At 70.1% G+C, this 182090-nt stretch carries 158 protein-coding genes, 3 tRNA genes and 1 pseudogene; 88 read left to right on the forward strand and 74 right to left on the reverse strand.

Annotation, left to right across the window (positions count from 1 at the left end; translation table 11 throughout):
• Window positions 1–5: 5 nt before the first annotated feature.
• Both Ate02nite_RS08350 and Ate02nite_RS08355 read right to left on the reverse strand, forming a co-directional pair.
• Complete coding sequence (locus Ate02nite_RS08350; protein WP_203801707.1) at window positions 6–530, reverse strand: hypothetical protein; 525 nt, start codon at window positions 528–530, stop codon at window positions 6–8.
• 330 nt (window positions 531–860) lie between these two features.
• On the reverse strand, window positions 861–2738 hold the full coding sequence (locus tag Ate02nite_RS08355; protein WP_203801709.1) for a M48 family metallopeptidase: 1878 nt from the start codon (window positions 2736–2738) through the stop codon (window positions 861–863).
• Between the two features lie 144 nt (window positions 2739–2882).
• Here Ate02nite_RS08355 and Ate02nite_RS08360 point away from each other — a divergent pair, with 144 nt between their 5' ends.
• Window positions 2883–4088: a cytochrome P450 gene (locus tag Ate02nite_RS08360; protein ID WP_203801711.1), complete on the forward strand. Its 1206-nt coding sequence runs from the start codon at window positions 2883–2885 to the stop codon at window positions 4086–4088.
• Here Ate02nite_RS08360 and Ate02nite_RS08365 read toward each other — a convergent pair.
• Window positions 4085–5554, reverse strand: coding sequence for a beta-N-acetylhexosaminidase (locus Ate02nite_RS08365; protein WP_239147228.1), 1470 nt, complete (start codon window positions 5552–5554; stop codon window positions 4085–4087). The genes Ate02nite_RS08360 and Ate02nite_RS08365 overlap by 4 nt on opposite strands.
• 25 nt (window positions 5555–5579) lie before the next feature.
• On the opposite strand from Ate02nite_RS08365, the gene Ate02nite_RS08370 reads away from it, so the two are divergent.
• A complete protein-coding gene (locus Ate02nite_RS08370; RefSeq protein WP_203801715.1) occupies window positions 5580–6128 on the forward strand; it encodes a GNAT family N-acetyltransferase in 549 nt (182 codons plus the stop codon).
• On the opposite strand, the gene Ate02nite_RS08375 is transcribed toward Ate02nite_RS08370, so the two are convergent.
• The 4 genes from Ate02nite_RS08375 to Ate02nite_RS08390 form a co-directional block, all read right to left on the reverse strand.
• Window positions 6109–6864 carry an SGNH/GDSL hydrolase family protein gene (locus Ate02nite_RS08375; protein WP_203801718.1) on the reverse strand — a complete coding sequence of 252 codons (756 nt, stop codon included), beginning with the start codon at window positions 6862–6864 and terminating at the stop codon, window positions 6109–6111. The two genes, Ate02nite_RS08370 and Ate02nite_RS08375, sit on opposite strands and share 20 nt — an antisense overlap.
• A gap of 83 nt (window positions 6865–6947) precedes the next feature.
• On the reverse strand, window positions 6948–7790 hold the full coding sequence (locus tag Ate02nite_RS08380) for an LLM class flavin-dependent oxidoreductase (RefSeq protein ID WP_203801721.1): 843 nt from the start codon (window positions 7788–7790) through the stop codon (window positions 6948–6950).
• A 5-nt stretch (window positions 7791–7795) separates the two neighbouring features.
• Window positions 7796–8338, reverse strand: coding sequence for a riboflavin biosynthesis intermediates N-glycosidase (gene ybiA, locus Ate02nite_RS08385; protein WP_203802155.1), 543 nt, complete (start codon window positions 8336–8338; stop codon window positions 7796–7798).
• Between the two features lie 211 nt (window positions 8339–8549).
• Window positions 8550–9506: a helix-turn-helix transcriptional regulator gene (locus tag Ate02nite_RS08390; protein WP_239147229.1), complete on the reverse strand. Its 957-nt coding sequence runs from the start codon at window positions 9504–9506 to the stop codon at window positions 8550–8552.
• A 62-nt stretch (window positions 9507–9568) separates the two neighbouring features.
• Between Ate02nite_RS08390 and Ate02nite_RS08395 the strand changes: the two genes are divergently transcribed.
• The 4 genes from Ate02nite_RS08395 (at window position 9569) to Ate02nite_RS08410 (ending at window position 13812) form a co-directional block, all read left to right on the forward strand.
• Window positions 9569–10540, forward strand: coding sequence for an ABC transporter ATP-binding protein (locus Ate02nite_RS08395; protein ID WP_203801731.1), 972 nt, complete (start codon window positions 9569–9571; stop codon window positions 10538–10540).
• A 3-nt stretch (window positions 10541–10543) separates the two neighbouring features.
• Window positions 10544–11287, forward strand: coding sequence for an ABC transporter permease (locus tag Ate02nite_RS08400; RefSeq protein ID WP_203801734.1), 744 nt, complete (start codon window positions 10544–10546; stop codon window positions 11285–11287).
• Between the two features lie 45 nt (window positions 11288–11332).
• On the forward strand, window positions 11333–12439 hold the full coding sequence (locus tag Ate02nite_RS08405) for a magnesium and cobalt transport protein CorA (protein ID WP_203801737.1): 1107 nt from the start codon (window positions 11333–11335) through the stop codon (window positions 12437–12439).
• A gap of 149 nt (window positions 12440–12588) precedes the next feature.
• Window positions 12589–13812, forward strand: a complete 1224-nt coding sequence (locus Ate02nite_RS08410; protein ID WP_203801739.1) for a hypothetical protein — start codon at window positions 12589–12591, stop codon at window positions 13810–13812.
• A gap of 151 nt (window positions 13813–13963) precedes the next feature.
• Here the strand turns inward: Ate02nite_RS08410 and Ate02nite_RS48645 are convergent, their stop codons facing one another.
• The gene (locus tag Ate02nite_RS48645; RefSeq protein WP_239147230.1) at window positions 13964–15034 is read right to left on the reverse strand and encodes a hypothetical protein; all 1071 of its coding nucleotides are present in this window, start codon (window positions 15032–15034) and stop codon (window positions 13964–13966) included.
• 291 nt (window positions 15035–15325) lie between these two features.
• Here Ate02nite_RS48645 and Ate02nite_RS08425 point away from each other — a divergent pair, with 291 nt between their 5' ends.
• The 3 genes from Ate02nite_RS08425 to Ate02nite_RS08435 are packed head-to-tail and all read left to right on the forward strand — an operon-like array spanning window position 15326 to window position 16608.
• A complete protein-coding gene (locus Ate02nite_RS08425) occupies window positions 15326–15733 on the forward strand; it encodes a DUF2750 domain-containing protein (protein ID WP_203801745.1) in 408 nt (135 codons plus the stop codon).
• Window positions 15734–15787: 54 nt separating this feature from the next.
• On the forward strand, window positions 15788–16225 hold the full coding sequence (locus Ate02nite_RS08430) for a response regulator (RefSeq protein WP_239147231.1): 438 nt from the start codon (window positions 15788–15790) through the stop codon (window positions 16223–16225).
• 29 nt (window positions 16226–16254) lie between these two features.
• Window positions 16255–16608, forward strand: coding sequence for a PRC-barrel domain-containing protein (locus Ate02nite_RS08435; RefSeq protein ID WP_203801748.1), 354 nt, complete (start codon window positions 16255–16257; stop codon window positions 16606–16608).
• Here Ate02nite_RS08435 and Ate02nite_RS08440 read toward each other — a convergent pair.
• The 4 genes from Ate02nite_RS08440 to Ate02nite_RS08455 form a co-directional block, all read right to left on the reverse strand.
• Window positions 16571–17590 (reverse strand): 3-oxoacyl-ACP synthase III family protein, encoded by a 1020-nt coding sequence (locus Ate02nite_RS08440; RefSeq protein WP_203801751.1) that lies wholly within the window; start codon window positions 17588–17590, stop codon window positions 16571–16573. The two genes, Ate02nite_RS08435 and Ate02nite_RS08440, sit on opposite strands and share 38 nt — an antisense overlap.
• A gap of 39 nt (window positions 17591–17629) precedes the next feature.
• Window positions 17630–18520, reverse strand: coding sequence for an MHYT domain-containing protein (locus Ate02nite_RS08445; protein WP_203801754.1), 891 nt, complete (start codon window positions 18518–18520; stop codon window positions 17630–17632).
• Between the two features lie 216 nt (window positions 18521–18736).
• On the reverse strand, window positions 18737–19963 hold the full coding sequence (locus tag Ate02nite_RS08450) for a L,D-transpeptidase (RefSeq protein ID WP_203801766.1): 1227 nt from the start codon (window positions 19961–19963) through the stop codon (window positions 18737–18739).
• 144 nt (window positions 19964–20107) lie between these two features.
• On the reverse strand, window positions 20108–21376 hold the full coding sequence (locus Ate02nite_RS08455; RefSeq protein ID WP_203801776.1) for a L,D-transpeptidase: 1269 nt from the start codon (window positions 21374–21376) through the stop codon (window positions 20108–20110).
• A gap of 159 nt (window positions 21377–21535) precedes the next feature.
• Here Ate02nite_RS08455 and Ate02nite_RS08460 point away from each other — a divergent pair.
• Window positions 21536–21611 (forward strand) — tRNA-Lys (locus tag Ate02nite_RS08460).
• 89 nt (window positions 21612–21700) lie between these two features.
• Here Ate02nite_RS08460 and Ate02nite_RS08465 read toward each other — a convergent pair.
• The 3 genes from Ate02nite_RS08465 to Ate02nite_RS08475 all read right to left on the reverse strand — a co-directional run bounded on the left by Ate02nite_RS08465 (window position 21701) and on the right by Ate02nite_RS08475 (window position 25242).
• Window positions 21701–24151: a cellulase family glycosylhydrolase gene (locus tag Ate02nite_RS08465; RefSeq protein ID WP_203801788.1), complete on the reverse strand. Its 2451-nt coding sequence runs from the start codon at window positions 24149–24151 to the stop codon at window positions 21701–21703.
• Window positions 24152–24253: 102 nt separating this feature from the next.
• Complete coding sequence (locus tag Ate02nite_RS08470; protein ID WP_203801790.1) at window positions 24254–24718, reverse strand: hypothetical protein; 465 nt, start codon at window positions 24716–24718, stop codon at window positions 24254–24256.
• Window positions 24715–25242, reverse strand: coding sequence for a hypothetical protein (locus Ate02nite_RS08475; RefSeq protein ID WP_203801792.1), 528 nt, complete (start codon window positions 25240–25242; stop codon window positions 24715–24717). The genes Ate02nite_RS08470 and Ate02nite_RS08475 overlap by 4 nt, the downstream gene beginning before the upstream one ends.
• A gap of 159 nt (window positions 25243–25401) precedes the next feature.
• Between Ate02nite_RS08475 and Ate02nite_RS08480 the strand changes: the two genes are divergently transcribed.
• Window positions 25402–25821: a YciI family protein gene (locus Ate02nite_RS08480; protein ID WP_203801794.1), complete on the forward strand. Its 420-nt coding sequence runs from the start codon at window positions 25402–25404 to the stop codon at window positions 25819–25821.
• A gap of 146 nt (window positions 25822–25967) precedes the next feature.
• Here the strand turns inward: Ate02nite_RS08480 and Ate02nite_RS08485 are convergent, their stop codons facing one another.
• Genes Ate02nite_RS08485 through Ate02nite_RS08495 form a run of 3 tightly spaced genes read right to left on the reverse strand, consistent with a single transcriptional unit; the run spans window position 25968 to window position 29262 of the window.
• Window positions 25968–27662, reverse strand: coding sequence for a hypothetical protein (locus tag Ate02nite_RS08485; RefSeq protein ID WP_203801797.1), 1695 nt, complete (start codon window positions 27660–27662; stop codon window positions 25968–25970).
• A complete protein-coding gene (locus Ate02nite_RS08490; RefSeq protein WP_203801800.1) occupies window positions 27659–28537 on the reverse strand; it encodes an ABC transporter ATP-binding protein in 879 nt (292 codons plus the stop codon). Before Ate02nite_RS08490 ends, Ate02nite_RS08485 begins: the two co-directional genes overlap by 4 nt.
• Window positions 28537–29262: a hypothetical protein gene (locus Ate02nite_RS08495; protein ID WP_203801803.1), complete on the reverse strand. Its 726-nt coding sequence runs from the start codon at window positions 29260–29262 to the stop codon at window positions 28537–28539. The genes Ate02nite_RS08490 and Ate02nite_RS08495 overlap by 1 nt, the downstream gene beginning before the upstream one ends.
• 115 nt (window positions 29263–29377) lie before the next feature.
• Between Ate02nite_RS08495 and Ate02nite_RS08500 the strand changes: the two genes are divergently transcribed.
• The 7 genes from Ate02nite_RS08500 to Ate02nite_RS08535 all read left to right on the forward strand — a co-directional run bounded on the left by Ate02nite_RS08500 (window position 29378) and on the right by Ate02nite_RS08535 (window position 44099).
• Window positions 29378–30946 (forward strand): sensor histidine kinase, encoded by a 1569-nt coding sequence (locus Ate02nite_RS08500; protein WP_438871173.1) that lies wholly within the window; start codon window positions 29378–29380, stop codon window positions 30944–30946.
• Complete coding sequence (locus Ate02nite_RS08510) at window positions 30937–31620, forward strand: response regulator transcription factor (RefSeq protein WP_203802165.1); 684 nt, start codon at window positions 30937–30939, stop codon at window positions 31618–31620. Before Ate02nite_RS08500 ends, Ate02nite_RS08510 begins: the two co-directional genes overlap by 10 nt.
• A gap of 371 nt (window positions 31621–31991) precedes the next feature.
• Window positions 31992–34172, forward strand: a complete 2181-nt coding sequence (locus Ate02nite_RS08515) for a sensor histidine kinase (RefSeq protein ID WP_239147233.1) — start codon at window positions 31992–31994, stop codon at window positions 34170–34172.
• A 22-nt stretch (window positions 34173–34194) separates the two neighbouring features.
• A complete protein-coding gene (locus Ate02nite_RS08520; RefSeq protein WP_203801809.1) occupies window positions 34195–34623 on the forward strand; it encodes a roadblock/LC7 domain-containing protein in 429 nt (142 codons plus the stop codon).
• Window positions 34620–34952, forward strand: coding sequence for a DUF742 domain-containing protein (locus tag Ate02nite_RS08525; protein WP_203801812.1), 333 nt, complete (start codon window positions 34620–34622; stop codon window positions 34950–34952). The genes Ate02nite_RS08520 and Ate02nite_RS08525 overlap by 4 nt, the downstream gene beginning before the upstream one ends.
• The gene (locus Ate02nite_RS08530) at window positions 34936–35520 is read left to right on the forward strand and encodes a GTP-binding protein (RefSeq protein WP_203801815.1); all 585 of its coding nucleotides are present in this window, start codon (window positions 34936–34938) and stop codon (window positions 35518–35520) included. Before Ate02nite_RS08525 ends, Ate02nite_RS08530 begins: the two co-directional genes overlap by 17 nt.
• Before the next feature lie 137 nt (window positions 35521–35657).
• Window positions 35658–44099 carry a pectinesterase family protein gene (locus Ate02nite_RS08535; RefSeq protein WP_203801818.1) on the forward strand — a complete coding sequence of 2814 codons (8442 nt, stop codon included), beginning with the start codon at window positions 35658–35660 and terminating at the stop codon, window positions 44097–44099.
• Between the two features lie 7 nt (window positions 44100–44106).
• Here Ate02nite_RS08535 and Ate02nite_RS08540 read toward each other — a convergent pair whose 3' ends face one another.
• From Ate02nite_RS08540 to Ate02nite_RS08550, 3 genes are all read right to left on the reverse strand, one after another.
• A complete protein-coding gene (locus Ate02nite_RS08540) occupies window positions 44107–45585 on the reverse strand; it encodes a flavin monoamine oxidase family protein (protein ID WP_203801821.1) in 1479 nt (492 codons plus the stop codon).
• Between the two features lie 103 nt (window positions 45586–45688).
• Window positions 45689–47200: a GGDEF domain-containing protein gene (locus Ate02nite_RS08545; RefSeq protein ID WP_203801824.1), complete on the reverse strand. Its 1512-nt coding sequence runs from the start codon at window positions 47198–47200 to the stop codon at window positions 45689–45691.
• A 138-nt stretch (window positions 47201–47338) separates the two neighbouring features.
• The gene (locus tag Ate02nite_RS08550) at window positions 47339–48058 is read right to left on the reverse strand and encodes a spermidine synthase (protein WP_203801827.1); all 720 of its coding nucleotides are present in this window, start codon (window positions 48056–48058) and stop codon (window positions 47339–47341) included.
• Window positions 48059–48271: 213 nt separating this feature from the next.
• Here Ate02nite_RS08550 and Ate02nite_RS08555 point away from each other — a divergent pair, with 213 nt between their 5' ends.
• Window positions 48272–48571, forward strand: coding sequence for a hypothetical protein (locus tag Ate02nite_RS08555; protein WP_203801830.1), 300 nt, complete (start codon window positions 48272–48274; stop codon window positions 48569–48571).
• Here the strand turns inward: Ate02nite_RS08555 and Ate02nite_RS08560 are convergent.
• Entirely contained in the window at window positions 48568–49404 is an 837-nt protein-coding gene (locus Ate02nite_RS08560) for a hypothetical protein (RefSeq protein ID WP_203801833.1), read from the reverse strand. The two genes, Ate02nite_RS08555 and Ate02nite_RS08560, sit on opposite strands and share 4 nt — an antisense overlap.
• 84 nt (window positions 49405–49488) lie before the next feature.
• Between Ate02nite_RS08560 and Ate02nite_RS08565 the strand changes: the two genes are divergently transcribed.
• On the forward strand, window positions 49489–50847 hold the full coding sequence (locus Ate02nite_RS08565) for a serine hydrolase domain-containing protein (RefSeq protein ID WP_203801836.1): 1359 nt from the start codon (window positions 49489–49491) through the stop codon (window positions 50845–50847).
• Between the two features lie 60 nt (window positions 50848–50907).
• Here the strand turns inward: Ate02nite_RS08565 and Ate02nite_RS08570 are convergent, their stop codons facing one another.
• Window positions 50908–51222, reverse strand: coding sequence for a hypothetical protein (locus Ate02nite_RS08570; RefSeq protein WP_203801839.1), 315 nt, complete (start codon window positions 51220–51222; stop codon window positions 50908–50910).
• Window positions 51223–51577: 355 nt separating this feature from the next.
• Between Ate02nite_RS08570 and Ate02nite_RS08575 the strand changes: the two genes are divergently transcribed.
• The 9 genes from Ate02nite_RS08575 to Ate02nite_RS08615 all read left to right on the forward strand — a co-directional run bounded on the left by Ate02nite_RS08575 (window position 51578) and on the right by Ate02nite_RS08615 (window position 61348).
• A complete protein-coding gene (locus Ate02nite_RS08575; RefSeq protein ID WP_239147234.1) occupies window positions 51578–52654 on the forward strand; it encodes a glycoside hydrolase family 11 protein in 1077 nt (358 codons plus the stop codon).
• 161 nt (window positions 52655–52815) lie between these two features.
• Window positions 52816–53628 carry a CPBP family intramembrane glutamic endopeptidase gene (locus Ate02nite_RS08580; RefSeq protein ID WP_203801842.1) on the forward strand — a complete coding sequence of 271 codons (813 nt, stop codon included), beginning with the start codon at window positions 52816–52818 and terminating at the stop codon, window positions 53626–53628.
• Window positions 53625–54707: a sensor histidine kinase gene (locus Ate02nite_RS08585; RefSeq protein WP_438871169.1), complete on the forward strand. Its 1083-nt coding sequence runs from the start codon at window positions 53625–53627 to the stop codon at window positions 54705–54707. Before Ate02nite_RS08580 ends, Ate02nite_RS08585 begins: the two co-directional genes overlap by 4 nt.
• The gene (locus Ate02nite_RS08590; RefSeq protein WP_203801844.1) at window positions 54704–55357 is read left to right on the forward strand and encodes a response regulator; all 654 of its coding nucleotides are present in this window, start codon (window positions 54704–54706) and stop codon (window positions 55355–55357) included. The genes Ate02nite_RS08585 and Ate02nite_RS08590 overlap by 4 nt, the downstream gene beginning before the upstream one ends.
• Window positions 55358–55399: 42 nt before the next feature.
• Window positions 55400–56233 carry an SGNH/GDSL hydrolase family protein gene (locus tag Ate02nite_RS08595; RefSeq protein WP_203802173.1) on the forward strand — a complete coding sequence of 278 codons (834 nt, stop codon included), beginning with the start codon at window positions 55400–55402 and terminating at the stop codon, window positions 56231–56233.
• 42 nt (window positions 56234–56275) lie between these two features.
• Window positions 56276–57520: a pilus assembly protein TadG-related protein gene (locus Ate02nite_RS08600; RefSeq protein ID WP_203801847.1), complete on the forward strand. Its 1245-nt coding sequence runs from the start codon at window positions 56276–56278 to the stop codon at window positions 57518–57520.
• A 76-nt stretch (window positions 57521–57596) separates the two neighbouring features.
• The gene (locus tag Ate02nite_RS08605) at window positions 57597–59114 is read left to right on the forward strand and encodes an alpha-L-arabinofuranosidase B (protein WP_239147235.1); all 1518 of its coding nucleotides are present in this window, start codon (window positions 57597–57599) and stop codon (window positions 59112–59114) included.
• Window positions 59115–59390: 276 nt separating this feature from the next.
• Window positions 59391–60356: an endo-1,4-beta-xylanase XynA gene (gene xynA / locus Ate02nite_RS08610; protein WP_239147236.1), complete on the forward strand. Its 966-nt coding sequence runs from the start codon at window positions 59391–59393 to the stop codon at window positions 60354–60356.
• Between the two features lie 5 nt (window positions 60357–60361).
• Window positions 60362–61348 (forward strand): polysaccharide deacetylase family protein, encoded by a 987-nt coding sequence (locus Ate02nite_RS08615; protein ID WP_203801865.1) that lies wholly within the window; start codon window positions 60362–60364, stop codon window positions 61346–61348.
• Window positions 61349–61413: 65 nt separating this feature from the next.
• Here the strand turns inward: Ate02nite_RS08615 and Ate02nite_RS08620 are convergent, their stop codons facing one another.
• Window positions 61414–62319, reverse strand: a complete 906-nt coding sequence (locus Ate02nite_RS08620) for an NADP-dependent oxidoreductase (protein WP_203801868.1) — start codon at window positions 62317–62319, stop codon at window positions 61414–61416.
• Window positions 62320–62449: 130 nt separating this feature from the next.
• Here Ate02nite_RS08620 and Ate02nite_RS08625 point away from each other — a divergent pair, with 130 nt between their 5' ends.
• Window positions 62450–63301, forward strand: coding sequence for a helix-turn-helix transcriptional regulator (locus tag Ate02nite_RS08625; RefSeq protein ID WP_203801871.1), 852 nt, complete (start codon window positions 62450–62452; stop codon window positions 63299–63301).
• 161 nt (window positions 63302–63462) lie between these two features.
• Here Ate02nite_RS08625 and Ate02nite_RS08630 read toward each other — a convergent pair whose 3' ends face one another.
• From Ate02nite_RS08630 to Ate02nite_RS08650, 5 genes are all read right to left on the reverse strand, one after another.
• A complete protein-coding gene (locus Ate02nite_RS08630) occupies window positions 63463–64656 on the reverse strand; it encodes a DMT family protein (RefSeq protein ID WP_203801874.1) in 1194 nt (397 codons plus the stop codon).
• A gap of 83 nt (window positions 64657–64739) precedes the next feature.
• Complete coding sequence (locus Ate02nite_RS08635) at window positions 64740–65297, reverse strand: anti-sigma factor (RefSeq protein WP_203801877.1); 558 nt, start codon at window positions 65295–65297, stop codon at window positions 64740–64742.
• Complete coding sequence (locus tag Ate02nite_RS08640; protein WP_438871170.1) at window positions 65294–65524, reverse strand: sigma factor; 231 nt, start codon at window positions 65522–65524, stop codon at window positions 65294–65296. The genes Ate02nite_RS08635 and Ate02nite_RS08640 overlap by 4 nt, the downstream gene beginning before the upstream one ends.
• A complete protein-coding gene (locus Ate02nite_RS08645) occupies window positions 65521–67233 on the reverse strand; it encodes a YncE family protein (protein ID WP_203801879.1) in 1713 nt (570 codons plus the stop codon). The genes Ate02nite_RS08640 and Ate02nite_RS08645 overlap by 4 nt, the downstream gene beginning before the upstream one ends.
• 68 nt (window positions 67234–67301) lie before the next feature.
• The gene (locus Ate02nite_RS08650) at window positions 67302–68360 is read right to left on the reverse strand and encodes an ROK family transcriptional regulator (RefSeq protein ID WP_239147237.1); all 1059 of its coding nucleotides are present in this window, start codon (window positions 68358–68360) and stop codon (window positions 67302–67304) included.
• 83 nt (window positions 68361–68443) lie between these two features.
• Here Ate02nite_RS08650 and Ate02nite_RS08655 point away from each other — a divergent pair, with 83 nt between their 5' ends.
• On the forward strand, window positions 68444–69709 hold the full coding sequence (locus Ate02nite_RS08655) for a DUF1479 domain-containing protein (RefSeq protein ID WP_203801883.1): 1266 nt from the start codon (window positions 68444–68446) through the stop codon (window positions 69707–69709).
• Here Ate02nite_RS08655 and Ate02nite_RS08660 read toward each other — a convergent pair.
• Complete coding sequence (locus tag Ate02nite_RS08660) at window positions 69672–70454, reverse strand: TetR/AcrR family transcriptional regulator (protein WP_203801886.1); 783 nt, start codon at window positions 70452–70454, stop codon at window positions 69672–69674. The two genes, Ate02nite_RS08655 and Ate02nite_RS08660, sit on opposite strands and share 38 nt — an antisense overlap.
• An 81-nt stretch (window positions 70455–70535) precedes the next feature.
• Here Ate02nite_RS08660 and Ate02nite_RS08665 point away from each other — a divergent pair, with 81 nt between their 5' ends.
• The 7 genes from Ate02nite_RS08665 (at window position 70536) to Ate02nite_RS08695 (ending at window position 77116) form a co-directional block, all read left to right on the forward strand.
• A complete protein-coding gene (locus tag Ate02nite_RS08665) occupies window positions 70536–71459 on the forward strand; it encodes an ATP-binding cassette domain-containing protein (RefSeq protein ID WP_203801889.1) in 924 nt (307 codons plus the stop codon).
• Window positions 71456–72214 (forward strand): ABC transporter permease, encoded by a 759-nt coding sequence (locus Ate02nite_RS08670; protein WP_203801892.1) that lies wholly within the window; start codon window positions 71456–71458, stop codon window positions 72212–72214. Before Ate02nite_RS08665 ends, Ate02nite_RS08670 begins: the two co-directional genes overlap by 4 nt.
• 68 nt (window positions 72215–72282) lie before the next feature.
• Complete coding sequence (locus tag Ate02nite_RS08675) at window positions 72283–73158, forward strand: S1C family serine protease (protein WP_203801902.1); 876 nt, start codon at window positions 72283–72285, stop codon at window positions 73156–73158.
• A gap of 17 nt (window positions 73159–73175) precedes the next feature.
• Window positions 73176–74174, forward strand: coding sequence for an AAA family ATPase (locus Ate02nite_RS08680; RefSeq protein WP_203801904.1), 999 nt, complete (start codon window positions 73176–73178; stop codon window positions 74172–74174).
• Window position 74175: 1 nt separating this feature from the next.
• Window positions 74176–75069, forward strand: a complete 894-nt coding sequence (locus Ate02nite_RS08685; RefSeq protein ID WP_203801908.1) for a DUF58 domain-containing protein — start codon at window positions 74176–74178, stop codon at window positions 75067–75069.
• Complete coding sequence (locus Ate02nite_RS08690; RefSeq protein WP_203801910.1) at window positions 75066–76031, forward strand: VWA domain-containing protein; 966 nt, start codon at window positions 75066–75068, stop codon at window positions 76029–76031. Before Ate02nite_RS08685 ends, Ate02nite_RS08690 begins: the two co-directional genes overlap by 4 nt.
• Window positions 76031–77116: a VWA domain-containing protein gene (locus Ate02nite_RS08695; RefSeq protein ID WP_203801913.1), complete on the forward strand. Its 1086-nt coding sequence runs from the start codon at window positions 76031–76033 to the stop codon at window positions 77114–77116. The genes Ate02nite_RS08690 and Ate02nite_RS08695 overlap by 1 nt, the downstream gene beginning before the upstream one ends.
• On the opposite strand, the gene Ate02nite_RS08700 is transcribed toward Ate02nite_RS08695, so the two are convergent.
• Window positions 77071–78510 (reverse strand): UbiD family decarboxylase, encoded by a 1440-nt coding sequence (locus Ate02nite_RS08700; protein WP_203801918.1) that lies wholly within the window; start codon window positions 78508–78510, stop codon window positions 77071–77073. The two genes, Ate02nite_RS08695 and Ate02nite_RS08700, sit on opposite strands and share 46 nt — an antisense overlap.
• A 68-nt stretch (window positions 78511–78578) precedes the next feature.
• Between Ate02nite_RS08700 and Ate02nite_RS08705 the strand changes: the two genes are divergently transcribed.
• Complete coding sequence (locus Ate02nite_RS08705; RefSeq protein ID WP_203801921.1) at window positions 78579–79544, forward strand: ABC transporter substrate-binding protein; 966 nt, start codon at window positions 78579–78581, stop codon at window positions 79542–79544.
• Here the strand turns inward: Ate02nite_RS08705 and Ate02nite_RS08710 are convergent.
• Complete coding sequence (locus Ate02nite_RS08710) at window positions 79504–80694, reverse strand: putative acyl-CoA thioester hydrolase (RefSeq protein WP_239147238.1); 1191 nt, start codon at window positions 80692–80694, stop codon at window positions 79504–79506. The genes Ate02nite_RS08705 and Ate02nite_RS08710 overlap by 41 nt on opposite strands.
• A gap of 255 nt (window positions 80695–80949) precedes the next feature.
• On the opposite strand from Ate02nite_RS08710, the gene Ate02nite_RS08715 reads away from it, so the two are divergent.
• On the forward strand, window positions 80950–81192 hold the full coding sequence (locus Ate02nite_RS08715; protein ID WP_203801926.1) for a hypothetical protein: 243 nt from the start codon (window positions 80950–80952) through the stop codon (window positions 81190–81192).
• On the opposite strand, the gene Ate02nite_RS08720 is transcribed toward Ate02nite_RS08715, so the two are convergent.
• Complete coding sequence (locus Ate02nite_RS08720) at window positions 81189–82184, reverse strand: glycoside hydrolase family 18 protein (protein WP_203801928.1); 996 nt, start codon at window positions 82182–82184, stop codon at window positions 81189–81191. The two genes, Ate02nite_RS08715 and Ate02nite_RS08720, sit on opposite strands and share 4 nt — an antisense overlap.
• 115 nt (window positions 82185–82299) lie before the next feature.
• Between Ate02nite_RS08720 and Ate02nite_RS08725 the strand changes: the two genes are divergently transcribed.
• Entirely contained in the window at window positions 82300–84456 is a 2157-nt protein-coding gene (locus tag Ate02nite_RS08725) for a bifunctional polysaccharide deacetylase/glycosyltransferase family 2 protein (RefSeq protein ID WP_203801938.1), read from the forward strand.
• A 46-nt stretch (window positions 84457–84502) separates the two neighbouring features.
• Window positions 84503–86317 (forward strand): glutamine--fructose-6-phosphate transaminase (isomerizing), encoded by a 1815-nt coding sequence (gene glmS, locus Ate02nite_RS08730; protein ID WP_203801941.1) that lies wholly within the window; start codon window positions 84503–84505, stop codon window positions 86315–86317.
• On the opposite strand, the gene Ate02nite_RS08735 is transcribed toward glmS, so the two are convergent.
• Window positions 86304–86900 (reverse strand): hypothetical protein, encoded by a 597-nt coding sequence (locus tag Ate02nite_RS08735; protein ID WP_203801944.1) that lies wholly within the window; start codon window positions 86898–86900, stop codon window positions 86304–86306. The genes glmS and Ate02nite_RS08735 overlap by 14 nt on opposite strands.
• Before the next feature lie 33 nt (window positions 86901–86933).
• On the reverse strand, window positions 86934–87305 hold the full coding sequence (locus Ate02nite_RS08740) for a hypothetical protein (protein WP_203801946.1): 372 nt from the start codon (window positions 87303–87305) through the stop codon (window positions 86934–86936).
• Window positions 87306–87429: 124 nt separating this feature from the next.
• Between Ate02nite_RS08740 and Ate02nite_RS08745 the strand changes: the two genes are divergently transcribed.
• From Ate02nite_RS08745 to Ate02nite_RS08755, 3 genes are all read left to right on the forward strand, one after another.
• The gene (locus Ate02nite_RS08745; RefSeq protein ID WP_203801948.1) at window positions 87430–87762 is read left to right on the forward strand and encodes an ArsR/SmtB family transcription factor; all 333 of its coding nucleotides are present in this window, start codon (window positions 87430–87432) and stop codon (window positions 87760–87762) included.
• Between the two features lie 166 nt (window positions 87763–87928).
• The gene (locus Ate02nite_RS08750) at window positions 87929–88615 is read left to right on the forward strand and encodes a DsbA family oxidoreductase (RefSeq protein ID WP_203801950.1); all 687 of its coding nucleotides are present in this window, start codon (window positions 87929–87931) and stop codon (window positions 88613–88615) included.
• A complete protein-coding gene (locus Ate02nite_RS08755; protein WP_203801952.1) occupies window positions 88612–89169 on the forward strand; it encodes a TetR/AcrR family transcriptional regulator in 558 nt (185 codons plus the stop codon). Before Ate02nite_RS08750 ends, Ate02nite_RS08755 begins: the two co-directional genes overlap by 4 nt.
• Window positions 89170–89658: 489 nt before the next feature.
• On the opposite strand, the gene Ate02nite_RS08760 is transcribed toward Ate02nite_RS08755, so the two are convergent.
• A complete protein-coding gene (locus tag Ate02nite_RS08760) occupies window positions 89659–90732 on the reverse strand; it encodes a DNA glycosylase AlkZ-like family protein (RefSeq protein ID WP_203801954.1) in 1074 nt (357 codons plus the stop codon).
• A 9-nt stretch (window positions 90733–90741) separates the two neighbouring features.
• Window positions 90742–91218: a hypothetical protein gene (locus Ate02nite_RS08765; protein ID WP_203801956.1), complete on the reverse strand. Its 477-nt coding sequence runs from the start codon at window positions 91216–91218 to the stop codon at window positions 90742–90744.
• A 65-nt stretch (window positions 91219–91283) separates the two neighbouring features.
• Between Ate02nite_RS08765 and Ate02nite_RS08770 the strand changes: the two genes are divergently transcribed.
• On the forward strand, window positions 91284–91772 hold the full coding sequence (locus Ate02nite_RS08770) for a MarR family winged helix-turn-helix transcriptional regulator (protein WP_203801964.1): 489 nt from the start codon (window positions 91284–91286) through the stop codon (window positions 91770–91772).
• A 322-nt stretch (window positions 91773–92094) separates the two neighbouring features.
• Here Ate02nite_RS08770 and Ate02nite_RS08775 read toward each other — a convergent pair whose 3' ends face one another.
• Together Ate02nite_RS08775 and Ate02nite_RS08780 are read right to left on the reverse strand one after the other, a co-directional pair.
• The gene (locus Ate02nite_RS08775) at window positions 92095–93027 is read right to left on the reverse strand and encodes a helix-turn-helix domain-containing protein (RefSeq protein ID WP_239147239.1); all 933 of its coding nucleotides are present in this window, start codon (window positions 93025–93027) and stop codon (window positions 92095–92097) included.
• Between the two features lie 19 nt (window positions 93028–93046).
• Window positions 93047–94162: a type III PLP-dependent enzyme gene (locus Ate02nite_RS08780; protein ID WP_203801966.1), complete on the reverse strand. Its 1116-nt coding sequence runs from the start codon at window positions 94160–94162 to the stop codon at window positions 93047–93049.
• A 62-nt stretch (window positions 94163–94224) separates the two neighbouring features.
• On the opposite strand from Ate02nite_RS08780, the gene Ate02nite_RS08785 reads away from it, so the two are divergent.
• The gene (locus Ate02nite_RS08785; RefSeq protein ID WP_203801968.1) at window positions 94225–94779 is read left to right on the forward strand and encodes an isochorismatase family protein; all 555 of its coding nucleotides are present in this window, start codon (window positions 94225–94227) and stop codon (window positions 94777–94779) included.
• Between the two features lie 60 nt (window positions 94780–94839).
• Here Ate02nite_RS08785 and Ate02nite_RS08790 read toward each other — a convergent pair whose 3' ends face one another.
• The 4 genes from Ate02nite_RS08790 to Ate02nite_RS08805 are packed head-to-tail and all read right to left on the reverse strand — an operon-like array spanning window position 94840 to window position 98238.
• The gene (locus tag Ate02nite_RS08790; protein ID WP_239147240.1) at window positions 94840–95628 is read right to left on the reverse strand and encodes an ABC transporter permease; all 789 of its coding nucleotides are present in this window, start codon (window positions 95626–95628) and stop codon (window positions 94840–94842) included.
• Between the two features lie 8 nt (window positions 95629–95636).
• Entirely contained in the window at window positions 95637–96383 is a 747-nt protein-coding gene (locus tag Ate02nite_RS08795) for an ABC transporter permease (protein WP_203801974.1), read from the reverse strand.
• Complete coding sequence (locus Ate02nite_RS08800) at window positions 96380–97129, reverse strand: ABC transporter ATP-binding protein (protein WP_203801977.1); 750 nt, start codon at window positions 97127–97129, stop codon at window positions 96380–96382. Before Ate02nite_RS08800 ends, Ate02nite_RS08795 begins: the two co-directional genes overlap by 4 nt.
• A 20-nt stretch (window positions 97130–97149) precedes the next feature.
• Window positions 97150–98238 carry an ABC transporter substrate-binding protein gene (locus Ate02nite_RS08805; RefSeq protein WP_239147241.1) on the reverse strand — a complete coding sequence of 363 codons (1089 nt, stop codon included), beginning with the start codon at window positions 98236–98238 and terminating at the stop codon, window positions 97150–97152.
• Window positions 98239–98445: 207 nt separating this feature from the next.
• Here Ate02nite_RS08805 and Ate02nite_RS08810 point away from each other — a divergent pair, with 207 nt between their 5' ends.
• Window positions 98446–99240 (forward strand): SAM-dependent methyltransferase, encoded by a 795-nt coding sequence (locus tag Ate02nite_RS08810; RefSeq protein ID WP_203801980.1) that lies wholly within the window; start codon window positions 98446–98448, stop codon window positions 99238–99240.
• A 3-nt stretch (window positions 99241–99243) separates the two neighbouring features.
• Here Ate02nite_RS08810 and Ate02nite_RS08815 read toward each other — a convergent pair whose 3' ends face one another.
• Window positions 99244–99963, reverse strand: a complete 720-nt coding sequence (locus Ate02nite_RS08815) for a TetR/AcrR family transcriptional regulator (RefSeq protein ID WP_203801983.1) — start codon at window positions 99961–99963, stop codon at window positions 99244–99246.
• Window positions 99964–100055: 92 nt separating this feature from the next.
• Here Ate02nite_RS08815 and Ate02nite_RS08820 point away from each other — a divergent pair, with 92 nt between their 5' ends.
• From Ate02nite_RS08820 to Ate02nite_RS08850, 6 genes are all read left to right on the forward strand, one after another.
• A complete protein-coding gene (locus tag Ate02nite_RS08820; protein ID WP_203801987.1) occupies window positions 100056–101483 on the forward strand; it encodes an MFS transporter in 1428 nt (475 codons plus the stop codon).
• A gap of 83 nt (window positions 101484–101566) precedes the next feature.
• On the forward strand, window positions 101567–103684 hold the full coding sequence (locus Ate02nite_RS48650) for an L-lactate permease (RefSeq protein ID WP_438871171.1): 2118 nt from the start codon (window positions 101567–101569) through the stop codon (window positions 103682–103684).
• 199 nt (window positions 103685–103883) lie between these two features.
• A complete protein-coding gene (locus Ate02nite_RS08835; RefSeq protein ID WP_203801989.1) occupies window positions 103884–104735 on the forward strand; it encodes a S1 family peptidase in 852 nt (283 codons plus the stop codon).
• Between the two features lie 182 nt (window positions 104736–104917).
• Window positions 104918–105352, forward strand: coding sequence for a hypothetical protein (locus Ate02nite_RS08840; RefSeq protein WP_203801992.1), 435 nt, complete (start codon window positions 104918–104920; stop codon window positions 105350–105352).
• 193 nt (window positions 105353–105545) lie between these two features.
• Window positions 105546–107573: a cellulose binding domain-containing protein gene (locus Ate02nite_RS08845; RefSeq protein ID WP_203801995.1), complete on the forward strand. Its 2028-nt coding sequence runs from the start codon at window positions 105546–105548 to the stop codon at window positions 107571–107573.
• 59 nt (window positions 107574–107632) lie between these two features.
• On the forward strand, window positions 107633–108244 hold the full coding sequence (locus Ate02nite_RS08850; RefSeq protein ID WP_203801998.1) for a CPBP family glutamic-type intramembrane protease: 612 nt from the start codon (window positions 107633–107635) through the stop codon (window positions 108242–108244).
• An 843-nt stretch (window positions 108245–109087) separates the two neighbouring features.
• Here Ate02nite_RS08850 and Ate02nite_RS08855 read toward each other — a convergent pair.
• On the reverse strand, window positions 109088–110524 hold the full coding sequence (locus Ate02nite_RS08855; protein ID WP_239147243.1) for an RICIN domain-containing protein: 1437 nt from the start codon (window positions 110522–110524) through the stop codon (window positions 109088–109090).
• A complete protein-coding gene (locus tag Ate02nite_RS08860) occupies window positions 110521–111903 on the reverse strand; it encodes a pectinesterase family protein (protein ID WP_239147244.1) in 1383 nt (460 codons plus the stop codon). The genes Ate02nite_RS08855 and Ate02nite_RS08860 overlap by 4 nt, the downstream gene beginning before the upstream one ends.
• A gap of 313 nt (window positions 111904–112216) precedes the next feature.
• Between Ate02nite_RS08860 and Ate02nite_RS08865 the strand changes: the two genes are divergently transcribed.
• The 5 genes from Ate02nite_RS08865 to Ate02nite_RS08885 all read left to right on the forward strand — a co-directional run bounded on the left by Ate02nite_RS08865 (window position 112217) and on the right by Ate02nite_RS08885 (window position 118278).
• Window positions 112217–114229 carry a sigma-70 family RNA polymerase sigma factor gene (locus Ate02nite_RS08865; protein ID WP_239147245.1) on the forward strand — a complete coding sequence of 671 codons (2013 nt, stop codon included), beginning with the start codon at window positions 112217–112219 and terminating at the stop codon, window positions 114227–114229.
• A gap of 89 nt (window positions 114230–114318) precedes the next feature.
• On the forward strand, window positions 114319–114900 hold the full coding sequence (locus tag Ate02nite_RS08870; protein WP_203802007.1) for a DUF4956 domain-containing protein: 582 nt from the start codon (window positions 114319–114321) through the stop codon (window positions 114898–114900).
• A complete protein-coding gene (locus Ate02nite_RS08875) occupies window positions 114897–115607 on the forward strand; it encodes a polyphosphate polymerase domain-containing protein (RefSeq protein ID WP_203802010.1) in 711 nt (236 codons plus the stop codon). Before Ate02nite_RS08870 ends, Ate02nite_RS08875 begins: the two co-directional genes overlap by 4 nt.
• A 64-nt stretch (window positions 115608–115671) precedes the next feature.
• Entirely contained in the window at window positions 115672–117402 is a 1731-nt protein-coding gene (locus Ate02nite_RS08880) for a carbohydrate-binding domain-containing protein (RefSeq protein WP_203802012.1), read from the forward strand.
• Window positions 117403–117411: 9 nt separating this feature from the next.
• Entirely contained in the window at window positions 117412–118278 is an 867-nt protein-coding gene (locus Ate02nite_RS08885) for a fructosamine kinase family protein (RefSeq protein WP_239147246.1), read from the forward strand.
• A gap of 13 nt (window positions 118279–118291) precedes the next feature.
• On the opposite strand, the gene Ate02nite_RS08890 is transcribed toward Ate02nite_RS08885, so the two are convergent.
• The 5 genes from Ate02nite_RS08890 to Ate02nite_RS08910 all read right to left on the reverse strand — a co-directional run bounded on the left by Ate02nite_RS08890 (window position 118292) and on the right by Ate02nite_RS08910 (window position 126370).
• Window positions 118292–118660 (reverse strand): hypothetical protein, encoded by a 369-nt coding sequence (locus tag Ate02nite_RS08890; RefSeq protein WP_203802014.1) that lies wholly within the window; start codon window positions 118658–118660, stop codon window positions 118292–118294.
• Between the two features lie 75 nt (window positions 118661–118735).
• Window positions 118736–118811: transfer RNA gene (locus Ate02nite_RS08895), tRNA-His, on the reverse strand.
• Between the two features lie 81 nt (window positions 118812–118892).
• Window positions 118893–119483 (reverse strand): oligoribonuclease, encoded by a 591-nt coding sequence (gene orn, locus Ate02nite_RS08900; protein ID WP_203802016.1) that lies wholly within the window; start codon window positions 119481–119483, stop codon window positions 118893–118895.
• Between the two features lie 273 nt (window positions 119484–119756).
• Complete coding sequence (locus tag Ate02nite_RS08905) at window positions 119757–124568, reverse strand: hypothetical protein (protein ID WP_203802018.1); 4812 nt, start codon at window positions 124566–124568, stop codon at window positions 119757–119759.
• Window positions 124569–124711: 143 nt separating this feature from the next.
• Window positions 124712–126370, reverse strand: a complete 1659-nt coding sequence (locus Ate02nite_RS08910; protein WP_438871172.1) for a copper resistance CopC/CopD family protein — start codon at window positions 126368–126370, stop codon at window positions 124712–124714.
• A 104-nt stretch (window positions 126371–126474) separates the two neighbouring features.
• Here Ate02nite_RS08910 and Ate02nite_RS08915 point away from each other — a divergent pair, with 104 nt between their 5' ends.
• From Ate02nite_RS08915 to Ate02nite_RS08940, 6 genes are all read left to right on the forward strand, one after another.
• On the forward strand, window positions 126475–127011 hold the full coding sequence (locus Ate02nite_RS08915; protein ID WP_203802030.1) for a sigma-70 family RNA polymerase sigma factor: 537 nt from the start codon (window positions 126475–126477) through the stop codon (window positions 127009–127011).
• 89 nt (window positions 127012–127100) lie between these two features.
• On the forward strand, window positions 127101–127574 hold the full coding sequence (locus Ate02nite_RS08920) for a MauE/DoxX family redox-associated membrane protein (RefSeq protein ID WP_203802037.1): 474 nt from the start codon (window positions 127101–127103) through the stop codon (window positions 127572–127574).
• Window positions 127571–128314, forward strand: coding sequence for a DsbA family protein (locus Ate02nite_RS08925; RefSeq protein ID WP_203802040.1), 744 nt, complete (start codon window positions 127571–127573; stop codon window positions 128312–128314). The genes Ate02nite_RS08920 and Ate02nite_RS08925 overlap by 4 nt, the downstream gene beginning before the upstream one ends.
• A complete protein-coding gene (locus Ate02nite_RS08930) occupies window positions 128311–129309 on the forward strand; it encodes a hypothetical protein (RefSeq protein ID WP_239147247.1) in 999 nt (332 codons plus the stop codon). The genes Ate02nite_RS08925 and Ate02nite_RS08930 overlap by 4 nt, the downstream gene beginning before the upstream one ends.
• Before the next feature lie 90 nt (window positions 129310–129399).
• Complete coding sequence (bcp, locus tag Ate02nite_RS08935) at window positions 129400–129876, forward strand: thioredoxin-dependent thiol peroxidase (protein WP_203802043.1); 477 nt, start codon at window positions 129400–129402, stop codon at window positions 129874–129876.
• A 370-nt stretch (window positions 129877–130246) separates the two neighbouring features.
• A tRNA-Leu gene (locus Ate02nite_RS08940) sits at window positions 130247–130333 on the forward strand.
• Window positions 130334–130375: 42 nt separating this feature from the next.
• On the opposite strand, the gene Ate02nite_RS08945 is transcribed toward Ate02nite_RS08940, so the two are convergent.
• Window positions 130376–131464: a zinc-binding dehydrogenase gene (locus Ate02nite_RS08945; RefSeq protein WP_203802046.1), complete on the reverse strand. Its 1089-nt coding sequence runs from the start codon at window positions 131462–131464 to the stop codon at window positions 130376–130378.
• A 115-nt stretch (window positions 131465–131579) separates the two neighbouring features.
• On the opposite strand from Ate02nite_RS08945, the gene Ate02nite_RS08950 reads away from it, so the two are divergent.
• Both Ate02nite_RS08950 and Ate02nite_RS08955 read left to right on the forward strand, forming a co-directional pair.
• Entirely contained in the window at window positions 131580–132164 is a 585-nt protein-coding gene (locus Ate02nite_RS08950; RefSeq protein ID WP_203802049.1) for a TetR/AcrR family transcriptional regulator, read from the forward strand.
• Window positions 132165–132168: 4 nt separating this feature from the next.
• Entirely contained in the window at window positions 132169–132687 is a 519-nt protein-coding gene (locus Ate02nite_RS08955) for a GNAT family N-acetyltransferase (RefSeq protein WP_203802051.1), read from the forward strand.
• Between the two features lie 109 nt (window positions 132688–132796).
• Here Ate02nite_RS08955 and Ate02nite_RS08960 read toward each other — a convergent pair whose 3' ends face one another.
• Window positions 132797–133714 (reverse strand): expansin EXLX1 family cellulose-binding protein, encoded by a 918-nt coding sequence (locus Ate02nite_RS08960; RefSeq protein WP_203802053.1) that lies wholly within the window; start codon window positions 133712–133714, stop codon window positions 132797–132799.
• A gap of 74 nt (window positions 133715–133788) precedes the next feature.
• Window positions 133789–134604, reverse strand: coding sequence for an MOSC domain-containing protein (locus Ate02nite_RS08965; RefSeq protein ID WP_203802055.1), 816 nt, complete (start codon window positions 134602–134604; stop codon window positions 133789–133791).
• A 67-nt stretch (window positions 134605–134671) separates the two neighbouring features.
• Here Ate02nite_RS08965 and Ate02nite_RS08970 point away from each other — a divergent pair, with 67 nt between their 5' ends.
• The 8 genes from Ate02nite_RS08970 (at window position 134672) to Ate02nite_RS09005 (ending at window position 145461) form a co-directional block, all read left to right on the forward strand.
• Entirely contained in the window at window positions 134672–135499 is an 828-nt protein-coding gene (locus Ate02nite_RS08970; RefSeq protein WP_203802056.1) for a MurR/RpiR family transcriptional regulator, read from the forward strand.
• Window positions 135500–135508: 9 nt separating this feature from the next.
• Window positions 135509–137140, forward strand: coding sequence for a urocanate hydratase (gene hutU / locus Ate02nite_RS08975; RefSeq protein WP_203802057.1), 1632 nt, complete (start codon window positions 135509–135511; stop codon window positions 137138–137140).
• Window positions 137137–138315: an allantoate amidohydrolase gene (locus Ate02nite_RS08980; RefSeq protein ID WP_203802059.1), complete on the forward strand. Its 1179-nt coding sequence runs from the start codon at window positions 137137–137139 to the stop codon at window positions 138313–138315. The genes hutU and Ate02nite_RS08980 overlap by 4 nt, the downstream gene beginning before the upstream one ends.
• Window positions 138312–139586 (forward strand): formimidoylglutamate deiminase, encoded by a 1275-nt coding sequence (locus Ate02nite_RS08985; protein ID WP_203802061.1) that lies wholly within the window; start codon window positions 138312–138314, stop codon window positions 139584–139586. Before Ate02nite_RS08980 ends, Ate02nite_RS08985 begins: the two co-directional genes overlap by 4 nt.
• A gap of 67 nt (window positions 139587–139653) precedes the next feature.
• Window positions 139654–140817: an imidazolonepropionase gene (gene hutI / locus Ate02nite_RS08990; protein ID WP_203802062.1), complete on the forward strand. Its 1164-nt coding sequence runs from the start codon at window positions 139654–139656 to the stop codon at window positions 140815–140817.
• Entirely contained in the window at window positions 140814–142346 is a 1533-nt protein-coding gene (hutH, locus tag Ate02nite_RS08995) for a histidine ammonia-lyase (protein ID WP_203802064.1), read from the forward strand. Before hutI ends, hutH begins: the two co-directional genes overlap by 4 nt.
• A gap of 13 nt (window positions 142347–142359) precedes the next feature.
• On the forward strand, window positions 142360–143628 hold the full coding sequence (locus tag Ate02nite_RS09000; RefSeq protein ID WP_203802066.1) for an FAD-dependent oxidoreductase: 1269 nt from the start codon (window positions 142360–142362) through the stop codon (window positions 143626–143628).
• Between the two features lie 9 nt (window positions 143629–143637).
• Window positions 143638–145461: a leucine--tRNA ligase gene (locus tag Ate02nite_RS09005; RefSeq protein WP_203802068.1), complete on the forward strand. Its 1824-nt coding sequence runs from the start codon at window positions 143638–143640 to the stop codon at window positions 145459–145461.
• Here Ate02nite_RS09005 and rdgB read toward each other — a convergent pair.
• The 4 genes from rdgB to Ate02nite_RS09025 all read right to left on the reverse strand — a co-directional run bounded on the left by rdgB (window position 145458) and on the right by Ate02nite_RS09025 (window position 148846).
• A complete protein-coding gene (gene rdgB / locus Ate02nite_RS09010) occupies window positions 145458–146072 on the reverse strand; it encodes an RdgB/HAM1 family non-canonical purine NTP pyrophosphatase (RefSeq protein ID WP_203802076.1) in 615 nt (204 codons plus the stop codon). The two genes, Ate02nite_RS09005 and rdgB, sit on opposite strands and share 4 nt — an antisense overlap.
• Entirely contained in the window at window positions 146069–146794 is a 726-nt protein-coding gene (rph, locus tag Ate02nite_RS09015; protein ID WP_203802078.1) for a ribonuclease PH, read from the reverse strand. Before rph ends, rdgB begins: the two co-directional genes overlap by 4 nt.
• A 64-nt stretch (window positions 146795–146858) precedes the next feature.
• On the reverse strand, window positions 146859–148031 hold the full coding sequence (locus Ate02nite_RS09020) for a glycosyltransferase (protein ID WP_203802081.1): 1173 nt from the start codon (window positions 148029–148031) through the stop codon (window positions 146859–146861).
• A 68-nt stretch (window positions 148032–148099) separates the two neighbouring features.
• Complete coding sequence (locus tag Ate02nite_RS09025; RefSeq protein WP_203802083.1) at window positions 148100–148846, reverse strand: MBL fold metallo-hydrolase; 747 nt, start codon at window positions 148844–148846, stop codon at window positions 148100–148102.
• 261 nt (window positions 148847–149107) lie between these two features.
• Between Ate02nite_RS09025 and Ate02nite_RS09030 the strand changes: the two genes are divergently transcribed.
• Window positions 149108–149518 (forward strand): hypothetical protein, encoded by a 411-nt coding sequence (locus tag Ate02nite_RS09030; RefSeq protein ID WP_203802085.1) that lies wholly within the window; start codon window positions 149108–149110, stop codon window positions 149516–149518.
• On the opposite strand, the gene Ate02nite_RS09035 is transcribed toward Ate02nite_RS09030, so the two are convergent.
• From Ate02nite_RS09035 to clpS, 5 genes and pseudogenes are all read right to left on the reverse strand, one after another.
• On the reverse strand, window positions 149515–150480 hold the full coding sequence (locus Ate02nite_RS09035; protein ID WP_203802086.1) for a PLP-dependent cysteine synthase family protein: 966 nt from the start codon (window positions 150478–150480) through the stop codon (window positions 149515–149517). The two genes, Ate02nite_RS09030 and Ate02nite_RS09035, sit on opposite strands and share 4 nt — an antisense overlap.
• A 5-nt stretch (window positions 150481–150485) precedes the next feature.
• Window positions 150486–150800, reverse strand: coding sequence for a MoaD family protein (locus Ate02nite_RS09040; RefSeq protein WP_203802087.1), 315 nt, complete (start codon window positions 150798–150800; stop codon window positions 150486–150488).
• Window positions 150801–150858: 58 nt separating this feature from the next.
• Window positions 150859–151346 (reverse strand): annotated as a pseudogene (locus Ate02nite_RS09045) (M67 family metallopeptidase).
• 53 nt (window positions 151347–151399) lie between these two features.
• Complete coding sequence (locus Ate02nite_RS09050) at window positions 151400–151900, reverse strand: DUF2017 domain-containing protein (protein WP_203802089.1); 501 nt, start codon at window positions 151898–151900, stop codon at window positions 151400–151402.
• 20 nt (window positions 151901–151920) lie between these two features.
• Entirely contained in the window at window positions 151921–152211 is a 291-nt protein-coding gene (gene clpS, locus Ate02nite_RS09055; RefSeq protein ID WP_203802090.1) for an ATP-dependent Clp protease adapter ClpS, read from the reverse strand.
• Window positions 152212–152316: 105 nt separating this feature from the next.
• On the opposite strand from clpS, the gene Ate02nite_RS09060 reads away from it, so the two are divergent.
• From Ate02nite_RS09060 to Ate02nite_RS09070, 3 genes are all read left to right on the forward strand, one after another.
• Complete coding sequence (locus Ate02nite_RS09060; protein ID WP_203802094.1) at window positions 152317–153603, forward strand: nicotinate phosphoribosyltransferase; 1287 nt, start codon at window positions 152317–152319, stop codon at window positions 153601–153603.
• An 8-nt stretch (window positions 153604–153611) separates the two neighbouring features.
• Window positions 153612–154187: a nicotinamidase gene (locus tag Ate02nite_RS09065; protein WP_203802097.1), complete on the forward strand. Its 576-nt coding sequence runs from the start codon at window positions 153612–153614 to the stop codon at window positions 154185–154187.
• Window positions 154188–154262: 75 nt separating this feature from the next.
• A complete protein-coding gene (locus Ate02nite_RS09070) occupies window positions 154263–155564 on the forward strand; it encodes an MFS transporter (protein ID WP_203802100.1) in 1302 nt (433 codons plus the stop codon).
• A gap of 7 nt (window positions 155565–155571) precedes the next feature.
• On the opposite strand, the gene fxsT is transcribed toward Ate02nite_RS09070, so the two are convergent.
• Window positions 155572–158331 carry an FxSxx-COOH system tetratricopeptide repeat protein gene (gene fxsT / locus Ate02nite_RS09075; protein ID WP_203802102.1) on the reverse strand — a complete coding sequence of 920 codons (2760 nt, stop codon included), beginning with the start codon at window positions 158329–158331 and terminating at the stop codon, window positions 155572–155574.
• Window positions 158332–158468: 137 nt separating this feature from the next.
• Between fxsT and Ate02nite_RS09080 the strand changes: the two genes are divergently transcribed.
• From Ate02nite_RS09080 to Ate02nite_RS09095, 4 genes are all read left to right on the forward strand, one after another.
• Entirely contained in the window at window positions 158469–158729 is a 261-nt protein-coding gene (locus tag Ate02nite_RS09080; RefSeq protein WP_203802104.1) for a hypothetical protein, read from the forward strand.
• 55 nt (window positions 158730–158784) lie between these two features.
• On the forward strand, window positions 158785–159291 hold the full coding sequence (locus Ate02nite_RS09085) for a GNAT family N-acetyltransferase (RefSeq protein WP_239147248.1): 507 nt from the start codon (window positions 158785–158787) through the stop codon (window positions 159289–159291).
• A gap of 94 nt (window positions 159292–159385) precedes the next feature.
• A complete protein-coding gene (locus Ate02nite_RS09090) occupies window positions 159386–159706 on the forward strand; it encodes a DMT family transporter (protein WP_239147249.1) in 321 nt (106 codons plus the stop codon).
• Between the two features lie 215 nt (window positions 159707–159921).
• Window positions 159922–160407, forward strand: coding sequence for a TetR/AcrR family transcriptional regulator (locus Ate02nite_RS09095; RefSeq protein ID WP_203802191.1), 486 nt, complete (start codon window positions 159922–159924; stop codon window positions 160405–160407).
• A gap of 519 nt (window positions 160408–160926) precedes the next feature.
• On the opposite strand, the gene ctaD is transcribed toward Ate02nite_RS09095, so the two are convergent.
• Both ctaD and Ate02nite_RS09105 read right to left on the reverse strand, forming a co-directional pair.
• The gene (gene ctaD, locus Ate02nite_RS09100) at window positions 160927–162681 is read right to left on the reverse strand and encodes an aa3-type cytochrome oxidase subunit I (RefSeq protein ID WP_203802110.1); all 1755 of its coding nucleotides are present in this window, start codon (window positions 162679–162681) and stop codon (window positions 160927–160929) included.
• Window positions 162682–162803: 122 nt separating this feature from the next.
• The gene (locus Ate02nite_RS09105) at window positions 162804–163910 is read right to left on the reverse strand and encodes an FAD-dependent monooxygenase (protein ID WP_203802112.1); all 1107 of its coding nucleotides are present in this window, start codon (window positions 163908–163910) and stop codon (window positions 162804–162806) included.
• A 138-nt stretch (window positions 163911–164048) separates the two neighbouring features.
• Between Ate02nite_RS09105 and Ate02nite_RS09110 the strand changes: the two genes are divergently transcribed.
• Complete coding sequence (locus Ate02nite_RS09110; protein WP_203802114.1) at window positions 164049–164444, forward strand: VOC family protein; 396 nt, start codon at window positions 164049–164051, stop codon at window positions 164442–164444.
• Here Ate02nite_RS09110 and Ate02nite_RS09115 read toward each other — a convergent pair.
• The gene (locus tag Ate02nite_RS09115) at window positions 164434–165081 is read right to left on the reverse strand and encodes a helix-turn-helix domain-containing protein (RefSeq protein ID WP_203802116.1); all 648 of its coding nucleotides are present in this window, start codon (window positions 165079–165081) and stop codon (window positions 164434–164436) included. The two genes, Ate02nite_RS09110 and Ate02nite_RS09115, sit on opposite strands and share 11 nt — an antisense overlap.
• A gap of 34 nt (window positions 165082–165115) precedes the next feature.
• Here Ate02nite_RS09115 and Ate02nite_RS09120 point away from each other — a divergent pair, with 34 nt between their 5' ends.
• The gene (locus tag Ate02nite_RS09120; RefSeq protein WP_203802118.1) at window positions 165116–166234 is read left to right on the forward strand and encodes a DNA polymerase ligase N-terminal domain-containing protein; all 1119 of its coding nucleotides are present in this window, start codon (window positions 165116–165118) and stop codon (window positions 166232–166234) included.
• Between the two features lie 202 nt (window positions 166235–166436).
• Complete coding sequence (locus tag Ate02nite_RS09125; RefSeq protein WP_203802121.1) at window positions 166437–167771, forward strand: MGH1-like glycoside hydrolase domain-containing protein; 1335 nt, start codon at window positions 166437–166439, stop codon at window positions 167769–167771.
• A gap of 3 nt (window positions 167772–167774) precedes the next feature.
• Here Ate02nite_RS09125 and Ate02nite_RS09130 read toward each other — a convergent pair whose 3' ends face one another.
• The 4 genes from Ate02nite_RS09130 to Ate02nite_RS09145 form a co-directional block, all read right to left on the reverse strand.
• A complete protein-coding gene (locus Ate02nite_RS09130; RefSeq protein ID WP_203802130.1) occupies window positions 167775–168860 on the reverse strand; it encodes an S-(hydroxymethyl)mycothiol dehydrogenase in 1086 nt (361 codons plus the stop codon).
• Between the two features lie 12 nt (window positions 168861–168872).
• Window positions 168873–169343 carry a MarR family winged helix-turn-helix transcriptional regulator gene (locus Ate02nite_RS09135; RefSeq protein ID WP_203802136.1) on the reverse strand — a complete coding sequence of 157 codons (471 nt, stop codon included), beginning with the start codon at window positions 169341–169343 and terminating at the stop codon, window positions 168873–168875.
• Window positions 169344–169506: 163 nt separating this feature from the next.
• Window positions 169507–169896 (reverse strand): cupin domain-containing protein, encoded by a 390-nt coding sequence (locus tag Ate02nite_RS09140; protein WP_203802139.1) that lies wholly within the window; start codon window positions 169894–169896, stop codon window positions 169507–169509.
• 18 nt (window positions 169897–169914) lie between these two features.
• The gene (locus Ate02nite_RS09145; RefSeq protein WP_203802142.1) at window positions 169915–171621 is read right to left on the reverse strand and encodes an EAL domain-containing protein; all 1707 of its coding nucleotides are present in this window, start codon (window positions 171619–171621) and stop codon (window positions 169915–169917) included.
• Window positions 171622–171994: 373 nt separating this feature from the next.
• Between Ate02nite_RS09145 and Ate02nite_RS09150 the strand changes: the two genes are divergently transcribed.
• Window positions 171995–173605, forward strand: a complete 1611-nt coding sequence (locus Ate02nite_RS09150) for a restriction endonuclease (protein WP_203802149.1) — start codon at window positions 171995–171997, stop codon at window positions 173603–173605.
• Between the two features lie 17 nt (window positions 173606–173622).
• On the opposite strand, the gene Ate02nite_RS09155 is transcribed toward Ate02nite_RS09150, so the two are convergent.
• Window positions 173623–178713 (reverse strand): arginase family protein, encoded by a 5091-nt coding sequence (locus Ate02nite_RS09155; protein WP_203802150.1) that lies wholly within the window; start codon window positions 178711–178713, stop codon window positions 173623–173625.
• Between the two features lie 91 nt (window positions 178714–178804).
• On the opposite strand from Ate02nite_RS09155, the gene Ate02nite_RS09160 reads away from it, so the two are divergent.
• Window positions 178805–180616 (forward strand): hypothetical protein, encoded by a 1812-nt coding sequence (locus Ate02nite_RS09160; protein ID WP_203802151.1) that lies wholly within the window; start codon window positions 178805–178807, stop codon window positions 180614–180616.
• Window positions 180617–180624: 8 nt separating this feature from the next.
• On the opposite strand, the gene Ate02nite_RS49705 is transcribed toward Ate02nite_RS09160, so the two are convergent.
• Both Ate02nite_RS49705 and Ate02nite_RS09170 read right to left on the reverse strand, forming a co-directional pair.
• On the reverse strand, window positions 180625–180882 hold the full coding sequence (locus Ate02nite_RS49705; RefSeq protein ID WP_203802153.1) for a helix-turn-helix transcriptional regulator: 258 nt from the start codon (window positions 180880–180882) through the stop codon (window positions 180625–180627).
• A gap of 76 nt (window positions 180883–180958) precedes the next feature.
• Window positions 180959–182090 (reverse strand): SDR family NAD(P)-dependent oxidoreductase (locus tag Ate02nite_RS09170; protein ID WP_239147251.1); only part of this gene is annotated, 1132 nt, incomplete at its 5' end.

The following is a 182090-nucleotide window of genomic DNA, read 5'->3' on the forward strand; positions in this document are numbered from 1 at the left end:
GGGGGTCAGCCCTGTGCGGAGCCGGCGCCGATGCCGCCGCTGTTGCCGCTGCTGGGCTGGCCGGAGCCGCCGCCCGGGCCGGTCGGGTCGCCGGCGCCGGTGGGCGGCGGGTCGGGAGCGACCGTCGGCGCGGTGGTGCTGTCGGTCGGCGCGGTGGTGGGGGTGGTCGTGGATTCGGTGGGCGGGGTGGACTGCGGCGTGGTGCTGGGCTCGGAGCTCGGGGTCGCCGACGTGGTGCGGGCCGGCGACGGCGAGGTGCTCGTGGAGGCGGACGGCGACGGTGACGCTGACGTCGTCAGCGGCAGAACTCGGCCGCGCGGGGTGGCGTTGACGGCCGGGTCATCGAGCGGGCTCTCGCCCGCGCCCTCGCCGCCCACCAGGCGGTCCGGGCCGGAAGTGCGCTCACCGACGACGGCCGGCCGGTCCGATGGCGCGACCTCGACCGCGCCAAGCCGGACTCCCAACCACATCGCCGGGCCGATCCCCACCGCGACGATCGCCCAGAAGAGCGCCGTCGGTCCCCGTTCCATCAGTGACCTCCCCGTGTCAACACGATCATCCGGCCGCATCCCGGCACATCACTACCCATTTCCGGAAACGCGAAGCGAACAACCGCTGAGGCTATTGTGACGCAAGGTGATCGCTCAGTTGCTCATTCGTCGTGGATGAGACGTCTGCTCAGGGTCACGGAGCCGCTGCTCGGGAAGTTCAGAACGACAAGCGCCGCTTTGCGCGCAGTCTGGAACGCCGGTCGCCCAGCGCGGGCCGACCCAACGCGGGGCCGGCTCAGCGCGGGCCAGCCCAGCGCGGGCCGGTCAGCACGGGCCGGCTCGGCGCGGGGCGGCTCAGCGCGGGGCGGCTCAGCGTGGGCTGGTGAGGTACGCCACAGCGTCGTCGAGGGCCGTCCAGCCGCCGGGCAGTTCGTCCGAGTCCAGGGCCGTGCGGACGTTTATCGAACCGCCGTCGCGCAGGTTCATCGCCCAGGACCGGCGGCCGTTGCGGTTCGCTGACGCGCCGGCCAGTTCGGTGAACGGCACGAACCGGCTGCCGCCCTCGACCGCCGGATCGCCGGCCGGGGTGCCGTCGGCCAGCACCCCGTCGCCGGCCAGCCGGCTCAGCCGCCGTTTCGCCTCGCCGTTGCGCGACCGGGGCAGGCCGGCCACCAGCACCAGGCCGGTCTCGACGATCAGCAGGTCGCTGCGCACGCCGTCCACCAGCACGTTTACCACCCCGCCGAGCACCGGGACCCGGGGCCGCGGACGGCCCTCGCCGGCCGGAGCGGTGGCGGCCGGGTCGATGCCCATCGCGGCGATGCGCTCCCGGGCCTCGCCGACCGTGGCCGGGTCGCCGGCCAGCTCGGCCGCGACGGTCAGATCGAGGTGTGCTCCGTCGGCCGCGACCACCTCGGCCGTACCCATCCAGCTGTGCCGCCAGCGCGCCACCCCGCCGTGCAGCGCGGCCAGCGCCAGCAACAGCGCGATCAGCTCGGCGATCCGGATCGAGGTCTCCTCGGCCGGCAGATCGCCGAAGACGGTCTCGGCGATCTTGCGAAGCCGGCCGTCGGCGGCCAGCTCGAGCACGTCGGCCGCGCCGGTCACCGGCGAGCCGGCCACCCGGGAGATCGCCCGCAGCGACGCGTCGGCCTCCCGTTCCATCTCGGCGAGCCGGGCCGCGCCGAAGAACTCGTCCCACCCGGTGACCGTGCGCCCGGCCGGCGGGAACGCCACCGCCTGCAGCGCCCGGCCCAGGCTGGGCAGCTCGGGCAGCAGATCGCCGGCCGCGGCCGGCTCGGCCCGGTCGGGCCCCTCGACGGTCAGCTCGGCCAGTGCGGCCAGCCGCTCGTGCAGCGGCGGATGCCGGTCCCACTCACCCGGCGGCTCCGGCTCGGCCGCGCGCAGCAGCGCCAGGTCGTCGGCCCGGGCGGCCAGCACCCGCAGGAAACCGCCGAACACGTCGTCCGGTACGACCCCGGCCTGCCAGCCGGGACTGAGATATTCGGCGTGGAACAGCTGCTGCAGGCCCTCGAGTGCGGGTGCGTCGCGCAGGACGCCGGTGGCGGCCCGGCCGCCCGCGAACTCGGCCGCGATCCGGTCGGCGACCAGCTCCTGCTCGCGGGCGAAGGGGGCGTCGGCCTTCGCATACCACCGGGCGTAGGCGCGCAGCACCGGGCCGGCCGGGCTGCGGGACGGGATGCGCGGCACGATCCGGGCCAGGGCGGCCCGGCCCCGATAGGCCATCGGGGCGAACCGGCCCAGTTTCGGGGTGCCGTGCGCCAGCTCGTGCGCGACCGCGGCCCGCAGCCACGCTTCGTCCCAGGCCAGCAGGACCGGCATGCCGAGGAACAGCTCGCGCCGGCCGCCGAGCAGGCCGGCCAGCCGGGAATGCTCGGCCAGGGTCACCGCCGCGCCGGCCACCACGGTCACCACGTCGGGCGGCCGGACCCCGGCGGCGGTGGCCGCGTCGTCGATCATCGACCACAGCGCGGGCGCGTCTTTCCTGGTCACCGGCACGCCGGCCGGGCTGGGCCGGCGCAGCCGCAGGGCCCGGACCGTCGCCCACCAGAGCAGGCCGGCGGTGGCTATGACCAGCGGGACGGCGAGCCGCACCGCGGCCGCGCCGGGCAACAACGACAGCACCAGCAGCACGGCGAGCAGCGTCGCCACCACCTGCAGCCATGCCACCAGCAGGAACCCGGCGAACCTGGACGCCGAGATTCGTGAATGGCTGCCGTCTTGCACACCGACCTCCGTCGTTCCATCGAACAGATCGGGGCACAGCCTAGAACGGCCCACCGACAGAAACGCCAGACGCCGAGTCCGGCGACGGGAAGAATTAAGGAAGTTTTGCGCCCGACTCGCAGGCGGTCACGGAAGGGGATACGGATGGCCACGGTGGGCCTCGACCAGACCCTCGCCCTCCCGATCAAGGGATATGCCTGGCTGCCGGACCTGAGACGGCGCACCCACGGCCAACCCGCGCCGATCCGGCTGCTGGGCCGGCCGGCCGTCGCGATCGGCGGGCCGACCGCGGCCGAGTTCTTCTACACGGCCGGCAACATCGAGCGGCACGGTGCGATCCCCGGGCCGGTGCTCGACACGCTGTTCGGCCGGGGTGCGGTGCACACCCTCGACGGGCGGGCGCACGAGTTACGCAAGGCGCTGTTCGTCGCGCTGCTGCTCGGCGACGGGGTGGACACCCTGGCCAAGCACGTCGGGACGGCGTTCGACGAGGCGGCCGACCGCTGGCGGGGTGGACCCTCGGTCTCTCTGTTCGACGAAACGGCCCGGGTGATCTCGGAAGCAGTAGGCCGCTGGGTCGGCGTACCGCTGGAAGAGGGTGACCGGGACGCCCTGGCCTCGGACATGGTGGCGATGGTCGATGGTTTTGCGACCGCCGGTCCGCGCCATGCGCGGGCCCGGCTGGCGCGCCGGCGGCGGGAACGACGGTTGGCTCGGCTTATTGAGGAGGTACGCCGGGAAGAGCCGTCCCCGAGTCCGTTGTCCGCGATCGCACACCACACCGCCGACGGTTACCTGATGGACGCGCGGACCGCGGCCGTCGAGATCATCAACCTGATCCGGCCGGCAACCGCCGTGACCTACCTGGTCGCGTTCGCGGCGCACGCGATGGAACGACACCCGCACGTCCGGGCCCGGCTCGACGACGATCGGTACGCTCTCGCGTTCGTGCAGGAGGTGCGGCGGTTCTACCCGTTCGTCCCGTTCCTCGGCGGTCGGGCCGCCCGCGATCTGTACTTCCAGCGGACCGACATCGCGCGCGGCAGCCTGGTCCTGCTCGACGTGTACGGCCAGCACCACGACGAGCGGGTCTGGCCGGAGCCGTACGCGTTCCGGCCGGAGCGTTTCCTCGACCGTCCGGTCGGCGAGTTCGAGCTGATCCCGCAGGGCGGCGGCGACCCGCGCACCGGGCATCGCTGCCCGGGTGAGCAGATCACCGTCGCCGTGCTCCAGACGATCGCGCAGCGGCTGGCCCGGCTGGAGTACTACCTGCCGCCGCAGGACCTGTCGATCGACCTGTCCCGGATCCCGGCCCGGGTCGCCGACGGTCCCCGGATCGTGGTGGCCTAGCCTTCCGGGCTCTCCCAGTCGATCTCCCGGGAGCGGTGGAAGTTGACGCCCTGGGTGGTCCAGCGCGGGCCGAAGGCGGCCACCCGGGCCTGGAACGACGCCCAGTCGCGGGCCGCCCGCGGGGTCCAGCCGATCTCGGCGATCGCCGGGAGCCGCGGGAACGCCATGAACTCGACGTCGGCCGGCGAGCGCAGGGTCTCCGACCAGAGCGGGGCCTCGACGCCGAGCAGCGACTCCTCCCCCACGCCCGGCAGCCGGTCGGCCGGGTCCCAGTCGTAGGACCGCTCCACCCCGACCACGCCGGCCCAGTCCAGGCCGAGCGGGGAGTCCTTGTCGTACTTCATGTCCAGGTAGCTGCGATCGGCCGGCGACATGATCACCTGGTGACCGTCCCGGGCGGCCCGGGCCACGCCGTCGTCGGCCGGTTCGATCCGCCAGTACTGCGGCACCGCGCTCGGCGGGAGCTCGACCGCGGCCATCTCGTGCCAGCCGACCGCCCGCTTGCCGTACTTCCCGGGCATCGGCAGCACCCGGTTCAGAAACGTGCGGTAGTCCTCGGGCGGGGTGGAGAACGCCTCGTCGCCGCCGATGTGCAGGAACGGCCCCGGGGTCAGGGCGGCCACCTCGCGGATCACGTCCTCGACGAACGCGTAGGTCTCCTCCCGGTTCGCGCAGAGCGAGCTGTAGCCGACCTCGGCGTCGGTGCGCGCGGTGAGCTGCTCGCCGTCGCAGGTCAGCTCGGGGTAGGCGACCTGGGCCGCGTTGACGTGCCCGGGGAGATCGATCTCGGGGACGATCGTGACGAACCGGCGTTCGGCGTAGGCGACCAGATCGGTGTATTCGGCCGTGGTCAGGAAGCCGCCGCCGACGCCGTCGACGCCGGTGCCCTCGCCGCCGCTGACCTCGGTGAGCCGGGGCCAGCCGGGGATCTCCAGCCGCCAGCCCTGGTCGTCGCTGAGGTGCAGGTGCAGGTGATTGATCTTGAATTGGACGATCTGATCGAGGTACGACTTGATCTCGTCCGGGGTGAAGAAGTGCCGGGCCAGGTCGAGCATCGTGCCCCGGTAGGCGAAACGCGGCTCGTCCTCGATGGTGCCGCCGGGCAGGACCACCTCGTCGGCCCGGCCTTCCGGCAGCAGTTGACGCAGCGTCTGCAGGGCGTTGAAGAGGCCCTGCTCGGTCGCGGCGCGAAGGGTCACCCCGGTGGCCGCCACGTCGATCCGGTAGGCCTCGTTCTTGTCGTACCCCTCGAGCAGAATTTTGATCGACCCGCCGGCCTCGGTCACCGGCACGGGGTGGCCGGTGACTCGCCGCAGCAGCTCGGCCACCTGCTCGGCGATGCCCGCGGCCGCCGGGTCCGCGCTCACCGCCACCGTGGGAGACACCTGGAAGTTTGCGGCCGCTTCGGGCCGCACCGACACCGGAAGGGGGATCACGTCGCCGAGCCGTCTCAAGGTTGCGCGCACGCGAGAAACCTTAAACTGTCTTTCCATGTCGATCACGACCCGTCGCGCCGAGCTTTCCGACGCCGCCCTCCTGCACGATCTCGCCGCGCTCACGTTCGGGCTGGCCTGCCCGCCCGGCACGCTGCAGAGCGACATCGACGCGTTCATCGCGAAGAACCTGTCCGCGGACAACTTCCGCGCCTATCTGGCCGACCCCGAGCGGATCGTCCTGCTCGCCGCGGCGGACGGGGTGCCGGTGGGTTACTCGATGCTGGTCGGCGGGCCGATCGCCGACCCCGAGGTGGCGGCAACCGTGGCGGCGGCCAGTTACGGCAAGTCCAGCATCGAGCTGAGCAAGTTCTACCTGGCACCGGACCGGCACGGTTCCGGCGTGGCCGCGGCCCTGATGGCGGCCACCCTGACCGAGGCCGCCGGCACCGGCGCGGAGTTCTGCTGGCTCGGCGTCAACCAGCGCAACGAGCGGGCCGCGAAGTTCTACACCAAGCAGGGCTTCGAGGTCGTCGGGGTGAAACGGTTCCTGGTGGGCGACGTGTGGCATGACGACCACGTGCGCCTCAGGCCGCTTCTACCTTGATCCAGTCGAGGTATTTGCCGGTGCGGTCGTCGCCCGACGACTGCCCGCGCAGGCGGCGGTTGAGCCACGGCAGGACGTGCTCGCGGTAGTAGCGGGCCTCGGCCAGCACCCCGCCGCGCTCGGCCGGACCGGAATCGATCACGTGTGCCTCGGTGGGGTGCCCCAGCGCGCTCAGCACCAGGCCCGCGACCCGGCGGTGGCCGGCCGAGTTGAGGTGCAGGCGGTCGGCCGACCAGTAACCGGCCCGGCGGATCTCCTGGTCGTGGAAGACGTCGACGAAGGTGACCCCGTAGTCGCCGGCGAACTTCGCCACCGCCGAGGTCAACTCCTCGCCGCGCCGGGCCATCATGCTGCCGAACGGCAGCCGGGCCGACGGGTCGGCCCCGCTGAGCAGTACCACCTGCACGCCGGCGTCGGCACACCGCTGCAGCGCCCGCTCGGTCATCCCGACCAGCTGGGACATGTCGCTGCCCGGCCGCATCATGTCGTTGCCACCGCCGGCCAGCGACAGCATCGTCGGGGCCGGCGACAGGGCCAGCGCGGCGTCCAGCTGCTCGCCGACGATCGACCCCAGCAGCCGCCCGCGGATGGCCAGGTTGGCGTATTCGACCGGTTCGTTCTGCCCGGCCGCCAGGCCGGAAGCCACCAGATCGGCCCAGCCACGCTCGGTGCCGTCCGGCAACGTATCGCCGAGGCCCTCGGTGTAGCTGTCCCCGATCGCGACATAACGCGTCACCACAAGACCTCCTCGATCACCACGATCCCGAGGCTATCGAAAAGGTCCGACATGTTTGGGGGCACGTGACGTGCGTCGCCCGGTCAGCTGATCAGGGGGCGGATCTCGGTGGCGACCCGGGCCACGAAATCGACCGGATCCGGTTCGTCGACGGTGGGCTGCAGGATCAGCTTGGTGGCACCGCCGTCGATGAACTCGCGCAGGCCGGCCGCCATCTCCTCCGGGGTGCCGGAGACGCCGGGGACGTCGATGCCGTACGCCTTCTGCTGCGCCAGCAGGCGCTCGGTGCCGTCCGGCCCGAACGCGGCCGGGACGAACGCGACAAGCTCGTGCGAGGCCGGCCCGGCGATGTGCGTCAAGGCCGCCGCGATGCCGGCCGGGGACGTGCCGCCGGTCAGCACCGTGCCGTCGCCCACCTGGCCGGCCAGCGCGAGGGTCTTGGGGCCGGTCGCGCCCACGTAGATCGGCGGAACCTGGGCGGGCGGCCAGTCCAGCTTCACGCCGTCCAGCTTCACGTACCGCCCCTGGGTCGTCACCGTCTCCCCGCTCAGCAGGGAACGCAGGGCAGTCGCGTACTCCCGGAGCAGCGTGAGGGGCGACGCCGCGCGGGCACCCACCTGGCCCATCCAATCCTGCACGCCGTGTCCGATGCCGGGCAGCGCCCGGCCGCCGGACATCCGGCTCAGCGCCGCCACCTCCATGGCGCACAGCGCCACGTTGCGGAACGGCACCGGCATGATGCCGATGCCGACCTTGAGGTTCTCGGTCCAGGCAAGGGCGGCCGCGGCCGCCGCGACCCCACCGCTGAGAAAGCAGTCCTCCCAGAGCCACAGCTCCTCGAGGCCGGCCGCGTCGGCGGCCTGCGCAATCGCCCGAAGCTTCTCCGGCGGGTTCTGCGGCAGCGAAATAGCACCGAGGGCAGTCATGACCCTCACTCTGCCAGGTCGGCGCGCGCCCGCATGAGAGCGAAGCCCAGAAGATTGAGGCCCTGCCACCGCGCCGGGTCGGTGGCCCGCGGATCGGCCGCGGCCAGGCCGATCCCCCAGATCCGGTCGGTCGGGCTCGCCTCCACCAGCACCCGGTTCCCGGTGCCGAGAAGCCATGCCCGCAGGTCGGCATGCTGCCCGAACTTGGCCCGGCTCGCCTCGACCACGATCGGAAAACGCTGCTCCAGCCAGGTCTGCTCGTCGAAGCCGGCCACCCCGCGGCCCAGCATCTTCGCGTCCCGCGGATGTCCGGCCCGCACGATGCGGTCGGCCGTCTCGTGGTCGCCGAAGAGCATGGCCTTGCGCCACATCATGTAGTGCTCGGCGCTGGCGAACACGACGCCGTCCACGGTGAACTCGACCGGCCACCACTGGCTCAGGCACCCGGCGCCGACGCTGCCGTCCCGCTGCGGCCGATGGCCCCAGAACAGCAGATATTTGACCGGCCGGCCCAGGGCGACCAGGTCATCGGCGGAGGTCGGCAGCATCGTCACCGACTCATCCTCCCGCCCGCTCCTGAGTTGTCCCAACTGATTTCGGCGCGGCCGCCCGCGCGGAGAAAATCCGTCGATTCTTATATAAGCAGACGGTTAGGCGATCCCGGAAAATGTCGTAGGCGGTCGATAGCTTTCTGGTGCGGATCGGCGCCACGGGGGCGCCGATCCGTCCAAAGCCTGACGCAGGTTCGGGAGACGCCGGTCAGGCGGCGCCGCGCAACAGGGCCTCGCCCGCTGCGCGAGCGCGATCCCGCAGTTCCGGCGGCGACTCGATGGTGAAGGGCACCCCCATCACCCCGAGCACCATGACCGGCCATCCGAGGTCGTCCACATTCATCCGAAGTCGGCACGTGTCTGCTTGCACGGGCTCGACCTTGGCCCAATGACCTACTACCGCGCGGACCTGTTCCGGCGGGGATTGGAGGAGCACCGAGACGTCGTAACGGTTGGGGATGGTGGCTATCCGGGAGCGCAACCAGGCGACCGGGTCGCCGCCGGGGATCTCGCGGGGGCGGAAACGGGCTCCGGTGGGGGCCGGGTCGGTCAGCCGGTCCACCCGGAAGCTCCGCCAGTCGGCCCGGTCGAGGTCCCAGGCGACCAGGTACCAGTTACGGCCCAGTGAAACCAGGCGGTGGGGTTCGGCGTGGCGGGCGGCGGTCTCGCGCCCGCGCGGGGTGTAGGCGAAGCGCAGGCGTTCCTCGCCCCGGCAGGCCAGGGCCAGCGTGGTCAGCACCTCGGCGTCCAGCGTCGGGCCACCGCCGAAGATGCCGCCGGGGGCGGTGGCGGTCCGCAGGGCGTCGATGCGGCGGCGCAGGCGGGGTGGCAGTAACTGAATGACCTTGGCCAGGGCGCGGACCGAGGTCTCCTCGAAGCCGGCCACCGACCCGGCGGCGGCGGTGCGCAGTCCCACCGCGATGGCCACCGCCTCGTCGTCGTCCAGCAGCAGCGGGGGTACAGCGGCGCCCGCCTGCAACTGGTAGCCGCCCGCGGCACCGCGGTTGGCGTCCACCGGATAACCCAGGTCGCGCAGCCGGTCCACGTCGCGGCGGAGCGTGCGGGGGCTCACCTCGAGGCGGTCCGCCAGCTCGGCGCCGGGCCAGTAGCGGTGGGTCTGCAGCAGGGAGAGCAGACGCAGCATGCGGGCACTCGTGTTCGCCATAAATCCAGAGTCCATCACTATCCGGTCAAAAACTGTCCGCAATGAAACCTAGCGTGGGGCACATGATTGAGACACGAGGGCTGACCAAGCACTTCAAGGACGTCCGCGCGGTCGACGGGATCGATCTGACGGTGGCGCGCGGTGAGCTGGTCGCACTGCTCGGGCCGAACGGGGCCGGCAAGTCGACGACGCTGCGGATGCTGACGACGCTGATCCCGCCGACCGCGGGCACCGCCACCGTCGCCGGCTTCGACGTGGTGCGCCGGCAGCGTGAGGTGCGGCAGCGAATCGGGTACATCGGGCAGGGCAACGGGGCCGGGCACAGCCAGCGCGGGCGGGACGAGCTGATCAGCCAGGGGCGCGCCTACGGGATGGGCGTGCGACCGGCCCGGGCTCGCGCGGCCGAGCTGATCGAGTCGCTCGGGCTCGGCGAGGTGGCCGATCGGAAGGTGGCCACCCTGTCCGGCGGGCAGCGGCGGCGACTCGACATCGCGATGGGCCTGATCCACGCGCCCGAACTGCTCTTCCTCGACGAGCCGTCCACCGGGCTCGATCCGCAGAACCGGGCCAACCTGCAGGAACACATCCTGCGGCTGCGGGCCGAGCACGGCACCACGATCGTGCTGACCACGCATTACCTGGACGAGGCCGACTCGATGGCCGAGCGGGTCATCGTGGTCGACCACGGGCGGGTCATCGCCGACGACTCACCGGCCCGGCTCAAGGCCGAGCACGTGGGCGACACCATCCTGCTCGGGTTCGACTCCGAGCAGGAGACCACCGCGGCGGCCGCCACGCTGTCCGGGCGGGACTCCCACCCGTACGGGAAAGAGCTGCGGATCCGCACCCAGGGTGGGCCGCGGCAGGTGCCGGGGTTGCTCGAGGATCTGCGCTCCGCCGGCCTGCCGGCGGCGTCGGTCGAGGTCATCCGGCCGACGCTGGACGACGTTTTTCTCACCCTGACCGGGCGCAGTCTGCGCGAGGGCGGCGCGAACGCCGACCGTCAGCCGGCCGTGGAACTCGTGGAGGTCTGAATCATGACGTCACTCGTTGCCGACACCCGCACCGTGTTCAGCCGCGAACTGCGGCCGCTGCGGTACGACCCGTTCACGATCATCATCTCGATGGTGCAGCCGCTGGTGTTCCTGGCGCTGTTCGCGCCGCTGCTGCCCGGCGACAAGAGCGAGGCGCTGCGCTGGTTCGTGCCCGGCATCATCGTGATGTCGTGCCTGTTCGCGTCGTCGATGACCGGGTCCAACCTGCTGTTCGAGATTCAGACCGGGTCGCACGAACGGATGCTTGTCACCCCGCTGCGGCGGCCGGCCCTGCTGATCGGGCGCGCCCTCAAGGAGATCGTTCCGATGGTGGCGCAGGCGGCCCTGATCGTGGTGGTCTGCTTGCCGTTCGGCTATCGCTTGAGCGTCGGCGGCGCGCTGCTCGGGCTGGTCATCCTGGCCGGTTTCAGCATCGGGCTGGGCGCGCTCTCCTACGCGCTCGCGCTCGCGGCCAAGCACCAGGAGTGGATGTTCTGGGTCGTGCAGCAGACGCTGCTGTTCCCGATCCTGCTGCTCGCGGGCGTGCTGCTCCCGCTGGACGGCGGTCCGGGCTGGCTGCGCACGCTTGCGTCATTCAACCCGCTGCGCTACGTGGTGGACGCCGAGCGGGCGCTGTTCACCGGGGACATCTGGCAGTCGACCACCGTCACCGGGCTGGTCGCGGCGGCCGCGGTCGGAGCATTCGGGCTGTTCGTCGGCGTGCGTGCGATGAACCGTTCGACGTGACCGCTACCGTCGACCCGCGCGGCGACGACAACGCGGAGGGCCGACATGTTCGGATGGCGACAGCGGAGACCGACGGAGATCATTCCGCGGGCGATCGGACGGCTCATCGAGGGGATCAACCCTCGACCGGAGCGGGCCGTCACCCGGCCGCGCCGGCACAATCCGGACGCCGTGGTCGACTGCGCGATCTACACGGCGGGGGCTCGCCGGCCGGGCACGGTGCACTACACCGTGGCCGCCCGGCAGGCCCGGCGCCGCGGCACCTACGTGTGGCTCGGGTTGCACGAACCCGACCTGGCCACCATGCGATCCATCGCCGAGTCGTTCGACCTGCACGAGCTGATCGTCGAGCAGTCCGTGGAGGGTGGCCACCGGCCGGCCCTGGAAACCATCGGTGACGTGACCCGGCTGGTGCTGCGGACCGCCCGCTACGTGGAACACGAGGAACTGACCGCGACCTCGGAGGTCGTCGACACCGGCGACGTGACCCTGCTGATCGGCAGCTGGTTCGTCATCACCATCCGGCACGGTGCGCCCGGAGCGCTCTGGCCGGTGCGCCAGGACCTGGAGAAACGGCCGGCCGTGCTGAAGCTCGGGCCGTGGGCGGTGGCGTACGCGATCGGCAGCCGGATGGTCGACGACTACCTGGACGTGGGCGCCGCCGTGGAACGCGACCTGGAACGCCTCGAGGAAGAGGCGTTCACCGCCCAGCGCTCCCCCGAGATCACCCACTTCTACCAGCTCAAACGCGAGATGGTCGAGTTCAAGCGGGCGGTGCTGCCGCTGCAGGAACCGCTCGACCGGCTGCTCGATCTGGCCGGCCCGCCGGCCGGGTTGCGGCCCTACTTCGTCGACGTGCGCGGCCGGCTCGCCCGGGCCGTCGACCGGGTCGCCGGCTTCGACGACCTGCTCAACTCGATCCTGCAGGCCCGCCTCGCGCAGGTGTCGATGGACCAGAACAACGACATGCGGATGATCGCCGCGTGGGCCGCCATCGCCGCCGTCCCCACCGTGATCGCCGGGATCTACGGCATGAACTTCACCCACATGCCGGGGATCGACTCCCCGTACGGCTATCCGGCCGTCATCGCCGTCATCGCCGTCGTGTGCGGTGGCCTCTACTGGCGGCTCAAACGAGCCGGTTGGCTGTGAGATCCACCGAACGGCCACCGCCGGCCACCGCTCTTCTGTGTGTCCACACCGGACAGATCGCGGTATCCCGTCCGCTCTCCCGTACCTGACGGCTACGGCGGGTAATTAACGTTGCTCCCGGTGACTGCGTTGACCGGGGGAGGAAATGCATGTCCGTGACGAGCTTGAAGCCGAGCGAGCAAGCTTGGCTACCGCTCGAGAACATCCGGACGGTCGGTCCGTTCTACGGCGTAACCGCCGAACGGATGCGCAACGCACTGGTCGGCCTGCACGCCGCTGATCCGACGCACCGGGCCGTGTCCCGGCTCGACCGGTCCGGCGCCCGCTGGGAACACCTGGACGCCGGAGCGTTCGCGCTCTACGTGAGCGAGGCGGTCAGCGACCTGGGTGACTGGACGGTCGACATCGACGAGATGGCCAGCCGGCTGCTGGCCGAACCCCGCGGCCATCATCCGCTGCGCGTCGTCGTCGGCGCCGGCTACGTGGCGGTCAAGGTCTCCCACGCGTACGGGGATGCCGTCCCGGTCAACGAGTTGCTCCGCGAGCTGGTGCAGGCTGCCGCCGAGGGCCGGGCCGCCACGCTGCCGTCCGGGCACCGCTCGATCCGGCGGCCGCTCACCCGGGCCTGGCTGCAACGGTTCGGCCTGTGGCCAGCTCGCGAGTGCGCCGGGCCGGAAGCCTCCGGCGAGCCGCTGCGGGACTGGTCGCCGCAGCTCACGGTGCTCAGCGACCGCTCCGGCGAGGTGCTCAGTCACCTACGGCGATGGCGGGACGAGCGGGCACCGGAGGTCACCACCACGGCCATCACCTTCGCGGCCTTCGCGGGGGCACTGCGCGATGTCGGCCTCGACCCGGACCTGAGCGGCGCCGACTTCCACATCGACGCCCGGCGGTACCTCGAACCGGACGTCCACGTCGACGGCAACTTCGCCGGGGCGGTACGGCTGAGCCCGCGCGATCTGACCGACCCACGGGCCGTCCACGCGACCCTCCAGGCCGAGCTCGCGTCCGGTCGCATCCTGGGGACGATGCTGCGCCGGGAGGCGGAGATCGCGGTGCGGGGTGCGCCCGCGATGCCCGATCCGTACCCCAGCAAGATCACCGAGACGCCCCGCCCGCGGATCACCTTCAGCAACCAGGGCCGTCATGACGTTCTGTCCGACCTGCCGTGGACGGTCGACGCGGGGTCACGGGCCAACCTGAGCGTGCCGACCCTGGCCGAGCCTGAGGGCATCACGCTCACCACAAGCGAATTGAACGGTGCACTTCATCTGGCGGCGACGTTCCACGGCTCCGCCTACGACCCCGAGGTGATCGCTCGGGCGCTCGACATGGTGTGCACCAATCCGGCGGGGATCATGGCCCTCCGGTAGATCAGGAGCTGCGCCCGGCCGGTACTGCCCCCCAGCCGGCCGGGCGCATCCCTTTATATGTACGGCGTAATCGCCGGGTAGATCTTCGGCGCCTTCCAGCTGCGCCGCCCGCCGGCCTTTCCCGCGCGGGAGCGAATCCGTTACCGGTGAATCAGTGCTGCGGGCCGGGGTTGCCGGTGTCCGGGTTGCTGGGGCCGGCGTTGTTGCTGGGGCCGGTGTTGTTGCCGGTGCCGGGGTTGCTGCCCGCGCCGGGGTTCGGGCGGTCCGGCTTCGGCCGGTCCGGCTTCGGGCCAGGCTTCGGCTGCGTCGGCTCCTGGGCCGGAGTTTGAGCCGGGTCCTGGGCCGTGGTCTGAGCCGGAGCCTGGGCCGGGTCCTGGGCCGGAGTCTGGGCCGGAACCTGAGCGGGGTCCTGGGCCGGAGTCTGGGCAGGTGCCTGAGCCGGGTCCATGGCCGGAGTTTGGGCCGGAGTCTGGGCCGGGTTCTGCTGAGCCGGAGTCTGGGCCGGGTCCTGCGTGGCCGGCTTCGGCCTACCCGGCCTCGGGTGACCCGGGTTCGGAGTGCCCGGCTGAGCAACGGGGTTCTGGCTGTTCGGGTTCTGGGCATTCGGGTTCTGCGAGCCCGGGTTCTGAGCACCGGGGATGCCCGGAGCAACCGGCCCACCGGGATGACCCGGACCGCCAGGACCACCGGGGCCGCCCGGGCCGGTGGGCCAACCCGGACCGCCAGGACCGCCAGGACCGCCGGGACCGCTAGGACCGCCGGGGCCGCCAGGGCCGGTGGGCCAACCCGGACCGCCAGGACCGCCGGGACCGCCAGGGCCGCCCGGGCCGCCGGGGAACTGGCCCGGCCAGTTGTTGCGCAGGACTGGGAGCGTCAGCGTGAACGTGCGGAGCTCGGTGCGAGCCCGCCGGCTGCAGTTGTCGAAGGAGATGACCGTGCGCAGCTTCGCGATACCGGGCCGGTTGAAGTCCGGGTTGACCGCGATCAGCGTCGCGTCGGTGCGTCCCGGCCGGAGCGTGTTGCCGCGGACCAGGGTCGCGAAGTTACGGCGTCCCCGGTAGTCGACCTCGACATCCCGGCCGAAGACGCGCACTGCCACGTCGCAGACCCGCCCGTCGGTACGCCAGTTGATACTCACCCAACTGTCGGTGTTGGCCCGCACCGCGCGCAGCCAGTTGGAGACCGGCTGTGGCCCGCGCGCGGCCGCGGATGCGGGAGCCACGGCGGTCACCGTTGCCATCCCGACGGACGCGGTCGCCAGAGCGACCATCGCCCCGATTCGCCGACTCTTGTTCATCCCATTCCTCCAGTGCCAGTTCGGACATCCCCGCCGGGGTCATAGCGGGCAGAACGGACACTAGGTGCAATTCACAGAGTGGCACCTGCTTTTACGGCGCGTTTCGGACTTATCTACTCTTTCCTGTACAAAATGTTTACCCGGGCTCGGCCGAAAAGCTGACGGGCCAGCGGTAGGCGGCGACCATGAAATGGCGTACGCCGGAAAGGAGAGCCCATGTCGCTCAGCGGAGCCCACCGGGCGGCGTTTCGCCGCGAGGTGACGCAGGAGGGCCGGGTCTACGCGATCCGGGACGCCAACGGTTACCCGGCACCCGCCGACCCCGACGGCGTACACCGCGCCGTGCCCTTCTGGTCGAAACCCACCCGCGCCCAGCTGATCGTCAAGCACGTGACGGCGTACCACGGGTTCGAGGTCGTCCCGATCACCATCGACGACTGGTTGTCCAACTGGATGGTGAGCCTCGAGCACGACCGCCTGCTGGTCGGGGTGAACTGGGCCGGAGCCCGGGCCACCGGGTACGACCTGACCCCCGGTCAGGTCCTGCGCTGGTTCGCCGAACTGGAGGCCGAGCAGGCCCTAACCGATACCGAGAAGACGCTGATTCCTACCGCCCAGCCGTAGTTGGAATCGTGACCTGCCCCTATGCTTGCGGCACAGCAAATAAGGGGGACGGCCGTGCGGAGCCTGCAGATTCTCGTCGTCGATGACGACGACGCCGACGCCCTCATGATCTCCGAGGCGTTGGAGCAGACCGAACGGGAGACCAACGTCGAACGGGTGGTCGACGGGCGCGAGGCGCTCGACTACCTCCGCCGGGAGGGCCGGTTCGCCGAGGCTCCCCGCCCCGATCTGATCCTGCTCGACCTCAACATGCCACGCATGGACGGGCGCGAGACGCTCGCCGCGATCAAGACGGACGACAAGCTCAAGGCCATCCCGGTGGTCATTCTGACCACCTCGGGCGCGGCGCCGGACATCGTGGCGAGCTATCAGCAGCGCGCCAACGCGTACGTGACGAAGCCGTTCGGCCTGGACGACTTCGAGTCGACCGTGCGCCAGATCGACCGGTTCTACCGCGAGGTCGCGACCCTGCCGGGCGAGCGCCCCGTGTAGCACCCGCGATCTGCGGGTACCGGAAACGCATGACCGACAACCAAGCTCCCGAGGACCTCGGCGCTCCGGTTTCCTACCTGGTGCTCGCCGACGGCACGCCCGTGTTCGACTCCTCCGGCAGCCGAGCCGGCGAGGTGGAGCACGTGCTCGCCGATGACAAGTCCGACCTGTTCCACGGACTGATCGTGAAGACCGCCGACGGACACCGGTTCGCGCGCGCGAACCTGGTCGAGGGTCTCTTCGAGCACGGCGTGATCATCACGGTGCCGGCGGCCGAGCTGCCCGAGCCCAGCGCCGACCCGGCGGCCCGGCTCGCCGACCAGGACGCGACGCTCGGGCAGAGCCTCAAGCGGGCATGGGACTGGCTGGTACAGCCTCGATAGGGTGCCACCGCAGCAGGCAGGCGCCGATCGACATGCCGCCGCCGAAGCCGGCCAGCAGCACCAGGTCGCCGTCGCGCAGCGCACCCGTGCGGGCCGCCTCGTCCAGGGTGACCGGCAGTGACGCGCTGCCCAGGTTGCCGTACCGGTCGAGGGTCACGTGGGTGCGGGCGTTGCCCAGGCCGGACACCCGTACCAGCTCGGTCACGGTGACCCCGTCGGACTGATGTGGCACGAAGTGATCGATCGCCGCCGCGTACACCCCGGTGCGCCGCAGCAGCGCCTCCAAAGCCCAAGGCACCTCGGACGCGACGAAGTCGCGGACGCCCGGCCCGTCCATCCGCAGGAAGTGGTCGGCGTTGGCCAGGGTCTTCTCCGAGGCCGGCAGGCGGCTGCCACCGGCCGGGACGTGGATGAGTCCATGTCCGGAGCCCCGGGAGACCAGTTCGAGGTCGAGAATCCCGTACCCGTGGCCGACTGTGCCGATCACCGCGGCGCCCGCGCCATCGCCGAACAGCACCGCCGTGTCCCGGTCGGCGAAGTCGATGATCCGCGAGTAGACGTCGGCCGCGATGACCAGCACCCGCGCGGACGGATTCACCACGACCAGGCTGTGCGCGATGCCCAGGGCGAAGACGAAGCCGGAGCTCACCACGTTGAGGTCGAAGCAGACCGCCCGGTCCGCCCCGATCGCCGCCTGCACCAGGTGCGAGGTCGGTGGCTGGGGTGAGTCCGGCGTCGCGGTCGCCACGATCAGGAAGTCGATGTCACCGGCGGTGAGCGCGGCGTGCGCGATCGCCTGCCGGGCGGCGTGCGCGGCGAGGTCCGAGGTCGCCTCGTCGGGCGCCGCGTACCGCCGCGACCGGACCATCGTCTCCTGGAGGATCCAGTCCGGGTCGGCGTCGGGGATCCAGGTGTTCAGGTCGGAGTTCGTCACTACCTCGTGCGGGAGGTAGGAGCCGGTGCCCAGGATGCCTACAGCCATACCGCACCAGATCGGCACCTGAGCGAGAAACATGAGCCGTCAGCGGCTGGAACGGTCCCGGTAGGTCCAGGAGCCGCCGCCGAGGGCGGAGGAGCCACGCTGCGGCTCGGCCGGGGTGACCGCGGAACCCGTCTGCCGGGGAATGACGCCGGTGGTGCCGGCCTCGCGGCGGGAGGCGAGGTAGGCCGCGGCGGCGCGGTCCTCCTCGGTGGGGGCGGCCGCCAGCGCGTACGCGAGGCCGATGATCCCGAAGATGACGGCCAGGCCGATCGGGACGATGAGCCCGGTGGCGGTGGATCCCTCGAGCGCGGCCTGCGGGTCGTGCTCCATGACCGACATAGCGGACATGCCGGTGAAGTGCATGCCGTTCACGGCGACGCCCATGACCAGGGCCGACACGAAGATGATCAGCGGCTTGCGGACCGTCACGGCGAGGAAGAGGGCGACCGAGGCGGCGACCACGGCGATGCCGATCGAAAGGCCGACCTCGGTGCTCGCATAGCTGATGTCGCCGTTGAGGCGCATCGCGGCCATGCCGGTGTAGTGCATCGCGGCCACCCCGAGGCCGGCGATCACGCCGCCGGTGAGGATGCGCGCGTTCTGGGCCCGCTTGCCGAACAGGGCGATGGCCAGGCCGACCCCGACTGCGACGATCGCGATGATCGCGCTGGCGGCGGTGAGCGTGACGTCGTAGCGGATCGGGGTGCCGACCACGCTGAAGCCCATCATCGCGACGAAGTGCATGCTCCAGATCGCGGTGCCGCCGATCGCGAGGGCGGCGAGAACCAGCCACCACACGCGTTCGTTGTTGCTGCGGGCCGAACGGAACCGCACCGCGAGGGTGAGGCCGAGCAGAGATCCCAGTACGGACAGCGTGTAGCTGATCGCCGGGATGATCCACCCGTGGTCGAAGTGATGGATCTGCGCCATTACTGAATTCCTTCCCTCACCGACCAGGCCCGGGAATGCATCCTGCCTGCTTGATCACCTTGCTGTGAAGGAGTGTGACGTAAGTTGCGTCACGTTCCGGCTACAGATACCGAAACAACGCACTAAGACCTCGGAAGCCACGAAATCCCAGGTCAACAACTAAATAGAAGACCATCAACCTGTGGGGTTGATGGTCTTCTATGTGGAGCTTGGGGCTCAGAGGTAGCTCTTCTTCTTGAACTGGTCGTAGCTGATGTTCCAGTCGGTCCAGCCGTTGCCGTCCTTCAGCTTCTCCTCGGTGCCGGAGACCGTGATCGGGTCACCCATCAGGGTGCGCGAGAACAGCCAGGCACCCATCGCCTCGGAGACGTTGACGCAGCCGTGCGACACGTTGGTGTGCCCCTGCTTGCCCTCGGACCACGGCGCCGCGTGGATGAACTGGCCACTCCACGTGATGCGCTGGGCGAAGTCGATCGGGGTCTTGTAGCCGTTCACCGGGTCGGTATCGGTGGTGTCGAAGATCGTGTGCTTCTGCTTGTCCATCACGATCATCGTGCCGCTCGACGACGGCGTGGCCGACTTGCCGAGGCTGACCGGGATGGTCTTGACGACCTTGCCGTTCTCCTTGACCGTCATCTGCTTGCTCTTGTTGGAGACCGTCATGACGAACGAGCGCCCGATGTTCAGGTCGACGGTGAGGTCGCTCTTGCCGTAGTAGTCGCTGCCCAGCGGCACGCCGGCCAGCGAAACCTTGTAGAAGACCTTCGAGTTGGCCTTCCAGTACACCTTCGGGCGGTAGTGAACCTCGGTCGGGCTGATCCAGCCCCAGGTGCCGGTCTGGGCGGGCGTCGCGGTGACGACCATCCGGCGCTCGACCTCGGCACGGTACTTCTCCGGGATCGACTTGCTGAACTTGATGATCAGCGGCATGCCCACGCCGACCTTCTGCCCGTCACCGAGGAAGCTGGTCACCCGGATCACCTTCGACGGCTTGGCCATCGTGGTGAACGCGCTGGTGGTCGAGCCGTTCTTACCCTCGCTCGCGGTGCCGTTCACGGTGATCGTGTACTTCGTGCCGTACGCCAGGGCCTTTTCCGGGGTCCAGGTTTTCTCGTCCTTGTCGAGAACGCCCTTGACCTCGTCGCCCTTCGCGTCGGTGACGGTGACCGTGGTGTTTTCCGGGTCCTCGCTCGAGTACTTGATCGGCGAGATCGCCACCACGTCCTTGGCGTCCGCGGCCGGCGTAACCACGGCCACGGTGCTCAGTGTGGGCGTCGGCGACGGGGTCGCCGAAGCGGTGCCACCGTCGGCCTGCGAATCGCCACCGCCCTGCCAGCTTGGCGTCTTGTCACCGTGACCGCAGCCGGAGCTGAGCAGGACCGTGCCTGCGATCAACGCGGCCGCGGCAACCCGCCACGGCCGGCGAACTCGACTGTTGTTCATGGTCCCCTCACGGCGTCGTTCGTCCCCGGCGCCCAATACTGCTCTATGAAAGCCAGGTGACCAATCCCGGATTCGTGCCGCAGGGGTTAACCATCACACAGGCTAATTCCGCAAATCGCCCGATTAGGTGCTTCTGGTACGCGCTTACTTAAGGCTGTCGGGGACCGGCAGGGCGCTGCCCTTGACGAACTCCGACCAGCTGACATTCCAGGCGGTCCAGCCATCGCCGTACGCCAGCTTGGAGCCGGTGCCGGTCACCGTGACCGGGTCGCCGATCAGGGTGTTGTCGAACAGCCACCTCGCGTTCGAGGGACTGACGTTGACACAGCCGTGCGACACGTTCGTGCGCCCCTGCGAGCCCACCGACCACGGGGCCGAGTGAACGTACTGACCCGACCAGGTGATCCGCTGGGCGTACTGGATCTTGGTTTTGTAGCCGGCCGCGCCGTCCGTGTCGGTGGTGTCGAAGACCGTCTCGGCCAGCTTGTCCATCACCACCATGGCGCCGCTCACCGAGGGCTTGCTCTTCCGGCCCAGGCTCACCAGCGCGGTCCGCACGACCTTGCCGTCCTGCGTCACCGTCATCTTCTTGGTGGCGTTGTCGACCTTCATCTCGAGGTCCCGGCCGATCTTGGCGGTGGCCGCCCGGTCCCGGTCGCCATACCGCCCGCCGCCGGTCGGCACGCCGCCCACCGCGATCCGCACCTTCAGCGTGGTGCCGGTCTGCCAGTACTCCTTGGCGCGGTAGTAGGCCTGGGTGCCGCTCGACGTCCAGGACCAGACACCCGGCTGGGCCGGCGTGGTCGTGACGAACATCCGCTTCTCGACGGCGGCCCGGTCGGCCTTCTTGATGCCCGGGCTGAACTCCACCACGACCGGCATGGCCACGCCGTAGGTGTTGCCGTCGAACAGGTAGAGACCGGTGCCGGTCTTCTTGCCCGGGGCGCCCATCGTGGTGAAGGTGGTGGTGGCGGTCTTGCTGAGGCCGCTGTCGGTGGTGGCGGTGACGCTGGCCGCGTACGTCGTCTTGGCCTTCAGGGTCTTGGCCGGCACCCAGGTCGAACCGTCCTCGCGGAGCGCGCCCGAGACGTCCTTACCGGCGGCGTCCTTCAGGGCGACCGTGGTCACCTTGCCGCCGGAGACCTGGAAGCCGATCTCGGCGCTGGTCGGCACGTCCTTCTTACCGGCGGCCGGGGTCACGGTCAGCTCGATCGGCACATTTGCCGACTCGGTGATCGGCCCCTGGCTGGCGCCCTGGCTCGCATCCGGCGCGGCCGAGGCACTCGCGCCGTTGCCCACCCAGGCAGCGGACGCGGCCCCCGACTTCTTGTTGTCGCCGCAGCCAGACAGCGCCAGTGGCGCAAGCACCGCCGCCACCACAACCATCACCAGTGAGCGCCGCACGCCGACCATCCCTGAGCACCCCGTTCTGAAGTTTGCGGGCACATCCTGCCCCATGGATGCAAGGCAGCGGGTCATCCCTTGGGCTGATTCAAGCTGTGAAGCTCATGGCAAGGGGGCGATTTTAAGGATCATGGGGGTGCGTGCTAACGTTTTCGTCGTTGCCAACGAGCGCCGCTAGCTCAACTGGCAGAGCAGCGGACTCTTAATCCGCGGGTTGTAGGTTCAAGTCCTACGCGGCGCACCAAGCTTCACCAGGCCGTATAGCTTCCGAGCTATACGGCCTTGATTTTTGTGGGACCGCGTAGGCCGGCCGGGTCGCTCGAGGCGGTGGCGTCAGCAGACCACGCAATCGCCCTTCGTGTTGAATCCGCCGTTGACAGCCAGGCTTTGCCGGACATCGACCGCGTCGATGACCACGGCGCCGGTGTTCGGGTCCGGATAGAACTGCAGACGGAGTTTGCTGTACGCGGTCGTCGCGGTAACGCAGGTGGAGACGGGAGTCCAGTCGTTACCACCAGGCAGGTTCGCGTAAGCAGCTACCGAGTTTTGCTGAGATCCACCAATCAGCCATATCGCGAAACTGCCACCGGCACCCGCTGTCGTGCCTTGCGAAGCGACCTGAGCGCTGCCGCAGAAGGTGTCCCCTGCCTTTACGGCCACGTTGACATCCTGGTAAATGCCGCCACCAACCACGGTGGTGTTGGTAGCGGCGAACCCGGTGCCTTCATAGGGATTGTTGCCGGTGACGCCGGGACCATAGATGGCGTGTTGTGAGCCGGGGGCGTCCGTCCAGCTGTCGAAGCCGCTGTTGAAGCCACCGTTCTTGGCGACGCTGAGGTGCACGTCGACAGCATCGACACCAACCGTCGGACCACCGACAGCGGGGTAGAACTGAACGCGCACGGCCGAATGTCCACTTGTTGCGGTGACACAAGTGCTCAAGGGTGTCCAGCTATTGCCGTTCGGGAGCTTTACGACGCTCTTGTTCGAGGTTTCCGCAGCGCCCCCGGTGAGAAAAAGCGCGAAGGTGCCACCGCCATCTGTGGCTTCACCTTCGGTCACCACGTGGGCGTCCGCGCAGACGGTATCGCCGGGATTGACGGTCTTGTTGATGTCTTGGTAGATGCTTCCGCCGGCCTGGGTGGCACCAACTGAGGTGTACATCGACCCTTCGTACGGGTCGGTTCCGGCCTGCGCTCCGGCCACGTGCTGGTATGCCGTCGCGCCTGGCGCGGCCGACCAATATTCGCCGGCACCGGAGCCGAAGACCAGGGAGCCGTCGTCCTGCAGGCGCATTGTCGAGACGCCCCGACCCGACGTGCCGGAAACCCACAGCGGCCGGTTGGCGTAGTCGTAGAGGACCAGGTTGCCGTCGTGCCGGTTGGCAAGGCGGTACCCGCGCCGGTCGCCCCGCACCCAGATCGGCGCCGGCGCCCCACTGCGGAGGTCGTACAGGACCAGGTTCCCGTCGGCCTGCATGTTCAGCGTGAACTGGCCGTTCGCGGACCTCACCTCCGCGCCCCGGAACAGCGACCGGCCCGGTGCGAGCGTCGGCAGCCAGTCGTCACCGATCAGCGCGGCGCGGACGTCGCTGTACATCGGCTCCTTGGGATTTCCGTAGCTGTCGCGGAGCCCGAAGTGGCACTGCATGTCGTGCGGATCGGCTTTACAGCGCTTGACCGTCTTCGGGACGTCCTGGAAGGAATAGACGAACAGTGGCCCCGCGTAGGGGCGAGACCGCCACATCCGGACCCCCTCCTCAAGGGCATCGCGGACGTGCTCCGGCGTTTGCGGGTCGCGCCAGCCATCGCTGGGGAACCCCATCTCGGTGCCCCAGATTTGCTTGCCCGCATCGCCGTGGCGGACCATCACCTCGCGCAGGGCCGACAGACCGCCACACTTGGGGTCATCCGGTCCGAACCAGGACCAGAACCGGTGCCATTGATGGCGGCCGTTGGCTTGGCACGGGTCCCTCGCAAACGAGGGAAGGTTGCCGCCTTCGAAGTCCGCGTAGGGGTGGTAGGCGACCGCGTCCAGGTATCCGCCCATCCCGTGCTTGTAGGCCCATTCCAGCCAGACGCTCGCCTCGTCATGGCCATGCCAGACACCCTTCGCGCCCTCGTAGGTGTCGCCGCCCGTCGAGCCGCCGGCCAGCACGACACATTGGGGACAGCCGGCGTGCACCTCCTGATAAGCGATCTTCGCCAGCTGCCAGTAGCGCCCGGCTCGGACGTCGACGCTGTTGTCACCGTAATTGCCGAACTGTTTGAGGTTCGGCTCGTTCCACACCTCGTAGGCCTGCACCTTGGGCCCGAAGTGGGCCACCGCCTGCCGGACGATGACGGCCCAGGCAGCGTCGTCCGTCGGAAAATAGTTGGTACCGCGGCCGCCGTTGGCCCACTTCGTCGAGTAGTCCAGGACCAGCAGCACCCGAACGCCCTGCTCGTAGGCGGCGTCGATCACGCGGTCCAGTTTGGTCCAGTCCGGCGCGCGGTCGCGGGACGGCTGCACGAGGTGCCAGTACAGGTCGATGCGGACGATCGGCTTCTTGTCCCCGACGTACGCGTCCATCGCCGCGATCCGGTCCACTTGGTGCTCTTGGTCGCTGCCGTCGATGAAGCCGACATCGGCGGACGTGAACGCATACGGATCGGGGACCGGCGCAGCATCCGGGATCGGCACTGAATCGGGGGTCGGCACCGGATCGGGGGAGGCCGACAAGCCACAGGCGGCGACGCCCAACGCCATGATCAAGACAGCGATCAGCGCGAGCAATCGGCGCATGCGGCTCCTCTCCGTGTGCCCGACCGGCCTCCCGGTGCAGGCGCCGGGCAGGTTATCACAGGCGCCGATATTTCCGATTCGCCGGTTATGGTCACTTCACCTTCACCAAGTAGCCCCCTCGAGGCGCCGACCCTGGTCGGCGCCTCGTGCCGTCAGGGCATGGGCGGCATTGATCCACGCCGGCAGATCGATCGGTTCGCCCGGTCGGAGGCATTCGGTGTCACCTCCCTTGATCCGGCCGGGGCTGGGCCGGTATGCCCTATCCGCCACGTGTCGCAGGATCAGCTGTTCGGCCTGGCAGCAGGTGAGCAAGGTGTCATCCTGACGGGCCAGCAGAATCCCGCCGCCCAGCACGGTGTGCCGGTGGAGCCGATTCTCGGTCGTGGAGATACCGATCTTGTGGAATGTCGTGCCGTTGTAGTTGATGAATTCCACCAGGTACAGGTACGCGGGGCGCCGCGCGAGGTCGGTTCGCCGCTTCAACCTCGTCAGGCTGAAGTATCCCGACGCGGCGCAGTTGAAGCAGCCGCTGTGACCGGCGCGGATGTGCGCCGGCCGGACGGTCACGATGCGCTCGCAGGTGAGGCATCGACCGCGAACTGAGGTCTGGGTGTGACGTAACCGTCGAGGTATTCGACGCCGGCGGCCAGCAGATCGTCGCGGATCTCGGCCTCGCTGGTTCGAGAATCGATGCCGACCTGCAGGTGGGCGCAGGGCTCGCAACCGAACACCTGCTTTCCCGCCCGAAGCTTCGCCGTGATGTCGCCCAGCCGAGGCCCGACATCGCGACCACACCGGCCGCACCGGCACGGGCACGGGGTGAGCGCGTTGACGTAGGCACCGGTCGGGGTGAGCCCGATGCTGACCACGATCGCCTCCGCGTCAGCCTGACTGAACCGGCTCTGATCGCCGATCGCCGCCCGCGTCGGCGCGTAGCAGGACTCGCAGCCGTGGCCCCGCCGCAGGTTGCTCAGCCACTTCGTGCTCCGCACCCCGCAGCCGAGACACCGCACCGGTACGGCGAGGTAGCTGGTGCGGTAGTCCAGCTGATCGATCAGCTCGTGGCCGAACTCGACGAACTCCGCTGCCACACAGGGAGTGCAGAGTCCCTGGTTCGGGCGAGGCCGGCGCGGTCCGCCTGCGGCGATCTTGCCGTTAGGTTTTTCGGGGGCTTGTCGATCCGGGTCGAGGCCGTTCGACCTTGGGGTGGGAGGGTCGAAGGCGACCCGCGAAACCAAGGAGTTGTCACGATGGCCAAGTACATGCTGATCATGCGCGGCACCGACGAGACCAACGCCAAGATGATGGAGACGTCGTTCGACGAGATGTTGGACACCGTGGGGCGCTTCAACGAGGAGCTGATCCAGGCCGGCGTGCTGGTCGCGGCCGAAGGGCTCGACGACCCGACGCAGGGCGTAGTGGTCGACTACAGCGGGGAGACCCCGGTGGTCACCGACGGGCCGTACGGGGAGACCAAGGAGCTGTTCGGCGGCTTCTACCTCCTTGAGGTCGCCACCCTGGAGGAGGCGGTCGAGTGGGCCAAGCGCATGCCGGCCTTCCCGGGCGCGAAGACCGAGATCCGCCGGGTGCCGGTCATCGACGAGTTCCCGCAGGACAACGAGTGGGTCATCAAGGAGCGGGCCTGGCGCGAGCGGACCGGTCAGCTCTGATGCACCCGGCGACGGTCCCCGCCGCGCTGACGCGGCGCGGCGGGCCGTCGAGGCGCTGGTGGTGCCCGGCTCGGCGGCGTAGACGGTGATCCGCAGATCGTCGGTGGCCGTTCGGGGGTGAAGCCTGTGCGCCGTCACGGCCTGATTCACCGGTGGCGGTGGCGGACAGCCACGGTGGTCAGCGCCGATAGCAGCAAGAACGTCGCCACGGCGGCGACCGTGTGCGGCGCGGGGCCGCCGGGCAGCACGCCCATGTAGTCGAGTCCGGCGATGTCGTTGATCACCAGGTACCAGAGCAGTGGGTAGACGGCCTGGAAGAACCGTTGTGTTCGGCTGATGACCCCCAGCGCCAGCGCTATTGCCGGGATGAACGCGACGCCGGCCAACCAGTCGGCGAAGTGGCCGTCGACGGCCATGGCGACACCCGGGCCCAGCCCTACCGCCGCCGTCAGGGCCGCGCCGGCCAGCCACTGGGCCAGCGTGCGGAAAACCGGGGACGGACAGGCGTCGAGCAGCTTGTCGACGCCGTGCTCACGGGCCTGGGCACCCAGCCGCGACCAGACCAGCACCGGCCAGATCCACGCGGCCATGAGCAGTGGCCGCGCGGCGACGGGGGCCGCCAACCCGGCCACCACCAGTGCCGCCGTGCCTGCCCACCACCAGCGGGACACCCCGCGAGTGAGAATGCGCAGCTCGCCACGCACCAGGCGCAGACCACCCAAACCGCGCCGCGGCGTCAGCGGTTGAGTCACGGCACTTGGCAATGCGGCGAAAGCGGGCCGACCGGCCGCACCGGCAATGCCCGGCGGGGCGGGCGTTCCGGCAAAGGCGGGCTGGCCAGGCGCTCCGGCAAAGGCGGGCCGAGTGGGCGCCCCAGCGAAGATGGGCCGGCCGGGCGCCGTCGGCGGCGATGAGGCGGTTGGGGATCCGAGGCCCGTCATGCTCGGTGCCGTGTCTGACGGCTCGGTGGGCTTGGCCCCGCGGGCCGCGCGGGTCAGGTCGAAGCGGTCGAACCACAGGGCCGGCACGATGGCGGCCGCGGCCGCCGTCAGCAGGAGCACGGTGCGCTCGCCCGCGAAGGCGGTGGTGTAGTGAACGCCGGTCCACAGGAGGCTGCGGGGCGCGTCGTCCAGGTACATCAGGCCTAGTCCGATCTCGGTCAGCTTGGCACCCTGGGCCGCGAACTGGTCGCGCAGGGACGCGGCGAACTCGCCCACGCCCAGGCCGCCCAGCGGGGCGTTGGCTGACTGGCCCACGATCGCGCCGGTCAGCGACGCGAACAGCCAGATGACGTTGCCGAGGCCGCCCCGCAGCGCCGGAGTCGTCTCGAAGAAGATCGCGGCGGCCGCGGTCACCGCCAGCACCGGGAGGGTGCAGAGGAGGAACGGCGACAGCAGGGCGACCGGGTCGACGGCTCGCGACTCCCCGCGGGCGAGCTGCATGGCAACGGCCGTGATGGCCAGCGCGCCGGCCATCGAGGTGAGCAGCAGCAGATTGCTGAGGAACTTGCCCAGCAGGTATTCCGCGGCGCGGGTCGGGGTGGCGGCGAGCAACTGCCCCACGCCGGTCTGGCGGTCGCGGTGGATGGCCGTCCGGATTATGTAGAAGCCGCCGGTGGACAGCCACAACGCTCCGGCCAACGCGGTCACCGTGCCGATGTATGCGCTGTTGTAGACGCCGCGATAGGCGCCCGCGTTGAGGATCGTCCAGTGCGCGCCGGCGGCGGGGGCGGCGAGATAGCCAAGACCCACGGCGGCAAGCAGAACCACCACGTAGGACGGTCGCCGCACCCGTTCCCGGAAATCCGCCATGGCCAGCGCGGCCAGTGCGCGCGGCCTCATCGGACCGGCTCCCGCAGCCCGGAGACCACCGCGAGGTAGGCATCCTCCAGGTCGGGTGGCACAGACACGGCGTCGGAACCGGGTTGATCGGCCGACAGCAACCGGAGGCGCACGCCCTCGGTGGTGCGAACCATGCGGCTGACGATGTGCCGAGCCTGCACCTCGGCGAGTGCGCCCGGTGCGACGACCATCTCCCACACCTGGCCGGTCACGCCGGCCAGCAGCCGGTCGGGAGTGCCACGGCGCAACACACGACCGCCGGCCACGATTGCGATGTCGGCGGCCACCGACTCGACGTCGGAGACGATGTGGGTCGACAGCAGCACCAACCGGTCGGCGGACAGCTCGCTGAGCAGATTGCGGAAGCGAACCCGCTCCTCGGGATCGAGCCCGGCGGTGGGTTCGTCAATGATCAGGACCCGGGGAGCGGCCAGCAATGTCTGCGCGATGCCGACCCGCCGCAGCATTCCGCCGGAATAGCCGCCGAGCGGCCGCTTGATCGCCTCGGTGAGATTGACCAGCTCCAGCAGCTCGTTGATGCGGGCCCGCGCGGAGCGGGCCGGCAGGCCTTTGGCCGCCGCGAGATAGGACAGGAACTCCCGCGCGGTGAGGTGCGGGTAGACACCGAAATCCTGGGGAAGGTAGCCCAGCCGGCGGCGAAGAACGTCGGGGTGGGCGACCACGTCGGTGCCGTCGAATCGGACCTGGCCGGTGGTGGGCCTGGTGACCGTGGCCGCCACCCGCATCAGGGAGGACTTGCCGGCGCCGTTAGGGCCGAGCAGGCCCACCACACCGGTGTCGAGTCGCATGGTGATGCCGTCGACGGCTCGTTTGCCGCCCCGGTAGACCTTGGTGACGTCGATCAGCTCGAACATCAGGCCGCCTTTCGGACGGAGGCGGTGTGGCCGTCGCCGGCCGTGGCCTTGACCAGTCGCGTGCTGGCGGGATCGGTTTTCAGGGCGGATCGGCCGGGTGCGGCCGAGACGCGGTAGGTCTCCGGGCCCGCGGGCAGCAGCACCTGCACCGAACCGGCGGCTCGGGCCTCGACCCGGGTGGGCGGGACGGCGAAGGTCAGGTGCACGGCGTGCTCGCGGGACGAGGCCGTGACATCGGTGGATCGGGCGCCGCTGACGTCGATGTCCAGGTCGGCCTCGAGACGCAACGGGCCGGCCGGGTCTTCGACCTTCAGCCACGCGTCGGACACCGTCGCGGTCAGCGCATCGGCGAGCTGGACGGCCCGCACCGGGCCGTCGCTGGTCACCTCGACGGCGATGCCGGGCGGCACACTCACGATGTGCAGGCCCCCGCAGTCGGGCACGAAGCCGCTGCAGGTGACGCCGAGCCGCAGCGTGTCGTCGGTCAGTGACCAGGACGCGTTGCCCTCGACGGTCGCCTTGCCGGTCAGCTCTCGCCGCACCTCGACGGCCGGGCCGGACCCGGCGATCAGCCGGAGGCTGCCGCCGTTGTTGTCGATGACCAATCGCCGGCCGGACAGGGCGAACTCTTGCTGATCGGCACGGGTGTCGTTGACTGCGGCCACGTCGGTGCAGCCGGTGAGCGACACGATCAGAACTAGGGAAAGCAGAGGTCTGAGGTGCATGGGGTGAGCCCATCAGGGGGCGGGGGTGCGGAGCACTACGGCTGGGCACCGGAAAAAGGTATGGCTAGGCATACCGCGCCGGAGCGGCCCGCTAACTAACGTGAGGCAGGTGCTGATGCCGAACACCGCGATCGAGGCGGTCGCCCGCCGCCGATTTCTGGTGTCGGGGTGGCCGTGGCGAGCTGCGGGCTACCTGCTTACCACCGGGCCGGTGGCGATCGCGGCCTCGGTGCCGATCCTGCTGCTCGGTTTGCCGTGGGCGGTCCTGATCCGTCGGGTCGCGACCTGGGACGATCCCTCGTTGGTGCAGCTCGCCCTGTTGCTGCTGGGCGGTGCCGTGCTCTTCGCGGTGTTCGGCCCGCTGGTGGCGCTGCCGGTCGCGGCCGTGGAGCGGCGGCGGCTTCCGATCGTCGACACCCGCCCGATCCGATCAGGACACCGCCCGGTGCCGGCCGGCGGGGTGTGGCGCTGGCTGCGCACCCGCTACACCGAGGCCGCCACCTGGCGCGAGCTCTGCTACACCGTGCTACTCACCGGTGCGGTGCCGGTTTGGTATGGCGCGGCGCTGATCCTGATGGTGCTGATCGGAGTCTCGGTGGCCAGCCCGTTCCTGGTCGACGGCCACGGCCCGATCTCGCTGGGGTTCGGCGAGGTCAGCACGGCCGGTGAGGCATTGCCCTATGCGCTGTTCGGGGTGGCGCTGTTGTTCGCCGTTCCCTATCTGCTGGCGCTCCTCGCCGGCTCGCACGCCGCCGCCGCGCGGCTGTTGCTGTCCGGTCCCGACGACACTCGGCTACGGGCCGAGTTGATCGAGGTGGCGCGCTCCCGGGCCCGGCTCGTCGACGCCTTCGAGGCCGAGCGGCACCGCATTGAGCGAGACCTGCACGACGGCGCCCAGCAGCGGCTGGTCAGCCTGACCCTGCAGTTGGGCCTCGCCCGGGTCGACCTGCCGGACGACTCGCCCGCGCGGCAGGCCGTGACCGGAGCGCACGAGCAGGCCAAGATGCTGATGGCGGAGCTGCGTGAGCTCATCCACGGCATCCGGCCGCAGACCCTGACCGAGGTGGGCCTGCCAGGAGCTCTGCGTGAGCTGGCCGACCAGGCACCGATCCCGGTCACCGTCCGCGTCGATCTGTCCGGGCGGCCGCCGCCGGGCGTCGAGTCGGTCGCCTACTTCGTGGCGGCGGAGGCGCTCACCAACGTCTTCAAGCACAGCGAGGCCGGCACGGCCACAGTGACCGTCGCAGTCCGCACGGCAAAGCCGGGCCGCACCCGCACCGCAAAGCCGAGCGGCGCCCGCACCGCAAAGCCAAGCGGCGGCCGGGCGGCCGCGGAACCGGGCGACGCCCGCACCGCGAAACCGGGCGAAGGCCAGGCGGCCGTGGAACCGGACGACGGCCGGGCGGCCGCGAAGCCGGGCGACGGCCGGGCCGCCGCGGAATCGGGCGACGCCCGCGCCGCGAACGCCGAGCTGGGGGACGTGCTTACCGTCGAGGTTCTTGACGACGGGCGGGGTGGGGCCGACCCGGCGCGGGGCAGTGGGCTCACCGGGCTTGCCGACCGGGTGGCGGTGGCCGAAGGCCGCATGTTTCTGTCCAGTCCGGTCGGTGGGCCGACCCTGATTCGTGTGGAGATCCCGTGCCGACCGAACGACCGATCCGGACCGAACGACCTATCCGGGTAGTCCTCGCCGAGGACGGCGTGCTGTTGCGGGAGGGGCTCACCGGCCTGCTGGACCGGTTCGGGTTCACGGTGGTCGCGGCGGTCGGGGACGCGCAGGCCCTCCGGGACGCCGTGGCCGAGCACCGGCCCGACCTGGTGGTGACCGACATCCGGATGCCGCCTACCTTCACCGACGAGGGGCTGCGGGCGGCCGTCGAGATGCGCCGCACCTATCCGGGGCTGGCCGTGGTGGCGCTGAGCCAGTTCGTGCAGCAGGGTTACGCGACCGACCTGCTCGACTCCCGGGGCGGGCGGAAGGTCGGCTACCTGTTGAAGGACCGGGTGGTCGACGTGGAGGATTTTGTCGCTTCGCTGCGGCACGTGGTCGACGGGGGCACCGTGGTCGACCCGCAGGTGGTGCGGCAGCTGTTGCGCCGGCATCGTGATCCGGTCGTGCAGCTGTCGGCGCGGGAGCGGGCGGTGCTCGCGCTGATCGCCGAGGGGCAGTCCAACGCGGCGATCGCGCGCAGCCTCAGCGTTTCCGAGCCGGCCGTCGGCAAGCACGTCGGCAACATCCTGGCCAAGCTCGGGCTGCCGCCGACCGAGGACACCAACCGCCGGGTCCTGGCGGTGCTCGCCTACCTGCGCAGCGATTCCACTCCGGCCACCGGGGAAAGCGGCGCGCCTCCGCCGTAAGAAACGGAATTGATCAGGTGCCGGTAGCTGTTCGTCGTACCTCGGTAGGGGCATTACGCGCGGTGACCAGGTGCGGAAACCGCAGATCCGAGCGATCCTCCGATGATTCGCGACGGGCCAGTCGCTCAATCAGGTAATTGACCGGACTTTGGCTGACGTCAATTCTGGGGCGGTTGCAAGCCCCACGTTTGCCACCCGGTAGAACGCGGCCCGGCCTGTCCGTCATGGGCACTCCGCGAGGCCGTACCGGGGATCCGTGGTCGAGCCGTGTGGCTCGGGGACCCCGGTGGAGGGATCGAAGAATGAAGCACAACACCGGCTCGTTGTCGGCCGGAGGCGGGCACACGATCCGCGGTCGTATTGTCCGTATCGTGGCGCCACCGCTGGTAGCGATGGTGGTGCTGCTGACCGTCTTCTCGGCTGGCGAGGTCTCCAGTTACCGGGCGAGTGCGGCCACCGAGGACCGGGTCGCCGTCATCCGCGCCCTGCAGAGCCTCGTGCAGGAATTGCAGGACGAGCGCGGCGCGACGGTCGCGCTGCTGGCCGGGAACACCGAGTTCCGGGCCGAGATCGGCCCGGCCCGGCAGCGGGTGGACGGCAAGCGCGAGTCAGTTCGGGCTCTGCTGACCGGCGGCGGCGAGATCGAAGCGCAGGCCGCCGCGTCGGTCGACAAACTGGCGGGGCTCGTCAAGGTGCGCGCCGACGCCGACACCGGGCAGAGCGACAAGGACGACACGTTCGACTTCTACACCGGCCTGATCGAGGAACTCTCCGACAACACCCGGCACCTCGAGATCGTCAGCGATGACCGGCTGCGACGCGGCGCCGAGTCGGTCGAGCAGCTGGTCGAGATCCGCGAAGCCACCGCGGCGGAACGCGTGTTCCTGCACGCGGTGTTCTCGGCCGGCGGCTTCCGCGACGGTGAGTACGCGGAGTTCCTCGGCATCATCGCCGCCCGCGATCTGTACCTGACCGAACTCGACGAGTTCGCCACCCCGGACACCAAAGCCGCCATGAGGACGCTGCTCAGCACCGAGAGCGCGGCCCGGGTCCGCGCCCTGGAGCAGCTGGCGGTCGGCTCGGGCGACGGCAAGAAACTGCTGACCAGCCCGCAAACCTGGTGGTCGGCGGTGGGCACGGTGCTCGACGACCTGAGCCGGCTCGCCGAAAAGGTCGGCACGAACACCCAGGCCGAGGCACGGGACCTGCGTAAACAGGCGACGCTGCGGATCACCCTGCTGGGCGTGGTGGTCCTGCTCTGTCTGGCCGGCTCAATCTTCCTGGCGACCATCGGCATCCGGTCGCTCGCGCTGCCCCTGATGCGCCTCGCGGACGAGGCGAACCGCCTGGCCCTCGACCGGCTGCCGGAGGCCGTACGCAAGGCGGTGGCCGGGGACACCACTCCACCGCCGGGGGCAGTTCCGGTGGCACCGGGCGCCACCAGCGAGGTTCGCCGGGTGGCGGACGCGTTCGAACGGGTGCAGGAGACCGCCTACGATCTCGCCACCGAGCAGGCCCGGCTGCGGCACACCAGCTCCGAGTCGCTGGCCAACCTCAGCCGCCGCAATCAGAACTTGCTGCGCCGGCAACTCGGCTTCATCACCCGCCTGGAGCGGGAGGAATCGGACCCGGCCGGTCTGGCCAACCTGTTCGAGCTGGACCACCTCGCCACCCGGATGCGCCGCAACGCGGAGAGCCTGCTGGTCCTGGTGGGGGCGGCCAGCCCGCGCCAGTGGTCCGGGCAGCTGCCGGTCACGGACGTGATCCGGGCCGCGGTGTCCGAGGTGGAGGAGTACCGCCGGGTCGTCCTGCGCCGCATCGAGGACGTCAACGTGCAGGGCTGGATCGCCAGCGGCCTGGCGCACATGCTCGCCGAGCTGATCGAGAACGGCCTGACCTTCTCCCCGCCGGACGTCGAGGTGGAGATCCATGGGCGGGAGATCCCGGGTGGCTACCTGATCGCCGTCTGCGACCAGGGCATCGGGATGGACGAGGAGGAAATCCAGCGGGCCAACGAGCGGCTACGCGGCGACGGCGACTTCCTGATCGCCCCGGCCCGGTTCCTCGGTCACTACGTGGTCGGCCGGCTCGCCGCGGAACTCAGCGTGAAGGTGCAGCTGATCCCGTCGGCGGTGACCGGGGTGACCGCCCGGATCTATCTGCCGGCCGCCATCACGACCGGCAGCCCGGCGGTCGGCTCCACCCCGGACGCACCGGCCAAGGAGCCGGACGAGGTCGGGGTCACCACGGTGCGGATTCCGGCGGCGCGGGTACGACCGCGGGCACTGGAGGTCGATTACGTCGTGGTCGGGACACAGCCGACGATCCCGGCGCCCCGGGCGGCTGCGATAACTACGCCGCTTGACGAGCGTACGCCCAATGGCCTGCGCAAACGCGTGCCGCGTGACCAACGACCGGCCGTGCCGGCAAAGCCGGCGGCGGTAAAGACCGAAGCTCCGGCATCGGAATCGTCAAGCAATCCAGGCTCGCGGTTGTCGGCGCTACGCGACGGCATCCGGCGCGGCCATACCCACCGGGTAGGCCGGCCATGACCACCACCTCAGAGGAGAACTTGTGAGTGCGGAAGCGCTGCCCGCCGATCGGCATCAGCTCAACTGGCTCCTCGGCAATTTCGTCCATCAGACCGACGGTGTCCGGGACGCGGTGGCGGTGTCGTCGGACGGCCTGCTGATCGCCGGTTCCGACGGGCTGAGCCGGGCGGAGGCGGATCAGCTCGCCGCGATCGTGTCGAGCATGGCCAGCCTGGCCCGCAGCGCTTCGCGCCGGTACGACTTCGACGGGCTCAAGCTGGTCATGATCGAGATGCAGCGCGGCTTCCTGGTGATCTCGGTGATCGCGGGCGGCAGCTGCCTGGGCGTGGTGGCCGGCGACGACTGCGATCCCGGCCTGATCGGCTACGAGATCTCCACGCTCGCCGATCGGTTCGGCGGCCTGCTGACCCCGGCCCTGATCGCCGAGTCAAGGCAGTACCTGCCGCAATGACGGACGAAGAGTCAATGGTGCGCCCGTTCATGCTCACCGGCGGACGGACCCAGCCGGTGCAGGACGGGCTGCGAATAGAGACGCAGCTGTACGCCGTCCCGGCCGCACTGTCCGCGCCGCTGCGGTTCGAGGCGCGACGCATCGTCGAACTGTGCCAGTTACCCAGGTCGATCGCGGACCTGTCGGCGGCGCTCGGCATACCCCTCGGGGTGGTCCGGGTCATCGTCGCCGACCTGGTGGCCGACGGGCACGTCCTCGTCGGGAACGCCTCCGGCGAGATCTCCACCGCGTTGATCGAGAGGATCAGAGATCGTGTTCGGGCGCTCTAGCACCCTTCCGGCGCCGGTCGCCGTCAAGATCGTTATCAGTGGCGGGTTCGGGGTCGGCAAGACCACCTTCGTCGGCGCCGTCTCGGAGATCGAGCCGCTGGTCACCGAGGCCGAGATGACCGAGAAGTCGGTCGGGGTCGACGACACCTCGGCGGTCACCGCGAAGACGACGACCACCGTGGCGCTCGACTTCGGCCGCATCACGCTCGACGGCGCACTGCTGCTCTACCTGTTCGGCACGCCCGGCCAGGACCGGTTCGCGTTCCTGTGGGACGACCTGGTGGACGGCGCGCTCGGTGCCATCGTGCTTGTCGACACCCGCCGGGTCGAGGACTGCTTCCCGGCGATCGACTACTTCGAGGTGCACGACATCCCGTTCATCATCGGGGTGAACGCGTTCGACGGTGCTCAGCGGTTCGATCTCGCCGAGGTGCGCGAGGCCCTCGGTCTGTCGTCCGGCATCCCGATGGTCGACTGTGACGCGCGGCACCGCGAGTCGGTCAAGGCCGTTCTGGTCGCACTGACCGAGCGGGTGCTGTCCCAACGGCTGGCCCGCCAGGCGAGCTGAACCAGGCGGGCAGGTGTTGAGCGACGGTCGGTCGCAATCGCCTGGCCAGCCGGTCATCTTTGACCTGCGGTAACACGCGGAGTCACTCGGCGGAGTGAAGATCGACTGTCCCCCGCCGGCCGGCTGAAGTGAGCAACATGTCGTCGCACCGCCTGTACCAACCCGTCGCCCTCGTCGTCCTCCTCGCCCTGGTCGGCGCCGGTGGACTCGGGATGACGGCCGCGTCGGCCGCCACCGACACGACCGCGCCGGGTGTTCCGGGGAGCCTCAAGACGGAGTACTACGGGCAGGTCGGCGTCTCGATCAGCTGGGGCAAGGTGTCGGCCTCCGACACCGCGGGTTACCGGGTCTACCGGTCGGCCAGCAAGACGATCGTGCCGGCCACCGACCTGCTGGGCAGCACGACCACCGCGCTGACGTTCACCGACACCACCGTCGCCGCGGGCAAGACCTACTACTACGCGCTCGCCGCCATCGACCAGACCGGCAACCTGTCGAAGCCGTCCAGCACGGTCACGGTGAAGGCCGTCGACACCGACGAGCCGGACAAGCCGGGCAGCCTCAAGCTGTCGGCGTCCGCCGCCGGTATCGCGGTGAGCTGGACCGCGGTCGACGCCGTACCGGACTTCGGCGGTTACGTGGTGTCCCGCTCGTCCTCGTCGGGCGGCACCTTCAGCCAGCTCACCAACAGCCCGTACACCGCGACGTCGTTCCTGGACTCGACCGCGCCGGCCGGCAGCACCTCGTACTACCGGGTCACCGCGGTCGACCTGACCGGTAACGCCTCGTCGGCGGCGACCGCCTCGGCCACCCGGCCGGCCAGCACCACGACGCCACCGCCGACCCCGGCCGGTTTCAAGGCCAAGGCCGAGGACGACGGCGGCGCCACGCTGACCTGGTCCGCCAGCTCCGGGGCCTCGGGTTACGTCGTCAAGCGGGCCACCGCGGCAGCCGGCCCGTTCGTGACGCTGACCGCGACCCCGGTCACCGGCACCAGCTGGACCGATGCCGCCGCCCCGGCCGGAACGACGGCGTACTACGAGCTCACCGCGGTCAGCGCGGCCGGCTCCTCGGCCGCCGCCACCACCTCGGTGAAGATTCCCAAGGACACCACGCCCCCGGCGAAGCCGTCCGGTCTGAAGCTCACCGCGGCCACCACCGGCATCACCCTGAGCTGGACCGCGAACAAGGAAGCCGACCTCGCCGGTTACGTCCTCAGCCGCGCGGCGAGCAGCAGCGGCACCTACACCCAGCTGACCCCGGCCGCGCTGACCGCCACCACCTACGCCGACACGACCGCGCCGGCCGGTGCCACCTCGTACTACCGGCTCACCGCGGTCGACCTCACCGGTAACGCCTCCTCGGTGGCGACCGGGTCGGCCGCCCGGCCGGCCGATCCGACCGCGCTGCCGCCGACTCCGGCGGGCTTCAAGGCGGTCGCCGGCAGCACCGGCGGCGTGGTCCTGACCTGGACCGCGAACGCAACGGCGACCACCACCGGCTACGCCGTCGCCCGGGGCACCACCGCGACCGGCCCGTTCACCGCACTGACCGGCACCCCGATCACCGGCACCACGCTGACCGACACCACCGCGCCGACCGGCGCGACGTCGTACTACCAGCTCACCGCGGTCAACAGCGCCGGTGTCTCGCCGGCCGCCACCGCCTCGGTCACGATCGCCGCCGACACCAAGCCGCCGGCCGCGCCATCCTCCGCGAAGGCCACCGTGGCGACCGTGGGCATGACGGTCACCTGGGCGGCGAACAAGGAGACCGACCTCGCCGGCTACACCGTGCAGAAGCGCAACAGCGACGAGGTCTACGTCGACTACCTGCCGGCGGCCGGCGCCAAGTTCACCGCCACGACGTTCACCGACCCCTCGATCACCGAGGGGACCCGGGCCTACTTCCGGATCCGCGCGGTCGACACCACCGGCAACATCTCCTCCTACAGCGCCGTCACCGCGGCCAACCCGATGGTCAAGCCGGCCACGCCGGCCGGCCTGAAGGCGGTTGCCAGCACCACCCACGGCATCAATCTGACCTGGACGGCGAACAAGGAGACCGACCTCGCCGGCTACAACATCACCCGCTCGTCGACCAGCGGCGGCAGCTACGTCCTGATCGGCACACTGACCGCGGCCAAGGCCGGCACCGCGCCTGTCTTCAACGACACCAGCGCGCCCAAGGGCGTCGCGCAGTACTACAAGCTGACCGCGCTGGACCTGGTCGGCAACGTCTCGTCGGTGTCCAGCGCCGCGTCGGCCACCTCGACCACCGACCCGGTCGCGCTGCCGATCGACTACGTGCACCTCTACGTCGCCGCGGACGGCGCCAACGGCGCCTTCAAGACGGTCACGGCCGCGCTGGCCTCGATCCCGGTCACCAACCTGCAGCCGACGATGATCACCATCGCGGCCGGCACGTACCACGAGACGTTCGAGATCACCTCGCCGAACGTGGTGCTGGTCGGCGCGACCGGCGACCCGAACGACGTCGTCCTCGCCGACGACAAGGCGTCCGGCACGCCGGACCCGGCCGGTGGCACCTACGGCACCGCCGACAGCGCGACCATCTTCGTGTCCGCGAAGAACGTGACGTTGCGGAACCTGACGGTGGCCAACACGTTCGACGAGAAGGCCCACCCGGAGATCACCAGCCAGCAGGCCGTCGCGCTGCGGGTCGAGGGCGACCGGTTCACCGCCGACCACGTACGGCTGCTCGGCAACCAGGACACCCTGCTGGCCGACACCCCCAAGCCGACCACCCGGTCCCGGCAGTACTACGTGAACAGCTACATCGAGGGCGACGTCGACTACATCTTCGGCGCGGCCGACGCGGTCTTCGACCGGGTGACGCTGCGGTCGCTGGACCGCGGCAAGTCCGACAACGGCGCGATCACCGCGGCCAGCACCGACAAGGGCAGCAAGTACGGCTTCCTGTTCGTGAACAGCAAGGTGGTCAGCGACGCGGCCGCCGGCACCGTGCACCTGGGCCGGCCGTGGCACCCCAGTGCCGACCCGGACGCGATCGGCTCGGTGTTCTTCGTCAACACCTGGCTGCCGGCCGCGATCGCGACCGACCAGCCCTGGGAGGACATGGCCACCGCCGACTCCACCGGCACGAAGGTCAACTTCAAGTGGCAGGACGCCCGCTTCGACGAGTACCAGAGCATCGGCCCGGGCGCCACGCTGAACGCCAACCGGCCGCAGCTGACCACGTCGCAGGCCGCGAACGCCACGCCCGCGAAGTACCTGGCCGGCAGTGACGGCTGGAGCCCGATGCTCCCGGCCGGCACCGCCGCCCCGGCGTCGCCGACCGCTCTGGCCGCCGCCACCGACACCCGGGTCGTGCACCTGACCTGGAACGACGACACCTCGGCCGACGTCATCGGCTGGAACGTCTACCGGGCCGACGCCGGCACCGGCGCGCTGGCCAAGGTCGCCGGGGTGGTCTCCCCCACGTTCAGCGACACCACCGTGGCCAACGGCGCGAGTTACTCGTACGCGGTCACCGCGGTCTCCCGCAGCGGGGTCGAGTCGCCGGCCACGATCGGGGTCACCGTCACGGTGGCGGCCGCCCCGCTGGTCACCGATCTGACCGTCGCGGCCGACGGCAGCGGTGACTACACCACCCTGCAGGCCGCGGTGAATGCCGCGCCGGCCGGCACCGCGACCGACCCGACCGTCATCTCGGTGGCCAAGGGCACGTACAACGAGTACCTGACGGTCGCCAAGCCGTACGTCATCGTGGTCGGCGCCACCGGCACCGCCTCCGACGTTGTGATCAACGGCAACCGGGCCGCCGGGACCCCGATCCCGGGAGCCGACCCGAACGAGGACGGCACCCCGGCCACCTACGGCACGTCCGGCAGCGCCACCGTGGTGGTCACCGGCAACTCGGTGCAGATGCGCGACCTCACCATCCAGAACACCTACAAGGAGGGCACGTACGCGAACGGCCAGGCGGTCGCTCTGCGTACGGTCGGCGACAAGCTCGTCTTCGACAACGTCCGGCTGCTCGGCAACCAGGACACCCTTTACGCCAACTCGCCGGCGACCACCACCCAGTCGCGCGTCTACTTCCACGACGCGTACATCGAAGGGGATGTTGATTTTCTCTTCGGCCGGGCCACCGCGGTGTTCGACCACAGCACGCTCAAGGCCCTCGACCACGCGACCTCCCCGAACGGCTCGGTGACGGCGGCCAGCACCGACGCCGGCCAGAAGTACGGCTTCCTGATCACCGGTAGCCGGATCATCGGCAGTGCCCCGGACGGTTCGCAGAACCTCGGCCGGCCCTGGCAGCCGGGCAAGACCCAGGCCGACGGCACCAGCGTCAAGGACGACAACGCCCTCGGCCAGGTCGTGGTCCGGGACAGCTGGCTGAGTTCGGTGGTCAGCGGCACCGCGACCTGGACCAACATGACGAACAGCGGGGTCGTCACCGACTGGCACACCGCCCGGTTCGCCGAGTACGCCAACACCGGCCCCGGCAGCACCGCCACCGCGAGTGCCGACCGGCCGCAGCTGACCGCGGCACAGGCCACCGACTACACCCCGGCGGCCTATCTGGCCGGCACCGACGGCTGGAACCCGGTGGCCGACCCGGCCGCCGACGTCGCGCCGGCCGCGGTCACCGGCCTGGTGGCCGGCGGCGCCGACAAGGCGGTCAACCTGACCTGGGACGACAGCGTCGAGAGCGATGTCACCGGCTACCGCGTCTACCGGGGTGACCAATTGGTCGCCACCGTCGCGAAGGCCGCCTACACCGACAAGGCCGTGACGAACGGGACCGCGTACACGTACACCGTCGTCGCGGTGGACGCCGCCGGTAACGCCGCCCCGGCGTCGACCCCGGCGACCGCGACCCCGGGCGTCGCCCCGCTGGTCGCCGACCTGACCGTCGCGGCCGACGGCAGCGGTGACTACCCCACCCTGCAGGCCGCGGTGAACGCCGCGCCGGCCGGCACCGCCGGTAAGCCCACGGTGATCCTGATCAAGCCCGGCACCTACCGGCAGGTGGTGTCGATCGCCAAGCCGTACCTGGTGATCGCCGGCACCTCCGGGGACGCCCGGGACGTGGTGCTGACCTACGACAACGCGAACGGGACCACGGCCGGAGCCGGCACCTGCCCGACCGTCACGACGGCCACCTGCGGGACATCCGGCAGCTTCAGCGTCGCCATCACCGCGAGCAACGTCACGGTCCAGGACCTGACCATCGCCAACACCTTCGACTCGGCCAAGCACCCGGAGATCGGCAACAACAACACCCAGGCGGTGGCCCTGAAGGCGACCGGTGACCGGCAGGTCTACCGCAACGTTCGCCTGCTCGGCGTGCAGGACACCCTGCTCGCCGACTCGGCCGGCAACATCTCGGCCACCGGCACCGGTTACGCCCGGCAGTACTACTTCGACAGCTTCATCGAGGGCAACGTCGACTTCATCTTCGGCCGGGCCACCGCGGTCTTCGACCGGGCCACCATCCACGCCACCGTCCACAACGGCGGGACGATCTTCGCGCCGAGCACGGCCTCCAAGAACGCGTACGGCTACCTGGTCACCGACAGCCGGATCGTCAGCGCCAACGACGCCGGCACGTTCGCGCTGGGCCGCCCCTGGCAGGGCTGGGGTGACGGCACCCAGCCGGACAACTCCCGCGGCCAGCTCACCATCCGCGACACCGCGATCAACGACGGCATCAACACGGCCAAGCCGTGGGTCGACTTCGCCCCGCTGCTCTGGAGCGACGGGCGGCTCACCGAGTACCACAACACCGGTGCCGGAGCGACGGTCAACGCCAACCGGCCGCAGCTGTCCGACGCCGACGCCGCCACCCGCACCGCCACGACCTACCTGGCCGGCACGGACGGCTGGAACCCGGTCGCCGACGCCGAGACCGACGTGGCACCGGCCGCGCCCAGCGGCGTGGTCGCCCAGGGCGGTGCCGGGCAGGTCACGCTGAGCTGGGCCGAGAACGCCGAGTCCGATGTGACCGGCTACCAGGTCTACCGGGGCGACAAACTGGTCGCCACCGTTACCAAGGCGGCCTACACCGACAACACCGTGACGAATGGGACCGCGTACACGTACACCGTGGTCGCCATGGATGCCGCCGGGCACACCTCGGTCGCTTCGGCGCCGGTGACCGCCACCCCCGCGATGAAGGTCGACGCGACCGTCAAGGCGGACGGGACCGGCAGCTACCCGACCCTGCAGGCCGCTCTCGACGCGGCCACCGGCACGGCCAACTGGGTGGTCTCGGTCGCCCCCGGCACCTACGCCGGCCCGGTGACCCTCACCAAGGCCAACGTCACACTGATCGGCTCGACCGGCAACCCGGCCGACGTCGTGCTCACCAATGGCACGGCCACCGCGGCGCTGTCGATCACCGGCTCGGGCGTCACGGTCCGGGACCTGACCGTGCAGAACACCACCGCCTCCGGCGCCGCCCCCGCGGTGTCCCTGACCGGCGACAAGGTGCTGCTGGAACACGTCACGCTCAAGGGCACCAACCGGACGGTCTTCGCCGACACGTCCACCTACACGGCCAGTGCCCGCCAAATGATCGACAACTCGGTCATCGAGGGGACCAGCGACATCGTCCTCGGCCGCGCCACCCTGGTCATCAACAAAACCACGATCAACGTCAAGGCCGGCGGCGGTACGGTGCTGACGCCCAGTACGGCCAGCACCTTCAAGGGCATGTTGCTGATCAACAGCACCGTGACCACGCCGGCCGGCGTGACAAACGTGCAGCTCGGCCGGCCGTACCGGGCCTGGGGCGACCAGTACACGCCGAACTCGGTGGGTCAGGCCCTGGTCCGGGAGACCGTGCTGGCCGGCGGCCTGAACACCGCCCAGCCGTGGGGCACCGGCCCGGCCGGTGAACTGTGGACCCTCGGCCGGCTGGCCGAGTACGCCAACACCGGCGACGGGGCCACCGTCAACGACAAGCGCCCGCAGCTCAGCCCGGCCGACTCGGTGACCGCCACGGTCACCGACTGGCTCGGCGCCGCCACCTGGTACCCGGCCGTCGCCGCCCCGGCGGCACCGGCCGACATCACCGCGCCGGCCACCCCGGCGTCGTTCGCCGCGACCGGCGGCGACGGCTCGATCACCCTCACCTGGGCGGCCAACGGCGAGGCGGACCTGGCCGGCTACCGGCTCTACCGCGGTGCCGTCAGCCCGGCCAACCTGGTCGCCTCCGGCCTGACCACCACGTCCTACCTCAACACCGGCCTGACCAACGGCACCACCTACACGTACGCCCTGGTCGCGGTGGACGCCGCCGGCAACACCTCGGTGCCGGCGACGGCCGGTGCCACCCCGGCCGCCCCCGCGCCGACCACGGCGCCGACCACCGGCGGCCCGACGCCTGGGGACGGCACCGCCCCGGCGGTGCCCACCGGCCTGAAAACCGTCCTCGGCAAGGGCTCGGTGACCGTCACCTGGTCCGCGGTGGGCGACAGTGACCTGGCCGGCTACGACGTCTACCGGGCCACCGGTGGCGGCACGCCGAGCCTGCTCACCGCCGGAGTGACCGGCACGTCCTATGCGGACTCGACGGTGACGGCGGGCGTCGCGTACTCCTACACCGTGCTCGCCAAGAACACCGCCGGGAACGCCTCCGCGTCGTCGGCGGCGGTAACCGTGACCCCGGTCAAGGTCGACATCGTGGTGGCCGCCGACGGTTCCGGCGACGCGACCACGGTGGCGGCCGGCCTCGCGCTGCTCGCCGACAACGCCGACTACACCACCCAGGGCTACCGGGTGGTGCTGATCAAGCCGGGCACCTACTCCGGCGTGGTCGCCAGCGGCAACCGGTACGGCGTGACCCTGCTCGGTGCGACCGCCGACCCGGCCGACACCGTCCTGACCGCCGGCGCCACCGCGGCGGTGGCCACGGTGACCCTGTCCGGCAACCAGTGGACGCTGCGCAACCTGACCGTGGCCAACACCAACGGCGCCGCCACGGCCGGCGCGGTAGCGACGGCGCTGCAGGTCAAGAGCGGGGACAAGGACGTGTTCGACAACGTCCGGTTCCTCGGTGACAAGCAGACGCTGCTGCTCAGCACGGCCAACGTGACCACGTACAGCCGCCTGTACTTCCGCAACAGCCTCATCGAGGGCGGCGCGGACATGGTACTGGGCCGCGCGGTGGCGGTGTTCGACCACAGCACCTTCCACGTGCTGGCCCGGTCCGGCGCCAGCCTGACCGACTCGTCGATCAGCAGCGCGTCGCCGTACGGCTTCCTGATCACCGACAGCACGATCAGCACCGACGGCGCCGCGAACTCGATCTACCTCGGCCGGCCCTACAGCACCACCGGGCAGGCCCAGGTCGTGGTGCGCAACACCAGCCTCGGCTCGGCGGTCAACACCGCCCAGCCGTGGAACAACTGGGACGCCACCACGACCTGGACGGCCGGGCGGTTCTTCGAGTACCAGAACACCGGGCCGGGCGCGGCCGTGATCAGCGCCGCGACCCGCCCGATGCTCGCCGACGCCGACGCGGCGAACTTCACCGCACCGAAGTACCTCGCCGGCACCGACAACTGGAACCCCACCAGCTGACGGCGGGTCAGCCCAGGTCGTCGATGATCTCCTGGGCGGCCCGCTGGCCGGTCTCGACCGCGCCGTTCAGGTAGCCCTGGTACTCCAGGGACGTGTGCTCGCCGGCGAAGTGGCAGCCGTTCACGGCCTGCTCCTCGACCCCGGTGATGGTGGTGTACTGGCCCGGGGCGTAGTAGGAGTACGAGCCCTTGGTCCACGGGTACGCGGTCCAGTACTGCAGGGTCGACCGCCCGTTCCAGGCCGCGGTCAGGCCCGGGATGGTCGGCTCGGCCTGGGCCAGGAAGGACTTGGCGGTCAACCCGGCGGCGTTGGCACCGACCGCGCCGCCGGTGAAGTTGACCAGAACCCCGGCGGTGCCGGACTGGCCCCGGGTGACCTCCCAGGTGTTCTGGAAACCGAGGTCGGTGAAGACCTCGCCGGTGAGGCCCTGCTGGTTCCAGACCCGCTTGGTGAACTGCAGGTGGAGCTTGCTGTTGGTGCCCATCCGGGAGGTGTTGATGGCGGCGAGCTTGCGGGCCGGGAAGCCGGCCTTGGTGAGGTCGACCTCGCGTAGCAGGCTGAACGGCAGCGCGAGCACGACCCGATCCGCGGTGATCTTGGTGGAGCTTCCGACGGTGAGGGACCAACGGCCGCTGCTGGTACGGGCCAGGGCGCGCAGCGCCGTACCCGTGGTGATCTGCCCGGACAGCTTCGCCGCCAGCTTGCTGACGATGAGGTCGTTGCCACCGGTCACGTGGAACGTCTCGTCGGACGGCCCGAACAGGCTGACGTCCTCGGACTCCTGGTACCCGAACAGGTAGACCAGGTTGAGCGCGGACTGTTCGCTGCTGTCCGCCCCGTACTCGATGGTGTAAGCGGTGGACAGCAGCTGGCCGGCCTTGGACTTGAGGCCGCCCGGCACCCGGGAGTTGATCCAGTCGTCGATCGACATCGCGTCGAGCACCCGGCCCGCGCGAGTGGAGCTGTAGTACGTGGTGGGGAAGCCGGCGGCCTCCGCGTCGACGGCCGCGCGGGCCGCGACGATCTGGAGGTCGCACTGCGCGTCGGCGTACGACCAGGGTGCGCCGTCGAAGTGGTACAGCGGCTCGGTCCCGGCCGGCTCCGACTCGATCAGGTTCGTAGTCCGCAGGCCGAGCTCGTCGATGAGCCCGAGGATCGCCTCGTGCCCGGTGTCGATGAGTTCCCCGCCGTGCTCGACGATCTGGCCGCCGAAGCTGGTCCGGTCGGTGTAGCAGCGGCCACCCACCCGGTCCGCCGCCTCCACGATGGTGGCCCGGTACCCGGCCTTGCGAAGTTGGTAAGCGGCGGTCAGGCCGGCCAGCCCGGCACCGATCACGACGATGTCGGTGCCGGTGGCGTCGGTGGCGGCCCGGGCCGGCGCGGCGACCGACAGGCCGGCCGCGCTCAGGCCCACGGCGGCGGACGTCCGCAGGAGGTTTCGCCGGGACATGCGGTGCAGGGAACGAAGCATGGGGGTGCGAGACATCGCTAATCCTCGTGTTAAATGCCGAAAAAAGGGCAGGGGGGATCTCCGCCGCACCGGGAGGTCGGTGCGGCGGTGTGTGCACGTGCTCACATACAGGCGGGCACTACGGCCGCAGTTCGACCGGTCCCGCCGTGCTGTAGACCCGGTTACGGCCGGCCGACTTGGCCCGGCGCAGAGCCAGTTCGGCGTGTTCGAGCAGTTCGGTGGAGGTGGCGCCGTCGTGGTGCAGGCCGGCGACGCCGATCGACACCGTGACCCGGACGTCCTCCTGGTCGCCGATGGCGAACTTCTCCATCTCGACCACCTCCCGGACGCGGGCCGCGGCCTGCATCAGGTGGGCGTTGTTGTAGCCGGGCAGGACGGCGGCGAACATGTTGTCGCCCACCCGCCCCAGGACCGCGGCGTTCCCGCACAGCCGCACCAGCCGGTGGGCCAGGTCGACAAGCACCTCGTGCCCGCCGGGCTGCCCGTGGATCTGCTCGATCAGCTTGAACTGGTCGACATCGAGCAGGATGAAACCCACGTTGTGCCGCTGTTGCTGCCCGCGTTCGACCTCCAGGTCGAGATGCGACAGCAGTACGCCGCGGGCCTTGAGACCGGTCAGGTCGTCGACGATCGCGAGCCGTTGCTGGATCCCGAGCACCATCCACATCCTGGTGATCACCAGGGCGAACAGGCTGACCCCGCAGAGCAGCACGATCGGCGCGCCCGCGTGCTGTGCGCTGACGTACCGCGCGTAGAGCACCACGAGCGGGAGCAGGGCGGCGAGCGACAGCATGAGCACCCGGCCGGCCGTCACGTTGGGCAGCGCGACCTTGGCCCGCTGGTCCATCGTCCGCATGCTCGGGTGCAGCGCGGCCGCGCCGAGCAGGACGTACTCGGTGAGCCACAGGATGTCCGGCAGTCCGCCGTCACGATAGGTGTCGTTGGCGGTCTGCAGGCCGTACAGCAGGTCGGCGGCCAGCATGGCCAGCAGGCTGGCCATCAGCAGGCGGAACGCCGTCGAGCGGGAACCGGCCCCGACGGCCAGCCGGATGGCGGTGGCCAGCACGATCAGGTCCATCACCGGATAGGCGATGGAGACCAGCGTGCTGGCCAGGGATTCGGACCCGTCGACGTCGGTGGCGAGCGGGCCGATCAGGTAGACCCACCAGAGCATGCCGAGACCGAGCGCCAGGATCGCCGCGTCGAGCAGGGTGGCGGTGTCCCAGGACGGGGTCCGCCGGCGCACCAGCAGGACCAGCGCCGCCCCGACGAGTGGGTATTGCAGCAGGTAGAACAGGTCGGCCGGCGCCGGGAAGGCGTCGCTGTTGTAGATCGCGTGAGAGACCCAGTAGGCGATGTCGCCCATGGTGTAGAAGAACTGTCCGGCGGCGAGCAGCAGCCACGGCAGCCGGCGCGGCCGGCGCACCCGCTGCGCACCGGCGATGACCGCCCAGGTGGTGGCGGCACTGATTCCCGTGTAGTAGAAGTTCTGCCCGTCTCCGCCGAGCCCGATGTAGGGCAGCAGCAGGAAGCCGGCGATCGCCAGGAACCCGAGCACCCCGAACCAGGCGGCCGCGGAGGCCGAGGGGGCCGAACGGTTGAAAGAACCTACCGGATAGGTGGAATGCACGGGATCACTTTGGACCAAAACGGACAGTACGGGGTCAACCGTACGTTCAAGTTGATCTGTCCCGACGGACTCAAGAAATAGATAAAAGACTATTTAAGGTTTGGCCACTTTCCGCTATGATCCCAACACTTAGCGTTCTTAAAAGTTTGTAGCTACGTAGACGGTGTTGGCCGAGGTGCCCCCGGTCAGCGGGTTGGCGAACGTCACCACATGCGCGGTCGCCGCAGCGAAACACTCCCGCAGGACGGCCAGGAAGCCCTCGTCGGGTGCGTCGTCCGACCACAGCCCGAACACTCCGCCCGGCTTCAGCCGGCGGGCGAGCCGACCCAGGCCGGTGGCGGTGTAGAGGTCGGCGTGCGTGGAGTCCAGGACGTTCACCGGCGAGTGGTCGATGTCGACCAGGATCGCGTCGAAGCGGCGTTCCGGGTCGGCCGGATCGAAACCCGTACCGTCCCGCAGCAGCGCGAAGAAGTCGCCCTCCAGCAGCGTGGTGCGCGGGTCGGTGGTGAGATCGCGGGCGTGCGGGAGCAGTTCCCGGCGATGCCAGTCGATCACCGGCGCCAGCGCCTCGACCACGACCAGGGCTCGAACCCGGTCGTCGGCCAGGGCGGCGCGGGCGGTGTAGCCGAGGCCGAGACCGCCCACCACGACGTCCAGCGGAGCGTCGTCCGGCAGGGCGGCCAGGCCGAGCCGGGACAGTTCCTCCTCGGCGACCGTGAACAGGCTGGACATGAGGTACTCGTCACCGAGCTTTACCTCGTACACCTCAATCTTGGTGGTGGGCTCGAGGCGCCGGCGCAGGCTGATCTCGCCGATCCGGGTCGGCGCCCAGGCCAGTTCGGCCAGTCGCGGGTGCATGAGGTGCCCTTCCGGCGCGTTGCAGCAAACAAGTCCGGCGCGTTGCGGTAACGCGACAAAGGCGACCATAGACCTTCGGCCCGGGTTGCAACCCTCACCTACCCGGTAGGATCGGAAGCGTTCACCTCTCTTAGCCGGCTCCTCGTGGAAGCTCGGCCACCGGCGCGACGACATTTTGTTACTTGGCGTCCGTCCGACACCCCAGGAGTACGAATGACCTACCTGTCAGCCACGACGACCTTGCGTGAGCCCGTCAAGACCCTTCGTGAAAAAGGGGCGGACAGCTTCCACGCCGCGCTCGCCGCGGTTCTGGCCAACGGTCTCGACGCCGCGCTCGAAGCCGGCGACCACGCGAAAGCGATCACCTTCATCAACCGCGGCTTCGCCGAGGGCAGCCCGCAGATCGGCTGCGACCTGCTGTGCCGGGCCATCGCGGTCGTCGGCGCGGCCCGCACCTGGACCGTTCAGCTGGCGCCGGTGACCCAGGTGCCGCGCCAGTCCACGGGCTCCTAGCCGGCGGACTTGCCCGGGAAACGCTTCCCGAGCGCACGACGGTGAGCGGCACGTGGGGCCGCGGGCTGCGACTCCACGTGCTTGCGGGCATCCTCCGCCACCATCTCGTCGGCGTCGTTCTCCAGCGCCTGCCGGATGTGTGGCGGAGTGACCGCCGAGGTAGCCATCGCGCGCCGGACGTCCACCGACCGGTCGTCCAGCATGGCTCGCAGGTCGGCCTCGTCCAGCAGCAGCGCCCGCACCAGCGTGGCCCGAACCTCGGGCGAGGAATCCCGGGCCAGGGTGCTGCGCTGCTCGGCGGTGGTCCGGCCGTTGATGGCGAGACCCTTACGCACCCGAACCGTGCGGTCGCGCAGCAGAACCGCGATGACCTGCGGGTCGCGGGTGTGACTGGCGAGCCGTTCCCGCACCTCGGGTGAGGGGTCGCCGACCAGGACCGCGGCCAGTTCGGGCTCGAGTTCCGGCATCTCCGCGAGCAGGCCGCGGAGTTCCTTGTCCTGCGCCTTGTGCATCACGAATCGGATGCGGGCGTCGACCGACGGATTGCTCGCGACCGCCCAGCGCACCCACCGGTCCGAGTCGCCGAGCAGGCGCAGCAGGTTTCCCTGCGAGGTCGCGGGGTTCTTGGCCACCGTTTCCCGGACCGTACGGTCGCGGTCTCGCGCGAGGGGTCGCAGTGCCTCCGCCGGAGCATCGGGGTTTGCCGCCACCGCCGCGCGAACCCGGGCCGACGGGTCGGAGGCCAGCGCGTGCAGCTCCGCCCGGGCGGTGGTGCGGTCCTGCGCAACGGAGACCCGCGCATCGATATCACCGGTGACGCGCTGATCTGCCATGGGGCAAATTCTCGCACGGCCCGGCCGAGGCCTGCACAATGGGCAAAAGGCCCTAATTTGTCCAGATTTCCAGAAGGAAACCACATGCGCAGTCTCGTCCGGGCGACAGCCGTCGTGACCACGTTGATCCTCGGTGTCGGCGGCCTCGCCGCACCGGCAACGGCCGCCCCGAACGCCGGCGGCAAGCTCTCTCCCGAGTTGCAACGCCTGCTCGACCAGGTTGGCCGGCAGGTTCCGCTGCGCACCCTGGCCGCCGACGGAACACTGGCCGGGCTGGAACGGGCCACTCCGCCGGCCGAACCCGCGCCCTTCGACATCACCGCCGAGGACAACCCGCCGCCCACCGGCGGACCCGGCGGCGGACCCGGCGGCCTGGGCACGTCCGGCAAGACGTTCGACATGAATCTGTTCGAGCGCAACCTACGGGCCACGCTGGACGGCAAGACCGCCGGATACGCGTACGCGATCGGCAAGAGCGGCAAGCTCGACCGGCAGGCCGGCGTCGGTTTCGCCCGGGTCGCGCCGGACAATCCGGTCACCCCGCAGTCGGCCACCAAGGTGATGACCGTGGCGAGCATCAGCAAGCCGGTGACCGCCGCGGCCACGCTGCGCCTGCTGGAGCAGAAGAACATCTCGGTGGACAGCCCGATCGGGCCGTGGTTGCCGGAGGCCTGGAAGCGCGGCACCGGGGTGGACAGCATCACCTTCCGTGACCTGATGACCCACCGCAGCGGGCTGCTGCAGAACTACCAGACCGCCACCGGCACCACGGCGGGCACGTCCACCGGCTCGTGGGACAACATCCGGATCGCGGTCGGCCAGAATCTGGGTTCGAAGAGCTACAAGTACGCGAACATGAACTTCAGCATTTTCCGGATCATGGTGCCGAAGATCGCCTACGGCATCGACCTGAGCAAGCTGTACGACGCCCCGCCGGCCAACGTCACCCCGGCGCAGATCGACTACCTGACCGGGATCGCCTTCCTCGGTTACCTCAAGCCGGTCCTGGCGCTGTCCAACACCCCGGTGAGCTGCAGCAATGCCGACCCCAACCCGACCAAGCTGTACGCCTACCCGACCAACGGCCAGGCCGGCTGGGGTCCGGCCGACTACGTCGGAAGCTGCGGCGGTTACGGGTACAACCTGTCGGCCAGCGGCATCGCGTCGTTCATCTCGCACGTCCGCTACACCACCACGCTGGTATCGGCGTCCGCGCGATCGCTGATGGTCGACGGACAGCTCGGCCTCAAGGCCTACAACGGCAAGTACGGCACGTACCACGGGCACGGCGCGGTGTGGGCGCAGTCCGGTGGCCGCGGCATGCGCGGATGCGTCATGTCGTTCAGCATCGAGGTCGACGTGGCACTACTGGTCAACAGCCGCGGCGATTACCCGAGCGGGTGCGCGGTCGTCGTCAACGCGTTCGACAACGCGTGGCACTGAGGTGATCTCGCGGGTTCTCGCATTGCCCGGGAAGGCGATGCGAGAACCTGCCGGTCCGGCCTAACGGCGGCGTTCGTGACCGCGCCGGGGGGAGGCACCGTGCCCGGGGGCGGAGGAGGCACCCTGCCCGGGGGCGGCGAGGAAGATGGTGGCCGCGGGGCGGCCCGACGTCTCCGGCTCGACGACCGGCGCGCCGGCCTCTGCCTCGGCCTCACCGTTCTCCGGTTCGTGTTCGCGCTGGTGCAACCCGTCCGCCTTGTCCCGCATCTGCTGCAGGGTGACCTGGCCACGCTCACCGCTCAGGTCGACCTCGATGCGACAGAACCGGTCACACGGGTATTCGACGACGAACATCACCTGGGCGCCGCCGGTCATTCCACATCCCCGCCGACGCGAAGAAGACACACGTCACCACATCCGAAAAGGTTCTGCATGTCCCGATCGTAGCCTCGGGCGGCAGCACCCACGCCGAACCCCCGGCCAAACCCTCATCGCCTCCCGAAACTTTCGGATTCAGATCGAGAGTTGATCGACATTTCTTACGCTGCCATTTACGAAAACCTCTCTGATCTGTCGGTTCTTGCGCTGATCTTCCGGAAGTTGTTGACACCCCAATAGGCCCGTCCAATACTTCCTCCATCGATGAACTTCATCGCCTTCGGCAGCTCGACCGCTGGTTCCACCGCCGGCCGTCCACCCGCAGCTGCCACCCGAGGAAGGAAGCACGCGCGTGAACGACTCCCCCGTCCCCCGTACACGTCTGAAGCTCCTCATCAGCGGTGCCGCCGCGATCCTGCTGGCGGTGACCTCGGTTGCCCTGGGCGGCGTCGCCCACGCCGAGGCCGACCGGACGATCACCTCGAACACCACCGGTACGCACAACGGCTACTTCTTCACGTATTGGAAGGACAGCGGCAACGTCAACATGACGCTTGGCGCCGGCGGCTCGTACAGCGTCCAGTGGAGCGGGATCAACAACACCGTCGTCGGCAAGGGCTGGAAGCCCGGCTCCAGCCACACGGTGAACTACTCCGGCACGTTCAGCCCGAACGGCAACGGTTACCTGGCGCTCTACGGCTGGACCACCAACCCGCTCATCGAGTACTACATCGTCGAGAACTTCGGGAGTTACAACCCCAGTTCCGGCACCACCCGGCTGGGCTCGGTCACCACCGACGGCAGTGTCTACGACATCTACCGCACCCAGCGGGTCAACCAGCCGTCGATCATCGGCACCGCGACGTTCTACCAGTACTGGAGCGTCCGGCAGTCGCACCGCACCGGCGGCACCATCACCACGGCCAACCACTTCAACGCGTGGGCCGGCCTCGGGCTGACCCTGGGCGCGCACGACTACCAGGTGCTGGCCACCGAGGGTTACCAGAGCAGCGGCAGCTCCAACATCACGGTCAGCGAGGGAACCACCCCGACCACCCAGCCGACCACCCAGCCGACGACTCAACCGACCACCTCGCCGACGACCCCGGGTGGGTCCGCCGCCTGCAAGGTGACCAACTCGGTCAGCGCCTGGAACACCGGGCTGACCGACAACATCACGATCGCCAATACCGGTACGACCGCGATCAACGGCTGGTCGCTGAAGTTCGCGCTGGCGTCCGGCCAGAACATCACCTCCGGCTGGAACGCCACCTACTCGCCGACCAGCGGGCAGGTGACCGCCACCAACGCGAGCTACAACGGCGCCATCCCACCCGGCGGCTCGACGACGATCGGCTTCCAGGCCACCCACTCCGGCAACAACGCGGCTCCGACCGGTTTCACCCTCAACGGCGCAGCCTGCAGCTGAGCTGCAAGAAGGATGCCCGGGTCGCGCGGACCCGGGCATCCTGTCCCCCGTGCGAGCTACCCCAAGGTGTCCACCGCACGGTGACGATTCCCGGCCGTCGAATCCATAACGTTCGACGTGTTCGCGGCACCCCGGCCGCGGAGATCTCCCAAGGAGTCGTCATGCGACTGTTGAAGCAGCTCGTGGTCGTCGCGGTGGTCGCCCTGGCCGGCAGCCAACTGGTGCAGCTGGCCGACTGGAACACCCCGCTCACCCTGATCCTCGGTCTCGCCACGGCGGCGCTGGCCCTGCTCGCGTACGCCTGGGTGGTCCGCCGGACCGAGCACCGCGCCCCGGCCGAGGTCGCGGTGAACAACGGCGCCCTGGGCCGCGGCGTGCTCATCGGTCTCGGCATGTTCGTCGCGGTCATCGCGAACATCGCCCTTCTCGGCTACTACCGGGTCGACGACTGGGGGTCCTTCCCCGGCGCGGTGGCGCTGTTCGGGTTCATGGCCGCGGCGGCCGTCACCGAGGAACTGATCTTCCGGGGCGTCCTGTTCCGGATCGTCGAAGAGCGGCTCGGCACCTGGTGGTCGCTGGGCCTGACGTCCACCCTGTTCGGCCTGATGCACCTGTTCAATCCGCACGCGACGCTGTGGGGTGCGGTCGCCATCGCGGTCGAGGCCGGCGCGATGCTCGGGGCCGCGTACGCCGCCACCCGCAACCTGTGGCTGCCGATCGGCCTGCACTTCGGCTGGAACTTCGCCGAGGGCGGCCTGTTCGGCACCGACGTCTCCGGCACCGACGCGCCGAACGGCCTGCTGCACGGCGTACTTTCCGGGCCGACCGCGCTCAGCGGCGGCGAGTTCGGACCGGAGGCCAGCCTCTACACGCTGCTGGCCGGCGTGATCCTGACCGTGCTGTTCATGCGACTGGCCCGCCGCCGCGGCCACCTGATCCCCCGCCGCACCAAGACCGCTACCCTCGCCCAGTGATCGCGCAACTCAAGCGCCTCGACGTCACGGTTCGAGATCTCCCGCTCGCGCTGGCCCTGGCCGTCGCGAGCGCGGTGCCCAGCCTGCGCAACCAGGGCACCCAGCTCGGCGACCTGCCGACCCGGCCGTTCGACCTGCTGGCCGTCGCGGTCATCGTGCTGGAATGCCTCCCGCTGGCGGGACGTCGTCGCTGGCCGGCCACTTCGCTGATCGTGGTGGCAGCGGCCTTCGCGGTGGATCAACTGCGCGGCTACCACACGGTGGCGGGCACCGCCCTGCCGCTCGCGCTGATGAGCACCGGCGTATACCTGGAACACCACCGGCGCCTGATCCCGGTGCTGCTTTCCGCGGCGTACGTGCCACTGGCCCTTGCTCTTGATCGTCGGGGGTCGACCGAAGGGCCGGCCGGTTTCATCACCTTCTATCTCCTGCTCGCCGTGGCCTGGGGCGTCGGGGTGTGGGTGCGGCAGTACCGGGTCGCCGAGGCCGAGCGCACCCGCAACGCCGAACGCACCCGGATCGCCCGCGAACTGCACGACGTGGTGACCCACCACGTGACGGCGATGGTGGTGCAGGCCGAGGCGGCCCGCTACCTGACCGCCGCGCCGGACCGCCTCGACCAGACCCTCACCGCGGTCGCCGACACCGGCCGGCGGGCGATCTCCGACCTGCGGCATCTGCTCGACCTGCTCAACCCCGACCACACCACCGAACCGCGCGGCGAGTTGCGCGACCTGATCGAGCAGACTCGGCAGGCCGGCCAGCCGGTGGAGTTCGTCGAGGAGGGCAACCCGGCCGAGTCGGCCGGCAGCGCCGAGGCGACCGCCTACCGGGTGGTGCAGGAAGCTCTGACGAACGCCCTCAAATATGCGCACGGCCGCCCCACCGCGGTCCACGTGCGGCACGAGGAACGGGAGATCGTGGTGGAGATCAGCACTGACGGAACATCAGGCCGTTCTGTCGGCGGCAGCGGCCGTGGACTGGCCGGGTTGCGCGAGCGGGTGGACATGCTGGGTGGCGAGTTCAGTGCCCGGCATATAAAAACAGGCTTCGTGGTCACCGCCCGGATTCCGGCATGACGATCCGGGTGCTGGTCTGCGACGACCAGGCGCTCATCCGGATGGGGTTCGCGACGATCATCGACGCCCAGCCCGACCTCGAGGTGGTGGGCGAATGCGGCGACGGGCGGGCCGCGATCGACCTGGCCGGCCGGCTTCGCCCGGACGTGGTGGTGATGGACGTCCGGATGCCGGTGCTCGACGGCATCGAGGCCACCCGGCAGCTGGCCGGCGCGGGCGTGGCCGACCCGGTGAAGGTGCTGGTCGTGACCACCTTCAACCTCGACGAGTACGTGTACGAGGCGCTGCGCGCCGGGGCCAGCGGATTCCTGCTCAAGGACGCCCCGCCGGCCCAGTTGCTGCACGGCATCCGCACCGTCGCCTCGGGGGCCGCACTGCTCGCCCCGGAGGTGACCCGCCAGCTCGTCGGCCGGTACGCGGCCCGGATCCGGCCGGCCGACAGCGCTCCGCCCGGCGGCGCGCTGACCCCGCGCGAGCTGGAGGTGCTGCGCCTGATCGCGAACGGCCTGTCCAACAGCGAGATCGCCGCGACCCTGGTGATCAGCCAGGAGACGGTGAAGACGTACGTCTCCCGGATCCTCACCAAGCTCGACCTGCGCGACCGGGTGCAAGCGGTGGTGTATGCCTACCGGCGCGGACTGGTGACCTGAGAGAGTGACGGAAAGGTAACTTTCCGTCACTCTGGGGGCTTGATGATCCGCCGATGGCATCTGGTGGTGTTTGTCCTACTCGGCCTCATGGCCCTTGCCTGCGAAGAAGGTGGCGGCAGCGGCGGCGGCACGCCGGACACCAGCTATCCCTCCTCGATGGCCGCCCTGGGTGACTCGATCACCGCCGGCGTGGGCAGCTGCGGCGCCTACGCGGTGTGCCGCCGCAACTCCTGGTCGACCGGCACCGCCGACGCCGTGGACAGCCACTACCGCCGCATCCTGGCCAAGAACTCGGCGATCAAGGGCGACGCCGACAACTTCGCCGAGCCGGGAGCCGAGGCCGACGCGCTGGACGACCAGGCCGCCAAGGCGGTCAAGGCCAAGGCGGCGTACGTGACGGTGCTGATCGGGGCGAACGACGCGTGCGCGAAGACGATCGACGGCATGACCCCGGTCGCGACCTTCCGCACCGAGGTCGACCGCGCACTGAACCGCCTCAAGAAGGGGCTGCCGAAGTCCCGCGTGCTGGTGACCAGCGTCCCCGACCTCTATCGGCTGTGGGATCTCGGCAAACAGAACCAGCAGGCGGTCCGGGTGTGGAACCGCACCGCGATCTGCCCGTCGATGTTCGCCAACCCGACCTCCACCGCCGACGCCGACGAAGACCGCCGCACGCGGGTCCGCGACCGGATCGACGACTACGACGACCAGCTGCGGGACGCCTGCCGCGACTACGGCGACCGCTGCCGCTGGGACAACGGCCGGGTGCACAGCGTCCGGTTCGGACTCGACCTGGTCAGCTCGGTCGACTACTTCCACCCGAACGCTAAGGGTCAGAACGAGCTGGCCGACGTGACCTATCGGGCGAGGTGGTGAAACCGCCGAAAAGCCCCTAAATGGCAACGTAGGGTGGGCTTGATGTTCTCGATCAGGGGAATCGGCCTGTGGGGCCGAAGGCGCCGGGACTCCGATCAAGGCGCGATCGCCACCATGCTCGCGGCCCTGCTCGCGAGCGGCGTGATCATGGGCATGGGGGCCGTCGTCATCGACATCGGCCAGCTGTACGTCGAGCGCGAGCAACTCCAGTCCGGCGCCGACGCCGCCTCGATGAAGGTCGCGCTGAGCTGCATCAAGGGCAACACCTGCACGAACGCCGCGCAGACCGGGAACGCGATCACCTACGCCAAGCTGAACGCCGGCGGCGACCAGATGGCCGACGCCCAGATATGCCTGAACAACACCGGCTGCCCGACCTGGAACACCGCGATCACCTGCCCGCCGATGTTCACCCCGCCGGCCGGGCAGTCGGTCGGCAAATACGTCGAGGTGCGCACGACCACGGTGACCGCCAGCGGCTCGACCCTGCTCCCACCCACCTTCGCCGGCACCCTGGTCGGCCTGAACTACCAGGGCAAGCAGGTCGGCACGTGCGCCCGGGTCAACTGGGGACCGCCGGTCACCACCAAGGTGTTCGCCCTCGGCATCTCGCTCTGCGACTGGAAGCGGATGACCGGCAACGGCACGGTCTTCTACGGCCCGATCGGCTCGCTGCTCAGCAGCCTCGGCCTCTACACCACGATCGGCCTGCCGAATCCGACGCCGGGCATCGACAGCGCCATCGTCAAGTCGGGCTCGACCGTCCTCCTCGGCTCGGTCCTGCCGTTCTGCATGACCCCGGCGAACAACACCGTGCCCCGCGGCTACGGCTGGCTGATGAACGCCAACCTCACCCCGCCGGATGCCAACTGCGAGCTGACCCTCAAGGTCGACGACCTGCCCCGGGCCTCGCTGCTCGCTATCACCAGCGCCGTCTGCATCCCGAAGTTGCAGAGCTACGTCGCCATCGGCCGGCCGATCATGGTGCCGATCTACGACACCCTCGTCCCGTCGTTGTCGCCGATCATCTCCATCGCCCCGCAGTACCACATCGTAGGGTTCGCCCCGTTCGTTCCGACCGGCTACTACACCCTGCTGGGCGGGCTGTTCAGCGGCATCAACAGCATCCTCAGCGGCAACCTGGCGGCCGGCCTGAACGACGTCCTCTGCATCACCGCGGCCTGCATCACCGGCTATTTCACCAAGACCCTGGCCCCGGCGACCCGCCCGACCGGCTTCGGCACCGGCCAGGACTTCGGCGCCACGGTCATCGCCCGTACCGGCTAGAAGGCATTGTGTTTCACGCATGTGACGCCTATGTTAACGTTCACATAGACAGGCCTCCATGGAAGAGGTTCCCCGCATGCGTCGGATCCTGTTGTCCCTCGCGGTCGCTGCCGCGCTGGTCACCGCCCCCTCCCCCGCCCAGGCCGCGACCACCGGCCCGTGCGACATCTACGCCACCGGCGGCACCCCCTGCGTCGCCGCGCACAGCACCACCCGCGCCCTCTACGGCGCCTTCAGCGGCTCGCTCTACCAGGTGCGCCGCGCCTCCGACAACGCCACCACCAACGTCGGCGTCCTGGCCGCCGGCGGTGCCGCCAACTCCGCCACCCAGGACACCTTCTGCGCCGGCACGTCCTGCGTCATCACGGTCATCTATGACCAGTCCGGCCGGGGCAACCACCTCACCCAGGCCCCGCCCGGCGGGTTCAGCGGGCCGTCCACCAACGGTTACGACAACCTCGCCGACGCCAACGCGGCCCCGGTCACGGTCGGCGGCCACCGGGCGTACGGCGTGCTTGTCGCCCCGGGCACCGGTTACCGCAACAACAGCACGAACGGGATCGCCACCGGCGACGCGGCCGAGGGGATGTACGCGATCTTCGACGGCACCCGGTACAACGGCGGCTGCTGCTTCGACTACGGCAACGCCGAGACGAACAGCCTGGACAACGGCAACGGCACCATGGAGGCCCTCTACTTCGGCAACTCCAAGGGCTGGGGTTACGGCGCCGGCAGCGGCCCGTGGATCATGGCCGACCTGGAAAACGGGCTGTTCTCCGGTTACGACCCCGGCTACAACGCGGGCGACCCGACGATCACCCACCGCTTCCTGACCGCGGTGCTGAAGGGCGAGCCCAACCACTGGTCGATCCGCGGCGGCAACGCCCAGTCCGGCAGCCTCTCGACCTTCTACAACGGCACCCGGCCGAACAAGTCCGGCTACAACCCGATGAAGAAGGAAGGCGCGATCATCCTCGGCATCGGCGGGGACAACAGCGTCAGCGCGCAGGGCACGTTCTACGAGGGCGTGATGACCTCCGGTTATCCGACCGACGCCACCGAGAACTCGGTGCAGGCCAACATCACCGCGGCCGCTTACGCCACCACGACGACCGCGTCGCCGTTCGTGGCGGGCCGGGCGATCTCACTGCGGGCCACCACCGGCTGCTGCGTGACCCGGTACATCACGCACTCCGGCACGTCCGTGAACACCACCGCGATCACCGCGTCGAGCTCCGCGACCGACAAGGCCAACGCGTCCTTCTACGTGCGGGCCGGGCTGGCCAACAGCTCGTGCTACTCGTTCGAGTCGCGCAACACGGCCGGCAGCTACCTGCGGCACTACAACTACCAGCTGGTTCTCAACGCCAACGACAGCACGTCGATCTTCGCCGCGGACGCGACGTTCTGCCCGTCGGCCGGCAAGAACGGGCAGGGCTTCTCGCTCGCCTCCAGCAACTATTCGACCCGGTTCGTCCGGCACTACAACAACGCGGTCTACATCGCCAGCAACGGCGGCACCAACGCCTACGACTCGGCCACCCTGTGGTCGGACGACGTGAGCTGGGCCGTCCAGGGCGCCTGGACCCCGTAACTTTCGGAAAGTCCAACCCAAAGACCAACCCTTTGGCCGTACGACCTGAGCACCGGAAGCTGGTTTCCGGTGCTCAGTGTCGTTTTTGGACCACGTATCTACCGACATCTTTCCGAAACTTGTTGACACTGTGACGCAGCCCATCCAATACTGTCGCCATCGACTCAGCTCGATAAGGGTCAGCCCCGAGGCCCGCTCCCCCGTCCACCCGCGCACGACGAGCCCGGTCCACCGCCGGGCCGTCCCACGCTGCCCGTCCCCGGGAGGAAAGCGCGCATGCATCCCCGAAAAATGCTCCTTGGCGTCCTCAGTGTTCTCGCTCTGGCCGTGTCCACGGTGTTGCTTCCCGGCATCGCGAGCGCTGCCGTCACCACCAACCAGACCGGCACCAACAACGGCTACTTCTACTCGTTCTGGACCGACAGCCAGGGCACCGTCTCGATGAACCTGGGCTCGGCCGGCAACTACTCCACGACCTGGAGCAACACCGGCAACTTCGTGGCCGGCAAGGGCTGGAAGCCGGGCACCCGCCGGGCGGTCACCTACTCCGGCAGCTTCAACCCGTCCGGCAACGCCTACCTGACCCTGTACGGCTGGACCCGGAGCCCGCTGATCGAGTACTACATCGTCGACAACTGGGGCACCTACCGGCCGACCGGCACCTTCATGGGCACGGTCAGCAGCGACGGCGGCACCTACGACATCTACCGCACCCAGCGGGTCAACCAGCCGTCGATCGACGGCACCGCGACCTTCTATCAGTACTGGAGCGTGCGGCAGTCGAAGAAGACCGGCGGCACCATCACGGCCGGCAACCACTTCGACGCGTGGGCCAGCAAAGGCATGAACCTGGGCACCCACGACTACCAGATCCTGGCCACCGAGGGCTACCAGAGCAGCGGAAACTCCAACATCACGGTGGACAGTTCCACCTCCGGTGGCGGCGGCTCCACCACCCCGCCCACCGGCGGCGGCACCGCCTGCACCGCGACGCTCTCCGCCGGTCAGCAGTGGAGCGACCGCTACAACCTCAACGTCGCGGTCACCGGCTCCACCAACTGGACGGTCACCATGAACATCCCGTCGCCGGAGAAGGTGCTCTCCACCTGGAACACCACCGCCACCTATCCCAGCGCGCAGACGCTTGTCGCCAAGCCGAACGGCAGCGGCAACAACTTCGGCGTGACCATCCAGACCAACGGCACGTGGACCTGGCCCACCGTGTCCTGTGCGGGAGCGTGATCGCGATGCGGAAGAAACTGCTCACCGGCCTGGCCGTAGCCGCCCTGACCGCCGGCGCCATCGTCGGCGTCACCCTCCCGGCCCAGGCCGCCACCTGCAACGGGTACGTCGGGCTCACCTTCGACGACGGCCCGTCCGGGCAGACCTCGGCTCTGCTCAACTCCCTGCGGCAGAACGGCCTGCGGGCGACCATGTTCAACGAGGGCCAGTACGCCGCGCAGTACCCGTCGCAGGTATCGGCCCAGGTCAGCGCAGGCATGTGGGTGGGCAACCACAGCTACACCCACCCCCACCTGATCCAGCAGAGCCAGGCCCAGATCGACTCGGAGATCTCCCGTACCCAGACGGCCATCGCCAATGCCGGCGGCGGCACGCCGAAGCTGTTCCGCCCGCCCTACGGCGAGACGAACGCGACCCTGAAAACCGTCGAGGCCAAGTACGGCCTGCGCGAAATCATCTGGGACGTCGACTCCCAGGACTGGAACAACGCGAGCGTGGACGCGATCGTCGCCGCCAACGGCCGCCTGACCAACGGCCAGATCATCCTGATGCACGACTGGCCGGCCAACACCCTGGCCGCGATCCCCCGCATAGCGCAGACCCTGGCCAGCAAGAACCTGTGCGCCGGCCAGATCTCCACATCGACCGGCCGAGCAGTGGCCCCCGACGGCGGCGGCACCACCCCGACAACCGCCCCCACCACGACGCCGCCCACCGGCGGCACCGGCACCTGCACCGCGACGCTGTCGGCCGGTTCTTCCTGGAGCGACCGCTACAACCTCAACGTCGCGGTCTCCGGCTCCAACACCTGGACCGTGACGATGACCCTCCCCTCTCCGGAGAAGGTCCTGTCCACCTGGAACATCACCGCCAGCTACCCCAGCGCCCAGGTCTTGGTGGCCAAGCCGAACGGCAGCGGCAACAACTGGGGCGTAACCATCCAGCACAACAACAACTGGACCTGGCCCACCGTAACCTGCTCGACCGCCTGACCAGCGTCGAGCCCGAGGGGGGAAACCGCCGGCACGCCTGTCCCGTGCCGGCGGCCCGCCGCCGTCTACAGCGTCAGCACCAACTTGCCGCGGGTGTGGCCGGTCGCGCTCCGCTCCTGTGCCCGGCCCGCCTCGGCCAGCGGAAACGTCTCCGCCACCGTGACCCGCAACTCCCCCGCCACCGCCCGGCGGGCCAGCTCGGCCAGCGCCTCGGCGCTGGGCGACCCGGTGGCCGAGAAGGACACCCCGAACTCGGCGGCGGCGGGGTCGGCGATCGTGACGATCCGATCCGTCGTGCCGCCGCGCAGCGCGATGGAATCCGCCAGCGCACCCTGGCCGGCCGCGTCGAAGACCGCGTCCACGCCCTGCGGCGCGAGTGCCTCGACCCGGGCGACCAGGCCATCGCCGTAGCTGACCGGCACGACCCCGAGCTCCCGCAGGTAGGCATGGTTGGCGGGGGACGCGGTGCCGATGACCGTGGCGCCACGGGCCTGCGCAAGCTGAACCGCGAGGCCGCCGACGGCACCGGCCGCGCCGTGCACGAGCAGGGTCTCGCCCTTGCCGACGGCGAGCAGGCCGAGCACCCGCTCGGCGGTCTCGCCGGCGCACGGCAGCGCCGCCGCGTCGGCCCAGCTCAGCCCGGCTGGCTTCCGGGCCACGACAGTGGCCAATGCGTACTCCGCGTAGGCACCGGTGTCGGTGGGGCCGAACACCTCGTCGCCCACGGCAACGCCGGTGACGCCCGGACCGATCTCGTCGACCACACCGGCGGCCTCAAGGCCGGGAATCGCGGGGAACACGGTCGGGAACACCTGCTGCATCCAGCCCGCCCGAATCTTGAAGTCGAGTTGGTTGACCCCCGCCGCCCGGACCCGCAGCCGCACCTGCCCGGGGCCGGGATGCGGCGGGTCGGACTGCGCGCGCCGCAGCACGTCCGGTCCGCCGAAGCTGTCGAAGACGATCGCCTCCATGGTCGCCACCTCTCTCGGGTTCCGTTACTCGATCCAGGCTGTGGCAAGCGACCGGCGTTGTGGAGCGCCCCAGCTTGCCTAGGATCGCCAATCCTTGGCAGTGGCCACGGCGGCCGAGCACCATCGAGGCATGGATCGACGCGACCTCGCCGACTTCATCCGCCGGAGCCGGCACCGGCTTCGGCCGCAGGAGGTCGGCCTCCCGGCCGGGCCCCGCCGGCGCACGGCCGGCCTGCGCCGGGAGGAGGTCGCGATGCTGGCCGGCATGTCCGCCGATTACCTGATGCGGCTCGAGCAGGCGCGCAGCCCGCAACCGTCGACCCAGATCCTCCAGGCCTTGGCCCACGCACTGCGGCTGGATCAGGACGAACGCGACCACCTCTATCTGCTGGCCGGGCACCGGCCGCCGGCCGGCGCGCTCGCCGGCCGGCACGTCAGTCCCGGCCTGCTTCATCTGCTCGACAAGCTCACCAGCGTCCCCGCGCAGGTGCTCAGCGACCTGGGCGACATGCTCGCCCAGAATTCCCTGGCCGAGACCCTCTTCGGTGACATCTGCCCGGTCGGCCCGCACGACCACGAGCTGGACCACAACATCGTGTGGCGCTGGTTCCACGACCCGCGGTTGCGGGCGGCGTTCCCGGCCGACGAGCACGACGAGTGGAGCCGCCGCCATGTCGCCGACCTACGCGCCGCGGTGACCCGCCGAGGCAGCGACCCGGCCGCCACGGCCCTGGTCGCCCGCCTGCGGGCGAGCTGCCCGGAGTTCGCCGAGGTGTGGGACCGCCACGAGGTGGCGGTGCGACGAACCAGCCGGCTGCGGCTTCAGCACCCGGCGGTCGGCCCCCTCGAATTCGACTCCGAGATCCTGGCGACCCCCGCCGACGACCAGCGGCTGGTGCTGCTCACCGCCGTCCCCGGCACGTCCACCAGCGAAAACCTGGAACTACTCCGGGTGGTCGGCCGAGAGTCGTTCGCCGACTAGGGCCTGTCCTGCCGATCGCGTGGGAGCGAGGCGAGGTCCAGGTGTCGTCTGGGTGCGCGGCGCGGGCGCCCGGATACCGGTGTTGTATCTGGGTGTTCGCGCCGTGCGGCCAGGCGGCGGCTGGGCCACGCCGCAGCCCCGCGTGATCGGCAGGACAGGCCCTAGGCCTGCGGGAGGTCGTGCCAGGGGCGCAGGCGGTCGGGCTCGGGAACGCGAGGGAAGTTGGGGGCGGTCGGCCGGGGGACGTCGGTGGAGTCGGCGTCGGAGGGCTGGGGCTGGGACCAGAGCGGCTGGCGTTCGGGTGGGGCCCAGGACAGGGCGCGGGCTGGGGTGCCGCCCAAGGCCGGGCGAAGGCGCTCGGGCGGCACCCAGATCGGCGGGGCGCCCCACCAGATGATGCGTTCGGATTGGCGGCGGGCGGCGGCGGGCGCGGGGGCCGGGGCGACCGCCGGGGTCGGGGCGGCCGGCAGGGCGTGCCGGGTCGGGGCGGGCTCGAGGGCGGGCCTGCCCTCGGCGGCCATAACCGTGGCCGCGGTCGCCGGGGCGGTGGCCAGGACCACGGCCATCACCACCACGACCAGGCCGGCGCCCAGCGAGATCATTTCCCAGCCGGGGCGGACGGTGTCGCCCAGGAACGTCACGGCCACGGCCGAAGGAGCGATCACCTCGGCGATCCACAGCACCGCGGTGACCGGGCCGACCTGGCCGCGCTGGAGTGCGTCGGCGTAAAGCACCATGCCGGCCACGCCGAAGACCAGCAGGGCGCCGACCAGCGGCGAGGTGAGGACGGCGAGCACGCCCGAGCCGAAGCTGTCGAAGGCGCCCTCGGGGAAGGTCAGCGCCCGGCCGACCAGGGCGGCGCCGCCGAGGCAGAGGCCGGCGAAACCGGCCACCACGCCGGGCGGGGCGAACTTGGTGGCCACCCAGCCGAGCAGGGCGACCAGCAGGGCGGCGCCGCAGAAGGCCAGGCGCAACGCGCTCGAGGTGTCCACTGTCTCCTGCGGGCCGGCCGACATGGCCAGCACGGTCAGGGCGGCCACCGAGATGGCGACCGCCACCACGTCGATGCCGCGCAGGCGTGACTTGAGGATGACCCGGGCGGCGACCACGGTGACCGCGAGCGAACCGGCCAGCACCGACTCGACCAGGTAGACGGCCAACTCGCTGAGCGCGACCATCGAGCAGCCCCAGGCCACCAGGTCGAGAAACGTGCCCAGCAGGTAGAGCGGGTGGCGGAGCGTGTTGGCCATGCCACTGCTGCGGCGGGCCCCCATGGCCTGGAAGATCGAGGCGGCGGCGAAGGCGAACGCACCGAAGATGGTGAGCGCCAACGCGATCCACCCCATGCTGGTCATTGCCCCCACCTGCCATGATGACGCTGCGTGTATTGAGCCGTCACAGTCAGATACTATGCGCTGGCCATCGATATAGCGAGGGGTCAAACGGGGACTGTCACAAGGATTTGGCCCGCATAGGTCTCGGCCTGCACGGCGACCACCTCGGCCGGCGCGATCAGGGCGGAACCGTCCACCGTGGTGCGTCCGGAATCGGGGGCCATCCAGCTGCCGGCCGGCGCGCGCGAACCGTCGCGGGAGACCACCACCAGGCGGCACTGCTCGCCGGCCGGCACTCCGGCCACCGTGGCGTGGATCCGGACCCAACCGGCGGCCGGGCGGACCACGGCGGTCATGGTCACTCCGGTTCCGGCGTCGGCCGAGGTCGCGGTGCGGGCCGGCGCGGTGGCGACGGCCTCCGGTGGGGGAACGGTGCTCCGGCCGATCAGGGCGCCCGCGCCGAGCGCCACCACCACCGCCAGGGCGGCGGCCGCTCCGAGCAGGGCACGGTTGCGCCACACTCGGCGTGAACGCTCACGGCGTACCTCGTCAAGGGTGCGGCGCAGCAGCAGTTCGCCGCCCGGCGGCGGACCGTCCAGATAGGCCTCCGGGGGAATCTCACCCAGCGCGAGTTCCATCTCGCGGAGGTCTTCCTCGCTCATCCGGCCACCGCCACGATGTCGCGGACGGTGGCGAACAGGCTGGCCCGGGCCGGTCCGCCGAAGACCTCGGGGTGCCGCCAGGCGCGCAGCAGCACGTCCTGCACCACGGCCTCGCCCCGGGCGCGATCACCGGTCAGCCGGCAGGCGTACGCGAGCAGCGCGGCCCCGTGCTCGTCGAAGATCCGCCGGACCAATAATTCGTCGGCGGCGCCGTCCCGCCGGCTCACTCCCCCACCCGAAGCACCGAGATCGTGTTGTCCTCGCCGTTGGCGACGTAGGCGAAGCGGCCGTCGGCCGCGACGCCGATCGTGCGCGGGCTGCGGCCGACCTTGACCGTCGAGGTCACCTTGCCGGTCTGCCCGTCGAGGACGGTGATCGTGCCGGCCGCCTCGTCGACCGTGTAGGCGTGCTTGCCGTCCGGCGCGAACGCCACGCACTGCGCCCCCTTGCCCACCGGGAGCGGCCCGGTCCGCTTCAGCGTCACCGTGTCGATCACGTCGACCGTGTTGGTCTGATAGCTGACCACCATGGCGCGGCGGCCGTCCGGCGACACCGCGATGCTGTGCGGCGACTTGCTGACCGGCACGGTGTCGAGCAGCTTGTCGGTGCGCATGTCGATGACCGCGACCAGGTTGGACTCGTGGTTGGCCGTGAAGGCCCGCATCAGGTCGCCGGAGAAGCCGACCGCGTGCGGGTTGTTCGGCACGGTGATGTCCGCCTCGGGTTTCTGGTCACCGGCCGAGAAGACCTGCACCCGGCCCTCGCCGTGGATCGGCACCCAGACGTTGCCGTCCGGGCCGACCGACAGTGCGTACGGCATGTTGCCGGTGTCCAGGTAGCGCTCGACCGTGCGGCCGACGGCGTCGATCACGGCGACCCCGCTGCCGCGCAGCACGGTGTCGTACATCGAGACGTAGACCTGCTTGCTGTCGCGGGAGACGGCCACGAAGCGGGGCGTGTTGCGCAGCGTCAACGGGGTGACCTTGTTGGTGGCCGTGTCGACGATGGACAGCACCTTGGAGTTCTGGTTGGCGACGTAGACCGTGCGGCCGTCCGGCGCGACCGCGACCCCCTCGGGCTCGGCGCCCACCTTGACCGTGCCGACCACGGTCGGTTTGGCCAGGCTGGCGATTCGGCGAGCGGCCAGCGGCTCCTTGGAAAGAGTCACGGCCGGTGCCGGAGCCGTCGTTTCCACCACCGGCGCAGACGTCGGCAGCGGCCCGGCGACCGCGGCCGGCTGCTCGTTGCCGGACCGGCCGATCAGCGCCCACGCGACACCGGCGCCACCCAGCACCACCAGCGCGGTCACGGCGGCGATCAGCACGATGCCGCCGAGCCGGCGCCGCGGCGGCGCCGCCGGCAGCACGGTCACCCGGGACGGGCCGAAGGCGGCGTGATTGACCGTGGTGTTGACCGTGCGCAGCTGCGCCTCGACGGCCGACCGGGACACCGGAGCGGCCACACCGAGCTGGCCGGTCACCCGCACCTCGGCCCAGCCGGCCGGGCCCCGGACGGTGACCGACCCGTCCAGCCACTCGGACCGAGGCTGCCAGAGAATGCGCAGCTGGCGGCCGGTGAGCATGGCCCGCAGGCCGGGGCCGGAGACCGCGACGGTGGAGCTGGCCAGGGCCAGCGGCGGCCCGTCCACCAGCACGTCGGCGACCACTCGCGGGGTGCCCGGCGCGATCTGGCCGAAGTCGACCCGCTCGGGCCGCACCCGGATGGCGGTGCGTTCGAGCGCGGTGGTCGCGGCGACCGACACGCTGCGGCTGTCGTCCTGGGTGAGGCGTTCGAGCGCGTTCCGGGCGGCCGCGGCCATGGCGAGATCGTTGCCACCGGCGATCCGGCCCAACTCGTCCACACCGGTCAGCCGAGTCTCCCGGACCGGACTGTCGATCTCGGTCAGCACATGCGTCGGCAGCGTTAGGTCACTCATAGTGTCCCCGCGATCGCATCATGTAGTGATGGTGAGGATCAGAGTAACCCGGGAACGAAGATTCGTATCTATCCCGTTTGCGCGATCAAGGCACGCAACCGCTCGACCGCCTCGGCTCGGGCGCCGGCCAGCGACGGCTGGTCGACGACGGTGGCCGACGAGACCGGTGCGCCCCGGGGCAGCTCGCCGACCGCGGCCCGGATGTCCGGCAGCAACCCCGGCCCCCACGAACCGCCGACGATCACCCGGCCCGGGTCGGCCAGCGTGACCACCGCCGCGACGACCCCGGCCACCGCGCGCCCGACCACCTCCCGAGTGGACTCCCCCGCCGCCAGCAGTCGTTCGGCGTCGATCGCGGTGCTTCCCGGCCGGCGCAGCCCGAGCTGGGCGAAGACCTCGATGAACGGGATGGCCCGGCCGTCCGGGCCGACGGTGAGCAGGTGGGCGATCTCGCCGGCCAGGCCGGAGCTGCCGCGCCGGATCTCGCCGTCGCCGACGATCGCGCAGCCGAGACCGGCACCGAGGTAGAGGTAGGCGAACTCGTCGCCGGCCGCGGCCCGCTCGGCCCGGGCCGCCCAGTTGACGTCGTTGTCGACGAGCACCTGGCCGCCAAGAATGGCCACCGGGTCGAGCTCACCCACCATGAACGGCGAGTCGGGCAGGTGGACGAGCCGGCCGGTGGCCCGGTCGACCGGGTCGGCCGCACTGACCACGGCCAGCCGCGCCGGCCCGCCGACCTCGGCCGCGACCTCGCGCAGCGCCTCGGCCACGTGCTCGGGCCGGGCCGGCCGCTCGGCCCGGCGCACCGTGTCGCCGTACGCGTCGACGCACTCGGCCACCACCCCCTCCGGCGCGATGCTGACCGCCAGCGCGGTGCCGACCCCGGCCGCGAGCGAGTAGTAGGAGCCGACCCGGCCGCGACCCCGGCCGCCCGGGGTGCGCTCGCCGGTGTCGGTGACCAGGCCGCGCTCGGTCAGCCGGCGCACGCTCTCGCCCGCGGTCGGCTTCGAGATGCCGGTCTCGCCGGCCAGCTCGGCGCGGGTGAGCCGGCGGTGTCGCATCAGGGCGCGCAGCACGTGCTCGTCGGTAAGCGACCGGACGAGGTCGAGCGAGGGCCGGGTAACCACGTGCCAATTCTAGTCAGGGCTCTTGCCTAGAAGAACGAGCGCCCGTAGTTTCAAGTAAGGAGACCTGACTAGAAGGAGACGCCGTGACCGTCCTGCCGCACTGGGAGTCGGCTCCCGCCGACCTGCCCGCCGCGACCCGCGAGATCAAGGCGGCCCTGCGGGAGCGCATCGCGGCGTCCGGCCGCACCGTTGACGAGGTGTTCGCCGTCGTCGAGCGCCGGGTCCAGGCCGCCGTCGACGAGATCGCCGCCGACCGGCGGGCCGGCGAGAGCATCTGGCCGGTCATCGACTACGCCGACATCCAGGCCGGCACGGTCTCGGCCGCGCAGTTGGCCAAGTTGAAGAAGCGCGGCTGCCTGGTCGTGCGCGGCCACTTCGAGCGCGACCAGGCCCAGCAGTGGGATTCGGACATCGTCGACTACGTCGAGGGCAACAACTTCTTCGAGAACTACCGCGGCCCCGGCGACGACTTCTTCGGCAGCGTCGGTTCCAAGCCCGAGATCTACCCGATCTACTGGTCGCCGGCCCAGATGCAGGCCCGGCAGAGCGACCGGATGGCCAAGGTCCAAAAATTCCTCAACACCCTCTGGGCGTACGCGTCGGAAGGCGTGCAGTGGTTCGACCCGAATCGTGACTCGCTCTATCCCGACCGGATCCGCCGCCGGCCCGAGGGCGCCGACTCGGCCGGCCTCGGCACCCACCTCGACCCGGGCACCCTCGACCTGTGGATGACCCGCGCCTACCAGCAGGCGTTCCGGCACCTGTTCGACGGCAACGTCGAGCAGTACGACCCGTGGGACGCCGCCCACCGCACGGCCGGCCCGCAATACCCGGGCACCACCATGTGCTCGGCCTTCCGCACGTTCCAGGGTTGGACCGCACTGTCCGACATGGACCACGACCAGGGCGTGCTGCACACCGTGCCGATCCCCGAGGCGATGGCCTACCTGATGCTGCGCCCACTGCTGAGCGACGTCCCCGACGACGACATGTGCGGGGTCACCGTCAACCAGGTCTTCCCGGCCGGGCACAAGTGGCACGCCCCGCTGATGGAAGCGCTGTCCGGCATCCCCGACGTGCGGGCCGGCGACTCGGTCTGGTGGCACGCCGACATGATCCACAGCGTGGCGCCGGTGGAGGCCCAGAAGGGCTGGGGCAACGTCATGTACATCCCGGCCGCACCGTGGTGCCCGCGCAACGAGGCGTACGCGGCGAACGTGCGCGACGCCTTCGTCAAGGGCGAGAGCCCCAGCGACTTCCCGGCCGAGCACTACGAGCGGGACTGGGCCAACCGGTTCCAGCCGGCCGACCTCAACGAGACCGGTCGCCGGGGTCTCGGTCTGAGCTGATCCGCGCCGCCACCCCGTCGAGCAGGCAGCTCAGGCCGAAGTCGAAGGCGCGAGCCGGATCGCCCGCCGCCTGGTACTCCTCACCGGCGGCGGCACCCACCCGGGTCGCGGTGGGGGTCGCGGCCGGGTCGAGGACCTGTTCCAGCGCGGGTGCGGCCTGTTCCCACCACTGCTCGTCGGTGAGACCGGTGCGCTGGGCGACAAGCGTCGCCGAGACGGCGGAGCGGGCGGCGCCGTGCACGTAGTCGCCGATCAGCTGCACCACCAGGTCCATCTCGATGTCGGTCAGGCCGATGCCGTCGATCGCGCGCAGCTCGTGGTCGTACTTGGCGATCAGGTGCGGGCCCAGCGGTGGCCGACTGGTCGCGACCTGCAGCAGCCAGGGGTGGCGCAGGTAGAGCTGCCAGTTCTCGCGGGCCACCCGGGCCAGCCGGGCCCGCCACTCGACGGCCTCGTCGAAACTCAGTGACACCTCGGCCAGGACGCGGTCCAGCATCAGGTCGATCAGTTCGCCCTTGCCCGGCACGTAGGTGTACAGCGACATCGCGCTGACCCCGAGGCCTTCGGCGACCTTCCGCATGGACAGCGCGCCGAGGCCGTCGGTGTCGGCGATCGCGATGGCCGACGCGGCGATCTCCTCGACCGTGAAACGCGGCTTCGGCCCGGGGCGCGGGCCGCCGCGCACCCCCCAGAGCAGCTCGATGGTGCGCCGCGGGTCGCCGCCACCGCTGAAATCGGTCGTCACGCCGATCACTTTACGGCGTACGGAGTGTGGTTATACTGGCGACGCCACGAACTCCGTACGCTGTAAAGTGATAGGAGCACGATGCGCGACCCAGCAATCGAAGCCACCGGTCTGACCAGGCGGTTCGGCTCGACCACCGCCCTCGAGGAGTTCGACCTGACGGTGCCGGCCGGCACCGTGCACGGCCTGCTCGGGCCCAACGGAGCCGGCAAGACCACCGCGGTGCGGATCCTCACCACGCTGCTGCGCCCCGACGCCGGGCAGGCCCGGGTGGCCGGGCACGACGTCGTCCGCGAGGCCGTCCGGGTGCGCACCCGGATCGGGCTGGTCGGCCAGCAGGCCGCCGTCGACGAACAGCTCAGCGGCCGGCAGAACCTGGAGATGTTCGGCCGGCTGCACCACCTGGGTGCTTCCGGAGCCCGCCGCCGGGCCGGCGAACTGCTGGACCGGTTCGGGCTCGCCGAGGCGGCCGACCGGCCCGCGGCGAAATATTCGGGTGGCATGCGCCGCCGGCTCGACCTGGCGGCCGGCCTGCTGATCAGCCCGGCCGTGCTGTTCCTCGACGAGCCGACCACCGGGCTCGACCCGCGGGCCCGCAACGAGGTGTGGCGGGAGATCCGGTCACTCGTCGCCGACGGCACCACGGTCCTGCTGACCACGCAATATCTGGAGGAGGCCGACCAGCTCGCCGACGCGCTCACCGTGGTCGACCGGGGCCGCGTGATCGCCACCGGCACGCCCGACGAGCTGAAGGGCGACGACCACCTCGAGGTGGTGGTGCGCGACGCCGCCTCGCTCGATGCGACCGCCGAGGTGCTGGCCCGGATCGGCACCGGCGAGCCGCACCTCGACCGGGACCGGCGACTGGTCAGCGTGCCGGTCGGCGATCGGGTCACCGCCCTGACCCGGGCCGCCCAGGAGCTGACCGACGTCGACGACCTCGCACTGCGCCGGCCGACCCTCGACGAGGCATTCCTGAACCTGACCGAAAGGAGCGCGCCGTGACGGCGTACGCCCTGGACAGCTGGACCCTCACCCGGCGGACGCTGCTGCAGTGGCGCAACCAACCCGCCGGGCTGGCGCTGGGTCTGTTCTTTCCGGTGATGATCCTGTTGATGTTCGCCTACCTGTTCGGCGGAGCGATGCAGGTGCCGGGCGGTGGCGACTACAAAGAGTTCCTGCTGCCTGGGATATTCGTGCTGACCATGGCGTTCGGGCTGGAGAGCACGTTCCAGGCGGTGAGCACCGACGCCGGGCGAGGGGTCACCGACCGGTTCCGCACCATGCCGATCTCGTCGGCCGCCGTGCTGACCGGGCGCAGCGTGGCCGACATGCTGTACGCGGCGGTCGGCCTGATCGTGCTGATCGCCTGCGGTTTGGCGGTCGGCTGGCGCTGGCATGACGGGCCGGTCAACGCGCTGCTCGCGGTGGGCCTGCTGCTTCTGCTGCGCTACGCGCTGCTCTGGTTCGGCATCTGGCTGGCCCTGGCGGCCGGCAAACCGGAGATGCTGATGGCGGTGCAGATCCTGGTCTGGCCGCTGGCGTTCCTGTCCAGCGTCTTCACCGCGCCCGAGACGATGCCGGGCTGGCTCGGCGCGATCGCCGAGTGGAACCCGCTGTCCGCGACCGCCTCGGCGACCCGGGAGCTGTTCGGCAATCCCGGGCAGGACGGTCATTTCTGGCTGGCGGTCGGGTGGCCGGTCCTGTTACTCGCGGTATTCATGCCGCTCGCGGTGCGCCGCTATCGCCGTTTGACCTGATCTGGCGGGCTCCGGAATTAGGAGGTGACTCTCAACCAACTTTGAGAAATCGCTCCTACAGTCGAGAAATGCAGCCCGTGATTACGGTGCAGGGCGACGGCTCACCGCCGTCGCCCGAGCCGGACCCGCCGCAGCGCCGCTGGACCGCGCCCGGCCCCGCGACCCGGCGAAAGCTGCTGATCGGGGCGCTCGCCGTGTGGGCCGTGGTGATCACCGGCCTGGTGGTCTTCCGCGGCTCCGGCGACTCCTCGCCGGCACCGGTCGCCACCGCCCAACCCAAACCCTCCGCATCGGACGCGCCACTCACCGTCGCCGAGGTCTATCAGACCGTGCTCCCCTCGGTCGTCCGGATCACCTCCACCGGCAAGGCCGGCACCTCGGCAAACGCCAAGAGCATGGCCGAGTCGTCGACCGGCACCGGCGTGATCGCCAACGCCGACGGCACGATCCTCACCGCGGCGCACGTCATCGACGGCGCGGTCGCCATCAAAATCACCTACGCCGATGGCACCACCTCGGCCGCCGAGGTGGCCAGCGCCGACGTGAAACAGGACATCGCCACCCTCACCCCGGCTCAGCTGCCGGAGACCCTGGTCCCGGCCACCCTCGGCGGCGGCGTGCAGGTCGGCGACGACGTGGTGGCCATCGGCAACCCGCTCGGGCTGACCGCGAGCACCACCAGCGGGGTCGTCTCCGGCCTCGACCGGGTGATGTCCCGCGAAGAAAACGGCGACATCTCCGGGCTCATCCAATTCGACGCGGCGGTCAACCCGGGCAGCTCGGGCGGGCCGCTGATCAACGACCGCGGCCAGGTCACCGGCATCGTGGTGGCGCTGGCCAATCCCACCGATGCCGGCACCTTCATCGGCATCGGTTTCGCCGTCCCGATCGGCGCCGCGCTCGGCGCGACCGGCGAGGGCGACGGCCAGACGCCGCCACTGTGAACACTGAGGAGAAGCGCGTGAACTGGAACGACGCCGCGGTTCCGGCCGCGTCCGCCGGCCCGATCGAGAAGGTGCTCTACGAGGTCAAGAAGACCATCGTGGGCCAGGACGTGCTGCTGGAACGGCTGGTCGTGGCGCTGCTCGCCCGCGGCCACGTGCTGGTCGAGGGGGTTCCCGGCCTGGCCAAGACCCTCGCGGTGAAGTCGCTGGCCACCGCGATCGGCGGCGACTTCCACCGGGTGCAGTTCACCCCCGACCTGGTGCCGGCCGACATCGTCGGCACCCGCGTCTTCCACCAGCCGACCGGCGAGTTCCAGGTGCAGCTCGGCCCGGTCTTCACCAACCTGCTGCTGGCCGACGAGATCAACCGGGCGCCGGCCAAGGTGCAGAGCGCGCTGCTCGAGACGATGCAGGAGCGGCAGGTCACCATCGGCCGGGAGACCCACAAGCTGCCCAACCCGTTCCTGGTGATGGCGACGCAAAACCCGATCGAGAACGAGGGCGTCTACCCGCTGCCCGAGGCCCAGGTCGACCGCTTCATGATGAAGGTGCTTGTCGGTTACCCCAGCGTCACCGAGGAATTCGTGGTGGTGGAGCGGGCGCTCGCCCCGGCCGCGGTGATCCAGCGGATCATCGACCCGGCGACCCTGATCGCGCTGCAGCAGCAGGCCGACCAGGTGTACGTCGATCCCTCCCTGATCGAATACGCCGTTCAGCTCGCCCACGCCACCCGCGAACCGGGCCGGATCGGCCTGACCGACCTGGCCCGCTACGTCACCTTCGGCGCCAGCCCGCGCTCGTCGATCAGCCTGGTCCTCGCGGCCCGCGCGCTCGCCTTCATCCGCGGCCGGGAATACGTGGTCCCCGACGACCTCACCGACCTGGCCCACGACGTGCTGCGACACCGCCTGGTGCTGTCCTACGAGGCACTCTCCGACGAGATCACCCCCGACGTGATCCTGTCGAAGATCATGGCGAACCTGGCGATCCCCGAGCCGGCCGGCCGGGGCCGCTGAGGTGACCACCGCCCCGGATCGCCTCCTGCGACGCCTGGAGTGGCGGCTCGGCCGCCGCCTCGACGGGCGATTGCAGGGCGCCTACCGCACGGTGTGGCACGGCACCGGCCTCGACTTCACCGACCTGCGGGTCTACACCCCCGAGGACGACGTCCGGCACATCGACTGGAACGTGACGGCCCGGGCCGACGAGCCGTACGTCCGGCTCTACACCGAAGACCGGGAGATGACCGCCTGGCTGGTGATCGACCGGTCCGCCTCGATGAAATTCGGCCAGGCCGCGGGCAAGGAGTCGACGGCCACCGAGCTGGCGATCAGCCTGGGCCGGGTGGTGTCGCAGGGCGGCAACCGGGTCGGCGCCATCCTCTTCGACAACGACCGCCACCTGGTCATCCCGCCGCGCACCGGCCGCGACCAGATCCTGCGCATCACGCACGAACTGCTGCGACCGGCCGTCGGCAAAACCAAGGACAATGGCAAGACGACCGATTTATCCAAAATGCTCAGACTGGCCGCCACTACGACCGCCCAGCGGCGCAGCCTGGTCTTCGTCATGTCCGACTTCATCGGTGACCCCGGCTGGGCGAAGCCCCTGGCGATGCTCACCCACCGGCACGAGGTGGTGGTGGTCCGGGTCGTCGACCCGGCCGAGCTCGACCTGCCCGACCTCGGCGTGATCCTGGTCGAGGACGCCGAGACCGGCGAGCAACTCCTTGTCGACACCAGCGACCCGCTGCTGCGCGGCCGGCTGTCGGCCCAGGTGGACGCCCGGGAGGCGGAGATGGCCGAGGGGATGCGGCAGGCCGGGGTGGACGCCCACCGGATCACCACCGACCAGGACCTGCTGGCCTCGCTGGTCACCATGGTCCGGCGCTCGGGGCGGGTGCGCCGGTGAGCTTCCTCTATCCGATGATCATCGCGGTGGCCGTCCTGGTCACGGCGGCCGCGGTCACGGCGTACGTGATGTTGCAGCGCCGCCGCACCGCCGCCCTGGCCGCCGCCGGTTTCGGCAGCAGCGGCCGGAAGGCGGCGGTCCGCCGCCACCTGCCCTATGCGTTGCTGCTCGCCGCGCTGCCGATCCTGCTCATCGGGCTGGCCCGGCCGCAGGCCGAGGTGGCCGTGCCCCGGGTGTCCGGCACCGTGCTGCTCGCCTTCGACATCTCGAACAGCATGAAAGCCACCGACGTGCAGCCCACCCGGCTCGCCGCGGCCCAGCAGGCGGCGGCCGGCTTCGTCGGCGAGCAGCCCGACTCGGTGGACGTCGGCGTCGTGGTCTTCGGTGAGCAGGCCCTGCTCACCCAGGCGCCGACCGACGACCACACGCTCGCGCTGGCCGCGATCAACCGGGCCGCCGCCAGCGGTGGCACCTCGCTCGGCCAGGCCATCCTGGTGGCCCTCGGCACGATCACCGGCAAGCCGGTGACACTGCCCGAGGACGGCGCGGCGGCGCCCAGCCTCGGCTACTGGCCGTCGGCGACCATCGTGGTCTTCTCCGACGGGGCCGACACCGGCGGACCGGACGCCGAGGCCGCGGCCGAGCTCGCCGCGGCGGCCGGGGTCCGCATCCAGACCGTCGGCGTGGGCACCGCCAAGGGCGGCACCGTCGAGGTGGACGGCTTCCAGCTCGCGGCCACCATGGACGAGGCCGCGCTGACCTCGATCGCCCAGGTCACCGGCGGGGCGTACCACCAGGCCGGCGACGCCGACACACTCGCCGACACCACCAAGTCGATCGACCTGCGCCTGACCACCAAGAAGGAGCCGCTCGAGCTGACCGCGCCGTTCGGGGCGGCCGCTCTGCTGCTGCTCGCGCTCGGCGCGCTGCTCGGCACTCGCTGGCACGGGAGGATCGTCTGATGTCGCTCAGCTGGCCGTGGGCGCTACTTGCGCTCCTGACCGTGCCGATCATTCTGGCGGTGCGGTGGTGGATGAACCGGCGGCGGAAACGCTCGGCGGTGGTCGTCTCCAGCGTGGCCCTGATCCGGGCCGCGATCCCCGGCCGCAGCTCGTGGCGGCGGCGGGTGCCGGTCTGGCTGTTCCTGGCCGGCCTGATCGTGCTGGCCGGCGGCCTGACCCGGCCGCAGGCAACGGTGTCGGTGCCGTCCAACAGCACCTCGATCCTGCTGGCCATCGACGTCTCCGGCTCGATGTGCAGCACCGACATCAGCCCCAACCGGCTGACCGTGGCCACCGAGGCGGCGCGCAACTTCATCAAGAAGCAGAGTGACGGCACCCAGATCGGGCTTGTCGCGTTCTCCGGGATCGCCGGTCTGCTGGTCGCGCCGACCACCGACAAGGACGCCCTGCTCGACGCGATCGACACCCTGAAGACCGCCCGGGGTACGGCGATCGGCCAGGCCATCCTGACCTCGATCGACGCGATCGCCGAGCACAACCCCAACGTGGCGGCGACCGGGGTCGACCTGGGCGACGCCGACCCCAACACGCTCGGTGACTATCAGCCGGACACCATCGTCGTGCTCACCGACGGTTCCAACACCACCGGTGTCGACCCGGAGACCGCGGCCACCCAGGCGGCGGCCCGCCGGGTGCGGGTCTTCACGATCGGCTTCGGCACCACCACGCCGGCTCCGATGGTGTGCTCGGCCAACCAGGTCAGCGGCGACTCGTTCACCGGGGGCGGCGGCTTCCAGGGCGGTGGCCGCGGGGGCGGTGGCCGTAACCAGCAGATCGACGAGGACGCGCTGCAGAACGTCGCGGACACCACCGGCGGGCGTTACTTCCGGGCCGAGGACGCCGACCAGCTCGTCGACGTCCTGGACGACCTGCCCCGCGAGATCGGCCTGCACAAGCAGAAGGTGGAGATCACCGTCTGGTTCGTGCTGGCGGCCGCGTTGCTGGTGTTCACCGGGGTGTTCCTGGCGATGTGGTGGTCTCAGCCCAGAACGCCGGCCCAGCGCGCCCGCACCTCGGCCAAGTAGGCGGGGTCGCTCTCGGCTACTCGCGGGAACGACGCCAGCCGCTCCCACGGGCGGCAGGCGTCGATCACCGCGCGGCTGTTGAACGGCGTCGCGCCCCCGGGCAGCATCGGGTCGAGCCGGCTGCCCCGGGTGCGGCGCTGCACCTCGATGTCCTCGGCCGGGTCGGTGCGGGTGGAGATCGCCCAGACCAACTGGTCCAGGTCGGCCGGGTCGATGTCGGCGTCGACCACCACGACGTACCGGTTCATGTAGGCGGCCGCCGGTAGCTGGGCGGTGAGGTGACCGACCTGGCGGGCGTGCCCGGCGTACTTCTGCTCGATCGCGACGCCGACGAACAGCCGGCCGCCGCCGGCCTCGTGCGCCCAGGCCTTCACGATGCCGGGCACTCCGGTCGACACCAACTCGTCGTGGATCATCGCGGACTTCAGCACGGTCCGCATGTACGAGTAGTCGTGCGGCGGGCGGCCGGGTGGGGCGCCGAGCAGGATCGGGTCGTCCCGGTGGTACAGCCGGGTGATCTCCAGGCACAGGTCGGCGCGGCGGGCGCCCGAGTAATAGCCGGTCCACTCGCCGAACGGGCCCTCCTCGCGGGTCAGCCCGGGCCGCAGCCAGCCCTCGACGGTCAGCTCGCTGCCGGCCGGGATGGGCAACCCGGTGTCCGGTCCGAGCACCACCGGGACGCGTTCGCCGGCCACCGCTCCGGCGTACTCCAATTCGGAGACGCCCAGCGGAACCTCCGTCCCGCCCAGCGCGAGCAGCAGCGGGTCGTGTCCGAAGGACACCGTGACCGGGGCCCGGCCGTGCCGGGCGAACCAGGCGGCGATGTGCTGGGCGCCGTGCTTGCCGGGGACCGCGGCAACCGTGGCCGACCGGCCGTCGTCCTGCACCTCCATCCGGTAGCAGCCGCCGTTGTGCACGCCGGTCTCCGGGTCGCTGGTGACGACCAGGCAGCCGGTGCCGATGAACCGGCCGCCGTCGTGCTCGTGCCAGCGCGGCACCGGGAAGTCGAGCAGGTTGATCGCCTCGCCGGTGATCTCGTTCGCCAGTAAGGGCGCGTCGGTCACCGGCCGGATCGGAAAGTCTTTCGCCGCGGCCGCCCACTGCGCCGGCTTGCCGCGCAGTGCGGCGACCAGCGACTCGTCGGTGTGGTCGGCGCCCAGGCGCAGGGTGAGCCCGAGCCGGCGGGGTGAGCCGGTGCTGCCGGTCAGCACCCGGCCGCTCGGGTAGCCGGTGATGTCGTCGAACAGCAGTGCCGGCGGTTGCGGCATCCGGTAGCTCAGCTCGGCGATCGCGCCGATTTCCAGGTCCCAGTGGGCGCCACGCACATCGCGGACGTCCCCGGCCTCGGCCAGGAAGGTGCGCAGGCTGAGAAGAGGCTCGCTTTTGTCCTTCATGGACAGTCATATTCGCATCAAATGACACGGGGTCGCGCCCTTCCGGTGTCGGGCGGAGCATCCGGCGCATGAGGATCTGGGCTGCGGTCGTGGTGGTCGCCATGCTGGCGGCGGGCTGCGCGGATAAACCGAGCAAACCGGACACAGTGCACTATGCGACCGGCTTCGGAGCGGTCGGGCGGGACTCGTTCATCTGGGTGGCCCGGGAGAAGGGTTACTTCCGCGACGCCGGCATCGAGATCGACATCCAGAAGGGCGCCGGCAACGTCCCCAACCTCACCCTGCTCAAGTCGAACCAGATCCAGTTCGCGGCCATGGACCTCTCCGGAGCCGAACTTCTGGCCGGGCAGGGTCGATTCACCGATTGGCGGGCGGTGGCGGCCATCCACCAGCAGACCCTCGTCTCGATCATGACGACCGCCGACACCGGGATCACCAAGCCGGCCGACCTTTCCGGTAAGACGATCGCGACCGCCACGGGCTCGGTGAGCGAGGTGCTCTTCCCGGCGTACGCGAAGCTGGCCGGCCTCGACCCGGCCACCGTCAAGATCCAGGGAACCCAGCCGACCGCGTTGAACGGGCTGATGGCCCAGCGCAAGGTCGATGCGATAAGCACCTTCCTGCTCAGCCGCAAGGCGCTGGAGACAGCGTCGAAGAAGCAGGTCACCGTCATGCCGTACAGCGACTATCTGAAGAACCTCTACGGCAACGTCATCGTCGCCCAGGCCGGCCTGATCGGCAGCGACCGCGACCTGGTCCAGCGATTCACCACCGCCGCGCTCAAGGGCCTGCGGTACACCCTGGACCACCCGCAGGAGGCGGCCGAGATCTTGAACAAGGCCGAGCCGACGGCCGCGATTCCCGCGGCCGTCGGAGAGATCGAGGCGATGAAGCCGTACGCCGAGCCGCTCGGGCGCCTCGACGAGAAGCGGGTCACCGACGGCCTGGCCGAGCTGGGCATCTCCACGTTGACCCCGGCCGCCGTCGCCGACTTCAGCTTCTGTTCCGGTACTCCCACAGTCGGTTGTAGTTGACGTCGTTCAGGTCGCGGCCCTCGTCGATGCGGGCCGCGAACGGACGGGCCGTGGTGGCGGCCGGCGCCCACGGGGTGACCGTGTTGTACCCCGGGCCGATCAGGCTGTCCCGGATCACCAGCTGACCGTTCGGGGTGATGCCGGGCAGGTAACCGGTGGCGCTCGCGCCCTGGTCCCAGCCCCGGCCGAGGAACCCGGTCGGCGTCTCCTGGTAGGCGGCGTCGGCGGTGATCCGCGAGTGGGTGACCAGGAAACCGTACGGGTAGTTGGGGGCGGTGTTCGGCGCGAAGACGACGCCGCCCGACGCCTTGCGCGACGAGACCAGGTGGAAGTGCGTGTCGCTGAACACCGTGGCGGCCCGGCCGAAGACGAAGTCGGTGTCGCCCTCGATGTAGCTGTCCCGCACCGACACCCGGGCGATGCTGGTGACGTTGTCGGCGTTGGCCAGGAAGGTGTCCTGCCGGGAGATCAGCCGCATGTTCTCCAGCTGGGTGCGGTCGGCGTCGGTGCGCAGGGCGAGTGCCTGGTGCGTCCCCCGGTCGACGGTGTCGAGCAGCGTGTTGGTGATGGTCAGGCCCTTGAGCTGCAGGTCGGTGCTCTGCGCCCAGACCACGGTGGCGCACAGGCCGGCGGTGGCGCTGGTCTTGGTGGCGCAGGACTGGAACATCGGCCAGGCCGGGTCGCCCTCGGCGTACCGGCCGTCGGCGTTGACCAGGGCACCCCAGGCGGCGGGCGTGATGGTGGCGTCCACGGTGAACTCGAGGCGCACGTCGGCGGGGCGGCCGAGGCCGAAGATGGTCAGCGGCGGCGAGCCGGCCGGGATGAGGACCGTGCCGGTGTAGGTGCCGGGCAGCACGCCGATCCAGCGGCGGGCGGCGCCGCCGGCCCGGTAGGCGGCGTTGACCGCCTCCTGCACGGTGGCGAAGCCGTGGCCGCCGACCAGATAGTCGGGCCGGCCGGTGGCGATCGGTCTGGGACGCCAGGGATCGGCGACCGGTGCGGCGTACAGGCCGGAGTAGCGGAAGTAGTTCTCCGCCGTGAACGGCCGGGCTTCGGTGCTGGAGAGGATCGGGCGAGTCGTCGTGCCCGGGGCGCCCCCGCCCGGCACCGCGAGCGCCACCGCCGCTGCCACCGCCATCATCTGCATCATCGCCATCTCCTCAGGAATGCGCTTACCTCAGGGGTTTTGTCGAATCATACGATCGAGCACAGTCAATAGCAGCCCCCGTTTACGACAACTACTCCGCGTCACCGTCGGATCACTTGATCATATTGGCGCAAGCGTCTGACTACGTGGCGTAACCGCTTTTGCGATCACAGAGAGTACGGAGGAACGGCAAAGGAGACTCAAAGAATCCATTCCTAATGTTGCCAAAGACGCAGATCACTTGAAAAAGGAAATATCATGATTCGTACGGCCGTCATGCCCGCCGCGGAAGTCACCCCGCAGGTTTTCGTCGACTCCACGGGTCGCCGCGGGCGCCTGTTAGCGATCGCCGGCTTCTTCGTGGCGCTCTTCGCGGCCTTCTACATCGCGGTGGTCGGCACCAGCGTGGTCCAGGCCTCCGACGCGGGCCTCAGCACCAAGGCCACCGTCTCCACGTCCGCCACGACCTCGGCTTCAGCCTCGGCCTCTTCATCTTCCTAGGGCGTGTAGTCGGCGAACAGGTCGGTGAAGGCGTACTCATCCTGGGTGATGCCGCTGCACTTGCTGCTCACCGAGCCGTCGGTGCAGTCGCCGTTGTCGCGGTTCACCGACCAGAACCGGACGTAGCCCAGCCCCTTGCCCTTGGCGTAGGTGAGCAGCGTCTTCGCGTTGGCCAGGGTGGTCGGGCCGCCGAGGCCGTTGGCGCCGATCATCGGGGTGACGCCGATCATGGCGTACACCTCGGTGTCGGACAGGTCGGACCAGACGCTCGCCACGTCCACCTTCACCGACTCGGTCACCGTGGTCAGCGCGGTGCCCCAGTCGCCGGTCCCGGTGAAGTTCATGATCATCGCGTTCACGGTGACGTCCAGGCCGGCGTCCTCGGCGCTCTGCAGCAGCGCGATCTCGGTGTCGGTGAGCCCGACCGACTCGCCGCCGACCGGCAGGGTCAGGCTGATCGCTGTCCCCCGGGCCTTCTGCACGGTGGACAGCGCCGTCATGATCGTCGCGGCGGTGACGTCCTGCTCGATGTCGATGTCGAGATAGTTGCTCCCGGCCACGTCCAGCGCCTTCTCGTAGGCGGCGGCCAACTCGGCGGCCGTGCAGACGTTCTCCAGGTAGGTGCCGGTCTCGCCGCCGGTGGACACCACGACGTCACCGCTGACCGCGGTGACCTTGGCGATCTCCGCGGCGATCGTGCTGTCGTCGATCGCCGAGGTGCCGCCCCAGGTCGGCGTGCACGTCTTGGCGCTGTCGGCCAGCACGAAGGCCGCCGTGAAATCGGCCTGCCCGGTCGCGGTGTGGATCGCGGTGATGTCGGCGGTGCCGCTCACGATGTCGATGTAGGGCGCGACCACCGGCGCGGTCACGACGGTGGCGCTCGCCGTGGCGGTCGCGGTCGCCGACGTGCCGGAGTCGGAATCGGAGTCGCCGGAGCAGCCCGCGATCGTGACGAGCAGGGCTGCCGCGGCTAGGCCGCATGTCAGGCGCACCCCCGAACTATCCCACCCCTCGCCGGGCAATTGCCGCGAACAGCTCAGAAAGGTCCCTCTCCCGCCGATAAGGGCGATGAGCCAGCGTCTGCCATCCGGGGGAAGAGGAAACTCTGTGTCCGTCGAGACGTCCGCGCCGGTACGGCGGCGCATTCCGGTGCCACGTCCGCGCTGGATCGTCCTGACCGTGGTACTCGTCCTGTTCGCGGCGATCCTCGCGGTCAACGGCCTGGTGGAGGGTGAGTTCACCCAGGACGGTGCGGCCGAGGCCACCGCCGAGGTGGCCGACGTGCCGAGCAAGGTGCTCAACGGCGGCGGCCCGGTCATCCAGACCGACGGCACCACCACGACCACGGTCAGCGTGCCGGACAACGAGATCGTGCTGACCTTCGACGACGGGCCGAGCCCGAAGTACACCCCGGAGATCCTCGACGTCCTCGCGAAGTACAACGTCCCCGGCACCTTCTTCATGATCGGCTCGGAGATCAGCCGGTACCCGGACCTGGTCGAGAAGGTGCAGGACGCCGGGCACGAGATCGGCATCCACACCTTCACCCACCCCGACCTGTCCACCAAGAACGAGTGGCGGCGCGAGGTGGAGATGCAGGAGACGCAGTTCGCGCTGGCCGGCGCGGCCGACGTCACCAGCGTCATCTTCCGGCCGCCGTACTCGTCGACGGTCAAGGCGATCGACAACAACGTCTGGTCGGTGATGACCGACATGGGCAAGCGCGGTTACCTGACCGTGGTCAACGACCTGGACAGCCGGGACTGGGAGTCCGCAGTCACCATCGACGACATCGTCACGGCGGTCACCCCGGACGACAACGCCGGCGCGATCCTGCTGTTCCACGACGGCGGCGGCAACCGGGCAAAGACCGCCACCGCGCTCGAGACGGTCATCCCGACGCTGCGGAACCTGGGCTACACGTTCACCACGGTCTCGGCGCTCACCGGCATGACCACGGTCAACCCGACCGCCTCCGGCAAGGACAAGGCACTCGGCCTCGGGCTGGTCGGCGCGGTGCAGCTGGCCACCCACGTCACGGTGCTCTTCTCGTACCTGTTGCTGCTTCTCGGGGTGTTGACCGTGGCCCGGCTGATCCTGGTGATCATCATGGGCCGCAAGCACGCCCGGCGGCGCAAGCTCGGACCGGGGTTGTGGGGCGAGCCGTACACGAAACCGGTGACCGTGCTGGTGCCCGCGTACAACGAGAAGGAGATCATCGCCGACACCCTGCGGTCGCTGGTGGCCAGCACCCACCCCATCCGGATCGTGGTGATCGACGACGGCTCGACCGACGGCACCGCGGACATCGCCGACGCCCTGGCCTATCCCAACGTCACCGTGGTGCGGCAGCCGAACAGCGGCAAATCGGCCGCGCTGAACACCGGCATCGCGCACGCCGACACCGAGGTCGTCATCATGATGGACGGCGACACGGTCTTCGAGCCGGACACCGTGCGCCTGCTGGTCCAGCCGTTCGCCACCGCCGAGGTCGGCGCGGTGGCCGGCAACGCGAAGGTGGCCAACCGCAAGGGCATGGTCGCCCTCTGGCAGCACATCGAGTACGTCGTCGGCTTCTCCATAGACCGCCGCGCGTACGACGTGATGCGCTGCATGTCGACCGTCCCCGGGGCCATCGGCGCCTTCCGCACCGAGGCCCTCAAGCAGGTCAACGGGCTCAGCGACGACACCCTGGCCGAGGACACCGACCTCACCATCGCGATCATCCGGGCCGGTTGGCGGGTCGTCTACGAGGAGCAGGCCCGGGCCTGGACCGAGGCGCCGGCAACGATGTCCCAGCTGTGGCGGCAGCGCTACCGCTGGAGTTACGGCACCATGCAGGCGATGTGGAAGCACCGCCGCACGCTGATCGAGCGCGGCACCGGCGGCAAGTTCGGCCGGCGCGGCCTGATCAACATGACCCTGTTCCAGACCCTGCTGCCGCTGCTGTCGCCGCTGATCGACGTGTTCCTGATCTACGGCCTGTTCTTCCTCGACCCGGTGCACACCGTGCTGGCCTGGCTGGCCATGCTGCTCGTGCAGCTGGTCAGCACGATCTACGCGTTCCGGCTCGACAAGGAGTCCTTGAAACCGCTGTGGCGGCTGCCGCTTCAGCAATTCGTCTATCGCCAGCTGATGTACCTCGTACTCATCCAATCGGTGTTGGCGGCGTTGGGTGGCATTCGCCTCGGCTGGCAGAAGCTGCGCCGCACCGGCGGCCTGAACGCCCTGCTCGGAAGCCGTTTGCCAACAGGAGACGCGTAGGCCGCGCACAGGAAAACCGCTGGTCAGCCTGGCTAACTTTCCCGGCATGTGCGGAATCGTGGGATATGCGGGCCGGCGGACGGCCGTGGACATCGTGGTGGACGGACTGCGGCGGCTGGAGTACCGCGGCTACGACTCGGCCGGGATAGCCGTGATCGGCGACGGCGAGCTGCTGATGGAGAAGCGGGCGGGCAAGCTCGCAAATTTGGAAAAGGCGCTGACCATCCACGCCGGCACCACGGGTATCGGGCACACCCGGTGGGCGACGCATGGCGGCCCGACCGACCGGAACGCCCACCCCCATCTGTCGGCGGACAACCGGATCGCGGTCATCCACAACGGCATCATCGAGAACTTCGCCCGGCTGCGCGCGGCGCTGGAAGCCGACGGCGTCGAGTTCGCCAGTGACACCGACACCGAGGTCGTGGCGCACCTGCTGGCCATGGAGAACGTGCCCCTGCCGGAGGCCATGCGGCGAGTCTGTCTCAAGCTCGAGGGTGCGTTCACGCTGCTCGCGGTCGCCGCCGACCAGCCCGACATGGTGGTCGGCGCCCGCCGCAACTCGCCGCTGGTGGTGGGTCGCGGTGACGGCGAGAACTTCCTCGCCAGCGACGTGACGGCCTTCATCGACCACACCCGCGAGGCGATCGAGCTCGGCCAGGACCAGGTCGTGGTGATCACTCCCTCCTCGATCGAGATCATGGATTTCGCCGGCGTGCCGACCACCGGGACCGACTTCCACATCGACTGGGACGCGGCCGCCGCCGAAAAGGGCGGCTTCGACCACTTCATGCTCAAGGAGATCGCCGACCAGCCGCAGGCCATCGCCGACACCCTGCTGGGCCGGCTGACCGAGAACGGCATCGCGCTCGACGAGGTGCGCCTGTCCGACCAGGACCTGCGCGACGTCGAGAAGGTCTTCATCGTCGCCTGCGGCACCGCGTACCACTCCGGCATGGTGGCCAAGTACGCGATCGAGCACTGGACGAGGATCCCCTGCGAGGTGGAGCTGGCCAGCGAGTTCCGGTACCGCGACCCGATCCTGGACCGGTCGACCCTGGTCATCGCGATCAGCCAGTCCGGCGAGACGATGGACACCCTGATGGCGCTCCGGCACGCGAAGCAGCAGAACGCCCGGGTGCTCGCGATCTGCAACACCAACGGCTCGACAATCCCGCGCGAGTCCGACGCGGTGCTCTACACGCACGGCGGCCCGGAGATCGCGGTCGCCTCCACCAAGGCCTTCCTGACCCAGCTGGTCGCCTGCTACCTGATGGGCCTCTACCTCGCGCAGGTGCGCGGCATCATGTACCCCGACGAGGTGGGCGCCGTCGTGCAGCAGCTCCAGCAGACCCCCGACCTGCTGCGCGGCCTGCTCGACCAGATGGACGGAGTGCGCAAGCTGTCCCGCGACCTGGCCTCGGCCCGGCAGGTGCTGTTCATCGGCCGGCACGTCGGTTACCCGGTGGCCCTCGAAGGCGCGCTCAAGCTCAAGGAACTCGCCTACATGCATGCCGAGGGTTTCGCGGCCGGCGAGCTCAAGCACGGCCCGATCGCGCTGATCGACGACGGCACCCCGGTGATCTGCGTGGTCCCGTCGTCGGCCATGCACGACAAGGTGGTCTCCAACATCCAGGAGGTGCGCGCCCGCGGCGCGCGGACCATCATCATCGCCGAGGAGGGCGACGAGTCGGTGGAGGCGTACGCCGATGACGTGATCCGGGTTCCCCGGGTGCCCACCCTGCTGGCCCCGCTGATGACCACGGTCCCGTTGCAGATCCTCGCCTGCGAGATCGCCACCGCCCGCGGTTACGACGTCGACCAGCCCCGCAACCTGGCCAAGTCGGTCACCGTCGAGTGAGGTCTGCGGCCGCGCTCTCCCACCCGCCCGGGTCGTCGCCGCTGACCCGCCGGAAGAGAGCGGCATCCGAACTGACGTCACCGCGGCGGCCGGCGTAGCGGAGCAACGTGTTGGCCGAGTGGTAGCGCACCAGGTAGGCGGGATCCCGCACCCCGTGCGCCACCGCCGCCACCAGCGCGGCCGAGGCCGGGAAGTGCGCCAGGGCCATCGCGGCGTCGAGGCGCACGAACTCCGACCCGTCATGCCGCAGCACCGTGACGACCGACTCGGCCCACGACGCGTCCCCGGTGAGGGCGTACAGCGCCTGCGCCACCCGGATCAGCAGTTCCCCGTTCGCCTCGGCCGCCACGGATCGCAGCAGCTCCTCGGCCTCGGGCGGGGCCAGGCCGGCCTGAGCCAGCTCGGCGAAGCTCGACGCGGCGAGCGGGTCACCGTCGGCCAGCCCCGCGCGCAGCATGCGGAACACGGTCTCGGGGTCGGCCCGAGCCGAGTCCACCATCACGGTGAAGTCGGGCCCGTCGTGCCAAACCATGTACGGATCCCCGAAATTGTCCTGCCGCCAGCGGCCCCACTCAGCATCCACGCCGCCGATCATCGCCCACAATGCGGGCCGGCCCTAGATCTCCAGGGCCTGCTCGATGTTGCGCAGCTGGTGCCGGGCCATCGCGAGGTTGGCCCGGTCCTTATGCAGCGCGAGGTAGAGGAACAACCCGTGGCCGGAGCGCGCGGTCAGCGGGCGAATCAGGTGGTACTGCGAGTCCAGGGTCACCAGCACGTCCTCGATCGGCTCGTTGAGGCCGAGCATCTCCATCGTGCGCAGCTTGGCCCGGATCACGTCGGTGTTGGCCGCCGCGGCGGTGATCAGGTCGAAATCCTTGCCACCGCCGACGGTCCCCAGCGCCATCCCGCTGGTGTGATCGACAAGGGCGACACCGATGGCGCCACCGATCTGCATCGCGTCCTTCAGTGCCACATCCATCTCTGCCATGCCGTCGACGATGCCGGTCCGGGGCGGCGGCGGGCCGGACACGATGTCCGTCGACTTGAAGACTTCTGCAACTACTCATCACTGCATGTGCGTAACCAATCGACCGGCCGGGCGTTGAAGGCGCATGTCGGTGCCGCTGTACCAGGCCAAGGCGGAGATGTTCCGCATGCTCGGCCATCCCGTGCGGATCCGGGTGCTGGAATTGCTGCAGGCCGGCCCGCGTCCGGTCCGTGACCTGCTGGCCGAGATCGACGTGGAACCGTCGAATCTTTCCCAGCAGCTGGCGCTGCTGCGGCGGGCCGCCATCGTGGTCAGCTTCCGGGACGGCGGCCTGGTGATGTACGCGCTGAGCACCCCGGCCGTGGCCGACCTGCTGGCCGCCGGCCGCCGCATTCTCAGTGAGGTGCTGACCGACCGGGACGGCCTGCTGGCCGAGCTGAAAAGTACTGCCGAATAGTTTCTTGGCGGTAGCGTCAAGTTCCGGGTAGCTTCTTGACCATGGAGTCAAGTACTGCTGAGCCAGAGCTCACGGCCGAGGAGCCGGAGCCGGTTCCCGTGCCTTTGATCATGCTGGAGTCGACCGACGACGCCGGCGTCTGCGCTGTTGACGGGACGTGTGACTGATGAGCGCCAGTGTGTTCGGCCGGGCCGCTGAGCCGGTGACGATCGACATCTGGAGCGACGTCGTCTGCCCGTTCTGCTACCTCGGTCACGCCCTGCTGTCCGAGGCCGTCGACCAGTTCCCGCACGGCTCAGCGGTGCAGGTCCGCTACCACAGCTTCCAGCTCAACCCGGCCTTCCCGGTCGGCGAGGCGGTCCTGGCCGACGACTATCTGGCCCGCAACTACGGCATGCCCAAGGCTCAGATCGAGGGCTCGCACGCGCAGCTGGCCGCCCGTGGCGCCCAGTCCGGCCTCGACTACCGGTTCGAGTCCACCCAGATGATCAACACGCTGGACGCGCACCGGATGATCCACCTGGCCAAGGCCCACGGCCAGGAGACCGCGATGGTCGAGCGGCTGTTCAAGGCCGAGTTCACCGACGGCCTCAACCTCGCCGACCACACCGTGCTGGCCGACCTGGCCGCGTCCGAGGGTCTCGACCGCGCCGAAGCGGCGAAGGTGCTGGAGACCGGGGCGTACGAGAAGGAGATCCGCGCCGACCTCGCGCAGGCCAAGCAGCTGGGCATCAGCGGGGTGCCGTTCTTCGTCTTCGACAACAAGCGGGCGATCTCCGGCGCGCAGCCGCTGGAGACCTTCCGCAAGGCCCTGGACGTGACCTGGCAGGACCGGGCGACGCAGCCGGCATGACACTGCGAGCCGACGCGCGGCGCAACGTCGAGGGCATCCGGCGGGCTGCCCTCGACGTCTTTCGCACCGGCGGCCTGACCACCCCGATGGACGAGGTGGCCCGGGCCGCCGGCGTCAGCAAGGGCACCATCTACCACCGGTTCGGCGGCCGACGCGGCCTGATCGACGCGGTCGTCGACGAGCTGGTGGCCGAGCGGATCCGGGCCATCGTCGACGAGGTCGAGGCGCTCGACGGGCCGCTGCCCCGGTTCGAGGCCTACCTGCGCGGCATCTGGCTGCTGCAGTTCGACGAACCGGCCGCCAACGACGTGCTGATGCGGGCCCTGCCCGATTCCAAGCCGCTGAGCATCCTGTGCGACCAGGCCTGCGAGTTCGCCCTCGGGCTGCTGCGCGACGCCCAGGCGGCCGGCGCGATCCGCCCCGATCTGACCCCGGAAGACCTGACCCACCTGATCCTCGAACGCGGCACGATCGCCCGCGCCTGCCCCCACCAGTCCCGGTCCGACTACGACCGCCGCCTCGGCTTCACCCTGCGCGGCCTGCGCCCGCTTTAGACACAGAGCCTTTACCCGTACGGGCTGCGACGCCACAACCGCAACAGCACCCGACCGCCCACACCCCGCGACCGCCGCACAACACCGGCACGTGCCGCGACTCTCGCGCAACCAGTCACCCGCCCCAACCCCAATCCAGCACTTTGCAAAGCGCCGAACAGCCTGCCGTTCGCCCTGATCAGCGGGCATGATCCGCGGCCTGCCGGGCGGCCCTGGGGGCCCGCCCGGCGTGGGGCCGGGCCCGCCCGTAGCGGGCGCGCGGAGGGTGAGTCGCACCGGCCGGGACCGAGTGCCACGGGACTGAGGCGGCGCGTACGGAAAAGGGATGTTGCGGCCGGCCTGCTCCGCCGGATCACCCAGCGGCCCCGGCGCCCAGCCTTTCGGATCTGGCCCCTCGCCCGCGTGCGAAAGGCCGGCTTATTGGAGAACGGGCAGACGCGGTCCGATGCGGCAGGCGCGGGGATGCCGGACCTTGGTCCGAAAAGGTCTCTAGGTGGTGATCGAGCCGGTTGGGTCCAGGCCCAGCCACTCGGCCAGGGACTCGATCTCTCGGGTCAGTTCGGTTTCGTCGAACGGCTCGTCCTCGTGGATGGCGTCGACGCGCAGCACGCCCGCCTTGCGGTCGGTGGTGGCGTCGAGCTTGCCGACCAGGCGGTCGCCGTCGAGGATCGGGAGCGCCCAGTAACCCCAGCGGCGCTGGGCGACCGGCTTGTACATCTCCAGCTGGTAGTCGAACTCGAAGAGGTCGACCATCCGCTTCCGGTCGTAGACCAGGCGGTCCAAGGGGGACAGCAGCGCCACCCGGCCCTCGAACGGCTGGTCCAGCTGGGCCGGGTCGACCCGCCACTTGCCGCGCACGCCCTCGATGACCGCCTCCTCGCCGGCCTCGCCGACGCCGTTCGGCTCGATCATCGTCTCGGCGGCCCGCGCCCGCGCGATGCCCAGCGCGACCAGCCGGCGCTCGTCGCGCAACCGGCGGGCCTCCTCGATCGGCACCGCCGGCACGTCCGGGTAGACCCGGTCGGCCAGGTCGAACAGCCGCTCGCCGCGCCGCCGGGAGGACACCGCGACCTCGCCGCTGGACAGCATCAACTCGAGCATCTGGATGACGTTGCGGTCGTTCGTCCAGCCCGTCGACTTCCACGGGACGACGCAGGTGTCCGGTAGCTCCCGCGCCACCGACGGCCCCTCGGCCGCCAGGCGCTGCAGGATGTCGCGGCGGCAGGCGTCGTTCGCGCGTACCCACTCCCGGGGTTGATTTCGCCGTTCTTCCATCTCGGCCCGATAGAGCGGGAGATCCGCCGCCGGGCGGATCAGGCCGCGCATTTCCAGCAGTTCCCGGGCGGTCAGCGCGTCGGTGAGGTCGGCCGGCGAATAGGCCGGGCCGAGCCGGCTCCAGGCGACCAGGTGGGCGTTGGGCGCGACCGCCGCGGTCTGGTCGTACTGCAACAGGGTCAGCCCGTGCACCAGGTCGAGCAGCCCGTCGGGCCGGGCGGCGTCGAGCAGTTGCGCCCGCACCGCGATCCGCCGTGCCTCGGCCCGGGACAGCTGATGAGCACCCACGCAATGACCCTAGTCGTGTTCGGGTTCCGCCAGGGGGTCGGCGCCGGCCAGGAAGGCGGCCACCCGGGCGTGCAGGCGGGTCGCGCCGATCGCCGCCGCCCAGCGAGCGACCTCGATGGCCAGGGCCCGGGCGCCGGCCTCGTCGCCGGTGATCGCGGCCGGGGCCTTGCCCCACGGGCCCAGCCGCAGTTCGTCCCCGGTATGCAGCAGCTGGGAATAGTCGTACTGCAAGCGGAGGAAGTCCAGCTGCCACCCGGGCTCACTGCCGCAGACCTCCAGCCGCTTGCCGGCCTGACCCGAGTCGGAGAACCACACTCCGGCCAGTGCCACCTCGGCCGCGGCCAGATCGAGCGCCGCCCGTCCCACCCGATCGGCGACGGCTGCGTCGAGCAACGCCAGCGCTCGCTCCGATCGGCCCGCGTTGGCCAGCTCCCGAGCCGCCGCCACCAGTTCGTCCACTGCGATTCCTACCCCGTTGACACTCATGGGCCGGACGGTAGTTTTTCGAAAAACTATCCACAAGAAAACCATCTCGGGAACGGGGGGCGGCCATGCGCGACTCGGTGGACCGGCACGTCGAGCTCTGGCAGCGCGAACACGACTGGCTCGACCCGCTCACCGAGGCGATCTTCGCGCGGCTGCACACCCTGACCCGGTACGCCGCACAGTACCGCCGGGAGACCCTGGCCGAGGGCGGCCTCAAGCTGTGGCAGTTCAAGATCCTGCTGACCCTGCGCCGGCTCGGCCCGCCCTACACGGCCGGCCCGTCCCGGCTCGCCGACCTGCTCGGGCTGACCCGCGGCGCGCTCTCCAACCGCCTCGTCAGCCTGGACGAGGCCGGCCTGATCACCCGCACGCACCCGGGCGGCGACCGGCGCCGGGTCGAGGTGCGGCTCACCGACGCCGGTTACGCGACGTTCGAACGGCACGCCAGCACCGAGGGCCGCAGCGAGAACCGGCTCCTCGAACCGCTGACCGTCGAGGAGCGGCAGACGCTCGCCGATCTTCTGCGCAAGCTTCTGATACACGCGGAGTCATGACGACGGTGTCCACATTGCGCCATGGCGTTGGTGCGGCAGTTTTGGGCCTTTGGAAAGCCATCCAACGTCTTCAAAATTTGAACCGCTGCCCCACCGCCGGTTGCTCGAAGGAGACCCACCATGCGGCAACTGTCTGTGCTGCGCGACGCCCCGATCGGCGTCCCAGCCGCGGCGGGGTCATCAAGGCACCCGGCCGCACCGGCCCGCGCCGCCACGCGCAGCCGCTCTGCCCAATGCCCCCAGCGGGCGGAAGCGGCCCAGCATCCAGTGCCGGTGCGGCCGGGCTCGGCGGATCCGTCATGATCCCGCTCGGTTACAACGGTCAGAGCCAGCCACGTTTCGCCGCCTGGAAGGCCAGGCCGGCTCGACTGTCCACCCCGGCCACCGCCATCAGGCGGTCCAGGCGGCGCTGGACGGTCCGCTTGCTGATCCCCAGGTGGGTGGCGATCGACTTGTCCGGCAGGCCGGCCACCAGCAGCGACAGCAGCAAGCGATCGGGTTCCTCGGCCACCTCGGCGACCAGCGGCGTCGCCCGCTCCCAGTAACTCTCGAACAACGCGATAAGCGCGTCGAGCAGCTCGGAGGAGCGGATCAGCGCGGCGGTGGGCTCACCGGCGCCGCGCGCGGCATCCGGCACGAGCGGGCAGATCGCCAGGTTGCGGTCGGCGATGGCCAGCCGGACCGGAAGGATCGGCAGGGTACGGGCCTGTTCGCCCATCCCCACCGCCTCGAGGATGCTGGTCAGCTCGCCCGGCTTGTCGAGCAGCGCGCGTTCGTAGATCGCCCGATAGCGCACGCCGCGGGTCAGCGCCGGAGTCTCCTCGGTGTTGTCCGGGCCCTGCATGGCGATCGGGTTGGCCCGGCAGAACCAGCGGATCTCCTCCTTGGCCGAGTCCTGCATCTCGCGCAGCCGCTCGCGCAGCGCGGGCGCGCCGATCACGATCTCCATCAGGTGCTCGGTGCTGCGCCAGCGGTTGTTGCTGCGGTAGTCCTCGCTGAGCGCGGCCACCATCTGCCGGGCCGACTGCAGGTGCTCCTGCTCGCGCAGCAGCACCTCACCGAGCGCGACGTCGGGTGGTAACGCACGGTAGATCGGGCCGGCGGTCACCAGACCCCGGCGGCGCAGTTCCTCGAGCAGCGCAACGGCCTGCCCGGCACTGACCCCGGCCCGCTCCGCGAACTCGTCGGCACCGGCCCCGGCCATCCGCACCAGCAGCCGGTACGCCTGCTCCTCGGACGGCAGCAAGAGTTCCACGGGCACACTGTAAGAGGCTTTACCTATCGGCGTCTCCCCCCACCATGGGCAGGCAGACGGTGCGCAGCGGCGGGAATCCGTTGAAGCCGACCGAAGCGTAAGTGGCCGTGTACGCACCGGTGCCGTGGATCTGCACGATGTCGCCCGGCCGCAGCGCCAGCGGCAGTTCGTAGTTGACGTTCTGGTAGAGGATGTCGACGCTGTCGCAGGTGGGACCGGCCAGCACGACCGGGGCGGTGACCGCGCCGTCGTGCGGGGTGGTCAGGCGATATTGGATCGCCTCGTCCTCGGTCTCGGCCAGGCCGCCGAAGCGGCCGACATCCAGATAGACCCAGCGGGGCTCGTCCGCGTACGACTTGCGGGACACCAGCACCACCTCGGTGTGCAGCACGCCGGCCGGGGCCGCGATGTACCGCCCCGGCTCGATCATCAGGGCCGGCCGGGTGGCGAAGTGGGCCGACACCGCGGCGTCGATGGCCGCCGCGTACTTCTCGATCGGGGCCACCTCGGTCTGATAGTCGACCGGGAAGCCACCACCGCAGTTGACCAGCCGCAACGCGATGCCGTCGGCGGCCAGCCGGGCGAAGATCGCGGCCGCCTCGGCGATGCTCGGCTCCCAGCGACCCGGGTCGAGCTGCTGCGAGCCGACGTGGAAGCAGACCCCGGCCGGGTCGAGACCGTGCGCCGCGGCCCACCGGATCAGATCGACCGCCATCTCCGGCGCGCACCCGAACTTGCGGCTCAGCGGCCATCGCGCGCCCTTGCTGGAGGCCAGCACCCGGCAGATCACCGTGGCGCCGGGCGCGTGCTCGGCCAGCTTCTCCAATTCACCGAGACTGTCAAAGGCAAAAGTCCGAACACCCTTTCCGTACGCGTACGCGATGTCCTCGGCCTTTTTGATGGTGTTTCCGAAGGACAACGTGGCCGGTGGCGCGCCGGCTTCCAGGCCCATGTCGACCTCGGCCCGGCTGGCCACGTCGAAGTGGCAGCCGGCCTTGACCAACTCGATGAGCAGGGTGGGCTCGGGATTGGCCTTGACCGCGTAGTAGACCGGCGCATCGGGGAAGGCCGCGGCGATGCGGCGGTATTGAGCGACAGCAGCGGCGATGTCGACGAGCAGGTAGGGCGTGTCCATCCGTCTCCCCCGGGACTCCCTGTTCCGAAAAAATGTCGTACCCGGGGTCTAGCGTCCCATTCATGACCACGCTGGAAAACCGCCCCAACAGCGCCCTTCTGGTAATAGACGTGCAGAACGACGTGGTGGTCGGCGCCCACGACCGCGACCGCATCGTCGCCAACATCGCCGACCTGGTCGACCTGGCCCGCAACGCGGGCGTCGAGGTCATCTGGGTCCAGCACAGCAGTGACGACATGCCGATCGACTCCGACGGCTGGCAATACGTCCCGGAGCTGAAGCGCACCGACACCGAGGCCGTGGTCCACAAACGCTGGCCCGATTCCTTCGAGGACACCAACCTCGAGGAGGTGCTGGCCGCCCGCGGCGCCGGCCACCTCTACGTCTCCGGCGCCCAGACCGACGAGTGCATCCGCTCGACGCTGCACGGCGCGATCACCCGAGGCTACGACGCCACCCTGATCTCCGACGCCCACACCACGGAAGACCTCTCTTCCTACGGCGCCCCCACGCCCGACAAGGTGATCGCTCACACCAACCTCTACTGGCAGTACCACCGAGCCCCCGGCCGCACCGGCAACGCGCTAACCACCGCCGAGGTCAAATTCACGAAGTAACGCAGGTCGCCACGGGACGGAGACGGGCGGGCCGGAACGGCCCCGCCCGTACCTCTGCGGTTAAAGGGTTCGGGTTTGCTGTTCGGGGGCGTAACGGACGAGGGTGAGCTGTTCGATGACGCTGATCAGGGTGTAAAGCAGGATCGACGCGACCGTCACGATGGTTACGCCGGTCCACATCCGGTCCAGCTCGAAGGTCGTCACCGAGGCCAGCATCATGTAACCGAGGCCCTTGCCGGTGGCCAGCCATTCGGCCAGCAGGGCGCCGACCAGGGCCAGCGGGGCCGCCACCCGCATCGCGGCGAACAAAGCCGGCAGCGCGCCGGGCAGCTGGACGCGCAGCAGGGTGGCGTAGGGGGAAGCGCCGTAGGCGCGCATCAGGTCCATCGATGAGCTAGGCACGGCTCGCAGCGCCAGCGAGACGTTCACCAGGACCGGGAAGAACGTGACGATGCCGGCGATCACGGTGACCGCCATCAGGCCGCGGCCGAAGATCAGGGCGATCAGCGGGGTCATCGCGACAAGCGGGACCGCGCGCAGGGCCATGGCGATCGGGAGCAGGGTCTGTTCCACCGGGCGCCAGAGGGCGAAGGCCAGCGCGGTGACCAGCGCGGCGACGGTGCCGCCGAGCAGGCCGATCGCGGCGTCCAGGGCGGTGACCTTGCTGGCCTCCCAGAGCAGCGTGCGTTCGGGGCCGTGAGTGGGGTCGGTGAGGTAACGCCAGACGTCGAACGGACCCCGGGTCAGGAACGGGTCCAGGTCGAAGCCCTTGACCAGCAGCTGCCAGACGCCGCAGATGATCGCTACGGATAGGGCGGCGCCGCCGACTCCGTTCAGAAGCCGGATCAAGGCGCGCCTCATTCGGCAGCCCTCGGCGCCCACGGCGTGAGCAGGCGGCCGACCAGGGCGGTCAAGCCGTAAGCCGCGCCGGACAGGGCGGTGGCGGCCAGGGCGATGCCCCAGGTTCGTTCGACCGCGAGGCTCTGCTGTGAGTTGATCATTGCTACTCCCAGTCCGGACTCGGCGCCCAGGTACTCGCCGATGATCGCGCCGAGCATGGCGGCGGGGGCGGCGATGCGCAGACCGGCGAAGAGGTTCGGCAGCGACGCGCGCATCCGGACCTTCCACAGCTGGGTCCATTTGCCGCCACCATAGGCGCGGACCAGGTCGAGGCTGGTGCGGTCGGCGCTGCGCAGGCCGACGAGCGCGCCGACCAGCGTGGTGAAGATGACCGAGATGGCGGCCAGGATGACCTTGGATTTGTCTCCGGTGAACAGGACGGCCAGCACCGGGCCGATCGCGATCACCGGCAGGCAGTAACTGACCAGGGCCAGCTGCATGCCGGCCTTCTCGATCAGCGGGAACTGGATCAGCAGGAACGCGAAGCCGATCCCGATGGCGTTGCCCCACAGCCAGCCCCAGCCGGCCGTGCGCAGGGTGGCCTTGATGTTGGGCCAGTAGAACGACCAGCCGTCGTGCCCGAACTGGCTCAGGATCTTGGTGGGCGGCGGGACGGCGCGGCTGTCCGCGAACACCGTGCGGCCGACGATCTCCCAGACCACCAGCAGGACAAGGATGCCGGCGGCACCGTAGAGCCGTTTCACTTCTCGTCCCCGAACAGCAGGGCGCTGAGCTGGTCCTCCAACTCGTGGAAACGGGCGGTGCGCATCATCTCGGGGGTGCGCGGGCGGGGCAGGTCGATCTCCACCTGGGCGACGATCCGGCCCGGCCGGGCACTCATCACCGCGACCGTGTCGGCCAGGAAAACCGCCTCCGCGATCGAGTGGGTGACCAGCAGCGTGGTGGTGGCCCGCTCGGTCCAGATGCGCTGCAACTCCAGGTTGAGCCGCTGCCGGGTCATCTCGTCGAGGGCGCCGAACGGCTCGTCCAGCAGCAGGATGCGCGGCTCGACCACCAGCGCGCGGGCGATCGCCACCCGCTGCCGCATGCCGCCGGACAGCTGCGCCGGCCGGGCCTGCTCGAAGCCTTCGAGACCGACCAGCTTGATCAGCTCGGTGATCGTCTCGTTGCGCACCTTCACACCGCTGACCTCGAGCGGCAGCCGGATGTTGGCGGTCACCGACCGCCACGGCAGCAGCGCCGCGTCCTGGAACGCGATGCCCAGGTGGTGGTTGCGGCGGGTGGCCTCGGGTTCCTCGCCGTGCACGAACGCCTCGCCCGAGGTGGGCTTCTCCAGGTCGGCGAGGATGCGCAGGATCGTCGACTTGCCGCAGCCGGACGGGCCGAGCAGCGCGACGAACGCGCCCTCCGGGGTGTCCAGGTCGACGTGGTCGAGGGCGGTGACGGTGGACCGGCGGATCGTGAACTGCTTGGTGAGCTGCCGCAGCACGATCCCCCGGCCCTCCTCGGTCAGGACGTTCCCTTCAGGGTCGGGTTCTCGGTGTAGATCTCGGTGAGAACCGACATGTCGAACAGCTGCTCCTTGGTGATGGTCGTGCCGCCCAGGGCCAGCGTCTTGATCGTCTCCTCGATCAGTTCGTCGGTGATGGTGAACAGGCCGTTCTTCTTGGTGTCGTCGGTCGAGACCACGGTGTTCTGCGCGGTCGACTCGAGCACCTGCTCGGCCTCGTCCAGGCCCAGGTCCTTGCCGTACTTGGTGGCGGCCAGGTTGGCGCCCACCTTCGGGTCGGCGACCGAGTCGGTCCAGCCCTTGATGTCGCCGATGATCGCGGCCTTCAGCTTGTCGCGGTCGGAAGTCAGCGTGGACTTCTTCACCACGTAGACCTCGGAGACCATCGGGTAGCCGTGGTCGTTGAGCAGCATCACCGCGGTGTCGACGCCCTTGGTCTTGAGCAGGTTGGGCTCGTTGGTGAAGAACGAGAACCAGCCGTCGACCTCCTTGGACACCAGCGGCGACGGGTCGAACTGGGCCGGCACCTTGGTGACCTTGCTCGGGTCGATGTTGTTGGCCTTGAGGAACGCGTTCCACACCGGCTCGTTGGTGGCCTGCACACCGATCTTCTTGCCGATCAGCTCGGCCGGCGAGTTGATCGGCGCCGAGGCCAGCGACATGATGCAGAACGGGTTCTTCTGGTACTGCGCGCCGACGATGACCAGCTCGGCGCCCTTCAGGACGGCCGCCGCGGTGATGTCCGGCGAGGAAATGCCCAGCAGCGCCTTGCCCGACGCGACCACCGCGTCCTGGCTGACGTTGGGACCGCCCGCCATCAGATTGACCGAGCTGAAACCGGCGGCCGTGTAGTAGCCCTTGGTGTCCGCGATGTAGGCGCCCGCGAACTCCACGTTCTTGACCCAGGAGAGCTGGTAGTTGAGGGCACCGAAGTCCTTCGTGCCACCGGACGCCGACGACGACGGCGAGGAGGAGTCGTCGTCACCGCAGGCAGCCAGAACAGCAGCGCTGGCGCCGAAAAGCGCCAGGCCGGCGCCACCACGAAGCAGGGAACGCCGATTTATATATGAGGTCACGCTGAAGCTCACTTTCCCTGGAGAGGGCACGACGCTAACCAGGGCGTGTTTCACCGGAGTTTCCACAAAAAGCCCAGCGTGTGGCGGCTTTATCGGCCAGGTTTCGGGAGAAGTTCGAAGATCGAAGACGCCACCGCAGCGGTACGGGCGGGGCCGGATTCGGGGTTGCCGAGACCGCTTCTGGCCGGGGAGAATGCGCGCGCAGAAGGACTGTCGATCATGGACGGACGGGTCACGATGGGCGACGTGAACGAGCTGGACACCAATGTGCCGCAGACTGCGCGCATCTGGAACTACTGGCTCGGCGGCAAGGACAACTTCGAGGTCGACCGCCAGGTCGGTGAGCAGATCAAGGCCGCCTTCCCGGACATCGAGAAAAACGCCCGCGCGTCCCGGGCGTTTCTGGTGCGCTCGGTCAGCTTCGCGGCCGGTGAGGTCGGCATCCGCCAGTTCCTCGACGTCGGCACCGGCCTGCCCACCGCCGACAACACCCACGAGGTGGCCCAGCGGCTCGCGCCCGACGCCAAGATCGTCTACGTCGACAACGACCCGCTCGTGCTCGTGCACGCCCGCGCCCTGCTGACCAGCAGCCCCGAGGGCGTCACGCAGTACGTCGACGCCGACGGCCGCGACTCGGCCAAGGTGCTGGCCGAGGCCGGCAAGACCCTCGACTTCGACCAGCCGATCGCGCTGATCATGTCGGGCATCCTGGGCCACATCACCGACGACGAGCAGGCCCTGACGATGGTCCGGGAATACGTCGCCGCGCTCGCGCCGGGCAGTTACTTCATCGCCCTCGACGGCTCGCACAGCATCGAGCACGGCGAAGCCGAGAAGATCTGGAACGAACAGGCCAACCCGCCCTACGTGCTGCGCGGCCACGCCGCGTTCGGCCAGTTCTTCGAGGGTCTCGAGCTGGTCGAGCCCGGCGTCACCTCGGCGCCGCTGTGGCGCCCCACCGACACCGACCCGCAGCGACTCGACGTCGTGGCCGGGGTGGCCCGCAAGCCGTAACGGTCAGCCGAGGCCGGCGATCATCAGCCCGACGGTGAAGTCGAACCGATCGTGGCCGTCGCCGGCCGTCAGTTCGGCGGCGTACCGCCTGGTCTGCGGGAAGGTGTCGGGCAGCGCGGCGAACCGGCTGCGCATCTCGGCCCGGTCGACCACCCAGCCGTCCTCGCCGTCGGCCCGGACGGCGTCGCGCATCGAGATCTCCAAGCAGTACGCGTTGACGTAGAGCCCCAGCGCGTCGGTGGCCCAGGCGGCGGCCTGGACCGGCACGCCGCCGGCCAGCAGGATCGCGAACAACCCCTCGTTGACCCGCAGGGTGTCGAGGTTGGTCGGCACCATCGCCAGAGTGGCCCGAGTGATGCCCGGGAACCGCAGGTATTCGTCGCGCAGCTGAGCGCAGACGCCGGTGATCTGCTCCCGCCAGGCCCCGGGGTCGGGGGCGGGGAACTCGATCCGGGCGCAGAGCCGCCCGATGAGCAGCTCACCCAGGTCGTCCTTGTTGACCACGTGGGCGTAGAGCGACGCGGGGCCGGTCTCCAGGGCCGCGGCCAGCCGGCGCATCGTCAGGGCGTCGTAACCGTCCGCCGCCACCAGCTCGAACGCGGCGTCGACGATCGCGTCGACCGTGATCGGCTTCTTCGTCCCGCCGGACGGGCCGCGCCGCACGGTCGGCGCCGCGGGTTGCTGGTGACGTTCGTTACGTCGCTGCTGAGGGTTCCGAACCATGCGACCACTTTACAACCAAGGGGAACAGCGTTCTATCGTGTAGGAACAGCGTTCGTATAGATGCGAACGCCGTTCCTACGGAAGGACCGCAGATGACGGTCTCCACCCCACCCCGCTCGTTGCGGGACGCCTGGGTCGCCCTGGCCGGGCTGTGCGCGGTGTTCCTGTTCGAGATGCTGGACAACTCGATCCTGAACGTCGCACTGCCCACCATCGGCCGCGAACTGCACGCCTCGACGGTCACCCTGCAGTGGGCTACCGGCGCGTACGCCGTGGTGTTCGGTGGGTTGATGTTGGGCTTCGGCGCGATCGCCGACCGGTTCGGCCGCCGCCGGATCATGCTCATCGGCCTGGTCCTGCTGGGCGTGGCCAGCCTGGCCACCGCGTTCGTCACGACCGCGGAGCAACTGATCGCGGTCCGGGCGCTGATGGGCGTCGCGGCCGCGATGACCACGCCCGGTTCGGCGGCACTGGCGTTCCGGCTCTTCGAGGACGACACCCTGCGGGTACGGGCGATGACCCTGATCTCGACCGTGGGCCTGATCGGGCTCGCGATCGGCCCGACCACCGGCGGCTTCGTGCTCGCGATCGCGCCGTGGCAGGTCCTGCTGCTGGTCAACGTGCCGATCGCTGCCTTCGCACTGATCGCCGTGGGCACCGGCATCGCCGCCGACGAGCCCGCCGACCTGCACCGCGACCCGGTCGACGTGCTCGGCGCGGCGCTCGGCACCGCGACGATCGTGCTCGCCCTTGTCGCACCGACCCTGTTCGTGAACGAGGGCACCGGTTCGTGGGCGCCCTGGGCGGCCACCGCGGCCGCCGTCGCGGGCGCGATTCTCTTCGTGCTCCGCGAGCGGACAGCGCGCTACCCGCTGCTCGACCTCAACCTGGTCGCGCAGCCCCTGGTCTCGGCCGGTCTGGCCTACAAGGCCGCGGCCGGCCTGGCCACCGCCGGCCTCGGTTACCTGGTGACGCTGCAACTGCAGCTGGACTGGGGCTGGTCCCCCGCCCTCGCCGCGATCGGCATGCTGCCGCAGGTCATCGTCCTGGTCGCCGGGGGCGCGTTCGTCAATCCGTTCGTGCAGCGGGTCGGCCTCGACCGGGCCGCCTGGCTCAGCGCCGCCGCGGTCGTGACCGGGCTCGCCATCTACGGCCTGCTGGGCAGCTACGGCTACGGGTGGGTGGCCCTCGCCCTGGTGATCGAGGCGGCCGGGATGCGGGTGGTCGGCGTGGTCGCCGTGGTCAACGTGCTCCGCGGCCTGCCCGCGAACCGCACCACGATCGGCGCGGCGCTCACCGACACCGCCACCGAGGTCGCCTCCGGCATCGGCCTGGCCGTCACCGGCACCATCCTGGCGGCGATGTTCGCCGGCACCATCGCGACGTCGGACTGGACCACCCAGCAGACCGCCCAGTTCGAAGACGCGACCCGGATCTCCGGCCTGGTGCTCACCGTGGTGGCGGCCGCGCTCGTCGGCTGGGCGACCCTCCGCACCCGGAACGCCGCCGAAGACCAGTGATCAACCTCCGCACACCCCTTACCAGTGACGGCGGTCACGAGTAGATTCGCCACCAGGTAGATCGATAACTCTGGATGGTCGACATGGTGGATCAGTTCAGAATCGTGACCGACCCGGTGGCCGACTCGATCGCGATCTCCGCGATCTTCGCGGCGCTGCCCCTACTCACCCTGTTCGTGCTGCTGGGGGCCCTGCGGATGCGGGCCTGGCTGGCCGGGGTCATCTCGCTCGCGGTGGCCCTCGCGGTGGCGATCGTGGTCTACGCGATGCCGGTCGGGCAGGCACTGCTGTCGGCCACCGAGGGCGCGGCGTTCGGGTTCTTCCCGATCCTGTGGATCGTGCTCAACGCCATCTGGGTCTACAACCTGACCGTGGTGAGCGGCCACTTCGACGTGCTGCGCCGGTCGATGGCCCGGGTGAGCCCCGACATGCGGATCCAGGCGATCATCGTGGCGTTCTGCTTCGGCGCGCTGCTCGAGGCGCTGGCCGGTTTCGGCACCCCGGTCGCGGTCACCGTGGTGATGCTGATGGCCCTCGGCTTCCCGCCGATCCGGGCGGCCGCCGTGGCGCTGATCGCCAACACCGCGCCGGTCGCCTTCGGCGCGCTGGCCACCCCGATCACCACGCTCGGCACGGTCACCTCCGGCGCCGTCGACGACCCGCGGCTGAACGCCGACACGCTCGGCGCCATGGTCGGCCGCCAGACCCCCTTCCTGGCCCTGATCGTCCCGCTGATCCTGGTCGCGGTGATCGACGGCCGGCGCGGCATCCGGCAGACCTGGCCGGCCGCCACGGTGGCCGGCGTGGTCTTCGCGATCGCCCAGTTCCTGGCCTCCAACTACGTCTCGGTCCCGCTGACCGACATCATCGCGTCGCTGGCCGCCGCAGCCGCCGTAGTGCTCCTCCTGCGCATCTGGCAGCCCGCCGAGACCCCACCCCTGCACGCCGGCGAGGGCGAACTGGTAACCGCCGGAACCCGCCGCCGCCTCACCGGCCGAGGAGGCGCGGACCTGGGCGAGCCGGATACCGGCCGGGGCGGCGCCGACAGTGACGGCAACACCCTCACCGGACGCGGCGGGGCCGACCTGGGCGATGACGACCCCGATACCGGCCGAGGTGGCGCCGACGGCGACGGTGACGACCTCACCGGCAACACCCTTACCGGGCGCGGCGGCGCTGACCTCGGCGAGCCGGACACCGGGCGTGGCGGCGCGGACCTGGGCGAACCCAGCACCGAGCCCGGTGGCGACGACCCGGACACCGGCCGGGGCGGCGCCGACGGCGAGGGCGACACCCTCACCGGACGCGGCGGCTCGGACCTGGGTGACCCCGACACCGGGCGCGGCGGCGCCGACGCGCAGGCGGGGCGGCATCGGGTCGATGACGACGCAACGGCCGGGGCGCCGCGGAGCGGCGGGAACGCGTACGCCGCAAGGCAGGACGATCAGCGTGACTCGCCCGCCGAGATCGCCCGCGCCTACGCCCCGTATTTGATCATCATTGCGATCTTCTCGATTGCCAGCCTCGGGCCGATCAAGGCCGCCCTCGCCAAGGAGCCCTGGACGGTCGTCTTCGCCTGGCCGGGCCTGCACGTGACGGGAGCGAGCGGGAAGCCGCTGTCGTCGGTCAACTTCACCTTCGGCTGGCTTCCGGCGGCCGGAACGCTGATGATCCTCGCCGGCATCCTGACCGCCATCGTGCTGCGAGTCAGCGTCGGCTCGGCGGTGCGGGCCTACCGGGACACCTATTGGACCCTCCGGCACGCGATCGTCACGGTGATGGCGGTGCTGGCCCTCGCCTACGTGATGAACCAGTCCGGGCAGACCAACACGCTCGGCGAGTTCCTCGCGGCGGCCGGCGGCTTCTTCGTCTTCCTGTCGTCGATTCTCGGCTGGATCGGGGTCGCCGTGACCGGGTCGGACACCTCGGCGAACGCGCTGTTCGGCGCCCTGCAGGTGCAGACCGCGACGAAGGCCGGCCTGGACCCGGTGCTGCTGGCCGCGGCCAACTCCTCGGGCGGCGTACTCGGCAAGATGATCAGCCCGCAGAACCTGGCGATCGCCGCGGCGGCCGTCGGCATGTCCGGCAAGGAGGGTGACATCTTCCGCCGGGTGGTCGGCTGGAGCCTGGTGCTGCTGCTGGTCATGTGCGTGCTGGTGACGCTGCAGGGCACCCCGGTTCTGGACTGGATGGTGCCGTGACCCCGACCAGGGAGATCATCACCTGGCGGAAGCGAGCCGACGACACTCGGGTGGCAGCGCTGCGCGCGGCTCAGGAGACCCGGTAACGGCATTGATTGACATCGGTCAATCTCAATGCAAGGGTACGGGCACCCCAGGTGTCAGCGTGTCGCCGACCCGTCACGCGCCCACACCCCCGAAAGAGCAGAAGGGACCCTTCATGCGCCTACGACGGGCAATCGCACTCGGTGCCGCCACGATCGCGGCCGCCACCGGCATCCTCGCCGGCCCGGCCGCCGCCGCTCAGGCCGCCGCCCCGACCACGGCTCTCGCCGCCGTCACCCTGGCCAACACCATCAAGCTGAGCAACTGCTCGGCCGCGCTGGTGCGTTTCCCCAGTTCGGTCTCGAGCGACCGGGCGATGATGCTGACCAACGGGCACTGCTACGAGGGCGGCATGCCGGGCGCCGGCGTGGTGATCCAGAACCGGACCAGCACCCGCAGCGGCTCACTGCTGAACTCGAGCGGCACCGCGCTCGGCACGGTCCGGGCCGACCGCGTCCTCTACGCGACGATGACCGGCACCGACGTCACGCTCTACCGCCTCACCTCCACCTTCGCGACGCTGAGCAGCAACTACGGTGCGACCGCGCTGACCATCTCGAGCAGCCACCCGGTCGCCGGTTCGAGCATCACGATCCCGTCCAGCTACTGGAAGCAGATCTGGAACTGCAAGATCGACAGCTTCGTGAGCACGCTGCGGGAGGGCGTTTGGACCTGGAAGGACTCGATCCGGTACGACGTCAACTGCGACACGATCCACGGCACCTCGGGTTCGCCGCTGGTGGACGCGACAAGCGGCCAGATCGTCGGCATCAACAACACCGGTAACGACGACGGCGCGATGTGCACCCTGAACAATCCGTGCGAGGTGGACGCGAACGGCACCACGCACGCATACCAGGGACAGAGCTATGGCGAGCAGACGTACTGGTTCACGACCTGCCTCAATGCCAGCCGCACTATCGATTTGACCGTGTCGGGCTGCCTGCTGACCAAACCGACAAGCTGACTCGTCCGAACGGACTAATCGATGCAGGTCCGGCGGGCTATTCCCGCCGGACCGCATTTTTAATCATCAAATAGCCCCTCGATCAATTCACCTATTCGGGTGTGCGTTTTAAAGCGGACAAATGCCGTGATTTTCCTATGATCTTCACATCGGCATTACCCCGGATACGAAGAGGTGAAGCGATGAATAAAGTTGCCCGCATGATCGTGATGTCCGGAATGGCCGCTGCGGCCGCAGTGGCATTCAGCGCCGGCCCGGCCGCCGCCGCATCGGACACGGCGGCGCCCGCCGCGCCCAAGTCCACGACCAAGGTCGCGGACAAGCCCGCACCGTTCGGCACCCGGATCGCCGGCTACTACCGCAGCCCGATCGCCTGCAACCGGGCCGGCCGCGTCGGCGAGTGGCGTAACCAGTGGGACAACTACCGCTGCTACCCCGTGCGGTTCGGCTTCAAGCGCGGTTACTGGGCGCTGCAGGTGAGCTGGAACCACGGCGGCTTCCCTGGTCACCACGGCCCGATCGGGTTCCCCGGCCACCCGGGCCCCGGCTTCCCGGGCCACCACGGCCCGCAGCCGCACTTCCCGCCGCACCACCCGAACTTCACGGTCAAGAAGTAATCCCGACCCAGAAGAGCAGTTAACGGCCGAGGGCCGCACCCGGAAACGGGTGCGGCCCTCGCCGCATTTCCGGCCTAATTCGCAGAGTCACAGGAAATTCCCAGGAAATATTCCGCATATTGACAGTGCTCATTCTCAACCGCAAAATGGGAGCGCTCCCATCCCCCCTGAATATCCACCCACTTGGAGAGCCATGCAGTCCGCGATTCCCCGTCGCGCGGCCCTGGGCGCTGCCCTTCTCGCCGCCACCGCCCTGGTCGCGCCACCGGCCCAGGGCGCCTTCGCCGCCACCACCCCAGTGCAGGTCAGCGTCAACGCCCGAGCAGGTCAGGCCACCGTCCCGGCCACCGCGCTCGGCGTCAACGACGCCATCTGGGACACCACGCTCGGCACCGACGCCGTCGCCGACCTGCTCGGTGCGGCCGGCGTCAAGATGATCCGCTACCCCGGCGGTTCCTACGCCGACATCTACCACTGGGAGACGCACACCGCGCCCGGCGGTTACGTCGCACCGAACACCGACTTCGACACGTTCATGGCGTCGGCCCGCCGCACCGGCGCCCAGCCGATGATCATCGCGAACTACGGCACCGGCTCGGCCGAGGAGGCCGCCGGCTGGGTCCGGTACGCCAACGTGACCAAGGGCTACCAGGCCAAGTACTGGACGATCGGCAACGAGAACTACGGCAACGGCCGGTACGGCTCGGCCTGGGAGGCCGACGACCACACCGACCTCAGCCCCACCCAGTACGCGAACGAGGTGGTCGCCTACGCCGACGCGATGAAGGCGGTCGACCCGACGATCAAGGTGGGCGCCGTGCTCACCACGCCCGCGAACTGGCCGGACGGGATCGTCGCGTCCGGCGACAGCGCCACCTGGAACCAGACCGTGCTGTCCATCGCCGGCCCGCACATCGACTTCGCCGACGTGCACTGGTACCCGGGCGGCGGCAGCGCGGCCGAGGCGATCGGCAAGACCCAGTACATCGACGACACCGTCTACGCGCTGCGGCAGCAGATCAACAAGTTCGGCGGCGCCAACGCCGGCAAGATCGGGATCAGCCTGACCGAGCTCAACGTCGGGGTCGGGCAGAACACCCAGCCCGGCGCGATCTTCCTGGCCGACGCGTACGCGAGCCTGATCGCGAACGGCGTCTTCACCGTGCAGTGGTGGAACGTCCACAACGGCATCGGCACCCCCTCGACGGTGGCCGGGCAGACCGACTACAACGACTTCGGCCTGCTCTCCAGCGGCACCTGCACCGCCGACAACTCGGTCTGCGAGCCGGCCCTGAACACGCCGTTCGCGCCGTACCACGCGCTGAAGCTGCTGTCGTCGTTCCTGCACCCCGGCGACCAGACGATCCGGGCCGGCACCGACAACCCGCTGGTCACCGCGCACGCGGCCCGGCGACCGAACGGCGACCTGTCGGTCCTGCTGATCAACAAGGACCCGGACGCCGCGCACGACGTAGCGGTCAGCTACGCCGGCTACACCCCGTCCGCGGCCGCGCCGACGGTGCTCACCTACGGCAACGGCGACACCGCGATCCACGCGGGCAGCGCGACCACGCTTCCGGCGTACTCGCTGACGCTGTTGACCCTCAAGCCCGCCGCCGCAAGCACGGCGCCGCAGGCGCCGACCCAGGTCACCGCGTCGGCGGTGACCGACCGCACCGCCACAATCAGCTGGACCGGGGTGGCCAAGGCCACCAAGTACGAGATCTACCGGGCCAACGGCGCGATCAGCGAACAGCTCGGCGAGACCAGCGGTACGTCGTTCACGGTCCGCAACCTCCAGCCCGGCAAGCGGTACACGGTGAACGTGCTGGCCCGCGACAACGCCGGCAACCAGTCCTGGTCCTCGGCCCCGCTGACCTTCACCACCGGCGCCCCCGCCACCAGCACCTGCACGGTGAAGTTCGCCGACGTCAACGACTGGGGCAACGGCTACGTGGGCCAGGTAGACATCACCAACACCGGCCCGGCCGCCCTGACCGGCTGGACGCTCAACTACACCTGGCCGACCACGTGGCAGACCGTGAGCAGCGGCTGGTCCGCCACCTGGACCCAGACCGGCACCGACGTCCGGGTAACGAGCGACGCCACCTTGGCCGCTAACGGCGGCACGACCTCGGCCGGCTTCGTAGGTTCCTACAGCGGCCCGAACATCCTGCCCACCGCCTTCACCCTAAACGGCACGGTCTGCTCGATCGCCTGACCAGCGGCGGTAACCCGGACCTCGCGCCCGGGTTACCGCCACCAGTTACCGTCCGCCCGATGAGACTGCTCGAGTACCTGCTGATCTTCTTCGGACTCGTCGGTCTCTACATCGCCGTCCACGTGCCCGGCGGCCCGATCCCGGTGCTGCTGCTGGCGGCCGTCGCGGTGGTCGTCTACCTGCGGCGTACCCGCACGGCTCTGCTTCGAGCCGGCGCCCTGCGGACGGCCCTGCCCGGCGTACTCGCCCTGTGGTTGGCCGTTTCGGTTCTCGCGGTGGTCGCGGTCGCGCTGTTCGACCGCGACCACCTGTTCGACCTGCCGCGGCGCGAGCCGCTGCTGTGGCTCGCGATCGTGATCTTCTATCCGCTCGTCTCGGTCTATCCGCAGGAGTTGCTGTTCCGGGCGTTCCTGCTGCACCGGTACGCGCCGGTGTTCGGGACCGGCCTGGCCGCCGCCGCGGCAAGCGCGGTGGCCTTCGGCTTCGCCCACCTGCTCTTCGGAAACGTGCTCGCGGTGGTCGCCACGATCGCCGGCGGCTGGCTGTTCGCCCGCCGTTACCAGCGCACCGGCTCGCTGCTCGTGGTGTCGGTCGAGCACGCCCTCTACGGCCTAACCATCTTCACCGTCGGGCTGGGGCAGTACTTCTATCACGGCGCGGCGACGCTCTGAGGCGCGGCGAATCGGCCGGAATCGGGCCACGGATCTGCCGGGCCACCGCACCACGAAGACCCTCGACCATGTCGACTTCCCTAGGCCTGAACACGAACTCTCCAAGATCACCGCAAGGGAGGCGCGGGCGGGCGCGGCAGGCGCGGGCGCCGCAGACGCAGGCGCGGCAAGCGCAGGAAACGGGCGCGCGGCAAGCGAAACACCAGGCCCGAAGGCTCGGGTGGTCTCCTCGCGCCGAACCCCCACCCCACCCCGCCGGTCTCCGAGCGCGGCCGGGGGTTTGGGGGCAGAGCCTCCAATGTCTTGAAGCCGCACCGAATCCACCGAGATAGGCCCGCGGATCTGCCGCCCACCACCCAAGATCAAAGCGGCCCCCCGAAGCCTCAAACGCACCCCGCAGGTCAGACCAGGCCTGACCCGGTGCCGGTGGTGCACCCCATGCAGGTTGAAGGCCAGCACAATGGACTCCAACACCCGGGGCAGACGCACGTTCATCGCCTCCACTGGCTGGTCCAGCGCGGTCGAGAAGTGGTACGCGTTGTCCGCCAACGAAACCAAACAGGCCCGCCCGGCCAGCACCGCCGAACAGGCGCAGGTAATAGGCCGGAGCAGCGGAAGCCCACGACCCCGACGAGTACACCTCGGTGCGCTCCCGCGGCGTCCGGGAAACCGGTGATGCAGCAGATAGCCGGACTTGAGCAGGATGAACGGCGCGCCGTAGCCGATGGCGAGGGCTCGCCCGAGGCGGTCGTTCCAGGGGCGGTCGCGCAGTACGTGTACGGGAAACGACGCCGGCCGGAGCAGAGCAACTCCGGCCGGCGTCTCCCCTCATCCCGAATGTGGTCAGTAGGTGATGCTCGCCTGCGGGCCGGAGTACGCCTTGACGATCGACGGCACGTCGGCCGCCGCGTCCAGGGTGTACGAGTAGAAGCTGCTCGGCGTGAACGCGGAACCGCCGGTCACCTGGGCGCCGGTGCAGTTCACGGCGATGCTGCCGCTCTGCTTCAGCTGGCCCTTGGTGGTGTCGTCGATGTTCCACGGGTTCTTGACGTTGTCGAAGTAGCTGTTCTCCAGAACCATCTTGGTGCTGCCTCGCGACAGGTTGCCGTACGAGGTGATGTTCTGCAGGTAGTTGTTGTAGAGGTGCGCGTACTGCAGGTTGTCGGCGCTCGGGTTGCGCTGGTTCGTGTTGTAGAACCAGTTGTGGTGGATGGTTTCCCGGGCGGTGACGTTGTCGGTCCAGCCGATGCCGAGCGTCTTGTTGTGGTTGCCCAGCTGGTTCCACGAGATGGTCACGTTGGTCGTGTCCTTGCGGCTGTCGATGTAGCCGTCGTTGATGCTCGTGAACGTGTTGTGGTCGATCCACACGTGGTCGGCGGTGTCCATCTGGATGCCGTCGTAGTCGAAGTCCTTGTCATCGGGGTCGTCCGACGCGACGGCGGTGTCGCCGATGGTCAGGTTCCGGATGATCACGTTCTTCACCCCGGCGGCCAGGAAGAAGCCACCGTTCTTGATCCGCCCGGTGGTGCCCACCCCGACGATCGTCTTGTTGCTGGTTACCCGGACCTCGTACCCGAAGGTCGGCACGGTGATGGTTCCGCTGACCTTGATGACGTACGCCTCGGTGGCCGTCGCGTACTTCAGGAAGTCGGCGTAGGTGGTGACCGTGACCGTCGTGCCGCCCGCACCACCGGTGGTTCCGCCGGCGAAGCCGTCGGCGGTGTTGGAGAACGTGCGCCCGCCGGTGGAGACCGAGTTGAAGGCCCACTGCTTGTTGGAGTTGGCCGAGCAGGTCTCCTGGATGATCGGCGCGCCGGAGGCGGTGGAGGCGCCCTGGTCGGATAGGCACAGGCCGCTGTTGACGTTGATGATCTGGAACGTGTTGGTGCCGCTCGCGACCAGCGTGAACAGCTGATTGGTCTGCGAGGACACGCACGTGTACTGCTGTACCTGGACGCCCGAGGTCTTGGAGGCGGCCGGGATGTCGATGCACTTGCCGCTGTTGACGTTGACCAGCTGATACTGCGAGCTGGTCACGGCGGTGAGCTTGAACTGCTGCCAGGCCGCCCCGGTGGTGCAGCCCCACTGCTGGAGCAACGCGCTGTTGTCCTTCGAGGCGGCCGGCACGTCGATGCACTTGCCGCTCTTGGTCACCGCGAGCTGGTAGGTGCCGCCGGCTGCGGGCAGGGTGGCCGCCTCGGACGGCATCATCGAGATCCCGACCAGCAGGGCCGGCACGGCGACGGTGGCGACCGCGCCAAAAATCAGCTTCTTCTTCACAGCGGGTTCCATCCATCCGTGCCGGCGAGGTACTTCTGCGGGGTGTAGCTGGCGGCCGTCGAGTCGGACATCTGCGGCCGGTTGCTGTTGGTGGTCGCGCCCGAGCCGGTGTTCTCGTACTCGAAGAAGCGGGCGTTCTTCCACGAGTTGCTGGACATGTCGATCCACGGCTGGGCGGTGGCCAGCGCGACGCTCAGCGACGACTCGCGGTAGAGGACCTGCGCGTCGGCGCCCCACGGGCGGCCGAGCTGGGTCTTTCCGCTGGCGGCGCCGGTGATGGTGCATTTGTAGAAGAGGAAGCCGTACGCGTTGGCGGCATCGGTTTTCGCGGCCGTGATCGGCCCGCCGCTCGACCGCTTCTCGTAGATCGACGAGGTGTTGAAGACCGCGGTCCCGCCGCCGAAGATGAAGTCGACGGTGCCCTCGACGTACGAGTTCGTGTAGTACGAGCGGCCGGCGTTGACCAGCAGGGTGTCCTGGGCGCCGAGGAAGCGGACGTTGTTGAACACCGACTTGTCGGCGTTGACGTTGACCGCGACCGCCTGGCTGCCTTCGCCGTAATCGTTGGACAGGGTGATGTTGCTGGCGGCGAAGTCGTGGCCGTTGACGAAGACCGTCGCGCTGCCCGAGGTGCCGTAACCGCCGGCCGAGCTGTGGTTGTTCACGATCACCGTTTGCGATGCCGATGAACCAAGACCCTGGAGTGTCACGTACGGCTTGGTGGCCGGGACGGTGACGATCTCGCGATAGGTACCGGCCTTGACGGTGATGGTCCGGCGAGTGGTGTTGTTCGCCGGCACGGCGTCGATCGCGGCCTGGATCGTCGTGTACTGCCCGGTGCCGTCAGAAGCGACGACCGGGGCGGCGGCGTTATTTACAAACGACCACTGCTTGTTCGAGTTGGAGGTGCAGGTCTCTTGGATGATCGCGGCCCCGGACGCGGTGGAAGCGCCCTGGTCGGACAGGCAGAGCCCGCTGTTCACGTTGATGATCTGGAACGTGTTGGTGCCGTTCGCGGCCAGCGTGAACAGCTGGTTGGCCTGCGAGGACACGCACGTGTACTGCTGCACCTGGACGCCGGAGGTCTTGGACGCCGCCGGGATGTCGATGCACTTGCCGCTGTTGACGTTGACCAGCTGATACTGCGAGCTGGTCACGGCGGTGAGCTTGAACTGCTGCCAGGCCGCCCCGGTGGTGCAGCCCCACTGCTGCAGCAGCGCGCTGTTGTCCTTGGACGCGGCCGGCACATCGATGCACTTACCGCTCTTGGTCACCGCGAGCTGGTAAACGCCGCCCGCGGCCGGGAGGGTCGCCGCCGAGGACGGCAGGGCGGCGTAGACGATGGCGGCCGTGGGGATGCTGATCGCCAGCGCGGCCACCAGGAACCTTCGTTTTGCTCCGGACAACTTTCCCGATCCTCTCGCCCGTTCGGTGACGCTGGGTATGGGAGCGCTCCCATTGAGTCACCCTGAGTGATTCCGCCCGGGGGAAGGCGGCACCCTGGTAGATGCTCGGGTGCGGAAGGGACAACAAAAACCGCGAAGATTTCTTTGTTGTCGCTTCCCGGATCGGCGTGTAACGATGGCGCCGGCTTCCGTTGTCGCAGTTCATGCCACTCCCCAGCGTTGCCTCTAGCGACATCCGTCGATGTTGTGGCTCGTCTCGACCACGAACCACTGAGGAAGGGCGCCCGTGACTCAGAGTCAGATCGCTCCCGAGGTCTCCCGGCTCGTGCGGGATGCCCAGGACGGCAGTTCCGGCGCCCTCGACGAGCTCATCGCGCTCCACATGCCGCTCGTCTACAACATCATCGGGCGGGCGCTGGCCGGCCATCCGGACGTCGACGACCTGGTGCAGGAGACCATGCTGCGGGCCATCCGCGGCCTGCCCGGACTGCGCGAACCGGACCGCTTCCGGTCCTGGCTGGTGGCCATCGCGTACCGGCAGATCCAGCTCTACCTGCGCTCCCGCAAGGCGACCCGGATGCGGCGGGTGGCCGAGCCGGTCGAGGTGGCCGACCCGCGCGGCGACTTCGCCGACCGCACCGCGGCCGAGCTGGTCGTCGCCGACCAGCGCCGGGAGTTGGCCGAGGCTGCCCGCTGGCTCGACGACGGTGACCGGCGGTTGCTCGGCCTGTGGTGGCAGGAGGCCAGCGGCGAGCTGACCCGCACCGAGCTGGCCGAGGCGATCGAGGTGCAACCCAAGCACGCGGCCGTTCGGGTGCAGCGGATGAAGGCGCAGCTCGACGCGGCCCGCGGGGTGGTGCGGGCACTGCGGGCCCGGCCGCGCTGCCCGGAGCTGACCGACCAGCTGCGCCGGTGGAACGGGGCGGCCGACCCGCTGTGGCGCAAGCGGTTCGTGCGGCACATCCGCGAGTGTCCGATGTGTGCGCCGCGCCGCGAAGGCCTGGTCGCGCCGGAGGAACTGCTGCTCGGCATGGGCGCGCTGCCGGTGCCGGTGGGTCTGGCGGTCGGCCTGAAATCGGCGGCGCTGTCCTCCAAGGTGTCGCTGCTCAAGTCACTGACGGTAGCGGCGACGACGACCGTCGCAGTGGGCGGCGGACTCGCGTACGCGGTCTATCACGAGTCCCTGCCGCCCGGCGGCGACACGGTGACGGTGACCCCGACGCTGACCCGGTCGGCCGCGCCGGGCACCGCCCGCCGGGTGCAGACGAACCCGCCGTCGGTCACCGCGACCACCCCCTTCGCCGCCGTGCCGGTGTCCGCCATCGTCGTCGCGCCCGGTGGCTCCGACACCGGGAACGGCAGCGTCAAGCGGCCGTACGCAACCGTGGCCAAGGCCGTGTCGGTAGTGCAGCCGGGGCAGACCATCGCGCTGCGCGGCGGCACCTATCGGCTGTCCACCGAGCTCTCGATCGAGACCAGCGGCACCGCGGCCAAGCGGATCGTGCTCACCAACTACGCGAACGAGCGGCCGGTCATCGACGCGTCCGGCGTGCCGGCCGACCAGTGGGCGATCACCCAGTCGGCGGCGTTCTGGACGGTGCAGGGGCTCGAGGTGACCGGGGCGCGCAGTCACGCGTACGTCTGCCGGGCCTGCCACGACGTGATCTTCCGGCGGTTGTCGATGCACGACAACGCCGCCTCCGGCCTGATGCTGCGCGATCCGGGCACCACGAACAACCAGGTGCTGGACAGCGACTTCTTCGACAACCGCGGTGGGCTGGGGATTCAGTTCGGATCCGGGACCGGCAATCTGGTCCGGGGCAACCGGGCGTACGGGAACGGGTCCTCGGGTTTTGATCTTGGGGGTTTCACCGACCCGGTGTCGCTCGAGTACAACTGGGCCTATCGCAACGAGGCCAACGGGTTCGCGCTGGCCGGCAGTGACGTGGCCGCCGCGCACGAGCTGCGGCACAACGCGGCGTGGGACAACGGCGGGCCCGGGTTCACCGACGACGGCGGGACCGGGGCATTGCAGCTGAGCAATAACACCGCCTGGCGCAACGGGGGCAGCGGCTTCGCGTTCCCGAACGCGCCGGCCCTGCTGCGGTCCAACGCGGCCGCCGGCAACCCGGTCTCGCTCGCCGCGAACGCCCAGCTCAGCCGGAACAACTGGGCGGAGACCTTCCGCTCGACCGACCCGGCACAGGCCGAGGGCGCCCGCCAGCCGGACGGCAAGTTGCCGCGCACCGACTTCCTGGCGACCGGCGACGGCGTCGGCGCATCGATGGGTGGCTATTGATTCACAGGTGATTCTTAGGTTGTTTCGAGGGACTTCGACCTAACCTGACTATCGACGTTCATCGATAGTTCACCAGGAGGTCACCCCACATGCCCCGGCTCGCGCTCTTCGCGATCGATCTCGTCGCGGTGACCATTCTCGTCTTCGGTCTCTATTTTCCGCGGCATCGGCGCCGGGATCTGGTCGTGGCTTACCTCGGCGTCAACGTCGGGGTGCTCTCGGTAACCGGCGCGCTGAGCGAGAGCTCGGTCGGCGCCGGCCTCGGACTCGGCCTCTTCGGTGTCCTCTCGATCATCCGGCTTCGCTCCACCGAGGTGGACCAGCGCGAGGTCGCCTATTACTTCTCCGCTCTCGCCCTGGGCATCCTCGGCCCGCTCAACGCCGGACCGTTCTGGCTCACGCCGGCGCTGATGGCCCTGATCCTGACCGTGATGTACCTCGGCGACCACCCCCGGCTGTTCCGCTCCTACCGCCGGCAGACGCTGGTGCTCGACTCGGCGATCACCGACCACCTCGCGCTGATCGCCCAGCTGGAGGGGATCCTCGGGGCCCGGGTGCACTCGGCCGTGGTGGAACGGGTCGACCTGGTGAACGAGACGACCATCGTGGACGTCCGGTACTCGCACGCCTCCGCCGACCGCGCGATCGTCGCCGCCGGGGTGCGCGGATGACCCTCGACACGATCTCGCTCGACGAACTCCTGGAAAAGGCCGAACTGCAAACCCGGGTCGACCGCAAGTACGTGCTGCCAGTGGCCGAGGCACTCGCGTTGCCGGATCGGCTCGCGGGCCGGGCCCGGATCCTGGAGATCGACGGGCAGCAGACCTTCCGCTACCGGTCCGTCTACTTCGACACCCCCGAGCTGACCAGCTTCCGGCTCGCCGCCACCCGGCGGCGGCACCGGTACAAGGTGCGCACCCGGACGTACGTCGACTCGGCGCTGTGCTGGCTCGAGGTGAAGACCGAGGGGTACCGGGGCGGGACCGTGAAGGACCGGCTGCCGTACGAGATGGTCGACCACGAGACGGTGGAACCCGGCCACTGGTTCGTCGACCGGGTCCTCGGGTACCTGCCCGCCCTGGCGCCCACCCTGGTCACCGACTATCGGCGCGCGACCCTGCACGTGTTCGCCGACGACTCCCGGCTGACCATCGACACCGATCTGGGCTGGCAGGACGCCTCGGGAAGCCGGTTGCACCGGCCGGACCTGGCCATCGTCGAGACCAAGACCCGGTCGGCGCCGTCCGGGGTGGACCGGCTGCTCTGGGCCGGCGGGCGGCGGCCGGTGCGCATCTCGAAGTACGCGACCGGGCTGGCCGCACTTCGCCCCGAACTCCCTGCGGTGCCCTGGCGCCGTACGCTCCGCCGCTTCTTTTAAAGCCTTTTTTTCGTGTTTTTTTAAGAAAGGCACCAATCCCGTTCCCCCATAGACAGGAATTTCCATGTCACGCACCCCACTGCGCCGACGCGCGGTCGCCCCCGCCGTCCTCACCGCAACCGCCCTGGCCATCTGGGCCGGCGGTTCGGCGATCGCCGGCGCGGCCCCGGTCACGACGCTCGCGGCCGGTCCCGCCGCGGCCGCCGCGCTCGCCGCCAACCAGGCCAGTCACGACAGCACGGCCGACCACACCTGGAACGAGTCGGACGTCGCCACCGTGACCCTGACCGGCACCGGAGCCACCTCCACCAGCTCGAACGTCACCGTCTCGGGCAGCACCGTCACGGTCAGCGCGGCCGGCACCTACCGGTTCTCCGGTTCGCTCACCAACGGCCAGATCGTGGTGAACAGCACCGGCACCGGCATCGTGCGGCTGATCCTGAACGGTGTGACCGTCACCAACAGCACGGTGGCGGCGCTTCACGTAGTCGCCGCCGACGAGGTGCTGATCAACCTGCAGGCCGGTTCCACCAACCGGCTCACCGACGGTTCGGCCAACGTGGACGCGGCGCTCGACTCGGCCGCCGACCTCACCATCGACGGCACCGGCTCGCTGATCGTCACCGGCAATGGCAACGACGGCATTGCCAGTGCGGACGGCCTGGTCATCACCGGTGGCACGATCACCGTGACGGCCAAGGACGACGCGATCCGGGGCAAGGACTACGCGATCATCACCGGCGGCACGATCACCGCTACCGGTGGCGGCGACGCCCTCAAGTCGGACAACGACACGGACACGACGCGCGGTTACGTGTCGCTGGCCGGCGGCACGGTCACCCTGACCGCGACCGCCGACGCGGTGCAGGCCTCGACCGATGTGATCATCTCGGGTGGCAAGCTGACCGCGAAGTCGGGTGGCGGCAGCTCGGTCACCCCCGGCACCGCCTCGGCCAAGGGCCTCAAGGCCGGCGTCCTGGTCGTGATCAGCGAGGGCACCAACAGCATCGACGCCTCCGACGACGGCGTGCACTCGGACGCCAACGTCACCGTCGACGGCGGGACCACCACGGTGGCCACCGGCGACGACGGTGTGCACGCCGAGACGGACGTCCGGGTCAGTGCCGGCACGGTCAACGTCACCAAGTCGTACGAGGGTGTCGAGGGCCTGAAGGTGTACGTGACCGGCGGCAGCGTCAGCGCCACCGCCTCCGACGACGCGTTCAACGCCTCCGACCCCACGTACGGCGAGATGCAGAACTCGCCGAACGCGCTGATCTCCATCACCGGCGGCACGGTGATCGTCAGCGGTGGCACCGACGGTCTCGACTCCAACGGCGCGCTCAGCATCGGTGGCGGCAACGTCATCGTGGCCGGCTCGCCGACCCGGGGCGGCGGCGAAGGCGGCCTCGACTCCAACGGCGCGCTGACCATCACGGCCGGCACGCTGGTCTCCTCCGGCCTGAGCGCCTCGACCAGCACGCTGCCCACCGCGGGTCAGGGCTGGGTGTCGGTGAACTTCAGCGCCAACCAGGCGGCCGGCACGATCGTGCACCTGGCCACCACGTCGGGCACGCAGATCGCGACCTACCAGTCCTCGAAGATCTTCAAGGGCATCATCTTCTCGTCCAGCCAGATCACCCGCGGCACCACGTACGCGATCTACACCGGCGGCAGCGTCTCCGGCACCGCGGTCGGCGGCGGCCTCTACACCGGAGGCACCCTCTCCGGCACCCAGTCCACCACCGTCACGGCCGGCACCTCAACCGGCACCGGTGGCGGCGGCCCCCGCTAACCTCCGCTGGTGCTCGAGTTTCTCGATCGGATCGAGCCCGTCATGGCCGCGCACCTCGGCGTGCCATGGCGGGTCACCGGCTTTACCGACCTCGGCGACCGTGCCTCACATCGCTGCGGCATTTTCCGCGGCTCGCCGATCGACGTCTTCGCCAAACTGAACACCGGCGGGGAGACCGGTCCCGAACTGCGCGGACTCGCCCTGCTACGACGGCACGGAGCGCCCGTTCCCGAATCGATCGGCGAGGTTCCGGTCCCTGGCGGCAGCCTGTTGCTGCAAAAAGCCATAGCGGAGATCCCGGCTGAGTGGGCCGACATCGGCCGCGTGCTGGGCACGCTTCATCGGGCGTACGGCGAAAGCTTCGGTCTTGATTTTGACGGGTTCTTCGGCCCGCTCCCGCAGGACAATCGACAGTGCCCGGATTGGCCGACGTTCTACGCTTCCCGCCGCCTCGAACCGTTGTTGCGCGGCGCCGTCGACTCCGGGCATCTCGACTCGACGCTCGCCGCCGGTGTGTCCCGGGTGATCAGCCGGTTACCGCTGTTGTGCGGGCCCGCGCCACGACCGACTCTGCTGCACGGGGACGCCCAGCAGAACAATTTCCTGACCGCCGCCGACGGCGTCTATCTGCTCGACGTGTCGCCCTATTACGGGCATCCCGAAATAGACCTGGCGCTGCTTGATTACTTCGCGCCGGTGCCGCCGGTGGTGTTCGACGCCTACCGTTCGGTGACGCCGATCGATCCCGGCTTTCCGTCGCGGCGGGAGCTGTGGCGACTCGCCGGCTACCTGGCGGTGGTCACCGTCGACGGCGCGTCCGATTTCGGACGGCCCTTCCTCGGACGCGTCGCCGACGCGATCAAGCTGTACCGCTGATTACTTCATCGTTTTATTTCATCGTGGCCAGGACCAGGTCGAGCGCTCGCTGGATGGCGGCCCGGGACTCGTCGGTGTCGTCCTTGGTGTCGAAGCTGTGCTGGCCGTGCGGCACCTCGACGATGTCGAGACGGGTCTTCGCCGCCGCGACGAACTCCCGCACCGTCTCCAGGATCCCCGGGCTGTCCTGCCCGGCCCGGGTCAGCACGATCGGCAGGTCACCCGCGTTCGGCACGGCCTCGGCGGGCAGGAAGCGCGGGTCGGTCGGCCAGCCCGGGAACGGCGCCATCAGCGGGTAGTTGTAGGCCACGCAGCGCAGCCGGGCCGACGGTTCGCGCAGGTAGTCGGCGCTGAGCACGGCCCCGCCGGAGAGGATATCCATGCACCACACGATATCGACGGTTCTGAACGGCGTAAGGCCCGGTCTTTCGACCGGGCCTTACGCATCGTCTTCACATGGGGTGATCGACGGGACTTGAACCCGCGACCCCCGGGACCACAACCCGGTGCTCTACCAGCTGAGCTACGACCACCATGCACGAGAACCTTCCCCGTGGTGCCCGACAATCATAGCCGCCTCAAGGCGGGGGTCGTCGAGGGGGTTACCCCTTCCGCTACAGCTCGGCGGCGATGGCCTTGGCCGTTTCGACGTCCGGACCCGGCAGCGGGACGAACACCGTGCGGCGGTAATACTCCAGCTCGCGGATGCTCTCCCGGATGTCGGCGAGAGCGCGGTGGGCCAGGCCCTTGGGCGGCTGGCCGAAGTAAACCCTCGGGTACCACCGGCGGCAGAGCTCTTTGATCGAGGAAACGTCGATCATGCGGTAGTGCAGGAACGCGTCGAGCGCCGGCATGTCACGAGCCAGGAAGCCGCGGTCGGTGGCGATGGAGTTGCCACACAGCGGCGCGGTGCGCGGATTGGGCACGAACTCCCGCACGTAGGCCAGGACCTGCTCCTCCGCCTCGGCCATCGTGATCGCCGAGCGGCGCACCTCGTCGGTCAGACCCGACTTGGCATGCATGTCCCGCACGACCGGCGGCATCGCGTCGAGCGCCGCGTCGTCGGCATGGATGACCAGGTCGATGCCCTCGCCAAGCACGTTGAGGTCGGGACCGGTGACCAGAGCCGCGACCTCGATGAGCTTGTCCTTGCCCAGATCGAGACCGGTCATCTCACAGTCGATCCACACCAGAAGATCAGCCACCCGGACAGCCTACGCCCGCGTGCGGCCCATCGCTGTCACGTCCCGCCTGGCCACCCGTCCGGGCCTTTGCGGCACGACCCGCGCTTTGTCCGCTTTCGGGGGGAGACTTCCCAGTTGGGCGCTTCCCGGGCTAAACTGGTCTTAACGGACGAAGCCCCCCTTCGGTTACTCCGTTCCCCCGGTAAAGGGCCCTCCGCGTCGGCAGCGTGGAGGGCCCTTGGGTTATCAAGACAAAAGAAGGCCGCCCTGGTGGGCGGCCTTCTCGGTGGTCCCTCAGTCGTCGTTCGGCATCCCCGGAGGCGTACGCCGTCGGCGCACCGGCTCGGGCGGCGCGGGTTCGATCGTTGCGGGGTTTGTAACGGTTCTGCGCCGACGCGGCTGAGCGGAGGCCGCGAGCAGCTCGGCGGCCTCGGCCCGGTAGCTGGAGAGCCCCGTCGCCGAGGCGGCTGCCTTCATCGGGGTGGCCGGCTTGAGGGCCGCGGGCGGCGGCTTGGCGGCGTTGCTCGTCGCCGGTTTGCCCGAGGTGCTGGCGGGCGGTTTCGCCGCGTTGCTGACCGCGGGCCTGCCCCCGGTGCTCACCGGCGGCTTGGCCGCGTTACTCACTCCCGGCTTGCCACCGTTGCTCACCACCGGCCGGGCCGCGTTACCCACCGCCGGCTTGGCCGGGCTGCCGCTAGTTGCGCTGCCCGCGGCTGGCCTTGATGCGCTGGCCGGCGGCTTTACGGTGGTGGGCCGTGTCGTTGTTGGTGTGGTCGGCGTGGCGGGCTTTGCGGTCGCTGCGGACCTGGTGGCCGCCTTCGCCGCCTTGATGGCCGGGCTGGCCGGGGCCGCCGACTTGGCCGGGGTCGCCGACTTGGCCGGGGTCGCCGACTTGGCCGGCGCGCTCGACCGGGCGGTCGGGGTAGCACGAGCCGTCGTCTTGGCGGCCTCGGCGGGGGCGGCGGCGGTCTTCGGCTTGGTCGTCTTCGCGGTGCGAACGCGGGTCGCCTTGATGGGCTTCAGTTCGGTGTCCCCGTCGGCAGCGCCGTTCGCGGCCTCGTCGCGGGCCCGGGCGGCCGCGCGGGCGGTCACCGTCTCGGCGGCCTTCCGCCAGGCGGCGGGGGCTGGGTGCCCGGCACCAAGACCGGCCGCCGGGCCGTCGTCGTCGCCAATCGGTGGGGTCGGTTTGCCCGCACCGCCCGGCGTCGGCATCGGCCGCTGGACCAGCGGGAACTCGACCGTCGGGGCCGAACTCGACTCCCGCGCGAACTCGCTCTGCGGCATGTCCTCATCCCGGGCACCGCCGGGCGAGGGCATCGGCCGGCGTCGCGCGCGCCCGGTCGGCGGCTCGGCCCCGTTGCGGCCGTCCCCGCCGTCCCGCTCGGCCCCGCGGCCGCTTCCGCCGTCCCGCTCTGCTCCGCGGCCGCTTCCGCCGTCCCGCTCCGCTCCGCGGCCGCCTCCGCCGTCCCAGCCGGGCGGCATAGGCGTCCGTTCGGCACCGTCGGCGTCCGGGACCGGCATCGACCGCTGCGCCAGGCGACCATCGGTGCTCGGGGCAGTCGATGGGGTCGCGATCATCGCGCTGAGGTCGGCCGTCGCAGCCCCGGCGACGTTCTGTTCGTCCCGCACGGCGGCCGATCCGACCGAGACCAGGCCGTCCGCCGCCGGGTTGGTGGCGCCGATGCGTTCGCCGCGGGCCATCGCGTGCATCAGGGCCGAAACGTCCGCCCCACCGGCGGCAACCCGCACCGGCCGTGGACCGCCCGCCGGGGTGACCCCGGCCCGGTCGTCGGAGGCGTCGGCGGCAACCGGCGTACCGGTCGAGGTCCGCTCCGGGCTGGACGGCTGCGCCGGGGCCGCCGCCCGCCCGGGGGTTTCGGCCGGAACGTTCAGCTTGGGAGCGGACACCGGAGGGCGGTCGTTGCGACCGGCCTCGATGTCCGCCCCCGCTGCCTGCCGCGCCCTACTGGCGGATAGGGGCGGCTGGGCGCCGGCATTCGCGGTCGTCACAAAATCCGACGACCCGGCGATTCCGGCCGAGGTAGCTTCCGGGGTTGCCCGACCCGGTTCGGTGGCGGCGGCCGACACGTGGTCCGCTCGCCCTCCACGCACGGTAGCGGCCGTTGAGCCCGCCATCCCAGCCTGAGCACCGAGTTCTACGTCACCGGCCGCACCCTCGACAACCGAGACGGAAGCTCGTCCCAGCCCTAGCACCTGCGGAAATGCCGACGGCGTCCGCTCCGCAGCGGCCCCCGGCTCGGCGCCGGCGCCGGGAGTGGCGGCCCGGCCGCCGGCTTGCGAGCCGACGCCGGGAGTGGCGGCCCGGCCGCCGGCTTGCGAGCCGACGCCGCCTACCGACGCAGGCTCGCGCTCCGCGACGGCTGCCGCACCAGCCGCGTCCCTACCCGGCGTCCGGGCCGCAGCTCCGCCCGCCGACTCCGGCGTGCGAGCTCCGGCCCTCGGACCGGCCGCAGCCGCAGCGGGCGCGACCGCGCCGGCCCTCGCGGGAACCGCCGAAGCAGGCGATTCGCCCACGCCAGCGGCCGCACCCGAAGCAGACACTCGGCCCGCGCCGGTCGGCGCAGCCGAAGTGGCCGAACCAGCTGGGCCCGCCTGGACAGCAGCGGCAGACGCGGCCGGAGCCGACTGCTTGGCCACTCCGGAAGGCGCGGCCGAGGCGCTCGGGCCAGCCAATCCCGCAGGGACAGCAGCGGCAGACGCGGCCGGAACCGACGGCATGGCCACTCCGGAAGGCGCCGAGCCAGCCAGTCCCACTGGAAGAGCAGCGGCGGACTCGGCCGGAACCGGCATAGTCGCACCTGCAGGCGCAATGATCGAGACTGGGCCTGCAGGCGCAGCCGAAGCGGCCAGACCAGCCGGTACAGCAGCGGCGGACGTCGCCAAAGGCGACGACTTGGCAGCGCCGGCGGGTGCGGTCGGCGCAGATGCGGCCGACGCCGTCGGACTCGGGATCCGGGATCCCTGGGCGGCCGCGGCGGGTGTGCCTTGAGCCTGGTTCGGACGGCTGCCGGACGGCTGCTGACGACCTACGCGGGGGGAATCCGCGCGAGTCAGGCCGGTCGCGGCCCAGTCGGTGGCGTTCGGGCCGGTGACTACCGCGACCCGCTGGGTGGCTCGGCGCGGGTCGCGCGCCGCCCGGTTTTCCCGGCCGGCCGGCGACGGGGGCCCGGCCGACACCGCCTCCGCACGGTCATGAACACCGCGCGCGGCGCGCGCGTCCGCGGCACCAGCCGCGTAGGCCGCGGCAACGGCCGCATCCCCGGACGGCGCCGGAGCCGGACGACCGCCCGAACCCCGCTTCCCGCTCACCGGGCCACCGACCTCGGACGCCGTCCCGCCCGCCGGGCCACCGACCTGGGACGTCGTCCCGATCGGCTCATCGCCGTCGACCGTCGCTTCGTCCGGCTCACCATCGACCGAAGCGGCGCGTGGCTGCTCGCCCAGGTCGGAGACAACATCCGACTGCTCGTCATCCGCAGGGTCCGGCTGGGCCTCGGAGGTCGCGGCTGCCTTCCCGTCCTGTTCGGCGGCGGCCTTCTTCATGGCTACCTCGGCCATCCGGGCGGCCGCCGTCGCCTCGGTCTCCCGGGCGCGCTCGGGAGCGGTTTCCGCCACCCACGCACCGACGGCCGAAGCCCGGAACAGCGGCAGGTCGCCGGGTCCCGGCTCGCGCTTCCGCCCGAACCGCTCCCCCCGCCGACCGAACAGCGGGTCCGTCGAGGACGGGAAGTCCCCGAGCGGCAGAGCACCGCCGGCCGCCGGCGTGATGAAGTTGAGTGGCTCTCCCGGCGCGGGCCGCCGGTCGGCCTGCGGCCGACCGGGAATGGCGGTGGCCGCCGCATATTCGGCGGGATCCGGCGCAGCTGGGTGAGGCGCAACGCCAGGACCCACGCCGCCGGAGACCGGAATGGCAGAGACCGGAATTGCAGAGACCGGGACGCCAGAAGCCGGAATGGCAGAAGTCGGAATTGCAGAAACCGGAGCCGCCGAGATCGGCGCCCCAGAGATCAGCGTCCCAGAAACCGAACCCCCGACCCCGGATGCCGGAACCGAGTAAGCCGGAACGGCAGAAATCGGAACCACCGACGCCGGAATCGCGGAAGTCGGAATAGCCGAGACCGAAACCGCGGAGGCAGAAACCGCAGACGCTGGGACCGCCGAGGCTGGGACCGCCGAGGCTGGGACCGCCGAGGCTGGGACCGCCGAGGCTGGGACCGCGGAGGTTGGGCCGGCCAGGGCCGGTGTGCCGGCCGGGGGCCAGGTGAACTGGGGTGCGGAGGCCGACAGCCCGGCCTTCTGGGCGTCGGCGAGGGTTCGGGGGCGGTGGGCGCCGCCGGTGCGGGGCGCGCTGATGGCGGGCGCGGGGAGCGAGGCGCCGATCGCGGCCAGCAGGTCGGGGACCTGGCTCGGCTCGACCACGTACACGATCTCGCGCCGCCGCCCCGGCCAGGCCAGGACGATCAGGCCGATCATCGCCAGCAGCGAGCCCAGGGTGAGCAGGCCCCAGGTGCTGGAGTTGATCCAGCCGGGACGCAGCTCGGCCGAGGAGGTCAGCTGAATGCCGGACTTCGCGCCGGGATTCATGATGACCAGGCTGTACGGGCCGCCGGTGACCTCGCCGGGTGACCACGCCAGGTGGCCGTCGACGCCGCTGCGCAGCCAGAACGACGCGCCGGTGGGCAGCACCCCGGGAGCCTGCCGGCCGCCGACCGGGAAGGTCGCGACCGGGAGCGCGCCGGTGCCGATGTCGACCGTGCGGACCCGGGAGTGCGGAACGCCCTGCAGGTACTGGTCGACGGCGGCGGACGGGGCGATGCCGAGGAAGGCGGGGCCGTCCTGGGTGGTCGCGTTGACCCGCAGCTGGGTGTCGCCGATCCGGGTGAAGGGCGCGTCGGTGCGAAGCAACCGGTCCACATCGGGGACGACGAACGCGTACCCGGGTGTGGCAAGCCGTTGCAGTTCGCCGCTGAACGCGCCGCCCTGATCACGATGCTGCATGGCTGCCCACAGTGCCGCGCCCGCGAGCAGCGACGGCAAACCGATGGTCAGCATCAGCATTCCGAGGATGGTGCGGAGCCACCGCATCAGCTTCTCCCCCTATCGCAGGCCATACTGCGGTGACCATACAGACGCATATACTCCGAAAGTGGTCAAATAGCCGCTAACACCCTGATAGATATGACAACAGCCCGACCCCCATCCGGGAGCCGGGCTGTGGCAGCAAAAAATCAGGAGATGTTCGCGGTCATCGTGAGTGTCTGCTGATCGATGTCGCTGGTGCGCGCGGTGAACTTGAAGGTCCACTGGCCGGCCGACGGCAGGGCGATGTCGCCGACCGCGTGGAAGTCGGTGATCCGCAGCAGCGGGATCTGGATCGGCTCGATGCCCTTCGACTCCAGCGCCGCCGTCCCGGTCCACTCGACGACCGTCAGCGGCTTGTTGTCGGGCGTGTACGCGTACAGATGGATCGAGTTGTTTCCGACCGCGGCCGGGAAGATGTCGACCTGCATCGCCATCGTGCTGCTGGTCAGCGTCTGCGTCACGGTCGAACTGGTCGAGGCGGTCGAGGCGGCCTCGGCCGTCCGCGGCGGAGCGATCTGGACCAGGGCCGCGGTCACCCCCAGCACCACCGCCGTGATCGCGAGCTCGATGCCGACGATGCGGCGCAGGCCGCGCGGCTCGGCTTCGGCCTGTTTCGAGCGGACCAGGCGCCGGGAGAACCAGGCGACGCCCAGCACCAGGCCGGCCAGGGCCGCCTTGACCAGGATCAGCCGGCCGTAGGTGCTGTTGAACAGCCCGTCCAGCGACGAGACCTCGATCAGCGCCTGCACCACGCCGGCCAGGATCAGCGCGGTCACCGCGGTGGCCGCCCAGCGCGACCAGATCGGCAGGATCGCGGACAGCTCGCGCTCGTTGGCCTGGCGCAGCAGGAAGCCGCCCAGCATGACCAGGCCACCCAGCCACACCGACATGGCGGCCAGGTGGATCGCGTCGATCACCACCGAGACGCCGGCCACCGGGGAGGCGGTCGGGTGCCCGGTCAGCGGCCAGGTGGCCAGCGCCGCCACCCCGAGCACGCCGAGCAGCGCCAGGTCGGTCTTGGACTCGCCCTTCCCGGACAGGAACGGGCGCAGCAGCAGTGCGGCCGCGCACAGCACGCCGATGCGCACCAGCATCACCGCGCCGAACGTGCTGCCCAGTACGTCGCGCAGGTCACCGACCCGGACGTCGAACAGGCCGGTGCCGATCGAATAGGGCACCTGCAGCCAGATCGCCATCAGCGTGCTGAACCCGACCAGGCCCATGCCGGTCCAGATGACCCGGGACGGGCCGCGCCGGGACAGGCGGTGCGGCCACAGCAGGGCCAGCACGAGCGCCGGGCCGACCAGGAGAACCAAGCCGACGTATCCCAGATATTTGCCGACCGGGATCAGTGCCCGGACCACCGGGTCGACCTTGCTGTCGTCGATCGCCGACGTCGGCGGGGCGGAAGCCGCGCCCACCGAATAGGTGATGCTGCCGCCGACCGGATGACTGTCGGCGGAGATCACCCGGAAGCTGATCAGATAGGTGCCCCGGCCGCCGCCCGAGCGCAGCGGGATGGTCAGGGTGCCGCCGTCGACAGTTGGCTCGCCCTGGTCGGCGCGCGACCCGTCCGGCGCCAGGACCTGCACCTTTCCGGTCACCAGCTGCACCGACTCGCTGAAGGTCAGCGTCACCTTGTTGGGCGCGTCGGGCACGATCGTGCCGTTGCCGGGGTCGCTGGCGACCAGCGCGGCGTGGGCGCTGGCCGGCGCGGCCGGGCCCAGGAGCACCAGGAACAGCCCGATCAGTAGGCCGAAGCCACCCGCCAGGGCTCGGCGACGATCAAAGGTCATGCGCGCCATCGTCCCCGATCCGGTCAGAAGCTCCCACCGACGGGTAGTCGCCGATGCGTCCGACATGGTTCCAGAAGCCACCGACAATTCTGCTTCCCGTACCATCTCCGGTCATGGAAGGGCAGGATCCGACGACCCGATTGGCCCTCACGGCCGGTGCCGGGGACCCCGCTGCCCAGGCGGCGCTGGTGCGTGCCACCCAGGCCGAGGTGTGGCGGTTCACCGCCGCGCTTGTCGACCCGGGTGTCGCCGACGACCTCACCCAGGAGACCTTTCTCCGGGCGTTCAAGGCGCTGCCGTCCTTCGAGGGCCGCTCGAGCGTGCGCACCTGGCTGCTCGGCATCGCCCGGCGCACCTGCGCCGACCACCTGCGCGCGGTGGTCCGCCGCCGGCGGCTCGACGCGAAACTCGCCGAGCAGGCCCGCACCGATCTGCCGGTGCCCGAACCGGCCCACCGGCTGAGCACCGCCGACCTGCTGAGCGGGCTCAGTGACGAACGCCGCACTGCGTTCGTGCTCACCCAGGTGCTCGGGCTGTCCTACGCCGAGGCCGCCGAGGTAGAGGACGTACCGGTCGGAACCATCCGATCCCGGGTCGCCCGGGCTCGCGACGAACTGGTCACCGCGGTGTCCCAGGCGCGGGCGGTGTGAAGGGTCTTTCGACCCTGCCGATTCCCAGCCAAACCTCAGCAGAATGGTGGAACCTGCTGAGCGAGGACTTCGACTAACTGGGCGTGACAATGCATTGGGGTAAGGCGTGGCCGTGGATATCCACGGTGGCTCGGCTTGGGCTTTCGGCGGTGTTCCTGGTCGCAGGCGGCCTCAAGATCACCGACTTGGACGAGTCGGCACGCGCGGTCAACGCCTATCGGCTTATGGATTACGACACCGCCAAGGTAATCGGTGCGATTCAGCCGTTTCTCGAGATCGCCGTCGGTCTCCTGTTACTGATCGGCCTCGCCGTGCGCCTCAGCGCCGCGATTGGCGCGCTGCTCCTGGTGGTCTTCATCGCCGGGATCATCTCGGCGTGGGCCCGGGGTTTGCAGATCGACTGCGGCTGCTTCAGCAAGGGTGGCGATCTGGCGGCCGGGCGCACCGCGCAGTACGGCTGGGACATCGCGCGCGACGTGGGCTTCCTGCTGCTCGCCGGGATTCTGCTCTGGAAGCCGCGCACCCGGTTCTCGATGGACGGCCTTCTGATGGGAGAACGATGAGCAAGGGCAAGCGCGACCGGTCGGCGGCGAAACGCATCGTCGAACAGCAGAAGGCGGCCGAGCGCCGCCGGCGGGTGACGATCTGGACGTCCGTCGCGGTGGTAGGCGTACTCGTGATCGCTGGTTTGATCGGTTTTGGCGTGCTGTCGAAGAAGGACAGCACCGACGCGAGCAAGCTGACCACGCCGACCGTGGCCGTCGACGACGGCACCGCGTTCGCGGTCGGCACCGGCCCGGTCACGGTCGACCTGTATGAAGACTTCATGTGCCCGATCTGCCACGAGTTCGAGACCCAGGCCGGCGACACGATCACCACGCTCATCGCGGACAAGAAGATCACCGCCCGCTACCACCCGGTGGCCATCCTCGACCGCGCCTCGAACGGCACCAACTACTCGACCCGCTCGGCCGGCGCGGCCGCCGCCGCGGCCGAGGGCGGCAAGTTCATCGAGTACCACAAGGTCCTCTACGACAACCAGCCCGAGGAGAACAGCGACGGCCTCGACAACGCCAAGCTGATCGAGCTGGGCAAGAGCGTCGGCCTCGGCGACGCGTTCGCCACCGCGGTCAACGACAAGACCTACGACACGTGGGCCGGCAAGGTCACCGACACGTTCTCGTCACGCGGTTACACCGGCACGCCGACCATCGTCGTCGCCGGCAAGCAACTGCAGGGCAGCAACGGCAGCATTCCGACGGCCGAGCAGTTCAGCGCGGCCGTCACGGCGGCCGTGGGGTGAGACGCCTCGCCCTCTTCGTGATCGTGGCCGGCGCGTTCCTCGCGCCGGCCACGCCCGCGTTCGCGCACGGAGGGGACGCGCCCGACGCCACCGCTTACCGCACCACGATCACCAGGATCAGCACGCCGGAAAAGGGCCTGACGGTCCGCACGGTCGAGGCCGGGGCGCGCTTGGAACTCACCAACAAGACCGGGCACTCGGTGGAGATCCTCGGTTACTCGGGCGAGCCCTACCTCGACGTCAGACCTGATGGCACCTGGGAAAACGTCAACTCTCCGGCGGCGTACATCAATGAGACCCTGACCGGCGACACGCCCGTACCCTCCTCGGCCGACCCCACCGCCGCGCCCAGCTGGCGCCGGATCTCCGGCGCGACCAGCGTGCGCTGGCATGACCAGCGCACCCATTGGCTGAGCGCGGGCCTGCCGCCGCAGGCGCAGGCCGACGCGACCCGCGCCCATCGCCTCCGCGACTGGGAGGTGCCGCTGCGGGTGCAGGTGCGCACCTTCGTGATCACCGGCACCCTCGATTGGGAGCCGCCGCCGAAGGCCTGGCTCTGGTGGTCGATCACCGTTCTGACCGGCCTGACGGCCTTCGCCCTGCTGCGAAAATGGCCGAGGTCCGTGCGGCCGCTCACCCTGATCGCCGCGATCTGCCCGTTTGGGTACGCCGTGAGCACCGCCCTCGACGGCACCACCCCGTCCCTGTTGCTGATCACGGTCGGCCTGCTCGCCATCGCGGCGGCTTACCGCCATCCGCCGTTCTTCCTGACGCTGGCCGGCGCTGCGGTGGCCCTGTTCGCCGGTTTCACCGAGATCGGCGCCTTCGACGCGGCGGTGCTCCCCGCCGCCGGCCCGGCCTGGTTGCTCCGCGCCGCGGTAGCGATCGCCCTGGGCGTCGGCACCGCCCTGGCCCTGACCGGCGTGCTCCGCCTGCGGGCCGCCCTCCCCGCCCCGGGCGACCGCCGGCCCGCGCTCGACTCCGTCGCAGCCTGAACGCCGGGCCACGGCGGCCTGGCTCTGTCTGAACGCCACGCCGCAGGCGGTCCGCTCGGCTTGTCGGTGGGCCGGTCTATCGTTCGTCGCATGACTGAGACCGCCCGACTTTCTGCCGGGGACCCCGCGCCCGAATGGTCGCTGCCGACCGACAACGGCGACCGGCTCACCCTCAAGGACCTGCGCGGCCGCAAGGTAGTGCTCTACGCCTACCCCGCCGCGATGACCCCCGGCTGCACCACCCAGGCGTGCGACTTCCGCGACTCGCTGGCGTCGCTGCAGGCGGCCGGCTACGAGGTGGTCGGCATCTCCCCCGACGCCCCGGCCAAGCTGGCCAAGTTCCGCGAACGCGACGCCATCACGTTCCCCCTGGTCAGCGACGAGGACAAGAGTGTCCTGACGGCCTACGGTGCCTTCGGCGAGAAGAAGAACTACGGCAAGACGGTGCAGGGCGTGATCCGCTCCACCTTCGTGATCGACGAGAACGGCGCGATCGAGCACGCCTTCTACAACGTCAAGGCCACCGGCCACGTGGCCAAGCTCCGCCGCGACCTGGGACTCGACTGACCGTTTTCCACAGGTTCGCCCCACTCCTGCCGATCAGACCAGCACGACTAACGGACCGGCAGGTCCCCCGCTCCCACGGCGGCCGTCATGCGGCATCGACCCGCAAGGCGGCCGCCGTGCCCGGGCCGGGGCCTTTCGCCGCACCCCGCCATCAGACCCCATCGCCGCGCAGCCGCCGAAAGCTTTGGTGCTACCGCTGCCCATGCGGGACGACCGGGATCCGCTCCCGCCCGCCCGCCAGCACAATCTTCTGCATACCTCAGGAGGGCGGGCCCGGGGACCCCACCGGAAGGGTCACGGCCGGCGAGGACGTGGATTCCGGGTTGACCGTCTAGACTCTTGAACGCGTTGCCCGGTGGGGCGACAGCGAGCGGGAGTGGCGTAATTGGCAGCCGCGCGGGTTTTAGGTGCCCGTGCCCGAAAGGGCGTAGGGGTTCAAGTCCCCTCTTCCGCACCATGCTTGTGGTGGCTGCCTGTGCGGCGGCCAGCCACAACGGCCTCACGACAGGTCGGTGATCACTACCCGGGCTGTGGTGGGGTCCTTCAGGGAGTCGTAGCCGGCGTTGATGTCGGCCAGGCCTATTTGCTTGGTGATCAGGTCGTCCAGGTTCATTCGGCCCTGTATGTACATCGCGGCGTACAGCGGGATGTCTCGCTTCAGTTCGGATGAGCCCATGTAGACGCCCTGGACCTTCTGCGAGTTGCTCAGCGCTACCAGCGCGCTCAGCTCCAGGCCGGCGTCCATCGCGCCCACCCCGATCAGGTAGAGGCCGCCGCCCTTGCCCAGCATCTGCATGGCCTGGGCGGTGACCGGGCGGACGCCGACGAAGTCGAAAACGTGGTCGGCACCCGCGCCGGTCAGGTCGCGGACGGCCTCGACCGGGTCGGTGGTGCGGCTGTTGACCACGTCGGTGGCGCCGAAGGCCTTGGCCCGGTCCAGTTTCACGTCCTCGATGTCGGTCACGATGATCCGGCCGGCACCGGCCAGCCGGGCGCCGCTGATCGCGTTCAGGCCCACGCCGCCCGCGCCGATGACCACGACGGTGTCGCCCTGCCGCACGTTTGCGCTGTTCAGCACGGCGCCGGCGCCGGTGAGCACGCCGCAGCCGATCAGCGCGGCCGGCGCCCACGGCATCTCGTCGGGGACGACGGCCAGCTGGTTCTCGTGGATCAGCGCTTCCTGGGCGAAGCCGGCCAGGCCCATGCCCTGCGCCACCGGCGCGCCGTTCCAGGACAGCCGGGACGGTTCGCCGGCGGCGCGCTCGGTGGCGGACGGGTGCAGGCAGATGTAGGAGCGGCCGGCCAGACAGTTCACGCAGGCCCCGCAGTACTGAATCAGGCTGCCGACGACGTGGTCGCCGACTTTGACCTGGGTTACCTGCGGTCCGACGGCGGTTACCAGGCCGGCCACCTCGTGGCCGAGGACGACCGGGAACTCGCCGCCGATGAAGGTGGCGACGCTCAGGTCGGAGTGGCAGAGGCCGGAGGCCTTCACCTCGATGCGGACCTCGTGGCCGGTCGGATCGGCCAGGTCGATCTCCTCGAGGACGAAGCCTTGACCCAGGCCTTTGGTCACGGATGCCTTCATGTCTTCCTCCAAAGAGACGCGTCGGTAACGGGGAGATTTCGAGTGTGCGCGCGGTCGAAAAGGAAAGCAACAGGTGTCGCTTATGCCTGCTCAGAGCGGCTGATAAGCTTCGATGGTGTCCGGGGACGTCGACGTGCGCATCCGGCGCACCCGCGAGCGATTGAGCCAGGCCGTGCTGCGGCTGGCCGCCGACCATCCGGTCGAGGACATCGCGGTGGCCGATGTCGTGCGGCTCGCCCGGATCAACCGCACCACCTTCTACAAACACGCGGCGTCGCCGGCCGACGTGCTCGCCGAGGTGCTTTACGCCGACCTCGACCGGATCCGGATGGCCTGGATCGCCGGAGCGCCGGCCCGGGAGATCTGGGAGCGCTCGGCCGCCGAACTCGCCGACCATCTCCAGCGTTTCGACGCCCTCTACACCACGGGGCTGGTCGGTCAGCGCAGCGCTGTCCTCAATCGCCTGCTGGTGGAGCACTTCGTGGGTTCGGCCCGGGCCCTGCTCGACCGCGACCCGCACCTGCTGCCTGACGGCGCCGGCTCAGCGGAGTGGCGCACGAAGGTCTTCAGCCGGTTCATCGCGCACGGCGAGGTGGGTGTCGTGGAGGCCTGGCTGACCGAGCCCGCCCCGCGCGACCGCACACTGTTCATCTCCGCCTCGGCCTCGTTCATGTCGACCTGGCTGGGCGGGGCAGGATGACGATATGGGTGTCGAGTTCGTAGTAGATCCGGAACTGGACGAAGACCTCAGAGCGCGGATCCTCGCGCTCTGGGTCGAGGTCACCAACGCCGGCGGAGCCGTCGGGTTCGTGGCCCCGGTCACGGCCGAGGAGGTGCGACCGGTCGCCGAGGCCGCGTTCGCGGGCGTGACGGCGGGGCTCGACCGGCTACTGATCGGGGTGGACGGCGGGGAACTCGTCGCACTGCTGTTCGTGACCGACAACCGGTTCGTGCTCAAGGATCATTGGCGGGTGCTCAAGCGGGTGATGGTGACTCCGCGCAGCCAAGGTAGGGGCTACGGGGCCGCGCTCATGCGGGAGGCCGAGTCGGTCGGCCGCAAGATGGGGCTGGCCGGGCTGGCCGTCACCGTCCGGGGCGGGAACGGCACCGAGAACTTCTACGCGCGGCTCGGCTATCGCGAGGTGGGCCGCATTCCCGGGGCCATCCGGGTCGCGCCCGGGGACGACCGGGACGACATCTCGATGTGGCTGGAACTGCGATAGGCCGAGGCCGCCGGGTCGACGACGCCTGGGGGTGAGGATGCGTCGTCGCCGGCGGCCGGCGGCCGCGCGCTCCAGAGCTCGGGGCGCGGCGGAGTGGGGCGCGGAAGCTCTACTTGCAGGAGGAAGCGGCCAGGTCGACGGCCGTCTCGGCGGGCTGTTCGGTGGTCGCGGCCGGCTCCACCGTGGCGGTCGACTCGGGAAGCGGCGCGGCAGACGATGACACGACCGGCGACGGCGACGACTTGGTCGGCTTCGGGGTCGCTTTCTTCGTCTTCACCGACTCGACGGGAGAAGACCCGGAGGCGGCGCCGGAAGTGCCGGTCGCCAGGCGGGCGGTCGTCTTCTGAGTTGTCGAAGGCGAGAGCTTGATGCCACTGACCGTGACCGAATGCCCGTACACATCGGTGATCTTGATTTTGAATGGACCGCTGCCGGCGCCGCCGTCGTTGACCCAGTAGTTGTAGTCCTCGCGGTGGGTGGTCTTGCCGTTGACCGTGACCGACTTCAGCTGGGTGGCGTGGTTGTCGATCAGGACGGCCAGCCAGTACTGGGAGGAGCCCTCCTTCACCCGCACGCTGATCGGTCCGGGCGCGGAGGCCGTGGTGACCGTCTTGTAGGTGATCGGGATGATTCCGGCGACCTCGGCGCCGATCTTCTTGAAGGCGGTGCGACTGAGGTCGAGGTGCCCGGTATCGCACTCCGGGCAGGAGTCGGTGACCTTGACGCGCACCTTGCCCTTCGGGCCGGTCACGTCGAGGTAGGTGCCGCAGGCGGCGCCGGCCGAGTACTGGTCGGGACCGAGCGCCACGAACAGGTCGTCGGCGGGCGACGAGGGGAACGAGCAGTTGCCAGTGCCGGAACCCAGGTCGTAGAAGGTCGCTTTGCCGGTCTTGGCCGCGGTGGACGGTGGTGCCGCGCAGGCCGAACCGCTGTTCTGGAGCACCAGGGCGACGCCGAGAACCGCGGCGAGAATCACGGCACCGCCGGCGGCGAGCCAGCGGGGCGAAAGCAGACGAGGTCCGGTCACGATGACGGATCCTTCGCGGCGGCGGCAGTGCGGGCAACCTTCCTAAGACAGACCTAAGACACATGGGACATGCTTCACCCAGAAGGTGACAGCACAGTCACCTCGTCACCGACACGCAGTGAGCCAACGGTGATGGGGATCAAATTGATCGCGAAGTGCAGCCCGGAGCCGAACCGCCGTCGCTCGCCGAGCATCCGCAGCGGCTGCTTGCCCTTCTCGCCGGTCTCCTGATCGATCGTGGTGACCAGGCAGCGCGGGCAGGGTTTGTCGGCCCGGAGCACGGTGGAGCCGATCCGCAACCGCACGCCCTGCTCGGACCAGTCGTCCTCGATCCACGGCGGCACGCCCGAAATAACCAGGTTCGGCCGGAATCTGGTCATCGGCACAGCCTCCTCGCCGGCCCCGACCAGCCAGTCGTTGAGGGCGGAGAGCGACGCCTCGTTGGCCAGCAGCAGCGGATAACCATCGGCGAAGCTGACCGGCTCGGACAGGGTGGAAGAGCCGCCCACGTTGCGGCTGCCCGGGTCGGCCTGCCAGACCAGTCGCACCGGGCGCCCGAGAAACTCGCTGCTCCAGGCGCTCTCGGCGATCCGGGCGGGGGTCGGCGCGTGCCGCTTGAAGACCCGCACGAACTCCTTGGGCCCGTCGACCGGCTCGTCCACGACGAGATCCGGCATCCCCGGCGCCGACAACTCCAAGCCACCGTCGCGGACCCGGACGCGCAGTTGGGTGAGCAACGGGAGGTCACGCTGGGTGATCCCGACGCCGTCCTCGTTGACCATCATCCAGCGCCGGTCGCCAACCAGTCCCCACGGCTCTACCTGGGCGAAGTCGTGCTCGATCCGGTGGCAACCCTTGACCGGGTACGTCGCCAGGGTTGTGATCCGCATACTCGCAGCTTCGCACGTCCGGCCCAGGGTCTGGTTTCTGAAATTTTTTATGCATATGCTGCTGGGCGTGAATGAAGGCGTGATCAAGTCGGTGCTCGACCTGTTTCACGGTGCGCGCCTGACGCCGACCCAGCGGCGCATCGCGCACTGCCTCGTCGAGCATGCCGCCAAGGCCGCCTACCTGTCCGCGGCCGAGGTCGCCGACCTGGCCGGCGTCAGCCAGCCGTCGGTCACCCGGTTCGCCATGGCCCTGGGCTACTCCGGTTACCCGGCCCTGCGCCGCGAGCTGCGCGACCTCACCGGCGGCGGCGATGAGCCGGTCGCCGAGGGCAACGCCATGCAGCTGGCGGTCCGGGCCGAGGCCGTTCACCTCAACCGGCTGCACGACCAGCTCGCACAGCTCGACGACGTGGAACGGGCCGCGAAGCTGCTGATGGACAGCCGGCCGCTGCTGGTGCTGGGGCTGCGAGCGGCGGCGCCACTCGCCGGATATTTCGGCTATTTTGCGGCGAAGGTGCATCCGGACGTTCGCGTGCTTGACGCACCCCTGCCGGATCGGCTCGACCAGGCCCGGGCGGCCGGCGCGCGGGCGATGCTGGCGGTGGTGCTGCCGCGCTATCCGCGCGAGTCGCTCGAGGTGGTCCAGGAGGCCCGCCGGGCCGGGCTGGCGATCGTGGCGATCACCGACTCGGTGGTGAGCCCGGTGGCCGAGCTGGCCGACGTGGTGCTGCCCGCCGCGGTCGGCACGCAACTGGTGTTCGACCTGCACACCGGGCCGATGGCGATGGCGATGGTACTTCTGCAAGCGATGTGTGACGCGGCGCCCGAGCTGGCGCAGGGGCGTCTCGAGGAATTTGAGCAGACGGCCGCTCGGCGGCACGTGTTCATGGCGTAGGAGAGGTCGATGTCCGAGATCAGGGCCGCGCACGGTAGCGCGTACACCGCAATGGGTTGGCCTCAGGAGGCCGCCAAGCGGATGTTGATGAACAACCTCGACCCCGACGTGGCCGAAAGGCCCGAAGATCTTGTGGTGTACGGCGGGACCGGCAAGGCCGCGCGCGACTGGCCGTCGTTCCACGCGATCGTCCGGGAACTGGACGTCCTGAAGAACGACGAGACCCTGCTGGTGCAGTCGGGTAAGCCGGTCGGCGTCTTCCAGACGCACGAGTGGGCACCGCGGGTGCTGATCGCGAACTCGAACCTGGTCGGCGACTGGGCGACCTGGCCGGAGTTCCGCCGGCTGGAGAAGCTCGGCCTGACCATGTACGGCCAGATGACCGCGGGCTCGTGGATCTACATCGGCACCCAGGGCATCCTGCAGGGCACCTACGAGACGTTCGCGGCGGTGGCGGCGAAGCGGTTCGGCGGGACGCTGGCCGGCACCCTGACGCTGACCGCCGGTTGCGGTGGCATGGGCGGCGCGCAGCCCCTGGCCGTGACCATGAACGGCGGCGTCTGCCTGGTCATCGACATCGACCCGTCCCGCCTGCGCCGTCGGGTCGAGACCCGGTATCTGGACACGATCGCAGCCGACCTCGATGATGCGATAAAGCAGGCCTTGACGGCTAAATCGGAAAAAAATTCGCTCTCCATCGGCGTGGTGGGAAATGCCGCCGACATCGTCCCCGAGCTGCTGGTTCGTGGCGTCGCGATCGACATCGTCACCGACCAGACGAGCGCGCACGACCCGCTGTCGTACATCCCGATCGGCATTTCCCTTGAAGATGCCGCCGAATTCGCGCGGACAAAACCGGAGGAATTCACCGACCGCGCCCGGGCCTCCATGGCCCGCCACGTGGCGGCCATGGTCGGCTTCATGGACGCCGGCGCCGAGGTCTTCGACTACGGCAACTCCATCCGCGGCGAGGCCAAACTGGCCGGTTACGAGCGCGCATTCGACTTCCCCGGCTTCGTGCCGGCCTACATCCGGCCGCTCTTCGCCGAGGGTAAAGGCCCGTTCCGCTGGGCCGCCCTCTCCGGCGACCCCAAGGACATCGCCGCCACCGACAAGGCGATGCTCGAACTGTTCCCGGAGAACGAATCGCTGGCCCGCTGGATCAAACTGGCCGGCGAGAAGGTCGCCTTCCAGGGCCTGCCGTCGCGGATCTGCTGGCTCGGCTACGGCGAGCGGGACAAGGCCGGCGTCCGATTCAACGACATGGTCGCCGACGGCACGTTGAGCGCGCCGCTGGTGATCGGCCGCGACCACCTCGACTCCGGCTCGGTCGCCTCCCCCTACCGGGAAACCGAGTCGATGCTCGACGGCTCCGACGCGATCGCCGACTGGCCGCTGCTCAACGCCATGCTCAACACCGCGAGCGGCGCCTCCTGGGTGTCGATCCACCACGGCGGCGGCGTCGGCATCGGCCGGTCCATCCACGCCGGGCAGGTCTGCGTGGCCGACGGCACCGCGCTGGCCGGCCAGAAGATCGAACGGGTGCTCACCAACGACCCGGGCACCGGCGTGATCCGGCACGTGGACGCGGGCTACGAGTCGGCCGCCGCCGGCGGCGTACACATCCCGATGTCGCGATGAGCGAAAAGATCTTCTCGGCCCTCTGGGCCGAGATCGAGGCGATCGGCCGGGCCTCCAGCGGCGGCTATTTGCGGTACGCGCTCGACGAGCCCGAACTTGTCCTCCGCGACTGGTTCCGCAACCAGGCCGACCGGCGGGACATGCCGGTCACCGACGACGGCAACGGCAACCTGTTCGCCTGGTGGGGCGCAGCGTGGGGACGCGGCGCGGTGCTGACCGGCTCGCATTTCGACTCGGTCCCGCACGGCGGCGGCTACGACGGCCCGCTCGGCATCGTCAGCGCGTTCCTGGCCATCGACCAGATGCGCGCGGCCGGCCACACCCCGTCGGTTCCGCTGGCCGTGGTCGCGTTCGTCGAGGAGGAGGGCGGCCGGTTCGGGCTGCCCTGCCTCGGTTCCCGGCTGCTGTCCGGCGCGATCGACCCGGCCAAGGCGGCCGCGCTGACCGACCAGGACGGCGTCACCTTCGGCGAGGCGCTCGGCGCGACCCCGGCCGGCCCGCTGCCCGGTCTGCAGTCCCGGATCGGTGCCCTGGTCGAGCTGCACATCGAGCAGGGCCGCCAGCTCGAGGTCCCGGTCGGGGTGGCCAGCGCGATCTGGCCGCACGGCCGCTGGCGTTTCGACTTCACCGGGCACGGCGACCACGCCGGCACCACCAAGATGTCCGACCGCCGCGACCCGATGCTGACCTTCGCCTACACGGTGCTGGCCGCCAACAAGGAGGCCCGACTGTCCGGCGCGCATGCGACGATGGCCCGGGTCGTGGTCGAACCGAACGCCACCAACGCCATCCCGTCGCTGGTCCGGGGCTGGCTGGACGCCCGTGCGGCGGACACCGCGACGATGGACTCGCTGGTCGAGGCGGTCACCAAACGGGCCACCGAGCGGGCCGGCCGGGACGGCACCGAGGTCGCGGTCACCTCCGAGTCGCTGAGCTCCGAGGTCACCTTCGACACCGCCCTGGCCAACCGGCTGTCCGGTCTGCTGGGCGACGCCCCGATCCTGCCGACCAGCGCCGGGCACGACGCCGGGGTGCTGTCCGCCCTGGTCCCGACGGCGATGCTGTTCGTGCGCAACCCGACCGGCATCTCGCACTCGCCGGCCGAATTCGCCGAGCCGGCCGACTGCGCCGCCGGGGTCGACGCGCTGGCCAGGGTCCTGAGCGAGCTGACGTGACGGTCTACCGGGCCGACTACGCCTGGCTGGGCGACCGGGTGGAGCGGGACGTCCGCATCGAGGTGACCGACGGCCGGTTCACCGCGGTCGGTCCCGGCTCGGGCGGGGAACGCCTGCCGGGGCTGGTGCTTCCGGGCTTTGCCAACGCGCACTCGCACGCCTTTCACCGGGCTCTGCGCGGCCGCACCCACAGCGGTGGGCCGGGCAGTTTCTGGACCTGGCGCGATCTGATGTACCAGGTGGCCGGCACGCTCGACCCGGACAGTTATCTCCGGCTGGCCCGCGCGGTCTTCGCCGAGATGGCCCTGTCCGGCATCACCGCCGTCGGCGAGTTCCATTACCTGCACCACTCCCCCGACGGCACGCCCTACGCCGACCCCAACGCGATGGGCCAGGCCCTGATCGAGGCGGCCAAGCAAGCCGGTCTCCGGATCACCCTGCTCGACACGCTCTACCTTCAGTCCAGTGTGGACGGCAAGCCGCTGGAGGGCGTGCAACGTCGCTTCGGCGACGAAAACCCGGAACGCTGGGCCGCGCGGGTGGCCGCGCTGACTGCCGCGCCGCACGCGATCATCGGGGCGGCAATCCATTCGGTACGGGCGGTGCCCGCCCAGCACCTGGCCGCCCTGGCCGGGCGTGGACCGCTGCACGTCCACCTCTCCGAACAGCCGGCCGAGAACGAGCAGTGCCGGGCGGCGCACGGCTGCACCCCCACCGAGCTGCTCGACCGGCACGGCATCCTCGGCCCGGACACCACGGCCGTGCACGCCACCCACCTCACCGACCAGGACGTGAAGCTGCTGGCCGGTAGCCGGACCGGGATCTGCATGTGCCCGACCACCGAACGCGACCTGGCCGACGGCATCGGCCGGGCCCGCGACCTGGCCGACGCCGGTTCCCCGCTGAGCCTGGGCAGCGACAGCCACGCCGTCATCGACATGCTCGAGGAGGCGCGGGCCCTGGAGATGAACGAACGCCTGGCCACCCGCCGGCGCGGCCGGTTCACCCCGGCCGAGCTGGTCACCGCGGCCGCCGCGCACGCCGCCATCGGCTGGCCCGACGCCGGCGCGATCGCCGTCGGAAACCGCGCCGACCTGGTCTGCCTTCGCTTGGACTCGGTCCGCACCGCTGGTTCCGGCCCGGCCGCCGCGATCCTGGCCGCCACCGCCTCCGACATCACCCACGTCATCGCCGACGGCCGCAAGATCGTCACCGACGGCGAGCACACCACGATCGACGTCCCGAGCGCGTTGGCGGAGGCCCTGTCATGAGGCTTTGCTCTGCTCACCAATACGCGCTGTTCTGCTCACCTATACGCAACTGGCCCGGGGCGGTCGCATGAGCACGCTTCTCATCGACAACATCGGCGAGCTGGTTACCAACGACAGCAATGGCGAGGGGCCGCTCGGCTTGCGCCGCAAGGCGGCCGTGCTGGTCGAGCGGGAGCGGATCGCCTGGGTCGGACCGAGTTTTCACGCGCCGGCCGCCGACCGGCGGTTCGACGCCGGCGGGGCCGCGGTGCTGCCGGGGTTCGTGGACAGCCACGCCCACCTGGTCTTCGCCGGGGACCGCGCCGAGGAGTTCGCGGCCCGGATGGCCGGCGAGCCGTACACCGGCGGCGGCATCCGGACGACGGTCGGCGCGACCCGGTCGGCCAGCGACGACGAACTGCGGCAGGCCACCGAACGGCTGGTCCTCGAGGCCCGCCAGCAGGGCACCACCACGATCGAGATCAAGAGCGGGTACGGGCTCACGGTCGAGGACGAGGCCCGGTCGCTGCGGATCGCTCGCGAGTTCACCGAGGAGACCACGCTGCTCGGGGCGCATGTCGTGCCGGCCGAGCACGCCGACAACCCGTGGCGGTACGTGTCGATGGTGTGCGGCCCGATGCTCGCCGCCGCCAAGCCGTACGCGAAGTGGATGGATGTTTTCTGCGAACGCGGAGCGTTCGACGAGGACCAGGCGCGCACGATCCTGACCGCCGGGCGCGACGCCGGCCTCGGGTTGCGGGTGCACGGCAACCAGCTGGGCCCGGGGCCGGGCGTGCAGCTCGCGGTCGAGTTGGGCGCGGCCAGCGTCGACCACTGCACGCATCTCGATGACTCCGATGTGGACGCCCTGGCCGGCTCGGACACCGTGGCCACCCTGCTGCCGGGAGCCGAATTCTCCACCCGGTCGACCTATCCGGATGCTCGGCGGCTGCTCGACGCGGGTGTGACAGTGGCGCTGGCGACCGACTGCAACCCCGGTTCGTCGTACACGTCCTCGATGCCTTTCTGCATTGCCCTCGCCGTACGGGAAATGCGAATGACCCCGGCCGAGGCAGTGCGGGCCGCGACCTTAGGCGGAGCCGGCGCGCTGCGCCGCAGCGACGTCGGGGTGGTGTCCGTCGGCGCCCGCGCCGATCTGATCGTGCTTGACGCACCGTCCCACCTGCACCTGGCCTATCGGCCCGGAGTCCCCCTGATTCGCACTGTTCTGCGCAACGGAGTACCGCAATGATCACTGTTCTGCCCACCGGCGTCACCCCCGCCGAGGTCATCGCGGTCGCCCGCGCCGACGCCAAGGTCGAACTCGCCCCGGCCACGGTCGAGGCGATGGCCACCAGCCGGGCGATCGTCGACAAGATCGAGGCGTCCGGCCGGCCGGTCTACGGCGTTTCCACCGGGTTCGGGGCGCTGGCCAGCACCTTCATCGACCCGTCACGCCGGGCCGAACTGCAGCACGCGCTGATCCGCTCGCACGCGGCCGGCATCGGCGCGCCGATGCCGCGCGAGGTGGTGCGGGCGATGATGCTGCTGCGGCTGCGGTCGCTCGCCCTCGGCCATTCCGGGGTACGGCCGGAGCTCGCGCAGGGGCTGGCCGACCTGCTCAACCACGACATCACGCCGTGGGTGCCGGAGCACGGGTCGCTCGGCGCGTCCGGCGATCTCGCCCCGCTCGCCCACTGCGCGATCGTGCTGCTCGGCGAGGGCTGGGTGCTGGCGTCGGACGGCCGGCGGATCGACGCGGCCGACGCGCTGGCCGACGCCGGGCTCAAGCCGCTGGAACTGGCGGCCAAGGAAGGGCTCGCGCTGATCAACGGGACCGACGGCATGCTCGGCATGCTGCTGCTGGCCCTCGACGACGCGCGGCACCTGTTCGCCATGGCCGACGTGACCACGGCACTCGCCATCGAGGCGATGCTCGGTTCGGAGCGGCCGTTCATGCCGGAACTGCACGCGATCCGGCCGCACCCCGGCCAGGCCGCCTCGGCCGCGAACATCCACAAGCTGCTGCAGGACTCCCGGATCATGGACTCGCACCGGGACGACCTGGCGCACGCGGTGCAGGACGCGTACTCGATGCGCTGTGCCCCGCAGGTGGCCGGCGCGGCCCGGGACACCCTGGACTTCGCGGCTCAGGTGGCCGGCCGGGAACTCATCTCGGTCGTCGACAACCCGGTGGTGCTGCCGGACGGGCGGGTCGAGTCGACCGGCAACTTCCACGGCGAGCCGCTCGCGTTCGCCGCCGACTTCCTGGCCATCGCCGCCGCCGAGGTCGGTGCGATCGCCGAGCGGCGGGTGGACCGGCTGCTCGACGTGACCCGCAACCGCGAACTGCCGCCGTTCCTGTCGCCGGACGCCGGCGTCAACTCCGGCCTGATGATCGCCCAGTACACGGCGGCGGGCATCGTGGCCGAGAACCGGCGGCTCGCGGTGCCGGCCTCGGCCGACTCGCTGCCGACCAGCGGCATGCAGGAGGACCACGTCTCGATGGGCTGGGCCGCCACCAAGAAGCTGCGGACCGTCCTGGACAACCTGACCTCGCTGCTCGCCGTCGAGCTGCTCGGCGCGGTGCGCGGCCTGCAACTGCGCGCCCCGCTGACCCCGTCGCCGACCGGCCAGGCTGCGATCGCCGCGGTGGCCCCGTTCGCGGGCGAGCCCGGACCGGACATCTTCCTGGCTCCGGTCCTCGAACAGGCCCGCGCGGTTATCGCCGGACGGGAGCTGCGCACCGCCATCGAGACACACGTCGGGCCGCTCCTGTAGTTAACTATCCGATGTGGACGACCGAGCGATCGTCATCGGGGCCAGCATCGCCGGTCTCGCCGCCGCGCGCGTCCTGAGCCGGCGCTACGCGCAGGTCCTCGTCCTCGACCGGGACACCCTGCCGTTCTCCGCCTCGCCGCGGCGGGGTGTGCCGCAGGGCCTGCACCCGCACGTCCTGCTCGTCGCCGGGCTGCGGGAGTTGTCCGTGCTGTTCCCCGGCCTCGAGCGGGAGCTGATCGCGCTCGGCGGCACCCCGATCGACGCCGGCAGCGAGATGTGCAACTACCGCTTCGGCCGGCGCTGGCCCGCGGTCGGCACCGGCCTGGCCACCATCTCGGTCAGCCGGCCCCAGCTGGAAGCCGTGCTCCGGGCCCGGGCCGGCGCCCTGCCCGGGGTGACGATCCGCGACCAGGTCGCGGTGTCCGGGCTGGCCGGTCGCAGCGACGCGGTCAACGGCGTCGTCCTCGACACCGGCGAGACGCTGCCGGCCTCCCTGGTCGTCGACTGCTCCGGCCGCGGCTCCCGATCGGACCGGTGGCTGGGGTCGCTCGGCCTCAACCCGCCGCCGGAGATCGAGGTCCCGGTCGGCATCGGCTACGCGACCCGGGTCTACCGGCGTTACCCCGGCGATCTCGGGCCGTGGCGGGCGGCCTTCACCCAGTCCGAGAACGGGTTCGGGATGGCCGTGCCGATCGAGGGCGACCGGTGGCTGATCGGCGCGGGCGGACGGCACCTGACCGATTTCTTGGACTGCGTCGACCGGCTACCCGATCGGATCATCCCCGAGCTGATCAGCCGGACCGAGCCGCTCAGCGACGTGTCGGTGGCGCAGTTCCCGGCCGCGCGCCGCCGGCTCTTCGAGAAGATGGATCGCGCGCCCGGCGGCTATGTCGCGCTGGGCGACACGGTCGGCAGCCTCAACCCGCTGTACGGGCAGGGCATGACCTGCGCGATCCTGGCGGCGAGCACGCTGGGCAAGGTGCTCGACCGGCACCAGCGCACGGCCGACGCCGAGACGGTCCGCGACTACTACGCGACCGCTGCCGAACGGCTCGAGGCGCCCTGGCAGTTCGCGGCCGGCCGCTCGCCCGGGCTCGCCGTGCGCAGCCGGTACACCCGGCAGGTCGCGCTGGCCTCGCAGGTCGACCCGGATATCTACCGGGCGCTGCTCGGCGTACAGCATCTGGTCGAGCCCGCGTCGGCGCTGTTCCGGCCCGGGTTGGCGGCCCGGGTGGTCCGGCTCGCGGGAAAACGGGCGCGGGAAAACGACGTTTCCGGCTAGCTTCCGCACATGACGGGCTATGACTTTCGCGCACTGCAGGAACGCTGGCTGCCGGTGTGGGAGTCGCTGGGCCTCTTCGCCACGCACGACCCGGCCCGGGAACGCCGATACCTGGTCGACATGTTCGCCTACCCCTCCGGCGACCTGCACATGGGCCACGCCGAGGCGTACGCGATCGGCGACGTGATCGCCCGCTACTGGACGCAGCAGGGCTTCGACGTGCTGCACCCGGTCGGCTGGGACTCGTTCGGGCTGCCCGCCGAGAACGCCGCCATCCGGCGCGATCAACACCCCGCCGACTGGACGTACGCGAACATCGCCACCCAGGCCGAGTCGTTCCGCCGCTACGCGATCTCGTTCGACTGGGCGACCCGGCTGCACACCAGCGACCCGTCCTACTACCGCTGGACGCAGTGGCTGTTCCTGCGGTTCTTCGAACGCGGGCTGGCCTACCGCGCCCGGGCCGCGGTCAACTGGTGCCCGGCCGACCGGACGGTGCTGGCCAACGAGCAGGTAATAGCCGGCCGCTGCGAGCGGTGCGGCAGCGAGGTGATCCAGCGCGAGCTGACCCAGTGGTTCCTGCGCATCACCGCGTACGCGGACCGGCTGCTGGCCGACATGTCCGAGCTGGAAGGCCGCTGGCCCGCCCACATCCTGACCATGCAGCGCAACTGGATCCCCGGCCTGCACGACTGGCTGATCTCCCGGCAGCGGTATTGGGGTTGCCCGATCCCGATCGTGCACTGTTTCGCCTGCGGCGAGGTCCCGGTCCCCGACGACGAGCTGCCGGTGCGCCTGCCCGACCTGCGCGGCGCCGAACTGGCCCCGAAGGACGTCTCGCCACTGGCCGCCGCCACCGACTGGGTGTCGGTGGCGTGTCCGAACTGCGGTAGCCAGGCGAAGCGCGACACCGACACGATCGACACGTTCGTCGACTCGAGCTGGTATTTCCTGCGCTACCCCAACCCCGCGTATGACCAGGGCCCGTTCGACCCGGCCACGGTTCGCCCGGTGGACCAGTACTTCGGCGGCCCCGAACACGCGGTGATGCACCTGCTGTACGCCCGCTTCTTCACCAAGGTCCTGTACGACCTGGGCCTGGTCGACTTCACCGAGCCGTTCCGCGCCCTGACCACCCAGGGCCACGTGATCCTGAACGGCGCCGCCATGAGCAAGACCAAGGGCAACATGGTCGACCTGGGCGAACAGATCGAGAGGTACGGCGTAGACGCCGTCCGGGTGGCGATGGTCTTCGCCGGCCCGCCGGAGGAGGACATCGACTGGGCCGACATCTCGCCGGGCGGCTCAGTCCGCTTCCTGTCCCGCACCCTGTCCCTGACCGACCGCGTCCCCACGGTCGCCGTCGGCGGCGACACCGAGCTGCGCCGCAGCACGCATCGCCTGCTGCGGGTGATCACCGAGCTGATCGAGGCCCGGCGGCTGAACGTGGCCATCGCCCGGCTGATGGAGCTGGTCACCGCCGCCCGCGAGGCACCCGCCGACGATCCCGCCCGGCGCGAGACCGTCGAGGCGATCGCCGTCGTGCTGTCGCTGTTCGCGCCTTACACCGCCGAGGAGATGTGGTCGCGCCTGGGCCACCCGCCCGGCATCGCCAAGGCGGGCTGGCCCATCATCGACCCGACCTTGGCCGCCGAGCGCACCGTCGTGTGCGCCGTGCAGGTCAACGGCAAGGTGCGCGACCGCCTGGAGGTCCCGGCCGACATCACCGAGGCCGACCTGACCGCGCTGGCGCTGGCCTCCCCAGCCGTCGCCGGCCTGTCGGTGACCCGCACGATCGTGCGACCCCCCGAGCTGGTCAACGTCGTGGTCTAGCTCGGGAGCTCCTTGGCGATCACCTTGGCCAGCTCGCGGAACGCCTTGCCGCGGTGGCTGATCGCGTCTTTCTCGGCCGGGGTCAGCTCGGCGTTCGTGCGGCTCTGGCCCTCGCCCAGGAAGATCGGGTCGTAACCGAAGCCGCCCTCGCCGCGCCGCGCCCGCAGGATCGTGCCGCGCTGCTTGCCCTCGACCAGGTGCTCGCGCCCATTGGGCAGCACCAGCGCGGCCGCGCACACGAACGCGCCACCCCGCTGGTCGTCGCCGACGTCGGAGATCTGGGCCAGCACCAGCTCGAGGTTGGCCCCGTCGTTACCGTGCCCACCGGACCAGCGCGCGCTGAACACCCCGGGCATCCCGTTGAGCGCGTCGACCGCGATGCCGGAGTCGTCGGCCACCGTCGGCAGCCCGGTGCGCTTGGCCCCCTCGCGCGCCTTGATCAGGGCGTTTTCCCCGAAGGTCAGCCCGGTCTCGGGCACGTCGGGGTAGTCGGGGAAGTCACCGAGCCCGACCAGCGCGATGCGCTCGGTGCCCAGCGCCAGGTCGAGAATGCGCTGAAGTTCGACAAGCTTCTTCTTGTTCGCCGTGGCGAGCAGCAACCGGGAACTCATGCCAAGGCCTTCTGCTGGGCGGCGGCCAGCTCGGCGCACCCGAGGACCCCGAGGTCGAGCAGGGCATTCAGCTGGTCGCGGCTGAACACGCCGTCTTCGCCGGTGCCCTGCACCTCGACGAAGTCACCGTCGCCGGTGCACACCACGTTCATGTCGACCTCGGCGGCGACATCCTCCAAATACATCAAGTCGAGGCGGGGCTCGCCGTCGATGATGCCGACGCTGACCGCCTGGATCGAGCGGTGCATGACCTTGTCCACCTTGCCGGCCAGGGACTTGCGGTCGGCCAGCCAGTTGACCGCGTCGTGCAGCGCGACGTAGGCGCCGGTGATCGCGGCGGTGCGGGTGCCGCCGTCGGCCTGCAGCACGTCGCAGTCGAGGACGATCGAGTTCTCGCCGAGCGCCTTCAGGTCGATGCAGGCCCGCAGGCTGCGCCCGATCAGCCGGGAGATCTCGTGGGTGCGGCCGCCGACCTTGCCCTTGATGCTCTCCCGGTCACCACGGGTGTTGGTGGCGCGGGGCAGCATCGCGTATTCGGCGGTGACCCAGCCGAGGCCGGAACCCTTGCGCCAGCGCGGCACCCCCTCGGTGACGCTGGCGGTGCAGAGCACCCGGGTGTCGCCGAACTCGACGAGCACCGACCCCTCCGGGTGGATGCTCCACTTCCGGCTGAGGGTCACGGGTCGTAGCTGGTCGGCCGCTCGGCCGTCGGGTCGTGCCATGCCTTGAACCTTATTGGTTCGGGCGCTGGTTCGCTCTGTCAGGTCCCGCGCCTGTGGATAACCCTCAGATGCGGGGCACGGAGGGGCGCAGCACCGCTTCCGGCCGCGGCCGGGCGATCGACCTCGCGACCGCCGCGGGCAGCGCGCCGTGCGCCCGCAGGAAGCCGTCCACGGCCTGGTCCCAGCTGAAGCCCTCGGCCCGGGACCGGGCCGCCGCCCGCCGCTCCGCCTCGGGACGCCGCATCAGGGTGCGCACACCGTCGGCGAACGCCTCCGGGGTGCCGGCCACCGCGATGCCGGCCTCGCCGACGACCTCGGGCAGGGCGCTGGAGGCGTTGACGACCACCGGCGTACCGCAAGCGAGGGCCTCCAGGGCCGCCAGGCCGAACGTCTCCACCGGACCCGGTGAAACGACCACATCGGCGCTGGCCATCAGCGCCGCGACCGCGGAGCGGTCGGCGATGTGGCCGGCGAACCGCACCGGAAGCCGCGCCGCGCGATACGCGAGCGCCGCCCGGCGCGTGCCGTCCCCGGCCACCGCGAGCACCGCCGGCACCTTCGCGTTGCGCAGCGCGGCGATCGCGTCGACCGCCAGCTCGGGCCGCTTGGCCCCGGACAGCCGGCTGCAGTAGGCCACCAGCAGTTCGTCGGGCCGGGCGTAGCGGGCCCGGATCGCCGGATCGAACCGGGACGGGTGGAACTCGTCGAGGTCGACGCCGAGCGGCACCTCGACCAGGTTGGGCACGCCCAGCCGGCGGAACTCGGCCGCCGCGAGCGCGGTGGTGCAGACGATGGTGTCGAAGTTCTCCGCAGTGCGCAGGTTGAGCCGGTCGGCCACGTGGTCGCGCTTGGGCATGCCCCAGACACCGAGCAGGCCGGCCAGCGTCTCGTGCGAGACCATCACCGAGCCGACGCCGCGCTTCCGGGCCCAGCTGCCGGTCCAGCGCAGGGTGGCCCGGTCGGAGACCTCGATGCGGTCGGGCTCGAGGGAGTCGAGCAGCCGGGTGAGCTCGCCGCGGCCGGCCATCACGCGGTAACCGCCGGTGCGGGGCAGGGGCGCGCTGGGCAGCGTGATCACGCGGCCCTGGGAGGTCTCGATGTCGGAGCGCTCGCGGCCGGGCACGATGAGGATCGCCTCATGGCCCGCACGCTGGTAACCCTCGCCGAGATTGCGCAACGCCGTCCGGAGGCCACCGGTATGAGTTGTCACGAAGTTGGCCAGCCGGACAATGCGCATGCAGCAACTCCAAGATCATGATCCGGTGGTACGACGGCGCGTGCGACCCCTGTCCCCCGGCTCAGGCCTTAGAGATCGTACCGGGCGCCGGGGCGAACCACCTCAACCGGGCCGGTATAAGCCGCGGTGGCCGCATCCACAATAGAAGCCTCGGAGAACCACGCAGGTATCAAATGGGTCAGCAAAAGCCTGCCCACATCGGCCTTGGTGGCCGCTTCGCCGGCTTCTCCGCCGGTCAGGTGCAGGCCGGGCGGATTGTCCACGCCGTCCAGGTAACTCGCCTCACACAGGAACAGATCGGCTCCGGCGGCCAGCCGCAGCAGGGGCTCGCAGGGGGCGGTGTCTGACGAGTACGCGATCACCCGGCCGCCGTGCTCGATCCGCACGCCGTACGTCTCGATCGGATGGTTGACCCGGTCCACCGTGATCGTGAACGGTCCGATCGGAAACGTGCCCGGCTGAAGGCCGTAGAACGTGTAGACGTCGTCGAGGGTCTCGTTGTCGGAGCTGTAGGCCGCGGAGATCCGCTCGGCCGCCCCCAGCGGCGCGTAGACCGGGATGGGCTCGTGCGCCCCGCGCGGGTCGTACCGCCGGACCACGATGTAGGTGCAGGCGTCCAACATGTGGTCACAATGTAGGTGAGTCAGGATGATCGCGTCGATCGCGTTCATGTCCGAGTACCGCTGCAGGGCCGACATCGAGCCGGAGCCGAAATCGATGAGAAGCCGGAAGTTATCGGCCTCGACGAGATAGGCGGAACAAGCCGCTTCGGGGCCGGGAAAACTGCCGGCGCAGCCGAGAACGGTCAGTCGCATGCGGGTCCCTCTGCCTCACGCTGGGTCGTCCACGCCCCGCTGGACCGGTCCGTGGCAGTCTCTCCAGACCAGTCAATCACGGAGCGAAGCGTACTTCGCGACCTGCGCGGCAAGTAAACGTCTGATCGATTTGTCGCCAAATCGACAACGTACATCACACCGCCCGTGACCTCGGTCATTAGCGCAATTCCCGTTACGTCCGGTGAGTCGTTTGCGTTGCACAAAGTGAGGACTTCTTGGGACGGAACAGACGGGGACAACGTGACAACGGTCGAACAGAACCGCACCACGCGAACCGAGGCGGCAGAGATCATGCCGTTCGGTGGCTGGGAGAGTACACCGGCATCCACGACGTTCGGGGACCGCGAAACGCTCTTCCGCTTTCCTGCGGCGGATGACCCGGCGCCATCCCCGGCGCGGCTGTTGACCATGGCGCTCTACGCCGCCGCGCTCGGCTTGACCGGCGTCGGGGTCGGGCTGCGCGCAATGGTCAAGCTTTTCGGCGGTACGCCATTCTGGTACGTCCCGACCCTGTCCTTTTTCGGACTTCTGAGCGTGGCCCTGGTCGTCGGATCGTTCCTGTCGATCCACCGCCGGGCCCTGCCGTGGCTGCTAATGGTGGCAGCCACGGCGCCATTGGCGATCGACATCCTGATCGCCATTTTCTACTAAGCCCAGAGCTGCCCTTCGAGGGCCTCTTCCGCGTCGTTCAGGGTGCCGCCGTACGCGCCGGTCGACAGGTACTTCCAGCCGCCGTCGGCGATCAGGAAGGCCACGTCGGCGCGGCGGCCGGCCTTGACCGCCTCGTGCGCGACGGCGAGGGCCGCGTGCAGGATCGCCCCGCTGGAGAACCCGGCGAAGATCCCCTCCACCTCGACCAGCTGACGGGTGCGCAGCACGGCGTCCCTGGTGCCCACCGAGAAGCGGCGGTCCAGCACGCTCGCGTCGTACAGCTCGGGCACGTAGCCCTCGTCGATGTTGCGCAGGCCGTACACCAGCTCGCCGTATCGCGGCTCGGCCGCGATGATCTGGATGCCGTCGACCTTTTCCTTGAGGAACCGGCCGGTGCCCATCAGCGTGCCGGTGGTGCCCAGCCCGGCCACGAAGTGGGTGATCGTCGGCAGGTCGTGCAGCAGCTCCGGACCGGTGGTCTCGTAGTGCGCACGGGCGTTCGCCGGGTTTCCGTACTGGTACAGCATCTTCCAGTCGGGGTGGTCGGCGGCGATCTGCTTGGCGGTGGCCACGGCCTGGTTGGACCCGCCCGCGGCCGGCGAGAAGATGATCTCCGCGCCGTACATCCGGAGGATCTGGATGCGCTCGCCGGAGACGTTCTCCGGCATCACGCAGACGAGACGATAGCCGCGCAGTTTCGCCACCATGGCCAGCGCGATGCCGGTGTTTCCGCTGGTCGGCTCGAGGATCGTGTCGCCCGGGTGCAGGTGGCCGGACTCCTCGGCCTCGCGCACCATGTACAGCGCCGCCCGGTCCTTGACGCTGCCGGTCGGGTTGCGGTCCTCGAGCTTGGCCCAGAGCCGCACCGGCGGTGCCCCGTCGGGCACCGTCGGCGACAGGCGGGGCAGGCCGACCAGCGGCGTGCCCCCACACGCGTCCAGCAGGCTCTCAAAACGAGCCATAAGGGTTAGCGCCCGAGGAGGGCGGCCGCGGCGGCGAAGCCGAGGGCGCCACCGGCCACGGCCGGCAGGATGGTGACCGAGTCGCCGTCGTTGAGCTTGGCGTCGAGGGCGCCGAGGAACCGCACGTCCTCGTCGTTGATGTAGATGTTGACGAAGCGGTGCAGGCCACCCTCGGGCGTGATCAGCCGGCCCTTGAAGCCGTTGTGCTTGGCGTCCAGGTCGTCGATGAGCGCGGTCAGCGTGTCGCCGGCGCCCTCAACGACCTTCGAGCCGCCGGTGTAGCTGCGCAGAATGGTGGGAACGCGAACTTCGATTGCCATGTCGGTAAATGCTCCTGGGTAAGGGTCGAACAGCGGAAGGGGATCTACGAGGATGTCGTCAGCGACACTCGTAAACCACCGACACGGGGCTCTGCCCGAACATGTAGGACTGCACTCCGACACTCACGCGTCTACCTTCGCATCCACGATGTCGATCTTTTCTTCGGTCACCGCACCGTCCACGATGCGGAACGACCGGATCTCGTCGAGACCCGGCTCGCGGGTCGACACCAGCACGTAGTGCGCGCCCGGCTCGCCGGCCAGGTTGATGTCCGTCCGCGAGGGGTAGGCCTCGGTGGCCGTGTGCGAGTGGTAGATGACCACCGGCTCCTCGTCGTTGTCGTCCATCTCGCGCCACACACGGAGCTGTTCCATGGAGTCGAACTGGTAGAACGTCTGCGACCGGGCCGAATTGTCCATCGGGATGAACCGGGAGGGTGCATCGCTGCCGACCGGACCGGCGATCACGCCACAGGCCTCGTCGGGGTGGTCCCGGCGGGCGTGGGCGAAGATCGCATCAACGATCGCCCGGTCGATAGTCAGCACGTCGTTCACATTACCGTGAGATTTCCCGGCACTGAGTATGGCCGTGGCCACAGTCAGTCGATCTCCGGCAGAGCGTTGAGCAGCGACTCCTGGAGGTAGCCCAGGTACGCGTAGACGCTCAGCTGGAAGACCCGGCTGGAACCCGGATCGTGCACCGCCGCCTGCTCCAGCTCCTCGCTGAGGTCGGTCTCGGCGCCGATGTCGAGCCGGGTGCCCATGGCCAGGCGCGCGTCGTTGATGGCGCGCAGCCACGCCTCGGCGGCCTCGCCGTCCAGGCGTACCTCGCCCTCGCCCTCATCGGGCAGGGCCGCGAGAATCGCGCCGGCCTGATCGATCTTCCCGGTCTTCAGCTCGCCCTCGGTGTACAGGCGGAACTCGGCCGAGTCGTCCGGGCGATCCGGATAGATGTCCGGAAAGAGCCGGGAAACCACCGGGTCGGTGTGATCCATCCCGTCGGTCAGCAGGCCGACCACCTCGCCGGCGACCTTGCGCAGCACGCGCACCTCGTCGATCGCGAAGGTGGCCACGCACTGGGTGCCGTTGCGTCGGAACATCTGCCCTCTCCCGCGGTTGCTCAGGCCCGGTCAACCGTCGCCCAGAGACCGTATCCATGCAGCTGGTTGGCGTCCATCTCCATGCGCTCGCGCGCCCCGGAGCTGACCACCGCCCGCCCTTTCGTGTGCACATCAAGCATGAGCTGCTCGGCCCGCTCTTTGCTGTAGCCGAACAACTTCTGAAACACCCAGGTCACGTATGACATGAGGTTCACCGGATCGTCCCAGACGACAGTCACCCAAAGGCGATCATCGGCGGGTGCCTCCTCGATCTCCGGTGTCTCGACGGGAGCAACCTGTGGCAACGCCATGACCCCCATGTTGCCACCGGATTTGCCGCATCGGTGAACCGGAACGCCGAACCGCAGGTCAAGGCACCATTAGTAAGGGGCAGGACCGCGCAATAGGGTGAGGGGGTGAACTCCTTCGCCCCCGCGTTGATGACCGACCAGTACGAGCTGACCATGGTCAGCGCCGCGTTGAAGGACGGCACGGCCGACCGCAGCTGCGTCTTCGAGGTCTTCGCCCGCCGCCTGCCCACCGGCCGGCGTTACGGCGTGGTCGCCGGCCCGGGGCGGCTGATGGAGCTGATCCGCGATTTCCGGTTCACCGACGAAGACATCGACTTCCTGCGCAAAGCGCAGATCGTCGACGAGAGCACCGCGGCCTGGCTGGCGGCCTATCGATTCACCGGCGACATCGACGGGTACGCCGAGGGAGAGCTGTTCTTCCCGGGCTCCCCGATCATGACGGTGGCCGGCACCTTCGCCGAGTGCGTGGTGCTGGAGACCCTGATCCTCTCGGTGCTGAACCACGACTGCGCGATCGCCACCGGCGCGGCCCGGATGGTCACGGCGGCCCGCGGACGCCCGATCATCGAGATGGGCTCCCGGCGCACCCACGAGGACGCCGCCATCGCCGCCGCCCGCGCTGCCTACCTGGCCGGCTTCGCCTCCACCTCCAACCTGGCGGCCGGCGCGAAGTACGGCATTCCCACCACCGGCACCTCGGCGCACGCGTTCACGCTGCTGCACGACGACGAGCCGACCGCGTTCGCGTCCCAGGTGGCGGCGCTCGGCAAGAACACCACGCTGCTTGTCGACACGTACGACATCGCCCAGGGCATCCGGAACGCCATCGCGGTGGCCGGGCCGGGCCTGCGGGCCATCCGGATCGACTCCGGCGACCTGTCGGTGCTGGCCCAGCACTCCCGTGAGCTGCTCGACTCGCTCGGTGCCACCGAGACAAAGATCATCGTTTCGGGTGACATGGACGAGTACGCGATCGCCACCCTCGCCGCCGAGCCGGTCGATCTGTACGGCGCCGGCACGGCCGTGGTCACCGGGTCCGGGGCGCCGACCGCCGGCCTGGTCTACAAGCTGGTCGAGGTCGACGGCCGGCCGGTGGTCAAGCGCTCGGAGAACAAGGCGACGGTGGGCGGCCGCAAGACCGCCGTACGCCGTCACAAGCCCACCGGAACCGCCACCGAGGAGATCATCGTCTCCCAGGGCGTGCCCGATCATTTCCCGAACGACCGGCTGCTCCAGCACTCCTTCGTGGCGGCCGGCGAGGTGGCACCTCAGCCCACCATCCAGGAGTCCCGCGAGCACCTGCGGCAGTGCCTGATCTCGATCCCGTGGGAGGGCCTGAAGCTCTCGGCCGGCGACCCGGCCATCCCCGTCACCATCGTCCCGACCGTCTAGGGGTACTCATGTCGCGTGCGCTGATCATCGTCGACGTCCAGAACGACTTCTGCGAGGGCGGCTCGCTTCCGGTGACCGGTGGCGCCGCCGTCGCGGCCGAGGTCACCCGGGTTCTCGCCGAGGACACCGGCCGCTGGGACCACGTGGTCGCCACCAAGGACTGGCACATCGACCCCGGAAACCACTTCAGTGACCACCCCGACTACCTGGACACCTGGCCGGCGCACTGCGTGGTCGGCTCGGGCGGGGCCGACTTCCACCCGTCGCTGGTCACCGACCGGGTCGAGGAGATCTTCCACAAGGGCGAGCACAAGGCGGCCTACTCCGGCTTCGAGGGCCACGCCGAGGACGGCGCCACCCTGGCCGACTGGCTGCGCGGCCGCGGCGTGACCGAGGTCGATGTGGTGGGAATCGCAACCGACCATTGCGTACGCGCCACCGCGCTCGACGCCCGCGCCGAAGGCTTCGCCACCACGGTCTTGCTGGACCTCACCGCCGGCGTGGCGCCCGGGACCACCGAGGCGGCGCTGGTGGAATTCCGCACCGCATCGATCGAAATGTCCGGCTCACCTCGGGTTTCATAGGTTTCCTACCGCCATAAGTGGTTGGTTTTCTGTCGTACCCCCGGGGCAGGATGACGGGCGGAGGTCAGGAACCACATGCTGCTCACGCCTTACCGCGAAACACTCGCGTTGCCCCGGATCAAGTCACTGCTCGCGGTGGCGACGCTCGCCCGCATCCCGATCGCGGCCAGCGCCGTCGTCCTGACCCTCCACGTGGTCACCGATCTGGGCCGCGGCTACGGCGCCGCCGGCCTGGTCGGCGCCGCCTTCACCATCGGCGGCTCGGTCGGCGCGCCGGTGATGGGCCGCCTGATCGACCACCGCGGCCTGCGCCCGATCCTGGTGCTGACCACGGTCGCCGAGGTCATCTTCTGGTCGGTGGCGCAGGGCGTGTCCTATCCGGTGCTGCTGGTGATGGCCCTGTTCGGGGGCTTCCTGGCGCTGCCCGCGTTCGCCGTGGCCCGCCAGTCGATCGCCGCGCTGACCCCCGAGGCCCAGCGGCTGCCCGCGTTCGCCCTCGACTCGATCACCACCGAGCTCTCGTTCATGACCGGCCCTGCGCTGGGCGTGCTGATCGCCACCGGCCCCGGCCCCCGCGTCGCGATGCTCACCATCGGCGCCGGCATTCTCCTGTCCGGCCTGGGCCTGTGGCTGCTCAACCCACCGGTCCGCGCCGCACACGAGGCGTCCGTGGCGTCCGGCGAGCGGGTCTCCCGCCGTTCCTGGCTGCGCCCCCGCTTCGTGGCGATCCTGGCCGTGACCATGGCCGCCACCCTGGTCCTCTCCGGCACCGACGTGGCCGTCGTGGCCGTGCTCCGGGAGAATGGCGAGATCGGCTGGACCGGCCCGGTGATGACGCTGTGGGCGCTCTACTCGCTGCTGGGCGGCTTCGCCTACGGCACGATGAGCCGCCGCCTGGCGGCGGTCGCGCTGCTGGCCCCGATGGCGGTGCTGACCGTGGCGGTGGCCCTCGGCAGTGCGCACTGGTGGCTGCTGGCCATCCTGCTGATCCCGTGCGGCGCCCTGTGCGCCCCCACGATCACGGCCAGCGCCGACGCGGTGAGCCGCCTGACCCCCGCCGCGGCCCGCGGCGAGGCGATGGGCCTGCACAACTCGTCCCTGACGGTGGGCGTGGCCCTCGGCGGCCCGCTGGCCGGCCTGGCCGCCGACACCCTTTCCCCGGCGTGGGGCTTCGTAGCGGTCGGCGGCGTCGGCGCCCTGATAGCCCTGGCGGTCCTCCCGGCCGAACTGCTCCACCGCCGCACCGACGCTGGGCAAGAGCCCGCCGCCTTCCCCTCCGCCGACGTCCTGGCCGCCGGTCCAGCGGGCCCGGCTGCGGCAATCCCACAACAGCCGATGCCCCATGAATCAGTACCCAGCCCGGCCGGGCGGCACTAGCCACGAATCACAGCGAGGGTGGCTCGATGCTGAGCTCGATGCGGGTGCCCTCGCGCACGGCGCGCACCCACGGGTGTTCGTCTCCGAATGTGTCCTCGAGTTCGTGGAGCGCGAGGTTCCGCAACTCTTCGGCCGGGGAATCGTTGCCGACCGCGGCGTGGTCCAACGCGAGATTGGCGCCGGCTGCCAGCGTGTCGGGGTGAACGGCGCCACGGTGTTCGCGGGCCGACCAATAGGCCCGCTCGGACAGCCGGTGGGCGGCTTCGACCTCACCGGCGAGCGCCAGATCGGTCGCCAGGTTAACGGCGGCGCTCACGGTGAACGGGTGATCCTGACCCACGCGGTCGACCAGCGCGCCGTGGGTGACCGTGTCGGCTTTCCGCGCCGCTCGGCGCTCGCCTCTGGCCCGCAGTGTGCTGGCCAGGTTCACCTCGGCCGCCAGAGTGAGCGGGTTGCGCAGCCCCAGCCGGCGCCGGTACCCGTCGACCGCCTCGACGGCGATCGCATGTGCGCCGTACCCGTCGCCCGACTCACGCAGCGTGTTGGCGTAGCTGACCTGGACCGCGAGGGCCGTCTCGTCATCACGGCCGAAGGCCGTCGTGCTGTCCCGGTGTAGCCGGGACAACGCGACGGTCGCCTCCGACACCGCGCCGAGACCACGGCGGGCCAATGCCGCCGTCCGCCTCGCCAGCACGATCGGCCGCCCGTCGACGACTTCGTCCCCCGGTTCGGACTCGCCGAGTATCCGCAGTGCGTCGGCGAGGCGGCCCAACCCGTAAAGATCCTCGGCAATCGCGTTGACCCGGGTAAGTGACCCGCGCGAGGCCGGCGATTCCCGGTCCGCCGCCGCCGCGGCGGCGAAGTCTCCGGCCAGGCGCAGGCAATGGGCCAATTCCGCGCGGAGCGGAGGGTATTCGTCAGCAGCCTGTCGAGCGAGTGCCACCGCCTCCCGATAATCGCCGGCGATACGCAGGTCGACCAGGTGGGACGCGGTCAGACTCGGCCGCGCACCTTCGTCGTCGTCGCGGAGCCGGGCCAGGGCCTCCTGGGTCAACCGGCGGGCACCGTCATACCGGCCGAGAGCTCGCAGGGCGTTCGCCCACTCCCGCTGGGCCACCAGGATCAGCCCCTCGTTCCCGTCCTCTCGACGGTCCTGCCAATTGGTGACCGCCGACTGGGCCAGTTCGACGGCGTTCTCGTACTCGCCGGTGAGGTAGTGGTAGCGGATCTGGTGGTAAATCGCCCGGCGAGCGGCCGGCAACGACGAGCCGATCAGGCCAGACGGGCGCACTTCCGGCGCTATCGCGCGATGTTTGTCCCAGCTCGGCAGTTCGTCCGGCGAGCCGGGATCAGCAGCGATGAGTAACGCCTGCACCGCCAGCCTTGCCCGGCTCATCTCGTCCGCATCGAACAATCGAGGCAGCCACTGCCGGACTGACGGCAACACCTCGATCTGCCCTCGGACGGAGTCGGCCCGGCCCAGCCCGTAACGGGTCAGGTCCCGCAGGGCTCGCTCGAAGGAGACAGGGTTGTGGAGCAACCGAGCCAGCCGCGGCTCGAGGTCGGCACCCCGTTCGGCACGCAACAGCGATACCGCCACCGGCCCGGGGGCGAACCAGGCGAACAGCGGCAGGAGAAGCTCCGCGCCCGGATTCGTCTGGGCGAGGCGGGACACGGCGATGCGGACCACGGCCTCATCCGGGGCCGACCTCTGCTCGGCGAGATCGGCCAGCAGGCTCGGCCACGTACTTCCGGTTACCTGACGCACCGCGACCAGCTGAGCCAGGACCGAGGGGAGGCCACCAACGGCGTGAAACACCGCGACGACCTCCTCCTCGGAGATATCCGGGTCGTGCCCACGCAGGAGATCTGCGGCTTCGGCCAGATGCATCACCGGCACCTCGACGGCCGGGCCGAGACCCCAGTCGATCCACTCCGGATCGGAGGTGGTGACGATGACATGGCCGCCGGCCAACGGCAGCAACTGCCGGATGTCGGGGTCGGCGGCATCGTCGAAGACCAGCAGGTATCGGCGGTCACCCGACTCCAACTCGCCGATCAACTCGGCGACCGCCTGCCGGGCGCTGGAACGCCATGCCAGTCCCAGCCGCTCGGCGAGAGTGACGAGCGAGGTGCTGGCGGCCTGACTGCCGTTTGCGGGCACCCACCACACCACCTGGTATCGGTCGGCGTGCTGATACAGGTATTCCACCGCCAGCGCGCTCTTACCCACGCCGCCCGGTCCGTGCAGCACCGCGGCACCGAACGACCGATCACCAAGAGCCTGGTCCAGTTGGTTCATCAGCGTGTCGCGGCCGACGAACAGGGAGTCCCGCACCGGAATGTCACCGACCAGCGCCGGCGGCGGGCTCGGCCGGACCGGAACGGCTGGCCTCTGGTTGGACGGCGACGCCGAACGGTGGGGAACGGTCGAGGGGGTCGAGATCTCGTCGACCTTCCGAGCTTCGAGCCACAGCCCGTTGAGCCGCGCCAGCACCGCCCGGACATCGACATTCGCGACACCCATCGCGGCAAGTGCCACCGCCATCGCCTGCACTTTGGACCAGGCGGGAATCGCGCTCCCGCGCAGCATCGCACCGACCGTCTCATGCGAAACGGACTCATATCCGGTGTTGCGCTGTGTGCGCCGGGCGACGTCCCGGGTGGCGGGCTGGCCGGCACGGTCATACAGATCATGCATGGCCGCCACGAGATCGCGGCGCGGACCGGTGGGCAGGCGCTCAGCGCTCGGTAGTGCGATCGCCACCCCACCACCCCCGGACCCACCCCGACCATGCCAACGTACTTCGCCCACCTTGCCAAATTCCGGCAAGTGGCGTCAAGCTGTAGATGCTGGCGCGCCGACGGGGCGCGCTTGACAAGCTCCTGCGAGAGGGGCTGCTCATGCCCTCCTGGGTCCTCCCGGCGGTCGTCCTCGGGTACACGTCAATACTCCTCCTTCTCGTGCTGGCCAGCGCCTTCAGCTACGCCGCCAGTCGCCGCGACGCCGCCTACCGGGTTCTGCGTGTCTTGCTGCCCTGGGGCATCGTGGCCATGCTGGTCGATCTGAAATTGCGTGAATACGGCGGTCCGTCCATCTACGTCAATGCTCCGCCGGCAGAGGGCACGGGACCGACGGACACCGAGCCGACAGCCGGCCAATGACCATCGATCCGGCAACTGCGCCGCGAGGCGGCCGGCCGCCACTAGGGTCCACGGCATGGTTGATTGGGTGACCCGCACCGAGACGGCGGCGGACGTCGTCGCCATCCGCGACATCACGGCGTCCGCCTTCGACACGACCGCCGAGGCGGACCTGGTCGACGCCCTTCGCTCCGACCCGGCCTGGATCGACGGCCTGTCCCTGGTCGCGGCCACCCCCGCCGGCGAGGTGGTCGGGCATGCACTGCTGACCCGCTGCCACGTCGACGAGGTGCCGGCCCTGTGCCTGGCGCCATGCTCGGTGCGCCCCGACCACCAGCGAACCGGCGCCGGCACGGCCGCGATCAACGCCGCCCTGGCCGCGGCCCGGTCAATGGGCGAGGCGTTCGTGATCGTCCTGGGCCACCCCGGCTATTACCCGCGCTTCGGCTTCCGGCGGGCCTCGGAGGCCGGCATCCACCTGACTATCAAGGTGCCCGACGAGGCGTTGATGGCCCTGACCCTCGACCAGGCCCGCCGGTTGCCGGCCGGCACGGTCCGCTACGCCGCCCCGTTCGGCCTTTAAACCCGGCCTATCGGCCGACCAAATCGCGTTGTGAGCTTTTCTCAGAGTTACTGTACGATCGTACTTGTACGAACGTACAAGAAGAGGTGCAACAGTGTCGTACGTGTATCTGCTGGCTGCCATAGCCGCAGAGATCGTCGCTACCAGTCTCATGAAGTCGACCGAGGGGTTCACCCGGCTGTGGCCGACGGTGGTCTGCCTGGCCGGTTACGCGATCTCGCTGGTCGCCCTGTCCCAGGCGGTGAAGGGTGTCCCGGTGGGCGTGGCCTACGCTCTGTGGTCAGCCCTGGGCACCGCCGCGATCGTCGCGATCGGCGCCGCGTTCCTGGGCGAGCCCATCACGCTGATCAAGGTGGCAGGCGTAAGCCTGATCATCGCCGGCGTAGTAACCCTCAACCTCGGCGGTTCCCACTGACTTCAACCCCAGCGGCCCCCCAGCCGCCCCCCACCCACCCGGCGACCTCCCAGCGGCCCCCCGCGCACCCGCCGGCTCAGCCGCCCCCGGCCGGCCCGGCAACGGCTGGGCCGGACACGGCCACGCTTAGGGGCGGCCAGCCTGCCTCGGCGACGCCACCCGGACGGCGGGCGCGGGATCCGCAGGCGCGGAAGGATGCGCTTGCCGAGGCGACGATCGAGGTGATCGCGGAGGTCGGCATCGGGCGGACGACGCACCGCGCCGTCGCCGCGCGGGCCGGCCTGCCGCTGGGTGCCACCACCTATTACTTCCCGACGCTCGACGCGCTGATCGCCGCTGCTCTGCGGAAGGCCGCCGAGGATCAGGAAGCCGACCTGCGCCGGTGGGCCGACCGCCTGGAGAGCGCCCCCGACCTGGTCGACGGCCTGGTCGCACTGGTCGACGAGTACATGTCGGACCGCCGCCGCGCCCAGATCGAGTTCGAACTCTGCGTGGCCGCGGCCCGCGACGCCGCCCTGCAGCCGCTGGGCCGCGACTGGCTCCAGGGCCTGCACGCGCTCCTGGCCCCGCACGTGGGTGACCAACCGGCCCACGACATCTCGGCCCTGCTGGACGGCACCATGCTCCACATGCTGACCACCAACCGCCCGCTGAACGCCCCAGCCCTGAAGGCCGCCATCCGCCGCCTGGCCATCCGCTGATCGCCCCCGTGCCGGCCACACACCGTCGCCCCACCCGCGGGTCACCGGCTGCCGGACGCAGACCCGTCTTCCCTATTGGCCGCTGCGTCCACAAGGTGGACGATCGCATTCCACCAACCACTAGATATCAGGCATATTGGCGCGCTCACGGCAGGCTGAGCCTCGAACTAGTCGATTTACCTACCCGCTGAGTGGCCTAGCTTTCCAAGATCTACGATTTCCGCCCGCGCTGCAGCCGGCCAGGTGCAGCTTGCGTAGCGCGGAGTGTCGGCCGCTCAGACCCCATACTTCCGGAAACGGAAGCGGCCCGGCATGCGGGAATCGGACCCGAAGGCGCCTGAAGACCCGCCGGCGTCAAGCGCCCGCGCGACGATCATGTCCCCCGAGTCGCCCGCCGCGACCAAACAGCGCGCCAACCCAGCAACGCGAGCCAGCAACGCTGAATGAAACACGGCTTGGAATGCGGTCGGCCCGCCCTCCTGGTGAGGAGGGCGGGCCGGCTCGGCTGAAGCGGTGGAACTAGTGGTCGCGGTTGGCGGAAGTGTCCTCCTGGTAGGAGGCACCGCCGTCGGCCTCGCTCGTCAGTACTCGGGCGCCGCCCTCGGGTGGGCCGGCCAGCGTGTGGCCGGCGGCCAGCTCGGGGAACTTCGCGTCGAAGGCCGGGCGCTCCGAGCGGATGCGCGGCATCCGGTCGAAGTTCCGCAGCGGCGGCGGTGACGAGGTGGCCCACTCCAGCGAGTTGCCGTGGCCCCACGGGTCGTCGACGTTTACCAGCTGGCCGACCTTGTAGGACTTCCAGCAGTTGTAGAGGAACGGCAGCGTCGACAGGCCCAGCACGAACGAGCCGATCGTGGAGAACGTGTTCAGGAACGTGAAGCCGTCCGACGGCAGGTAGTCGGCGTACCGGCGGGGCATGCCCTCGGTGCCGAGCCAGTGCTGCACCAGGAAGGTGGTGTGGAAGCCGATGAAGGTCAGCCAGAAGTGGACCTTGCCGAGCCGGTCGTCGAGCATCCGGCCGAACATCTTCGGGAACCAGAAGTAGATGCCGGCGAACACCGCGAACACGATCGTGCCGAACAGTACGTAGTGGAAGTGCGCGATCACGAAGTACGAATCGGAGACGTGGAAGTCGATGGGCGGCGCCGCCAGCAGCACACCGGACAGACCGCCGAAGAGGAATGTCACCAGGAAGCCCAGTGCGAACATCATCGGTGTCTCGAAGCTGATCTGCCCACGCCACATCGTGCCGATCCAGACGAAGAACTTCATGCCGGTCGGTACAGCGATCAGGAAGCTCAGGAAGCTGAAGAACGGCAGCAGCACCTGACCGGTGACGAACATGTGGTGCGCCCACACGCTCATCGACAGCGCGCCGATCAGCAGGGTGGCCGCGACCAGGCCCTTGTAGCCGAACACCGGCTTGCGGCTGAACACCGGGATGACCTCGGTGATGATGCCGAAGAACGGCAACGCGACGATGTAGACCTCGGGATGGCCGAAGAACCAGAAGAGATGCTGCCAGAGCATCGGCCCGCCGGTGTCCACATCGAAGACGTGTGCACCGAGCACCCGGTCGGCGGCCAGGGCGAACAGCGCGGCCGCCAGGAACGGGAAGACCATGATCACCAAAAGGCTGGTGACCAGGATGTTCCACGTCATGATCGGCATGCGGAACATCGTCATGCCGGGGGCGCGCAGGGTAAGGATGGTGGTGATCATGTTGACACCACCGAGGATGGTGCCGAGGCCGGAGAGCGCCAGGCCGACGACCCACATGTTGCCGCCGATGCCGGGCGAGTGCAGCGAGTCGCTCAGCGGGGCGTAGGCGAACCAGCCGAAGTCGGCCGCGCCGCCGGGCGTGAGGAAGCCGCCGATGGCGATCGTGCCGCCGAAGAGGTACAGCCAGTAGGCGAACGAGTTCAATCGCGGGAACGACACATCGGGCGCGCCGATCTGGATCGGCACCACGAAGTTCGCGAACGCGAACACGATCGGCGTCGCGAAGAACAGCAACATGATCGTGCCGTGCATCGTGAACAGCTGGTTGTACTGCTCGGGCGACAGGAACTGCATGCCCGGCCGGGCCAGCTCCGCCCGCATCAGCAGGGCCATCAGGCCACCCAGCATGAAGAACACGAAGGCCGTGATCAAATACATGATCCCGATCTGCTTCGCGTCCGTCGTGCGCAGGATCCGGGCCAGCGCCGAACCCTTGACCTGCCGCCGCACCGGGTATGGCCGGGTCACGATCGGCTTAGGCGCAACGGTCGTCACGAATAGCCTCCGTCGTCTCGTTCGTACCGCTCAGTACACCCAAAGCGAAAGGCGTACCTCGCAGGCAGAATAGTCCCCCGTGCGCCTCACCCGCCCCGGGGGTTGCCCAGAGGTGATCGACCTCAGGCGGGCGGGACCAACGGCCGGTAGTGATCGGCGAAGATCCGCAGGCCGCGCCTGCGAAGCATCGGGTCACGCAGGGCAGGCGGCACGTCACGGGTGCGGTCGCGCTCCCGGGTGCGGTCGCGCACGGCGCCGCATCGGGGCCGGCGACGCGCCTCGTACGCCCGCAGGGCGGCCGCGACGTCCCCTCCGGAACGTTTCAGTTCCTCACCGAGCACGACCGCGTCCTCGAAGGACATCGCGGCACCCTGGGCGAGGGTGGGAGCCGTCGCGTGGCCCGCGTCACCGACCAGCAGCACCGGACCGCGGTGCCAGGTCTCGAGAACCACCTCGTCGGTGCGGGCCACCGACACCTTTTCCATGGCGGCGAGGATGGCCGGCACCGGACCGCCAAACGATCCGAAGACGTTCCGCAGGTGGGCCCGCGGGTCATCCGGGTTGGGCGTGTCGGGCGCGGTCTCGTCGGCGTAGCAGTAGAGCTTGCGCCCGCCCATCGGCATGGCCACGAACGACGACCGCCGGCCGAGCAGCGCGGTCCAGTCGGACAGTGGCGGGCCGCCACTGACCACCGAGCGATAGACGATCTGGCCGGTCGGCACCGCGGCACCGCCGAGCCCGGCCTTGGCCCGGATCGTGGACCGGCGGCCGTCGGCGCCGATGACCAGGTCGTATTCGGCGACGCTGCCGTCGTTGAACTCGACCTTGGCGGCGCCGTCGAAGATTTCCAGGTCTTTGACCGCGGTGTCGTAACGGACCTCGCCGCCGACCCCGGTGAGCAGCACCTGCTGCAGGTCGGCCCGGGACAGCGCGCGGGATTCACCGACCCCGGCCCACAGACCGGCCACGTCCATCTCGAACAGTGAGCGCCCGCGGGCGTCGAGGAAGACCTGCCGGAAGATCAGATCACCGAGTGGGCGCAGCGGTGCGTCGAGGCCGAGTTGCCGAAGTGCCCGGGAGGCATTACCGGGCAGGTAGATGCCGGCACTGGGCAGCATGCTGGCGGGCAACTCTTCGACCACGTCCGGCCGGTAGCCGGCGAGCCGCAGCGCCCGAGCAGCGGAAAGGCCGGCAATTCCGGCCCCCACCACGAGGATGCGCAAGGTCATCGCGCTATTGCCTCCCAGCGGTCGGACACGCGTCGGAGCCAGAACACTACCCCGAGCCACCGGACCGGGAAACCCTCGATCATCCCCGAGTCCGATTTGTTCAAGACTTCGGTGAAGCGCGTCCGTAGCGTCGGCGACATGGCACCGACGATCAACGGAATCGGCCTCGTGGTGGCCGACATGGCAACCTCCCTCTCCTTCTATCGCCGCCTGGGCCTGGACTTCCCGGCCGAGGCGGATCGCGAGCCGCACGCCGAAGTGGAGCTACCCGGCGGCATCCGGCTCATGTTCGACACCGAGGCATTGCTCGCCTCGATCGAGCCCCGGTTCGCCGTCGTAAAAACAAAGACCGGGCCGAGCCTGGCCTTCCTCTGCAGTGACCCGGCCGAGGTCGACGCAACCCATGCCGACCTGGTGAAAGCCGGCTATCGCAGCTATCGGGAACCGTGGGACGCCGAGTGGGGTCAGCGATACGCGGTGATCCACGATCCGGACGGTTACACGGTTGATCTTTTCGCATGGTTCAAGCAGTAGAGATCAACGCACCGAGTGGCACACCGGCCATGGCCCGAACCTCCCGAGCGAGGTGGGCCTGGTCGGCGTAGCCGGTCGTCGCCGAGACGGTGGCGAACGGCACTCCAGCGCGGGCCAGCCCGACCGCCCGCTGCATCCGGATGATCCGGGCGAGCATCTTCGGCCCATAACCAAAAGCCGCGTTGCTGCGCCTGAGCAGCTGTCGAGGGCCGACACCACAGCCTTCGATCGGCGTTGCTGAGGCCAACGCCACCATGACCGGGTCGGGCGCGACCCAGCGGGAAGCGGCGGCCGTGGTCAGGGCGGCCAGCGGGTCGGCCGACTCGGCCAGTGGCCGGACCGAAGAAGGCCGCCACAGCGCGTCGAGCGGCACCTGCTGATCGACCAGCTCGGACGCGGGCACACCGAGCACCGGCGGCCCGGTGCCGGCCGAGAAGCGCAGCGCGAACATGCGGCTGCCGAGCACCGGCCGCCCGACCTGCGCGGTCGTGTCGGGCCCGGCCACGAAGACCCGGCCGTCCTGCCAGATGATGTCCAGACACCCGTCCGGCAGGATGCGGTGTTCGCCCGCTCCCGGCCCGGTCACACTCCACCAGGCCACCACGTGCGGCAACGACGACGCCCGTTCCGAGTACATGCGACAAGCCTGCCACCGGGGTATGACAAGAACTGTGACGGATCGACTGGGTGAATATCGCCGCAAACGGGATGCAACACGCACTCCTGAGCCCGTTCCGCCGGATCACCCGGAAGAAACCGGGCGGAACCGGTTCGTGATCCAGCAGCATCACGCCCGCAGCCTGCACTGGGACGTCCGGCTGGAGCGCGACGGCGTACTCGTCAGTTTCGCCGTCCCGCGCGGCCTCCCCCGCGACCGCACCCGCAACAACCTGGCCAAACACACCGAGGATCACCCGCTCGAATATCTGGATTTCAGCGGCGAGATCCCGGCCGGCGAATACGGCGGCGGCCGGATGACGATCTTCGACCAGGGCACCTACGAGACCCGGAAGTGGCGCGCCGACGAGATCGAGGTGGTCTTCCACGGCGAACGCGCCACCGGGCGATACATCTTCTTCCAGACCGGCGGCGCCGACTGGATGGTCCGGCGGATGGATCCACCCGAGCCCGGCTGGGAGCCACTCCCCGAGTTCATCCCGCCGATGCGCGCCGCCGAAACCACCAAAACCACCAAACCCCGCAAAACCGAAGACAACCTCTGGGCGTACGAGATGGGGTGGGCCGGCCGGCGCGTCACGGCGTACATCTCAGGTGGTCGCGTACGGCTGAATGAAGCCGGCGGCGGCGATGTGACCTCGTGGTTCCCGGAGATCCGGGCCCTTGGGCCGGCGCTCGCGCCGATCGAGGCGGTATTCGACGGTGAGCTGGTGGCGTTCGACGGACCGCGGCCGGACGCCAAGCTTCTGGATCGGCGCACGGCGCCGCGGGATGCCGCGGCGGCGAGGCGCGCCGCCGAGCGGACTCCGGTGCAGTTCCTCGCGTTCGACCTATTGTGGCTGGAGGGGCACGGCACGCTGGAGATCGAGTACGCGCAACGCCGGGAACTGCTCGACGGTTTGGCGGTTTCCGGCGAGCATTGGCAGACCCCGCCCTACTTCCCCGGCGGCGTCGAATTCGCCCTGGAGACGGCCCGCGCCCAGGGTTTGCCGGCGGTGCTCGCCAAGCGGCTCGACTCGCCGTATCTGCCTGGTCAACGCAGCGAATTGTGGCGAGAAATCCCAGTGCGATCTGCCCGACCGGGTGCAGACAGAGAGCAGGACCGCATCTAGAGTTCAGCGCCGGTCCGCCCGAGCCGATGGTTGATCCAGAGGCCCGGCGCACCGGTAGTCCGTGCCCTTTCCGCTATCCACCGGTTCCCTTGCGGGAGCCTCGGCGGCCGGTGAAGTTTCAGGTTTGCCGGTGACCGCAGCGGAAAGGGTTTCTGATTAGATGCACGACCACCTGCCCCCAACTCCTGCCCTGAAGCCGGATATGTCTGCCGAACTCTGGAACTCCGCTGTCCGCGTCCTTGAGACCAACTGGGCCGGCGACCACATGGTCCCCTCCCGCCGGCTTTATCCCCACCAGTGGAGCTGGGACGCCGCCTTCATCGCCATCGGCCTGGCCTATGTGAACCCCACCCGCGCCTGGCGTGACCTGCGGAGCCTGTTCGAGGCGCAGTGGCCGGACGGCCGCGTTCCGCACATCGTCTTCGACCCGGCGACCGCCGAGGCCGACTACTTCCCGGGTCCGGCGTTCTGGGACGTGCCGGCCTACGGCAACCGCGCGGCCCGCGGCAGCACCGGCATCGTCCAGCCGCCGATGCACGCGATCGCCGCCTGGGAGGTCTACCGGCACGCGGCCGCGCACGGCGCGAACTGCGCGCAGGAGGCCCGCACCGAGCTCGAGTGGCTGTACCCGCGGCTGGTCGCCCAGCAGCGTTACCTGACCACCGACCGCAACCTGGGCCGAGGCGGCCTGGCCAGCATCGTGCACCCGTGGGAGTCGGGCCTGGACAACAGCCCGGCGTGGGACGAGGCGATGGCCAACGTGCCGGCCGACCTGGCCCTGCTGTCCCAGTACCGCCGTCGTGACCTGGACGTCTCGGACGCCGCGCACCGACCCACCGACCTGGACTACTCCCGGTACGTCGGCCTGGTGGTCAGCTACCGCGCCGAGGGTTACGCGGACGCCGGCCTGCTGGACCGGCACGCGTTCGCGGTGGAGTGCCCGGCGTTCAACTCGATCCTGGCCTCCGCCGAGCTGGCGCTCGCGCAGATCGCCGGCGAACTCGGCCGAACCGCCGAGGCAGCCACCCACCGCCACCGGGCCGCCCAGATCACCGCGGCGATCATCCGGCGGTTGTGGAACGAGGAGACCGGCACGTTCCACGCCCTGGACGTGCACACCGGCAAGCTCACCCCGGCGAACTGCGTGAGCGGTCTGCTGCCGCTGATGCTGCCGGACCTGCCCGCCGACCTGGTCCAGGCGATCATGAACGAGATGCGGTCGAACCGGTTCGGGCTGCCGGTGCCCAGTTACGACCGCACCGCGCCGGACTTCGACACGATGCGGTACTGGCGCGGGCCGGTCTGGATCAACGTGAACTGGCTGGTCCGGCGGGGTCTGCTGATGCACGGCTTCCGGGACGAGGCCGAGGATCTGCGTACGGCGATGGTGCGGCTGGTGCACCGCAACGGGCATTTCGAGTACTTCCACCCGACCACGGGTGAGGGCCTCGGCGCGCCGACGTTCAGCTGGACCGCGGCCCTCTCCCTCGACCTGCTGGCGGACCGGTCAGTGCCGGCTTACGCCAAAGCCGGATAAAGGCTAGAAGATCACCACAGACCGGAGCACGCCGCCGGTGTGCATCTTGCCGAAGGCTTCCTCGACCTGGTCCAGCGCGATCTCCTCGGAGACGAAGGCGTCCAGGTCGAGGCGGCCCTGCTGGTAGAGCGCGGTCAGCATCGGGAAGTCCCGGGTCGGCAGGCAGTCGCCGTACCAACTGGACTTGAGCGCGCCGCCCCGGCCGAACACGTCGAGCAGCGGCAGCTCGATGGTCATCTCCGGGGTGGGCACCCCGACCAGCACCACCGTGCCGGCCAGGTCGCGGGCGTAGAACGCCTGCTTGTAGGTCTCCGGGCGGCCGACCGCCTCGATCACCACGTCGGCGCCGTTGCCGCCGGTGAGGTCCTGGACGGCCTTCACCACGTCGATCCCGCGGGCATTGACCGTGTGCGTGGCCCCGAAGCCGCGCGCCCATTCCAGCTTCTGGTCATCGGTGTCGATCGCGATGATCGTCGTCGCCCCGGCCAGCGCGGCCCCGGCGACCGCGCCGTCACCCACCCCACCGCAGCCGATCACCGCGACCGAGTCACCCCGGGTCACCCCGCCGGTGTTGATCGCCGCGCCGATCCCGGCCATCACGCCACAGCCGAGCAGCCCGACCGCGGCGGCGCGGGCGGACGGGTCGACCTTCGTGCACTGACCGGCCGCGACCAGCGTCTTCTCCACGAACGCGCCGATGCCCAGGGCCGGCGACAGCTCGGTGCCGTCCTCCAGGGTCATCTTCTGGGTCGCGTTGTGGGTGGCGAAGCAGTACCACGGCTTGCCGCGCAGGCAGGCCCGGCAGTTGCCGCAGACCGCCCGCCAGTTGAGCACCACGAAATCGCCGGGCGCCACGTCGGTGACCCCCGCGCCGACCGACTCGACCACGCCCGCGGCCTCGTGGCCGAGCAGGAACGGGAAGTCGTCGTTGATGCCGCCCTCGCGATAGTGCAGGTCGGTGTGGCACACCCCGCACGCCTGCACCTTCACGACGGCCTCGCCGGGCCCCGGATCGGGCACCACGATCGTCGTGACCTCGACCGGCGCACCCTTGCCTCGGGCGATGACGCCCCGCACTAGCTGACTCATCTGCCCACCTTATTAGTCCGGGGGCCGCACCTCGACCGGAGTCTGCAGGAGCGCGTCGGCCAGCTTGGTCATCTGCCGGACCTGGGCCGGGGTCAGCCGGTCGAAGACCAACTGCTGGACGGCCTCGGCGTGGCCGGGCGCGGACTCGACGATCTTGACCATGCCGGCGTCGGTGAGCACCGCGATCTGCACCCGGCCGTCCTCGGGGTCACGTTCGCGGCGCACCCACCCCTGGGCCTCGAGCCGGGCCACCACGTGCGAGAGGCGGGACAGCGAGGACGAGACGAGCTTGGCCAGCTTGCTCATCGACAGCCGGCGGTCGGGCCGCTCGGAGAGGGCGGAGAGCACGATATAACCCATGTGGGTCAACCCGGCGTCACGCTGTAATTGAGTCTCGAGCGCGGCCGGAATCTTGACGAGCACCTCGACGCAGCGGCGCCAGGCCTGCTGTTGCTCGTCCGTAAGCCATCTGGGCTCGTCCATGGTGGAAGATTATCGGGCGCGGCCAGAAGTATCTCATTGGGGCAACGGGACGGCGACCAAACGGGCACGTCGATCGATGTGATCGTGCGCCGCGAGTAGTGTCCGCCCCGGCGCGGCGCCGGGACCGGCTGGCTGGGGGGCCTCGGCCGGTCCCGGCGGCGTGTCAACTCGTGGGGGGCTCGTCCTTGCCGGCCTCCTCGAGGCGGTCGGCCTCCTCCTTCGTCTTGTGCACCGCGCCGTCGGCGTGCTCCGGCGGGCCGTAAACGGTGTAAAGAACCAGCGGGTTGGGCCCGGTGTTGACGAAGTTGTGCTTGCGGCCGGCGGGCACCACGACCAGGTCACCCTGGGCGACCTTGCGCTCCTGGCCGGAGACGATGGCCTGGCCGACCCCGCTGACGAAGGTGAGGATCTGGTCCACCTCGTGGACCTCCTCGCCGATCTCGCCGTTCGGCGGGATGGTCATGACGACGAGCTGGGTGTGCTTACCGGTCCACAGGACCCGGCGGAAGTCGGGACTCTGCTCCGCGACGGTGGCGATCGTGAAGTGTTCCATGTCCGACGGGTACCCAGGTCAGGAGCTCGGCAATCGTCCCGTCTGCAACGGGGAGGGCCGGCCGATCAGGTAGCCCTGGACGTAGTCGACGCCCAGCTCACGCAGCAGCCGCAGGGTCGGCTCGTCCTGCACGAACTCGGCCACGGTGTGGATCCCGTACGCCTGGCAGACCTGCACCAACGCCCGCACCAGGACCTGGTCCTGGGGGTTGTCGACCAGGTCGACCACGTACTCCCCGTCGATCTTGACCAGGTCGATCGGGAAGATCCGCAGGTAGCGGAACGACGCATAACCCGAGCCGAAGTCGTCGAGGGCGAGCTCGCAACCGAGGTCCCGGATCGCGTCGGCGAACCGGCGGGCCTCGCTGAGGTTGCCGATCAGCGCGGTCTCGGTGATCTCGAAGGTCAGCTGGCCGGGGTTGACCCGGTACTCCTGGATGAGGCGCACGACCTCCTCGGTGAGCCGCGGATCGCCCACCGACCGGCCGGACAGGTTGATCTGCAGGCAGGTCTCCGGCTGCTCGGCCGCCACCTGCATGGCCCGCTCGACCACCCACAGGTCGATGTCGTAGACCGCGTCGAGCCGCTCGGCGGTGTCCAGCACCTGGATCGGCGACTGCGGGCCGTCGGCCTCGTCGAGCACCCGCAGCAGCAGTTCGTGCCGGGTGACCCGGTTGGTCTGCAGTTCCAGGATCGGCTGGGCGTACAGGGTGAACCGGTCGGTGCCGAGCGCGTCGGCGACCCGGCTGCGGTAGGAACCCTGCCGGTCGCGCACCGGAACCGGATGCGCGACGAAGGTCAGCGGCCGGTCGAGGTCACGGGACTGCCGCCAGGCGTGCTCGGCGTCGATAAGCACCTCGTGGCTGCCGGCCTCGGCGTCCGGGGTGAACCGCACCAGGCCACCCCACGCCCGGGCCCGCAGCCAGGTGTCGGGCAGCACGAAGGTCTGCGAGCGCAACGCCTGGACCAGCAACTCCGCCTCCCGGCGGGCCATCGGCCAGGAGGTGCCGCCGAGCAGCAGACCGATCTCGTTCGGGCCGACCCGGCCGAGCAGGGCACCCTCCTGCACGACGCCCTCGAGCACCCGGGCGGCGCGGTGCAGCAGGTCGGCGTTGCGGTCGGGGCGTACCCCGTCGGGATCGTCGCCGTACTTCTCCGGCTGCACCCGGATGATCAGGATGGCGCCGCCACCCCGGCGCTGAGCCCGGTCGATCTCGTCGGCGAACCGGGCCCGGGTGAGCAGGCCGGTGGCCGGGTCGGGGTCGACCAGGGAGTGCTGCACGGTCTCGCCCCGGCGGGCCAGCCGGGCGATCTCGCGGCGGGCGCGCTCGCGCCCGGAGACGTCGGTGACCGTGCCGCGGATGCCGCGAACCGTGCCGTCCGGGCTCTTCACCGGTTCGAGCCGGCAGTCCACGTCGAACCAGCCGCCGTCCAGGCGCATCAGGCGCACGGTGGTCCGCACCGGGGTCCGGCTGGTCCACGTCTGGGTGATAGCGCCGAGCGCCTTGGCGTGGTCGTCGCGGTGCACGTAACGGGTAAGGACCTTGCGGCTCACCTCGTTCTGGGTGGGCGACTGGCCGAGCATGGCACGAAGCTGCGTCGACCAGACGATCTGGTCGCCGGTGGCGGTGTAGGAGAACCAGGCCGGACCGTGCGCGTCGTCGGCCGGGGTGCGCGGCTCGGGCAGAGCAGGGGACACCGTGCGGCGCTCTTCGGGCGCAGCCATCACCCACTCACCTCCCCCACCGTGCTTTCAACCCCCGACCTATTACCACCCGTCACGGCGCGGATATAACAGGTCTCGGCTGCGTCAATGTTTTGACGGGCCCGCCCCCGGACCCACGAAGTGCAGCTACTCGCCCGATCAGAGTAGGGAATCAACCGATCGGATGACCACTGCGCTGCGTAATTTCGTGGGCGGTTTAACGCCTGAATCATGACGGACAGTCACTGCCAGTGCCGACTGTGGAACCTTGCGCAACACCTACCCGCAGACCGTGCCAACCATGCACGGACAGCTTCACGACAGACGCTCCGCGTAACTAGATCACTAACCGGTGGATATGGTGGCGATTGGACTAGAAACGGAGCGAGGTCGCATGGGGATCATCCGGGACATGCAGCGGGCGCAAGCCACTCAGAACGCCGCCGAGCAGCGCGCCAACAATGCCGCCGCCCAGCAGCGCGAACTGATCAGGAGGAACGCCGACCTGGCGATTCACGCGGCCCAGGAGGCCGCGTCGGACGTGGAACGCCAGCGGGAACGCCAGCGCCTCTACGTCGAGGCGCGGACCGCCGACGCCGCCGCGGCCAACGCCGACGTGCGGGCCCGGATCAGCGACCTGGACACGCTGCTGCTCTCCACCCTGGACGTGGATGATCACATCGACCTCGACCAGTTCAAGAAACCCCTGACGGTCCCGCCGTTCGACCCCGGCCCGCTCGGCCGGCCGCTGCCCGAACCGGCCTGGCAGAGCTATGTGCCGCCGCAACCGCGCGGCGTCGGCAAGATCCTCGGCGGAGACCGCCTGCATCAGCAACAGACCGCGAACGCGCGAAACGCCTACGAACAGGCGCGGGCCAGGTGGGTGGCGGCCGAGGAGCGGCGCCAACGCCAGCTGACCCAGCGCAAGCAGGCGTACGAGGAAAGCCTGCACGCCCACGCCACCAAGTTGACCGCCTACAACGCCGAGGTCGATCGCTTCGCCGCCGCGGTGGCCGGCGCCGACCCGGCCTCGGTAGTCGAGTACTTCGCCATGGTGCTCGGCAACTCGGTCTACCCCGACGACTTCCCGCAGCACTTCCGCCTGGCCTACCTGCCGAAGCAGAAGCACCTGCTGATCGAGTACCACCTGCCGCCGATCGAGGTGATCCCGGTGGTCCGCGAATACCGGTTCGACCGGGTCCGCGACGACCTGGCCGCGGTCCCCCGGGACGAGGGCGAGATCCGCAACCGCTACGTCGACGTGATCGCCCGGGTGACCCTGCGCACCATCCACGAGATCATCGAGGCGGACCGCGGCGGCCTGGTCCGGCAGGTGTCGTTCAACGGCATCGTCGACACCATCGACCGGCGTACCGGCCGGTTCGTCCGTCCCTGCCTGGTCTCGGTGCAGGCCGACCGGGACACCTTCGCCGCGATCAAGCTGCGCCGGGTCGACCCGGTCGCCTGCCTCAAGCACCTGCAGGGCGCGCTCTCGACCACCCCCGACGAGCTGACCGCGGTCCCGCCGAAGATCGATTTCGAGGTGGATGCCGACCGGGACTACACCGAGGAGTTCAACGTCCTCGCCGAGATCGACGCCCGCCCCAACCTGGTCACCCTGACCGACGAACAGTGGGAACAGCAGATCGCCGACCTGTTCGGCGTGATGGGCCTGGCGATGGGCGACTCGTCCCGCACGGCCGTCGGGATTCGGTGGACGGCCACCGACCCACGCCCGATCTTCGGCGGCACGGTGGTCCTGCACGCCATCCGGGGTGGCGCGGCCGGCTCCGGCGCGGTGCACGCCCTGGCCGGCGCGGTCGCGGCCGCGGGCGCCTCGAAGGGCATCCTGGTCTCGCTGAACGGCATCGACCCGGAGGCGTACGACGCCCTGGCCGGCCGCCCGCTCGAGTTGATCGACGGCCCGGGCCTGGTCACCCTGCTGGCCAGCCATTGCCGCATCAAGGCCCGCATCGACCGGGCCACCACCGCCACGCCCCGGTGAGAGGCGCGGCGGCCAATCTACCGAGCACCGGCCAGCAGGGCGGGGATCAACTCGGCCAGGATCGCCCGGTCGCTCGCCCGGCCCGGTTCGTACTCGGTGATGCCCAGCCCGGCCAGCGGGAAGCGGTCGGTCAGCGCCCGCACCGCGGCCACCAACTCCGCCGGGGTGACGCCGTCCGGCTCGGGAGCGCCAACCGATGCGAAGACCTCAGGGTCGAGCACATCGAGGTCGATGTGGACGTAAACCGCGGTCGGCGCGCCGACCAGGTCGGCCAACTTCCACAAATCACCCACAATCGAAATCCCGCTGTCCGAAATGTATTCCTTCTCGGCCGGATCGAGGGCCCGCACCCCGGCCAGCACCACCTGCGACGGCCGCAGAACCCGGCGCGGCCGCAACTCGGCCGGCCCGTCCCCCAGCAGCGTGCGCAGCACCATGCCGTGGAAGGCCCCGGACGGCGACGACTCGGCCGTGTTCAGGTCGGCGTGCGCGTCGAACCACACCACCAGCAGGCCGTCACCATGCGCGGCCAGGGCCGCCTCGATCGGCGCGACCTCGACACCGCAGTCCCCGCCGACGGTGACCACCGGCGGGTCACCCATCGCCGACCGGATCGCGCCCAGGTTGCGGGCCAGCAACTCGATCGACGGCGGCTCGTCGGGAATCGGCACCCGCACCCGCTTGTCCCCCGGAACGAGGGCGGCGAGTTCGGCGGCGCCGGCCGCGAGCCGGCGCGCGGTGACCGATCCCGATCCCTGCCACTGACCGACCTCCAGCACCGTCCGGCGCGGCATCGGAGCGATCGCAAGCTCCTCGATGCGCTGCCAGACCGGGCGCATCGCGGCTTCCGGCGCGCGGGCGAAGATGCTGCCCCGGATGCGGACGAACACGCAGTTGCCCACCCGTTCCAAGACGGCCTGCCGGCGCATGTCGCTCTCCCACTGCTCCGGGCCGTGGTAGGTGTCCCCGTCGCACTCGATCGCCAGCCGCCGCCCGTCCGGGGCATTCAGGACGAAGTCGATCCGGTAGGCGCCGATCCGGAACTGCGGCACCGGCCGGAAGCCACGCGCGGTGAGCCGCTTGAACACGTCCCGCTCGAAATCACTCTCGCAGCTGGCCAGCTCCGCCGAGGTTTCAACATCAAAGACATTTGCCGCGTACGTCAGTAGCAGCCCCCGTGCGTCGTCGGCGAGCAGCGACGATGCCCGTACCGAGTGGAAGATCCAGAGCTGGTCGCGAGCCCGGGACGCGGCCACGTTGATCCGCCGGTGGTACTCACGCTTGGTGAACGCGGCCACCCGTGGGTCGTTGTCCGAGACCACCATGGACACCAGCACGACGTCCCGCTCGTCGCCCTGGAAGGTGTAGGCGTCGCCGACCCGCAACCGCCGAGCCTGGATCTCGTCCTCACCGATCTCGTCCCGCAGCAGATCCAGCAGGTAGACCGCCTGCCCGCTGGTGCTGAGCAGGGAGATCACCCCGAGCGTCTTCCCGGCGTAGGCCGGATCCCGCACGATCGCCGCCACCTGCGCGACAAGCGCCGTCGCCTCGGCCACGTTGACGTCGCCGAACCCGGACAGCGGCTGCCGCACCCCGTCGGCCAGGAACACCGTCCGGATCGGCGCGAGCGACGGCCGGTCCGCCCGCAACGGCATGATCTTGCCGTCGTAGTAGTGCCGCGACGAGAACTCGATGATCTGCGGCACGCAGCGGAAATGCTCGGTCAGCAGAATCCGCTCCGGCGACCGGCGCACCGCATGGTCGTACAGCGACGACTCCGGATCGAAGTGCTCGGCCGACGGCACGTCGCCCAGATGGCTGTGGATCAGCCCGGCCACCGACCCGACGAACCCCAGCTGCGGCCCGATCTGCTGATCGTCACCGACCACCACGGCCCGGTCGGCCAGCGACAACACCGGCAGCGAGAACAGGTCGGCCTGGGACGCCTCGTCCACGATCACCACGTCGAAGTGGGCACCCCCGGCGAACTGCTCGATCGCCCGGTCCACCGACATGACCCAGACCGGCACGGCCTCGACCGCCGACTCCATGTGCCGCTGCGCGTGCGCCTGCCACGCCGCCGCGGTGCGACCGGTCCCCTTGCCGATCTTGCGCAGCGCCGTCGTCCAGTCGGCCAGCGCCGCCTTGCGCCGATCGTCGAGACTCCGCGCGACCTCCAGCCACGCACTCGCGACGACCAGGTCGGCGGTGCGCCGGCGGATCTTCTCGCGGGCGTTCTCCACCCGCTTGGCCAGCACCGCCGGGTCGACGCTGCCGATCACGTCGTCGAACCAGGTCTGCGCCCGCCGCCACGCCCACGCGTCCAGGCAGGCCTGGCCGGAGACCGCCGGGACCCGCCCGGCGTCGATCGCGGCGGCCCACTCCGGCGCGTCCTCGGCAAGCTGATCCCGCAGCTCGGCGCAGCGTTCGGCGGCCGGGCGCAGGGCCGCCAGCCGGCGAACCTCGGCCAGGCGCTCATCCCAGCCGTACAGCGTCTCCCAGGCGTCGGCGAGGAGCGGCGACGGCGCAAGCCGGGCGGCGACCTCGGTGTCGGCCGCGACGAGCGCATCGAGATCGGCAATCGCCGGCGCCTCGTCGAGCAGGGCCTCGACCACGGCCAGGGCCGCCGGATCAAGATCAAGATCATGTTGCGGTACGAGGTGGGAAAGGCGCTCGGCGAGAACGGGCCAATGGCGTACATCCCAATCCAGAGACTGACCCGCGTCGGACAGCAACGTGCCCGCCCAGATCTCCGGATCGCCCGGCGGAGCTGGGATCGCGAGCCGGTCGATCCACTCCGCCCAGTGCCCGCCCAGTCGTCGCCGCGCCTGCTGACGACGAACCCAGGCGGCCACGACGTCGACGTCCTCGGCCGAGCGCAGCGGCTCACCGTCGACGCGGACCTCGTCGGCCAGTTTCCACAGGCCGGCCTGTAGCAGGCGGCTCAACTGACGGCCTGCCGCGAACCGCTGCCGGATCTCGCCCAGCTGCGCGAGCAGGCGTTTCGGCTCCTGCGCGTACGTCTCCGGCACCGCCACCCGATGACCCGCAAGGTCTCGGGTCAACGCGGCCAGCTCGCCCAGCAATGTCTCGGTCGCCGTTACATGGTCGGACCAGACCGCGCGCCAGTGCGGGTCGTTCAGCAGCCGGCCGAGGCGGTCCGTCCAGGCACCCTCACGTCGGCGCAGCCAGGTTAGAGCGTCACGCACGTCCGCTCGCACGGCGGCCAGGTCTTCCCGGCGTACCTCGTCAATCGCCAGACCCGCGGCAGCGAGCCCGGCCACCCGCCCGGCCAGCGCATCCCGCTCCTCGCGCCGCCTCCCGATCTCGGCGGCATCCGGCAGGTCGCTGGTCTCCGGCGAAGGCTGCAGAGCAGCCTGCCGGTCCTTCAAGGTAAGGCTCGCGGCCAGCTCCACCAGCGTGCCGAACTCCTCGCCGGTCAACGGCGGACCGCCCACCACCTGGTCCGGGATGCCGCCGTGGGCGGCCGCCCGCTCGCGCAGCCAGGCACCCACCTCGACCGGCGCCATCGGCACGCCGTCGATCGGGTAGGTGACCGCCTCGTTCTCGGCGATCGCCCGCAACCCGCCCAGGGCCGTCGCCAGCTCCCGCTCCGCCTCCTCCAGCAGGCCGGTCAGCCGTTCCACCCGGCGGGCCTCGGCCTCCTTGTCCAGGGTGGCGGCCCGGTCGGCCAGCTCCCGCGCCGCCAGCTGAAGTTGCACCAGTTGGTCGGTGGTGCGGCCGAGCACGGCCAGGCACAGCGCGCGGATGCCCTCCGGCAGGCCGTCCCGCAGGACCCGCAGCGGGTCCTCCTTCTGCGCCACCACCAGCACGCGCTTGCCGTTCGCCATCAGATGGCAGATCAGGTTGCGGATGGTGTGCGTCTTGCCGGTGCCCGGCGGACCCTGCACCGCGACGTTCCGGTGCTGGGCGAGGCGGCGGGCGATCGACTCCTGCGCCTCGTTCGTCGGAAGCGGCATGAGCAGGCGCTCACCCACCCGCCGCCATTCCTCCGGCCGGTCGTCCGGCATCCGCAGTTTCGACGGTTCGTGCGCCACGATCGCCGACAGCGCACCGATGCTTGTGGTGTCGCCGGTCAGCAGCCGGTCCCGCAGGTTTTCCAGGAACCCCCGCAGCAGCCGCTGCTTCGGCCGGGCAAAAAGGACGCCGACGTCGGCGATGTGCGGTTTCCCGCTCTCGACGCGACCGTCGGTGACGACCCGGTCGTAGCCGAGCCGGCCCATCGCCCGCTCGAACAGTTCGCGTCGCTCGAGGTCGTTCCAGAGGTCGACCTCGAGCGTGCCGGCCGGCCCGGCCAGCGCAAGCAGCTGCGCCAGGTAGCGCTCGTCGAGGCCGGTCAGCGCATCGGTCTGCAGCCGCGACGGCCCCGCCGGCGAGACCGTGACCAGGGAGGTGTCCGGTTCATACGCAATCAGCACCGGGGTAGCGATCAGCGGATAGCGAACCCGCTCGCCGTTGATCGTGGTGTCCAACAGGCCGTGACCCCAGACCAGCTCGGTGGTGGCCGCCGACATGTCGATCTGATGCATCAGCTCGAACAGCTGACGGTGCAGCACGCGGGTCTTCTCAGCCTCCCCGGTCGCATAAGCCCAGGGCCGCCAGACCCGATCTCGCCACACCGCAAACTCATCCGCACCCGACGCGTCTTCCCCGTCGACCGGCCCCGGCCCGGCCGCTCCTTCGGTTTGACCCGGTTCGGCCGCAGACCCGCCGCCTAATGCAACGCCGGGCGCGCTGCTCCGGCTCGGCACGGCGGGCATGCCGTCGGATCGGCTCGAACCGGCCGATGGGGCGCCGGCCTGGATCGGTTCGGCGATGGCCGTTACGTCGCCGCGCAGGCGACGGCGCAGGGTTGCGGGCACCGCGACCGGCGGCGGAAGTTCGGGGAGGCCGACGCGCAGCCAGGAGGTGCCGTCGGCGGCCGGGCCGACCTGGCAGGCCGGATGATCAGGCAGCGCGTCCAGCCGATGGGCGTCGTTGGGCACGGTGCGTGCGGGGCGCTCCATCTGGGCGCGGACAGCGAGCAGGTAATCGGCGACCGCGACAGCCCGATCCCGGATCGTCGTGGGCGACTCAAGCTCAGCCATCCTCCGAATTCTAGGCCGCGGTGTCGCGCCCGCACGCCGCCTGCGACCGGGCGCCGTCTGGCGGGTCGCGGGGCGCCCTTAACCTTGGGCTTTGACCGAGCGCGGACAGCGCAACGGCGCCCCACCCGCTAAGGTGGCGCCGCTGATCTTGATGCGAGAGCGGGACGACGTGACCGACAACCCACCCGGCACCCACGACAACGAGCAGCCCCCGGCTTCCGAGCCGCCCGCTGCCACGCCGTCCACGCCGCCTGGCCCCGGCCCGGCACCCACCCCGCCCGCGCCGCAGTCCGACCCGGCCGCTCCCGCGCCCGACCAGGCCGCCCCCGGTCCTGAGACCTCGTCCGGCCCGGCGACCTCCAGCCCTGCGGCGTCGAGCCCTGCGGCCTGGGACAACCCGCCTGTCTCCGGCCCCGCTGCCTCCGACAACCTGGCGGCCTCCAGCCCTGGGGCCTCGGACAACGCGGCCGCGTCGGGCGCCGCGCCGACACCCCCGGCGGCCGATCCGCTGGCGGCGCCGGCGTCCGGGGACCCGCTGGCACCCCCGGCTCCCGCTGACCCGTGGGGCAATGCGACCGGCTCCTGGAACCACCACCAGCCCAACCCTTGGGCCACGCCCCAGCCCGGCTCCGAGGCGCCCAACCCGTGGACCCCACCGCAGGCCGGTGGCGAGGCGCCCAACCCGTGGACCCCGCCCCAACCCGGCGGCGAGACGCCCAACCCCTGGGCCGGGCCGCAGACCGGCGGGGTGCCGGGCCAGGGCCCGGCCGGCGGCCCACCGTCCTATTCGGCGTACCCGGGCCAGCCGACCAACCAGCCGCCGCCGGCCAACGGCCTGCCGCCCGGCGCATACCCCTACGGCCCGCCGCCCGGATACGTTCCTCCGCCGGGATACGTTCCCCCGCCGGGATACGTTCCTCCGCCCGGATACGGGACGCCGCCCGGATACGGCGCCCCCACCGGCTACGGGCCGCCACCCGGATACGGCGCCCCGGCCGGCTACGGGCCGCCGCCCGGTTACGGCGCCCCTGGCTACGGCGTTCCGGGATACGGGCCGCCGCAAATGCCTGGGCAGCTTCCCGCCTCGTACTACGCCGGCCCCGAGGACCCGCTGGTCAGCAGCGATTTCGGCGGCTGGTGGGCGCGCAGTTTCCGGCTCGTCGGCGCGACCTGGCTGCCGATGACCCTGGTCCTGCTGGTCGCCGTGATCCCGCTGCTGATCGCGTCGGTCCTGATCGACCTGCGCTCCAACGACCTGACCGCGCAGTTCGAAGCGGGCGCCACCGACGGCAACTTCGACTGGAACGCGATCCTCAGCCCGTTCGCGGTGATCGCGCCGATTTTCCTGGTCGCCCTCCTGGTCGACCTGGTCGCCAGCCTGGCGGCGTTTCAGATGGTCGTTCAGAAGGCGACCGGCCAGCCGGTGTCGGTCGGTGCGGCGCTCACGGCGGCGTTGCGCCGTTTCCCGGCCATCTTCGGCTGGAGCATCCTGGTTGGTTTGATGGTCCTGGTCGGCCTCGTCTTCTGCATTCTGCCCGGCATCTACCTCATCATCGTGTTCACGATCCTGCCCGCGTTGGTGCTGCTGGAACGGGGCAACGCGATCGGCCGCTCCTTCTCCCTCTTCCACGCGGACTTCGGCGCGGCGCTGGGCCGGGTGCTGGTGATCGGCGGGATCGCCTTCGGCCTGAACTTCGTCAACTCACTCCTGACCGGCCCGATCCTGGCCGCCGGTGGCGGTTCGGACGGTGCCAGCCTCAGCACCGCCATCATCGCCGAAGTGATCTCCGCCGCCTTCACCGTCGCCGGCGGCGTCATCGGGACGCCCATGATCCTGACGGCTTACGCCGACATGCGCGCCCGCCACGAGCCCTTCTCCACCGCTTACCTGCTCCCGCACTGATCGCCGGGTCAGGCACCGGCTTTCAGATAATCGCCGCTCAGGTCGCGGACTTCCTCCTCGAAGGATTTGCCGCGACCTTTGCCGAAGATCCGGCGGCCGGCCAGCCACCGCTCGATGTCACCGAGCAGCCAGACCTTGCCCTGCGCGAGGGCAGCCACCGGTTTCGGGAAGTCTGCCTTTGCGGCCAGTTGATAGACCCGCTGCCGGCTGACGCCGAGCAGTTCCTTGACCTCATGAGCGCCCGCTAGGCGCATCGACTCGTCCATGCACACGACTATAGTCCCATGACAACGCTGCCAGGCCCCTCCGCACGTGCCAAATCCCCCGTAGGAGGTCCGCCGTTCAGGCCTCCTCCGGGTCGCGCCCCACCGCCGACCGACCACCGTCGACCGGAATGATCGCGCCACTGACGAAGGCCGCCCCCTCGGACAGCAGAAACGCCACCACATCAGCAACCTCGGCGGTCCGGCCCATCCGCCCGAGCGGCTGCAGCAGCCGGATCTCCCGCCCGAACCGCTCCCGCTCCTCGCCGGCCAGCCCGGCGAGATAACCCTCCGACCGTTCGGTGGCAACAGATCCAAGGGCAACGGCATTGACGCGTACGCCGAAAGCCCCGTAATCAACCGCAAGCGCCCGCGTCAAGCCTTCGACGGCGGCCTTGGCCGTCGCGTAGGCGAAGGCGCCCCGAACCGCCCGCTGAGCCTGATGCGAAGAAACGTTGACGACGGCCCCGCCCCCGCCCGCCGCCAGGAACTGCCGAATCGCCGCGGCACACCCCACCACGACCGGGTCCAGGTTGCCGCCGATCAGCCCGATCACCTTCCGGGCCGGCACCTCATGCAGCCAGGCGTCCCGAAAGACCGCCGCGTTGTTGACCCACCCACCGAGCGGCGCGACCCGCACCGCGGCCTCGACCGCTGCCGCCGCCACCGCCTCGTCCGAGGCGTCCCCGACAACCGAAAGCAGCCGCTCCCCACCCGGATGCGCACCGACCCAGTCGAGCGCGACCTCATCAAACTCGACGATCACCACCACATCGCCGTCCCCCACCAGCCGCTCAACGATCGCGCGCCCAACCCCGCGCCCACCACCCGTGACCACATGCGACCGCACCCACCGACTCCCGCCTCGCGACACACCCCTACCCTCCCACCGCCACGGCACGAGCGACCGATCAAAGCCGAACACCACGCCACGCCGGACCCCGCGTCGGCCCGCGCGGGGCCGCGCCGCGTCGGGCCCGGACCGCGCGAGGCTGGGCTGGGCCGCGCGAGGCCGGGCCGCATCGGGCCCGGACCGCGCCGCGTCGGGCCGCGCGAGGCCGGGCTGGGCCAGGCCGGGCTGGGCCAGGCCGGGCTGGGCCAGGCCGAACCGCGCCGCGTCGGGCCGGGCTGGGCCGGGCTGGGCCGGGCTGGGCCGGGCTGGGCCGGGCTGGGCCGGGCTGGGCCGGGCTGGGCCGGGCTGGGCCGGGCTG

The sequence above is a fragment of the Paractinoplanes tereljensis genome (genome assembly GCF_016862435.1).
Taxonomy (GTDB): domain Bacteria; phylum Actinomycetota; class Actinomycetes; order Mycobacteriales; family Micromonosporaceae; genus Actinoplanes; species Actinoplanes tereljensis.

Coding starts and splice junctions, on each gene's coding strand:
- Ate02nite_RS08350 (WP_203801707.1), bottom strand. CDS start 530: ATGGAACGGGGACCGACGGCGCTCTTCTGGGCGATCGTCGCGGTGGGG.
- Ate02nite_RS08360 (WP_203801711.1), top strand. CDS start 2,883: ATGGCCACGGTGGGCCTCGACCAGACCCTCGCCCTCCCGATCAAGGGA.
- Ate02nite_RS08370 (WP_203801715.1), top strand. CDS start 5,580: ATGTCGATCACGACCCGTCGCGCCGAGCTTTCCGACGCCGCCCTCCTG.
- Ate02nite_RS08380 (WP_203801721.1), bottom strand. CDS start 7,790: ATGACTGCCCTCGGTGCTATTTCGCTGCCGCAGAACCCGCCGGAGAAG.
- ybiA (WP_203802155.1), bottom strand. CDS start 8,338: ATGCTGCCGACCTCCGCCGATGACCTGGTCGCCCTGGGCCGGCCGGTC.
- Ate02nite_RS08390 (WP_239147229.1), bottom strand. CDS start 9,506: ATGGCGAACACGAGTGCCCGCATGCTGCGTCTGCTCTCCCTGCTGCAG.
- Ate02nite_RS08395 (WP_203801731.1), top strand. CDS start 9,569: ATGATTGAGACACGAGGGCTGACCAAGCACTTCAAGGACGTCCGCGCG.
- Ate02nite_RS08400 (WP_203801734.1), top strand. CDS start 10,544: ATGACGTCACTCGTTGCCGACACCCGCACCGTGTTCAGCCGCGAACTG.
- Ate02nite_RS08405 (WP_203801737.1), top strand. CDS start 11,333: ATGTTCGGATGGCGACAGCGGAGACCGACGGAGATCATTCCGCGGGCG.
- Ate02nite_RS08410 (WP_203801739.1), top strand. CDS start 12,589: ATGTCCGTGACGAGCTTGAAGCCGAGCGAGCAAGCTTGGCTACCGCTC.
- Ate02nite_RS08425 (WP_203801745.1), top strand. CDS start 15,326: ATGTCGCTCAGCGGAGCCCACCGGGCGGCGTTTCGCCGCGAGGTGACG.
- Ate02nite_RS08435 (WP_203801748.1), top strand. CDS start 16,255: ATGACCGACAACCAAGCTCCCGAGGACCTCGGCGCTCCGGTTTCCTAC.
- Ate02nite_RS08440 (WP_203801751.1), bottom strand. CDS start 17,590: ATGGCTGTAGGCATCCTGGGCACCGGCTCCTACCTCCCGCACGAGGTA.
- Ate02nite_RS08445 (WP_203801754.1), bottom strand. CDS start 18,520: ATGGCGCAGATCCATCACTTCGACCACGGGTGGATCATCCCGGCGATC.
- Ate02nite_RS08450 (WP_203801766.1), bottom strand. CDS start 19,963: ATGAACAACAGTCGAGTTCGCCGGCCGTGGCGGGTTGCCGCGGCCGCG.
- Ate02nite_RS08455 (WP_203801776.1), bottom strand. CDS start 21,376: ATGGTCGGCGTGCGGCGCTCACTGGTGATGGTTGTGGTGGCGGCGGTG.
- Ate02nite_RS08465 (WP_203801788.1), bottom strand. CDS start 24,151: ATGCGCCGATTGCTCGCGCTGATCGCTGTCTTGATCATGGCGTTGGGC.
- Ate02nite_RS08480 (WP_203801794.1), top strand. CDS start 25,402: ATGGCCAAGTACATGCTGATCATGCGCGGCACCGACGAGACCAACGCC.
- Ate02nite_RS08485 (WP_203801797.1), bottom strand. CDS start 27,662: ATGAGGCCGCGCGCACTGGCCGCGCTGGCCATGGCGGATTTCCGGGAA.
- Ate02nite_RS08490 (WP_203801800.1), bottom strand. CDS start 28,537: ATGTTCGAGCTGATCGACGTCACCAAGGTCTACCGGGGCGGCAAACGA.
- Ate02nite_RS08495 (WP_203801803.1), bottom strand. CDS start 29,262: ATGCACCTCAGACCTCTGCTTTCCCTAGTTCTGATCGTGTCGCTCACC.
- Ate02nite_RS08500 (WP_438871173.1), top strand. CDS start 29,378: ATGCCGAACACCGCGATCGAGGCGGTCGCCCGCCGCCGATTTCTGGTG.
- Ate02nite_RS08525 (WP_203801812.1), top strand. CDS start 34,620: ATGACGGACGAAGAGTCAATGGTGCGCCCGTTCATGCTCACCGGCGGA.
- Ate02nite_RS08535 (WP_203801818.1), top strand. CDS start 35,658: ATGTCGTCGCACCGCCTGTACCAACCCGTCGCCCTCGTCGTCCTCCTC.
- Ate02nite_RS08540 (WP_203801821.1), bottom strand. CDS start 45,585: ATGTCTCGCACCCCCATGCTTCGTTCCCTGCACCGCATGTCCCGGCGA.
- Ate02nite_RS08550 (WP_203801827.1), bottom strand. CDS start 48,058: ATGCACCCGCGACTGGCCGAACTGGCCTGGGCGCCGACCCGGATCGGC.
- Ate02nite_RS08555 (WP_203801830.1), top strand. CDS start 48,272: ATGACCTACCTGTCAGCCACGACGACCTTGCGTGAGCCCGTCAAGACC.
- Ate02nite_RS08560 (WP_203801833.1), bottom strand. CDS start 49,404: ATGGCAGATCAGCGCGTCACCGGTGATATCGATGCGCGGGTCTCCGTT.
- Ate02nite_RS08565 (WP_203801836.1), top strand. CDS start 49,489: ATGCGCAGTCTCGTCCGGGCGACAGCCGTCGTGACCACGTTGATCCTC.
- Ate02nite_RS08570 (WP_203801839.1), bottom strand. CDS start 51,222: ATGACCGGCGGCGCCCAGGTGATGTTCGTCGTCGAATACCCGTGTGAC.
- Ate02nite_RS08580 (WP_203801842.1), top strand. CDS start 52,816: ATGCGACTGTTGAAGCAGCTCGTGGTCGTCGCGGTGGTCGCCCTGGCC.
- Ate02nite_RS08590 (WP_203801844.1), top strand. CDS start 54,704: ATGACGATCCGGGTGCTGGTCTGCGACGACCAGGCGCTCATCCGGATG.
- Ate02nite_RS08595 (WP_203802173.1), top strand. CDS start 55,400: ATGATCCGCCGATGGCATCTGGTGGTGTTTGTCCTACTCGGCCTCATG.
- Ate02nite_RS08600 (WP_203801847.1), top strand. CDS start 56,276: ATGTTCTCGATCAGGGGAATCGGCCTGTGGGGCCGAAGGCGCCGGGAC.
- Ate02nite_RS08605 (WP_239147235.1), top strand. CDS start 57,597: ATGCGTCGGATCCTGTTGTCCCTCGCGGTCGCTGCCGCGCTGGTCACC.
- xynA (WP_239147236.1), top strand. CDS start 59,391: ATGCATCCCCGAAAAATGCTCCTTGGCGTCCTCAGTGTTCTCGCTCTG.
- Ate02nite_RS08615 (WP_203801865.1), top strand. CDS start 60,362: ATGCGGAAGAAACTGCTCACCGGCCTGGCCGTAGCCGCCCTGACCGCC.
- Ate02nite_RS08620 (WP_203801868.1), bottom strand. CDS start 62,319: ATGGAGGCGATCGTCTTCGACAGCTTCGGCGGACCGGACGTGCTGCGG.
- Ate02nite_RS08625 (WP_203801871.1), top strand. CDS start 62,450: ATGGATCGACGCGACCTCGCCGACTTCATCCGCCGGAGCCGGCACCGG.
- Ate02nite_RS08630 (WP_203801874.1), bottom strand. CDS start 64,656: ATGACCAGCATGGGGTGGATCGCGTTGGCGCTCACCATCTTCGGTGCG.
- Ate02nite_RS08635 (WP_203801877.1), bottom strand. CDS start 65,297: ATGAGCGAGGAAGACCTCCGCGAGATGGAACTCGCGCTGGGTGAGATT.
- Ate02nite_RS08645 (WP_203801879.1), bottom strand. CDS start 67,233: ATGAGTGACCTAACGCTGCCGACGCATGTGCTGACCGAGATCGACAGT.
- Ate02nite_RS08665 (WP_203801889.1), top strand. CDS start 70,536: ATGCGCGACCCAGCAATCGAAGCCACCGGTCTGACCAGGCGGTTCGGC.
- Ate02nite_RS08675 (WP_203801902.1), top strand. CDS start 72,283: ATGCAGCCCGTGATTACGGTGCAGGGCGACGGCTCACCGCCGTCGCCC.
- Ate02nite_RS08695 (WP_203801913.1), top strand. CDS start 76,031: ATGTCGCTCAGCTGGCCGTGGGCGCTACTTGCGCTCCTGACCGTGCCG.
- Ate02nite_RS08700 (WP_203801918.1), bottom strand. CDS start 78,510: ATGAAGGACAAAAGCGAGCCTCTTCTCAGCCTGCGCACCTTCCTGGCC.
- Ate02nite_RS08705 (WP_203801921.1), top strand. CDS start 78,579: ATGAGGATCTGGGCTGCGGTCGTGGTGGTCGCCATGCTGGCGGCGGGC.
- Ate02nite_RS08710 (WP_239147238.1), bottom strand. CDS start 80,694: ATGATGCAGATGATGGCGGTGGCAGCGGCGGTGGCGCTCGCGGTGCCG.
- Ate02nite_RS08715 (WP_203801926.1), top strand. CDS start 80,950: ATGATTCGTACGGCCGTCATGCCCGCCGCGGAAGTCACCCCGCAGGTT.
- glmS (WP_203801941.1), top strand. CDS start 84,503: ATGTGCGGAATCGTGGGATATGCGGGCCGGCGGACGGCCGTGGACATC.
- Ate02nite_RS08740 (WP_203801946.1), bottom strand. CDS start 87,305: ATGGCAGAGATGGATGTGGCACTGAAGGACGCGATGCAGATCGGTGGC.
- Ate02nite_RS08745 (WP_203801948.1), top strand. CDS start 87,430: ATGTCGGTGCCGCTGTACCAGGCCAAGGCGGAGATGTTCCGCATGCTC.
- Ate02nite_RS08750 (WP_203801950.1), top strand. CDS start 87,929: ATGAGCGCCAGTGTGTTCGGCCGGGCCGCTGAGCCGGTGACGATCGAC.
- Ate02nite_RS08755 (WP_203801952.1), top strand. CDS start 88,612: ATGACACTGCGAGCCGACGCGCGGCGCAACGTCGAGGGCATCCGGCGG.
- Ate02nite_RS08765 (WP_203801956.1), bottom strand. CDS start 91,218: ATGAGTGTCAACGGGGTAGGAATCGCAGTGGACGAACTGGTGGCGGCG.
- Ate02nite_RS08770 (WP_203801964.1), top strand. CDS start 91,284: ATGCGCGACTCGGTGGACCGGCACGTCGAGCTCTGGCAGCGCGAACAC.
- Ate02nite_RS08780 (WP_203801966.1), bottom strand. CDS start 94,162: ATGGACACGCCCTACCTGCTCGTCGACATCGCCGCTGCTGTCGCTCAA.
- Ate02nite_RS08785 (WP_203801968.1), top strand. CDS start 94,225: ATGACCACGCTGGAAAACCGCCCCAACAGCGCCCTTCTGGTAATAGAC.
- Ate02nite_RS08810 (WP_203801980.1), top strand. CDS start 98,446: ATGGACGGACGGGTCACGATGGGCGACGTGAACGAGCTGGACACCAAT.
- Ate02nite_RS08815 (WP_203801983.1), bottom strand. CDS start 99,963: ATGGTTCGGAACCCTCAGCAGCGACGTAACGAACGTCACCAGCAACCC.
- Ate02nite_RS08820 (WP_203801987.1), top strand. CDS start 100,056: ATGACGGTCTCCACCCCACCCCGCTCGTTGCGGGACGCCTGGGTCGCC.
- Ate02nite_RS48650 (WP_438871171.1), top strand. CDS start 101,567: ATGGTGGATCAGTTCAGAATCGTGACCGACCCGGTGGCCGACTCGATC.
- Ate02nite_RS08835 (WP_203801989.1), top strand. CDS start 103,884: ATGCGCCTACGACGGGCAATCGCACTCGGTGCCGCCACGATCGCGGCC.
- Ate02nite_RS08840 (WP_203801992.1), top strand. CDS start 104,918: ATGAATAAAGTTGCCCGCATGATCGTGATGTCCGGAATGGCCGCTGCG.
- Ate02nite_RS08845 (WP_203801995.1), top strand. CDS start 105,546: ATGCAGTCCGCGATTCCCCGTCGCGCGGCCCTGGGCGCTGCCCTTCTC.
- Ate02nite_RS08850 (WP_203801998.1), top strand. CDS start 107,633: ATGAGACTGCTCGAGTACCTGCTGATCTTCTTCGGACTCGTCGGTCTC.
- Ate02nite_RS08870 (WP_203802007.1), top strand. CDS start 114,319: ATGCCCCGGCTCGCGCTCTTCGCGATCGATCTCGTCGCGGTGACCATT.
- Ate02nite_RS08875 (WP_203802010.1), top strand. CDS start 114,897: ATGACCCTCGACACGATCTCGCTCGACGAACTCCTGGAAAAGGCCGAA.
- Ate02nite_RS08880 (WP_203802012.1), top strand. CDS start 115,672: ATGTCACGCACCCCACTGCGCCGACGCGCGGTCGCCCCCGCCGTCCTC.
- Ate02nite_RS08890 (WP_203802014.1), bottom strand. CDS start 118,660: ATGGATATCCTCTCCGGCGGGGCCGTGCTCAGCGCCGACTACCTGCGC.
- Ate02nite_RS08905 (WP_203802018.1), bottom strand. CDS start 124,568: ATGCGGTGGCTCCGCACCATCCTCGGAATGCTGATGCTGACCATCGGT.
- Ate02nite_RS08910 (WP_438871172.1), bottom strand. CDS start 126,370: ATGGCGCGCATGACCTTTGATCGTCGCCGAGCCCTGGCGGGTGGCTTC.
- Ate02nite_RS08915 (WP_203802030.1), top strand. CDS start 126,475: ATGGAAGGGCAGGATCCGACGACCCGATTGGCCCTCACGGCCGGTGCC.
- Ate02nite_RS08920 (WP_203802037.1), top strand. CDS start 127,101: ATGCATTGGGGTAAGGCGTGGCCGTGGATATCCACGGTGGCTCGGCTT.
- Ate02nite_RS08925 (WP_203802040.1), top strand. CDS start 127,571: ATGAGCAAGGGCAAGCGCGACCGGTCGGCGGCGAAACGCATCGTCGAA.
- bcp (WP_203802043.1), top strand. CDS start 129,400: ATGACTGAGACCGCCCGACTTTCTGCCGGGGACCCCGCGCCCGAATGG.
- Ate02nite_RS08945 (WP_203802046.1), bottom strand. CDS start 131,464: ATGAAGGCATCCGTGACCAAAGGCCTGGGTCAAGGCTTCGTCCTCGAG.
- Ate02nite_RS08955 (WP_203802051.1), top strand. CDS start 132,169: ATGGGTGTCGAGTTCGTAGTAGATCCGGAACTGGACGAAGACCTCAGA.
- Ate02nite_RS08965 (WP_203802055.1), bottom strand. CDS start 134,604: ATGCGGATCACAACCCTGGCGACGTACCCGGTCAAGGGTTGCCACCGG.
- hutU (WP_203802057.1), top strand. CDS start 135,509: ATGTCCGAGATCAGGGCCGCGCACGGTAGCGCGTACACCGCAATGGGT.
- Ate02nite_RS08980 (WP_203802059.1), top strand. CDS start 137,137: ATGAGCGAAAAGATCTTCTCGGCCCTCTGGGCCGAGATCGAGGCGATC.
- hutI (WP_203802062.1), top strand. CDS start 139,654: ATGAGCACGCTTCTCATCGACAACATCGGCGAGCTGGTTACCAACGAC.
- hutH (WP_203802064.1), top strand. CDS start 140,814: ATGATCACTGTTCTGCCCACCGGCGTCACCCCCGCCGAGGTCATCGCG.
- Ate02nite_RS09005 (WP_203802068.1), top strand. CDS start 143,638: ATGACGGGCTATGACTTTCGCGCACTGCAGGAACGCTGGCTGCCGGTG.
- rdgB (WP_203802076.1), bottom strand. CDS start 146,072: ATGAGTTCCCGGTTGCTGCTCGCCACGGCGAACAAGAAGAAGCTTGTC.
- rph (WP_203802078.1), bottom strand. CDS start 146,794: ATGGCACGACCCGACGGCCGAGCGGCCGACCAGCTACGACCCGTGACC.
- Ate02nite_RS09020 (WP_203802081.1), bottom strand. CDS start 148,031: ATGCGCATTGTCCGGCTGGCCAACTTCGTGACAACTCATACCGGTGGC.
- Ate02nite_RS09025 (WP_203802083.1), bottom strand. CDS start 148,846: ATGCGACTGACCGTTCTCGGCTGCGCCGGCAGTTTTCCCGGCCCCGAA.
- Ate02nite_RS09035 (WP_203802086.1), bottom strand. CDS start 150,480: ATGGCTCGTTTTGAGAGCCTGCTGGACGCGTGTGGGGGCACGCCGCTG.
- Ate02nite_RS09040 (WP_203802087.1), bottom strand. CDS start 150,800: ATGGCAATCGAAGTTCGCGTTCCCACCATTCTGCGCAGCTACACCGGC.
- Ate02nite_RS09050 (WP_203802089.1), bottom strand. CDS start 151,900: ATGTTCCGACGCAACGGCACCCAGTGCGTGGCCACCTTCGCGATCGAC.
- clpS (WP_203802090.1), bottom strand. CDS start 152,211: ATGGCGTTGCCACAGGTTGCTCCCGTCGAGACACCGGAGATCGAGGAG.
- Ate02nite_RS09065 (WP_203802097.1), top strand. CDS start 153,612: ATGTCGCGTGCGCTGATCATCGTCGACGTCCAGAACGACTTCTGCGAG.
- Ate02nite_RS09070 (WP_203802100.1), top strand. CDS start 154,263: ATGCTGCTCACGCCTTACCGCGAAACACTCGCGTTGCCCCGGATCAAG.
- Ate02nite_RS09080 (WP_203802104.1), top strand. CDS start 158,469: ATGCCCTCCTGGGTCCTCCCGGCGGTCGTCCTCGGGTACACGTCAATA.
- Ate02nite_RS09085 (WP_239147248.1), top strand. CDS start 158,785: ATGGTTGATTGGGTGACCCGCACCGAGACGGCGGCGGACGTCGTCGCC.
- Ate02nite_RS09105 (WP_203802112.1), bottom strand. CDS start 163,910: ATGACCTTGCGCATCCTCGTGGTGGGGGCCGGAATTGCCGGCCTTTCC.
- Ate02nite_RS09110 (WP_203802114.1), top strand. CDS start 164,049: ATGGCACCGACGATCAACGGAATCGGCCTCGTGGTGGCCGACATGGCA.
- Ate02nite_RS09115 (WP_203802116.1), bottom strand. CDS start 165,081: ATGTACTCGGAACGGGCGTCGTCGTTGCCGCACGTGGTGGCCTGGTGG.
- Ate02nite_RS09125 (WP_203802121.1), top strand. CDS start 166,437: ATGTCTGCCGAACTCTGGAACTCCGCTGTCCGCGTCCTTGAGACCAAC.
- Ate02nite_RS09130 (WP_203802130.1), bottom strand. CDS start 168,860: ATGAGTCAGCTAGTGCGGGGCGTCATCGCCCGAGGCAAGGGTGCGCCG.
- Ate02nite_RS09135 (WP_203802136.1), bottom strand. CDS start 169,343: ATGGACGAGCCCAGATGGCTTACGGACGAGCAACAGCAGGCCTGGCGC.
- Ate02nite_RS09140 (WP_203802139.1), bottom strand. CDS start 169,896: ATGGAACACTTCACGATCGCCACCGTCGCGGAGCAGAGTCCCGACTTC.
- Ate02nite_RS09145 (WP_203802142.1), bottom strand. CDS start 171,621: ATGGCTGCGCCCGAAGAGCGCCGCACGGTGTCCCCTGCTCTGCCCGAG.
- Ate02nite_RS09150 (WP_203802149.1), top strand. CDS start 171,995: ATGGGGATCATCCGGGACATGCAGCGGGCGCAAGCCACTCAGAACGCC.
- Ate02nite_RS09155 (WP_203802150.1), bottom strand. CDS start 178,713: ATGGCTGAGCTTGAGTCGCCCACGACGATCCGGGATCGGGCTGTCGCG.
- Ate02nite_RS49705 (WP_203802153.1), bottom strand. CDS start 180,882: ATGGACGAGTCGATGCGCCTAGCGGGCGCTCATGAGGTCAAGGAACTG.